The 230,686-nt window shown below is 71.5% G+C and carries 202 protein-coding genes, 2 tRNA genes, 5 pseudogenes and 1 riboswitch (1 of these 210 cut by a window edge); of the genes and pseudogenes, 113 read left to right on the forward strand and 96 right to left on the reverse strand.

The annotated features are described in order from the left end of the window. Positions 1–358: 358 nt before the first annotated feature. The 13 genes from BUE48_RS22520 to BUE48_RS22580 all read left to right on the forward strand — a co-directional run bounded on the left by BUE48_RS22520 (position 359) and on the right by BUE48_RS22580 (position 13,632). Positions 359–3,748, forward strand: a complete 3,390-nt coding sequence (locus tag BUE48_RS22520; RefSeq protein WP_286990964.1) for a tetratricopeptide repeat protein — start codon at positions 359–361, stop codon at positions 3,746–3,748. Between the two features lie 250 nt (positions 3,749–3,998). Then, positions 3,999–4,820, forward strand: a complete 822-nt coding sequence (locus BUE48_RS22525; RefSeq protein ID WP_041440254.1) for a Scr1 family TA system antitoxin-like transcriptional regulator — start codon at positions 3,999–4,001, stop codon at positions 4,818–4,820. Positions 4,821–4,905: 85 nt separating this feature from the next. Then, a complete protein-coding gene (locus tag BUE48_RS22530) occupies positions 4,906–5,298 on the forward strand; it encodes an ATP-binding protein (RefSeq protein ID WP_012854834.1) in 393 nt (130 codons plus the stop codon). A 367-nt stretch (positions 5,299–5,665) separates the two neighbouring features. Further along, the gene (locus BUE48_RS22535; protein ID WP_012854836.1) at positions 5,666–6,505 is read left to right on the forward strand and encodes a sigma factor-like helix-turn-helix DNA-binding protein; all 840 of its coding nucleotides are present in this window, start codon (positions 5,666–5,668) and stop codon (positions 6,503–6,505) included. 9 nt (positions 6,506–6,514) lie between these two features. After that, positions 6,515–7,339, forward strand: a complete 825-nt coding sequence (locus BUE48_RS22540; protein ID WP_012854837.1) for a protein phosphatase 2C domain-containing protein — start codon at positions 6,515–6,517, stop codon at positions 7,337–7,339. A 122-nt stretch (positions 7,340–7,461) separates the two neighbouring features. Beyond that, a complete protein-coding gene (locus BUE48_RS22545; protein WP_012854838.1) occupies positions 7,462–7,851 on the forward strand; it encodes an SCO3933 family regulatory protein in 390 nt (129 codons plus the stop codon). A 13-nt stretch (positions 7,852–7,864) separates the two neighbouring features. Next, entirely contained in the window at positions 7,865–9,208 is a 1,344-nt protein-coding gene (locus BUE48_RS22550; RefSeq protein WP_012854839.1) for an FtsK/SpoIIIE domain-containing protein, read from the forward strand. A 116-nt stretch (positions 9,209–9,324) separates the two neighbouring features. Beyond that, a complete protein-coding gene (locus BUE48_RS22555; RefSeq protein ID WP_148233088.1) occupies positions 9,325–9,645 on the forward strand; it encodes a hypothetical protein in 321 nt (106 codons plus the stop codon). Next, complete coding sequence (locus tag BUE48_RS22560; protein WP_012854841.1) at positions 9,645–10,505, forward strand: DUF2637 domain-containing protein; 861 nt, start codon at positions 9,645–9,647, stop codon at positions 10,503–10,505. Before BUE48_RS22555 ends, BUE48_RS22560 begins: the two co-directional genes overlap by 1 nt. Before the next feature lie 46 nt (positions 10,506–10,551). Continuing rightward, complete coding sequence (locus BUE48_RS22565; protein WP_012854842.1) at positions 10,552–10,707, forward strand: hypothetical protein; 156 nt, start codon at positions 10,552–10,554, stop codon at positions 10,705–10,707. A gap of 98 nt (positions 10,708–10,805) precedes the next feature. Further along, positions 10,806–12,230, forward strand: a complete 1,425-nt coding sequence (locus BUE48_RS22570; protein WP_286990967.1) for a replication initiator — start codon at positions 10,806–10,808, stop codon at positions 12,228–12,230. Further along, positions 12,218–12,403, forward strand: a complete 186-nt coding sequence (locus tag BUE48_RS22575) for a helix-turn-helix domain-containing protein (RefSeq protein WP_012854844.1) — start codon at positions 12,218–12,220, stop codon at positions 12,401–12,403. The genes BUE48_RS22570 and BUE48_RS22575 overlap by 13 nt, the downstream gene beginning before the upstream one ends. Beyond that, a complete protein-coding gene (locus BUE48_RS22580) occupies positions 12,403–13,632 on the forward strand; it encodes a site-specific integrase (RefSeq protein ID WP_012854845.1) in 1,230 nt (409 codons plus the stop codon). Before BUE48_RS22575 ends, BUE48_RS22580 begins: the two co-directional genes overlap by 1 nt. A gap of 69 nt (positions 13,633–13,701) precedes the next feature. Here the strand turns inward: BUE48_RS22580 and BUE48_RS22585 are convergent. Both BUE48_RS22585 and BUE48_RS22590 read right to left on the reverse strand, forming a co-directional pair. Next, positions 13,702–13,774 (reverse strand) — tRNA-Thr (locus BUE48_RS22585). Between the two features lie 91 nt (positions 13,775–13,865). Then, positions 13,866–15,386 (reverse strand): alpha/beta hydrolase, encoded by a 1,521-nt coding sequence (locus tag BUE48_RS22590; RefSeq protein WP_286990970.1) that lies wholly within the window; start codon positions 15,384–15,386, stop codon positions 13,866–13,868. 163 nt (positions 15,387–15,549) lie between these two features. Between BUE48_RS22590 and BUE48_RS22595 the strand changes: the two genes are divergently transcribed. Continuing rightward, positions 15,550–16,299, forward strand: a complete 750-nt coding sequence (locus BUE48_RS22595) for a DUF427 domain-containing protein (RefSeq protein WP_286990972.1) — start codon at positions 15,550–15,552, stop codon at positions 16,297–16,299. Positions 16,300–16,305: 6 nt separating this feature from the next. On the opposite strand, the gene BUE48_RS22600 is transcribed toward BUE48_RS22595, so the two are convergent. The 7 genes from BUE48_RS22600 to topA form a co-directional block, all read right to left on the reverse strand. After that, entirely contained in the window at positions 16,306–17,127 is an 822-nt protein-coding gene (locus BUE48_RS22600; protein ID WP_041442746.1) for a PSP1 domain-containing protein, read from the reverse strand. Positions 17,128–17,205: 78 nt separating this feature from the next. Beyond that, positions 17,206–18,573, reverse strand: coding sequence for a TolB-like translocation protein (locus tag BUE48_RS22605; protein ID WP_286990974.1), 1,368 nt, complete (start codon positions 18,571–18,573; stop codon positions 17,206–17,208). A 310-nt stretch (positions 18,574–18,883) separates the two neighbouring features. Continuing rightward, complete coding sequence (locus tag BUE48_RS22610; RefSeq protein ID WP_012854850.1) at positions 18,884–19,735, reverse strand: fructosamine kinase family protein; 852 nt, start codon at positions 19,733–19,735, stop codon at positions 18,884–18,886. Positions 19,736–19,739: 4 nt separating this feature from the next. After that, positions 19,740–20,219, reverse strand: a complete 480-nt coding sequence (locus BUE48_RS22615) for a low molecular weight protein-tyrosine-phosphatase (RefSeq protein ID WP_012854851.1) — start codon at positions 20,217–20,219, stop codon at positions 19,740–19,742. A 24-nt stretch (positions 20,220–20,243) separates the two neighbouring features. Then, positions 20,244–21,416 carry a DNA polymerase III subunit delta' gene (locus tag BUE48_RS22620; protein ID WP_012854852.1) on the reverse strand — a complete coding sequence of 391 codons (1,173 nt, stop codon included), beginning with the start codon at positions 21,414–21,416 and terminating at the stop codon, positions 20,244–20,246. Positions 21,417–21,434: 18 nt separating this feature from the next. After that, complete coding sequence (tmk, locus tag BUE48_RS22625; RefSeq protein WP_286990975.1) at positions 21,435–23,450, reverse strand: dTMP kinase; 2,016 nt, start codon at positions 23,448–23,450, stop codon at positions 21,435–21,437. 64 nt (positions 23,451–23,514) lie between these two features. Beyond that, entirely contained in the window at positions 23,515–26,295 is a 2,781-nt protein-coding gene (gene topA / locus BUE48_RS22630) for a type I DNA topoisomerase (protein ID WP_502694623.1), read from the reverse strand. 257 nt (positions 26,296–26,552) lie between these two features. Between topA and BUE48_RS22635 the strand changes: the two genes are divergently transcribed. Then, the gene (locus BUE48_RS22635) at positions 26,553–26,738 is read left to right on the forward strand and encodes a DUF5703 family protein (RefSeq protein ID WP_012854855.1); all 186 of its coding nucleotides are present in this window, start codon (positions 26,553–26,555) and stop codon (positions 26,736–26,738) included. Between the two features lie 120 nt (positions 26,739–26,858). Here BUE48_RS22635 and BUE48_RS22640 read toward each other — a convergent pair whose 3' ends face one another. After that, positions 26,859–28,181, reverse strand: a complete 1,323-nt coding sequence (locus tag BUE48_RS22640; protein WP_012854856.1) for a M20/M25/M40 family metallo-hydrolase — start codon at positions 28,179–28,181, stop codon at positions 26,859–26,861. Positions 28,182–28,383: 202 nt separating this feature from the next. On the opposite strand from BUE48_RS22640, the gene BUE48_RS22645 reads away from it, so the two are divergent. Then, positions 28,384–28,472: transfer RNA gene (locus tag BUE48_RS22645), tRNA-Leu, on the forward strand. Positions 28,473–29,071: 599 nt separating this feature from the next. Here BUE48_RS22645 and BUE48_RS22650 read toward each other — a convergent pair. Continuing rightward, positions 29,072–30,055 (reverse strand): helix-turn-helix transcriptional regulator, encoded by a 984-nt coding sequence (locus BUE48_RS22650; RefSeq protein WP_012854858.1) that lies wholly within the window; start codon positions 30,053–30,055, stop codon positions 29,072–29,074. A 64-nt stretch (positions 30,056–30,119) separates the two neighbouring features. Between BUE48_RS22650 and BUE48_RS22655 the strand changes: the two genes are divergently transcribed. From BUE48_RS22655 to BUE48_RS22670, 4 genes are all read left to right on the forward strand, one after another. After that, positions 30,120–31,289, forward strand: coding sequence for an epoxide hydrolase family protein (locus BUE48_RS22655; RefSeq protein WP_286990977.1), 1,170 nt, complete (start codon positions 30,120–30,122; stop codon positions 31,287–31,289). Between the two features lie 77 nt (positions 31,290–31,366). Next, positions 31,367–32,020, forward strand: coding sequence for a response regulator transcription factor (locus BUE48_RS22660; protein ID WP_286990978.1), 654 nt, complete (start codon positions 31,367–31,369; stop codon positions 32,018–32,020). Between the two features lie 332 nt (positions 32,021–32,352). Next, positions 32,353–33,015 carry a hypothetical protein gene (locus BUE48_RS22665; RefSeq protein ID WP_286990979.1) on the forward strand — a complete coding sequence of 221 codons (663 nt, stop codon included), beginning with the start codon at positions 32,353–32,355 and terminating at the stop codon, positions 33,013–33,015. Continuing rightward, entirely contained in the window at positions 32,982–34,010 is a 1,029-nt protein-coding gene (locus tag BUE48_RS22670) for a sensor histidine kinase (RefSeq protein ID WP_286990980.1), read from the forward strand. Before BUE48_RS22665 ends, BUE48_RS22670 begins: the two co-directional genes overlap by 34 nt. Before the next feature lie 6 nt (positions 34,011–34,016). Here the strand turns inward: BUE48_RS22670 and BUE48_RS22675 are convergent, their stop codons facing one another. Together BUE48_RS22675 and BUE48_RS22680 are read right to left on the reverse strand one after the other, a co-directional pair. Beyond that, positions 34,017–34,796 carry a hypothetical protein gene (locus tag BUE48_RS22675; RefSeq protein ID WP_286990981.1) on the reverse strand — a complete coding sequence of 260 codons (780 nt, stop codon included), beginning with the start codon at positions 34,794–34,796 and terminating at the stop codon, positions 34,017–34,019. Continuing rightward, a pseudogene (locus tag BUE48_RS22680) lies at positions 34,793–35,739 on the reverse strand (ATP-binding cassette domain-containing protein). The gene BUE48_RS22675 and the pseudogene BUE48_RS22680 overlap by 4 nt, the downstream one beginning before the upstream one ends. Before the next feature lie 204 nt (positions 35,740–35,943). On the opposite strand from BUE48_RS22680, the gene BUE48_RS22685 reads away from it, so the two are divergent. Then, positions 35,944–36,936: a sporulation protein gene (locus BUE48_RS22685; protein ID WP_012854863.1), complete on the forward strand. Its 993-nt coding sequence runs from the start codon at positions 35,944–35,946 to the stop codon at positions 36,934–36,936. 362 nt (positions 36,937–37,298) lie between these two features. On the opposite strand, the gene BUE48_RS22690 is transcribed toward BUE48_RS22685, so the two are convergent. Next, positions 37,299–40,676: a HEAT repeat domain-containing protein gene (locus tag BUE48_RS22690; protein WP_286990982.1), complete on the reverse strand. Its 3,378-nt coding sequence runs from the start codon at positions 40,674–40,676 to the stop codon at positions 37,299–37,301. Between the two features lie 348 nt (positions 40,677–41,024). Here BUE48_RS22690 and BUE48_RS22695 point away from each other — a divergent pair, with 348 nt between their 5' ends. Next, entirely contained in the window at positions 41,025–41,522 is a 498-nt protein-coding gene (locus BUE48_RS22695) for a hypothetical protein (protein ID WP_012854866.1), read from the forward strand. Between the two features lie 87 nt (positions 41,523–41,609). Here the strand turns inward: BUE48_RS22695 and BUE48_RS22700 are convergent, their stop codons facing one another. After that, positions 41,610–44,936 (reverse strand): HEAT repeat domain-containing protein, encoded by a 3,327-nt coding sequence (locus BUE48_RS22700; RefSeq protein WP_286990983.1) that lies wholly within the window; start codon positions 44,934–44,936, stop codon positions 41,610–41,612. 220 nt (positions 44,937–45,156) lie between these two features. Here BUE48_RS22700 and BUE48_RS22705 point away from each other — a divergent pair, with 220 nt between their 5' ends. The 3 genes and pseudogenes from BUE48_RS22705 to BUE48_RS22715 all read left to right on the forward strand — a co-directional run. Then, complete coding sequence (locus BUE48_RS22705; RefSeq protein ID WP_012854868.1) at positions 45,157–45,963, forward strand: SAM-dependent methyltransferase; 807 nt, start codon at positions 45,157–45,159, stop codon at positions 45,961–45,963. Positions 45,964–46,112: 149 nt separating this feature from the next. Beyond that, on the forward strand, positions 46,113–46,670 hold the full coding sequence (locus BUE48_RS22710; protein ID WP_012854869.1) for a carboxymuconolactone decarboxylase family protein: 558 nt from the start codon (positions 46,113–46,115) through the stop codon (positions 46,668–46,670). A 276-nt stretch (positions 46,671–46,946) separates the two neighbouring features. Further along, positions 46,947–47,327, forward strand: a pseudogene (locus BUE48_RS22715) (lytic polysaccharide monooxygenase); the annotation flags it as partial. Between the two features lie 405 nt (positions 47,328–47,732). Here the strand turns inward: BUE48_RS22715 and BUE48_RS22720 are convergent. The 5 genes from BUE48_RS22720 to BUE48_RS22740 form a co-directional block, all read right to left on the reverse strand. Then, positions 47,733–48,560 (reverse strand): hypothetical protein, encoded by an 828-nt coding sequence (locus BUE48_RS22720; RefSeq protein ID WP_286990984.1) that lies wholly within the window; start codon positions 48,558–48,560, stop codon positions 47,733–47,735. Beyond that, entirely contained in the window at positions 48,560–49,135 is a 576-nt protein-coding gene (locus BUE48_RS22725) for a SigE family RNA polymerase sigma factor (RefSeq protein WP_286990985.1), read from the reverse strand. Before BUE48_RS22725 ends, BUE48_RS22720 begins: the two co-directional genes overlap by 1 nt. 79 nt (positions 49,136–49,214) lie before the next feature. Further along, positions 49,215–49,661, reverse strand: coding sequence for a glycoside hydrolase family 48 protein (locus BUE48_RS22730; protein WP_286990986.1), 447 nt, complete (start codon positions 49,659–49,661; stop codon positions 49,215–49,217). A gap of 7 nt (positions 49,662–49,668) precedes the next feature. Next, positions 49,669–49,827 (reverse strand): hypothetical protein, encoded by a 159-nt coding sequence (locus BUE48_RS22735; RefSeq protein WP_286990987.1) that lies wholly within the window; start codon positions 49,825–49,827, stop codon positions 49,669–49,671. A 375-nt stretch (positions 49,828–50,202) separates the two neighbouring features. Continuing rightward, complete coding sequence (locus BUE48_RS22740) at positions 50,203–51,276, reverse strand: LacI family DNA-binding transcriptional regulator (protein WP_012854874.1); 1,074 nt, start codon at positions 51,274–51,276, stop codon at positions 50,203–50,205. A gap of 595 nt (positions 51,277–51,871) precedes the next feature. Here BUE48_RS22740 and BUE48_RS22745 point away from each other — a divergent pair. Both BUE48_RS22745 and BUE48_RS22750 read left to right on the forward strand, forming a co-directional pair. Further along, complete coding sequence (locus BUE48_RS22745; RefSeq protein ID WP_286990988.1) at positions 51,872–52,390, forward strand: hypothetical protein; 519 nt, start codon at positions 51,872–51,874, stop codon at positions 52,388–52,390. A 481-nt stretch (positions 52,391–52,871) separates the two neighbouring features. Continuing rightward, a pseudogene (locus BUE48_RS22750) lies at positions 52,872–53,279 on the forward strand (glycoside hydrolase family 6 protein); the annotation flags it as partial. A 418-nt stretch (positions 53,280–53,697) separates the two neighbouring features. Here BUE48_RS22750 and BUE48_RS22755 read toward each other — a convergent pair. From BUE48_RS22755 to BUE48_RS22765, 3 genes are all read right to left on the reverse strand, one after another. Next, positions 53,698–54,735 (reverse strand): BtrH N-terminal domain-containing protein, encoded by a 1,038-nt coding sequence (locus BUE48_RS22755; RefSeq protein ID WP_286990989.1) that lies wholly within the window; start codon positions 54,733–54,735, stop codon positions 53,698–53,700. Between the two features lie 238 nt (positions 54,736–54,973). Beyond that, on the reverse strand, positions 54,974–55,417 hold the full coding sequence (locus BUE48_RS22760; RefSeq protein WP_012854877.1) for a hypothetical protein: 444 nt from the start codon (positions 55,415–55,417) through the stop codon (positions 54,974–54,976). Positions 55,418–56,071: 654 nt separating this feature from the next. Then, a complete protein-coding gene (locus tag BUE48_RS22765) occupies positions 56,072–56,608 on the reverse strand; it encodes a hypothetical protein (protein ID WP_286990990.1) in 537 nt (178 codons plus the stop codon). A 117-nt stretch (positions 56,609–56,725) separates the two neighbouring features. Here BUE48_RS22765 and BUE48_RS22770 point away from each other — a divergent pair, with 117 nt between their 5' ends. From BUE48_RS22770 to hypF, 5 genes are read left to right on the forward strand one after another with little or no spacing between them, the layout of a single operon-like run. Next, positions 56,726–57,130 (forward strand): PadR family transcriptional regulator, encoded by a 405-nt coding sequence (locus tag BUE48_RS22770; RefSeq protein ID WP_012854883.1) that lies wholly within the window; start codon positions 56,726–56,728, stop codon positions 57,128–57,130. Between the two features lie 22 nt (positions 57,131–57,152). Further along, positions 57,153–57,764: a D-sedoheptulose-7-phosphate isomerase gene (locus BUE48_RS22775; protein WP_286990991.1), complete on the forward strand. Its 612-nt coding sequence runs from the start codon at positions 57,153–57,155 to the stop codon at positions 57,762–57,764. Next, entirely contained in the window at positions 57,761–57,970 is a 210-nt protein-coding gene (locus BUE48_RS22780; RefSeq protein WP_012854885.1) for a HypC/HybG/HupF family hydrogenase formation chaperone, read from the forward strand. The genes BUE48_RS22775 and BUE48_RS22780 overlap by 4 nt, the downstream gene beginning before the upstream one ends. Next, entirely contained in the window at positions 57,967–58,632 is a 666-nt protein-coding gene (locus BUE48_RS22785) for a D-sedoheptulose-7-phosphate isomerase (protein ID WP_012854886.1), read from the forward strand. The genes BUE48_RS22780 and BUE48_RS22785 overlap by 4 nt, the downstream gene beginning before the upstream one ends. Further along, positions 58,626–60,950, forward strand: coding sequence for a carbamoyltransferase HypF (gene hypF, locus BUE48_RS22790; protein ID WP_012854887.1), 2,325 nt, complete (start codon positions 58,626–58,628; stop codon positions 60,948–60,950). Before BUE48_RS22785 ends, hypF begins: the two co-directional genes overlap by 7 nt. A gap of 609 nt (positions 60,951–61,559) precedes the next feature. Here the strand turns inward: hypF and BUE48_RS22795 are convergent. Then, entirely contained in the window at positions 61,560–62,285 is a 726-nt protein-coding gene (locus BUE48_RS22795) for an endonuclease/exonuclease/phosphatase family protein (protein ID WP_286990993.1), read from the reverse strand. 328 nt (positions 62,286–62,613) lie between these two features. Between BUE48_RS22795 and BUE48_RS22800 the strand changes: the two genes are divergently transcribed. Beyond that, positions 62,614–65,874, forward strand: a complete 3,261-nt coding sequence (locus BUE48_RS22800) for an NACHT domain-containing protein (RefSeq protein ID WP_502694624.1) — start codon at positions 62,614–62,616, stop codon at positions 65,872–65,874. A gap of 54 nt (positions 65,875–65,928) precedes the next feature. On the opposite strand, the gene hypE is transcribed toward BUE48_RS22800, so the two are convergent. From hypE to BUE48_RS22860, 12 genes are all read right to left on the reverse strand, one after another. After that, positions 65,929–67,242, reverse strand: coding sequence for a hydrogenase expression/formation protein HypE (hypE, locus tag BUE48_RS22805; protein ID WP_286990995.1), 1,314 nt, complete (start codon positions 67,240–67,242; stop codon positions 65,929–65,931). After that, complete coding sequence (gene hypD / locus BUE48_RS22810) at positions 67,239–68,366, reverse strand: hydrogenase formation protein HypD (protein WP_012854891.1); 1,128 nt, start codon at positions 68,364–68,366, stop codon at positions 67,239–67,241. The genes hypE and hypD overlap by 4 nt, the downstream gene beginning before the upstream one ends. 26 nt (positions 68,367–68,392) lie before the next feature. Then, complete coding sequence (locus tag BUE48_RS22815) at positions 68,393–68,674, reverse strand: HypC/HybG/HupF family hydrogenase formation chaperone (protein WP_012854892.1); 282 nt, start codon at positions 68,672–68,674, stop codon at positions 68,393–68,395. Between the two features lie 8 nt (positions 68,675–68,682). Continuing rightward, positions 68,683–69,393: a hypothetical protein gene (locus tag BUE48_RS22820; protein WP_012854893.1), complete on the reverse strand. Its 711-nt coding sequence runs from the start codon at positions 69,391–69,393 to the stop codon at positions 68,683–68,685. A gap of 16 nt (positions 69,394–69,409) precedes the next feature. After that, positions 69,410–69,619 (reverse strand): hypothetical protein, encoded by a 210-nt coding sequence (locus BUE48_RS22825; RefSeq protein ID WP_041442771.1) that lies wholly within the window; start codon positions 69,617–69,619, stop codon positions 69,410–69,412. A gap of 2 nt (positions 69,620–69,621) precedes the next feature. Continuing rightward, complete coding sequence (locus BUE48_RS22830; RefSeq protein ID WP_286990996.1) at positions 69,622–70,227, reverse strand: DUF5947 family protein; 606 nt, start codon at positions 70,225–70,227, stop codon at positions 69,622–69,624. Positions 70,228–70,375: 148 nt separating this feature from the next. Beyond that, complete coding sequence (locus BUE48_RS22835) at positions 70,376–70,996, reverse strand: NifU family protein (protein ID WP_012854896.1); 621 nt, start codon at positions 70,994–70,996, stop codon at positions 70,376–70,378. Then, positions 70,989–72,782 (reverse strand): nickel-dependent hydrogenase large subunit, encoded by a 1,794-nt coding sequence (locus BUE48_RS22840; RefSeq protein ID WP_012854897.1) that lies wholly within the window; start codon positions 72,780–72,782, stop codon positions 70,989–70,991. The genes BUE48_RS22835 and BUE48_RS22840 overlap by 8 nt, the downstream gene beginning before the upstream one ends. 84 nt (positions 72,783–72,866) lie before the next feature. Continuing rightward, entirely contained in the window at positions 72,867–73,925 is a 1,059-nt protein-coding gene (locus tag BUE48_RS22845; protein WP_012854898.1) for an NADH-quinone oxidoreductase subunit B family protein, read from the reverse strand. A 10-nt stretch (positions 73,926–73,935) separates the two neighbouring features. Beyond that, positions 73,936–74,301: a hydrogenase maturation nickel metallochaperone HypA gene (locus tag BUE48_RS22850; protein WP_245537107.1), complete on the reverse strand. Its 366-nt coding sequence runs from the start codon at positions 74,299–74,301 to the stop codon at positions 73,936–73,938. Position 74,302: 1 nt separating this feature from the next. Next, positions 74,303–74,866 carry a hydrogenase maturation protease gene (locus BUE48_RS22855; protein WP_286990997.1) on the reverse strand — a complete coding sequence of 188 codons (564 nt, stop codon included), beginning with the start codon at positions 74,864–74,866 and terminating at the stop codon, positions 74,303–74,305. Then, complete coding sequence (locus BUE48_RS22860) at positions 74,863–76,239, reverse strand: hypothetical protein (protein ID WP_012854901.1); 1,377 nt, start codon at positions 76,237–76,239, stop codon at positions 74,863–74,865. The genes BUE48_RS22855 and BUE48_RS22860 overlap by 4 nt, the downstream gene beginning before the upstream one ends. A 138-nt stretch (positions 76,240–76,377) precedes the next feature. Here BUE48_RS22860 and BUE48_RS22865 point away from each other — a divergent pair, with 138 nt between their 5' ends. Then, the gene (locus tag BUE48_RS22865) at positions 76,378–76,851 is read left to right on the forward strand and encodes a hypothetical protein (protein WP_041442773.1); all 474 of its coding nucleotides are present in this window, start codon (positions 76,378–76,380) and stop codon (positions 76,849–76,851) included. A gap of 40 nt (positions 76,852–76,891) precedes the next feature. Here the strand turns inward: BUE48_RS22865 and BUE48_RS22870 are convergent, their stop codons facing one another. Then, on the reverse strand, positions 76,892–79,081 hold the full coding sequence (locus BUE48_RS22870) for a DEAD/DEAH box helicase (protein ID WP_286990999.1): 2,190 nt from the start codon (positions 79,079–79,081) through the stop codon (positions 76,892–76,894). 545 nt (positions 79,082–79,626) lie between these two features. On the opposite strand from BUE48_RS22870, the gene BUE48_RS22875 reads away from it, so the two are divergent. Continuing rightward, the gene (locus BUE48_RS22875) at positions 79,627–80,313 is read left to right on the forward strand and encodes a hypothetical protein (protein ID WP_012854904.1); all 687 of its coding nucleotides are present in this window, start codon (positions 79,627–79,629) and stop codon (positions 80,311–80,313) included. 528 nt (positions 80,314–80,841) lie between these two features. Here BUE48_RS22875 and BUE48_RS22880 read toward each other — a convergent pair. Next, positions 80,842–82,800: an ABC transporter permease gene (locus tag BUE48_RS22880; RefSeq protein WP_286991000.1), complete on the reverse strand. Its 1,959-nt coding sequence runs from the start codon at positions 82,798–82,800 to the stop codon at positions 80,842–80,844. Then, positions 82,797–83,723, reverse strand: coding sequence for an ABC transporter ATP-binding protein (locus tag BUE48_RS22885; protein WP_286991001.1), 927 nt, complete (start codon positions 83,721–83,723; stop codon positions 82,797–82,799). Before BUE48_RS22885 ends, BUE48_RS22880 begins: the two co-directional genes overlap by 4 nt. A gap of 124 nt (positions 83,724–83,847) precedes the next feature. Here BUE48_RS22885 and BUE48_RS22890 point away from each other — a divergent pair, with 124 nt between their 5' ends. Beyond that, positions 83,848–84,615 (forward strand): TetR family transcriptional regulator, encoded by a 768-nt coding sequence (locus BUE48_RS22890; RefSeq protein ID WP_286991002.1) that lies wholly within the window; start codon positions 83,848–83,850, stop codon positions 84,613–84,615. 219 nt (positions 84,616–84,834) lie between these two features. On the opposite strand, the gene BUE48_RS22895 is transcribed toward BUE48_RS22890, so the two are convergent. Together BUE48_RS22895 and BUE48_RS22900 are read right to left on the reverse strand one after the other, a co-directional pair. After that, positions 84,835–85,302, reverse strand: coding sequence for an ATP-binding protein (locus BUE48_RS22895; protein WP_286991003.1), 468 nt, complete (start codon positions 85,300–85,302; stop codon positions 84,835–84,837). Between the two features lie 133 nt (positions 85,303–85,435). After that, positions 85,436–85,738: a hypothetical protein gene (locus tag BUE48_RS22900; protein WP_286991004.1), complete on the reverse strand. Its 303-nt coding sequence runs from the start codon at positions 85,736–85,738 to the stop codon at positions 85,436–85,438. 96 nt (positions 85,739–85,834) lie between these two features. Between BUE48_RS22900 and BUE48_RS22905 the strand changes: the two genes are divergently transcribed. The 4 genes from BUE48_RS22905 to BUE48_RS22920 all read left to right on the forward strand — a co-directional run bounded on the left by BUE48_RS22905 (position 85,835) and on the right by BUE48_RS22920 (position 90,224). Further along, positions 85,835–86,944, forward strand: a complete 1,110-nt coding sequence (locus tag BUE48_RS22905) for a helix-turn-helix domain-containing protein (RefSeq protein ID WP_286991005.1) — start codon at positions 85,835–85,837, stop codon at positions 86,942–86,944. Positions 86,945–86,988: 44 nt separating this feature from the next. Next, positions 86,989–88,080, forward strand: a complete 1,092-nt coding sequence (locus BUE48_RS22910; protein WP_286991006.1) for an NsdA family TPR-like regulatory protein — start codon at positions 86,989–86,991, stop codon at positions 88,078–88,080. Between the two features lie 280 nt (positions 88,081–88,360). Next, positions 88,361–88,561: a DUF397 domain-containing protein gene (locus tag BUE48_RS22915; RefSeq protein WP_012854912.1), complete on the forward strand. Its 201-nt coding sequence runs from the start codon at positions 88,361–88,363 to the stop codon at positions 88,559–88,561. A gap of 724 nt (positions 88,562–89,285) precedes the next feature. After that, a complete protein-coding gene (locus BUE48_RS22920) occupies positions 89,286–90,224 on the forward strand; it encodes a methyltransferase domain-containing protein (RefSeq protein WP_286991007.1) in 939 nt (312 codons plus the stop codon). A 270-nt stretch (positions 90,225–90,494) separates the two neighbouring features. Here the strand turns inward: BUE48_RS22920 and BUE48_RS22925 are convergent, their stop codons facing one another. The 4 genes from BUE48_RS22925 to BUE48_RS22940 are packed head-to-tail and all read right to left on the reverse strand — an operon-like array spanning position 90,495 to position 94,259. Beyond that, positions 90,495–91,454 (reverse strand): acyl-CoA dehydrogenase family protein, encoded by a 960-nt coding sequence (locus BUE48_RS22925; protein ID WP_286991008.1) that lies wholly within the window; start codon positions 91,452–91,454, stop codon positions 90,495–90,497. Next, positions 91,451–92,635, reverse strand: coding sequence for an acyl-CoA dehydrogenase family protein (locus BUE48_RS22930; RefSeq protein ID WP_012854916.1), 1,185 nt, complete (start codon positions 92,633–92,635; stop codon positions 91,451–91,453). Before BUE48_RS22930 ends, BUE48_RS22925 begins: the two co-directional genes overlap by 4 nt. Next, positions 92,635–93,486: an enoyl-CoA hydratase gene (locus BUE48_RS22935; protein WP_012854917.1), complete on the reverse strand. Its 852-nt coding sequence runs from the start codon at positions 93,484–93,486 to the stop codon at positions 92,635–92,637. Before BUE48_RS22935 ends, BUE48_RS22930 begins: the two co-directional genes overlap by 1 nt. Positions 93,487–93,506: 20 nt before the next feature. Next, positions 93,507–94,259: an SDR family oxidoreductase gene (locus BUE48_RS22940; protein WP_012854918.1), complete on the reverse strand. Its 753-nt coding sequence runs from the start codon at positions 94,257–94,259 to the stop codon at positions 93,507–93,509. A gap of 245 nt (positions 94,260–94,504) precedes the next feature. Between BUE48_RS22940 and BUE48_RS22945 the strand changes: the two genes are divergently transcribed. Further along, the gene (locus BUE48_RS22945) at positions 94,505–95,743 is read left to right on the forward strand and encodes an acetyl-CoA C-acetyltransferase (protein WP_012854919.1); all 1,239 of its coding nucleotides are present in this window, start codon (positions 94,505–94,507) and stop codon (positions 95,741–95,743) included. 204 nt (positions 95,744–95,947) lie between these two features. Here the strand turns inward: BUE48_RS22945 and BUE48_RS22950 are convergent, their stop codons facing one another. Continuing rightward, on the reverse strand, positions 95,948–96,721 hold the full coding sequence (locus BUE48_RS22950) for a FadR/GntR family transcriptional regulator (protein WP_012854920.1): 774 nt from the start codon (positions 96,719–96,721) through the stop codon (positions 95,948–95,950). Between the two features lie 231 nt (positions 96,722–96,952). Here BUE48_RS22950 and BUE48_RS22955 point away from each other — a divergent pair, with 231 nt between their 5' ends. The 7 genes from BUE48_RS22955 (at position 96,953) to BUE48_RS22985 (ending at position 104,018) form a co-directional block, all read left to right on the forward strand. Continuing rightward, positions 96,953–97,744 (forward strand): enoyl-CoA hydratase family protein, encoded by a 792-nt coding sequence (locus tag BUE48_RS22955; RefSeq protein ID WP_012854921.1) that lies wholly within the window; start codon positions 96,953–96,955, stop codon positions 97,742–97,744. A 26-nt stretch (positions 97,745–97,770) separates the two neighbouring features. Next, entirely contained in the window at positions 97,771–98,616 is an 846-nt protein-coding gene (locus BUE48_RS22960) for a CoA transferase subunit A (RefSeq protein ID WP_012854922.1), read from the forward strand. A 5-nt stretch (positions 98,617–98,621) separates the two neighbouring features. Then, positions 98,622–99,389, forward strand: coding sequence for a CoA-transferase subunit beta (locus BUE48_RS22965; RefSeq protein WP_286991009.1), 768 nt, complete (start codon positions 98,622–98,624; stop codon positions 99,387–99,389). Further along, complete coding sequence (locus BUE48_RS22970; protein WP_012854924.1) at positions 99,389–100,465, forward strand: NAD(P)H-dependent flavin oxidoreductase; 1,077 nt, start codon at positions 99,389–99,391, stop codon at positions 100,463–100,465. Before BUE48_RS22965 ends, BUE48_RS22970 begins: the two co-directional genes overlap by 1 nt. A 170-nt stretch (positions 100,466–100,635) precedes the next feature. After that, complete coding sequence (locus tag BUE48_RS22975; RefSeq protein WP_041440288.1) at positions 100,636–101,187, forward strand: hypothetical protein; 552 nt, start codon at positions 100,636–100,638, stop codon at positions 101,185–101,187. A 564-nt stretch (positions 101,188–101,751) separates the two neighbouring features. Then, positions 101,752–102,174, forward strand: a complete 423-nt coding sequence (locus tag BUE48_RS22980) for an effector-associated constant component EACC1 (protein WP_286991011.1) — start codon at positions 101,752–101,754, stop codon at positions 102,172–102,174. Further along, positions 102,171–104,018, forward strand: a complete 1,848-nt coding sequence (locus tag BUE48_RS22985; protein ID WP_286991012.1) for a caspase family protein — start codon at positions 102,171–102,173, stop codon at positions 104,016–104,018. The genes BUE48_RS22980 and BUE48_RS22985 overlap by 4 nt, the downstream gene beginning before the upstream one ends. 657 nt (positions 104,019–104,675) lie before the next feature. Here the strand turns inward: BUE48_RS22985 and BUE48_RS22990 are convergent. The 8 genes from BUE48_RS22990 to mbhE form a co-directional block, all read right to left on the reverse strand. Next, complete coding sequence (locus BUE48_RS22990) at positions 104,676–105,563, reverse strand: poly(ethylene terephthalate) hydrolase family protein (protein WP_012854926.1); 888 nt, start codon at positions 105,561–105,563, stop codon at positions 104,676–104,678. Between the two features lie 262 nt (positions 105,564–105,825). Next, positions 105,826–107,007 (reverse strand): AI-2E family transporter, encoded by a 1,182-nt coding sequence (locus tag BUE48_RS22995; RefSeq protein WP_286991013.1) that lies wholly within the window; start codon positions 107,005–107,007, stop codon positions 105,826–105,828. A 10-nt stretch (positions 107,008–107,017) separates the two neighbouring features. Continuing rightward, positions 107,018–107,347: a cation:proton antiporter gene (locus BUE48_RS23000; RefSeq protein ID WP_012854928.1), complete on the reverse strand. Its 330-nt coding sequence runs from the start codon at positions 107,345–107,347 to the stop codon at positions 107,018–107,020. Then, positions 107,344–107,610, reverse strand: coding sequence for an MrpF/PhaF family protein (locus BUE48_RS23005; RefSeq protein WP_012854929.1), 267 nt, complete (start codon positions 107,608–107,610; stop codon positions 107,344–107,346). The genes BUE48_RS23000 and BUE48_RS23005 overlap by 4 nt, the downstream gene beginning before the upstream one ends. Beyond that, positions 107,607–108,131, reverse strand: coding sequence for a Na+/H+ antiporter subunit E (locus BUE48_RS23010; protein ID WP_012854930.1), 525 nt, complete (start codon positions 108,129–108,131; stop codon positions 107,607–107,609). Before BUE48_RS23010 ends, BUE48_RS23005 begins: the two co-directional genes overlap by 4 nt. After that, positions 108,128–109,663, reverse strand: a complete 1,536-nt coding sequence (locus BUE48_RS23015; RefSeq protein ID WP_286991014.1) for a Na+/H+ antiporter subunit D — start codon at positions 109,661–109,663, stop codon at positions 108,128–108,130. The genes BUE48_RS23010 and BUE48_RS23015 overlap by 4 nt, the downstream gene beginning before the upstream one ends. Then, positions 109,660–110,061, reverse strand: coding sequence for a Na(+)/H(+) antiporter subunit C (locus BUE48_RS23020; RefSeq protein ID WP_012854932.1), 402 nt, complete (start codon positions 110,059–110,061; stop codon positions 109,660–109,662). Before BUE48_RS23020 ends, BUE48_RS23015 begins: the two co-directional genes overlap by 4 nt. After that, positions 110,058–113,180, reverse strand: a complete 3,123-nt coding sequence (gene mbhE / locus BUE48_RS23025) for a hydrogen gas-evolving membrane-bound hydrogenase subunit E (RefSeq protein ID WP_286991015.1) — start codon at positions 113,178–113,180, stop codon at positions 110,058–110,060. The genes BUE48_RS23020 and mbhE overlap by 4 nt, the downstream gene beginning before the upstream one ends. A 403-nt stretch (positions 113,181–113,583) precedes the next feature. On the opposite strand from mbhE, the gene BUE48_RS23030 reads away from it, so the two are divergent. Next, positions 113,584–114,027: a hypothetical protein gene (locus tag BUE48_RS23030; protein ID WP_012854934.1), complete on the forward strand. Its 444-nt coding sequence runs from the start codon at positions 113,584–113,586 to the stop codon at positions 114,025–114,027. A gap of 2 nt (positions 114,028–114,029) precedes the next feature. Then, positions 114,030–114,389, forward strand: a complete 360-nt coding sequence (locus BUE48_RS23035) for a HEAT repeat domain-containing protein (RefSeq protein ID WP_286991016.1) — start codon at positions 114,030–114,032, stop codon at positions 114,387–114,389. Between the two features lie 101 nt (positions 114,390–114,490). Here the strand turns inward: BUE48_RS23035 and BUE48_RS23040 are convergent, their stop codons facing one another. Further along, a complete protein-coding gene (locus BUE48_RS23040) occupies positions 114,491–115,432 on the reverse strand; it encodes a hypothetical protein (RefSeq protein ID WP_012854936.1) in 942 nt (313 codons plus the stop codon). A gap of 602 nt (positions 115,433–116,034) precedes the next feature. On the opposite strand from BUE48_RS23040, the gene BUE48_RS23045 reads away from it, so the two are divergent. Continuing rightward, the gene (locus tag BUE48_RS23045) at positions 116,035–117,156 is read left to right on the forward strand and encodes a hypothetical protein (protein WP_286991017.1); all 1,122 of its coding nucleotides are present in this window, start codon (positions 116,035–116,037) and stop codon (positions 117,154–117,156) included. An 84-nt stretch (positions 117,157–117,240) separates the two neighbouring features. Here BUE48_RS23045 and BUE48_RS23050 read toward each other — a convergent pair whose 3' ends face one another. From BUE48_RS23050 to BUE48_RS23060, 3 genes are all read right to left on the reverse strand, one after another. After that, entirely contained in the window at positions 117,241–118,401 is a 1,161-nt protein-coding gene (locus BUE48_RS23050) for an acyl-CoA dehydrogenase family protein (RefSeq protein WP_012854938.1), read from the reverse strand. Beyond that, entirely contained in the window at positions 118,398–119,240 is an 843-nt protein-coding gene (locus BUE48_RS23055; RefSeq protein ID WP_012854939.1) for an HTD2 family dehydratase, read from the reverse strand. The genes BUE48_RS23050 and BUE48_RS23055 overlap by 4 nt, the downstream gene beginning before the upstream one ends. A 193-nt stretch (positions 119,241–119,433) precedes the next feature. After that, a complete protein-coding gene (locus BUE48_RS23060; protein WP_245536921.1) occupies positions 119,434–120,654 on the reverse strand; it encodes a CoA transferase in 1,221 nt (406 codons plus the stop codon). Positions 120,655–120,801: 147 nt separating this feature from the next. On the opposite strand from BUE48_RS23060, the gene BUE48_RS23065 reads away from it, so the two are divergent. From BUE48_RS23065 to BUE48_RS23125, 13 genes and pseudogenes are all read left to right on the forward strand, one after another. Beyond that, positions 120,802–121,578 (forward strand): GntR family transcriptional regulator, encoded by a 777-nt coding sequence (locus tag BUE48_RS23065; RefSeq protein ID WP_012854941.1) that lies wholly within the window; start codon positions 120,802–120,804, stop codon positions 121,576–121,578. 243 nt (positions 121,579–121,821) lie between these two features. Beyond that, positions 121,822–122,581, forward strand: a pseudogene (locus BUE48_RS23070) (SAM-dependent methyltransferase). Between the two features lie 484 nt (positions 122,582–123,065). Further along, a complete protein-coding gene (locus BUE48_RS23075) occupies positions 123,066–123,443 on the forward strand; it encodes an AAA family ATPase (RefSeq protein ID WP_286991019.1) in 378 nt (125 codons plus the stop codon). After that, positions 123,368–124,810, forward strand: coding sequence for a tetratricopeptide repeat protein (locus tag BUE48_RS23080; protein WP_286991020.1), 1,443 nt, complete (start codon positions 123,368–123,370; stop codon positions 124,808–124,810). The genes BUE48_RS23075 and BUE48_RS23080 overlap by 76 nt, the downstream gene beginning before the upstream one ends. Beyond that, the gene (locus BUE48_RS23085) at positions 124,789–125,109 is read left to right on the forward strand and encodes a hypothetical protein (protein WP_148233098.1); all 321 of its coding nucleotides are present in this window, start codon (positions 124,789–124,791) and stop codon (positions 125,107–125,109) included. Before BUE48_RS23080 ends, BUE48_RS23085 begins: the two co-directional genes overlap by 22 nt. A gap of 41 nt (positions 125,110–125,150) precedes the next feature. Next, positions 125,151–125,444, forward strand: a complete 294-nt coding sequence (locus tag BUE48_RS23090) for a hypothetical protein (protein WP_286991021.1) — start codon at positions 125,151–125,153, stop codon at positions 125,442–125,444. A gap of 7 nt (positions 125,445–125,451) precedes the next feature. Continuing rightward, positions 125,452–126,258, forward strand: coding sequence for a helix-turn-helix domain-containing protein (locus tag BUE48_RS23095; RefSeq protein ID WP_052305597.1), 807 nt, complete (start codon positions 125,452–125,454; stop codon positions 126,256–126,258). 69 nt (positions 126,259–126,327) lie between these two features. After that, entirely contained in the window at positions 126,328–127,077 is a 750-nt protein-coding gene (locus tag BUE48_RS23100) for a DUF6879 family protein (RefSeq protein ID WP_012854947.1), read from the forward strand. A 327-nt stretch (positions 127,078–127,404) separates the two neighbouring features. After that, positions 127,405–128,688, forward strand: a complete 1,284-nt coding sequence (fxlM, locus tag BUE48_RS23105; protein ID WP_286991022.1) for a methyltransferase, FxLD system — start codon at positions 127,405–127,407, stop codon at positions 128,686–128,688. Continuing rightward, positions 128,688–128,876, forward strand: a complete 189-nt coding sequence (locus tag BUE48_RS23110) for an FxLD family lanthipeptide (RefSeq protein ID WP_012854949.1) — start codon at positions 128,688–128,690, stop codon at positions 128,874–128,876. Before fxlM ends, BUE48_RS23110 begins: the two co-directional genes overlap by 1 nt. Positions 128,877–128,992: 116 nt before the next feature. Continuing rightward, a complete protein-coding gene (locus tag BUE48_RS23115) occupies positions 128,993–132,085 on the forward strand; it encodes a lantibiotic dehydratase (protein ID WP_286991089.1) in 3,093 nt (1,030 codons plus the stop codon). Next, complete coding sequence (locus tag BUE48_RS23120; RefSeq protein ID WP_012854951.1) at positions 132,082–133,254, forward strand: lanthionine synthetase C family protein; 1,173 nt, start codon at positions 132,082–132,084, stop codon at positions 133,252–133,254. Before BUE48_RS23115 ends, BUE48_RS23120 begins: the two co-directional genes overlap by 4 nt. Beyond that, positions 133,236–134,228, forward strand: a complete 993-nt coding sequence (locus BUE48_RS23125; protein WP_286991023.1) for a thiopeptide-type bacteriocin biosynthesis protein — start codon at positions 133,236–133,238, stop codon at positions 134,226–134,228. The genes BUE48_RS23120 and BUE48_RS23125 overlap by 19 nt, the downstream gene beginning before the upstream one ends. Before the next feature lie 72 nt (positions 134,229–134,300). On the opposite strand, the gene BUE48_RS23130 is transcribed toward BUE48_RS23125, so the two are convergent. From BUE48_RS23130 to BUE48_RS23150, 5 genes are all read right to left on the reverse strand, one after another. After that, entirely contained in the window at positions 134,301–134,792 is a 492-nt protein-coding gene (locus BUE48_RS23130; protein WP_286991024.1) for an NUDIX hydrolase, read from the reverse strand. 174 nt (positions 134,793–134,966) lie between these two features. Further along, complete coding sequence (locus BUE48_RS23135; RefSeq protein ID WP_286991025.1) at positions 134,967–135,986, reverse strand: XRE family transcriptional regulator; 1,020 nt, start codon at positions 135,984–135,986, stop codon at positions 134,967–134,969. 132 nt (positions 135,987–136,118) lie between these two features. Continuing rightward, positions 136,119–136,514 carry a GntR family transcriptional regulator gene (locus BUE48_RS23140; RefSeq protein WP_286991027.1) on the reverse strand — a complete coding sequence of 132 codons (396 nt, stop codon included), beginning with the start codon at positions 136,512–136,514 and terminating at the stop codon, positions 136,119–136,121. Between the two features lie 101 nt (positions 136,515–136,615). After that, on the reverse strand, positions 136,616–137,911 hold the full coding sequence (locus BUE48_RS23145) for a helix-turn-helix domain-containing protein (protein ID WP_286991029.1): 1,296 nt from the start codon (positions 137,909–137,911) through the stop codon (positions 136,616–136,618). A gap of 16 nt (positions 137,912–137,927) precedes the next feature. Beyond that, the gene (locus BUE48_RS23150; protein ID WP_286991030.1) at positions 137,928–139,256 is read right to left on the reverse strand and encodes a helix-turn-helix domain-containing protein; all 1,329 of its coding nucleotides are present in this window, start codon (positions 139,254–139,256) and stop codon (positions 137,928–137,930) included. Positions 139,257–140,284: 1,028 nt separating this feature from the next. Here BUE48_RS23150 and BUE48_RS23155 point away from each other — a divergent pair. Beyond that, complete coding sequence (locus BUE48_RS23155; RefSeq protein ID WP_012854960.1) at positions 140,285–140,587, forward strand: hypothetical protein; 303 nt, start codon at positions 140,285–140,287, stop codon at positions 140,585–140,587. Between the two features lie 75 nt (positions 140,588–140,662). Here BUE48_RS23155 and BUE48_RS23160 read toward each other — a convergent pair whose 3' ends face one another. Both BUE48_RS23160 and BUE48_RS23165 read right to left on the reverse strand, forming a co-directional pair. Continuing rightward, positions 140,663–142,579, reverse strand: coding sequence for an FtsX-like permease family protein (locus BUE48_RS23160; RefSeq protein WP_286991031.1), 1,917 nt, complete (start codon positions 142,577–142,579; stop codon positions 140,663–140,665). A 4-nt stretch (positions 142,580–142,583) separates the two neighbouring features. Further along, the gene (locus BUE48_RS23165) at positions 142,584–143,309 is read right to left on the reverse strand and encodes an ABC transporter ATP-binding protein (protein WP_012854962.1); all 726 of its coding nucleotides are present in this window, start codon (positions 143,307–143,309) and stop codon (positions 142,584–142,586) included. Between the two features lie 179 nt (positions 143,310–143,488). On the opposite strand from BUE48_RS23165, the gene BUE48_RS23170 reads away from it, so the two are divergent. The 4 genes from BUE48_RS23170 (at position 143,489) to BUE48_RS23185 (ending at position 148,762) form a co-directional block, all read left to right on the forward strand. Beyond that, on the forward strand, positions 143,489–144,799 hold the full coding sequence (locus BUE48_RS23170; RefSeq protein ID WP_286991032.1) for a sensor histidine kinase: 1,311 nt from the start codon (positions 143,489–143,491) through the stop codon (positions 144,797–144,799). Then, positions 144,781–145,443 carry a response regulator gene (locus BUE48_RS23175; protein ID WP_012854964.1) on the forward strand — a complete coding sequence of 221 codons (663 nt, stop codon included), beginning with the start codon at positions 144,781–144,783 and terminating at the stop codon, positions 145,441–145,443. Before BUE48_RS23170 ends, BUE48_RS23175 begins: the two co-directional genes overlap by 19 nt. 59 nt (positions 145,444–145,502) lie before the next feature. After that, a complete protein-coding gene (locus tag BUE48_RS23180; RefSeq protein ID WP_286991033.1) occupies positions 145,503–146,444 on the forward strand; it encodes an MBL fold metallo-hydrolase in 942 nt (313 codons plus the stop codon). Positions 146,445–146,815: 371 nt separating this feature from the next. Next, positions 146,816–148,762, forward strand: coding sequence for a PhoX family protein (locus tag BUE48_RS23185; RefSeq protein WP_286991034.1), 1,947 nt, complete (start codon positions 146,816–146,818; stop codon positions 148,760–148,762). A 276-nt stretch (positions 148,763–149,038) separates the two neighbouring features. Here the strand turns inward: BUE48_RS23185 and BUE48_RS23190 are convergent, their stop codons facing one another. Then, positions 149,039–149,596: a hypothetical protein gene (locus BUE48_RS23190; RefSeq protein WP_286991036.1), complete on the reverse strand. Its 558-nt coding sequence runs from the start codon at positions 149,594–149,596 to the stop codon at positions 149,039–149,041. A gap of 197 nt (positions 149,597–149,793) precedes the next feature. Between BUE48_RS23190 and BUE48_RS23195 the strand changes: the two genes are divergently transcribed. From BUE48_RS23195 to BUE48_RS23205, 3 genes are all read left to right on the forward strand, one after another. After that, positions 149,794–151,128, forward strand: coding sequence for a hemolysin family protein (locus BUE48_RS23195; protein ID WP_041442826.1), 1,335 nt, complete (start codon positions 149,794–149,796; stop codon positions 151,126–151,128). Next, positions 151,128–152,075, forward strand: a complete 948-nt coding sequence (locus tag BUE48_RS23200) for a CNNM domain-containing protein (protein WP_286991037.1) — start codon at positions 151,128–151,130, stop codon at positions 152,073–152,075. The genes BUE48_RS23195 and BUE48_RS23200 overlap by 1 nt, the downstream gene beginning before the upstream one ends. A gap of 439 nt (positions 152,076–152,514) precedes the next feature. Continuing rightward, positions 152,515–153,411 (forward strand): SAM-dependent methyltransferase, encoded by an 897-nt coding sequence (locus BUE48_RS23205; protein ID WP_286991038.1) that lies wholly within the window; start codon positions 152,515–152,517, stop codon positions 153,409–153,411. An 8-nt stretch (positions 153,412–153,419) separates the two neighbouring features. Here BUE48_RS23205 and BUE48_RS23210 read toward each other — a convergent pair whose 3' ends face one another. After that, positions 153,420–154,697: an NsdA family TPR-like regulatory protein gene (locus BUE48_RS23210; protein ID WP_012854971.1), complete on the reverse strand. Its 1,278-nt coding sequence runs from the start codon at positions 154,695–154,697 to the stop codon at positions 153,420–153,422. A 265-nt stretch (positions 154,698–154,962) separates the two neighbouring features. Between BUE48_RS23210 and BUE48_RS23215 the strand changes: the two genes are divergently transcribed. From BUE48_RS23215 to BUE48_RS23230, 4 genes are read left to right on the forward strand one after another with little or no spacing between them, the layout of a single operon-like run. Then, a complete protein-coding gene (locus tag BUE48_RS23215; protein ID WP_169313054.1) occupies positions 154,963–155,955 on the forward strand; it encodes an ABC transporter substrate-binding protein in 993 nt (330 codons plus the stop codon). Beyond that, entirely contained in the window at positions 155,952–156,731 is a 780-nt protein-coding gene (locus tag BUE48_RS23220) for an ABC transporter permease (RefSeq protein ID WP_012854973.1), read from the forward strand. The genes BUE48_RS23215 and BUE48_RS23220 overlap by 4 nt, the downstream gene beginning before the upstream one ends. Beyond that, complete coding sequence (locus BUE48_RS23225) at positions 156,728–157,552, forward strand: ABC transporter permease (protein WP_286991039.1); 825 nt, start codon at positions 156,728–156,730, stop codon at positions 157,550–157,552. The genes BUE48_RS23220 and BUE48_RS23225 overlap by 4 nt, the downstream gene beginning before the upstream one ends. Further along, complete coding sequence (locus BUE48_RS23230; protein ID WP_286991040.1) at positions 157,545–158,579, forward strand: methyltransferase; 1,035 nt, start codon at positions 157,545–157,547, stop codon at positions 158,577–158,579. The genes BUE48_RS23225 and BUE48_RS23230 overlap by 8 nt, the downstream gene beginning before the upstream one ends. 44 nt (positions 158,580–158,623) lie before the next feature. Here the strand turns inward: BUE48_RS23230 and BUE48_RS23235 are convergent, their stop codons facing one another. Both BUE48_RS23235 and BUE48_RS23240 read right to left on the reverse strand, forming a co-directional pair. Next, positions 158,624–159,136 carry an STAS domain-containing protein gene (locus BUE48_RS23235; protein WP_286991041.1) on the reverse strand — a complete coding sequence of 171 codons (513 nt, stop codon included), beginning with the start codon at positions 159,134–159,136 and terminating at the stop codon, positions 158,624–158,626. 407 nt (positions 159,137–159,543) lie between these two features. Continuing rightward, on the reverse strand, positions 159,544–160,248 hold the full coding sequence (locus BUE48_RS23240) for a polysaccharide deacetylase family protein (RefSeq protein WP_012854977.1): 705 nt from the start codon (positions 160,246–160,248) through the stop codon (positions 159,544–159,546). 898 nt (positions 160,249–161,146) lie between these two features. On the opposite strand from BUE48_RS23240, the gene BUE48_RS23245 reads away from it, so the two are divergent. The 3 genes from BUE48_RS23245 to BUE48_RS23255 all read left to right on the forward strand — a co-directional run bounded on the left by BUE48_RS23245 (position 161,147) and on the right by BUE48_RS23255 (position 162,870). After that, entirely contained in the window at positions 161,147–161,368 is a 222-nt protein-coding gene (locus BUE48_RS23245; protein WP_012854978.1) for a hypothetical protein, read from the forward strand. A gap of 559 nt (positions 161,369–161,927) precedes the next feature. After that, complete coding sequence (locus BUE48_RS23250; protein WP_012854979.1) at positions 161,928–162,224, forward strand: hypothetical protein; 297 nt, start codon at positions 161,928–161,930, stop codon at positions 162,222–162,224. Between the two features lie 367 nt (positions 162,225–162,591). Next, entirely contained in the window at positions 162,592–162,870 is a 279-nt protein-coding gene (locus tag BUE48_RS23255; protein WP_012854980.1) for a hypothetical protein, read from the forward strand. 107 nt (positions 162,871–162,977) lie between these two features. Here BUE48_RS23255 and BUE48_RS23260 read toward each other — a convergent pair whose 3' ends face one another. Next, on the reverse strand, positions 162,978–164,597 hold the full coding sequence (locus BUE48_RS23260) for an AMP-binding protein (protein ID WP_012854981.1): 1,620 nt from the start codon (positions 164,595–164,597) through the stop codon (positions 162,978–162,980). A 552-nt stretch (positions 164,598–165,149) separates the two neighbouring features. Between BUE48_RS23260 and BUE48_RS23265 the strand changes: the two genes are divergently transcribed. Then, complete coding sequence (locus tag BUE48_RS23265) at positions 165,150–166,736, forward strand: substrate-binding and VWA domain-containing protein (protein WP_169313055.1); 1,587 nt, start codon at positions 165,150–165,152, stop codon at positions 166,734–166,736. Positions 166,737–166,807: 71 nt separating this feature from the next. On the opposite strand, the gene BUE48_RS23270 is transcribed toward BUE48_RS23265, so the two are convergent. Next, complete coding sequence (locus tag BUE48_RS23270) at positions 166,808–168,025, reverse strand: PucR family transcriptional regulator (RefSeq protein ID WP_012854983.1); 1,218 nt, start codon at positions 168,023–168,025, stop codon at positions 166,808–166,810. A gap of 202 nt (positions 168,026–168,227) precedes the next feature. On the opposite strand from BUE48_RS23270, the gene BUE48_RS23275 reads away from it, so the two are divergent. From BUE48_RS23275 to BUE48_RS23285, 3 genes are all read left to right on the forward strand, one after another. After that, complete coding sequence (locus BUE48_RS23275) at positions 168,228–169,532, forward strand: ABC transporter substrate-binding protein (RefSeq protein ID WP_012854984.1); 1,305 nt, start codon at positions 168,228–168,230, stop codon at positions 169,530–169,532. 57 nt (positions 169,533–169,589) lie between these two features. Then, entirely contained in the window at positions 169,590–172,382 is a 2,793-nt protein-coding gene (locus tag BUE48_RS23280) for an ATP-binding protein (protein ID WP_286991042.1), read from the forward strand. Between the two features lie 168 nt (positions 172,383–172,550). Further along, entirely contained in the window at positions 172,551–173,357 is an 807-nt protein-coding gene (locus BUE48_RS23285) for an amidohydrolase family protein (protein WP_012854986.1), read from the forward strand. Between the two features lie 34 nt (positions 173,358–173,391). Here BUE48_RS23285 and BUE48_RS23290 read toward each other — a convergent pair whose 3' ends face one another. Next, positions 173,392–173,940 (reverse strand): PaaI family thioesterase, encoded by a 549-nt coding sequence (locus BUE48_RS23290; RefSeq protein WP_012854987.1) that lies wholly within the window; start codon positions 173,938–173,940, stop codon positions 173,392–173,394. 221 nt (positions 173,941–174,161) lie between these two features. On the opposite strand from BUE48_RS23290, the gene BUE48_RS23295 reads away from it, so the two are divergent. The 5 genes from BUE48_RS23295 (at position 174,162) to BUE48_RS23315 (ending at position 183,981) form a co-directional block, all read left to right on the forward strand. Beyond that, on the forward strand, positions 174,162–174,578 hold the full coding sequence (locus tag BUE48_RS23295; protein ID WP_012854988.1) for an acyl-CoA thioesterase: 417 nt from the start codon (positions 174,162–174,164) through the stop codon (positions 174,576–174,578). A gap of 25 nt (positions 174,579–174,603) precedes the next feature. After that, positions 174,604–175,455: a patatin-like phospholipase family protein gene (locus BUE48_RS23300; RefSeq protein WP_012854989.1), complete on the forward strand. Its 852-nt coding sequence runs from the start codon at positions 174,604–174,606 to the stop codon at positions 175,453–175,455. A 376-nt stretch (positions 175,456–175,831) separates the two neighbouring features. Then, positions 175,832–176,479 (forward strand): OB-fold-containig protein, encoded by a 648-nt coding sequence (locus BUE48_RS23305; RefSeq protein WP_012854990.1) that lies wholly within the window; start codon positions 175,832–175,834, stop codon positions 176,477–176,479. A gap of 63 nt (positions 176,480–176,542) precedes the next feature. Continuing rightward, positions 176,543–178,645 (forward strand): hypothetical protein, encoded by a 2,103-nt coding sequence (locus tag BUE48_RS23310; protein ID WP_012854991.1) that lies wholly within the window; start codon positions 176,543–176,545, stop codon positions 178,643–178,645. A 278-nt stretch (positions 178,646–178,923) separates the two neighbouring features. Beyond that, positions 178,924–183,981 carry a DNA repair ATPase gene (locus BUE48_RS23315; RefSeq protein ID WP_502694625.1) on the forward strand — a complete coding sequence of 1,686 codons (5,058 nt, stop codon included), beginning with the start codon at positions 178,924–178,926 and terminating at the stop codon, positions 183,979–183,981. Between the two features lie 13 nt (positions 183,982–183,994). Here the strand turns inward: BUE48_RS23315 and BUE48_RS23320 are convergent, their stop codons facing one another. After that, the gene (locus BUE48_RS23320) at positions 183,995–185,026 is read right to left on the reverse strand and encodes an STAS-like domain-containing protein (protein WP_286991043.1); all 1,032 of its coding nucleotides are present in this window, start codon (positions 185,024–185,026) and stop codon (positions 183,995–183,997) included. Between the two features lie 517 nt (positions 185,027–185,543). On the opposite strand from BUE48_RS23320, the gene BUE48_RS23325 reads away from it, so the two are divergent. Then, on the forward strand, positions 185,544–186,359 hold the full coding sequence (locus BUE48_RS23325) for a protein phosphatase 2C domain-containing protein (protein ID WP_012854996.1): 816 nt from the start codon (positions 185,544–185,546) through the stop codon (positions 186,357–186,359). A 129-nt stretch (positions 186,360–186,488) separates the two neighbouring features. Here the strand turns inward: BUE48_RS23325 and BUE48_RS23330 are convergent, their stop codons facing one another. From BUE48_RS23330 to BUE48_RS23345, 4 genes are all read right to left on the reverse strand, one after another. Further along, positions 186,489–187,520 (reverse strand): ligand-binding sensor domain-containing protein, encoded by a 1,032-nt coding sequence (locus BUE48_RS23330; RefSeq protein ID WP_286991044.1) that lies wholly within the window; start codon positions 187,518–187,520, stop codon positions 186,489–186,491. A 314-nt stretch (positions 187,521–187,834) separates the two neighbouring features. Continuing rightward, positions 187,835–188,218 carry a DUF397 domain-containing protein gene (locus BUE48_RS23335; protein ID WP_286991045.1) on the reverse strand — a complete coding sequence of 128 codons (384 nt, stop codon included), beginning with the start codon at positions 188,216–188,218 and terminating at the stop codon, positions 187,835–187,837. 113 nt (positions 188,219–188,331) lie between these two features. Beyond that, positions 188,332–188,541 carry a DUF397 domain-containing protein gene (locus BUE48_RS23340; protein ID WP_086014623.1) on the reverse strand — a complete coding sequence of 70 codons (210 nt, stop codon included), beginning with the start codon at positions 188,539–188,541 and terminating at the stop codon, positions 188,332–188,334. 25 nt (positions 188,542–188,566) lie between these two features. Continuing rightward, on the reverse strand, positions 188,567–189,424 hold the full coding sequence (locus BUE48_RS23345; RefSeq protein WP_286991046.1) for a helix-turn-helix domain-containing protein: 858 nt from the start codon (positions 189,422–189,424) through the stop codon (positions 188,567–188,569). Between the two features lie 1,955 nt (positions 189,425–191,379). Between BUE48_RS23345 and BUE48_RS23350 the strand changes: the two genes are divergently transcribed. Further along, complete coding sequence (locus BUE48_RS23350; protein WP_148233103.1) at positions 191,380–192,060, forward strand: hypothetical protein; 681 nt, start codon at positions 191,380–191,382, stop codon at positions 192,058–192,060. Positions 192,061–192,148: 88 nt separating this feature from the next. After that, positions 192,149–192,703 carry a hypothetical protein gene (locus tag BUE48_RS23355; protein ID WP_148233104.1) on the forward strand — a complete coding sequence of 185 codons (555 nt, stop codon included), beginning with the start codon at positions 192,149–192,151 and terminating at the stop codon, positions 192,701–192,703. A 118-nt stretch (positions 192,704–192,821) separates the two neighbouring features. On the opposite strand, the gene BUE48_RS23360 is transcribed toward BUE48_RS23355, so the two are convergent. Both BUE48_RS23360 and BUE48_RS23365 read right to left on the reverse strand, forming a co-directional pair. Further along, positions 192,822–193,028 carry a hypothetical protein gene (locus BUE48_RS23360; protein WP_148233105.1) on the reverse strand — a complete coding sequence of 69 codons (207 nt, stop codon included), beginning with the start codon at positions 193,026–193,028 and terminating at the stop codon, positions 192,822–192,824. A gap of 41 nt (positions 193,029–193,069) precedes the next feature. Beyond that, a complete protein-coding gene (locus tag BUE48_RS23365) occupies positions 193,070–193,852 on the reverse strand; it encodes a YwiC-like family protein (protein ID WP_012855003.1) in 783 nt (260 codons plus the stop codon). A gap of 220 nt (positions 193,853–194,072) precedes the next feature. Here BUE48_RS23365 and BUE48_RS23370 point away from each other — a divergent pair, with 220 nt between their 5' ends. From BUE48_RS23370 to BUE48_RS23390, 5 genes are all read left to right on the forward strand, one after another. After that, the gene (locus BUE48_RS23370) at positions 194,073–194,414 is read left to right on the forward strand and encodes an ArsR/SmtB family transcription factor (protein ID WP_012855004.1); all 342 of its coding nucleotides are present in this window, start codon (positions 194,073–194,075) and stop codon (positions 194,412–194,414) included. A gap of 235 nt (positions 194,415–194,649) precedes the next feature. After that, positions 194,650–195,126, forward strand: a complete 477-nt coding sequence (locus BUE48_RS23375; protein WP_012855005.1) for an NADH-quinone oxidoreductase subunit B family protein — start codon at positions 194,650–194,652, stop codon at positions 195,124–195,126. After that, positions 195,123–197,111, forward strand: coding sequence for a proton-conducting transporter transmembrane domain-containing protein (locus tag BUE48_RS23380; protein WP_012855006.1), 1,989 nt, complete (start codon positions 195,123–195,125; stop codon positions 197,109–197,111). Before BUE48_RS23375 ends, BUE48_RS23380 begins: the two co-directional genes overlap by 4 nt. 49 nt (positions 197,112–197,160) lie before the next feature. After that, positions 197,161–198,027, forward strand: coding sequence for a respiratory chain complex I subunit 1 family protein (locus BUE48_RS23385; RefSeq protein ID WP_286991047.1), 867 nt, complete (start codon positions 197,161–197,163; stop codon positions 198,025–198,027). A 5-nt stretch (positions 198,028–198,032) separates the two neighbouring features. After that, on the forward strand, positions 198,033–198,629 hold the full coding sequence (locus tag BUE48_RS23390; protein ID WP_286991048.1) for a hypothetical protein: 597 nt from the start codon (positions 198,033–198,035) through the stop codon (positions 198,627–198,629). A 49-nt stretch (positions 198,630–198,678) separates the two neighbouring features. Here BUE48_RS23390 and BUE48_RS23395 read toward each other — a convergent pair whose 3' ends face one another. Further along, positions 198,679–198,852, reverse strand: a complete 174-nt coding sequence (locus BUE48_RS23395) for a hypothetical protein (RefSeq protein WP_286991049.1) — start codon at positions 198,850–198,852, stop codon at positions 198,679–198,681. A gap of 97 nt (positions 198,853–198,949) precedes the next feature. Between BUE48_RS23395 and BUE48_RS23400 the strand changes: the two are divergent. The 4 genes and pseudogenes from BUE48_RS23400 to BUE48_RS23415 all read left to right on the forward strand — a co-directional run. After that, positions 198,950–199,363, forward strand: a pseudogene (locus BUE48_RS23400) (proton-conducting transporter transmembrane domain-containing protein); the annotation flags it as partial. A gap of 73 nt (positions 199,364–199,436) precedes the next feature. Further along, positions 199,437–200,351, forward strand: a complete 915-nt coding sequence (locus BUE48_RS23405; protein WP_286991050.1) for a proton-conducting transporter transmembrane domain-containing protein — start codon at positions 199,437–199,439, stop codon at positions 200,349–200,351. Continuing rightward, positions 200,348–201,796 carry a hydrogenase large subunit gene (locus tag BUE48_RS23410; RefSeq protein WP_286991051.1) on the forward strand — a complete coding sequence of 483 codons (1,449 nt, stop codon included), beginning with the start codon at positions 200,348–200,350 and terminating at the stop codon, positions 201,794–201,796. The genes BUE48_RS23405 and BUE48_RS23410 overlap by 4 nt, the downstream gene beginning before the upstream one ends. 41 nt (positions 201,797–201,837) lie before the next feature. Then, complete coding sequence (locus tag BUE48_RS23415; RefSeq protein ID WP_286991052.1) at positions 201,838–202,104, forward strand: suppressor of fused domain protein; 267 nt, start codon at positions 201,838–201,840, stop codon at positions 202,102–202,104. A gap of 13 nt (positions 202,105–202,117) precedes the next feature. Here the strand turns inward: BUE48_RS23415 and BUE48_RS23420 are convergent, their stop codons facing one another. Next, entirely contained in the window at positions 202,118–203,791 is a 1,674-nt protein-coding gene (locus BUE48_RS23420) for a serine/threonine-protein kinase (protein WP_286991053.1), read from the reverse strand. 280 nt (positions 203,792–204,071) lie between these two features. Between BUE48_RS23420 and BUE48_RS23425 the strand changes: the two genes are divergently transcribed. Continuing rightward, positions 204,072–205,262, forward strand: coding sequence for a serine hydrolase domain-containing protein (locus tag BUE48_RS23425; RefSeq protein WP_012855013.1), 1,191 nt, complete (start codon positions 204,072–204,074; stop codon positions 205,260–205,262). A 628-nt stretch (positions 205,263–205,890) separates the two neighbouring features. Here the strand turns inward: BUE48_RS23425 and BUE48_RS23430 are convergent. The 6 genes from BUE48_RS23430 to BUE48_RS23455 all read right to left on the reverse strand — a co-directional run bounded on the left by BUE48_RS23430 (position 205,891) and on the right by BUE48_RS23455 (position 212,422). Next, positions 205,891–206,658 (reverse strand): ABC transporter permease, encoded by a 768-nt coding sequence (locus BUE48_RS23430; protein WP_286991054.1) that lies wholly within the window; start codon positions 206,656–206,658, stop codon positions 205,891–205,893. A gap of 159 nt (positions 206,659–206,817) precedes the next feature. Further along, a complete protein-coding gene (locus tag BUE48_RS23435; protein ID WP_012855015.1) occupies positions 206,818–207,798 on the reverse strand; it encodes an ABC transporter ATP-binding protein in 981 nt (326 codons plus the stop codon). Further along, positions 207,798–208,802 carry an ABC transporter ATP-binding protein gene (locus BUE48_RS23440; protein ID WP_286991055.1) on the reverse strand — a complete coding sequence of 335 codons (1,005 nt, stop codon included), beginning with the start codon at positions 208,800–208,802 and terminating at the stop codon, positions 207,798–207,800. Before BUE48_RS23440 ends, BUE48_RS23435 begins: the two co-directional genes overlap by 1 nt. A gap of 9 nt (positions 208,803–208,811) precedes the next feature. After that, a complete protein-coding gene (locus BUE48_RS23445) occupies positions 208,812–209,855 on the reverse strand; it encodes an ABC transporter permease (RefSeq protein ID WP_012855017.1) in 1,044 nt (347 codons plus the stop codon). Beyond that, the gene (locus BUE48_RS23450) at positions 209,848–210,801 is read right to left on the reverse strand and encodes an ABC transporter permease (RefSeq protein ID WP_012855018.1); all 954 of its coding nucleotides are present in this window, start codon (positions 210,799–210,801) and stop codon (positions 209,848–209,850) included. Before BUE48_RS23450 ends, BUE48_RS23445 begins: the two co-directional genes overlap by 8 nt. 19 nt (positions 210,802–210,820) lie before the next feature. Continuing rightward, positions 210,821–212,422, reverse strand: a complete 1,602-nt coding sequence (locus BUE48_RS23455) for an ABC transporter substrate-binding protein (RefSeq protein ID WP_012855019.1) — start codon at positions 212,420–212,422, stop codon at positions 210,821–210,823. 237 nt (positions 212,423–212,659) lie between these two features. On the opposite strand from BUE48_RS23455, the gene BUE48_RS23460 reads away from it, so the two are divergent. The 6 genes from BUE48_RS23460 (at position 212,660) to BUE48_RS23485 (ending at position 216,737) form a co-directional block, all read left to right on the forward strand. Further along, positions 212,660–213,487 (forward strand): polysaccharide deacetylase family protein, encoded by an 828-nt coding sequence (locus BUE48_RS23460; protein ID WP_286991056.1) that lies wholly within the window; start codon positions 212,660–212,662, stop codon positions 213,485–213,487. A 22-nt stretch (positions 213,488–213,509) separates the two neighbouring features. Further along, positions 213,510–213,842: a YnfA family protein gene (locus tag BUE48_RS23465; protein WP_012855021.1), complete on the forward strand. Its 333-nt coding sequence runs from the start codon at positions 213,510–213,512 to the stop codon at positions 213,840–213,842. A 55-nt stretch (positions 213,843–213,897) separates the two neighbouring features. Next, positions 213,898–214,119: riboswitch (cobalamin riboswitch) on the forward strand. 34 nt (positions 214,120–214,153) lie between these two features. Continuing rightward, positions 214,154–214,831: an energy-coupling factor ABC transporter permease gene (locus BUE48_RS23470; RefSeq protein WP_286991057.1), complete on the forward strand. Its 678-nt coding sequence runs from the start codon at positions 214,154–214,156 to the stop codon at positions 214,829–214,831. Next, complete coding sequence (locus BUE48_RS23475; RefSeq protein ID WP_012855023.1) at positions 214,828–215,172, forward strand: energy-coupling factor ABC transporter substrate-binding protein; 345 nt, start codon at positions 214,828–214,830, stop codon at positions 215,170–215,172. The genes BUE48_RS23470 and BUE48_RS23475 overlap by 4 nt, the downstream gene beginning before the upstream one ends. 3 nt (positions 215,173–215,175) lie before the next feature. Continuing rightward, on the forward strand, positions 215,176–215,916 hold the full coding sequence (gene cbiQ / locus BUE48_RS23480; RefSeq protein ID WP_012855024.1) for a cobalt ECF transporter T component CbiQ: 741 nt from the start codon (positions 215,176–215,178) through the stop codon (positions 215,914–215,916). Continuing rightward, positions 215,913–216,737 (forward strand): energy-coupling factor ABC transporter ATP-binding protein, encoded by an 825-nt coding sequence (locus BUE48_RS23485; RefSeq protein WP_012855025.1) that lies wholly within the window; start codon positions 215,913–215,915, stop codon positions 216,735–216,737. The genes cbiQ and BUE48_RS23485 overlap by 4 nt, the downstream gene beginning before the upstream one ends. Positions 216,738–216,739: 2 nt before the next feature. On the opposite strand, the gene BUE48_RS23490 is transcribed toward BUE48_RS23485, so the two are convergent. The 4 genes from BUE48_RS23490 to BUE48_RS23505 form a co-directional block, all read right to left on the reverse strand. Then, positions 216,740–217,297 (reverse strand): DinB family protein, encoded by a 558-nt coding sequence (locus tag BUE48_RS23490; RefSeq protein WP_286991058.1) that lies wholly within the window; start codon positions 217,295–217,297, stop codon positions 216,740–216,742. A 117-nt stretch (positions 217,298–217,414) separates the two neighbouring features. Beyond that, entirely contained in the window at positions 217,415–217,915 is a 501-nt protein-coding gene (locus tag BUE48_RS23495; protein ID WP_012855027.1) for a hypothetical protein, read from the reverse strand. A 9-nt stretch (positions 217,916–217,924) separates the two neighbouring features. Continuing rightward, positions 217,925–218,293, reverse strand: coding sequence for a hypothetical protein (locus BUE48_RS23500; RefSeq protein ID WP_148233106.1), 369 nt, complete (start codon positions 218,291–218,293; stop codon positions 217,925–217,927). A 202-nt stretch (positions 218,294–218,495) separates the two neighbouring features. Then, complete coding sequence (locus tag BUE48_RS23505) at positions 218,496–219,083, reverse strand: TMEM165/GDT1 family protein (protein WP_041440322.1); 588 nt, start codon at positions 219,081–219,083, stop codon at positions 218,496–218,498. A gap of 378 nt (positions 219,084–219,461) precedes the next feature. Between BUE48_RS23505 and BUE48_RS23510 the strand changes: the two genes are divergently transcribed. The 3 genes from BUE48_RS23510 to BUE48_RS23520 all read left to right on the forward strand — a co-directional run bounded on the left by BUE48_RS23510 (position 219,462) and on the right by BUE48_RS23520 (position 222,803). Beyond that, positions 219,462–220,748, forward strand: a complete 1,287-nt coding sequence (locus tag BUE48_RS23510; RefSeq protein ID WP_286991059.1) for an MFS transporter — start codon at positions 219,462–219,464, stop codon at positions 220,746–220,748. A gap of 160 nt (positions 220,749–220,908) precedes the next feature. Next, positions 220,909–222,201 (forward strand): sensor histidine kinase, encoded by a 1,293-nt coding sequence (locus BUE48_RS23515; protein ID WP_041440325.1) that lies wholly within the window; start codon positions 220,909–220,911, stop codon positions 222,199–222,201. Next, positions 222,165–222,803, forward strand: coding sequence for a LuxR C-terminal-related transcriptional regulator (locus BUE48_RS23520; protein WP_012855032.1), 639 nt, complete (start codon positions 222,165–222,167; stop codon positions 222,801–222,803). The genes BUE48_RS23515 and BUE48_RS23520 overlap by 37 nt, the downstream gene beginning before the upstream one ends. Positions 222,804–222,825: 22 nt before the next feature. Here BUE48_RS23520 and BUE48_RS23525 read toward each other — a convergent pair whose 3' ends face one another. After that, positions 222,826–224,520 (reverse strand): serine/threonine-protein kinase, encoded by a 1,695-nt coding sequence (locus BUE48_RS23525; protein WP_012855033.1) that lies wholly within the window; start codon positions 224,518–224,520, stop codon positions 222,826–222,828. A gap of 367 nt (positions 224,521–224,887) precedes the next feature. Here BUE48_RS23525 and BUE48_RS23530 point away from each other — a divergent pair, with 367 nt between their 5' ends. Then, entirely contained in the window at positions 224,888–225,871 is a 984-nt protein-coding gene (locus BUE48_RS23530; protein ID WP_286991060.1) for a hypothetical protein, read from the forward strand. Positions 225,872–226,045: 174 nt separating this feature from the next. Continuing rightward, positions 226,046–226,654 (forward strand): sortase domain-containing protein, encoded by a 609-nt coding sequence (locus tag BUE48_RS23535; protein ID WP_012855035.1) that lies wholly within the window; start codon positions 226,046–226,048, stop codon positions 226,652–226,654. Here the strand turns inward: BUE48_RS23535 and BUE48_RS23540 are convergent. After that, complete coding sequence (locus tag BUE48_RS23540) at positions 226,620–227,399, reverse strand: enoyl-CoA hydratase/isomerase family protein (RefSeq protein WP_286991061.1); 780 nt, start codon at positions 227,397–227,399, stop codon at positions 226,620–226,622. The two genes, BUE48_RS23535 and BUE48_RS23540, sit on opposite strands and share 35 nt — an antisense overlap. A gap of 170 nt (positions 227,400–227,569) precedes the next feature. Between BUE48_RS23540 and BUE48_RS23545 the strand changes: the two genes are divergently transcribed. Beyond that, positions 227,570–228,028 (forward strand): DUF4396 domain-containing protein, encoded by a 459-nt coding sequence (locus tag BUE48_RS23545; protein WP_286991062.1) that lies wholly within the window; start codon positions 227,570–227,572, stop codon positions 228,026–228,028. Positions 228,029–228,205: 177 nt separating this feature from the next. Here the strand turns inward: BUE48_RS23545 and BUE48_RS23550 are convergent, their stop codons facing one another. The 3 genes in view from BUE48_RS23550 to cydC are tightly spaced (at most 35 nt apart) and all read right to left on the reverse strand, a layout consistent with a single transcriptional unit that may run on beyond the window. Continuing rightward, a complete protein-coding gene (locus tag BUE48_RS23550) occupies positions 228,206–228,577 on the reverse strand; it encodes a MerR family DNA-binding transcriptional regulator (protein ID WP_286991063.1) in 372 nt (123 codons plus the stop codon). 7 nt (positions 228,578–228,584) lie between these two features. After that, complete coding sequence (locus BUE48_RS23555) at positions 228,585–229,817, reverse strand: MFS transporter (protein ID WP_012855039.1); 1,233 nt, start codon at positions 229,815–229,817, stop codon at positions 228,585–228,587. Between the two features lie 35 nt (positions 229,818–229,852). Further along, positions 229,853–230,686, reverse strand: the end of a protein-coding gene (gene cydC / locus BUE48_RS23560; RefSeq protein ID WP_286991064.1) for a thiol reductant ABC exporter subunit CydC. Its footprint extends 954 nt past the window's final position; the window shows 834 of its 1,788 coding nt (coding positions 955–1,788); its start codon lies beyond the right edge, outside the window; the stop codon is at positions 229,853–229,855.

Below are 230,686 nucleotides of genomic sequence, written 5' to 3' on the forward strand. Positions count from 1 at the left end.
CGCCGCTGTCTGGGGCTGTTGTTAGCACTGGTGTTAGCAAGTGGGGGCGCCCGCCGTATCCGGCTTTTCCGGTGGCAAGGGGATCCGGAGCGCAGGGCCGGTCACGGCCCGAGCACCGGAAGCTCCGCGGCAGCTCCTTGGCCGCAACCGTCGTGGTGATCGTTTCGCGCTTCCGCCGGTTGTCTTTCGGCTGCTTGCTTGGTCGTCAGGGAGCGGTGGTCGTCTTGTCGTTGGCGTGTTCGCGGGGTTGAGTGGGTGGCGCGGGTGGGCTGGGGTGGTGTGTTTGGCCGGTTACGGCCTGGCGGTCTTCGTTGGTTTTTACTGCTGCAAGGGGTGGGCTTGGGGGAACCTTGCAGGTATGGATGGTGCTGGGCGTTGGCGGCCGTTCATGTTCTTGCTGTTGACGGTGGCGGCGGGGGTGGTGACGGCGGTGGTGCCGCTGCTGCCGTCGTCATGGCCCCTGGTGGTGCGGCTGGTGTTGAGCGTGGTGGCGGCCATCGCAGCGGGGGCGGCAGGCTCCTACGTCAGTGAGTGGCTGAACGCACGACGCGCCCTCAAAGCAAGTCGGGCCGCCGCCATAGCGGAGGAGGCTGGGCGGCGGAAGGCACTGGAGGAGAACCGTAATCCGGCGGAGGCCGATGAGAGCCCGGCGGCGTTGCTGCGGCCCACACGGGGTGTGGTGCCGTTTGCGGGGCGGGCTGATGAGTTGAAGCTGCTGCGGGAGTGGTGTGAGGACGGGTCGGCGTGCCCGGTGTGGCTGCTGACCGGGCCCGGTGGTGTGGGCAAGACCCGGTTGGCGTTGGAGCTGGTCGAGGAGCTGCGGGCGGCCGGATGGCAGTGCGAGACCGACATCGCGGCGGGTCGTGAGGCTGAGCAGCTCGGCCGTGCTCGCGAGCTGGGCAGGCGGTGTTTGCTGGTGGTCGACTACGCCGAGACCCGCCCGGAGTTGGCGGCGATGCTGGCGGAGGCGGCCCGGCTGGAGGCCGCGGGGGACTGCGGGGATGTGCGGGTGTTGCTGGTGGCGCGGCGGGCCGGGGAGTGGTGGGAGACCCTCGGCTCGGAAGTGCCCGCGGTGCGGGGGCTGGTGGAGCGCGCCGGGCGCTGTGATCTGAAGCCCGCGCTGACACAGGATCAAAGCGATGAGCAAGTGGTGTTGGATGCGGTGCCGGCGTTCGCGGCGGCGCTGGGCATCACGCCGGTCCCGAAGGTGTCGGTGACGATCCCCGAGGGAGCAGGGCGGCTGCCGGTGCTGGTACTGCACGCCGCCGCGCTGGTGGCCGTGCTGGACGCCCGACAGGAAGGCGGCGGGGTGCGGGCGGTGGCCGAGCTGGGGGTGTTGGATCGGCTGCTCGGGCATGAGAAGCGGCTGTGGCGCCAGTCTGCGCAGGTAAAAGGGTTGAACGCCGAGCTGGTTCTGCTGGAGCGGGTGGTGGCGGCGCTGGCGTTGCTGGGCGCGGCTGATGAGGCCGATGCCCGCACGGTGCTCAGGCGGGTGCCGGATCTGGCCGAGGCCAATGCCGAGCGGCTGGGCCGGTTCGCCCGCTGGGCGCGGGAGCTGTATCCGGGAACGGGGTCGGCGTGGCTGGAGCCGTTGCGGCCCGACCTGCTGGCCGAGCGGCACGTGACCGACCAACTGCACGCCAGCCCTGAATTGGCCCGTGCTTGTTTGACGGGGCTGGAGGAGGAACGGGCGGTGCGGGCGTTGACCGTGCTGACCCGGGCTTGTGCCCACCACCGGCATGCGTCTGGGGTGATCGAGGCGGCGTTGCGGGCCGACCTGAACGCTTTGGCCCCCGCGGCGATCGTGGTCGCCGTTCAGACCGGCACCCGCCTGGGCGACCTCCTCGCCACCGTCTTGGCCGATGTCCCGGCCGAACTGGATGATCTCCAGCGGATCGCCGACATGATCCCCTACCCCACCGTCGCCTTGGCCACCGCCGCCGCCACAGTGACCCGCAGGATCCGTGATCTTCTGCCTCCCGACACTGACCCGGCTCAAAGGGCCCGCTGGAGCCATCGACTTGCCACCGTCCTAGCCCAACTCGGTCGACAAGAGGAGGCTCTGGAGGCCATCACCGAAGCCGTGAATCTCTACCGGACCCTGGTCCAGGAACGTCCTGACGCCTTCCTGCCCGACCTGGCCATGTCGTTGAACAACCAATCCACCTGTCTGGCGGACATGGGGCGGAGGGAGGAGGCTCTGGAGGCCATCACCGAAGCCGTGAATCTCTACCGGACCCTGGTCCAGGAACGTCCTGACGCCTTCCTGCCCGACCTGGCCAGCTCGTTGAACAACCAATCCACCTGTCTGGCGAACATGGGGCGGAGGGAGGAGGCTCTGGAGGCCATCACCGAAGCCGTGAATCTCTACCGGACCCTGGTCCAGGAACGTCCTGACGCCTTCCTGCCCGACCTGGCCAGCTCGTTGAACAACCAATCCAACCGCCTGGCGGACATGGGGCGGAGGGAGGAGGCTCTGGAGGCCATCACCGAAGCCGTGAATCTCTACCGGACCCTGGTCCAGGAACGTCCTGACGCCTTCCTGCCCGACCTGGCCATGTCGTTGAACAACCAATCCAACCGCCTGGCGGACATGGGGCGGAGGGAGGAGGCTCTGGAGGCCATCACCGAAGCCGTGAATCTCTACCGGACCCTGGTCCAGGAACGTCCTGACGCCTTCCTGCCCGACCTGGCCAGCTCGTTGAACAACCAATCCACCTGTCTGGCGAACATGGGGCGGAGGGAGGAGGCTCTGGAGGCCATCACCGAAGCCGTGAATCTCTACCGGACCCTGGTCCAGGAACGTCCTGACGCCTTCCTGCCCGACCTGGCCGGCTCGTTGAACAACCAATCCACCTGTCTGGCGAACATGGGGCGGAGGGAGGAGGCTCTGGAGGCCATCACCGAAGCCGTCCAGATCCGCCGGACCCTGGTCCAGGAACGTCCTGACGCCTTCCTGCCCGACCTGGCCGGCTCGTTGAACAACCAATCCAACTGTCTGGCGAACATGGGGCGGAGGGAGGAGGCTCTGGAGGCCATCACCGAAGCCGTCCAGATCCGCCGGACCCTGGTCCAGGAACGTCCTGACGCCTTCCTGCCCGACCTGGCCGGCTCGTTGAACAACCAATCCAACTGTCTGGCGAACATGGGGCGGAGGGAGGAGGCTCTGGAGGCCATCACCGAAGCCGTCCAGATCCGCCGGACCCTGGTCCAGGAACGTCCTGACGCCTTCCTGCCCGACCTGGCCGGCTCGTTGAACAACCAATCCACCTGTCTGGCGAACATGGGGCGGAGGGAGGAGGCTCTGGAGGCCATCACCGAAGCCGTGAATCTCTACCGGACCCTGGTCCAGGAACGTCCTGACGCCTTCCTGCCCGACCTGGCCATGTCGTTGAACAACCAATCCACCTGTCTGGCGAACATGGGGCGGAGGGAGGAGGCTCTGGAGGCCATCACCGAAGCCGTGAATCTCTACCGGACCCTGGTCCAGGAACGTCCTGACGCCTTCCTGCCCAACCTGGCCACGAGCTTGACTGTCTTGGGCAAGATGCTGCTCAACTTGGACCAGGTCGGCGAGGCCACGCGCTCCCTCGTTGAAGGGCTCACCATTGCCACAGAGCGTGAGATGACCGATCTGCGCCGCGTCTGCATCACCTTCCTCCAGCAGGCCCGTGCGCACGATGCCGACGCTTTCACCTCCGCATGGAGGCAGGCCACAGGTCAAGAGCCTCCACCGCGGCTTCAATAGGACTCGGCATTGCGCCGGTCGGCCGGGGCGGGATCGGCCCGCAAGAGGCCGCATGCCCGGCCCGGCCAGGCCGGCTCTGTCCGCGCCAGCGGGCGGCTTGAAGACGTAGAGAAAGTTCTCATCGGCCGACCCTTGGTTTCACGGAACCGTAGGTCAGGGCTCAGTTGAACGGTCTGTGCGGTGCGCGGGTTCGTGTGGATCGATGTGAGCCGGCTGGGTGCTGGGTGTGGGGGTGGTAGAACGCTCGGTTATGGGTGCGGACCGGATTGTGGCACTTGGGCGGGAGCTTCGGCGGTTGCGGGCGGCTGCCGGGTTGTCGGGGGCGGAGTTGGCTCGGCGGGCGGGGGTGCCTCAGCCGACGGTGTCTCGGGTGGAGACGGGGCGGCGGGTTGCGGATCCTGAGGTAGTGGTCCGGCTGCTCGGCGTTCTGGGGCTGGAGGCTGCCGAGTTCGAGCGGTTGGCCGCCGAGGTACGGGGGGCATACGCCGAGTCGGCGGCTCCTCGGGTGGATGCGGGGGTGTCGTTCCGGCAGGGGACAGCGGTGGAGCGAGCGCTGTCGGCTTCACTGGTGCGGTCGTTTGAGTCGGTGGCGGTGCCTTACCTGCTGCGGACGGCCGGCTATGACCGGGCGGCCGGGATGGTCGTGCTGGGTGAGGGCGGGGTGGATCGGGCCGCGGTGCTCGGTGATCAGGGACGGCACTTCACGTTCGTGATCTGTGAAGGGGTGTTGCGGACGTGGCCGGGGTCGGGGGCGTGCATGCCGGAGCAGCTCGCTCACCTGGTGGAAGTCGCTGGACGGGCGAACGTGCGCCTAGGGGTGGTGCCTGCCGGGACCGTCGTGGGCTCGGAGCGGTGCGGGGTGCCGCTGCATGGGTTCACGATCTATGACGACTCGGCGGTGACGGTGGAGACGTTCACCCGTGAGCTGACACTGACCGCAGAGGCCGACGTTCGGGCGTATGTGGAGGTCTTCGAAGGGTTCGCCCGGTCGGCGGTGTTCGGGGATGAGGCGGTGGCGCTGGTGGAACGGGCCGCTCGGGATCTTGGAAAGATCCTAGGATCTATTCACTGAACGTATTGAATAGCCCCCTAGATCTGTCATACGCTGCGCTTCTCCAGGGGTGTGTAGCCCCCTAGACGCATGGGTGGTGATGCGTATGACGCGCTGGTGCCGGCTGTTCGACGGCACGCCTGAGGCCGTGGGGTTGGCGCGGAAGTTCGCCCGGCTGGTGCTGGCGGATCACGTGCTGGCCGATGCGGTCGAACTGGTGGTCAGTGAGTTGGCCACGAACGCCATCGAGCACACCGAAAGCGGGCAGCCGGGCGGGCTGTTCGTGGTGGAGCTGGAGGTCTTCGCCGATCACGTCGAGGTGGCCGTGATCGACATGGGCTCAGACAGTCGTCCCGTGCTGGTGGGGGACGATCCAGCGGATGAGGCGGCGCTCAGCGGGCGCGGGTTGCACATCGTGCGGGCGCTGTCGAAGGAGTGGGGCTGTGAGCCGGTACGAGTCGGGCTGCGGGTGTGGGCCGACGTCGTGGGTGAGGCGTGATGGGGCGGCACTCCCGGGGGCGCAGGCGGGCGCACCGCTGTTCCAGTGAGAAGCCGTGCGAGGTCTGCCGGGCCGCGGATGTGCGGGTGTGGACGGCGGAAGAGTTCGCGCGTAATCGGGCCGCGGTGCGGGCGATGGCTCGGCTGGCGCAGCTTCATGCGGGCCTGTTGCGGACGCTGTATCTGGAGGAGCTTCGCCGTGAGGGCCTCGGGGACGGCTCCGAGGAGGAGGGCGACAGCTCGTGAGCGGTCCGCCGATTCCTCGGCGTCGGCGGCGGCTGCGGGCGGTGAGTGCGGCGACGGGCATGGAGGTTTCCCGCTTGATGTCTAGAGTCCTAGACTCGCTGCGGGAAGCGAGAGAAGGTGTCATGCCCGGCGAGGTTGAGCGCATCGCGCAGATAGAAGACCCGTACGAGCTGCTGCGGGCGGCCACGGAACGTCTGGCCGAGGCTCAGCAGGAGGTCACGGAGCTGGCGCGGTTGCGGCGGCGGGTGATTCAAGAACTGCACGCGCAAGGGTTGTCGTATGCGCAGATCGCCCAGGCGGCGGGGCTGAGCCGGGGGCGGATTCACCAGATCCGGCACACCGGCCCGGCACCCGAGGGGGCGTTCCTGGGATCGGGTGAGGTCACGGTGGTCACGCCGCTGCGGCCCGACCCGGCCAGTGACCGGACGTATGTGGCGCTGGATGACCTGACCACGGGCAAGCGGCTGGAAGAACTGGCGCGCACCTTTGATCTGTCGGTCGGCTATGACCATGTGCCGCTGTCGGGTGAGTTCGATCTGAACCGGCCCGGGCTGCTGGTGATCTGCGGGCCTCGGATGTCGGCGGCCATGCGGGAGGTCTACGCCAAAGATCCGGTCTTGGAGTGGGACCGGGACGAAGCCGGGTGGCTGCTGCGCGACAGGCGGACCGGGCGGGAGTTCCGCAGCGGGCAGGAAGAGGACCCGCCTCGGCCTTATGACGTGGGCTATCTGGGGCGGCTGCCCCGGCCGGACGGCAACGGGTCGCTGTTGGCCATCGCGGGCATCCATCCGGAAGGGTCGCTTGGGGTGGTGCACCTGCTGACCACCGACATCGGCTCCCTGTGGGGGCAGGTCGGCACCGAGTGCTTCTCGGTGGTGGTGGGGACCGAGTACGACCCGGCCACCCATGAACCGGTCCGGACCGAGCTGCTGACGCCCATCTACCGGCACGACGAAGCCTGAGGAGACGGGATGCGGGTGCTGATCGCCAGCGAACCGGCCACCCCCGGACGGGACAACGAAGACTTCGCGGCGGCGGCACCCGGCCTCGCCGTCCTCCTGGACGGGGCCGGCATCCCGGCCGGGCTGGAATCGGGGTGCTCGCACTCGGTGGCCTGGTACGCCCGGACCCTCGGCGGGCTGCTCCTGGCCGAAGCCCTCGACCCTCGCACCAGTCTTGCCGACGCCTTGGCCGCGAGCATTGAGCGGGTCAACGCGCTGCACTCCCACACGTGCGATCTCCAGCATCCGGGTTCGCCCTCGGCCACCGTGGTGGCCGTGCGGGTGGCCGGTGACCGGCTCGAACACTTGGTGCTGGCGGATTCGGTCCTCGTCCTGGATCGGACGGACGCCGACCCGCTGGTGATCAGTGACGACCGGTTGGCCGGAGTCCTCGCCCGGCTCGACGGCCCGGATGAGCGGCCGCCGCTGGGGAGCGCCGAGCATGCGGCCTTCCAGCTCGCCCGGGTGCGCAAGCTCAACGACCACCGCAACCGGCCCGGCGGGTTCTGGGTGGCCAGCACCCGTCCCGAAGCGGCCGAACAAGCGCTGACCGGCTCCACGCCACTGGACCGGGTGCGGGCCGTGGCACTGCTCAGCGACGGGGCAAGCCGGCCGGCCGACCGGTTCGGCCTGCTGACCTGGCCCGACCTGCTGGCTCTCCTCGACAAGAACGGTCCGGCCGAACTCCTCACCCAAACCCGAGACGCCGAGCACAGCGACCCGGACGGCACACGCTGGCCGCGCGGCAAAGCCAGCGATGACGCCACCGCCGTCTACTGGGCGCTCCACGACTGAGATTCTGCATACCCCCCTAGACAGTAGGCGGCTCCATCGCTTACCTTCATTGCATACCCCCCTAGACAGTCTCATCGTTGAACCGAAGGCGCTGTCTAGGGGACTCGACAAGTGGAGGTCTCATGCGCAGCATTCCTGTGGACACATCGGCGTTGACGTTCGTGTGCGTGGCGGCGCCGCGTCCCAAGCTGGTGGATCAGAACACCGGTGAGGTGAAGGTGGACCGCCACGGCCGCACCGTCTACACGGTCAAGCTCACCGCGGCCGACGAGAACGGGAACGTGGATTTGATCACCGTGGCGGTGGGCGGTGACCCGCAGATCTCGGTGGGGCAGGTGGTCACCGTCTCCGGCCTGGTGGCCTTCCCCTGGGAGCAGCACACCGGTGGGCGGACCCGCTGGGGCATCGCCTACCGCGCCGACCACATCACCCCCGCCCACCCGGCCGCACCGGCCGTTCCCTCCTCGCCGGTGGGTGTGCCGGGGGTGTCGGTTCCGGCGGAGATGGCCTAAGGCGGGGGCTGCGATGAACAACCTCGCCCTGCTGATCCCGGCTCTGGCCGCTCTCGTGGCGGTCGGGTCGTGGGTGTGGCGGCACTGGCATCCGGCCTCGTTCTGGTACGGGGCCGGCTACCCCTTCCGCCTCGCCCTGGTGTACCTGACCTGGGCACATGTGGCCGCAGGGTGTGGCCTGTCCCGCACACGCCGCCGCTGGCGGTGGACTCTCGATGCGGTTCCGGTCGCCGGTTCGGCGGCCCGATCCGTCACGGTGGCCACCTGTAAGCGGCGGTGGCGGCGTGTGGACGTCGAACGCGCCCCGCGGCTGGGCTGGTTGCGCCCCACCCGGTTGGGGTGGCGGGTGCGCGTCCGGTTGCACGACGGCCAGGTCCCCGCCGACTACGAACGCGCCGCGGAAGGCATCGCGCACGCCTGGCGGGTCCACTCGGTCCGCGTGGCCGACGTCCGCCCCGGTCAGATCACCTTGTGGGCGACCATGCGTGACCCGCTGACCGAGGTGCGGGTGAACCCGGACACCGGGCGGCTGCTGACCGTGCGGCCGGGCAAGCTGGACAACGGATCCGATTGGATCATCGACTTCCGCACCGTGCCGCACTGGCTGAACGCCGGTGCTACGCAGTCGGGCAAGTCCAACCTAGCGAACGCGATCATCAAGGGCCTGGCACCTCAGCCGGTCGCCCTGGTCGGCTTCGACCTCAAAGGCGGCGTGGAGTTCACCCCGTATGCCCCGCGCCTCTCCGCACTGGCCACTACCCGGCCTGAGTGTCTGGCCCTGCTCGGCGACCTGGTCGGCGAGGTGGAAGCCCGCATGGCGTTGTGCCGGGTGCACGGGGTGCGCAACGTCTGGCACCTGCCCGACCACCTGCGGCCGGTGCCGGTGGTTGTCTTGGTGGATGAGGTGGCCGAGCTGTTCCTCATGGCCGACCGGGCCGAGAAAGACCAGGTGGCCAAGACCGGCACAGCCCTGCTGCGCCTGGCCCAGCTCGGGCGGGCCTTCGCCGTCCACCTGGTGATCTGTGGTCAGCGCATCGGCTCCGACCTCGGCCCGGGAGTCACCGCGCTGCGCTCCCAGCTCTCCGGGCGCATCTGTCACCGGGTCAACGACCCGGAAACCGCCACCATGACCCTCGGCGACCTCGACCCCGCCGCCCTGGACGCCGCCCGGACCATCCCCGCCCAGATGCCGGGGGTGTGCATCGTCGCCGGCCAGGACGGCACCTGGCATCGCGCCCGATCGGTGTACGTGCCCGAGCACGAGGCCGAACACGCCGCCCACACCTACGCCCACCTCACCCCATCGTGGGCCGACCTGACCAGCAGCCTCCCAGCCGTCCGCCCGGCCGTCGCATAACCCCGGCCGCCTCCCCCTTCCTCCTCGCTCTTTTCTCCCCGCGGGTTGGCGTGAGCCCTCCCTCACGCCAGGTCCCTAGCCCACCCATGCCCGAAACCAACGTGTGGAGCCTGCCCATGTCTCCAACCGGTGAAGTGACCACCCTGCACCCCGGACATCCGGCCCGTCCGGCCGCTCGTCCCCGTCCCGCCCCCGTCTCTTCTCCCTCGTCCCGTCCGTCCTCGTCCTGCTCGTCCCGGCGGTCCGTCCTCGTCCTGGTGGGGCCGGTGGTGGAGTGGGACGGCATCCGCGGCCTGCACCTGGCCTCGTGCCGCCGGTGCGCCGAGACCTTCACCACCACCTCGGCCACACAGGCCTACGGCTGGGCCGACGCCCACGAGTGCGATCGGGAGCTGGCCGCGCTGCTGGCCAAGGTGTGCGGGGAGAGGGCGGCGTGATGCGGCGCCTCCTGCTCGCCCTGGCCGATACCGGCCCGGTGGTGATCCTCGCGGTGATCGCCGCGGCCGGGTCGTTCACTCACATCCACGACACCGCCCGCGAGCACGGCCAAGACGGGTGGATGGCCTGGGCCGTCGCCGTGTGCATCGATCTGACGTGTGTGATGGCGGCCCGGGAACGGCAGCGTGACAAACGCACCCAGCGGCCCACGGCACGGCTGTCGTGGCCAACCTGCGTGCTGGCCGGCGGCATCCTCCTGTCCCTCGCCGCCAACCTCGCCCAAGCAGAGCCGACCGTGTGGGGGTGGGTGACCGCCGGAACCCCCGCCGCCGCCTTCCTGGTCGCGGTCTCCATGCTCGAACGCCGCGCCACCACCCGGCCCGGCAGCGGTGAGGAATCCGGTTCGTCCTCGACGGAACCGGCCGTCCCGCCGTCCTTCGGCCGTCCCGACCTGGCCTCCTCGTCCCCGTCCCCGGTGGTCCGGTCGTCCTCTCCGTCCTCCTCACCCGCAAAGGTGGCGAGTGCGGGGGACGGGGCTCGTCCTGAGCTGCCCGCCCCTGACCCGTCCCCGTCCTCGGTGCAGGACGGGCAGACCACCATCCCGCTCCCGATCTCCGCATCGGCCTGCTCGTCCCAGGGCGGGGCCGGTCGTTCCGGCTCGGCCTCCCCGCCCCGGTCGGACGGGGATGGTCGGCCTGGTCTGGCAGAGCCGTTGGTGGAGTTCGCCCGCCAGGTGGCCGCCGAGCATCAGGCCAAGCACGGCCGCCCCATCACCCGTGATGCGCTGCGGGCCCGGCTGGGGGTGTCGAACCGGCTGGCCTCTGACCTGCTGCGCCACATCCGCAACCACCCCGCCTAACCCCACCCTCCTGCCCTCCTTCTCCTCGTCTGAAGGGAGCCGTCCCGTGTTCGTCCGTCGCTGCCTCTTTTGGACCTTCTGGCTGGTGCTGGCCCTCTACGTGCTGCGTCACCCCTCCGCCGCTGCCGAGACCGTGACCGCGCTCGGCGGCGGCCTGGCCGCCCTGGCCGACGCGCTTGCGGCCTTCGCCTCCGCCCTCTAACCCCGCCCGTCGAACCGGCTGCTCCCGGCGCGGATGGCCGCGCCGGGGCCGTTCCCCTTCGCCTGCTGCAAACCGGACAAAGGAAAGGTCCCGCCTTCGTGCCTCGCCCTGCCTCGTCACTGGTGACTCCGCTGGCCGCCCGGGACATGGCGGCCAAGATGGCCCGCCCGGACTTCCACAGGTGGGCGGCTCGGACCCGTGCGCTGGGCGGGTGCCTGCAGCCGATTCATCTCAAGGGCCGGGTGGATTACCTCGACCCGGCAACCGGTGAACTGCTCCACCGCTACACCACCACCAGCGAACCCGGCGGAACCCTGCGGGTGGCCTGCAAGACCCGCCGGGCCTCCCGCTGCCCGGCCTGCGCCGAGGTCTATCGGGCCGACACCTACCACCTCGTCAAAGCCGGACTGGTCGGCGGCAAAGGCGTCCCTGCCACGGTGGCGGCGCACCCGGCCGCCTTCGTCACCCTCACCGCACCTTCCTTCGGCCCCGTCCATGCCCGCCGCACAACCCCCGGCGGCAACGTGCGGCCCTGCCGCCCTCGCCGCAACACCACGACGTGCCCGCACGGGCGGTCCTTGTCCTGCACCGCCCGGCACGCTCCCGACGATCCGCGCTTGGGGGAGCCGTTGTGCCCGGACTGCTACGACCACCACGGCACCGTCCTGTTCAACGCCCTCGCCCCTGAGCTGTGGCGGCGCTTCACCCTCGCTCTCCGGCGGCGCCTGGCCAAAACCGCAGGAACGACCGTCGCGGCGCTGGGCGAGGTGCTCACGGTGTCGTTCGCCAAGGTGGCCGAATACCAGCGGCGCGGCACGGTCCACTTCCACGCCATCATCCGCCTGGACGGACCCGGTGGCCCAGCCACCACCCCGCCCGGCTGGGCCACCTACGAAGCCCTCGCCGAAGCGGTGGAACAGGCGGTGCGGGCGGTCACCGTCACCACACCCGCAACCGAAAGCATCCCCGCGCGGGTGCTGGCCTGGGGTGATCAGCTCGATATCCGCCCCATCACCACCACGGGTGAGCTGACCGATACCGCGGTGGCCGGCTACATCGCCAAATACGCCACCAAAGCCGCCGAATGCACCGGCACCCTCGACCGGCGCATCCGCCCCACCGACGACCTAGACGCCCTGCCGGTCAGCGACCACGCCCGGCGTCTTATCGCCGCCTGCCTGCACCTAGGCGCTCTGCCCGAGATGGCCGGGCTGCGGCTGGCGGAGTGGGCGCACATGCTCGGCTTCCGCGGCCACTTCACCACCAAATCCCGCCACTACTCCACCACCCTCGCACGGCTGCGCGCCGCCCGCATCCGGCACAACCAGCAACACCAGCAGATCACCACCGGGCGGCTGCCCTTGACCGAGGAAGACCGGGTGCTCGTCATCGCCCACTGGCGCTACGCCGGCCGCGGCCTGACCCCCGGTGAAGCACTGCTGACCGCCGCGCTGACCGGCACACCCCTGCCGCCTCTCAACCCGTTGACCGCCGCTGAAAGGAGCCGCCTATGGAGCCATTGATGCTCACCGTCCCCCAAGCCGCCCGCGCCCTGGCGATCTCCCGCAGCAAGCTTTATGAACTCATCGCCTCCGGCGCCCTGCGCTCGGTCCGCGTCCACGGCTCCCGCCGCATCCCCCGCAAAGCCCTCGAAGACTACATAGACCGCCTGCTCGCCCAGGAGGACGCCGCCTGATGCCCCGCAAGACCGGCAAGCCCGCATCCTCCCGCAAGGCCCGGCCCCGGCTGCGGGACGGGGTCATGAAACGCGGAAGCACCTGGTCGTATGTCATCCGCGTCCGCGACCCCGAAACCGGCGTCTCCAAACCCAAATGGGTCGGCGGCTTCGTCACCGAGGAAGAGGCCAAAGCCGCCCGTGACGAAGCCCGCGTCAAGGCCCGGCGCGGTGAGTACATCGACCGCACCACCATCACCGTCGCTCAATACCTGGATGAGTGGCTCGAAGCACACGCAGTCGAGATCAAGCCCCGGACGCTGGCCGGTTACCACACCATGGTCCGGCTTTACATCAAGCCTCACATCGGTGACCTGCGGCTCCAGGCCGTCCGTCCGGCCCAGATCACCAAGCTTTACAGGGATCTCCTGGCAAGCGGCGGCGAGGGCGGCAAGCCGCTGAGCGTCTCGACCGTGATGCGGGTGCATGCCATCTTGCACAAGGCGTTCGCGGACGCCGTTCTCGTCGATGAGCTGATCCCGTCCAACCCCGCCGAGCGGGCCAAGCGTCCCAAAGGGCTGGTCAGGGAAGCAGATGGCATCTGGACGCCCGCGCAGCTTCGGGTGTTCCTCCAGGCCGTCCGCGAGCACCGGCTGTTCGCCTTCTACCACCTGGCCGCCTACACCGGTGCCCGGCGGGGTGAGCTGCTGGCGCTGCGCTGGTCGAACGTCGATCTGGACGGCAAGCGGATCACCATCGGGGGTTCTGCCGGTGTGGTCAAGGGCCGGCGCATCGAAGGGACGACCAAGAGCGGCCGGTCCCGCGTCGTCACCATCGACGATGAGACCGTGGCCGTTCTCAGGGAGCACCGTAAGGCCCAGCTCGCTGAGCAGTTCCAGGCCGGTGAAGCCTGGCGCGGTGCGGAAGACGGTTACGTGTTCACAACCGAGCGGGGAGAGCCGATCCATCCGGACTCGGTGGGCTGGTTGATGACCAAGACCATCCGGGCCTACAACAACCCGCCGCAAGGGCCTAAGCCGGCCGAGCCGCTGCCCCATGCCCGCGTGCACGACTTGCGGCACATCCACGCGACGACGCTGCTGTTGGCGGGCGTCCCCGTCCATGTGGTGGCGGCTCGGCTCGGCCACGCCGACCCGGCGATCACGCTGCGGGTCTACGCGCATGTGATCCGTTCCGCCGAGGTGGCCGCGGCGGACGTGTTCGCGAAGGTGATGAGCGGGGCCGTTTAGCGGGCCGCTGTTAGCAAACCTGTTAGCAAGAGGCCCCTTGCGAAGATCGCAAGGGGCCTCTGAGCTGGGAGCCGCCTGTCGGAATCGAACCGACGACCTATTCATTACGAGTGAATCGCTCTACCGACTGAGCTAAGGCGGCCTGCCGCATCGCGGCGCATAGAGAGTCTACTGGGTTCGGGCGGGTGATGCGTATTGGGTATCCGGGAGAGTGGTGAGTTTCAAGGGTTGGGTCAGCGGCAGACGGTGCCGTCGGCGGGTGGGGTGGTGGTGAGGAGGTAGCGGTCGGTGGCCTGGGTGATGCAGGGGGAGCCGCCCAGGTAGGCGGTGTGGCCGTCGCCGTCGAAGGTCAGGAGGACTCCGGAGGCGAGCTGGGAGGACAGGGCCTGGGCCCAGCGGTAGGGGGTGGCGGGGTCCCGGGTGGTGCCGATGACGAGGATGGGGGCGGAGCCCTTGGCGGACAGGGGGCGGGGGGACTCGGTGGTCTGGACGGGCCAGTAGATGCAGGGCAGGCCGCTCCAGACGACGTAGGGGCCGAAGCGGGGGGCGGTGCGGGCGGCCTTGTCGGCCTCCTTCTGGTAGGCGGCGACGTCGGGCAGGTTGGGTTTGTCGACGCAGTTGACGGCCATGTTGGCCTCCATCAGGTTGCCGTAGGAGCCGTCGGGGCGCCGGTCGTACAGCTGGTCGGCGAGGGTGAGCAGGAGGTCGCCGTCGTTGTCGTAGATGGCGGCGGCCAGGGCCTGGCGGAGAGTCGGCCAGGAGGCCTTGGTGTAGAGGGCGGCGGCGATGCCGGTGGTGACCCAGGTTTCGTTGATGGGGCGGGGGTCGCCGCGCGGGCTGGTCAAGGGGGCGCTGTCGGTCTGGCGCTGCAGGTCGGTGATCTTGTCCAGGGCGGCTTCGGGGTCGGAGCCCAGTGGGCAGTCCAGGGCGGCGGTGCAGTCCTCGACGAAGGCGCGCAGCGCGGTCTCAAAGCCCTTGGCCTGTTCGATCAGCAGGTCGGTGGCGGAGAGGGCGGGGTCGACCGCGCCGTCCAGGACCATGGCGCGGACCTTGCGGGGGAACTGCTCGGCGTAGACGGCGCCCAGGTAGGTGCCGTAGGAGAAGCCCAGGTAGGTGAGTTTGCCGTCGCCCAGGGCGGCGCGCAGCACGTCCATGTCGCGGGCGGCGTCGGCGGTCCCGACATGGGGGAGGCGGGGGCCGGAGCGGGCCTTGCAGGCGTCGGCGAAGGCCCGTCCCTCGGCGCGCAGGGCCTCCACTTCCCGGGTGTCGTCGGGGGAGGCGTCGGTGCCGAGGAAGCGGTCCATGCGGGGGCCGTCCAGGCAGCGGACCGGGGCGCTGTCGCCCACGCCGCGCGGGTCGAAGCCGATCAGGTCGAAGCGGTCGCGTATCCGCTCGCCGAACAGGGCGCCGGCGTCGCGGAGGAACTGCACGCCGGAGCTGCCGGGGCCGCCGGGGTTGGTGATCAGGGAGCCGATGCGCTCGCCGCGGTCGCGGGCGGGCAGCCGGATGACCGACAGGGCGAGCCGTTCGCCCTGGGGTTTGGCGTAGTCGAGCGGCACTTCGACGGTGGCGCATTCGAAACCGTCACGGCAGTCGCGCCAGGACGGCTCCTGGGCGTAGTAGCGCTCCAGCCCGGAGGGGGCCTGTTCCTTGGGGGACGAGTCGCCGCTGCATCCGCTCAGCATGAGGGCCGCGGCCGCCAGTACGGCCAGGATCCGGTGCGGCAGGCCGGTTCCCCGTCGCAGTGCGTTCACCGTCCACCTCATTCCGTCCGCGCGGCCCGGTCCGGTAGAGGCGGGTTTCCCCACCCGGCGTCCCGTACTCCTGCGTCCACAGCGTTGTGGACAAGAGAAACCAAGCCCCCAAGAAGATCACCCAAAGGGAAATAGCGTAACCCACCGTGATGTTGGCCCGGATATGGATGCACAGCGCGAAGTGCGGATCGAGCCCAGCGCCAAACGGGTGCGCGCCTATCTGGGCGGCGAGGCGATCGCCGACTCCCTCCGCCCGTTCCTGGTCTGGGAGGTCCCCTACTACCCCACCTACTACTTCCCGGTAGAGGACGTCCGGACGGACCTGCTGGTGCCCGAAGAAGAGAGCAAGCCTTCCCCCACACTGGGCGAGGGGCGGGTGTTCACCGTGAAGACCGAGAAAGCCACGGCCCCCAAAGCCGCCCTGCGCTACCCCGACTCCCCCATCGAGGCGCTGCGCGGCCTGGTGAGGCTGGAGTGGGACGCGATGGACGGGTGGTTCGAGGAGGACGAGGAGGTCTTCACCCACCCGCGCGACCCCTACCACCGCGTGGACGTCCTGGCCAGTTCACGGCATGTCCGCGTCGAGGTGGACGGGGTGACGGTGGCCGAGTCCTCCAGCCCGAGGCTGCTGTTCGAAACCGGCCTGCCGACCCGCTACTACCTGCCCAAGCCGCACGTCCGGACGGACCTGCTGGAACCCACCGGCACGGTCACGCACTGCCCCTACAAGGGGCAGGCCGAGTACTGGTCGGTGCGCATCGGGGACCGGACGTATCCGGACCTGGCCTGGTCCTACCGCTCGCCCCTGCCGGAGAGCCAGAAGATCGCGGGGCTGATCGCCTTCTACAACGAGAAGGTCGACATCTACGTGGACGGGGTGAAGCAGGAACGTCCACAGACGCCCTTCGCCTGAGCGGGCTCAGTCCGTCCGGCCGTAGGCGGCGTCGTGCTGGCGGCGCGGGGCGCAGACCGAGGCGGCCGGGCAGGAGCAGCGGCGGCCGTCGTCCAGCCGGACGGTGATCTCGTCGGCGGGGACGTTGCGGGCCACCACCTGGCCGCTGCCTTCGGGGGTGTCCACCCGCTGGCCCAGCCGGGGCATCCGCCGGTGGGCCTCGACGTACAGCGGGTGCTCGTACTTCAGGCAGCACATCAGCCGGCCGCAGGCGCCGGCGATCCGCAGCGGGTTGACCGGCAGGTCCTGGTCCTTGGCCATGCGCACCGAGACCGGCTCGAAGTCCTTCAGGAAGGTGGCGCAGCACAGGTCCCGGCCGCACGGGCCGATGCCGCCCTGCAGGCGGGCCTCGTCGCGGGGGCCGACCTGGCGCAGCTCCACCCGGGCCTTGACGGTGCGGGCCAGGTCCCGCACCAGGGCGCGGAAGTCCACCCGGTGCGGGGCCGAGAAGTACACCTTGAAGATGTTGTCGGCGTCCAGGTAGTCGACCCCGATGACCTTCATCGGCAGGCCGTGCTTGCGGATCAGGCGCTTGGCGATGCTGCGGCCCTCGGCCCGACGGCGCCGGTTGGCCTCGTCGCGGGCCAGGTGCTCCTCGGTGGCCATCCCGGCGCAGACCGGCAGGCCGCCGATGTCCTCGGAGACCCACTGCGGCGGCCACACGCACTCGGCCACCTCCGGGCCGGCGTCGGTGGGCACCAGGACCTTGTCGCCGACCTTGGGCGAGTACGGTCCCGGGTCCAGGTAGTACAGCCGCCCGTACCGGGTGAAGCTGACTGCCATCACCATGCCCACGGCCAGACCCCCTCACCGCTCCCGGTGCCGTTCACCCTACGCGGTACCCGTAAGGGACGGATGTGAGCGAAATCACCAGGCCACGTCGGTGTAACCCGCCGCGGGCAGCCCGCGCACCTCCTCGTCCGGGCCGGGGTAGACCAGCTCCCGGGTCCCGGCGGCCAGCAGCCGGCCGCTTTCGGGGTGCCGGCTCAGCGCGGAGATCTCCCCGGCCCGGTCGGCCTTGCGGGTCCACACCACCTTGGTGGGCTTGCCGGTCGCGACGGAGAACTCCTGCAGCGTCAGCGCCGCGGGGCTGCGCACGCCGGCCACCACGGCGCGGCCGTCGCGGCTGAGCACGGCCGCGGTGCCGCCGGCCGGCAGCACCAGGACGGGCTTGCTGGCCCGCAGGTCACCGCCGGCGGCGGTGGTGTCGAGGGTGCGGACCTGGCGGCGCACGGCGGTGCCGCGGGTGGTGGTCCACACGAACGACAGGGTGTCGCCGGCCCACGACAGGCTGCTGATCCGCCCGGGCAGGCGGGTCGTCCACTGCTTGCGCCGCGCGCCGTCGGTGGAGACGACCTCGATGCGGCTGGTGCCCGGCGCGTAGGCCAGGTAGGCGATCTGCTTGCCGTCGGCGCTGACGGCCATGTCGGAGCGGGCGGTGGAGACGCCCTGCACCAGCAGGCCGGGCAGCTGGGTCAGCTCCTGCGGCGCGCCCTTGGAGGTGAGGGTGAGCCGGTGGAAGGTGATCCGCCCGGAGGCGTAGGCGGACAGGATGTAGCTTCCGTCCCCGGCCGAGGCCACCTGGTGCCAGCGCTGTCCCTGCGGGGCGGCGACGCCCACGCCCACCTCCTCGCCGGTCTGCACGTCCCGGACGACCGCGGCGTCGCCGGAGCGGCGCACGGCCACCAGGAAGCGGGGGGCGACCTTGCCGGAGGTCTCGGCGGCCTTTTGCGCCGTCGCCTTCTTGGCGGGCTTGGCGTCCTGCCGGTCGTTGATCACGTCCACGCCGACCGCGACCACCAGGGCGAACGCCACGGCCAGCAGCACCGGGCCGGTACCGGAGCGCACCCCGTCGAACGGGGAGGCGGCGGGAGCCCGGTGGGAGGAGGGCTTGGCGGACGCGGCACCGGAGGTCTCGGCGGCGTCCTGCGAGGCCGTGGCCGCGGCGCCGGGCTCCCACGGCGGGGCGGCGGATCCGCCCGCGGCGGACGCGCCGCTTCCCGAAGCCGAGCCCCAGACCCGGGTGCCGAGGGGGTCGTCGAAGCCCTTCGGCTCGGCAGGTTCCTCGTGCCGTTCCTCACGCCTGTCGTTCATCGAATCCGCCGCACCGACCTCTCCATGTCGCGGACCGCCGGCCTCGTCCTCGGCCGGCCTCGCCCCGGCGGTCCCGCGCCGCCGGCCGCCGAGCAGGCCGAAGGCGGCGGCGACGGCCAGCGCGACCAGCACGATGACCACCGCCAGCGCAATGTCGTCCTTCCGGACGCCACCGGCCCGCCGATCACCAGGCCGGACATTACCGGACAGGGGGGACTTTGCGCTCCGTCCTTCGCCTTTGCCGTTCACCGGGCTCGCCGCACCGACCTCTCCATGTCGCGACCAAAATGTCCTATCGCATAATCGAGCTCCGCGATCCCCGATTCGCCCGAATCGCAAGATCGCTTACTGCGCGGGGCTCACCGGCGAAGGTCCCGCGGGCGCCCGGCGGCGGGCCGGGGCACGGCCCCTCGTCCCGTCCCGGCCTGCGGGAACGCCGCGCCGGACAGGTTCACCGGGACGCGCGCAGCGCCGCCCGGGCGGCCTCGACGGCGGCGCCGCGGTAAGACGGCCCGAACAGCGCCACGTGCACCAGCAGCGGATGCAGCTGGTGCAGCGGGACACGGGCCCGCCAGCCCTCGGCGAGAGGGTGAACCTCCCGGTAAGCATCCAGGATGCGGTCCAGGTACGGGGCGCCGAACAGGGCGAGCATCGCCAGGTCGGTCTCCCGGTGGCCGCCGTGGGCGGCCGGGTCGATCAGCCAGGCCCGGCCGCCGGACCACAGCACGTTGCCCGACCACAGGTCGCCGTGGATGCGGGCGGGCGGCTCCTCCGGCCCGGCCAGCGTCTCGATCTCCGCCATCACCCGCTCGACCAGCCCCACCTCGGCGCGGTCCAGGTGGCGGGCGGCCAGGCGCAGGTAGGGGGCGATCCGGCGTTCGGCGTACCAGCGCGGCCACCGGTCGGCCGGGGTGTTGTCGAGCGGCAGCCGGGCGATGAACCCCTGCCAGGGCGCGCCGAAGGAATCGGCGCCGCCGGCGTGCAGGGCCGCCAGTTCACGGCCGAAGCGTTCGGCGGCCTGCGGGGAGGGCGGTTCGGCCGGCAGCCAGGGCAGCACCAGCATGTGGTCGTCGACGGCGATCACCTCCGGCACCGGCGCGGCATGGCCGGCGCCCTCGGCCAGCCAGCGCAGCCCGGTGGCCTCGGCGGCGAACAGTCCCGGCCGGTCGTCGGCGGCCTTGACGAACACCTGGCGGCCGTCGGCCAGGCGCACCCGCCACAGCGACCAGGCGTGACCGGTGCCCAGCGCGGTGACCTGCTCGGCCGCCGCGCCGGTGAGCCGTTCCAGTCGCCGCCGGTCCATCGCCTCAGCGGTCCTTGAGCGCGTTGCGGATCTCTTCCAGCAGCCCCGGGACCGCCGCCTCGATCAGCTCCCGGACGTGCTCGAAGTCCGCCCGTCCGCCGTAGTAGGGGTCGGGGACGTCCAGGTCGTCGCCGGCGGCGGGGTCGAACTCGCGCAGCAGCCTGATCTTGCCCAGGGCCTCGGCGTCCGGCGCCATCGCCCGCAGCGCCCGCCGGTGCCCCCGGTCCATCGCGATGATCAGGTCGTAGCGGTCGAACCAGGACGGCTCGAACTGCCGGGCCCGGTGCGCCACGCGGTACCCGGCCCGCGTCAGCGTCCGCACCGTGCGGTGGTCGGCGCCCTCGCCGACATGCCAGCCGTCGGTGCCGGAGCTGTCCACCTCCACGTCCAGCCCGGCCTCCTCCACGTGGTGGCGCACGATCCACTCGGCCATCGGCGAGCGGCAAATGTTCCCGGTGCAGACGAACGTGACGCGGTACGGCATGACCCCCATCCTGCCCGAGACGGCTCAGCCGGCGCGCAGGGCCATCGTCATCGCCTCGAACGCCAGCAGCGGCTGGACGTTGGCGTCCAGCCTGCGGCGGCACTCCATGATCGCTTCAAGCCGCCGCAGCGTGGCCTCCGGGGTGCCGGCGGAGGCCAGGGCGCGCAGCTCGGCCTCCCGGTCGCCGTTCACCAGCTCCACCGCAGAGCCCAGCTGCAGCGCCAGCACGTCCCGGTAGTAGAACGCCAGGTCCAGCAGCGCCCGGTCCAGGGCGTCGCGCTCGACCCGGCTGGCCCGCGACTTTTGCCGTTTTTCCAGTTCTTTGAGCACGCCGGCGGTGCCGCGCGGCATCCGGCCCTTGTCGTTCTCCCCCAGGGCGCGGCGCATCTGGGCGGTCTCGGTCTCGTTGAGCTCTTCGGCGATGGCCTTGGCGTCGGCCTCCGCGGCGGCCACCAGCGCGGCGGCGGCGTTCACCGCCTGCGCCAGGCCGTTCAGCCGCCCCGGCAGGGCCAGCACCTCGGCGCGCCGCCGGCGGGCCTCGGGGTCGGTGGCCAGCCGCCTGGCCCGCGCCAGGTCGCCCTGGGCTGCCCGGGCCGCCTCGGCGGCGACCTTAGGGTCGATGCCGTCCCGCTGGATCAGCGCCTCGGCGATCGCCGCGGCGGGCGGGGTCCGCAACGTCACCACCCGGCAGCGGGACCTGATGGTGGTCACCAGGTCTTCCGGGGACGGCGCGCACAGCAGCCACACGGTGCGCGGCGGGGGTTCCTCGATCGCCTTCAGCAGCGCGTTGGCGGCGGCCTCGGTGGAGCGGTCGGCGTCTTCGAACAACACGATCCGCCAGCGTCCCCCGGTCGGCGCCGACGAGGCCCGCAGCACCAGCTCCCGGGCCTCCTTGACGCTGTAGGACAGCCCTTCGGGGCGCACCACCTCCACGTCGGCGTGGGTGCCCTGCAGCACCTGGTGGCAGGACGGGCAGTGCCCGCACCCCGGGGGGTCCTCCCGGCATTGCAGCGCGGCGGCGAACGCCCGCGCCGCGCCGGCGCGTCCCGACCCCGGCGGGCCGGTGAACAGCCAGGCGTGCGTCATGCCCCCGGCGGCCCGCTCGCCGCCCGCCAGCACCCGGGCGCCCGCCGCGGCCGCGGCCGCCAGCCGCTCGGCGACCGCCTGCTGCCCCACCAGGTCGTCCCAGACGCTCATGGCCCCAAGGCTAGGGCGTCAGTCGGCGATGGCGGGAAAGGTGCTGGTGATGTCCTCGGTGCTGGGCGGGATGGGGTCGGGCAGGATCTGGCGGAGCCGGTCGCGGATCTGCCGGCTGAGCTCCTCCTGGGGGCGGGTGGCGTCCAGCACCAGGTAGCGGTCCGGGTCGGCTTCGGCGAGCTTGCGGAAGCCGCGGCGGACCCGCTCGTGGAAGTCCAGCGGCTCGGACTCCATCCGGTCGGCCGGGGAGGCGAAGCGGCCCAGGCCGGTCTGCGGGGGCAGGTCCAGCAGCACCGTCAGATCCGGCTGCAACCCGTCGGTGGCCCAGCGGTTGACCTCGGCGATCTCCTCGACCGGCAGTTCCCGGCCGTAGCCCTGGTAGGCCAGGGAGGAGTCCACATACCGGTCGCTGACCACGATCGCGCCGCGCTCCAGCGCGGGTTTGATCACGTTGGCCACGTGGTTGGCGCGGTCGGCCGCATACAGCAGCGTCTCGGCGCGCGCCGACAGCCCGGTGGTCTCCTTGTCCAGCAGGATGGCGCGCAGCCGCATGCCGACCTTGGTGGCGCCCGGCTCGTTGGTGGTCACCACGTCGTAGCCGTGGTCGCGCAGCCAGATCGCGGTCAGCCGGGCCTGGGTGGTCTTGCCGGCGCCCTCGCCGCCCTCGAACGCGATGAACACCCCCCGTTCCCGGGCGGCCGGTTGTGCGGCCTCGGGCGGGGTGTAGGGGACGCCGCGCAGCGCCGCGGCCAGCTCGGCGCCCAGCGGCACCCCGCGGCGGTCGTCCAGCGCGCGGTGGGCGACCAGCCCGATCAGCAGCGTCACCAGCGCCACGGCCAGCAGCACGACGTTGACGCCGTCCAGCGAGTAGGCGGCCTCGTCGGTCAGGCGCAGGGTGTGCTCCCCGATCACACCGGCCAGCAGGGGCGCGGCGGCCAGCGTCACCGGCAGCACCGCACGGGCCAGCGCCTGCAGGAACGCCTGCGCGGGCGCGCGGTCCTCCTCCTCGGCCTCGGTGTGGACGAGGGTGCGCGCGGTGGCCCACGCCACCCCGCAGGCCCAGCCCAGCAGCCCGGCCAGCACGACCACCACCACCAGGTTGTGGATCAGCGCCAGGGCCGCCGTCACCGCACCGGCCGCCCAGGCCGTCAGCCCCAGCAGCCGCCGCCGGCTGAAGTCGCCCAGCAGCCGGGGGCCCTGCAGCAGCCCGCAGGCCGTCCCGGTGAACGCCGCGCCCAGCAGCGCCCCGAACCCGGCGTCGCCGCCGCCCAGCGCGGCCACGTAGATCCGGGCCACGCCGGCCACCGCGCCGCCGGCCGCGAGCACCCCGGCCAGCGCGGCGGTCAGCCCGCGCAGCCCCTTGAGGCCGGTGCGCCCGGCCCGCACGCGCGGCGCCACGGGGCGGGGGGCGGCCGGGACGGCGCCCATGGCGAAGACCGCCACGATCGACAGCAGGAAGACCGCGGCGGTGGCGTAGGCCGGCAGGTCGGCGCGGGCCCGTCCCTCCAGCAGCGCCTGGGCGGCCAGCGCCAGCAGCGCCAGCAGCAGCGCGGCCACGGGCGCGGCGCCGTAGCCGATCCGGGCGGCGCGCCGGTGCGGGGCCTGCGCCTTGCCGGGGGGCACCAGGTCGTCGATCACGGCCTCGGCGCAGGCCCGCCACAGCACCGACAGGCAGCCGACGAGCAGCGCCGCCACCATCAGCCAGGCCGCCTGCCCGATCAGCGGGACGGTCACCAGCAGCGCCGCCCGCAGCACGTCGGCGGAGATCATGGCCGTCCGCCGATCCAGCCGGACGGCCGCGACCGCCGCCAGGCCGGGCGGCAGCGCCGCCGGCAGCACCCGGCACAGCAGCGCCCCGCCCACCGCCAGCGACTGGACGGCATACCCCTCGCCCGAGGTGAGCGCCCAGGCCAGGGCGGTCAGGGCGAGCAGGCTCAGCCAGTCGCCGAGACCGGCCAGCGACAAGGCGAGCCACAGCCGCCGCAGCGGCTTGATCGACAGCACATCCGGCTCGGCCGCGCCCGTTCTGGTCATGTCGGTCAGGGTATCGACGTGACCCTGCCCGAGGGGACCGGTCTGCGTACTTCCTTGACTACGGTCAGGTCGCGGAGCGAGCGGATGTCTTCTTGGCCGTGGTCTTCTTGGCGGTCGCGGTCTTCTTGGCCGAGGCGCGCCGCGTGGCGGTCTTGCGCCCGCCGCCCGCGGCGACCTTCTCGCGCCGCTCGGCCAGCAGCTCGGCCGCGCGCTGGACGGTGATGGACTCCACCTCATCCCCCTTGCGGAGGCTGGCGTTGGTCTCCCCGTCGGTCACGTAGGGACCGAAGCGGCCCTCCTTGACCACGATCGGCTTGCCGGTGGCCGGGTCCTCCCCCAGCTCGCGCAGCGGCGCCGATGCCGCACTCCGGCCCCGGCCGCGCTGCTTGGGCTGGGCGAACAGCTCCCGGGCCTGCTCCAGGGTGAGGGTGAACAGCTCCTCGTCGGAGGCCAGGGAGCGGCTGTCGGAGCCCTTTTTGACGTACGGGCCGAAGCGGCCGTTGTGCACGGTCACCGGCTCGCCGTCCAGTTCCCCGAGGGTGCGCGGCAGCGACAGCAGCTTCAGCGCGTCCTCGAGGGTGACCGTCTCCGGCCGCATCGACTTCAGCAGCGAGGCGGTGCGCGGCTTGGGCGCGTCCTTCTTCTTGCGCCCGGAGGCGGTGGTGGTCAGCTCCTCGGGCAGCACCTCGGTCACATACGGGCCGAACCGGCCGGTCTTGAGCACGATCGCATGCCCGGTCTCGGGGTCGCGGCCCAGTTCGCGGTCGCCGCTGGGCTGGGCGAACAGCTCCTCGGCCTTCTCGGCGGTCAGCTCATCGGGCGCCAGGTCGGCGGGGATGTTGACGCGCTCTTCGGTGCCGTCCGGCTTGGTGCGCACCAGGTACGGGCCGTACCGGCCGACCCGGGCGGTGATGTCGCTGCCGGGGATCGGGAACGTGCTGACCCCGATGGCGTCGATCTCGCCCAGATCGGTGACCAGCTCCTTCAGGCCGACCTCGCCCTCGCCGTTGCCGTCGCCGAAGTAGAAGCGGCGCAGCCACGGCACCCGCTCGGCCTCGCCCCGGGCGATCAGGTCGAGGATGTCCTCCATCTTGGCGGTGAAGTCGTAGTCGACCAGGTGCCCGAAGTGCTTCTCCAGCAGGTTGACCACGGCGAACGCCAGGAAGGACGGCACCAGCGCGGTGCCCTTTTTGAACACGTATCCGCGTTCGAGGATCGTCCCCAGGATCGTGGCGTAGGTGGAGGGCCGGCCGATCTCCCGCTCCTCCAGCTCCTTGACCAAGGTGGCCTCGGTGTAGCGGGCGGGCGGGCGGGTGCTGTGCCCCTGGGCCTGCAGCCGCTCGGCGCTCAGCGGGTCGCCCTCGGCCAGGGCCGGCAGGCGCCGCTCGCTGTCGTCGGCGTCGGACTCGGGGTCGTCGGCGCCCTCCACATACGCCTTCAGGAAGCCGTAGAAGGTGATGGTCTTGCCGGTGGCGGCGAACTCGGCCCGCTCGCCGGCGCTGGAGGAGCCCTCCACCCGCACCGACACCGACTGGCCGACGGCGTCCTTCATCTGGGAGGCGATGGTGCGTTTCCAGATCAGCTCATACAGCCGGAACTGGTCGCCGGTCAGCCCGGTCTCGGCCGGGGTGCGGAAGACGTCCCCGGCGGGGCGGATCGCCTCGTGCGCCTCCTGGGCGTTCTTGACCTTCGTGGCGTAGATGCGGGGCTTGTCGGCGACGTACTCGGGGCCGTACAGCGCGGTGGCCTGGGCGCGGGCGGCGGCCAGGGCGGTCTCCGACAGGTTGGTGCTGTCGGTCCGCATGTAGGTGATGAAGCCGTTCTCATACAGCCGCTGCGCCACCTGCATCGTGTACTTGGCCGAGAAGCCCAGCTTGCGGCTGGCCTCCTGCTGCAGGGTGGTGGTGCGGAAGGGGGCGTACGGCTTGCGGGTGTAGGGCTTGCGTTCGACGGAGGTGACCGTGAAGGGACGCCCGGACAGCCGCTCGGCCAGGCCGCGCGCCGCCTCCTCGTCCAGGTGCAGCAGCTCGGCGGACTTCAGCTCGCCCCGGGAGGAGAAGTCACGGCCCTGGGCGATGCGCTTGCCGTCCACCCCGACCAGGTGCGCGACGAACGAGCGGGGGCCGCCCTCCTCGTCGGCGGCGGCGACGGCGAAGTCGGCCTCGATGTCCCAGTAGTGGGCGGGGACGAACGCGATGCGCTCGCGTTCGCGCTCCACCACCAGGCGGGTGGCCACCGACTGCACCCGGCCGGCCGACAGGCCCTGCATGATCTTGCGCCACAGCACCGGGCTGACTTCGAAGCCGTAGAGGCGGTCCAGGATGCGCCGGGTCTCCTGGGCGTCCACCAGCTTCAGGTCCAGCTCGCGGGGGTTGGCGGCGGCGTGCCGGATCGCCTCGGGGGTGATCTCGTTGAACACCATGCGGTGCACCGGGATCTTGGGCTTGAGCACCTCGCGCAGGTGCCAGGCGATCGCCTCCCCCTCGCGGTCCTCGTCGGTGGCCAGGTAGAGCTCGTCGGCCTCCTTCAGCGCCTTGCGCAGCTTGGCGACCTGGCTCTTTTTGTCCGGGGTGACCTCGTAGTACGGCTCGAAGTCCTTATCGACGTTCACGCCGAGCTTGGCCCAAGGCTCGTTCTTGATCTCCTCGGGCATGTCGGCGGGCCGCGGGATGTCGCGGATGTGGCCGATACTGGACTCCACGACATAGCCGCTGCCCAGGTAACCGGCGATCGTCTTGGCCTTGGCGGGCGACTCGACGATCACCAGGCGTGTGCCCGTGCCACTGGACGCCGCGGCCCGGCCCCGACCCCGGCCCCGCTGTGCTGTGCCGTTCTTGGCTGGCACGATCGCTCCAACCTCACTGTCTTCGTCCGTCACGTGCGTGGATGTCCCCGGATGTCTCCTTGAGAACCCCGATGTCCTCCCCGAGACAACATGGAAGGCCTTCGCAACCTTCCAGCGCCTCGTCTTCCCCGCAAGTTCCCTTCGCCGCGAACCTCCGACAGGATGACACGTCCCCGCCGGCATCGCAGACCCCGAGCGGCGGAGGATCCTCCCCCGACCCTCCCCAGCAGGCGTTCCCCGAGTCATAATGAGGGGTAATGGCGGAGTACACCTACCTCGTCCTGCGGCTGCCGCGCGGTACTTCCAGGGATGCCGCCCGGCAGTTGATGACCGAGCATGCCGAGTATGGCGGATGGGAACTCCACCGGTTGCGCCTCTACCCAGACGGTAGCCGCAGAATCCAGCTCCGCCGCAAGGTCATCCGCCCGGTGCTCACCCTCTGAAACGGCGCGGCCCGGCCGGATTCCGGGCGGGACGGGGGTGGCGGATCACACGCGTTGTGACGGTGCTCTCGTCCGCGTTCCGCCCGGACGCGGTCTCCTCAAGGGGCCGGGCGGTGCCCCTCAGGCCCGGTCCAGGAAACGGTCGAGGACCCGCACCCCGAAACGCAGGCCGTCCAGCGGCACCCGCTCGTCCACGCCGTGGAACATTCCGGAGAAGTCCAGCTCCGGCGGCAGCCGCAGCGGGGCGAAACCGAAGCAGCGCATTCCCAGGCGGGCGAACGCCTTGGCGTCGGTGCCGCCCGACAGGCAGTAGGGGACCGGCAGCGCCCCCGGGTCCTCGGCGGTCAGCGCCTCCTCCATGGCGGCCACCAGGGCGCCTTCATAGTCGGTCTCGACGGCCCGGTCGTGGTGGATGAACTCCCGGGTGACCTGCGGCCCGAGCAGCTCGTCCACGGTCGCGAAGAACTCCTCCTCGTGCCCCGGCAGGAACCGCCCGTCCACCTGCGCGGTCGCCTCCTGGGGGATGACGTTGACCTTGTAGCCGGCCTCCAGCACGGTCGGGTTGACCGTGTTGCGGAGGGTCGCCCCGATCATGCGGGCCAGCGGGCCGATCTGCGTCAGGCACTTTTCCGGGTCGTCGGGGTCGAACTCCACGCCGTAGGCCTGGCAGGCCCGTTCCAGGAACGCCCGCACCGTCTTGGTCAGCCGGACCGGGAAGCGGTGGGAGCCCAGCCGGGCCACCGCCGCCGCCACCGCGGTGACCGCGTTGTCGGGGTGCACCATCGAGCCGTGCCCGGCCGTCCCGGCGGCTTTCAGCCGCATCCAGGCGATGCCTTTTTCGGCCGCCTCGATCAGGTACATCCGCCGGTCCCCGGGGACCGTCAGGCTGAACCCGCCGACCTCGCCGACCGCCTCGGTGCACCCTTCGAACAGCTCCGGATGCTCGTCCACCAGCCACTGGGCGCCCCACGTGCCGCCGGCCTCCTCGTCGGCCAGGAACGCCACCACCACATCCCGCGGCGGCCTGCGGCCCTCGCGCATCCGCTGCCGGACGACGGCCAGCATCATGGCGTCCATGTCCTTCATGTCGACCGCGCCGCGGCCCCACACGCACCCGTCGGCGATCTCCCCGCTGAAGGGGTGGTGCGTCCAGTCCTCGGCCCGCGCCGGCACCACGTCCAGGTGGCCGTGCAGCAGCAGCGCGTCCCGGCCGGGGTCCTCTCCTTCGATCCGGGCGATGACGCTGGTCCGCTTGGGGTGCGATTCCAGCACCACCGGCTCCAGGCCGACTTCGGCCAATTTCTCGGCCACGTACTCGGCCGCGGCCCGCTCCCCCGGGCCGGAGTGATCTCCCGGGTTGCTGGTGTCGATCCTGATCAGCTCCTGGCAGAGCCGGACGACCTCTTCCTCTGCTCCCTCGTGCGCGCCGATGCGCTCAGCCACCGGGCCCCTCCTTGACCTGTTGCCTTGACGGCCCTCGCCTCCTACCCCGCCCATCGTGCCCCCCGATCGACCTGGTCGCGAATCCGTGCGTCTCTTTGATCGGCCTCACCGCGGGTGCATGTGTCCCTCGATCGACTTCGCCGCGAGTCGGCGCGTTTGATATCGTTGGCACGCCGACGCGCGCTGGTGCGCGTGTGCTCGAGTCCGGGTGGCGGAATAGGCAGACGCGCTAGCTTGAGGTGCTAGTGCCCTTCACAGGGCATGGGGGTTCAAGTCCCCCCTCGGACACCAGGAAAGCCCTGAGTCTGCGCGAGTCACAGACTCGGGGCTTTTGTCGTGTCCGGTTTTCGAAGTTCTGCCGTTCATCCCTTCCCGTCGACCGGGAACGCGAGGAATTCTCACATCCACGGGTGGGTTTTCACCGCGGTCACCGGCCATGAGACGAAGGTGACGATGGGCAGATCCACGCTGATGTGCCCGTAACGGAGAGAGCGGGGTCCGGCCTCGTCCCGGGACGGGTCACCCGCCTCCACCCGCGCACGCGACCGGCCCGAGGGCGGACGGTGGGAGCGCGGCGGCAATCCTTCGTCCTCGGCGTCTTCCCCGAATTGGAGCGGCTGGTCCAGCGCCACCCGCCTCGTCCCACCCGTCGGGACCGGTGTTCTGATCGGCCCAACCCATGGGACCGCTTTCGGGGTGATGGGACCGGCCAGGAGGCGCCCGGGCGGTGAGGGCACGCCGGAACGCGGCGGTGGGCAGGCCGGCCACGCACAAGGTGATGACCGCGACGGCCGCCGCGTCGGTCCGTCCCCGCACCTCGTCGGCCGGGCGCGACAGCACCTCCAGCGGCCGCCGGCCGAGGCCGAGGAGCCGCTCGCGGTGCGCGCCCATCAGTCCCCGGGCGGCCGGCCGGGCCCGGTGGCGGCCTGGGCGGCCTTGCGCAGGCGGTCGCTCAGGTCGTGCAGGACGGGGATCAGTTCCGGGGGGTCGAGCACCTCGAAGTCGAAGCCCTTGGCGGCGACGTGGACGGCGAGTTCCTGCAGCGAATTGGAGCCGACGTGGAACAGGCAGCGGCCGGCGCCCACCGCCTCCAGGCGGCCGGCCGTCGGTGAGGTGCGGGGGGCGACCTCTTCCAAGGGGGCGTGGAAGAGGATGCGGGCCTGGTAGGCGTAGGGGGCGGTGCTGATGGAGTGGGAGACGTAGGCGGCGGTGTCCTCCTGGGGCAGGGGGCGCGGGGCGAAGCGGGCGCCGGGCGGGCCGAGGAGTTCTTCGATGCGGTCGACCCGGAAGGTGCGCCAGTCGTCCCGGCCCAGGTCGTAGGCGAGCAGGTACCAGCGGCGCGGGGTGTGGACCAGCCGGTAGGGCTCGACCTCGCGGGTGGAGGCGGTGCGGGAGCGGTAGCGCAGGCGGATGCGGCGGCGGTCGCGGCAGGCCGCGGCGATCGCGGTCAGCAGGTCGGCGTCCACGCCGCCGGTGGCCGCACCGGTCAGCGGCACGGCCGCATGGAAGGCGGCCACCCGGTGACGCAGCCGGGACGGCAGCACCTGCTGGACCTTGGCCAGCGCCCGCAGCGCGGCCTCCTCCAGGCCGGCGACGCTGCCGGTCGCGGCGGTGCGCAGGCTGATCGCCACCGCCACCGCCTCCTCGTCGTCCAGCAGCAGCGGCGGCAGAGCGGCACCGACGCCCAGCCGGTACCCGCCGGCGACGCCCGGGGTGGAGTCCACGGGGTAGCCCAGTTCGCGCAGCCGGTCGATGTCGCGGCGCACGGTGCGCAATCCGACCTGCAGGCGTTCGGCCAGCTCGGCGCCGGTCCAGTCGGCCCGTGACTGCAGCAGCGACAGCAGGCGCAGCAACCGCGCCGAAGTCTCCAGCACGCTTCCCCATTGTGGCCGCAATCAGTGCCAGAAGCTGTCACCATTCCCCGATAGCGTCGCGGACATGAGGAACACGCACCCCGCTGTGCCGGTCCGGCCCTACCGCGTCCACATCCCTCAGGCCGACCTGGATGACCTGCGCCACCGGCTGCGCCGCACCCGCTGGGCCCCGCAGCTGCCCGGCACCGGCTGGGAACGCGGCGTGCCCGCCGACTACCTGCGTGATCTCGCCGAGCACTGGGCCGAGGGCTTCGACTGGCGGCTCCAGGAGGCATCGCTCAACCGCTTCCCGCACCACACCACCGTGATCGACGGGGCGAACATCCACTTCGTGCATGTGCGCTCGCCCGAGCCCGACGCCGTCCCGCTGATGCTGCTGCACGGCTGGCCCGGCTCGATCGTGGAGTTCTGGGACCTGATCGGCCCGCTCACCGACCCGGCGGCGCACGGCGGCGCCGCCCGTGACGCCTTCCACCTGGTGATCCCGTCACTGCCCGGGTACGGCTTCTCCGGCCCGCTGCCCGGCACCGGCTGGAACGACACCCGCACCGCCGCGGCGCTGGTGCGGCTGATGGCCCGCCTGGGCTATGACCGCTACGGCGTGCAGGGCGGCGACGTCGGCGCGTTCATCGCGCCGCTGATGGGCCGCATCGCGCCGGACAACGTGATCGGCGTGCACGTCAACGGGCTGCTCACCTTCCCCGACGGCGACACGGAGGTCATGGCGGCGCTGACCGACGCCGAACGGGCGCGGCTGGAGGGGATGCGGCGCTGGCAGCGGGAGCTGGGCGCCTACATGCAGCTGCAGGGCACCCGGCCGCAGACCATCGCGGCCGCGCTGCACGACAGCCCGGTCGGCCAGCTCGCCTGGATCGTGGAGAGGTTCAAGGACTGGACCGACCCGGCCGCCGAACTCCCCGAGGACGCGGTGGACCGGGACCGGATCCTCACCGACGTGAGCATCTACTGGTTCACCGGCACGGCCGGCTCCGCCGCCCACACCTACTACGAGCGCTTCAACGACCCGGCCATGCGGGCGCCGCGCACGCGCGGCACGGTACCCACCGGCGTCGCGGTGTTCCCCACCGACTACTCCGTGCGGCCACTGGCCGAGCGGGTGCACAACGTGGTGCGCTGGACCGAGTACGAGCGCGGCGGCCATTTCGCGGCGCTGGAGGCCCCCGATCTCATGGTCGCCGATATCCGCGCCTTCTTCAGGGAACTCCGGCCATGAATTTCCCGCACCACCGATATGCGGCTCTATGAGGCATCGACGGTCCCGGCCCACTGAAATTCAGTAGCATGCCGCGTGTGATCCGGGCGCTTTTGGCCGATGACGAGCCGATTGTTCGGGTCGGGGTCAACGCGATCCTCGGTTCCGACGAGGGGATCGAGGTCGTCGCCGAGGCGGCGGACGGGGCGCAGGCCGTGGAGCAGGCCCGGCGGGTGCGTCCCGATGTGGCGTTGCTCGATGTGCGCATGCCCGGTCTCGACGGTCTCGCCGCCGCTTCGGAAATCCGCCGGATCGTGCCGGAGACCGCCGTCATCATCTTGACGACCTTCGGGGAGAGCTCCTACATCCAGCGCGCGCTCACTGGAGGGGCCAGCGGGTTCCTGCTGAAGACGAGCGGCCCGCGGGAGCTGATCTCGGCGGTGCGGGCGGTCGCCGGCGGGGCGGCCTACCTGTCGCCCTGGGTGGCCAAATACGTGATATCGCAGATGTCGAACGACCGGATATCCCGAGCCGCCCGGGCGAGGGAACTGGTGGCACGGCTCACCGGCCGGGAGCGCGATGTGCTGGGCCTGCTCGGCCAGGGCCTGTCCAATGCGGAGATCGCCGCCCGGCTGCACCTTGTCGAAGGCACGGTGAAGGGTTATGTGAGCACGATCCTGCAGCGGCTGAACGTCGAAAACCGCGTGCAGGCGGCCATCCTCGCCTACGAGGCGGGACTGGTCGAACGCTGATTCGGGCGTCTTCGTGCAATCCGGCACCGCCGCTTCAGGTCTTCGCGATCCCCGTGACGCCGATCGTTGAACCTTTTTCAACACGCCGTTTCCACAGGTCGCATGCGAGGGCCTGGCAATCAGGGACGATGCCGTGCCCTGCGACGTCACGACCTCGGACACCATCGGGGCTCCCGTCTCCGGCGCCCAAGACCACGTGTTGAAAACGGTTCATCGGGAAGGCTTCATCCCCTCGTCCCCGAAAGCACCCGCCGGCGGCCATGTCTTTCGGAAGGTCTTGGAGGTGACTTCCGTCAGTCCTGCCCGTCCTGCGGCGTGGCTACGGTGATCCCATGGGGCGCTGGACCGGCCGTGTGCGCAAGGCGGTCTGGGCCTCGGCGCGTGCCGATCGCGATGCCGTGCCCGGCGCCGGGGGTGACGCGGGCCTGTGGGCGGCGCTGACGGCGCCCGCCGTGGCGGGTGAGCTGTATCCGCCGATCGGCGCCGGGGCGCTCGGCCGCGTCGCCGCCGTCTCGGCGGTGCCGGCGGCGGCGGTCTTCATGAGCCGCCGGGTGCCCGCCGTCTCGGTCGTCCTCACCGTCCCGCTGTGGGCGCTGGGCGATGTCTCCGACGCCGGATCGACCTCCCCGCAGAACGCCCCCTTCATCCTGATCACCGGTGTGACGTGCTACCTCATGGGGAGGCGGCCGCCCGGGACGTGCGCCGCCCTGCTGCTTTTCGCGGCGTCGGCCACGGCGCTCACCGCATCGGCGGCGCTCGCCCCGCCGGCCGCGGTCGCCTGGTTCACGCTGACGATGTACCTGCTGTTCTTCGGCGTGCTGCCCTGGCTGCTGGGCCGCTACCGCCGCCGGCACCGGAAGCTGGTCGTCAGCGGCTGGAACGGGCCGAACGGCTGGAGCGCGAGCGGCGGATCCTGGCCGAGCAGGCCAGGCTGCGGGAGCGGGCGCGCACCGCCGGTGACATGCACGACTCCCTCGGCCATGAGCCGAGCCTGATCGCGCTGCTCGCCGGCGCCCTGGAAGTCGACCGGTCGCTGGGGGAAAGGCACCGCGCCCTGGCGGCCGAGCTGCGCTCCCGCGCCGACGCCGCGGTGCGGCGGCTGCACGAGACCATCGGCGTGCTGCGCGAGGGCACCGAGGCCCAGCCGGCCGGGGAGAGCGTCCAGGAGCTGGTGGAGCGGGCGCGCGGCTCCGGGATGGATGTGAAGCCGCCCCGGTGGGAGGACCTCCCCGGGCTTCCCCCGCTGGTGGAGCGCGCGGTGTACCGGGTCGTCCAGGAGTCGCTGACGAACGCCGCCAAGCACGCCCCGGGCGCCCCGGTTCAGGTCCGGATCGGCGTCCGCTCCGGGCACGTCGAGGTCGCCGTGGTCAACGGACCGCCGGTGCACGCCCCGCCCGCCGGCCGCGGCACGGGCGGCAACGGCCTGGTGGGGCTGCGGGAACGGGCCCGGCTGACCGGCGGGACGATGCACGCGGCCCCCACCGGGGAGGGCGGGTTCGAAGTGTCGGCGCGGCTGCCGCTCGACCCCGATGCGGCCCTCGCCCCGGCCTCGGGCGACCCCGGTGCGGCCGAACCGGAGCTGGAGTCGGCCCACCAGCGTCACCGCATGGAACGCGGGGTGCGGCGGAGCCTGGTCATCGCCATCGCCGTGCCGACGCTGCTCGGCCTCGGCATGGCCGCGGCGGTCATCGGGTTGTTCATCTGGCAGACGCTCGCCTCGCTCCTTGAGCCGGACGACTATGCCGCGCTCCGGGTCGGGCAGCGGCGCGCCGAGATCGCCTCCCGGCTGCCGTCACGGCAGTACCCGGAACGCCCGCCCGGCGTGCGGGAACCGCCCGTGCCGTCCGGGGCGCGCTGCGAGTACTACCGCTCCTCGGGCAACGTGCCGGCCCGGGACGTGGTGTACCGCCTGTGCTTCAAAGACGGCCGGCTCGCATCCAAGGACGTGCTGTCGGCGGAGCATCCGGCGTCCGGGACGCAGGGCGGCTGACCGGCCTCAGGCATCGCGCCTGTCGAGCACCAGCCTGGCCGCGAAGAACCCGCCCACCACCCAGGCGAGCTGGACCGCCGACCCGACCGGCGCGGGATACGGACCGGTGTCGATCATGATGAAGTTCCGGCCGCCGATGGCGGGCGTGTACTGCGAGGTCCACACCAGCGGCGGGATGCCGGAGGCCTGCATGACCGCCGGAACGGCCATGACGAGGAACGCCGTGGTCAAGGTGGCCGGAGCGCTGCGGATGAGCGTCGCGAGGTAGACCGTGAACACGCTGGACAGGCAGATGTACACGGCGATCGCCGCCACCTGGCAGGCCACCCGGCCCGGCTGCACGTCGCTGTACCGCCCCAGCGACAGGTCCGCCGGCAGCACCCCGACGACCGCGATGACAAACCCCATGACGAGGGTCACCGCGCCGATCACCACGCTCTTGGCCAGCAGCAATCGGCCCCGGTCGGGCACCCACTGCAGGGTGGAGCGGATGCTGCCGGTGCCGTATTCGGCCGTCATCATCAGCATCGCCAACGCGGCGACCATGAGCTGCACCATGTAGAAGGCGGTGCCGCCCGCGACGTCGCCGGGCTTGTAGAGGGTGTGCAGGCCGTCGGCCTCGTTGTTGTTGGCGAGGGTGAGGCCGGCCGATGGGGCCGGCGCCGCCATCAGCAGGACGCTGCCGCAGACCAGCCACCGGGTCGACCGCACCGTCCACAGCTTCGTCCACTCCGCGGCCACCGCGCCGATGAGCGGGTGCTGCGTCGACAGGTTCCAGGTCGTCATCGCGCCACCCGCTCCTTTCGCCGGGCCGGGCTCTCGGCGTCGGCGAACTCGACGCTGTCGCCGGTCAGCTCCAGGTAGACCTGTTCCAGGGACGCCCCGTCCTGGCTCAGTTCGTGCAGCCGGACGCCCAGCCGGTGGGCCAGGTCGCCGACCTGCGCGGCCTGCGCGCCGACGGCCGGCAGCCCGCCCGGGCCGCCGGTGCGGACGTCCACCCCGCGGGCCGCCGGCTCCTCGCGCAGCCGCCGCAGGCCCTGCGGGTCGGGGCTGCGGACCTTGACCGCGGTGTGCGCGCTGCGCGCGATCAGTTCGTCCAGCGGGGCATCCGCGATCAGCCGGCCTCGGCCGATGATCACCAGATGGTCGGCGGTGATCTGCGTCTCGCTCATCAGGTGGCTGGAGACGAACACCGTGCGTCCCTCGCCGGCCAGCCGTCTCATCGGGCCGCGGATCCAGCGCACCCCGTCGGCGTCCAGGCCGTTCACCGGCTCGTCGAACATCAAGATCTCCGGGTCGCCCAGCAGCGCGCCCGCCACGCCCAGGCGCTGGGTCATGCCCAGGGAGAACTCCCCGATGCGCCGGTCGGCCACCGCGCCGAGACCGACCTGGCCGGCACCTCCTCCACCCGGCGGGCGGGAATGCCGTTGCTGCGGGCCATGGCCGGCAGGTGGTGGCGGGCGCTGCGGCCCGGATGCACCGCCCTGGCGTCCAGCAGCGCGCCGACCCGCCGCAGCGGGTGCCGCAGCCGGCGGTAGGGCCTGCCGTCGATCAGGGCTCTTCCGGAGGTGGGCACGTCCAGCCCCAGGATCATCCGCATCGTGGTGGTCTTCCCCGCGCCGTTGGGGCCGAGGAAGCCGGTGACCTTGCCTCCGGTGATCGTCAGGGACAGATCGTCCACGGCCGTGGCGGTCCCATAGCGCTTGGTCAGGTTCTGCAGCTCGATCATGTGATGTCCGGTCCTCGTTGACGGGTGGCGCGACTTTACGGACCGGTGCGGTTCCGCCGCATCGAGCGAACGGCACGAACCGTCCCTGACTTTCGGGGGGAATCCTCAGGCGGCGGGAAACGCCCGCCGCCTGGGGCGTTCTCGAACTCGATCTACTACCACTGTAGTAGTTTTGTGGAAAGTCACCGGAAGAGAGGGTGAGACGTGGTATTCAAACGGGTTCTGGGCACGTTCGGGGTGGGCGGCCCCTCGGTGGACACGGTGCTGGCGTCCACGCACTGCCGGCCGGGCGAGTACCTGTCCGGCGAGGTGCGCATCAAGGCGGCCGACTACGACGTGGAGATCCAGCGGATCACCCTGGCGCTGGTCACCCGGGTGGAGGTCGAGGTCGGCGACCATGAGGGCGCCGGGGGCATGGAGTTCCACCGGGTGGACGTGTCGGGGCCGTTCCGGCTGCCCAAGGGCCAGGACCGCGCCGTGCCGTTCCAGCTCGCCATCCCGTGGGAGACCCCGATCACCGAGGTGTACGGGCAGCACCTGCACGGCATGGCCATGGGGGTGCGCACCGAGCTGGCGGTCGCCAAGGCCGTCGACAAGGGCGACCTGGACCCGGTCTCGATCGTCCCGCTGCCCTCCCAGGAGCGGGTGCTGGACGCCTTCGCGCAGCTGGGCTTCGGCTTCAAGAGCGCCGACGTCGAGTACGGCCACATCTCCGGGCTGCACCAGCAGCTGCCGTTCTACCAGGAGATCGAGTTCTACCCGCCGCCCTCCCACCAGGGCCGGATCAACGAGGTGGAGCTGACCTTCGTCGCCGACCCGGCCTCGCTGGCGGTGGTGCTGGAGGCCGACAAGCGCGGCGGCCTGTTCACCCCCGGCGGCGACGTCCTGGGCCGCTTCCAGGTGAGCCACCAGGAGGCCATGAGCATCGACTGGGCCGCCGAGATCTCCCGGTGGCTGGACGCCGTGGCCGAGCACCACGGCGCCCACTTCGGCCCGGCCGGGCCCGCTCCTTACGGGCACGCCCCTTACGGGCACGACCCGTACGGCCACCACGGTCACCACGGCGGTCACGGCCACCACGGGCCGGGCCTGGGCGCGGCGGTCGCCGCCGGCGCCGCCGGGTTCGTCGGCGGCATGATCGCCGGCGAGATCATAGAAGAGGCCGTGGAGGGGATCTTCGGCGACGAAGAGGACTGACCCGAGCCCGCACGGCGAACCCGGTCGCCGCTTCGGCCGGCGACCCGGCCCGGTCCGGGATTCCCGCGGCCGGGCCCGCGTCGTTTTCACAACGGGCACCCGGCGGCTGTGGGCGGAAGCGCCCTGAAGGGCGCGGTGGCGCGCAGGAGCCGCCGGCATGTTCCCCGCTCCGGGCCTGTCGGAGCGCCCTTATGTCGGAAAGCCGCCGCGCTTCAGTTCCCCGTGCCCCGGCCGGGAGCGGCGGGAGAGGGTGGTGGGTGTCGTGCGCCGCTCCCGGCCGGGCCGCTCGCCGTCCACGGCACCGGGCGTCCGGTGCGGTCTGGCCGAGAGCGGCACCCCGCCCGTACCGGGTGTCCCAGGGTTCAGGACGGGGAGTCGGTGATGCGGGCCAGGGCCTCGGCGGCGAGAGCCCGGTAGGCCAGGTCACGGGGAATGGCCTCGCGGTCGTCAGGATGGGCCAGGACCCGCGCAGAGTCGATGATCTCCCGCAGTCGCGGCACCGCGGCGGCGGCCCCGGGACCGTTGAGAGCGCGGACGGCGAGCATGCCCAGCGGGGTGGCGGCCGTCGTCTCCACCGCTTCGATCACCCGCGGCAGCACTGCGGTGTCACCGGTGGCGTGGTGGATCACGCAGGCCGCCGCGGTGGCCGACTCCTCATCCGGTGCCTCCTCCAGCAGCGGACGCAGCAGCGGGACGGCCGGGGCGGCCGCCCGCCCCAGGTCGAGCAGCCGTTCGGCAATCTCCACCGACAGGCTCGGCCGGAGCGCATCGGCCAGCACCTCCAGCGCCTCCGCGCCGTCCCCGGTGATCCGCCACAGCGCCCACGCCGCCTCCTGACGCTCCTCCTCAGCGCGGCTTTGGTGCAGACAGCGGCGCAGCACCGGGACGGCCCCGGCGGCGGCCTCGCCGATGGCGCCCAGCGCGGACGCCGCCTCCTTTCTGGCCCCATCGTCCTCCAGCAGGCCGGTCAGTTCCGGCACCAGCGGCGCGGCCCGCACTCCCCAGCGGCCGACCCCGGTGACCAGCCCGGCCGGGACGTCGCCGTGGGCGGCGGACAGGATGGGACGCAGCACCGGCACCAGTTCATCGGCGTGCTCGGCCATGCCTCCCACCATGTCCTCCAGATAGAACAGCATCCGGTCTGCGGCCAGCTCACGGGTGAGCTGCGGCAGGCAGCGGGCGTCGCCGAGCCGGGCCAGCACCTCCAGCGCACCGCGCGACCGCCAAAGCTGAGGGCTGTCCAGCAGCGCCACCAGGGCGTCGGCCACCTGGGCGGCGGCGGGACCGCACCACTCGATCTCCTCCAGGGCGGCCCGGCCGGTGGACTCCCTTTCCCCGTTCAGCAGGCCGGCCAGCAGGGGCAGCAGCCGTTGCGGCGCCGCCCGCCAGGTCCGCATCACCTTCCCGGCCCGCCGCACCTGCCAGGCGGGGACGTCGTGCTCGGCGCTCTCCAGCAGGGAGCCGATCAACTCGATCAGCCCGCCGGGGTGGTCGCCCATGGCCCCCAGCAGCAGGTCGGTGAAGCCGTACTCCAAGACCCAGAACGTCTCTCGCAGCGCCGGTTCAGCGGCGGTCAGTTCCTCTTCGACGGCTCGGGCGAGCTCACCGGAGAACTCCGGGACGCCGCACCACAGCAGCGCCACCGCCGCGGCGGCCCGCACCTCCCGGCAGGGGGCGTCGGCGAGCAGGCCGCGCAGCCACTCCAGCGGCGCGTCCCGGCGTTCCTCGGTCAGGTCACCGATGGCCAGCACCAGCGCGGCGGCCGTCACCGGGTCGGTCTCCGCGGCATACCGCGCCTGCAGCACCGGCACCAGCTCCAAGGCGCGCTCGGGGAAGTCGGCCAACACGAAGGCCGCCCCGTGACGAACCACCGGGTCGGAACTGCCGAGCGCCGCCACCAGGACGGGGATCTGGGCCTCGACCGCCGCCCGCCCTTCCAGGGCCAGGGAGCGCATCCGCTCGTCGTCGATCTCCTCGTGCGCCCGGCTGATCCGCGACAGCAGGCGGAACAGCCGCTCAGGATCCCCCAGTGGCCGGTTGCAGGCCAGCTCCACCAGGAACGGCACGGCGGCCGAGGTCGCCGGGTACACCGCGTCCTCACGAAGCAGCCTGGCTTCCAGCTCGTTCAGGCCCTCCCCCACCTCGCCGCCGCGGGGTGTGGCCACCTTCATGATCACATCTGGGATGTCGCGGGCGCTGCCCCTGGCGTGCCGCAAGGACGCCCAGTCGATCTCGTTCAGCCGCAGCCGGATCTTGCGGTGCGGCCACAGCCGCTCCGGGTCCAGCCGCAGCACGGTGGTGCCGTTGCCTGCTTTTACCCGCAGCTCGTCTTCCGGGCGCAGCTCCAGGCCGGTGATGCCGGTGCCCAGCCAAAAGTCCGCGCTCACCCCCGAGCGCACATCCTGTACTCGGACCTGCCCGTCGGTCCAGGCGGCGGCGACCGCCGGCCCGGTCGGCAGCACCGCCGCCGCCAGCGCGCACACCGCCCCCTCACCGTGGGCGAAAGGGCGTTTCGGCGGCTGGCCGGGCGGCTCCCACAGGCGAACGGTTCCCTCGGCGTCCCCGGTCACCACCAGCGGGCCGCCGTCCGGACGCACGCAGGCGACGGCGGTCACCTCGGCTTCGTGCAGTTTCCGGACCTGCGGCTCGGCACCGTCGAGCCGCACATGCACCCGGCCGCCGGCATCTGCGGTGACCGTGATCGTCCCGTCCCGGTCAGTGGCCGACACGACCTGTCCGGACGGCTCGGCGAACGAGGAAGCGGGCTCCGCCGGGTGCACCGCGGTCACCGTCCAGCGGCCCAACCCATCGGCATCGCCTTCGACGAGCGCCACCGGCCCGATATCGGCTTCTTGGCCGCTGTCCGGCCCGTGCTCGGGGGATTCGATCGCGTAGCCGACCACGTCGATCCGCAGCGTGCGCGCCACCCGCAGCAGCGCCTCACGGGCGCGGGCGCAGATCATCAGCGGGAAGTCCGCGCCCTCGCCGCGGGCGTGATAGATGATCGCGTCCGGTGCCCCGTAGGCGAGGCTGTCGACTCCCAGCTCCCGCCAGGGCAGCAGCCCCATCTCCGGGTAGGTGGCGCGGAGCCGGTCCAGCAATCCCGGGTGTTCGACGACCTCGTGGAGTCCCAGGCACAGCCGCCAGCCGTGGCGGTAAGGGATGCGTTCGACGGCCAGCTGCAGGAAGAACTCCGAGATCGACCGGGCCTGCAGCACCCAGTCGTCCTCGATGCTGACCAGCACTCTGGGATCGGGCCGGCCGGCTTCGGCGGCCAGGTACCCCCACTCGTTGCAGTACTCGTACTCGGCCATGAACACGCACACCCGCCGGTCCTCATCGGGACCGACGAACGGGTTGCGGACGGGCAGCGCGCCGCCAGAGCCGTATCCGGTGGGGTCGGGCCGGATCGTGGGCGGCCACTCCGGATGCGTGTAATACAGCTCCGGCGAGTGGACGAACGAGTTGAACGGCAGATCCCACCACTCTTTCAACGCCTCCGGGACCGGCAGGGAGACGTCCACCCGGGCGGCGTCGTCCTCATCGAAGTCATCCTCTTCGAAGCCGTCCTCATCGAACTCGTCCTCGGCCCGCCGCGACCGGCGCGGCGGCCCCTCGGGGTCCTGATAACCCCATTCGCGCTGGAAATCGCGCAGCAACTCCCAGAACGCCGACCGCCCCCGCTCGGCGGCCCGCCGCATCCGCTCCGCAAATCGCCCGTAATCGATCACCTCGCCCACGGCAGCAGCGTAGGGACGACCGCATTTCCACCGCGAATCAGACAAACCGGTTACGCCACGGTCATTTCGGAGTCGAAGAGATCCGTCTCTCCCACGCGGTCATGCATCCATCCGGGACGACCCGGTGCCCGGCACCGTCCGGCGATCACGGCCGCCGGGGAGGGACACCGTCCATGCGGCGGGCGATGTGTGCCGAACGGACCGGTACTGAGGGACCTAAGTCCCGTCCCCGGCGGCGCGCCGGTGCGACAGGCTTGGTCACGGTGCCATGGCCGCCCAGCCACCGGCCGCTTCGGGCCGGTGCCGGGCGCGGCCAGTCAGAACCTCCCGGCGAAAGAGACATCGCACATGCGCGGCATCCACCGTTCCGGACGTCCTCTGCGCGATCTTCTGCGCGGCGTCGTCGGCGCCGCTCTGCTCGGCGCCGGCCCCGTCATGATCGTCGAGGGTGTTCGCGGCAGAAGGCAGATCCGCGACGAGCTGGCGGCCCAGCAGATCACCTTCCCCTGGGAGGAGGGCCTGCCCGACCGCCTGGCGGCGCTGGCCGGGCGGCGCGTCGAGACGGGGCCGCAGGCGCGGGCCTACAGCGAACTGATCAAGATTCATCTGCAGCAGGCCACCGGCGGGCGCACCTATGCGCAGATCAGCGCGGAGATGGCCGCCGGCAAGGGCGATGAGAAGCTGGCAAACCTGCAGCAGACCGCGTTCATGGGGGAAATGCTGCGGGCCGGGCTGCTGTCGTCCTACCAGGCGTGGCGGCTGACCTCGCTGGTGACCGGCCTGGGCGCGCTGCTCAGCGGGCTCGGCGCGGTGGTGCTCGCCGGCGGCCGGAGCGGACGCGGCTGACTTCCCGCCCCCTTGCGTTCTCCGGCAAGGCGGTGCGGGGCCGGGCGGCCCGTGGTGAGCGGGGCGGGCCGCCCGGCGCACACGCCGTCAGGACGCGGAGGCGGTGATGCGGGCCAGGGCCTCGGCGGCGAGAGCCCGGTAGGCCAGGTCCTGGGAGACGGCCCATCGGCCATCGGCCAGGACCCGCGCAGAGTCGATGATCTCCCGCAGTCGCGGCACCGCGGCGGCGGCCCCGGGGCCGTCGAGGGCGCGGACGGCGAGCATGCCCAGCGGGGTGGCGGCGACCGCCTCGATCACGCGGGGCAGCAGGTCTGCCTCCCCGGTGATCCGGTGGATCACGCAGGCCGCCGCGGTGGCCGACTCCTCATCCGCTGCCTCCTGCAGCAGCGGACGCAACAGCGGCACGGCCGGAGCGGCCGCACTCCCCAGGTCGAGCAGCCGTTCGGCGACCTCCACCGACAGGCTCGGCCGGAACGCATCGGCCAGCACCTCCAGCGCTTCCGCACCATCCCCGGTGATCCGCCACAGCGCCCACGCCGCCTCCCGACGCTCACCTTCCGAGGAGCCCTCACGCAGCAGACGACGCAACACCGGGACGGCCTCGGCGGCGGCCTCACCGATGGCGCCCAGCGCGAACGCCGCCTCCTCTCCGGCCCCATCGCCCTCCAGCAGGCCGGTCAGCTCCGGCACCAGCGGCGCGGCCCGCACCCCCCAACGGCCGACCCCGATGGCCAGCCTGCGTGAACCGGGCGCATGAGCGGCCAAAAGGGGACGCAGTGCCGGTATCAGCTCATCGGCGTGCTCGGCCATGCCCGCCACCATGTCCTCCGTGTAGTACAGCCCCGGGGCCTTGGGCAGGACGTCGATGAGCTGCGGCAGACAGCGGGCGTCGCCGAGGGAGCCCAGCACCTGCACCACGTCCGACCGGTCCCGGTGCCGCCGCTCCCGCAGCATCGCCGCCAGAGCGTCGGCCACCCGGGCGGCGGCGGGGCCGCAGCGCTTGATCTCCTCGAAGGCGTAGCGGGCGACGGTCTCGTCCTCATGGTCCAGCAGCCCGGCCAGCGGGGGCAGCAGCCGCCGCGGCGCCGCCCGCCAGGTCCGCATCACCTCCCCGGCCCGCTCCACCAGCCGCGGGCCGGTGTCGCGGTCGGCGCTCTCCAGCAGGGAGCCGATCAGTTCGATCAGCTCGCCGGGGTGGTCGTCCAGGGGCTGCAGCAACCCCTCATGGCGGTCGCCCTCCCACAGCCACAGCACTTCCTCCAGCGCCGATTCGGAGGCGGCCAGTTCTTCCCTCAGGGCTTGGACGAGCCCGTCGGGGAGCTCTGGGACGCCGCACCACAGCAGCGCCACCGCCGCGGCGGCCCGCACCTCCCGGCAGGGAGCATCGGCGAGCAGACCGCGCAGCCACTCCAGCGGCGCATCCCGGCGCTCCTTGGTCAAGTCACCGACGGCCAGCACCAGCGCAGCGGCCGTCACCGGGTCGGTCTCCACGGCATACCGCGCCTGCAACACCGGCACCAGCTCTAGGGCACGCTCAGGAAAATCGGCCAGCACAAAGGCCGCCCCATGCCGAACCACCGGATCAGAACCACCAAGCGCCGCCACCAAGGCGGGGATTTGGGCTTCGACCGCCGCCCGCCCTTCCAGGGCCAGGGAGCGCATCCGCTCGTCGTCGATCTCCTCGTGCGCCCGGCTGATCCGCGACAGGATGACGAACAGGTCCTCGCGGGCCCCGTGGGGACGGCCGCAGGCCAGCTCCACCAGGAACGGCACGGCGGCCGAGGTCGCCGAGTACGCCTCGCCCCATCTGAGCAGCGCCTCTTTCAAGCCGTCGATGCCCTCGCCCAGGTCGCCGGTGCGCGGCGTGGCCACTTTCATGATCAGGTCGGGGATGTCCCCGGCCCCGCCCATGGCGTGGCGCAAGGACGCCCAGTCGATCTCGTTCAGCCGCAGCCGGATCTTGCGGTGCGGCCACAGCCGCTCTGAGTCCAGCCGCAGCACGGTGGTGCCATTGCCCGCCCTGACCTGCAGTTCCCCGTCCGACCCCAGTTCCAGGCCGGTGATGCCGGTGCCCAGCCACAGGTCGGTGTCCACCCCTGAGCGGACGTCGCGCAGCCGGACCAGACCGTCGCCCCAGGCGGCGGCGACCGCCGGCCCGGTCGGCAGCACCGCCGCGGCCAGCGCGCACACGGCCTCTTTACGGCCGGTGAGCGGCTGCTCCGGCGGCTGGCCGGGCGGCTCCCACAGGCGGACGGTTCCCTCGGCATCGCCGGTCACCACCAGCGGGCCACCATCCGAACGCACGCAAGCGACAGCGGTCACCTCGGCTTCGTGCAGTTTCCGGACCTGCGGCTCAGCATCGCCGAGCCGCACATGCACCCGGCCACCGGCATCCGCGGTGACCGTGACCGTCCCGTCCCCGTCAGTGGCCGACACGACCTGTCCGGACGTGAACGAGGAGGCAGGCCCCGCCGGGTGCACCGCCGTCACCGTCCAGCGGCCCAACCCATCGACATCCCCCTCGGCAAGGGCCACCGGCCCGACCCCGCCCTCCTGATCGCTGTCCGGACCGTGCCTAGGGGGTTCGATCCAGGGGCCGACCACGTCGATCCGCAGCGTGCGCGCCACCCGCACCAGCGCCTCACGGGTGCGGGCGCAGATGACCACCGGGTAATCCGCGACGCCCCACCGGCCGACGTGAATGATCGCATCCGGCGCCCCGTAGGCGACGCTGTCGACTCCCAGCTCCCGCCAGGGCAGCAGCCCCATCTCCGGGTAGGTGCCGCGGATCCGCTCCAGCAGTCCCGGGTGCTCGATGACCTCGCTCGGGTACAGCGGCAGCCGCCAGCCGTGGTTGTGCGAGAGCCGCTGAACGGCCAGTTGCAGGAAGAACTCCGAGATCGACCGGGCCTGCAGCAGCCACCCGTCCTCGGTACTGACCAGCACTCTGGGATCGGGACGGCCGGCTTCGGCGGCCAGATACCCCCACTCGTTGCAGTATTCGTACTCGGCCATGAACACGCACACCCGCCGGTCCTCACCAGGACCGACGAACGGGTTACGGACGGGCAGCGCGTCACTGACGCCCTGTCCGGTGGGGTCGGGCCGGATCGTGGGCGGCCACTCGGGATGCGTGTAATACAGCCTCGGCGAGTGGACGAAGGAGTTGAACGGCAGATCCCACCACTCTTTCAACGCCTCCGGAACCGGCAGAGAGGCATCCACCCGAGCGGCATCGTCCTCATCGAAGCCGTCCTCTTCAGCCTGCCGCGACCGGCGCGGCGGCCCCTCGGGGTCCTGATAACCCCATTCCCGCTGGAAATCGCGCAGCAACTCCCAGAACGCCGACCGCCCCCGCTCAGCGGCCCGCCGCATCCGCTCCGCAAACCGTCCATAGTCGACTGCTTCGCTCACGGGTGAGCAGCGTAGGGAGACCACATTTCCACCGCGAATCGAACAAACCGATTACCGTCGCGGCAAACCCTTCCCACCTTCACCTTTTCTCCGCCTCCCAGGTCACCCCCCAAAACGTGGCACGCTCCGGCCGAACCACCGAACCGGCCGGCGACGACCCTCACCCCTCATGAGGAAGATGCCGGTAACATCCCGTGCCATCACTTTCGAGAGGATCTCCATGAGCCGTGACGCCGCGAGCCCGGCCGGCAGGCTGCAAATCGACAGGCCGGTCTCGGCCCGGGTCTGGGACTACTGGCTGGGCGGCAAGGACCACTACGAGGTGGACCGCCGGGCCGGTGAGGCGGTCGCCCGGCAGGTTCCCGGGATCGTCGCGGCGGCCCGCGGCGACCGGCTGTTCCTGGGGCGGTGCGTGCGTCACCTGGCGGGCGAGCGGGGCATCCGCCAGTTCCTCGACATCGGCACCGGGCTGCCCACCGCCGACAACACCCACGAGATCGCCCAGCGGGTGGCGCCGGAGTGCCGGGTGGTCTACGTCGACAACGACCCGCTGGTGCTGGCCCACGCCCGCGCCCTGCTCACCAGCACCCCCGAGGGCGCGACCAGCTACATCGACGCCGACATGCGCGACCCGGGCGCGATCTTGGAACAGGCCGCCGAGACCTTGGACTTCGGTGAGCCCATCGCGCTGATGATGCTGGCCGTCCTGCACCTCATCCCCGACGACGGCCAGGCCCACCGCATCGTGCGGGAACTGGTCGCCGCACTGCCGCCGGGCAGCCACCTGGCGCTGTCGCACGCCTGCCTGGACGTGGAGGCCACCCAGACCGCCGTCCGCACCTGGAACGAGACCGGCACCCCGCACCCGGTCAAGGCCCGCACCCGCGCCGAGATCACCGCTTTCTTCGACGGCCTGGAGCTGATCGAGCCGGGGGTGGTCTCCTGCACCCGGTGGCGTCCCGAGCCCAACCCGTGGGGCGAACCACCGGAGGTCATGACCTTCGGCGGGGTGGCCCGCAAACCCTGAACCCGCAAACCCTGAAAAGGCACATCCGGCGTCAAGACGAGCAAGCCCGGCGTTCAGATGATCAAACCGCCGCGGCGGCGTTATGGTGGCGGCAGTCGGCCCGGCCGGCGGCCCGGGCCGCGCTCCGGTCGTCCCCGAAAGGTGGTCTCGTGGCGCACATCGATCTGGACGACGGCATTCCCGGACTGCCCTCGCTGCTGCGGTTCCGGCCGGAGACCGCCGGAGCGCTCAGCGCCCTGGCCGAGACCCTGCTGCGCGGCCCGAGCCCGCTGGCCCGCGGGGAGCGCGAGCTGATCGCGGCCTATGTGTCCACGCTGAACGACTGCCGCTTTTGCGCCGGCTCGCACTCGGCCTGCGCCGCCGCCCAGCTGGAGGGCGGCATGTCCCTGGTCGAGCAGGTCCACGCCGACCCGGATGCCGCCCCCATCTCCGACAAGCTCAAAGCCCTGCTGCGCATCGCCGCCGCCGTCCAGCGCAGCGGCAAGGACGTCACCGCCGAGCACATCGCCGCGGCCCGCGCCGCCGGCGCCACCGACGTGGAGATCCACGACACGGTGCTGATCGCCGCCGCGTTCTGCATGTACAACCGCTATGTCGACGGCCTGGGCACCTCCGTTCCCCCCGACCCCCGGGCCTACGCGCAGATGGCCGAACGCCTGGTCGCCCACGGCTACGGCTCCGCCGCCCCCGGCCCGGACCCCAGGTGATCGCCGGGTCCCGGAACCACGAGGGCGGCCGGGCACCGTGCCGGGGACACGGCGGCAGAAGCCGAAAGCCGCGCTCGCCCGGCGGCCGCCCTTGCCGGTTGCCCGGTGCGGAGATGCCGCGGGCCTCGCGTTCGAAAACGGTGATCTGAAAGCCCCGTCCGACCTGTTCGCAGGCGACGGCCGACCCGGCCGTGCCGCCGCCGCGCACGGCGCCATGCTGGTACCGGGAGCCGCACCCACCTGTGCTGGAAAGACAGCCTGACCCCGCAGGGCGACATCGTCCCCAAGAACCCGGCCTGCGCGGCCGCGGTCACCCAAAGCGGCACCAACTCCCTGTACAACTGGTTCGCCGTGCTGCGCTCCGACGGCGCCGGGTGGATGAAGGGCTTCATCCCCGGCGGCGAGCTGTGCGGCGCCGACGCCACCGTCTACGACTTCGGCGGCTTCGACCTGGCCCGCGACGACCGGCCGGTGACCCACCTGACCGCCGGCGCCACCATCCGGTTCCGCTGCAACAAGTGGGCCGCCCACCCCGGCTGGTTCCGCTCCCACATCACCAAGGACACCTGGGCCCCCAGCCGTCCGCTGTCGTGGGACGACCTGGAGCCCGAGCCGTTCGACAAGGTGCAGGACCCGCCCCGCGCCGGCGGCCCCGGCAGCGAGAACTCCGATTACCTCTGGAACGTCAAGCTGCCGGAGGACAAGACCGGCCGACAGCGACGAGACCTTCTACAACTGCTCGGACGTGGTCTTCGACGGCGGCAACGGCGAGGTGACCGGCGTCGGGGAGAGCGGCACGCTCCCGCCGCCGTCGCAGTCCCCCTCACCGAGCGCCCCAGCCTCCCCGCAGCCGGGGATGAGCCACCGGACGACCAGCGGCTGAGCGGACGGCACACCAGACCGACAAGGCTGAACGGTCTGGAACGCCTTTTCATACCCACCGACTGCGCACCGCTTCCCAGAGACGACGACCATGGCGAAAACGCCGACAGCGCGCTGCCAAGCCTTTTCCCGCCGAGGCCAGGACGGGAGCGTCAGCGGCGCTGTGTCCTGCGGACGGGCTCAGAAGTGCCCGGTGATCCTGGTTCCGTCGGCCGCGATGACCTGGAAGGTGTCCTCGCCGGGGTCGTGGCCGGCGGCCCGCTCGTACTGAGCGGCGAAGGTGTAGGTGCCCGGCCGCACCGTGCGGCCCGGCAGCAGCGTCCACCGGTAGACCACGGCCCGGCCGGTGACATCCGTGCTGATGCGGAAGTCGCTGGTGGCCAGCGACAGCCAGGAGCCAGTCGGCCTGACCCGCGGCGTGCGGACGACTTCGATGGTGACCCGCAGGCGGGTCAGGGGACGGTGCACCCGCAGTTTCAGGTTGTTCTCGCCCCAGTAGGGGGTGCCGTTCGGGCCTGAGGTCCCGGTGGCCTCCACGGTCTGCTCGCCGGAGGGTTCGTCCCCGGCGGGGGAGGCGCTTTGAGGGGAGGACGGGGAAGAAGGGGTGTGGCCGGGAGCAGTGGAGGGGACGGGGAGCGGGGAGGCGTGCTGAGCGGGTGACTGCGGCGGCAGGTCGCCTCGTTCGGTCAGGGGCGGGCCGGTCCGGTCGTTCAGCGCCAGGGCGGTCAGCGAGGCGATGCCGACGACCGCGGCGGTGCCCAGCGCGGTGGCGGCCACCCGCAGTCCGCTCCAGCCCGCCCAGCGCCGCAGCGGGCGGGCCCACGGGCCGTCCGGGCGCAGCGACCCGGCCGGCGGCCAGGCCCCGCGGGGCGAGCGCATGGCCGTCTCCACCCGGGACCAGATGTGCTCCCGGTCGGGCTCGTACCGGTCGGCCTCGTCGCGCAGCCGCTGCCGCAGCAGGGCCAATGTCTCTTCGGTCGTCTCCCGGCGGCCTTCGTGAGCTCGCATCACGCACCCTCTCCCAGCGGCCCGCCGGCCGCCCCTCCCGGCAGCAGGCCGGCCGCAGGGCCCTCGGGCCGCTCCCGCAGCGCCCGCACCAGTTCGGCCACCCCGCGCGAGGTCTGGCTCTTGACCGTCCCGACGGAGACGCCCAGCACCCGGGCGGTCTCCTGTTCCGACAGGTCGAAGGCCAGCCGCAGCACCACGCAGGCGCGTTTGCGGGGCGGCAGCCGCCGCAGCGCGGCCCGCACATCGACGATCGCCGCCACGTCCGGGTCCTGGCGGGACTCCCGCTCGCCGCCTTCCAGGACGTGCAGCCCGCCGCGTTCGCGCATCAGGGTCCGGATCCGGCTGTTGCACATGTTGATGACCATTCGCCGTACGTAGGCCAGCGGCTGGTCGGCGTTGCGCACCCGGTCCCACCGATGCCACGCGGCCACCAGCGCATCGGCGGTCAGGTCGTCGGCGGCGTCCGCGTCCCCCAGCATCAGGGCCGCCAGCCGGGCCAGTTCTCGGTGGTGCAGTTCGAAGAATCGCTGGAACTCCGCCCGGGCGGCCTCGTCCAGGGAGCCTTGTGAGCTCAAAGGGACCGCCTCCCGCCGTTGCGCGGCACGGGACGCGGCCGATGCGCCGTGCCACGTGCTCATCGTCATCAGCTCACCGTCACTCGTTGAACGGGAAACCGTAGTCGGCCATCGCCACGGCGATGCCGGCCTGCGTCCGGAAGCGGTGGCAGCGGACCACCGGGACGGTGGAAGTGGCGCCGTTCGCATGCGCCCACACCCGTTCGTAGTCGGGATCGCCGCGGTAGAACGAGCGGATCGACATGAACGTGGAGTTCGCGTCGATCGGGTCGCCGTTGGGCATGGTGCCCCGCCGGCCGGTCGGGTCGTTGACCCGCTCGTAGTCGGCCCGGGGCTCGGGCGCCGAGGTCCCGAGGTCGTCCCGGTGCTTCCACAGGGCCTCCGGCAGGTTCTCGGCGACGGTCTCGGCGCGGGCGTCGCCGGACCCGGCCGCGTACGCGATCGGCGTGCGGGCCGGAGCGGCGGCGCCGAGGTCCTGGGTGTGCTCGGTCACGGCCACGTGCAGCCCGGTGTCAGCCGAGGGCATCCCGGTGTCACCGGACCGGTCGCCGTCCGGCTGCCCGCTCCAGCGCAGCGGACGCAGTGAACCCCGAGCCCCAGTCGTTCTCGCCGTAGACCACCGTGCAGGCCACGGCGGCGTGCGCCGGCCCACCGACGACCACCGGGCCGCCGCGGAGCATGATCAGCGCCACGCCCACCGCCGTGAGCGGGCGCCCTCTTGGCCGTCTTCTCACCAGCCCCTTTCCTCCCCGGCCGGTTCACTGGGCAGGATGCGATCGAACACGCCGGCAGAGCCGAACCAGACAACAGTGGCCAGGTACCGGCCGGAGCTGCGGGGTGATCCCATCCAGACCAGTCGAGCCGCAGCCCAGACGAACTCCTCGGCCCGCTGCCGTGTGCCTGGCCGCTCCAGGCGCGGGCCGGGTGCGGTGACCCTTGATCGACACGCCGTTCCTGCAGGTCGCATGCGGGGACGTCACCGTCGAGGGGAGGCCGCACCCTGCGGCGGCACGGCGCCGGGCACCGGCCGCGGCCTGCTCGGCCGGGCGTCGGATGAGGTTCGGCGGTCATGCGGAGTCGCGGACGATCAGCTTGGACTTGAGGATGACGCCGCGTTCGGGGGCGCTGCGCCCGCCGATGAGGCCGAGCAGCTCGCGCACGGCGCGGGCGCCCAGGTCCTCGACCGGCTGGCGGACGGTGGTCAGGGCGGGCCGGATGCGGCGGGCGATCGGCAGGTCGTCGAAGCCGACCACGGCCACATCGTCGGGGATGCGGCGGCCGGCCCGGTGCAGCGCCCGCATGGCGCCGAGGGCCATCAGGTCGGAGGCGGCCGCCACCGCCTCCAGGTCCGGGCGCCGGGCCAGCAGCCGGTTCATGGCGTGCTCGCCGGAGGTCCGGCTGAAGTCGCCCCGGACGATCAGGCCCTCGATCTCGATGCCCGCGTCGGTAGCGGCGGCGCGGTAGCCGGCCAGCCGGTCGATGCCCGGTCCCACGTCGGGCGGGCCGGCGATGACGCCGATCTTGCGGCGGCCGGTGGCCACCAGGTGCTCCAGCGCGGCCCGGGCGCCGCCCCGGTTGTCGGCGTCCACATACGGCAGCCGGATCGGCGACAGCGGGCGTCCGGCCACCACCACCGGGCCGCGGGAGGCGGTGTGCAGCCGGACGAGCGGGTGGTCGCGGTGCGGGCCGACCAGCAGCACCCCGGCGGTGTGCCCGGCGCGCAGGTACTCGGCGGCGGTGCGCCACTCCTCGTTCCCGCCGACCATGAGCACCACGTGCTGGGGGCCGCCCTCCAGCTCTCGTTTGACGCCCTGCAGCAGCCGGGCGAAGAACGGGTCGGCGAAGACCCGGGAGCTGTCCTCGCAGAGCACGACCGCGATGGACTCGCCCGGCCCGACCAGGCGGGGGGCGCTGCGCCGCCGCACGTAGCCCAGGCGCTGCACGGCGTCCTCGACCAGCATCCGGGCGTCCGGGCTGACGTGGGCCGAGCCGCTGAGCACCCGGGAGGCGGTGGCCGGGGAGACACCGGCCAGCGCGGCGACGTGGGCGAGGGTGGGCGGCCGGCGGGCCGTGCGCGTTTTCGATTCCGCGCGGGTTTGTGGCCGGGCTTCTGATCGGACAGGCGGTTCGGATATCGCCACGCCTGCACTCCCTTCGGGGGTTTCCGGCTGTGACCGGCAGCCGGAAGGTTGGCGGGGTGGGATGCGGGAGCGCTCCCAAGATTGAAGGTTTTCTTATCTTCTGTCAAGAAAGTGCGACCACAGTGTCAACCACGATTTCCCCGGGAGTCCACTGTGCTCGCCATTGGTGGTCTTCAGGCTTTATGAGCTGGCAGAACGCTCTCTTGCGGCAGGGTGCGGCGGCATGGGGCGCCATGAAAACCGTGAAACGGCGCTTCCCATGTGCCAGTGTCGCCTCTACCTTCGGCCCGGCGGTGCCGGTGACGTTTCGGCCGAGGCCGCGCGCCGCCGGATCGCCGTACTCGAACGCCCGGAGAACTCGATGGACCCGTCCCGAGCACGCCGCCGAGCGCCGTATGCGCTGATCGCGGCGGCCCTGTCGGCGGCGGGGTGCGCCGAGTCCGCCTCGCAGACGGCTCCGCCGCGTTTTCCGCACAACGCGCCGACCCTGCCGGCCACCCGGCACCGGCTTCCTGGAGGGCAGCTCGTCGCTGCGGCTGAAGGCCCCCGGCGGCGAGGGACACAAGGTCCACCGCATGGACATGAGCGGGGGGACGTGCGCCAGGGCTCGGGCCGGATGGAGGGGACGCTCAAGGGCAGCCGCGTCACCGTGCTGTCCACTGGCGGCATCGAGTACGTCTCGCTCCCGGACGAGCCGCGCACGCGGACCGGGCGGCGGTGGCTGTGCAGCACGGGCAGCCGGACCTTCGGCGATTTCCCCAATGTCCGCCGCATCGCGATGCTCCTGCGGACCTCCCACGAGCCCACACCGGCGGGTTCGGGGGGCGGCCGCCGGCATGCGCACGGCACGATGGAGCGCCGGGTGGCGCTGCGCGAGGTGCCCGACCCGACGTTCAAGCCGTTCATCGGGCGGCTGCCGGCCACCGTCGCCCATGACCTGTGGACCGGCGACACCGGCAAGCCGGTGTGCATCCTGCCGCAGCTCAAGGGCGAGGCCGGCAGGCGCAGCAGCACCGTGGAGCCGTCGGGCTTCGGGGCCGCGCCCTCCGTCCGGCGGCCCACCGCCGACCAGGTGCTGCGCCGCCCGTCCGAGCGGGGGTCCGCCGCGGGCTGAGCCCTTGCCCACGCGCCGCCCGGGGGCGGCGGGCACGAGGTGAGAAGCCATGGGTGATCCTTCCGATACCGGCACGGGGCACCGGTTCGCCCGGGTGAATTCCGCGCATCCGCGGGGTCGGCGAAACGCGCGTGAATTACCCGCGCAGGAGTGAGCGAGAGTCTCGTTCACGAGACCATTCCCGGCCCGTTCGATGGGATTTACCGGCCGGGTGCACGCGGCATTCCGCAGGCGAGGCCTTGTCGGCCGACGCCCACGGCGCACCAGGACCCCGCCCGGTTTGGCCAGGCGGAGTCCCCGGAATTGCCCGCCGGGGCCGCTGCTCCCACGGTAAGCGGTCCCGGCCCTTTGCCCCCTAGTCGCCCGGGCCCCGCCGAAAGGTTGCCGACGATTCGGTATGAAAATCCACAGAAAGCGTCTGTACAGGTTGGGATCGGGCTGCTTCTCTCGCTTGGAAGCGCTCCTGCGAAGAGCGTTGTGAATACCCACACCCCGAGGAGGAATTCGTTATGAGAGCCGACCCGATTCCCAAGGCGCGCAGCTCTCCGTCCCGGCTGCGCGGACCGCTAGCCGGGACGGCGGGCGCGTCGACCGCCGCTTCCACGCCGGCAACTGGTGCAACCAGGCCGGGACGGAACTGGGCGAGCGCCCGCAGGCCACCCCCGAGCCGGGCATCGACGCCTACGTGTGGATCAAGCCGCCGGGCGAATCCGACGGCGCCGGCAAGGAGATCCCCAACGACGAGGGCAAGCGCTTCGACCGCATGTGCGACCCGGCCTACACCGGCAACGCCCTCAACGGCCGCAACATGTCCGGTGCCCTCCCCGGCCACTGGTTCTCCGCCCAGTTCCAGGAGCTGATGCGCAACGCCTACCCACCACTGGACTGAACCTTTTCAACACGACGTTCCCGCAGGTGGGGACGGGGGCCTCGGAGCCAGGGACGATGCCGTGACCTGCAACGTCATGACCTCGGATACCGCCCGGTTCCCGTGCCCAAGGCCACGTGTTGGAAAAGGGTCACTGGTGCCGGTGTTTCAAAGGGCCGGGCAGGGACACCCTGCCCGGCCCTTGCCGCTTTCCTGTGGGCATGTCACCAAAGGCCCCGCACATGACCGGGACGTCAGACGGCCAACCGCGCAGGACACGGGAAATCACTCAGGCCATGCCGGCAAAGGACACGCGGCAGCCCAGTAACACCCGGATCCGTCCGCCGAGGCGGCACCGGTTGGGGCCGCGGTCGAGCGGCCACCGGGCCCCGCGGCTCCTTGACCGGCCGCTTCAGGGAGCGGGAGAACTCCACACCGGTCAGCCCTGGCCCGCCACCGCCAGGGCGCGGGCCGCGCGTTCCTCCAGCACGGGCAGGTCGGAGGCGATCTTCGCGATCTCCTCGCGGTCGGGCTCGGAGGCGGTGGCCGCGGCGGCCAGGCGGCTCCAGGTCTCGGCGCAGGCGTCGTAGGCCTCGGCCGCCACCTGGAAGGACGTCTCACCGGTGCGTTCGGCGACCTCGTGGCAGAACCCGGCCTGCAACCGGCGGAACAGCCCGCCCCCGGTCCCGGCCTTCTCGATGAAGACACGCAATGCGCGGTAGGCGCCGCTCAGGGCGTCCGGGTCGAGTTCGTCGGGCCATCGGGCGATCTCGGCGGCGAACCGCTCGATGCCCTCCAGCCCGCCGGTGTACCCGACCCGGCCGGGCAGCAGGCCGTGCAGCCCGTCCCGGCCGTCCCGCAGGTTGGCCGCCGAGCACGCGGCCGCCTCCCGCGCCACCGGCAGCAGGTCGGGCAGCTTCTCGGGGAAGCGCATGGGGAAGGTGGCGTGCCGGTTGGGGCCGGGGAAGCCGCGGGAGTCGCGGGCCTTGGCCAGGGCGTCCAGGGGGACCTGCTGGATGTCCTCCCGGTCGTTGTCGGCGACGTAGGCGATGCCCGCCTGCTCGTCGTAGCCGACGACGACCAGGTCGTGGCGGCTGTTGCTGAGCCGTACCCGCAGGTAGGGCAGGTGGATGATGTCGGCCCACACCATGACCGGCCGTCCGGCGTCCAGTTCGGCGGTGACCCAGGACCAGGCCTCGGCCGGGTCGCCGGTCTGGCGCTTCTCGACGGCGATGCCCAGCCGGCGGCACAGGTCCAGTTCCAGGTCCGCGCTGCGGCCGCCGAGGTAGAAGGAGGGGGTCATCCCCGGAAGATGCATCAGGTGGAAGGACAGCCCGCCGCCGAGCCCGAAGACCAGGGCCTCGCCGGGCGGCCCTCCCCAGCCGAGCCCGGCCCATTCGATCAGGTCCCGCAGCGCGCCCGACCCGCAGTGCCCGCCGAGCCGGTGCGGGTAGTCCCGGATCATCACTGGTGCCACCGGCAACCTCCCTCCACGTGCCTCCGGCGCCCCACTAACCGAATCACATTCGGCCTATTGTCGCCATGGGCGTCCGGCCGGTCGAGACCACTTGCGCCAGAACGCCGCCGAGAACGGCGAAGGCGACGCCCCGCGACCGGCCGGCGGAAAGAGTTGCCGGCACGTGACCCCAGGCGCCGGAGGCGACGGCTTCGACGCCATGCCGACTCACCCTGCGGAGACGGCGCGCCGCAACGGCTCAGTGGCAGTTGGACTCCGTGGGCACCGCAGCGGCGTGCCAGAAGGTGGCGCCGCTCAGCCAGCCGCTCCAGCACACCGCCTGGCCGAGCCGCAGGTCATACAGCGCCCGCCCGAACCGCGCCTCCTCATCGATCGCGGCGGACTCCTGCCCGAGCTGGTCCCGCACCGCCGTCCACTCGCCGCGCAGCCACTCCATCACCTCCTCGGGGGTGCGTCCCACAAGACGGATGGTCCGGGCGGGTTTGCGCAGCCAGTCGCCCAGTTCCTTGGGCGGCAGGTCGGTGGACGGATCGCGCCGCGCGGACTCGTCCTCGCACTCGGAGGCGTTCCCCCGCCACAGGTGGCAGTGCCAGTGCAGCCCCCGCTCCCGCCAAAGGGAGCTGTCGCGCACGCCGTCACCGTCCCGCCAGTAGCCGTCATAGTCGAACGCCGGAATGCTCATGACTCTGCCTCCCTCCGCCCTCGAGCTCGGTGGAAAGCGTCCGTCTCATCAAAGCCACAACAGGGGAAGGCCCAGCACCACGCAGGCCGGAGTGGGGACGAACCCCGGCTACCCATGATCAGCCGTCCCGCTCCCCGCCCCTCGCACCGACCTGGGAGTTCACCCTCCGCCGTGGCGGAGCTCACTGACATCCCCCGCCCCGGAGCAGCGCAACGTCACCGCCCCACCGCTCACGCCCAAGCGACCTTCCAGCAAGTCCCCCACGTAACAGCGGCCGACACGCCATCGGTCTTTGGCCTCCCGGTCACGCACGAGGCTTCCCGCTCAAACCGGTAGCCGATTCCCACAGCAGCCATCGATCCCGACCGCCACCCGGGCCCCGGCAGGACCGCCGACTCGTCCTACCCCCATACCGGACGCTGTTCTTCAGAGACGCCCTACCAGTAGTTCCTGCTCGTCTCCCCGCCGTAGATTTCGTCCAGCAGTTCACTCAGCACAGCAGGGCTGTCGGTGCTGACGAACCTCTGACCGACCCGCGTGCTCCACCGTCCAGACGTCGACGGGCAAACCTGCCCCCTGGGAACTACTCCCACAGCTCGGCCAGCACCTGGGCGGCTTCTTCCCGCATCACGCCACCACCTGCCGTCCACGCCACTACTCCGCCGCCTGCTCCCCACGGCCCTCCGCCGGTCGAAGACGGCCCGAGAAACGATGACTCCCAGCCCGGCCCTCTCCGGTCATGCGGTCCTCGAGGACACGGGCCTCCATGATGCGAGCCGCTTCGGTGATGGCCGTCCCGGACGCGGCATCCGAGGCCACTGGCCCCGCATGAACGGCGAGCCGCAGCTGAATGCGGACCGGCTCGGCCACGCGCCGGTTGTGCCGCCGGATGGCCTTCGCCAGCCGGTGCGGCAGCACCTCCATCACCGCCTTGGTCGGCACCCCGGGCAGCACGATGATCAGGAACTCGTCACCGCAGCCCTCCAGACCGCCCAGCCGTGGGTCACCGAAGATCTCCCCCGGCATCTCCAGCAGCATGCCGCGCACCAGGCTGCGGTCCTCGTTGCGGATGCGCGCGCCGAACTCCGCGATGTCTGTGAAGACGGTCGTGCAGTTCTCCCCATCGAAACGCGCCCGCTCCGCCTGCCTCGGTCTTTTCCGCATCTCGCAGACACGGTCGTGGTGGGCCAAAGGTGCGGAAAAAGACGGCAGGGGTGGGAGGGAGGGCTGTGCAGGGGGTGGGTGTCGGGGCGGGGGGAGAGGGGAAGATCTGTTCCCATCTCACGGGGAGCGGACGGGGGAAGGTGCATGGAAGGCAGTGAGGTACGTGGTCTGTTGCGTCCCTTTCTGCTGTTGCTGATCTTCGAGCGTCCGGGGCACGGATACGAGCTGATCGAACGGCTGGAAGGGCTGGGGGCGGAGGATGTGGAGCCCGCCCACGTGTACCGGGTGCTGCGGGGGCTGGAGCGCAAGCGGCTGGTGGCCTCGTCGTGGGTGCCGTCCGACTCCGGGCCGGCCCGGCGGCGCTATGAGCTGACCCCGGACGGGGCTGCCGAGCTGGAGTCGTGGATGGGACGGCTGGCGCGGCTCGGCCAGGTGCTCGAACGCTGCCTGGGGCGGTGGGGCAAAGTTTCGCAAGCTTCCCTCCCGGCTCCGCTCAACGGCGGTCCGGCCCGGTCCGGCGGCCGCTCACCGGTGATCGTGCGGCCATGAACGCGGTGGAAAGGGGGGCGTGATGGAGCCGGCGGCAAGCCTGGTGCGGGAGGCGTTCGCGCGGCGGGAGGAAGCGGGGCGCGCCCTCGCCGACGAGGCGGACGCGGTGGTGCGGGCCGCCGAGGACATGGCCCGGCGCTTTCGGGACGGCGGCAGGCTGCTGGTGTTCGGCGAAGGCGGGGCGGCGCCCGACGCCCAGCATGTGGCGATCGAGTTCGTCCACCCGGTGGTCGTCGGCAAGCGCGCCCTGCCGGCCGTCTCGCTGGCCGCCGACCCGGCCACGCTGGGCGCGATCGCCGGCGCGGCCGGGCCGCAGGAGGTGTTCGCCGCCCAGCTTCGGCTGCTGGCCTCCGCCGGCGACATCGCGCTCGGCCTGTCCCCCGACGGCCGCTGCGCGAGCGTGCTGCACGGCCTGCGGACCGCCGCCGCCCTGGGGGCGCTCACCGTGGCGCTGGTGGGCGGGGACGGCGGGCCGATCGGAGCCGAGCAGGCGGTGGAGCACCGCCTGCTCGCCCGCTCCGGCGACCCGTGCACCGTCAAAGAAGTGCAGGTGACGACCTACCACCTGCTGTGGGAGCTGGTGCAGGTGTTCCTCGAACGCGCCCCCTCGCCGGCCGCGGAGGGGCGACGGTGAGCGACTGCCCGGACGGGGTCTGCCTGACCTGCTCGGATGCGGCCGTCGCGGCGCGGGTGCGGCGCCTGCTGGACGACGACCTGGCCGTGGTGGACACCGCGGCCGGGCCGCAGGAGGTCAGCGTGGCGCTGGTCGAGGTGCGGCCGGGCGATGTGGTGCTGGTTCATGCCAAGGAGGCCATCGCGGTGACGGAGCGGGCGTCATGACGAAGACGGACGGGGTCGAAACCCTCTACCCCTTCCTCTACGGGGACGGCGACGGCGCGGACGTCGCGGCGGATCTGCGCCGTTCGACCGCTGAAAAAGCGCTGGAGATCGTCGCGCTGCGCCGGGCGCTGGCCGGCTCGCACGCCGAGGCGCTGGCGGCCTGCGCCGGGCGGCTGGCCGCGGCGTTCCGGGCGGGCGGGCGGCTGCTGGCGTTCGGCAACGGCGGCAGCAGCACCGACGCCCAGTCCCTGGCGCGGCTGTTCATGAGCCCGCCCCCGCCGGCCCGCCCGCTGCCGGCGCTGTCGCTGTCGCAGGACGTGGCCGCCGTCACCGCGCTGTCCAACGACGTGGGCTTTGAGGTGGCCCTGGCCCGCCAGGTGGCCGCGCTCGGCCGGCCGGGGGATGTGGCGGTGGCGCTGTCCACCAGCGGCGGGTCGGCCAATGTGCTGAACGCGCTGGCCGAGGCGTCCCGGCGGGGGCTGGTGACCGTCGGCCTGGCCGGCTACGACGGCGGTGAGATGGCCCGGGCCCAGGCGGTGGAGCACCTGTTCGTGGTGCCGTCGGCGTCGGTGCACCGCATCCAGGAGGCCCAGTCGACGCTGGTGCACGTGCTGTGGGAGCTGGTTCAGCGGGCGCTGGAGGGCGGGGCGGCGGCATGTTGACCGACCCGAAGGACCTGGTGCGGATGCGGATCCGCGTCGAGGGCGTGGTGCAGGGCGTCGGCTTCCGCCCGTTCGTCTACGGGCTGGCCGGCAAGTACGGCCTGGCCGGGTTCGTCGGCAACGACACCCGCGGGGTGATCGTCGAGGCCGAGGGGTCGGCCCCGGCGCTGGCGGAGTTCGCCGCCGCGCTGGCCCACCAGCCGCCGCCGCTGGCCGTGGTCGAGCGGATCACCAGCGAGCGCACCGCGCCGACCGGGGAGCGGGGTTTTCGGATCATCGACAGCCTCCCCGGCCCGCAGCCCGCCGTCCCCAAGCAGCAGGCGCCCGAAACCGCGGGATGGCCGCAGGCGCTGGTGGCCGCCGACACCGCGACCTGCGCCGCATGCCTGGCGGAGATCGCCGACCCGTCCGCCCGCCGCTACCGCTACCCGTTCACCAACTGCACCGACTGCGGGCCGCGTTTCACCATCGTCCGGGACGTGCCCTACGACCGGTGCCGGACCACCATGGCCGGCTTCGCCATGTGCGCCGACTGCGCCCGCGAGTACGCCGACCCCGCCGACCGGCGCTTCCACGCCCAGCCGGTGTGCTGCCCGGCGTGCGGGCCGACGCTGCGGCTGGTGGACGCCGCGGGACGGCAGCTGGCGGGGGACCCGATCGTCGCCGCGGCCCGCCGGCTGCACGACGGCAAGATCCTGGCGATCAAGGGTTTGGGCGGCTACCACCTGGCCGTCCGCGCCGACCTGGAACGGGCGGTGGCGGCGTTACGGGCCCGCAAGCACCGCGAGGACAAGCCGTTCGCGATCATGGCGGCCGATCTGGCGGCGGCGCGCACCCTGGTGCGGCTGGAAGAAGGCGCCGAGCGGGCGCTGACCGGGCCGGCCCGTCCCATCGTGCTGCTGCCCCGCCGGGTGGACGCCCCGGTGGCCGAGTCGGTGGCGCCCGGCGCCCGGGAGCTGGGGGTGATGCTGCCCTACACCCCCCTGCACCACCTGCTGGCCCGGCGGCTGGGCCGGCCGTTCGTGCTGACCAGCGGCAACCTGTCGGACGAGCCGATCGCCTACCGGGATGAGGACGCCCTGCAGCGCCTGGCGCCGGTCGCCGACGCCTTCCTGGTGCACGACCGGCCCATCCAGGTCCGCACCGACGACTCGGTGGTGCGGCTGTTCCGGGGGCGGGTGCTGCCGGTGCGCCGCTCCCGCGGGTACGTGCCGGCGCCGATCCCGGTGAAGCGGCCGTTCCCGCGTCCGGTGCTGGCCTGCGGGGCGGAGCTGAAGAACACCTTCTGCGTGGGCAAGGGGCCGCACGCGTTCGTCTCCCACCACATCGGCGACCTGGAGAACTACGCCACCTTGCGGTCGTTCACCGAGGGCATCGAGCATTTCTGCCGGCTGCTGGACGTCCGCCCGCAGGTGGTGGCGCACGACCTGCACCCCGAATACCTGTCGACCAAGTACGCCCTGGAAAACTGCGACGCCGAGCCGGTGGCCGTGCAGCACCACCACGCGCACATCGCCTCCTGCCTGGCCGACAACGGCGCGACCGGCCCGGTGATCGGGGTGGCGCTGGACGGCCTGGGCTACGGCCCGGACGGCACGCTGTGGGGCGGTGAGCTGCTCATCGCCGACCTGGTGGACTTCGAACGGGCCGGGCATCTGGAGACCGTGCCGATGCCGGGCGGGACGGCGGCGATCCGCGAGCCGTGGCGGATGGCCGCGGCCTACCTGGACGCCCTCTACGGGGACGACGTGCCGGACCTGGCGGTGGTGCGGCGCAACGCCGAGCGGTGGGCGGCGATGGTGTCGCTGGCGCGCACCGGCACCAACGCCCCTCTCACCTCCAGCGCGGGCCGGCTGTTCGACGCGGTGGCCGCCATCTTGTGCGGCCGGGACGCCATCAGCTACGAGGGCCAGGCCGCCATCGAGCTGGAACGCCGGGTGGACCCCCATGAGACCGGCGGCTATGCGGTGACCGTCCAGGACGGCCCGCCCCTGATCATCCGCGGTGGCGACCTGGTCCGCGCCACCGTGGGCGACCTGGCCAACCGGGTCGGCCACGGCCGTATCGCCGCCCGCTTCCACAACGGCCTGGCCCGCGCCCTCATCCACGCCGTCCAGCTGCTGCGCGACCGCACCGGGCTGCGCACCGTGGCCCTGTCCGGCGGCGTCTTCCAGAACATGACCCTGCTGGAGCGGGTCGTCACCGGCCTGGAACGCCTGGAGTTCCGCGTCCTGGTGCACTCGCGCGTCCCGCCCAACGACGGCGGCATCAGCCTGGGCCAGGCCGTGATCGCCGCCGCCCGCATCGGCTCGTCCTGAACCGCTTCCTGGCCTTATCAACGGGGCTCTTCGCGGCGGTCACCGGTGGCCGCGGTACCACGTGGTGATCACCCGGAGGGCGTGGTCGAGCAGAGCGGTGCGGCCGATGCCGGGTGGACGGTCCAGGGCGATGCGGACGCAGATGGACGGGAACACCAGGGGCCGGAGCTCCGCCAGGGGCGAGGTGGTGGACCAGATAGGCGCGGCCCGGCTCGGCCAGGCGGCGTTCGGCCTCGCCGAGGCTGTGGGGGCGGCCGGTGTGCGGGATCCGCTTGACGATGACCCGCAGCAGCGGTGTGTCGGCCTCCAGCTCGGAGGTGATGACCTCGAGGAGCTCGCGGACACCGCCAACCGGGCGCACAACCTCACCCGCAAAGCCGCCGCTGAGAGCAGCGCAACCTGTCCTGGCTCACCGGCCGACCCACCCGAGAACCCGGCGTCGGCCACGAGCCTGTCGAGCCCATCACCTGAGCTCCCAAAGAGATCCGTCCAGTGGCCGAGACGACCCGGGTCGCCTGCCGCCGGTGCCCGGGGACCTGAGTCTGCCGGCAACGAATAAGGACGATCAGCGCCGTCCGACGGCGACGCGTCCGCAGGTCCGAGCGGTGTTCATGAGGGGCGGAAGGAGATGGCGGCGCGGACGAGATTGTGATCTGACAGGTCGTCGGAGCTTTCCACTGCGGTGTCGACGATGGTGGCGTCGCGTACCACCACGTGGTCCACGGTGTGCGTTTCGGCGTGCGGGCGGTGCAGGCGGGTCGGCGGGGAGCCGGGCGGGAGGGCGGCGACGGTGAAGCCTTCGCCCAGGCCGGAGGCCACGGTGGCGCGGTCGGTGTTGAAGTCGCCCAGCAGGAGCACCGGGCGTTCCGGGTGGGCGGCGGCCAGTTCGGCCAGGCGGGCCAGCTGGGGGACGCGGCGCCGATCACCGCTCAGGTGGGTGGCGATCACGAGCGTCTCGGCGACCTGGACGGCGAGCACTCCCTTGCCCGGGTCGTTGCCGAAGGACTCGGCGCTGCGGAATTGGCTCGTTCCATTCACCATCAGCACCAGGTGCTCGCCGGGGTCGCTCAGCGGGCAGGAGCCCTGGCGCGGGGCCGGGACGCGCGGGTAGCGCAGGGTGTGAAAGGTCCGGCCGGGCAGGGCCCGGCGCAGGTCGGCCAGCTGGTCGCCGCTGACCTCCTGCAGGGCTATGACCTGCTCGGTGCGGCCGGCCAGCCACTCGGTGATCGCCGCGATCCGCTCCGGCTCCTTCGGCCAGCACTTGGGGATGGCCTCCGCGCCCCAATTCTCGGCATGGACGCGATGCAGAACGTTCCAGGTGGCCACCGTGATCACAGCTCGCCATGCTAGGCGGCTTTCCGGCCGTCCGGCGCACCTCGGACGCGGCAGCCTGTACGCGGCCGTCTGTTCCCTCGGCCGGGGTTGGCGGCCAGTCCGGCCCAAGACAGCAGACCGGTGCGGGTGAGAAGGAGCATCACCTGGTCTGCTCTCGGATGGGTCCGCCGTCTCTCATCAGTCCGGGCATCAGAACGAAAAGCCCTCTTATTCGTCCGCCCTATTCTCTAGGCCTTAAAGAGGAAGAACGCCAACCCAAAAAGAGCACCGGCGATACGAAAGGACTGATTACAGCGATACTGGTGCCTCCGAGTGGATTGGGGGTGCCGTGTCCGTCGAGGGGGCCGCACTGAGGGTCGGGGGAGCGGTGGCGCAGCTGGTGGCCGGGCGGTGGCTGGCGAGCCGGACGGCCAGGGCGGCGGCCTCCAAGGATCTCGTTGAGCTGATCAAGACCGGGATTCCCGACGAGATCAAGCGGCGGAAGACCCAGCGGCAGTTCGAGGCCGTCGCCGACGCGGTGACCGAGCGGCTGCTGACCTTCGCCCGGCAGGAGTTCGGCGGGCTGGACGATGCGGACCGCCAGGCCGTGTTGCACCAGGTCGTCCTCACCCTGGAGCGCGCCGACCTGTCGGATGAGGCGCTGCTGGCCGACGACATGGACCCGGTGAAGCTGGCCCGGCGGCTGCGCCGCACGCTGCCGGCGCGGGAGGCGGAGTTCCAGCTCGGCGAGGCCGGGGCGCGGCTGTATGAGGTGGTGCTGGAGGAGTGCTGCGAGTGCCTGGCGCGCATCCTCATCCACCTGCCGCAGTTCGAGCCACGGGCGCTCGCCGAGACGCTGAGCAGGCTGTCGCGGATGACCGAGCAGGTGGAGGCGGCGCTGGCCCGCCTCCCGGTGCGGTCGCTGACCGCTCCGGAGGGCGAGGAGAACGACGCGGAGTTCACCCGCCGCTACCTGGCTTTCATCAGCGAGAGCCTGGACCGGCTAGAGCTGTTCGGGGTGCGGTTCGAGCGTTTCACCCGTCCGCAGACCACGCTGAGCGTCGCCTACATCAGCCTGAACGCCTCCCCGGAGGACCGGCTGCGCCCCCGCCAGGCCGAGGCGGTCCCCATCAGCGACTGGCGTTCGGACGAACGCGACGGCCGCAGCGTCCGTGTGGAACAGGCGCTGGGCGCCCACCGGCGGGTGCTCATCCGCGGCGAGGCCGGCGGCGGCAAGAGCACCCTGCTGCGCTGGCTCGCCATCACCGCCGCCCGCGGCGGCTTCACCGGGGAGCTGTCCGAGCTCAACGGGCATGTGCCGTTCCTGATCAAACTGCGCAGCCATGCGGGTCAGGCGCTGCCGCGTCCCGAGGAATACCTCGACGATGTGGCCGGCAACTTGAGCGGCCTCATGCCGCGCGGGTGGGTGCACCGGCGGCTGTTGTCCGGCCGAGCCCTGCTGCTGGTCGATGGGGTCGATGAGGTGACCGACTCCCAGCGGCCGGCCGTCCGCCAGTGGCTGCAGCAGATCGTCGCCCAGTTCCCGAGCATCCGCATCGTGGTCACCTCCCGGCCCGCGGCCGCCGCGGCGGGCTGGCTGCGCGCCGAGGGATTCGGCACCGTCTTCCTGGAGCCGCTCGGCCCGGCCGACCTGCGCGCCCTGGTCCGGCATTGGCACGAGGCCGTCCGCGACTGCGCCGACCTGCCGTGCCCGCCCGAACGGCTCCCCGCTCACGAGGCCCGGTTGCTGGCCCGGCTGGAGTCGGCCCCGCACCTGCGGACCCTGGCCGCGACCCCGCTGCTGGCGGCGATGCTGTGCGCCCTCAACCTCGACCGTCAGGCCCTGCCCCGCGACCGGATGGGCCTGTACGCCGCGGCGTTGGACATGCTCCTGGAGACCAGGGATGCCCAGCGCAACGTTCCCAGCGCCCGCGCCGTCCCCCTAGAACGCGATCAGAAGATCCGCATCCTGCAGGACCTGGCCTGGCACCTGTCCACCAGCAACCGCGTCGAGCTGCCCAAGCCGATGGTCCAGCGGTTGATCGCCGACCGCCTGGCCACGATGCCGCAGGTCCGGGCCGGGGCGGAGGCGGTGCTGGAGGCGCTGCTGGAACGCAGCGGCGTGCTGCGCGAGCCGGTGCCCGGCCGGATCGACTTCGTGCACCGCACCGTCCAGGAATACCTGGCCGCCAAGCAGGCCGCCGACCTTGGCGACATGGACCTGCTCATCCGCAACGCTCACCGCGACCAGTGGCGCGAAACCGTCGTGATGGCCGCGGGTCATGCCAACGAGCCGCTGCGCCGGGAACTGATCACCGGCATCCTCGACCGGGCGCGAACCGAACCACGGCAGGCCCGGCGGCTCAAGCTGCTGGCGGTGGCGTGCCTGGAGACCCTTCCCGCTGTCCCCGATGACCTGCGCGCCGCTCTCGACCAGTGCCTGGATGAGCTCGTCCCGCCGCGTACCTCGGCCATGGCGCGTTCACTGGCCACCGCTGGGGAACCGGTGCTGGCTCGTCTGCCAAAGACCCTGGAAGGGCTGTCGGAGAGCGCAGCCATAGCGACCGTCCGCACGGCCTGGCTGATCAACGGCCCCCAAGCCCTCGATGTCCTGGCTCGCTATGCCACCGACCAACGCTTCGAGGTTCAGGAAGAGCTCAGCATCGCATGGCAATACTTCGATCCTGACGAGTACGCCGAGCGCGTCTTGGCGAACAGGTCACCGGGCGGATACCTCTCGCTGTGTTCTTCTGCTCAGCTCGCCGCGCTCAGCAAGGCCCCTTCTCCCGCCACGCTGGCACTGCTCCTGGACGGGCCGACCGATTTGAGCCCTCTTACCGGATGCGCCGACTCTATTCACAGAATAGTGATCTACTCCCCAAAGTCGCACATGGGCAAGGTCCGGCTGCCCGAACTGCCGAAGGCTGATCATTTCATCCTGGAAACCCTCGGATTCACTGATCTCAAGTTCCTAGACAAGTTGCCTTCGCTCGAAAGAATCTGGCTGGGCACTTGCAAGGACGTCACAGACTACTCGCCTCTCCTGCAATTCACCGAGTTGCGAACACTGAGCATGTACGGGTGCCGGGCACTGCGCAGCCTGCGGCAACTCCCTCCGCTCGATACGGTGACGTCGCTCGGGCTCAGCAGTTCACATCTCCAAGAAGGCCTTGGCTCGCTTATCGCCGCCGCCCCGAATGTGAATGAGCTCATTCTCACCGAATGCGACTGGCTCCACGATCTCGGCCCCTTGGCCGAGATCGAAATCCGGGATCTGCGAATCGCTGGGTCTTCAGTGAGCGACCTGCGCCCACTGTCCGGCCAAACCCGGCTGTGGCACCTCAACCTGTCAAAGAACCCCATCACCGACCTGACCCCGCTGCAGGACCTTCCCGCTTTGGAAGAGTTGCTGCTGACCGACTGCGCGGGCGTCACCGATCTGCGTCCGCTGGCCTCCCTCCCCCGCCTCAAGAAGCTTTGCATCGAAGGAATCGCGCCTGGAACCGACCTGTCTCCACTGGCACAAAACCAGCGAGTGAACGTCTACATCTACGCCGGCCAGGACGTACGAGGCGGAGAAGCACTGGGACGCCGCCTGAAAATCAGATAAGCCCCACTAGGCGCTCCGCCACCGGAATGAGCTCCGGCGGGCCGCCGACTCTGCTCAGCAAATGCGCGGCAGTGGGTCGCCGACCAGGGTGTCGATGACGCGGGTGCCGCCGAAGGCGGTGCGGCCCAGGACCAGGCTCGGCGGGTCGTCGTGGACGTGGCCGATTATGGCGGCGTCCCGGCCCAAAGGGTGGGTCTGCAAGACCGTTAAAGCCTTGTCGGCGTGGGCGCCGTCCACGATGGCGACGAAGCGGCCCTCGCAGGCCACATAGAGAGGGTCGATGCCGAGCAGTTCGCAGGCACCGGCCACCACCGGGCGGATCGGGACGGCGGCCTCGTCCACCACGATGGCGGTCTGGGAGGCCTGGGCGATCTCGTTCAGGACGGTGGCGACGCCGCCTCGGGTGGCGTCGCGGAGGACGCGGACGCCGGGGGCCGCGTTCAGCAGCGCCTCGGTGAGGCCGTTGAGGGGGGCGGTGTCGGAGGTCAGGTCGGCTTCGATGTCCAGTTCGCCGCGGGCCAGCATGATGGTCACGCCGTGTTCGCCGATCGGGCCGGAGACCAGGACGGCGTCGCCGGGGCGGACCGTCGCGGCGTCCAGGTGCACGGGGCGGTCCAGGAGGCCGACGCCGGCGGTGGTGATGTAGCAGCCGTCGGCCTTGCCGCGGCCGACGACCTTGGTGTCGCCGGTGACGATCTGGACGCCGGCGTGCTGGGCGGCGGCGGCCATGGAGGCGATGATCCGTTGCAGGTCGGCGACCTCGAAGCCTTCTTCCAGGATGAAGCCGGCCGACAGGTACAGCGGGCGGGCGCCGCAGACGGCCAGGTCGTTGACGGTGCCGTTGACGGCCAGGTCGCCGATGTCGCCGCCGGGGAAGAACAGCGGGGAGACCACATAGGAGTCGGTGGTGAACGCCAGCCGCGGCCCGGCCGTCGCCATCGCGTCGCTCATGCGGGCCGTGGCTGCCGGGTCGTCCGCAAAGGCCGCCGGGCTGCCCGGCTCACCTGCACGGCTCATGGGTGCCGGATTGACTGTCCCACCGGCAAGGACCGTCTCATCCCTGGGGGCTGTGCTCGCCGTGTCGCTCATTTCGTCCGCACAGGCCGCGCCCGTCTTGCCTGATGGGCCGCTCGCCGCGCGGGCCGGCCCGCTCGTCCCGGAGGCGGCCGCGGGCAGGTCGAGGACGGCGCCGTCGTCCAGGCGTTCCAGGGCCGGGTTGCGGAAGGCGGCCACGAACAGGCTTTCCACCAGGGATTGGGTGGCTTTGCCGCCGGCGCCGTGGGCCAGGGTGATGCGTTCGTCGCGGAGGCGGGGGCGGCGGGCGCGGGTGCGGCGGATGCGTTCCAGGACCTGCTCTTCGGTGATCATGCGTGGGTGGCCTCCTTGGTGCGCCGCCGGGTGAAGCGGCCGAAGTTGTAGTAGGCGGCGCAGGCCCCCTCGGAGGAGACCATGCAGGTGCCGATGGGGTTTTCGGGGGTGCAGGCGGTGCCGAAGACCTTGCACTCCCAGGGGCGCAGCACGCCCTTGAGGACCTCGCCGCACTGGCAGGACTTGGGGTCGGCGACGCGGACGCCGGGCACCTGGAAGATCCGTTCGGCGTCGAAGTCGGCGTAGGCGTCGCGCAGCCGCAGCGCCGAATGCGAGATGAAGCCCAACCCGCGCCATTCGAAGTGCGGGCGCAGCTCCATCACCTGGTTGATCGCCTGCAGCGCCCGCGGGTTGCCGTTCCAGGGGACGACCCGGGTGTACTGGTTGTCCACCTCGGCGCGTCCCTCGGCGAGCTGCACCAGCAGCATGTGCACCGCCTGCAGCACATCCAGCGGTTCGAACCCGGCGACCACCAGCGGGCGGCCGTAGTCGCGGGCGATGAACTCATACGGGCGGCAGCCGATCACGGTGGAGACGTGACCGGGGCCGAGGAAGCCGTCCAGCCGCAGGTCGGGCGAGTCCAGGATGGCCTTGATCGCGGGGATGATCGTCACGTGGTTGCAGAAGACCGAGAAGTTGCGCACCCCTTCGGCGGCGGCGCGCAGCACGGTCACCGCGGTGGACGGGGCGGTGGTCTCAAAGCCGACGGCCATGAAGACCACCCGGCGGTCGGGGTTGCGGCGGGCCAGTTTGAGGGCGTCCAGCGGCGAGTAGACCATCCGGATGTCGGCGCCGGCCGCCTTGGCGTCCAGGAACGAGCCGTGGCTGCCGGGCACCCGCATCATGTCGCCGAACGAGGTCAAGATGACGTCGGGGTGGCGGGCGATGGCGATGGCGTCGTCCACCCGGCCCATCGGGATCACGCACACCGGGCAGCCGGGGCCGTGCACGAGCTGCACCGATTCCGGCAGGTAGTCCTCTAACCCGTGCTTGTAGATGGTGTGGGTGTGCCCGCCGCAGACCTCCATGAACTTGTAGTGGCGGCCGGGCTCGCACAGCGCGGCGATCCGTGCCGCCAGTGCGCGGGCCCGGTCGGCGTCGCGGTACTCGTCGATGAACCGCATGCAGGTCCTCTCCAACCGTCCGGTCTTCAGGTGATGTCCGAGCCCGCGAGGGCGTCCAGTTCGTCGGTGTAGGCCTCGCCCATGCCTTTCAGCAGCTTCAGCGTGGCGGCGGCCTCGTCCTGGTCGATCTTCGACATGGCGAATCCGACGTGGACCAGCACCCAGTCGCCGACTTGCACGCCGCCGGGGCCGCCGGTGCCCAGCAGGCCGATGTTGACGGCCCGCCGGACTCCGGCGATCTCCACCGTGGCCAGGTCGGCCCGGCCGGGGAGCAGTTCCACGATCTCCCCGGGAATGCCAAGGCACATGCGATGCCTCACATCCTCGTCATGTTGTAGTAGCGCTTGATGGCCGGCAGTTCCCGCCACACCAGCAGGGCGATCGCCATGCCGAGCATGGCGATGGGCAGCTTCGACCGTTTGGGACGCGCCGCGCCGCTCTTCTTCTTGGCGGAGCCGGTCTTGGCCGCCGTGGTCAGTGCTTTGGCGACGGCTCCGGCCACGGCCACGGCGCCCGCTTTCCGGGCGACGCTCTTCCTTCTGGCGAGCGGACTGCTCATGGTCGTCATGCCCGACCTCTTTCCAAGAAAGTTCCCAAGGAAGGGACCGGTCCGGGTGGCAATTCCCGGCTGTCCTTTACCGACGAAGGGTCCTGTCCTTTTTGCGATGCCCGGTTGTCCTTTGCCCACGAAAGGCCCGGGCCGCCGTGCGATGCCCGGCTGTCCCTTGCCGACGAAGGGGCCGGTCCTGCCCGCGACACCGGTGGTCCGGGCCGCGGTCATGGCCATGAGCGCGCCGCCCGCCTTCTTGACGGCGGCACCCACACTGCTCAGCGGGCTCGTCCCGCCGGACGGCCTCGGCCTGGCCCTGCCGCCGGTGGCCAGTGTGCCCGCCTTGCGGACGGCGGAGCCCATCTTGGCGGTGGGCGCGGCCTTCATGCGCGTCGCGGTGCCGCCGCTCCTGCCGGTGGTGCTTCCGGTGGTGGCGACGGTGGCCGCCTTCCGTGCGATGGTTCCGGCTTTCGTCACGGTGTCCCCCTCGTGGTCAGCTCGGCGACAGGTTCGGCATGGACGGCAGGATCGGGTTGCGGTCCTTGGGCCGGATGCCCGTCGAGCGGCGGGCGTCGGCGGTGTCGTCCAGGTGGTGGCCCGCCTGGTGCCGGTAGGCGCCCTTGGTGTTGCCCTGCCGCACGCCCGGGGTGTGCGAGGGCGTGTCCGGTGAGACCTGCGGCTTGCCCACACGGATTTGCGCCATGGTCATCTCCCCTTTCCCTCGGATGCGTTCGCCGAGGTCAGGTCGGCGAAGAACGCCTCGATCTCCTTCCAGACCCTCTCTCCCCCGCTCAGGCCGGTCCAATGACGCCGGACGAGGGCGACCAGCCGGTAGCAGTCGTCGATGGGCACCAGCCACTGCTGCGAGACGCCCCGGGAGGTGTTGACCAGCAGGGCCTCCACCGCCGGGCGCATCGCCCGCAGCGGCTCCCACCCGGCCGTGGCCCGCTCCCACACCTTCAGGTCCACCTCCCAGCGGGTGACGCCCAGCGGGCTCGGGTAGCAGGCGTCCACGCCCCCGTCCGGCCGCCGGACGAAGAACGCCAGCCCGACCGGCACGCCCAGTTCGGCCGGCTCCGGCCCGGACAGCCGGACCCGCCGCTCGGGCACCGGCCGGTACCGCCCGCCCGCCGCCCCGTCCTGCTCGAACAGCAGGGCGCACGCCCGGCAGGAGCACAGCAGCTCCCCCGTCTGCTCATCGAGGACGTGGGCGTGCGCCTGCGGGACGTCCCGGCCGCACAGCTCGCACCGTTCGGCGTCCCGCCGCCGGGCCGGGCGGGTGATCACACGCCCCAGCGCACTCCCGCTCATCGCGTCCCCTCGGCCCCGCGCGATCGCCCGTCCAAGACGCGAGCGTGCGCCTGCGGGACGGCCCGGCCGTAAAGCCCGCGTCGCTCGGCATCCCGCCCCCGGGATACGCCGATCGGACGAACGGCCGCGCGTCCCGCCCCGTCGCCGCTCATCGCGCGCCTTCCGGTTTGCGCAGCAGCGCCTCGGCCGGGACGAACGCCGCCGGGCGTGCGGGCGGGTCGGTGACCTGCTCGATGCCGGACAGTTCGGGGGCGGCGGCGCCGATCGCAGCCTCCACGGCCTGCCGCAGCTGCGCGGCCGATGAGCCGCAGCCCCGCGCCGACAGCCGTACCCGTGCCACACCGTCGGAGACGGCGATCAGTTCCGCGTCCCCGCCGCGGGCGCGCAGGTGTGGGCGGATGTCCGCTAACGCCCGGGTGATGCGTTCGGCGACCGGCACGGGGTGGACGCCGTGCAGGCCGAGCAGGTGCCCCACCAGGTCGTCGGCGGCCAGCGCCCCGGCCAGGTCGGGGTGGGCGGCCAGGCGGTCCATCACCCGGGCCAGCGCCTCCCCGTACACCTGGGTCAGCAGGGCCACCGCGTCCAGCGCGGTCTCGGCGGTCGGCCCGGGGAGGCGCTCTAAGTGCGCAAGGATCTCCTCCAGCGCCTGCAGCCGCTCGGTGACCTCCCGGTCGTCCAGCCGGTTCCCGCCGGGCCGCTCCGCGCCGTCCTCGGGCGGCGTCTTGCCGGGCCGTTCGGCCTGGCCGCCCAGGAGCGCGGTCTCAGCCATGGTCGGCGCCGAACATCGGGGAGTGGATCTTGCGCAGGGTGCGGCCCTTGCCCAGGTACATGTGGACGCCGCAGGGCAGGCACGGGTCGAAGCTGCGCACCGTGCGCATGATGTCCACGCCGCGGAAGTTCTCCGGGCCGTTCTCCTCGAAGATCGGCATGTCCTGGACGGCGTCCTCGTACGGGCCGGGCGTGCCGTAGTTGTCGCGCGGGCTGGCGTTCCACGGGGTCGGCGGGTAGGGGTGGTAGTTGGCGATCTTGCCGTCGCGGATGACCAGGTGGTGGGAGAGCACCCCGCGCACCGCCTCGTGGAAGCCGGCGCCGATCGCCTCCTCGGGCACGTCGAAGTCCTGGAAGACCTTCTGGTCGCCCGAGCGCACCCGCTGCATGGCCTGCTCGATGAACTGGAAGGCCATCGCGGCGGCGTAGGCGACGAAGTACACCCGCGCCCGGTTGCGTTCGATGGTGTTGGACCACTGGGGGATGCGCCACTCCAGCGTCGTCTCCGGCAGGCTCTCCCCCTTGGGCAGGTTGATCCGCACGCTGGAGCCGGTGGCCTTGACGTACGGGGTGTCCACCAGGTTGGACAGCGCGGTCACATACAGCCGGGCGAAGGCGCCGCCGCCGGTGTCCAGCGCCAGGTGCTCGCCGGTGCGCTGGTCGTACCAGCGGGGGCTCATCACCCAGCTGTACTTGTGGTCGAAGTCGCGTTTCTGCGGCACCGGCAGCGTGGTCTGGTTCCACGGGTGCCGCATGTCCACCGGGTTGCCGAGCGGGTCGTGGGTGACGAACGGCTCCTCGTTGACCCAGTCGTCGTAATAGGAGGAGCCGACCAGGATGCGCATGCCCAGGTTGATGTCGACCAGGTTGTTGGTGACCAGCTCGCCGTCCACCACGATGCCGGGGGTGACGTACATCGCCTTGCCCCACTCGTTCATCGTCTCGTAGCGGTAGTCGACGACCTCGGGGTTCTGGAACGCGCCCCAGCAGCCCAGCAGGATGCGGCGGCGGCCGACCTCCTCGTATCCGGGCAGCGCCTCGTAGAAGAAGTCGAACACGTCGTCGTTCATGGCGACGGCCTTCTTGACGAAGTCCACCACCCGCAGCAGCCGCGACAGGTAGTCGGTGAACGTGGTCGGGCTGGGCATCGTCCCGACCCCGCCGGGATAGACCGTGGAGGGGTGGACGTGCCGGCCCTCCATGAGGCAGAACATCTCCCGGGTGAGCCGGCTCATCTGCAGCGCCGCCTTGTAGGCGTCCCCCTCGAACGGGTTGTAGGCGCGCATGATGTCGGCGATGGTGCGCTTGCCGTGGACGGCGGCGCGCGGCGCCTCGGTGGTCTCGGCCCGGCGCAGGACACTGGGATTGGTGTCCTTGACCATGGCCTCGCAGAAGTCGACGAAGACCAGGTTGTCCTGGAAGAGGGTGTGGTCGAACATGTACTCGGCGGCCTCGCCGAGGTTGATGATCAGCTCGCCGAGCACCGGGGTCTTGATCCCGTAGGCCATGTTCTGCGCGTACACCGAGCAGGTGGTGTGGTTGTCGCCGCAGATGCCGCAGATGCGGCTGGTGATGAACCCGGCGTCGCGCGGGTCCTTGCCCTTCATGAACACCGAGTAGCCGCGGAACAGCGACGAGGTGCTGTGGCACTCGACGACCCGGCGGTTGGCGAAGTCGATCTTGGTGTAGATGCCCAGGTTCCCAATGATGCGGGTGATGGGATCCCAGGCCATCTCAACGAGCTGCCCGGGTTCGGGCGCGGCGGGCTTCCGCTCCGTGATCGCCATTGGACGTGTTCCTTCCTGCGGTGGCCGGTCGGACGGATGAGGGAGCGCCAAGGCGTCAGGGCCGGCCTTGGCGCTCTGCGGCGGTCATGGGCGATAGCGGGGGCTGAAGCCGCTGGTCAGCACGTCACGGTTGTGGTGCCACTTGGGTTCTTTGTTGACGGTGCGGTTGGTGATGCCGCGCATCCGCCGCACGAACGCCCCGTACGGCTTGACGAACAGGGTGGACATGCTGGCGCCCGGCGGCATGTCCATGAACGGCATGAACTTGTCGGGGAAGCCGGGCATGGTGCAGCCGATGCACACGCCGCCGACGTTGGGGCAGCCGCCGACGCCGCCCATCCAGCCCCGTTTGGGGACGTTGCAGTTGACCACCGGGCCCCAGCAGCCGATCTTCACCTGGCACTTGGGTGAGTTGTAGTCGCCGGCGAAATCGCCCTGCTCGTAGTAGGAGCCGCGGTCGCAGCCCTCGTGCACGGTCTTGCCGAACAGCCACTGCGGGCGCAGCTTGTCGTCCAGCGGCGGCGGGGGCGCCGACCCGGCGGCGTGGTACAGCAGCCAGGTCAGCGTCTCCATGAAGTTCTCCGGCTGGACGGGGCAGCCGGGCACGTTGACGATCGGCAGGCCGCCCGCCGAGCGGAAGTCCCAGCCCAGGTAGTCGGCCAGCCCCATGCACCCGGTGGGGTTGCCGGCCATGGCGTGGATGCCGCCGTAGGTGGCGCAGGTGCCGATGGCCACCACCGCCCAGGCGCCCGGCGCCAGCGCGTCGATCCACCAGTTCAGCGTGACCGGCTCACCGGTGTCGGGGTCATTGCCGAAAGACGTCCAGTACCCGTCCCCGTTGATCTTCTCGTTGGGGATGGAGCCCTCGATGACCAGGATGTAGGGGCTCAGGTCGCCGCGGACGGCGGCGCGGTAGGGCGCCAGGAACTCCTCCCCGCCCAAGGTGGGCGAGAGCACCTTGTTGTGCAGGTTGACCTTGGGCAGCCCGGGGATCAGCCCGGCCACCACGTCCTCGATGGACGGCTGGCCCGCGGCGGTCATCGACACGGTGTCGCCGTCGCAGCTCATCCCCTCCGAGATCCACAAGATGGTGATCTCGTCGAACCCGACCCGGCGTTCGGCGGTCTGTGCTGTCTGGGTCATCTCGGCCTCCTCAGCCGCTGTCGCCGCGCCCGGACGCGGCGGGCTCGTCCTCGCTGATGGCGATGGATTCCACGACCAGCTGCTCGGTGAGGGGGGCGTCCATGTCCAGGCCGCCGCAGCGCGGGCAGGCCACCAGCACGGTGGCGGCGGTGACCGGCGAGTCCGCCCCGCAGGAGCGGCAGTGCGCCGTCTGCGGCTCGACCACCAAATCGAGCTCGGCGCCCTCGGCGTAGGTGCCGGCCGCCGCCATCCGGAACCCCTGGGCGATCACCTGGGGGTCGACCGGGTGCCCGCCGACCCTGACCCGCACCGCGCGCACCGGCCGTCCGGCGGCCCGGCGCAAGGTGGCCTCGACGATGGCCTGGCACAGCCCCATCTCATGCACTGGCGTACTCCGCTTCTGTCGGGCTTCCTTCGGCCTGGTGGCTTTGCGCGGGGGCGGCGTGCGGCAGGCCCGTCTGCCGGGCCGCGTCGGCGGCCAGTTCGGTGACCAGGCGCACCGCCCGCGGCACGGCGGCGGCGACCCGGCCGGTCAGGCCCATCCGCTCGGTGACGTCGGCGGGGCGGCAGCCGACGATGAGCACCCGGTCCACCCGGCCGCCGAGGGTGTGCAGCAGGTGCAGCACGGCCTGCGGGTTCATCCCGTGCCCGTCCATGGCGGGCAGGCCGGGTCCGTCGTCGGGGTCGGCCTCCAGCACCGCCAGCGTGCCGGGCGGGCCCTCCAGCGGGACGGCATCGACCATGATCAGCGTGTGGTGGCGGCCCTCCAGCAGGTCGTAGGCCAGGTGGATGCCGCGGATGCCGTAGTCGGCCACGTCCACCCGCTCCGGCAGCGCGGCGCGGTCGATCCGGTTCACCACCTCGACGCCGAAGCCGTCGTCGCCGAGGAACACGTTGCCGATCCCGGCGACCAGCACCCGCCGTCCGTCCGTTGCGTTCACAGTGGTTGCACCTCATCCGGGGTGAAGTAGCGGTAGCGGCCGTGCCAGCGGTTCAGCTCGGCGGCCGGGTCGTCCTCCAGCGTCACGGCCAGGTGGCGGGTGCCGTCCACGTCCTGCAGCACCGCCTCCACCAGGGCGGTCCGCCCGTCCAGGAACCGGTCCTGGGGGTCGGTGCCGTGCGGGCGGGGACGCAGCCGGACCCGGCTGCCCTTGGCCACGGCCACCCCGCCCACCAGCACGCTGTCGGTGTCGGGTGAGATGCGGGCGTCGGCGCCCGGCTCCCACCAGCGTTCGTTCTCCTCAGTGGCCGGGCGCAGGGAGCGGATGGCCCCGTGCAGCCGGGCCATGGCCTGCGGCGGCATGGTCTCGATCCGGTCGATGATGGCGGCGGCGCGCGGGTCGGTGGCGCGGGCCTCCCGCTTCTCCTCGTCGGTCAGCGTCAGCGTGCGCAGCGACAGCAGCTCGTCGATCTCGGCGGCGTCGTGCAGGTCGCCGGGGCTTTCCGGGGCGACCTGCGGGTAGTCGGCCAGCAGGATCGGCGAGGACAGCATCAGGTCGCGCCGCCCCTCCTCGCCGGCCAGCACCGGGAAGGTGTGCACGTTGACGCAGGCGCGGGCCTCCTGGGCCGCCCACTGCGGCGGGTCCAGCAGCGACAGGAACGAGCCGTCGCGCACCGACAGCAGCGCATGGCAGGCGATCAGCGAGTTGCGCAGCGCCACCTCGCGGGACGCCTGCGGGGAGGCCGCCTTCCCGGCGTTCTCCACCCGCACCCGCAGCCGCCGCAGCGAGGGCGCCGCCCGGCAGTCGGTGATCGAGAGCGTCACCGACGCGGTCACCGGCCGGCGGCGGCGCACCACCCGGCCGATCTCCCGGCCGTCCTCGCCGGTCAGCGGCTCGCTCTCCTGCCCGCCGGGCGCCCGCAGCACCACGTGCCGGGCCCCGCCCAGCAGCTCGGCGACGGTCGCCCGGACCTCGAACTCCTGGGGGACGGCCTCATCGAAGCCCACCTCCAGGCGGGAGCCGGCCTCCAGCTCCTCGACCGTGCGGTACCGCCCGTCCGGCAGCCGTTCCTGCGGGTGGCGGCGCTGCAGCTGCAGGAAGCGGATCCGCACCTCGATCCGGGCGTCCTTGGGGCCTTCCAGCAGGCACTCGGTCTGCTGCCACCAGGACTCGGCCGAGCCCGCCACACTGGTGTCGACCAGTCCCTGCGCCCGCGCCCACTCCGGCGGCAGCAGCACGCCGAACTGCCAGCGGACCTTGTTCTTGCCCGACGAACGCCGGTACGGGTACAGCAGGTACCCCTCGTACAGGACGGCGTCGGCCACGGCCCGGACGGCGTCCAGCCCGGTGGCGGCGGCGGGTCTGGCGTGCATGGCGATGGCCTCTTCCCTTCGGAGACCATCCCGGTATAACAACCATCTCGCACACTTGGTAAGTGATCGATCACCATAGGTGAGCATCAGCCGTAGGAGGGCTGTTTGGCCTCCGAAGGCACGGGCACGCAGGCACCCATGGCGACAGCACTCGCAGCGGGCATCCGCCGGGGAGCCCTGGCCGGCGCGGCGGGCACCACCGCGCTCAACGCCGTGGCCTACCTGGACATGGCCTGGCGCGGACGCCCTCCCAGCTCCACCCCGGAACGCACGGTGGAACGGCTCGGCGAACTGGCCGGCCACCAGATCCCCGGCGATGACCAGACCAAGGACAACCGGCGAACCGGCCTCGGCGCCCTGCTGGGAATGGCCGCCGGAGTGGGCATCGGCATGGCGGCGGGCGCCCTGCGCGCAGCCGGCCTGCGCCCACCCGCCTGGCTGGGCACGATCGCGATCGGCACCCTGGCCATGGCCGCCACGGACGCCCCGATGACCGCCCTCGGGGTCACCGACCCCCGCCAATGGTCGGTCCCGGACTGGCTGAGCGACCTGATCCCGCACCTGGCCTACGGCGCGGTCACCTACTGGACGCTGTCGGCCACCGGCACCTGAGCCGGGCTCACTCCCGCCGAGTGACGGCGCGGACCACCGGTCAGCGGGCCTGACCCGGTGCCGTCTCTTGGGCCAGGCGGCGTTGTTCGGCCTCGATGATCTGGCGGGCCAGTTCGGTTTCGGAGACGTCGATCGCCTCGGGGGCGGACTCGGCCAGGTCGCTGCGGCGGGCGTACTCGTCGAACAGGGCGCTCTTGTGCCGCAGCAGCTCCATGATCCGCTGGTCGACGCTGTCGGCCACCAGCAGGCGGTGCACCTGGACCTTGCGGACCTGGCCCATGCGGTGGGCGCGGGCCACCGCCTGGGCCTCCAGGGTGGGTTTGAGCTGCGGCTCGCAGATGATCACCACGGAGGCGGCCTGCAGGTTCAGCCCCACCCCGCCGGCCTGGATCTGGCTGAGCAGCACCGCGTGCCCGGGATGGGCGGTGAACTCGTCCACCAGTTGCTGGCGGCGGGCGGCGCTCAGCGATCCGGTGAGCGGGCCGAGCGCGGCGGGGCCGAGGGCCCGCTGGACGGTGGCCAGCACGTCCCGGAAGAAGGAGAAGACCACCACCTTGTGGCCGTTCTCCTCGGCCTCCTTGACCAGTTCGCGGAGCCGCTGGAGCTTGGCCGAGCCCTCCGGGTGCCGGAAGGCCGCCCGGCGCATGGCCATGAAGTTGCCCGACATCACCGCCTCCCGGTAGGCGGCCTCGTCCTGGCGGCTGAAGGTCTCCCACTCGGCGACCTCCACCAGGTCGGGCAGTTCGCTGAGCACGTCCTCCTGGTTGCGGCGCAGGTAGGCGGGCGCGACCGCCTTGCGGAACGCCCGCGGCCCGGCCGCCCCGTCGCTTTCGTCGATCCGGCGGGCGAGGTCGGGCTGCAGGTAGGCCACCAGGTTGCGGAACTCCGCCACCCGGTTCTCCATCGGCGTGCCGGTCAAGAACAGCACGCGTTCGGTGCGCTGCGTCCACTGCGCGACCGCCTTGGAGCGGCGAGTCTGCGGGTTTTTGACGTAATGGGCTTCGTCAACCACCAACATGCCCAGCGGCACGTCCTCTGGAACGGGCAGCGAATGCAGCCCGTCGATGGTGGTCACCGCGACCCCGCCGCGGTCGACCCAGGCGGCCCAGGCCGCGGCGCGTTCGGGGCCGTGCACCCGCACCGGGCGCAGCGCGCTGTGCTTTTCGATCTCCCGGACCCAGTTGATCAGGACGCTGGCCGGGCAGGCCACCAGGAAGTGGGTCTCGCCCTGGGCGCTCAGGTGCGCCAGGGCGGCGATGGCCTGGACGGTCTTGCCCAATCCCATCTCGTCCCCGAGGATCACCCGGCGCTGCGTCAGCGCGAAACGGGCCCCGAACGCCTGGTAGCCGCGCAGCGTGACCCGGCAGTGGGTGGTGTCGAGGGGGTGGGCGTTGACCCGCTCGGCGAGCTCGCCGGGCAGGTAGCCCTCGGAGGTGGCCCGGCCGGGTTCCATCCCGGCGATCTCGATGAGCAGGCCGTGGTAGGCGGCGGCGTTGTGCTCGAAATCCGTCCAGGCCTCGATGGGGTGGACGGGCGGGCGCAGCAGATCCACCGAGGCCTGGCCGAAGACGGTGCGTGCGTCCCAGCTTCGGGCGGCGGCCAGCAGGTGCTCGATCTGCTGGAGCGCGTCCCTGGCCCGCTGCCTGCGGGCGCCGCGGGTGAAGAACATCCGCAGCCGGCTGCGCAGCGGGCGGGCGGCGGCCAGTAGCGGGGCGAGCCCGGCCGTGATCTCGGCGGCCCGCTCGACCGTCCAGGACAGCCGCGGTCCCGCCGCCACCAGCCGGTGCAGCGCCACCACCAGCGCCGTCACCTGCGGGTCGCGCCGGCCGTCCAGGTCGATGCGCAGCGTGGTGGACTCTTCGGCGGTGCGGGCGAGGTGCGCCGCGGCGGCGTAGGCCTGGTTGGCGGTCTGCGCGCCCACCCCGGGGATGAGCTGCAGCCCGTAGGGGCCGGCGTCCAGCACTTGGAGGACGGTGCGGTACCCGGCCTGTTCCAGCGGGCCGATCCGCAACCGGCCGCCGGTGACGTCCTTGAGCCGGGCCACGGGAATGTTCTCCAGCTCCCGCCGGGCCTGCCCTTCGCGCAGCGGATGCAGCGCCCGCAGCACCTCTTCGCGGGCCTGCTCATGGTCGGCCTGTACTTTTCGGGCCGCCTCCAGCAGCTCCTCGGCCTCCTGCAGCACCGCTTTCGCGTCCGCGGCCGGCCGCCCCTGGTTCAGGACCCCGCTCAACGCCCACTTCCCCCACGCACTGGCCCGTCTCGACCCCACCGCCACGAGCACGGCCGTCCCGGATCACCGGACGGGACGACCCCGGGCACCTGAAAAGAGGTTCAATAGTGACATATCCGGCACCCGGCCGGGCGACGTTCTGCCAGGTCCGAGCCCTTGCGGTCCGCCCCAGGTCACGGCGGCGAAACCCGCAAGACCGCGCAGGCGGCGCCGACGACATCCCACACCCCGGCTCACCCCGGACGCCGGTGACACGGCCACAGCCCCAGGGGCGTCCCGCCCGGCCGGGGCGGTGAACCCGGTTTCTGTCCCAGAGGCCGCCCGGATCCGAACGGGACAGCGGTATCTGGTGGGCGCCACCGGTCGTCTCGCAAAGTGATCCCGCAATCGGGCCTTCTCCGACCCGTCAAGAGGCATGCGGGGGCTTCGCGGCAGGGACAGCGGCGTGCTCTGGGACGCCCCAAGTGCCCAGAGCCACGGGTCGAGAAGGGGTCAACGGTCGGCGCTCCGGTTTCCGGGAGCGCGTGAACGAAGGAGCCTCGGTCATGACGACTCAGTCGGTGTCCCAGCCGGCGGTGGCCGCCGCGCCCCCGGCCGTCCGGGAGGGACGGGGATGGGCGGTCGCCGGAATCGTGGGCGCCCTGGTGGCGCTCGTCGTGGTGTTCGGCCTGTCGGTGCAGCTCACCAACGACCACTCGGAGCTGTGGAAGGACAACCACCAGCTGATCCCGGCCATCGCCGGCAACAAGCACTTCGTGTGGCTCTTCCAGGCGAGCACCTCGCTGTCCGCGCTGCTGGTGATGCTCTTCGGGGCCGGGCTGCGCCGCCGTCTGGAGCGCGCCGAGCCGGCCGGCAGCCTGATCCCCGGCCTGGCCTTCGCCGGCATCCTGCTGGTGGCCGCGCTGCTGCTGGTCGGCGGCGGGATGAGCACCGAGCTGTACTGGGGGCTGGCCAAGCACGACGAGGCCGACCCCGACACCGTCGCCGCCTCGCTGGGCATCTACAACACCATGGCCTGGGTGTGGGCGGGCGCGGGCCTGTCGGCCGGTGCGGTCGCCGTCGCCGGGTTCCGCCGCCGGACGGTCGGCCGGGGCCTGGCCGCGTTCAGCGCGCTGATGGCGGCGCTGCTCGCACTCGTCCAGCTGACCCCGGTGCAGTACATGGCACTGCTGCCGGGCGCGCTGTGGGTGCTCGGCACCGGCGCGGCCTTCGCCCTGAGCAAGCACCGCTGATCGGGCAGACGACCCGAACCCGGCCGGGCGGTTCGCTGAGCGCATCCGTCTCGGTTGCAGCGCGGCCGGACGGACACGACCGCTTTGCAGAACACCCACCGCCCGGCGGCAGATACCCGATCCACCGCGGCGCCCGCAGGCCTCCCGCCTGCGGGCGCCGCAGGTGAAGAACATCCGCAAACGACCGCACAGCGAACCGGCCTCGATCCCGGTGGCCCGCCCAATCGTCCAGACCGGCCACCGAGCCTCCCGCCGACCGGTGCAGCGCAGTCCCCTCGAGCCGTCTCGGCCCCGGGTCGATACGCAAGACGGTGAACCTCTCAGCAGCGTGAACGAGGCGAACCGCGACGGCGTGCGCCCGGCCCTGCGACCTGCGCGCCCACCCCGAGGACGGGCCGCAGCCCGCAAAGACCGGCACCGGGCGTTGCCCGCGGTTGTCCGCATCTCGTCCTCCAAAGCCCGGCATGCCGGTGTCAGGGCAAGCCGCCGAGTCCCGGCGGATCAGGCGTCCAAAGCCGGGGCCCCAGGTCACAGGGCCAGGTCGCGGCGGCGGAACGCGCCGATGCCCAAGCCGGTGAGGGCGACGGCCACCGCCAGCAGTGACACCAGCGGGGTCGCGGCGGGGTCGGCGACCGGCAGGTACGGCACGTGGCTGAACGGGGAGACGTTCATGACCGGCTGCGGCAGTTCCAGCAGCGGGCCGAGCTGCGAGATCAGCAGGCAGGCGACCAGGGCCGTCCACGACAGCGCCACCGCCCACCGGGGCAGCGCGCCCAGCGTGAGGACCACCAGCCCGGCCAGGACCAGCGCGGCCGGGGCTTGGGCCAGGGCGGCGCCGAGCAACTCCAAGGTCTGGGAGAAGTCACCGCTGGCCATCCCGTGGCTGAGGGCGGTTCCCAACCCGAGGAGCAGCAGCAGCGCGACCGTGCCGAGCATCGCGCAGGTGATGTGGCTGAGCATCCAGCGCGGCCGGCTCACCGCGGTGGCCAGGACGGCCTCCAGCGGCCCGGTCTCCTCGGCGCGAATCCGCAGCAGGGCCTGGACGGTGTACCCGGCGATGACGATGCCGAAGATGCCCATGAACGCGGCGAAGTAGGCGTCCACCATGTTGGCACCGCCACCGCCGATCTGGGCGAAGTACTCCTTGAGCTCGTCGCTGGTGGCCAGCAGTTCCTCGGCCTCGCGGCCGAGCGCGCCCATCGTGACGGCCATGATCGCCACGCCCACGCTCCAGCCGAGCAGCACCCCGCGCTGCAGCCGCCAGGCCAGGCCGAGCGGGCTGAGCAGGGTGCGCGGCGCGACGGCCGGGCCGCGCCGCACCGGCATCATCCCGGTGCCGACGTCCCGGTGGTCGGTGAGCCGGTAGGCCGTCCACACCAGGGCCGCGAAGAAGACCGGGTACAGGGCCAGCACCCACCAGCGTCCCCCGGCATAGGGATGGAGTTGCTGCCCCCAGCCCACCGGCGACAGCCAGGACGGCCACAGGCTGGTGACCGATGTCCCGTCGGGCGTGGGCTCACCCAGCATGTCCCCGATGCCGCGCACCAGGAACGCCAGCCCGAGCACGGCCCCGGCCAGTCCGTTGGCGCCGCGGGCGCTCTCGGAGAGCTGGGCGGTGACCGCGGCGACCCCGGCGAACGCGATGCCCGCCCCGCCGAGGGCCAGCCCGAACCCCGCCGACCCGGCGGCCGGCAGGCCGATCGCCACCAGCGTCCCGGCCATCAGCAGCGCCAGCACCGCGTTGGCGAGCACGGCGACCACCAGCGCGGCGGTCAGCATCGCGTACCGTCCGACGACCGCGGCGCCGACCAGCTCGGCCCGGCCGGTCTCCTCGTTCTGCCGGGTGTGCCGCACCACCGCCATGATGCTCATCAACGCGACCAGGACGGCGGTGAACCCATAGGTCTCGGTCGCCGTGATCGAGCCCACGCTGGGGTCGGCGACGGCCCCGTTGAACACCCGGGAGACCGCGCTGCCGGCGTTGGACATCGCATAGGCGAGCCGTTCCTGCTCGGTCTGGTAGAGCCCTTGGATGCTGGACGCGCTGGCCGCCACCACCCCCGTCAACGCCAGCAGCCAGACCGGCAGTTGCACCCGGTCGCGCCGCAACGCCAGCCGGACCAGCCTTCCGGTCCCGGCGAACATCCCGGCCGCCCCGCGCGTGCTCTCATGCCGCCCGCCCCCGCCGGTCAGGCTCCGCGCCTTCTCGTGCCGCCCTTTCACGCCCACCGGGTCCCCTTCGTGACGGACGCCCTCTCCCACCGGCTTTTCCACCCGCCCAGCGGGCAAGCCCCGCCCGCTCCCCAAGGCTCGCCCGTCCACCCGGCCATCGCTCGTCGGCTCTTCCGGCCGGGCGGCGGAGGTGTTCGTCTCGGCCGCCGGAAGCAGGTCGTCGCCCGCGGCGTTCTCGCGGCGGACGCCGCCCTCCGGGGTCTTCGGGCGGGCGGAGGTCACGGCCGGTTCGTCCGGCGCAGGAGGCTCGTTCATCGGGGGTCTCCCGTCTCGGCGGGGCGGGGCTTGGGCCGGGGAGGGGCGTCGTAGTGGCGCATGAACAGTTCCTCCAGCGTGGGCGGGGTGCTGGTGAGGGCGCGCACGCCGAGTTCGGCCAGGTGCCGGTGGACGGTGTCCATGTGCTCGGAGTCCACCTGGAAGCGGGCGCGGGTGCCGTCCAGGTGCAGGTCGTGGACGCCGGGCAGGGCGTCCAGGCCGGTGATGGGGCGGGCGGTCTCCACCGAGATGGAGGTGCGGGTCAGGTGGCGCAGCTGGGCGAGCGTCCCGGACTCCACGGTGCGGCCGTCGCGGATGATGCTGATGCGGTCGGCCAGCGCCTCGACCTCGCTGAGGATGTGGCTGGACAGCAGCACCGTCTTGCCTTCGCGTTTGGCCTGGTGGATGCAGTCGCGGAAGACCGCGTCCATCAGCGGGTCCAGCCCGGAGGTGGGCTCGTCCAGCAGGTACAGCTCCACGTCGGAGGCGAAGGCGGCGATCAGGGCGACCTTCTGCCGGTTGCCTTTGGAGTAGGTGCGGCATTTGCGGGTGGGGTCGAGTTTGAAGCGTTCGATCAGCTCCTCGCGCCGCCGCTCGTCGAGCCCGCCGCGCAGCGCGCCGAACAGGTCGATGGCCTCCCCGCCGGACAGGTTGGGCCACAGGTTGACGTCGCCGGGCACGTAGGCCAGGCGGCGGTGCAGCGCCACGGCGTCCTTCCAGGGGTCGCCGCCGAGCACGACGGCGTGGCCGGAGTCCTTGCGCAGCAGCCCCAGCAGCACCCGGATGGTGGTGGACTTGCCGGCGCCGTTGGGGCCGAGGAAGCCGTGCACCTCCCCGGTGCGGACGGTGAGGTTCAGCCGGTCCAGCGCCCGGACGTCGCCGAACGTCTTGGTCAGGTCGGTCACTGCGATCGCGTCGCTCATCGCGGGGTCCTCGTCGTCAGCCGCCTCCCGGCCGTGCGGCGCGAACCCCGGGCCGCACTGACCGGCGGTCAGCATCCAGCTTAGGCTTCCGCCCCGCCCCGCACCAGGGCCCTATGGTGGAAAAGTGGACGGCACAACGGCCCCCGGCACCCGGGCGCGCATCATGGAGACCGCGCTCGAGCTGTTCTCCGAGCAGGGCTATCAGCGCGCCTCCATGCGGGAGATCGCCGAACGGGCGGGCATCACCAAGGCCGCGGTCTTCTACCACTTCCCGTCCAAGGCGCACCTGCTGGCCGCGCTCAGCGAACCGCTGATCGAGGACGTGGAAGAGGCCCTCAAGAGCGCCATGTACGAGGCCACCGCCCGCCCCGCCCCCGATCCGGACCGGGCGCGGTGGCTGATGATCGAGCGCCTGCTCGACATCTACCTGCGGCATCGCGGCCTGCTGCGCATCTTGATGCACGACCTGACGCTGCTGGCCCACGACCACGCCTTCCAGCGTTTCGTCGGACTGCTCCACCAGGTCCACCAGATCGTCGCCGGCCCCGACCCCGACCTGCGCCGGGGCGTGCGCGCGATCCAGGCCATCGCGATGATCAGCGACCCGGTGGTCTTCTACGCCGACGCCCCCGACGACCGCCTGAAGGCCGAGATCCTGTCGGGCGTGCGCCTCCTGCTGGAGGACGTCCCCACCGCCCCGCCCGCGCGAACTCCCGCACCCCCGCGCCCGCGCCGCCGCCCCGGCCGCCCCACCGTCCTGGACGCCGCCAAGCTCGCCCAGGCCCGCCGCATGTACCAGGCCGGCACCCACAGCGTCTCCGAGATCGCCGCCGCCCTCGGCGTCTCCCGTGCCACGATCTACCGCCACCTCACCGAACCCACCGACCCCTGATTTTGCGACAGTTCTGAGACAGTTTTGAGACGGTGCGGGACGGAGACACAGGCCCACACGCGCACACCGCCTGCGAACGACGGCCCACCGCCCCATCGGACCGAGAACCCACCGGCGAAGCCGACAGCGACCGCCCCGCCGGCCCCTCCAGATCGACGCGGCAGCCCCTTTTCTCTCGGTTCTGAGGGCTCCTAGCGGCCCGGATAAGCAACGGCCGGCTCAACCGCAGTGCCGCGCCCCCGTGGCGGCCAGCTCGAACCACACCGTCACCCGGCCGGCCCCATCCCGCCCCCAGCCCCACCGTTTCGCCAGTTCCTGCACGATCAGCAGCCCTCGGCCGCCCAGCGCCGCCGCCGATGGCACATGCGGCTCCGTGGACGTCCCACCCTCGTCGGTGACCTCCACCCGCACCCCCTCATCGGTGACGATCACCGTCACCCACACGCGCCCACCCGGCTTCCCCGAATCGGTGTGCCGGACCGCGTTCGTGACGACCTCGCAGGCCGGCAACTCCGCGTCCCCCAGGTCCACCCCCGTCCCGGTCAGCACCCGGCGCAGATACGCCCGCACCTCACGCACGTCCACCCGCGCCACCGCCGGGCCTCCCTCGCCGGGAAACCGCCGCGCCGCCACGAACCGCACCGCGGGCACCAGCCCGGCCCCCGCCAGCAGCCCCGCCGCGCTCACCAGTCCACCCCCGCCGCGACGGTCGCCCGCACCTCATCCACGCCGTCGGCCGGACACCGCCACCCCGGCAGCGCCCACCGTCGTCCGCTGCGAACCACGACCGCTCCAACCGGAGGCCGCCCTCCGTCCCGCCTCACCGTGACTCTCCAACACGGTCCGAGGCGTGGCGGGGACGGCAGGGGCCGTAGTACTCCTCGGCCTCCCGCACTCTGGCCAGCAGGTCGGCCGGAGTGCGCCCTTCGGTCAACCCGAACCACGGGTACGGAGGCCGGGGCATCGCCCACCAGCGGCGGGTGTAGTGGCCGTACCAGAACACCCACCGCCCACCGGTCCGGCATTCCAGATCGTTCACCGCATCCGGCCCGAACACATCGGCAGCGGTGCGCTCCGCAGGACCGGAGGCACGGGACGGCGGCACGTGCTGGAGCCTCTTCATGGCAACCGAGATCTCCGATTCATAACCGGGCCCCGGGCATCTCCGACGCTCGCGCCACCAGGCCGGGGCCTTCTGCATCCGTATGGTCCACGCGCCATGTCCACCGACCGACAGGCCCTGGGAGCACGCCTGCGCGCCGCCCGGGAAGCAGACCCCTACTGGTCCCGCGAACAGATGGCCCGGCTGCTCCGAGCCGCCGCCGACCCCCGCGAACTGGAATCCGGGACCATCGCCCACGTCAAATCCCTGGCCCGCCGCATCAAAGCATGGGAACGCGGAGACGCCGTCCCCGCCCTCAAATACCGGCGCCTGTACGCCCGCGTCCTGGAAACCACCGAGGAAGAACTGTTCGGCGAACTGGCCAATACCCCCTGGTCGAGTCGGCTGGAGCAGCCGGCGCCTGCCGACCACAGCCGGCTGTGGGAGGGACTCACGCCCGACGATGAGGAGCGCCTCGCCCGGGCCATTGCACGGCCCGCCCGCGTGGACAAGGCGGTCGCTCGTTCACTGGCGACGATTCTGGCGTCCCAGCGACGTATGGACGACGTAGTGGGACCGGCCGCGATCCTGCCCGCCACCGCTGTCCAGGCCACCACTGCGCTACGGCTGCTGCGGGAGGCACGGGGACAGGTCCGGGATGCGCTGCTGCCCGTGGCCGCCGAGTGGGTGCAGTTCCACGGGTGGCTGCACGCCGAGCTACTCGATACACCTAGGGCGATGCAACTGCTGACCAGCGCTGAGGAACTCGCCGATGAGGCCGGCGACGGCACACTGGCGGCTCAGGCGACGAACTTCAAGGGCTACCTGGCCCGCCGGCTCGGCCTGCCGCGGGGGATCGTCCGCCACTTCATGACCGCCTACCACACCCCCGGCGCCCACCCCGCCCAGCGGCTCGGTGACGCCGTCCAGGCCGCACAGGGGTATGCGCTGCTGGGGGATCGCCGGACCGCGCGACGGTTGCTGGGGGAGGCGATGGCGCTGTCGGATGAAGCGGCCAGGGAGCTCCCTCCCGGGACGGCCTACTGGCTCACTCCCGACTACCACCACCTGAACATCGGGCTGGCGCTGCTGTCGATGAAGGAGCACGCTGCGGCCGCAGAAAATCTGCAACACGGACTGCAGACGCTGCCCGCCGACCAGCAGGGCGCCCAGTGGGCTGAGGAGTACCGAGTGGCCCTCGCCCACGCGCAGGAGCTGTCGAGCTGAATGGTCACAGCCAGTCAAACCGCGTCTCATGCCCCCCACGCGCCATGTCCACCGACCGACAGGCCCTGGGAGCACGCCTGCGCGCCGCCCGGGAAGCAGACCCCTACTGGTCCCGCGAACAGATGGCCCGGCTGCTCCGAGCCGCCGCCGACCCCCGCGTCCTGGAAACCACCGAGGAAGAACTGTTCGGTCTCGGCCATGCCTCGGCCCCGCCGTCGCGCCCGTCCTGCTTCAGCGGGGAACTCCCACCTGATGAAGAAGAACGGCTGATCTTGGCCGTCCAGCGGGCCGTCCGGGCGGATCTGAGCGTGGTGGAATCACTGGCGACCGTCCTCGCCGCCCAGCGCCGCACCGAGGACGCGATCGGATCGGCGCCCCTCCTCGAACCCGTGGGGGCGCAACTGAACGCCCTTCAGGCACTGGTGCTCGACGCACGCGGCAAGGTCCGGCTGCCGCTGGTGAACGTGGCCGCCCAGTGGGCGCAGTTCTACGGCTGGCTGAAAGCCAACACCGGCCACCCTGACGAAGGACAGGCGTGGCTGGACCGGGCGCTGGAATGGGCGACCGAGGCCGACGATCGCAACCTGATCTCCGAAGTGCTCAGCTTCAAAGGCCACATCGCCTGGATGGCCGGGCACGTCGACCCCGTCATCGGCCTGTCGGCCGCAGCGCAGCGCGACCGCGGGCTGTTCCCCGGCCAGTACGCGATGTCCGCGGCGCAAGAGGCCCGCGGCCATGCCATGGCCGGCGACGCCGCCCAGGCCGAACGCAAACTCGACAAGGCCGACGAACAAGCCGCCGCCGCCCGGGAACGCGCCGCTGAGGCTCCCCCGTGGCTGTACTACCACTCCCCCGGCTTCTTCGAGCTGCAACGCGGCCTGACCTACCGCTACCTGGGCCGCCGCCACAAGCCCTACAACCGCCGCGCCCTCGAAGCGATCACCAGCGGCCTGGCCCGCCTGCCCGAGGAGATGCGCCGCTCGGAGTGGGCAGGCGAGTTCATCTACCAGCTCGGCCGCACCCACCTGCAAAACGGCGACCGTGACCAGGCCGCAGCGCTGGCCGATGACCTCACCGAGATGGCAGAACGCCTGCGCTCCGACCGCCTCGCCCGGCAGGCCCATGCACTGCGCTGACCGCGCATGCCCTGACTATGAAAGGAGGACGCCCCGCCACCTTCAAAGGCCACGTGCCGGGATCTGCGTCCGGCAGGGACGAAGAGGAGCCTGCCGGTCCGTCAGTCCCGACACCTGAGACCGATTCCTCGCACTGCCACTTTGCTGCGCCGCATCACTGCCCGAGCGCGCAGCGCCGACGCCCCGTCCACTGTGACGGACGTGGCCAGCAACCTGCCCTCACGCTGGATCGTCCCCCTGAACGATCTTGTAAAGAGCTTCGAGAGTAGGAGTCCCTAAGATGCCCCTGAGCCTTCCTGGTCCGCGTTGGCGTAAGAGCAGCTACAGCGGCCACAACGGCAACTGTGTGGAAGCCGCAGCCGGTCACGGGGTAGTGGCGATCCGCGACAGCAAGACTCCAGCAGCCTCGTATCTCATTCTGCCGGCCGACCACTGGCGGTCGTTGCTCACCGCGGTGAAGCGCGGCGCCTTCGACCGCTAGCACCTCAGACGCCCACCAAGCGCGGCCGTGTCGCAGTCCCTTCATCGGTTCAAGGTCATCTCCAGACCACAGGCCTGCTGCACCGCAGCACTGCCCGAGTGCGCCACGTCAACGTCCTGCCCACCAAGGCCGACCTGGCCAACGGCCCTGTCCTCACACTGGGCAACGCCCACTCGGAAGATCCAGCCGGGATCGACCGGCGGAAAGGTACGGGCTGACGCTCAATCAAGTAAGGGGTGCCTTCTGCCGTCCTCAGAGGAGTGAGCCGGAAGCTGCAGCAGGTGAGGGTTGGGAGGATCTTGCCGTGGTCGGCCGGACCCGGCCACCCCGGTCCGCTCTCGTGTTCTCGCGATTACTTTCGGTACAGGATGCTCGGCTGATGCTGTGAAAGGCGATCATCATGAGCGCGGGCAAGCATGCAGGAAAGCCCAAAGACAAGCCCTTCGAGCCAAGCGAGGAGATAAATCTCGACACCCCGGCCCCAGAGGGCGGTGGCAAGCACAGTAAGGGCGAGAACAAGTAGCGGTGGCGTCTGCCAGTGATACGGCCGGGCATGTCGATGCCTTGATCAATGCCTTGGCCGACAGAGTGGAGGCGTCCGAGGTGTGGCGGGAGGCGATGCACCGGGCGCCACGGCAACCGGTTCGTGCCGGATTTGGTGCTGGTCCACCCGCTGGACGCCCCACCTCACCTCGTTGATCGAGCCTCTGTTCCAGAGGGCTGGTTGAAAGCCGTCTACTCGCCGGCCGCGCTGGTCACCCAGCTCGATGACGGGGTCACCGACCTGGCCATGGGGTCGGGGGACTACACCTCCTCGTGCTCGGCGCCGGATGTGGTGTTCTCGTTCCTGGAGTTGCTGGATCCCTACGACCACTACCGAGTACTGGAAATCGGAACCGGCACCGGATGGACGGCCGCCCTGCTGACGGCCAGGCTCGGCGACGGACGGGTCGTCTCGATCGAAGTGGACGAGCAGATCGCCGCGCAGGCGGAGACCAATCTGAAAGCCGCCGGGCCGCACCCGCGACTGATCGTCGGAGACGGCGCAAACGGCTGGCCGGACGGTGCCCCTTACGACCGGGTGCACGTCACGTGCGCAGTACGGGACGTCCCCTACCCGTGGGTGGAACAGACCAGACCCGGCGGAATCATCGTCCTGCCCTGGTCACCCGGAATCGGCCACGGCCACCAAGTCCGCCTGCACGTCCAGCGGGATGGGACGGCGCTCGGCCGACTCATCGGGAGTGCCGATTACATGATGCTGCGCTCCCAACGTCGCACATGGAGCTGGGAAGGGGACGTCGAGGAGGCGACCACGCGCATGGATCCGCGCGAGGTGGTGCGGGACTCCATCGGCGCCGACCCGGCGCTGGCCGCGCTGCCTCCCGGGGTACGGCTGCTCGAACAACCAAGCCCTGACAACGGCACCTATACGCTCTGGTTGGCCCACGAGGACGGCTCGTGGGCGACAGCGCGGTTCATCCCGGATGCCGACGAACACATCGTCCGCCAGCACGGTCCGCGCCGGCTGTGGGAGGAGGCCGAGGAGGCCTACTTCCGGTGGCAGTCGTGGGGACGTCCCGGCCGCGACCGGTATGGGATCACCGTCACTCCCGAGGGGCAGCATCTGTGGCTGGACGATCCTTCCCGCGTGCTCGCATGAGCGAGCGGACTTGACGGGAATCAGGCGTCGCTCCTGAGAAGGTTCGTTTGGGCGCCGGTTCTCGGCATGCCCTAGGTGCGCTTCCTTGCAGGGTGGTCCGGCCGCCCCAGGCGGCCGGACCGAGAGAACGTCGTGTGCTTGGGATCTTGTTGGGCGGTCCGGTCGAGTGGTGGCAGTCCCCGCACGTGGCGGGAACTGCCACCGATGACGCGTTCACGGGGTGAGGGGTGGCGTCCCGGAGGTGCTGCTCGGGCGTGCCGGTGAACCGGGTCAGGGCAGGCGGGCCGGTTCGCCCTCGGTGTCGAGGAGGGCGGCGGCCACCCGGCGCTGGTGGTGGGTGGCGTCCCCCCAGGCGGCGGCCAGGGTCCAGGCGCGGCGCATCCAGCGGTGCAGGTCGTATTCGAGGGTGTAGCCGATGGCGCCGTGGACCTGGAGGGCCTTGCGGGCGGTGAGCAGGGCGGCCTCGGAGGCCATGGCCTTGGCCATGGAGCAGTCCCGCGAGGCGGTGGGGGCGGACCTGGCCAGGGAGTAGGCGGCGCGGTAGGCGGGGGGACGGGCGAAGTCCACGGCCACCAGGGCGTCGGCCAGGTGGTGTTTGACGGCCTGGAAGGAGCCGATGGGGCGGCCGAACTGGGTGCGTTCCTTGGTGTAGGTCACCGACATGTCGATCATGCGGCGGGCCACGCCCAGCAGGTACACCGCGGTCAGGGCGGCGCCGCGGTCGCGGGCCTCGGCCAGCAGGGCGCGGGCCTGCTCACCCTCGGCCACCGGGACGTGCTCGACCGCGGTGGTGAGGGCGCGGGCCGGGTCGGTGGACGGCTGAGCCTGCCCGGCCTTCGCGGTGCAGATCGCGCCGTCGCGTTCCACCAGGATCAAGTCGGCGCGTTCGCCGTGCGGGATGTAGGGGCCGTCGGCGAACACCACCAGGGCCTCACCGGAGGCCAGCTTGGGCAGCCACTCGTCCGCCGGCTCCCCGCCCAGACCGGCCAGCAACCGGGCCGCCACCGAGGCCTCCACCAGCGGGTCGGCCAGGGCCGCCCGCCCGGCCTCCTCCAGCACCGCCAGCAGGTCGGTCTCGTCCCCGCCCAGGCCGCCGTGGGATTCGGGGACGAGCACCGCGGTGGCGCCCAGTTCGGCCAGGGCGGCCCAGTGGTCGGCGTCCGGTTTGGCCATCAGTTCGGCGGCGACCGTGCCGAACTGTTGCTGTTCTGGGGTCAGGCCGAGCCTCACTTGGCCTCCTTGGTGACGGGACGGGGTTCGCGGGGCATGCCCAGCACCCGTTCGGCGATGATGTTGCGCTGGATTTCGTTGGTGCCGCCGTAGATGGGGCCGGACAGCGCGAACAAAAAGCCGTCCAGCCAGCGTCCACCGGCCACCGCATCGGGCGCCTGGCCGGTCAGCTCGCCGCGGGCGCCCAGCAGCCGCAGCGCGGTCTGATGGAGGTGCAGGTCCATCTCCGACCAGAAGATCTTGTTGATGCTGGATTCGGGACCGATGCTCTGCCCGTCCTGGACGCGGGTGAGGGTCTGGAAGGTGTACAGCCGGTAGGCGTCGGCGTTCATCCAGGCCCGCGCCACCTCCAAGCGTTCGGCCTCGCCCAGGCCCTCGGTCTCGCGGGCCAGCGCCACCAGCCGGTCGGCGGCGGCCATGAACCGGCCGGGGGAACGCAGGGTCAGGCCGCGTTCGGAGCCGGTGGTGGACATCGCCACCTGCCAGCCCTTGCCGACCCCGCCGAGCACCTGGTCGTCGGGGACGAACACCTCGTCGAAGAAGACCTCGGCGAAACCCGGTTCGCCGTCCAGTTGCTTGATGCCGCGCACGGTGACGCCCTCGGCGTCCAGCGGCACCAGGAAATAGGTCAGCCCGTGGTGGCGCACCGAGTCGGGGTCGGTGCGGAACAGGCCGAACAGCCAGTGCGCGTAGGCGGCGCGGGAGCTCCAGGTCTTCTGCCCCGACAGCAGCCAGCCGCCGTCGGTGCGCACCGCGCGGGAGCGGACCGCGGCCAGGTCGCTGCCGGCCTCCGGCTCCGACCAGCCCTGCGCCCACACGTGCTCGCCGGAGGCCATCGGCGGCAGGAAGCGTTTGCGCTGCTCCTCGGTGCCGAACTCGAACAGGGACGGGGCCAGCAGGAAGATGCCGTTCTGCCCGACCCGGGCGGGGGCGCCGGCCCGGTAGTACTCCTCTTCGAAGATCAGCCACTCGGCCAGCGAGGCGCCGCGCCCGCCGTACTCCTTTGGCCAGGTCACCACCGACAGGCGCGCCTCATACAGCTTGCGCTCCCACTCCTGGTGGGCGGCGAAGCCTTCGGGGGTGTCCAGGGACGGCAGCGGCTCGGCCGGGACGTTGGCCTCCAGCCAGGCGCGGACCTCGGCGCGGAACGCCTCTTCTTCGGGCGTGTAGGTGAGGTCCATCAGGCCCCTTCCTTCTTGTTGCGCGCCGCCATGGAACGGGCGTCCTGCCCGGCGAGGGAGTCGCCGCCGACCTCGGCGTTGTGGGCGTGGGCGAAGTGGTGCAGCCCGAACACCGAGTCCATGCCGGCGTGCAGGCCCATCAGGTCCTCGGCCTGGTTGATGGCCTTCTTGGTGAGGGCCAGCCCGAAGCGGGGCATGGTGGCGATCTTCTCGGCCAGCGCCATGACCTCTTCTTCCAGCCGGTCCCGGGGGACCACCCGGTTGATCATGCCGAGTTCCAGGGCGCGGGCGGCGCTGATGCGCTCGCCGGTGAACAGGAACTCCTTGGCCTGGCGGGGGCCCATCACCCAGGGGTGGGCGAAGTACTCCACGCCGGGGATGCCCATGCGGACGACCGGGTCGGCGAAGAAGGCGTCGTCGGAGGCGACGATCAGGTCGCACACCCATGCCAGCATCAGCCCGCCGGCGATGCAGGCGCCCTGCACCATGGCGATGGTGGGTTTGGGGATCTCCCGCCACCGCCGGCACATGCCCAGGTAGACCTCGGACTCGCGGGCGTAGCGGCTCTCCCCGCCGGCCTTGCCGACGTGGTCCCACCACAGCGAGGCCTTGCGTTCGAAGGTCTGGTCGGCGTCGCGGCCGGGGGTGCCGATGTCGTGCCCGGCCGAAAAGTGCGGCCCGGCCCCGGCCAGCACGATCACCGCCACCTCGTCGTCGTCCACCGCCCGGTAGAACGCCCGGTCCAGCGCGTAGGTCATGGCGGAGTTCTGGGCGTTGCGGTACTGCGGCCGGTTCATCGTGACCACGGCGATCTTGCCGCGCCGCTCGTAGCGGACCACTTCCTCGGTCATCGCGCTTCTTCCTTCCGGCGTCAGGGGTGCTGGCTGCTGACCGAGACGACTTCGCCGGTCATGTAGGAGGACAGGTCGCTGGCGAGGAACACCACCACGTTGGCGACCTCCTCGGGGGTGGCGGCCCGGCCGAAGGCCTCGCGGCGGGTCAGTTCCTCCAGCAGCTCGCGGCTGACGGTCTTCTCCAGGAACGGGTGCATGGCCAGGCTGGGGGCGACCGCGTTGACGCGGACGCCGGCCGGGGCGGCCTCCAGCGCCACGCACCGGGTGAAGGCCATGACGCCGGCCTTGGCGGCGGCGTAGTGCGCCTGGTTGACCTGGGCCCGCCAGCCCGACACCGACGCCATGTTGACGATCACGCCGGATTTGCGGGGCAGCATGTGCCGCAGCGCGGCCCGGGTGGCGCGGAAGACGCTGTTCAGGCTGATGTCGATGACCCGGTGCCACTCTTCGTCGGTCATCTCCACCACGGCCTTGTCGCCGCCCAGCCCGGCGTTGTTGACCAGCACGTCGATGCGGCCCTCGGCCTGCACGGTCTGCTCGATCAGGGCGTCCACCTGGGCGGTGTCGGCCACGTCGCAGCGGATGGCGGTCGGCTTGTCCCCCATGATCTCGGTCAGCCGCTCGGCGGCCTCGCCCAGCCTGCGCTCGTGGATGTCGCTGATCACCACCCGGGCGCCTTCTTCGGCGCACCGTTTGGCGGTGGCGTACCCGAGCCCCGCCCCGGCCGCCGCCGTGACCAGGACCACCCGGCCTTCCAACAACCCGCTCAACTCGCAACTCCCGCCTTGGACTGGTCCAGCCGTGCCTACCTTCCGTCCCTTCCGGCCGCCCGGCGGGTCCCCTGGCACGGCGCGGCCGGCTCGGTCAGGTGGCCGGGCCACTGTCGCATGGCGGGCGGGGGTGAATCCGGGGCCGTCCCATCCAGTAGGAGCGAACGGAGCAGGCCCCGCCTGTCTGTTCATTCTTTTAGAAAATAAAGATTTTCTAGACCGCTGTGAGGCGGCAGGGAGGACACGTGGCGGAGGCCGTGATCGTGGCGACCGCGAGGTCGCCGATCGGGCGGGCGCATAAGGGCTCGCTCAAGGACATCCGGGCCGATGAGCTGACGGCCCAGGTGGTGCGGGCGGCGCTGGCGAAGGTCCCGCAGTTGGACCCGTCCGACATCGACGATCTGCTGTTGGGCTGCGGGCTGCCCGGCGGTGAGCAGGGCGCCAATATGGCCCGGGTGGTGGCGGTGCTGCTGGGCTATGACCACTTGCCCGGGGCGACCGTGACCCGCTACTGCGCCTCGTCCGTGCAGAGCACCCGGATGGCCTTCCACGCCATCAAGGCCGGCGAGGCCGACGTGATCATCTCGGCGGGGGTGGAGAGCGTCAGCCGCGGCAAGGCCGGCACCAGCGACCGGCCGCCGGGCGGCGGCGACCCGTGGGAGGCCGGGTGGCGCAACCCGGTCTTCGCCGAGGCCCGCGACCGGGCCGCCGCGATGACCGCCTCCGGGTCCTGGCGGGACCCGCGCGCAGCCGGCCTGCTGCCGGATGTGTACATCGCGATGGGGCTGACCGCCGAGAACGTGGCCGCCGTGGAGGGCGTCACCCGCCGCGAGCAGGACGAGTTCGGGGTGCGCAGCCAGAACCTGGCCGAAAAGGCCATCGCCGACGGCTTTTACGCCCGCGAGATCACCCCGATCACGCTGCCGGACGGCACCGTGGTGGACACCGACGACTGCCCGCGGCCGGGGACGACCCTGGAGAAGGTCGCCGCGCTCAAGCCGGTCTTCCGCCCGGACGGCACGGTCACCGCGGGCAACTGCTGCCCGCTCAACGACGGCGCCGCCGCCCTGGTGATCATGAGCGATGTCAAGGCCCGCGAGCTGGGCATCACCCCGCTGGCGCGGATCGTCGCCACCGGGGTCTCGGCGCTCTCCCCGGAGATCATGGGGCTGGGCCCGGTGGAGGCCACCCGCAACGCGCTGCGCCGCGCCGGGATGACCATCGACGACATCGACCTGTTCGAGATCAACGAGGCGTTCGCCGCCCAGGTCATCCCGTGCGCCCGGCAGTTGGGCATCCCCATGGACAAGCTGAACGTGCACGGCGGCGCCATCGCCATCGGCCACCCGTTCGGCATGTCCGGCGCCCGCATCACCACCACGCTGATCAACGGCCTGCAGAGTACGGACAAGACGCTGGGCCTGCAGACCATGTGCGTGGGCGGCGGCCAGGGCATGGCCATGATCATCGAACGCCTGTCCTGACCGTCTCCGCCCTCACGGCCCGTCCGGGCACGCCCCGCGGCCGGGACGGGCCGGCCCATGCTCGCGAGGCCTCTTTCAACACACCGTCTCTACAGGCCGAGACCGGGCCTGGCGGCCAGGGGCAAAGCCGTGACCTGCAATGCCGCAGCACCGAAGACCCGTCGAGGCTCCCGTCCCCGGCGCCCTGGACCACGTTGGGAAGGTTCAGTGGCGGCGCAGGCGGGTTTTGAAGGGGTTGGAGGAGACGACCTCGACCGGGCCGGGGTTGGACGCATAGCGCATGGTGTTGTCGAGGTGGACGCGGGCGAAGCGTTCCAGGGCCTCGGCGTCGCCCCGTTCGATCAGGCGCATGATGCGCTCGTGGGCGCGGATGCCGGACTCGCGGCGTTCCACGTCGGGGAAGTCGCCGGACTCGCTGGCGCGGGCCGCCCACTGCTGCTCCTGGGAGGACCACAGGGTCTCCAGCGTCCCGACCACCAGGATCAGGGTCTGGTTGCCGCACAGTTGCACCAGTTCCTGGTGGAAGCGGCGGGTAACGCGGGTGAACTCCACCTCGTCCTCGACGGCGGCCAGGGTCTGTTCGTGGATCAGCCGCAGCCGGGGCAGCACCTCGGTGTGCCGGTCCTCGCGGGTGGCGCACAACGCGGCGCACATGGGTTCCAGGCGTTTGAGGGCGTCCCCCACGTCGTCGTAGCCGATGCCGCGGAACTGCATGACCAGGCCGATCATGTAGGCGGCGTGGGCGGGGGTGGGCACGTGCACCACGGCGCCGCCGCGGTTGCCGCGCTGCACGGTGATCAGACCCTCGGCCTCCAGGATGCCCAGGGCCTCGCGCAGCGAGGGCTTGCTGACCTCGAACTCGCGCAGCAGCTCGTCTTGCGCGGGCAGCGCGTCCCCGTCCTTGAGCTCGCCGCTGAGGATGCGGTCGCGCAGGATGGCCGCGACCATCTCGGCCACCCGCGGTTGGTGGAGCTGCACGTTCGACTCCTTGTAGGCGAGCCCGGCGAGCCACACAGGCTAGGGGAGCTGCGGCCCGGTGCCGGGGTGAGCGCCCGCAGGACGGGCAGATCGTGATCCTGCCGCCGGGCGACGCCGGCGGTGCGGCCCCCGGCCCGCTCAGTGGGACCGCCGGCCCTCCTGCGGCGGCGGAACTCCTATCCTCACCAATCTTATAGAAGATTTAGCTCTCACCAGGGAAGGAGCCGCGGCGTGAAGCGAACACCCAGCGGCGCCATCGCGTGGCAGGTCCACGACGACGGGCCCGACCGCGGGATCGCCGAGGTCGTCATGGACCGGCCCCCGGTCAACGCGCTGACCGTGGCCGGTTGGTTCGAACTGGCCGAGACCGTGCGCTCGCTCGGCGCCGACGAGAGCGTCCGGGCACTGGTGCTGCGCGCCGAGGGCCGCGGTTTCAACGCCGGCGTGGACATCAAGGAGATCCAGGCCGACCCGGGCTATGACAAGCTCATCGGCGCCAACCGCGGCTGCTTCGCCGCCTTCGCCGCCGTCTACGAGTGCCAGGTCCCGGTGATCGCCGCGGTCGCCGGCTACTGCCTGGGCGGCGGCATCGGCCTGGTCGGCAACTCCGACATCATCGTGGCCTCCGAGGACGCCACCTTCGGGCTGCCGGAGGTGGACCGGGGCGCCCTGGGCGCCGCCACCCACCTGGCCCGCCTGGTGCCCCAGCACAAGATGCGCGCCATGGTCTACACGGCCAAGCCCGCCACCGCCCAGGAGCTGCACGCCTGGGGTTCGGTGCTCGCGGTCGTCCCCCGGGAGCGGCTGCGCGAGGAGGCCTTCGCGGTGGCCCGCGAGATCGCCGCCAAGAGCACCCGGGTGATCCGCGCGGCGAAAGAGTCGCTGAACGGCATCGACCTGTGGGACGTGCACCGCAGCTACCGGTACGAGCAGGGCTTCACCTTCGAGCTCAATTTGTCGGGCGTCTCCGATGAGGCCCGCGCGGCCTTCGTGGAGGGCCGGGAGGCGAAGTTCGACCAGTGAAGGGGCGTCAGTTGAGCGGCAAGAGGATGTCGGAGGCGGACGTCGTCGCCCGCCTGTCCGACGGCATGACCATCGGCATCGGCGGCTGGGGCAGCCGGCGCAAGCCCATGTCGATCGTCCGGGAGATCTGCCGGTCGTCGCTGAAGGATCTGACGGTGGTCTCCTACGGCGGCCCGGACGTGGGGATGCTGTGCGCGGCCGGCAAGGTCCGGCACGTGGTGTTCGCGTTCGTGTCGCTGGACACCATCCCGCTAGAGCCCTACTTCCGCAAGGCCCGCGAGTCCGGCGCCGTCACCGCCAAGCAGATGGACGAGGGCATGATGCTGCTGGGGCTGCAGGCCGCGGCCTGGCGGGTGCCGTTCCTGCCCACCCGGGTCGGGCTGGGCTCGGACCTGCAGCGCATCGACCCGTCGCTGCGCACCGTCACCTCCCCCTACCCGGCCCCCGGCGGCACCCACGAAGAGCTGATCGCCGTGCCCGCGCTGCACCTGGACGCGGCGATCGTGCACGTCAACCGGGCCGACGAGAACGGCAACGGGCAGTTCCTCGGCCCCGACCCCTACTTCGACGACCTGTTCCTGGAGGCCGCCGAGCAGCGCTTCATCTCCTGTGAGCGGATCGTCCCGACCGCCGAGCTGACCGCCTCCGCCCCGCTGCACACCCTGAAGATCACCCGGATGATGGTGGACGGGGTGGTGGAGGCCCCCGGCGGCGCGCACCCCACCTCCTGCGTCCCCGACTACCCCCGCGACGAGGCGTTCCAGAGGGACTACGCCGCCTCCGCCAAGGAGCCCGACGGCTGGGAGCGCTTCTCCAAGGAATGGATCGACGGCCTGGACGAGGCCGCCTACCAGGCGAAGCTGAAGGGGTGAGGGACGTGACCGAGCAGACCCTCCACAAGGTGCGGCGCGCCGACGTCTGCGCCGTCGCCATCGCCGACTGCTTCCGCGGCGACGGGGAGATCCTGGCCAACCCGATCGGGAACCTGCCGGTCCTGGGCGGACGGCTGGCCCGCGCCGTGCATGAGCCGCAGCTGATGATGACCGACGGGGAGGCCTACCTGACCGGCGACGTCCCGCCGCTGGGCACCGCCCCGGAGGTGATCGAGGGCTGGAACCCGTTCCGGCGGATGTTCGACGTGGTGTGGGGCGGCCGCCGGCACGTGATGATGGGCGCCAGCCAGATCGACAAGTACGGCAACCAGAACATCGCGGCGATCGGCTCCGACCCCGACAAGCCGGTGCGGCAGCTCATCGGCTTCCGCGGCGCCCCCGGCAACACCATCAACAACACCACCAGCTACTGGATCCCCAACCACAGCACCCGGGTGTTCGTGGAGAAAGTGGACCTGGTGTGCGGCATCGGCTATGACCGGGCCGCCGAGCTGGGCGAGGTGGCGCGCTTCCACAACCTGCGGCACGTCATCACCAATCTGGCCGTGCTGGACTTCGAAACCCCCGACCACCGGATGCGGCTGCGGTCGGTGCACCCGGGCGTCACGGTCGAGGACGTGGTGGCCAACACCGGTTTCGAGCTGGTCATCCCCGACCAGGTGCCCACCACCCGCACGCCCACCGACGAGGAGATGGCCGTCATCGAACGGCTGGACCCCGCGGGCCTGCGGTACCGCGAGGTGAAGGACTGATGCATCCGGCGCTGCACACCCGGGCCTGCGAGCTGTTCGGGATCAAGTACCCGATCGTCCAGACCGGCATGGGCTGGGTGTCGGGCGTGCACCTGACCGCCGCCACCGCCGCGGCCGGCGGGCTGGGCATCCTGGCCGCGGTCACCATGTCGGACGAGCAGATGCTGACGGCCGTCCGCGAGATGCGCGAGCGCACCGACGCGCCGTTCGGGGTGAACCTGCGTCCCGACCAGCCCGACATCGCCGAACGGGTCAAGGCGCTGGCCCGGGAGGGCGTGAAGGTGGTCTCCTTCGCCGGCGCCCCCACCAAGGACACCGTCTCCCGGCTGCACGACGCGGGCGTGCTGTGCATCGTCACCGTGGGGATGCGGCGGCACGCCGAGAAGGTCGCCGCGCTGGGCGTGGACGCGGTGATCGCCCAGGGCGGCGAGGGCGGCGGCCACACCGGCTCGGTGCCCACCTCGCTGCTGCTGCCGCAGGTGGTGGACGCGGTCGGCGCCGACATCCCGGTGCTGGCGGCCGGCGGGTTCCACGACGGCCGGGGGCTGGTGTCGGCGCTGGCCTACGGGGCGGACGGCATCGCCATGGGCACCCGGTTCCTGCTCACCCAGGAAAGCCGCGTGCCCGAGCCGGTCAAACGCGACCACTACCTGAAGGCCGGCGTCACCGACACGGTGGTGACGTCGGCGATCGACGGGCGTCCCCAGCGGGTCATCCGCACTCCGTTCGTAGAGGCCCTGGAGCGCCAGTCGCCGTGGCGGCGGGGCGTGCGGATCCTGCGCGCCAGCACCCGGATGAAGGAGCTGACCGGGCAGTCCCCGCTCAAGGCCGTCCGGGAGGGCCTGGCGATGCGCCGCGAGCAGGGCCTGACGTGGTTCCAGGTGGCCAGCGCCATCAACGTCCCGCTGCTGATCAAGGCGGCGCTGGTGGAGGGCCGCCCGGAGGCCGGGGTGCTGCCCACCGGGCAGGTCACCGGGGTGGTCGACGACCTGCCCACGGTCGCCGAGCTCATCGAGCGCATCATCGCCGAGGCCGAGAGCACCCTGCGGCGCCTGGAGTCCGGCAAGCGCCCGTAGTGGCCGCTCACCGGCGCGTCTTGGGCGACACCGGCACGTCCCGGCCGGTAAAAGTCTGAGCACACGCGGTAACCATGTCCCCCTGGGCCGGTGGTCCAGCCGAGCGGGGCCACCGGCCCGGAGGGGAAATTCGGATGCTTCCGCCGGTATGCGGGGCCTACCGTGGGCTCATGGACGTGGTATTCACACGGACGGGTGAGCGTCGCTACGGGCTGACCATCGTCGCGCCGGGAGCGCCGCTCCGGGGGGCGGACCCGGCACCCGGATACGACGACTACATCCCGCACGACCTCGTCCATTACGTGATCGAGGCCGAGCTGAAGATGTCGGGGGGCCTGTACGGGCGGGCCGCCGCCGGCGGCGGGTGCTTTCTGCTGCTGGAGGAGACGCCGCAACGGCGCGGGCGGCGGCGCAGGCAACGCCAGTTGCAACGCCGCGAGGCCCACCTGCGCGAAAAGGACCACGCCGGCTCGGCGGACATGGCCCGCTCCGAGCGCCTGGCCGCACTCTGCGACATGGCCTGGCGGCTGCGCCGCTCCCCCAAGGGGCAGCCGCCCCCGTGGGTGCCCAAGCAGGAGATCTCCGCGGAGGACCGCGAGGCGGTCGAACGCGTGGTGGCCAGGCTGGATGAGATCGCCCCGCTGTGGAACGCCCTGAAGATCGGTGAATCCCTGACCTTCACCTGGCCGAACCCCCTCCCCGTCCAGGCCGCCCACCGCTGAACCGCCGGACGTTCTCTTCGAGATCGAGTCCTTCACGACACAGCGTTTCACGGGCCGGAGAGGCCGCTACCAGAGACGGCTCCGGATCCAGGGCCGCATGCGATCTCGGCCGTTGGGCGTCCGCGCATGTCCTCCGACTGCCTGGTGCCGCTCGTCAGTGTCGGACCTGCCGGACGACCAGTGGCTTGGAAGCTTCATCGTGCGCATTGCGGACAATCACGCCTTCCGGGACGGTTCTCTTCCATCTCTTATACGGTGAGCGATCGACACATACCAGAGCGGAGTCGACCCGCCGCCGACCAGTCCGAGCTCTCCCCTCCCGCACATCTGACGCTGTTCCCTCGAGCACCTGCGACGACCACTCGCCGAGCGCGTTCTCGGGACAGGAGGCACGACGCCCAGGACCGCATTCCGAAGGAGATTCGCCGACAAAAGCCCTAAAAACCAATTAGAGGATGTCCACAAACCGCTCCCCGAAGTAATTTTCTTTCGATCGGGTAACGCGGCGGCAATAATGGCTTTACCATCCCTTCGCCGATCGCTGATCGCACCACAGGAGCCGGGATGTCCGCTATCGAAATCAGCCTGGAGGGTGAGGACGCCGTAGCAGAGACGGGCAGGCTATATCGGTGGCTGCGCGATGACCCCGACGTCTTTTACTCCACAGAGCTGGAGCTGAAGTCGTCACCTGCCCCGGAAGGGGCCATGGGCGGCACCCTGGAGTACATCAACCTGATCATCAACAGCACTTCCGCCGTCGCCGCGCTCATCACGGCACTGACGAGCTGGCATCAGACACGCCGCCGCAAGCCTCTCAGGTTGAGAATAAAGCGCAACGGCCAAACGTACGTCCTCGACAATGTGTCACCGGAGGACCTGCACGATCTCCTGGACGGCGCCGGTGGCCATAGCCCATCGGACGACACTGGCGATCGCGCCCTACCGGACCGCACCGACGGTGAGGAAGACGACGGCGGAGTGAGATGACCGACACCCTCTACGGAGCTCAACAGCCCGATCCGAAGGCGTCGCGCGCGGTACTGATCGGCGTGCACGACTTTGCACACATGCCCGATCTGCCCGCTGTGCACAATAATATCTTTGATCTCAAGCGCGTGCTGACCGACCCCCAACTATGGGGAATACCGGAAGGCAATTGCACTCTGCTACCGCAACCCGCGACCGTCCGGGACGTACTCCAGGCCATCAGGCAGGCAGCGAGGGAAGCCACAGACGCACTTCTCCTCTATTACGCCGGGCACGGCTTGATCGGACACTCCGATGACGAATTGTGGCTCAGTCTTCCGGATACCGAGGAGGGCCACATCGAAACGGTTGTCCCCTACGACTGGATCGCCCACGAGCTGCGCGAGTGCAAAGCGGTCCGCAAGGTGGTGCTCCTCGATTGCTGCTTCAGCGGACGGGCGGTCACCGGCTCCATGGGACCGGAAGAACTGGCTAACTGGGCGCTGGTGCGCGGGACGTTCGTCATGACCTCCAGCGCCGCCCACAAGATTTCCACGGCTCCAACGGGAGCGACGCACACGGCCTTCACCGGGGCGCTGCTCCAAGTCCTCAAAGAGGGAATTCCAGGAGCCCCTCCGCTCTTGGACATGATGACGATATTCCGCGAGGTGAACTCCCGGCTGAAGGCGAACGGGCTCCCCTCACCGGAGCAGGGGAACCGGGGGCTCGGCGGCTCGATCACTCTTTTCCGCAATCGCGCCTACACCAGGCCGAGCCAGATCACCGCCCTGGCGTCCTCCGACCAGACGGCGGGTTCGACGGCAGAGGAGGACTTTCCGGAAAAGGTCGCAACCGCGCTGCAGGAGTGGCAGGTCGAAGACCCGACGGCCGGTTGGGCATGGCGCGATGAGGCCTTCCGCTGGGGGCCGTTCTGGGCACCGGTGATCATCGTCGAAGGGGATGGGGCCAACATCATCCGGGAAGAGGACGTCCACATCATAGTCAGCCACCAGTCGATAAAGCTGCCGCCGGAGATCCAGGCCTGGAGGCAGGAGATCGAAGAGGAGCAACGGGCCCGGCGGGAACGCGGCGAGGATTACTTCTGGAACGGCAACCGCTACGCCATCGACAACATCGTGATCAGCAGGCACCCCGTCACCGAGGCGCCGATCATCACGATCAGGGTCAAGAACTCCGACTACTACTCGTTCCTGGCCGCACAGCAACTCGAACGAGAGTTCGCCGACGGCACGACGCCACGCAGCCGTTACCTCGATCCGAACGATCCCCTCGACGTGCCCGCCTTCATGTCGTCGAGCTTCGGCACGAACATCGCCGTGGTGACCGCGGACAACAAAATCATCTTCTCGCGGCGAGGCCGTGCGGTGGGGTCTCATCCCGGGTTTTGGAACTCTTCCGCCAACGAAGCGCTCTCCCGGGACATCGACTCACAGGCCCGCAATGCGCCCAATATCTATGACGTGGCGCGGCGCGGAGTACGCGAAGAACTCGCCCTGGAAAAGTCCGAGTACGACCTTGCGATGCTCGGACTGACTGTCGACCGGCGGAACCAGTGGGGCGCCTTGTTCATCGCCGAACTGCACACCCTCACCGGGGACGAGTTCAGGGCCCGCCGCAGCCGCGGAGTCGCGGACAAGTTCGAGCACGCCGAGCACCAGCTGATCCCGTTCAACCCCCAGGACGTCGTAAGCTTCATCTACGACCGTGAACGGCGGAACCTGTGGGCCCCCACCGCTCCCGCCCTTTTTTATCTCAGCCTCGTCAATAGATATGGGCGCACCATTGTCGAATACGAAAGCAACCTGGCCTTCCTGAAACTGAAGGAGAAAGAGAAAAACAAGTGAGCTGCTTATGCCGGGACGCCGGCCCGCAGCGGGTCATAGACGCGGCGCCCACTCGGACGGGCGTCGCCCCAGGGTGACCGACCGTGTCGAAGGCGCCGCTTGAGGATCTGGATCCGGCACCGGGACAGCCGCACCCCACTAGTTCCCGTCCCTGCATGTCGGGCCGAGCCGAAGCCGGTCAAAGCCTGTGCGGGCAGACGCTGCGTCCGATACACAGGGGTCTGACCAGCAGGCGGTTCCGGCCTGCCCCAGGGAACGTACTCGCACAGTCGAGCACCGCAGCGGAATCTTCGGGCAAAGCCGCACGGCGGCGGTCCCGCCCCGCATGCATGTTGAGGGCGGCCCACCGGTTGGGGCCGCCCTCAACATGCGGGCCGGTCAGGGAAGGACTTCTCGCCCCGGGGGGATTCTGAGAAGCCCTGGCGGGGCTGTGACGCGGTGCGTGCCCCTGCTCTCTCCCACCGTCCTTACCCGCGATGCCCCCGTATCGAGTCTTTTCGACACGTGCCTTCGGGCGCCGAGAACCGAGCCTCGGCAGTTCCCCCTTCCGGGTCATGCCAGGTCACGGTGTTACTCCCGGCCGCGACACTCCGTCCTGCGGAAACGGCGTGTCGCAAAAGGCTCATCTCACCTGTGGAGCGGCGAGCGGAAAGAGGGTCAGGAGTGGGGGCAGGTGTCGCGGTACTCGCTGATCTGCCGGTTCGGCCGCGGGGCCGGGCACAGGAACTGGTCGTAGCGGGTGTCGTCGTCGACGAAACGCTTCAGCCAGGAGATCGTGAACTTGGCGACCAGGTCGGACTCGGCGGTGGGGTCCACGTGGTTGCCGCCCGCCATCTCCAGGTACGCCTTCTCCGGCACGTTGGTCATGCTGTCGTAGAAGCGTTCGGAGTGGCCGGCGACCGGGGCGACGTTGTCGTTCTCCGCGCCGATGATCAGCGTCGGGACGGTGAGGTCGCTCCAGTTCTTGGTGAGGCTCCAGGGCGCCAGCGGGATCGCGGCCCGCAGCGTGGGGCGCTTGGCCGCGGCCGCCAGGCTGCCGCCGCCGCCCATGGAGTGGCCCATCACGGCCAGCCGGCTCGGGTCGATCCGGTCGCGCACCTGGCTGCGGGTGGTCAGGTAGTCCAGCGCGGCCAGCAGCTGCTCTGAGCGTGACTCGGGGGTGTCGGTCAGGCCGTTGGTGGTCAGCGTCATGACCACGAAGCCCTGGGAGGCCAGGCGGGGGCCGAACCAGCGCACCAGGCTCTCGGGGGACAGGAACCCGGGGATGACCGCGACCGCGCCGAAGGTGCCCTGGCTCCGGTCGGTCGGGTAGAAGATGGTGCCCCGGTTGAAGCCGGCGCCGATGCCGCCGTTCACGCTGATCTCGTCGATGGCGAACGGGCCGCGCCGGGCGGTGACGCTGCGCTCGGTGGGGTCGGGGCCGCGCTGGTAGGGGTTGTCGGCGGCGTGCGCGGGGGCGGGGACGGCGGTCAGCGCGCCCACGGCGGCGACCGTGGCGGCCGCCACCGACAGCCGCCGCAGCGACCTGCGCAGTCTGCTCTTCATGGGGATCCTCTCGTCGGGAGCGGGAAGGCGAGAGGTAGCGTGCGCCCATGACGGCGGCCGCGCTTGGCAGGTGTCCGCGCATTACGCGGCGGCGAGCTGTCCGCGTCCTATAAACCCGCGGCGTATGCCCAGCTCACGCGCCTTGCCGCGGCATGTCGCGCCGCGGAGGTCTTGTGCCGGTGACCAAAGGCGATGTGCCGGCGGCCCAAAGCTCTTGGGGCAGGAGACGCCCGTCTTGAGCATCACCGGCCGTCGGGTCGGCTCACTCGGGCGGCTTGGGGCCGCCGGCGGCGGGCATGGGCTCGGTGTCGGGCGGCGGGGATGGCGGGCCGTTGTCCTCTGGTTTCAGGGCGCGCAGGCTCATGGTGACGCGGTAGGTGATGGCGGTGACGGGGACGGCCACCACGGCCCCGGCGATGCCGCCCAGCAGGGTTCCGGCGGTGACGGCGATCAGGATGACCGCCGGGTGCAGCCGCAGCGAACGGCCCTGGATCACCGGTTGCAGCAGGTTGCCCTCGGCCTGCTGGACCAGCAGCACCGCGCCCAGCGTCAGCAGCGCGTCCCCGAGGCCGTTGCTGACCAGCGCCACCAGCACCGCCACCGCCCCGGCCACGGTGGCCCCGACGATCGGGATGAACGCGGCGACGAAGGTCAGCAGGCCCAGCGGCAGCGCCAGCGGGACGCCGATGATCACCAGCGCCAGCCCGATGCCGACGCCGTCGATCACGGCGACCAGGAACGTGCCGCGGATGTAGGCGACCAGCGTCCGCCAGCCCTCCACGGCCGCCACCGCCACCCAGCCCCGGTGCCGCCGCGGCAGCTGGCTCAGCGCCCAGCGCGCCATCTTCTCGCCGTCCTTGAGCAGGAAGAACAGCAGCACCAGGGCCAGCAGCGCCGACGTCGCCCCCTGCGCGGCGGCGGTGGCCCCGCCGACCGGGTCGGGCAGCGCCTCCCGGAGGGTCCTGATCAGCCCGTCCACCGTCGAGTTGATCTGCCGTTCGCTGACCGACAGCGGCCCTTCCAGCAGCCATTGGCGGACGCGGTCCAGGCCCTCTTCGGTCTGGCGGCGCAGGCTGCTCCACTCGTTGACCACCCGGTTGGTGATCAGCGTGAAGGGCAGCGCGATGGCCCCCAGCAGGACCAGGATCCCGGCCAGCGCGGCCAGCCAGGGCGGGGTGCCGAGGCGGCGCAGCCCGCTGGAGACCGGCCCGATCAGCGCGGCCATCAGCAGCGCCGCCACCACCGCCAGCGTCAGCGGCGCCAGCCGCACCAAGACGATGACCACCAGGTAGATCGCCGCCGCGATGACCAGCAGGCTGGCCCCGACGACGGCGGTGTTGCGCAGCCCCGGCGGGACGGTGACCGGGGGCCGTTCCCGGGAGGGCGTGACGCGGGCGGCCGTGGAGCCCTTCCCCTGCGGCGCGGTGGGTTCACCGGAGGCCATGGCCTGCTCCTCACCCGGTCCGGTCGGACTCGTCGATGACGAGGACGTCGCGGTCCAGCGCGCCGGTGCGGTACACGATGCCGCCCACCGTCTGCGCCACCACCGGGGAGGTCACCAGCTGGAACAGCGCCACCAGCAGCAGCGGGGCGATGTCGGACATCGAGGTCATCTGCGCGGCCGTCCCGGCCAGCACCAGCAGCAGCCCGATGGTGTGCGGCTTGGCGGCGGCGTGGATGCGGGTGACGGTGTCGGGGAAGCGCACCATGCCGAGCGCGCCGAGCGCCGAGAACGCCGCGCCGGCCGGCAGCAGCACGGCGGTGATCAGGTCGGTGACGCTCACCTGCGTTCCTCCCGCTCCCCGGCCAGGCGGGCCGCGGTGACGGTGCCCACGAAGCCCAGCAGGGCGATCACCACCAGGGAGGAGGAGTGGGCCGCCTCCCCCTGGGTGGCCGCCTGCACCGCGACCCCGCTGACCAGCAGCACCGCCAGGACGTCCAGCGCCACGATCCGGTCCAGCGGGCCGGGGCCGCGCACCATGCGCAGCAGGGTCAGCAGCGCCGCCAGCGACAGCAGCGCGTAGGTGACGGCGTAGACGACGTTCACCGGCCCTCACCTCCCGTCGGACGGCCTGACAAGGGGAACGTCCGCATCAGCCTGCGTTCGGTGTCGCGCACGTCCGCCCGTACCCGCTGGGCGTCGGTTTGATCACGGATCGGGATTCCGTGCACGTACAGCAGTGACTTGCCGCCGTCGATCTCCATCACCACCGAGCCCGGCCGCAGCGTGATGTTGTTGCTGAGCAGGATCAGCAGCACGCTGGAGCGCACCCGGTAGGGGATCTGCAGGATGCCGGCGCGCACGGCCTGCGGCCCCTGCAGCGCCAGCCGTGCGACCACCAGGCTGGAGGCCACCAGGTCGGCGAAGAACCGGCCGGTGGTGATGGCCAGCTCCAGCGGCCGGACGCGGTGGGTCTGCGGCGGCGCCGGCAGCCGCGTCACCCGGTACACCAGGGCGACCACCAGCGCCCCGGAGAGCACGACGAGCAGGTTCACCCTGCTCCACAGCGCCACCCAGATGACCAGCAGCCAGACCGCCATCGCCAGGCGGGGAGCGGAGATCTTCACGGCGCCTCCTCTCCGAGCACCGCCTGCCGGTAGGCGGTGCGGTCCAGCAGGTCGCCGGCCGCCTGCAGGGTCCAGGACGTCAGCGGCCCGGCCAGCACCGCCACCGCCAGCCCGAGCAGCACCATCCCGGCGGTCACCGCGCGCACCGGCAGGTGGCTGTAGCGCACCTGCCGGGACGGCTCCGGCTCGCCTCGCGTTTCGGGGGGCGGGGCGCCGGAGGGGCGGGGACGCCAAAAGGCCAGCGTCCAGACCCGGCTCATCGCCACCAGCGTCAGCAGACTGGCCGCCACCGCCACCCCCGCCACCAGGTAGGCCAGTGCGCGGCCGGAGCCGAACCCGGCCTGCAGCAGCGCCAGCTTGGCCACGAACCCCGACAGCGGCGGGATCCCGCTCAGGCTCATGGCGGGGACGAAGAACAGCACGGCGGTGAGCGTGGAGGTCTTCGCCAGCCCGCCCAGCCGGTCCAGCGAGGTGTGCCCGGTCTCCTCCTGCATGATGTCGCTGACCAGGAACAACGTGGCCTGCACCACGATGTGGTGGACGAGGTACAGCAGCGCCCCGGCCAGCCCGGCGACCGAGAACAGCGCCAGCCCGAAGACCATGAAGCCGATGTGGCCGACCAGGGTGAACGACAGCACCCGGTGGATGTCGTGCTGGACCAGCGCCCCCAGCATCCCCACCAGCAGCGTCAGCGCGGCCAGCACCAGCATCAGCGCGCTGGCCTCCTGGAGCGGGAACAGCAGCGTCTGGGTGCGGATCAGCGCGTAGACGGCGGTCTTGGTGAGCAGCGCCGCGAAGATCGCGGTGATCTTGGTGATGGCCACCGGGTAGCTGTCGGGCAGCCACAGGTGCAGCGGCACCACCGCGCCCTTGATCCCGAACACCACCAGGAACATCACCGCCAGCGCGGCCCGCAGCCCCGGCGGCAGGTTCTCGGTGCGGACCGACAGGTCGGCCAGGTTGACCGTGCCGGTGGCCGCGTAGGTGAAGCCGATGGCCGTCAGGAACAGGATCGAGGAGGTCAGGCTGGTGACCGTGTAGGTCATCCCGGCGTGCATGCGCGCCGGGTTGGGGGCCAGCGTCATCAGCACGTGGCTGGAGACCAGCATGACCTCAAAGCCCACGAACAGGTTGAACAGGTCCCCGGCCAGGAACGACAGGCACACCCCCGCCGCCAGCGTCAGGTAGACGGGGTAGAACAGGCTCGGCTCGGACTCGGTGTGCCCGACCACGCCCTCGCCGGCCGCGTAGATCATGATCGCCAGCAGCACCACGGTGGAGACCACCAGCATCAGCGCGCTCAGCCGGTCGGCGACCAGCGTGATGCCCAGCGGCGCCGGCCAGTCCCCGGCCTGCACGCTGATCACGCCGTGGCGGGCCACCGCCGCGGCCACCGCCACGGCCACGGCCACCAGGCCGGCCAGCACCGCCATGCTCAGCGCCCGCAGCAGCCCGGCCGAGCGCCGCACCAGCAGCGACAGCGCACCGCCCGCCAGCGGCAGCGCGAACGGCAGCGGCAGCAGGACGTTCACCGCTCGTCCTCCTCGGCTTCGGCGGCGGCGTACTCTGCCTCTTCCGGGCCGCGCTCGGCGCGGATCCGGCGGTCCTCCACGTCGTCCTGCACCTCGTCTTCGCCCAGGAACACCCAGCTGCGGTAGGCCAGGGCCAGCAGGAAGGCGGTCACCCCGAAGGTGATGACGATCGCGGTCAGCGCCATGGCCTGCGGCAGCGGGTCGGTCATGGCCCCTTCGCCGTGGCCGTCCAGCAGCGGCGGCGCCCCGGCCGGGCCGCCCGCCAGCAGCAGCGCCAGGTTGGCGGCGTGGCCCAGCAGCGCGAACCCGACCACGATCCGCACCATCGACCGCTGCACCAGCATCTGAAAGCCGATCGCCAGCAGCACGCCGATCACCACGAGCAGCACCAGGCTCACCGGCGCCCTCCCGGTTCCTCCTCCAGGCTGGTGCCCAGGGTGCGGATCAGGCTCAGCACCAGCCCGAGCACCAGGCCGAACACTCCCAGGTCGAAGAACAGGGAGGTGGGCAGCTCCACGTGCCCGATCAAGGGCCAGTCGGCCCGCAGCACGGTCGTCTCCAAGAAGGCCCCGCCGGCGAGCCAGGCCGCGGCCCCCGAGCCGACCGCCAGTCCCAGGCCCCCGCCGATGAAGACCCCCGGGTTGAGCGGCATCGCGGCGGCCAGTTCGGACACCCCGCCGGCCAGGTAGCGCAGCACGAACGCCACACCCGCCACCAGCCCGGCCACGAACCCGCCGCCGGGCTCGGCGTGCCCGGCCGGCAGCAGGTAGACCGAGACGACCAGGATGGTGGGGATGAGGATCCGGGCGGTCACCGCCAGCAGCACCGGGCGGACCCCCGGCAGCGGGGTGCTGGGCGAGGCCAGCCACCGTCCGGGCTGCCGTTCCCCGGTCTCGGCCGGCCAGGGGGTGCGGTCCTCCATGCCGGTCAGCACCAGCGCCGCCACCCCCACCGCGGCCACCGCCAGGACGGTGATCTCACCGAGGGTGTCCAGGGCGCGCAGGTCCACCAGGATCGCGTTGACCACGTTGCCCGCGTCCTCTTCGGCGGCGGCCTGGATGTAGCGCGGCCCGACCGGTCGCGCCGTCCGGCTGAGCACGGCGACCAGCAGGAACAGCGCGGCGAACGCGCCGATCCCGGCGCTGACGGCGGTGGAGGCGGCCCGCAGGCCGAGCGGCCGGCGGCTCGGCGGGAACCATTCGGGCAGCCGCCGCAGCACGAACACCAGGATGATCAGCGTCAGCGTCTCCACCACCAGGGCGGTCAACGCCAGGTCGGGCGCCCCGTGCAGGACGAACAACCCCACCACGCCGTAACCGGTGGCGCTCAGCAGCAGCGCCGCCGACAGCCTGCGCCGCACCCGGGTGGCCGCCAGGGCGGCGGTCACCACCAGCACCCCCAAAACGGCCTGCATCGGGTGATCCCACAGCCGCACCCGGCCGCCGCTCCAGGCGGGCCCCGTGCCGTTGAGCAGCCCGGCCACCAGGGTCACTCCCGGCAGCGCCAGCACGGTCAGCATGATCACCGTCAGGTAGACCGGCAGCGACCCGACCTGGATGCGCCGGGTCAGCTCCCGCGCGCCCAGCAGCAGGCCGCTCAGGCAGGCGTAGTAACCGGCCTCGGCGGTGGGCAGCCGCGCCAAGCGCCGCCGCAGCGGACGCAGCCGCGGCGCCCGCAGGTACAGCCACGTCCCCAGCGCCAGGACCAGCACCGACAGCGCCAGCGGCCCCAGCCCGTGCCACAGCGCCAGCGTGTAGCCCGGTTCGGTGGTCGGCATCTGGTCGGCGTAAGGGGCGATCACCCGATGCCACACCCCGGGCCCCAGCCCGGCCAGCAGCCCGGCGACGGCGGGCACCAGAATCGGCCAGATCGCCTCCCCGGGCAGTCCTCCCACGCCCGAACGCGGGCGGTCGGGCGGTGGCGCCGACCCTCCTCCCGCGCCTGGACGTTCCGGACCCTCGCCGCGGAAGGGCGCAGGAGACGGCGGTTCATCCCCGTCTGAACGCTGCGGATCACGTGGGCGATCGGGTGCGGCCGGTGGCGGCTCTCCCGCGCCCGGGTGTTCTGGGGTCTCGTCACGCGAGCGGGCAGGTGCGTCCGATGGCGGCTCGTCCGGGGCTTCGCCGGGTGCTCCGGGGCCGCCGCCGAGGCGTCGGGGTGTCCGGGCTCTTTCGCGGAGGGCGTGCCATACGGCCGTCGCGTCGGCTTTCAGTTCCGCTCCGGTCGGCTCGTCGGCGTCGCCGCCGAAGGCCGCCTGCAGGAAGCGGATTCCGTAGGCGACGGTGAACGCCGAGCCGACTGTCACGCCCGCCAGCACCAGCAGGTCCGCGCCGCCGTGGGCGAACGCCTCCAGGGCGGCCTCCTTGGCCGTGAAGCCCAGGAACGGCGGCAGTCCGACCATGGACGCCACCGCCAGCGCCGTGGCCAGGGCGGTGACCGGCAGTTGCGGGCCGACGCCGTGCAGCCGGCTGCCCCGGCGGGTTGCGAACGTGCGGTCCAGGACGCCGACCGCCAGGAACATCGGGGCCTTGAACAGGCCGTGCGCCAGCAGCAGGGCGTCCCCGGCCAGCGCGGCGGTGCGGTCGCCCGCGCCGACCAGCACCATCAGCAGGCCGAGCTGGCTGATCGTCCCGTAGGCCAGCAGGCGTTTCAGGTCGTCCTGCCACAATGCCTGCCATCCGGCGGCCAGCAGGCTGACCAGGCCGACCGTCACCACCAGCGGGACCCACACCCCGGTGCCGGCGAAGCCGGGCGTCAGCCGGCCCACCAGGTACACGCCCGCCTGCACCATCGCCGCCGCGTGCAGGTAGGCGCTGATGGGGGTGGGCGCCACCATCGCCGCCGGCAGCCAGGAGTGCAGCGGCATCTGCGCCGATTTGGCGAACGCGCCCAGCAGGATCAGCACCAAGGCGGTGGTGACGGCGGCGCCCTCGGGCGGGTCGGCCAGCAGCACCGAGATGGTGTAGGTGCCCGCGGCCAGGCCGAGCACCACGAACCCGGCCAGCATGACCAGCCCGAACCCGGTGGTGATCAGCAGGGCCTGGTTGGCGGCGCGGCGGTGCTCGGGGTCTTCGGGGCGGTCGGCGGCGATCAGCAGGTAGGAGCACAGGGTGGTCAGCTCCCAGAACACATACAGCACCAGGAGGTTGTCGGCCAGCACCAGGCCGGTCATCGCCCCGGCGAAGGCCACCAGCACCGAGATGATCAGCGCCGGGGGCCGGGGGAAGTACCAGGCCGAGTACACCAGCACCAGCACGCCGACGCCGCCGACCAGCAGCAGCATCACCCAGGACAGGCCGTCCAGGCGGAACTGCAGCACCAGCCCCAGTTCGGCGGCCCAGTCCACCGTCTCGGCGATCGGCTCGCCGGCGGCGACCGCCCCCGACTGCCGCACCGCCCAGATCACCGTGGCCAGGGGGGCGAGCGCCGCCACATACGGCATGGCTCTCCGGTCGTGCCGCAGCGCCCACGGCAGCAGCAGTGCCAGGACGGCGTGGAACGCCACGAGCGTCACCATGGCCGCAGGCTCCCCACCGCATCCCTCCCCAGCGCTCGCCGTGCGGCCGGTCCCTTCCGGCTGAGGACCGCAAAGCAGCCCGCATTCACGCATGTCCCCGCTCCCGGGGGCCGTCGCGTGCCTCCTGCGGGGAATTGGGCGTCCCTTGCGGCACTGTTTGCCGAGCCGTCCCGCCGCCGGGCCGGGCGGCGTAAATCACTGGCGTGATCAGCGCAAAGGCCGTTGGATCCTGTTTTCGGCCTTCCCGAACCACCGAAACGTCCTATGATCTTTCTCGGCCGGGGCGGCCCCGTCCCGGCCAGGCCCCGGGAAAGTCGGTGTTAGCCCCACCTGCCGGGGCCGTTTTGCTTTGCGGGAGGCCGCCGGCCGGGGCGTGTCGGTGCGGTCTGCCAGGATGTGCGGCGTGGGCAACCTGTATGAGTACTTCTCGGCCGCCGATGACGAGGAGGCCGCGGCGGCGCTCGGCCGCAAAGGGTGGACGCAGGACCGGGGAGCCCGCACCCTGGCCGTCAAGGGCATCGACCCGGCGGTGCAGATCGGCAGGCTGGAGGAGCTGCTGACCGGCCGCCCCTACGCGCAGATCACGGCCGACCCCCGGTTCGCCCGGCGGATCGGCCCGTCATGGGCCGACCGCGGCGTGGTCACCCTGACCGATACGCTCACCCGGGCCCTGGCGGCGGGCGAGGAGAGCGACCTGGCGCAGGTCACCGTCGACTGGTCGCAGATCGCGGAGTTCGACGGCCAGGCCGACCCCATGGACCTGGCCGAGTTCCTGTTCGAGCTGTCGGCGATCGCCGCCCGCGCCAGCGAACGCGGCCACCGCCTGTACTGCCGCTGGAGCCGGTGACCATGAGCAAAGACGAGCAGCGGCCGGCGGCGCGGCCTTTCCTGCGGGCGCTGGAGCAGTTGCACAGCGACGATCCCCGGGCGCGGGAGAGGGGCTTTGACTTCCTGCGCGAGCACGCCGACTCCTACGTGGCGGAGCTGATCGAGGCGTTCGGCCGGGAGGACGACGCCGAGATGCGCTGCCTGCTGCTGGAGCTGCTCGCCGAGGCGCGCGACCCCACGGCCCTGCCGGTGCTGGCCGAGCAGCTCGCCTGCCCGGACGAGTCCGTGCAGTTCTGGGCGGTCCGGGGCCTGGAGATGCTCGGCACCCGCGAGGCCGGCCAGGCCCTCGACCGCGCCCGCGCCGAAGGGTGGATCTTCTAGCGGGCCTTGCGCCACGCCGCCGCCACGGGCCGGGACGGGGATGCCGCAGGAGGCCGTCGGGCTCCCGTCCGCGGCGCCTTGGGCCGGGGCGTTGAAAAGGTTCAGTTGGGGAAGGCGCCGGGGTCCACCGAGCGGGTCCGGGCCTGGCCGCCCAGGACCGGGTGCAGGGTGATCCTCCAGTTGCTCCAGCGGATCTGGGTGGCGGTGTAGACGGTCTGGAAGCGCAGGCTCTCTTCGAAGCGCTGGAAGCGGCAGTCCCGGCCGAAGGAGCGGTTCTTGGGGTCCCAGGCGGAGCCGCTGGCGAAGTAGATCCGGTAGGTGCCGTCGCTGATGCCGCGCACCGTGTACGTGCCGCCCCTGCGCACGTAGACGGAGATGCGCGGGCTGCCGCCCCGGACGAGGGTGACCACGGCGTCCCCGCTGCCATTGTCGATGGTCAGACCGCCCCGTCCGCCAAGGCCGCTGGAGCGGATGAACGTCCCGTTCGAGGGGCGCGAGCTGAACTTGTGGCCGGCGGGCGGCAGCGCCAGGCCGGGCCGCTTGCCGGGCAGGACGGCGGTGACCTCGCGCAGGGCGTCGCGGAGTTCGTCGGTGGCGTCGGCCTCTCCCAGGTCGGCCCAGACCGCCGGACCGGTGCACAGATCCCGGCCCTTCACCTGCCGTTCCACGACGCCCACGGTTTTGTGGAATTCCTCCAGCGCCGTGAGCAGCCGCGGGTGCCGGCCGGCCAGTTCGGGCGGCGGGGTGATGTCGCGCAGCATGGCGGCGGCCTCGACGGCGGCCTCCTCCACGGGGGCGACCCGCCCGGCCAGCCCTTTGTACTTGCCGGCCTTGCGGAGGTCTTTGAGGGGCTTGTCCATTCGCCGCAGGGCGCTGCGCAGCGTCGCGGCGTATTCCTGCAGCGAGGCGGGCTGCGGGGTGGAGACGGTCGGCGTGTCCAAGCCCGCCGGTGTCTGGGAGATCGCTGTCCCGGTGGTCCCGGCGTCCTGGGTGCAGGCCCCCACGAGCAGCATGCCCGCCGCCACCGCCGCCGTGCCGCACATGCGGCTTCTTCTGCTCCGGAGGAGACTCCCGGACGCCCTTTCCCTGCCTTTCTGTGTCACTTCATCACGATCCGCCAAGCCCAGCCGTCCGATATAGGCATTTGTCCGCAGAACACAACTCAGGACGTGGCCGGATCCGGCCGTTCTCCGCCGGGGAGGATGAACGGCGGCTTCACCGAACGACGGCATGCGCACAAGCCGCACCACAAGACGTCAGACGACTCGCCGGGCACAAAGGGCGACCACAGGCACCCGTCTGCAGAATCACGGGCCGAAACACGGCCGCATCCGGCCGTCTCCGCCAGGGCGGATGGGCAAAGGTCCCGCCGAACGGCGGCGCGCAAGCAAACCGCGACGCAAGACACCGAGCAGAACCGAACGGGCATAAGCACCCGTCCGCAGCCCACGGCACAGAACGCGACCGGATCCGGCCATCCCCCAGGCGAGCGGATGTGCAGACGGGCGGCGACATGTGGCCAGGTCGCGATGCGCATGAGAGAGATTCGCGCGTTGTGCGGAAATGTCAGGCGGCGGGCTTCCGCGACCTCGATTAGAGGATTTTCTGCGGATTCCGGACGATGCCCGCCAATACGATCATGATCATGACACGACGCCTCCTGTTCGCCGGTGTCGGCTTGTCGCTCGCCATTGCCGTACCGGCCACCGCCCTGCCCGCCCACGCCGCACCGACCCCCGCTTGGCGGCCGGTGTATCAGACGCCCGCCGGCGACGGTCACGGCGGGTTCGACGACGTCTTCGCGCTGGGCCCCAAGAAGGCCTGGGCGGTCGGGTCGCACCAGAGCGGAGGGCTCATCCGGTTCGCGCAGTGGAACGGCACCGCCTGGCAACCGGTGGAGGTTCCCTCTTCCGTCTACTCCGGCCTGCGCTCCCCGGCGCTGCACACCGTCACCGCCTCCTCGCCCGCCAACGTGTGGGCCTTCGGGGACGCCCGCCGGGGCGGCGCCGACGTGGGGTTCGCGCTCCGCTGGAACGGCACCTCATGGACCCGCAAGGTCTTCGCCGCCGGGATGCGGATCAGCGACGCGGCCTTCGTGGGCAAGCAGCTCTGGATCACCGGTTCCCGCTGCACCAGCAGCGGCTGCCAGGGCTTCATCCGCCGGTTCGATGGGAAGGCGTGGCGGGCCGTCCCGCTGCCCAAGGTGAAGACCAAGGGGAAGCGGATCGGTTTCAACCGGCTGAGCCCGCGCCCCGGCGGCGGCGTCTGGGCGGCCGGCTCCGTCCATTCCACCTCCGCGCCCGTCTCGACGCCGGTAGTGGCGTACTGGAACGGCAAGAAGTGGAAGACCCTCCCCAAGCCCAAGGTCTCGCTGCGCAAGGGCCTGGCCTACGGCTTCACCGACCTTGCGGCGCAGGGCTCGAAGACCGTATGGGCCACCGCGACCGTCCTCTCCCCGGGCGAGGGCAGCACCTACGCGGGCCTGCTGCTGCGCTGGAACGGCAAGAAGTGGAAGCACTTCCGCATCAAGGACAAGCAGGGAATCGCCAAGTTCGCCCCCGACGGCAAGAAGGGCTTCTGGCTGCTCAACGGCTCCCACCGCGCTTTGCTGCACTTCAACGGCGGCAAGGTGGACCGCCGCTACGCCCCGAAGGCCGGCGGCAAGAACGGCCGGGCGTTCGGGTTGACCCGCATCCCCGGCACACGCTCCCTGTGGGCGGTCGGTGTCGCCGGTGAACGCGGCACCGTCTGGAAGTACGGCCCCTGACCGCCTCTTCAGGGATCAGAACGCGGTCGTCGCCCAGGGGCGCGCAGGAGTCGTTCCCGCGCGCCCCGGGCGGATCGCCGCGGGTCAGGTCAGGCCGCCGCGGCTGATGAGCTGCTTGATGATGACGTTGCGCTGGATCTCGTTGGTGCCCTCCCCGACGATCATCAGGGGGGCGTCGCGGAAGTAGCGTTCGACGTCGAACTCGGTGGAGTAGCCGTAGCCGCCGTGGATGCGGATGGCGTTCAAAGCGATCTCCATGGCGGTCTCGGAGGCGAACAGCTTGGCCATGCCGGCCTCCATGTCGCAGCGCTCGCCGGAGTCGTAGCGTTCGGCGGCGTGCAGCAGCAGGCGGCGGGCGGCGGTCAGCTTGGTGGCCATGTCGGCCAGGTAGTTGCCGATGGACTGGTGCTGCCAGATCGGCTTGCCGAAGCTTTCGCGCTGCCGGGCGTAGCGGAAGGCGTCGTCGAAGGCGGCGCGGCCGACCCCGGTGGCGCGGGCGGCGACCTGGATGCGGCCGATCTCCAGGCCCTTCATCATCTGCGCGAACCCTCGCCCCTCCCGGCCGCCGAGCAGGGCGGTGCGGGGGACGCGGCAGTCTTCGAAGGCCAGCTCGCAGCTTTCGACGCCCTTGTAGCCGAGCTTGGGCAGGTCGCGGGAGACGGTCAGGCCGGGGACCTTCTCCACCAGCAGGATGCTGATGCCCTTGTGCGCGGGCCGGGCCTCGGGGTCGGTCTTGCACAGCAGGGCGATCAGGCCGGCGCGGCGGGCGTTGGTGATCCAGGTCTTGGCGCCGTTGATGACGTAGTGGTCCTCATCGAGGGTGGCCGTGGTCCGCATGGCCTGCAGGTCGGAGCCGCCGCCGGGCTCGGTCAGCGCCATCGCGGCGCGCAGCTCCCCGGTGGCCATGCGCGGCAGGTAGCGGCGTTTCTGCTCCTCGGTGCCGAAGTCGCAGATCAGCTTGGAGACCACGGTGTGGCCGCCCATCGCCCCGGCCAGGCTCATCCACCCGCGGGCCAGCTCCTCGGTGACCAGGGCGAAGCAGGGGGTGGAGACCTTGGTCTCCCCGTACGGCTCGGGGATGGCCAGCCCGAAGATCCCCAGGCGTTTCATCTGCTCGATGAGGTCTTCGGGGTAGGCGTTGGCGTGCTCCAGGTCGCGGGCGACCGGGCGGACCTCGCGGTCGACGAACTCGCGGACGGTCTCGACGATCGCGCGCTCTTCGGGGGCCAGCTCGTAGCCGATCATGACAGTTCCACCTCCGCCTGCGCCCGGGCCTGCCCGGCGGCGTCCACCACGGCCAGCCTCCCGTCCGGCCCGCCGGTCACCAGCACCGCCTCCCCGGCGAACACCGGACGGCGGAACCGGTAGGCAAGGCCCGTCACCCGCCGCCCGGGGGCGTTGCGGCGCGGCAGCTCGGCCATCAGGACGGCCAGCAGCGGGCCGTGCACGACCAGGGCGGGGAAGCCCTCCGCGTCCCGGGTGTAGGGCAGGTCGTAGTGGATGCGGTGGGCGTTGGCGGTCAGCGCGCTGAACCGGAACAGCAGCGGCGGCTCGGCCGTCAGCGGCAACTGCCAGGGGTCCGGTGAGGAGGGCGTCCCGCTTTGCAGCTCGTGCCGGGCGGGCGCCGAACCCGACCGGTACACCAGGTCCTGCTCGTCGGTGACGCGCAGCTCGCCGTCCTGCCGGATCTCATGCCGGACGGTCACGAACAGCAGCTCGCCCGCCCGGCCCTGCTTGACGTTCACCCCGGCGAGGACGGACGTGCGCTCGGCCACCCTCCCCACCCGCAGCGGCGCGTGCACCCGCAGCCGGCCCCCGGCGAACATCCGGGTGCGCTCGGGAATCGGCGGCAGAAAGTGCCCGCGCGCCGGATGCCCGTCGGCCCCCAGCTCCGCTTGGGGCACCCATTCCAGGAAGTACAGCCAATGCCACAGCGGCGGCAGTTCTTCCCCGGCTTCGGGCGCGTCCCCGGGCCGGTCGAGCACCGCGGCCAGCGCCGCCGCCGGCCCGGGCGGCAGCTCGTCCGTCACGGTCTGCGGCCCCGGGTTCCACCCGTCCACATGCGCGGCAAGCCCTTCGCTCACCTCACCGGCCTCCCGATGCCCGCGGCCCCGCCCCCATGGCGGAGCCCTTCACCACTTCCCACATCCCGCCGGGACTCCCGCGCTCCCGGCGCACGGGCCGCCGTTTCCAGGCGGCGGCAGCCTTGCAAACGACCGGCTCTCGGACGCATCCGCCTGCCCACCGGGCCTTCCACGCACATCGATCGTGGGCGGCCTATTCCCGCTCCCCGATCACGCGGCGGGCGCGCAGGTCGTCCAAGGCGTCCTTGGGCAAAGAGAGCAGTTCGCCGAGGACTTCGTCGGTGTGCTGGCCCAGCAGGGGCGCCGGGGCGGGAGGCCGCTGGAGACCGCCGAGCACCAGGGGCGAGCCGGGGGCCAGGTGGCGGCCGATGCCGGGCTGGTCCAGCTCCCCGATCAGCGGTTCGGCGCGCAGGGCGGCGCTGTCGTCGGCCACCAGTTCGGCGAAGTCGCGGTACCGGGCCCACAGCACGGAGGTGCCCTGGAACGCCTCTTCGATCTGGCCGCAGGTGCGGGCGGCGAACCAGGGGGTGAAGATGCCGCACAGCGCCTCCCGGTAGGTGTAGCGGTCGGCGGCTTTGGTGAAGTCGGCGCCCAGGGCCCGTTCCAGGGCTTCGGCGACCTCGCCCAGGCCGGTGGCGGCGAGCAGGTCGCGCCAGTGCCGGGCCGAGAGGGTCAGCACCAGGACGCGCCGGCCGTCGCCGGTGGCGAAGTCGCGTCCGAAGTCGCCGAAGAGGTGGTTGCCGATGCGCCGCCGCGGCTCGCCGAACTGGGCTTCGGCCAGGTAGCCGAGGTTGCCGGCGGTGGCCAGCGCCACGTCGCTGAGGGCGACCTCCAGGTACTGCCCGGCCCCGGTGCGCAGCCGCTGCCGTTCGGCGGCCAGCAGCCCGACCGCCAGGTACAGGCCGCAGGCGATGTCCCAGGCCGGCAGCACGTGGTTGACCGGCCCGTCGTGGTCTTCCGGACCGGTCACCAGCGGGAAGCCCAAGGCGGCGTTCACGGTGTAGTCCACGGCGTTGCCGCCGCCGCGCTTGCCGACGAGCTGCACGTAGATCAGGTCCGGCCGCCGCTCCCGCAGCTGTTGGTAGGTCAGCCCGTCCCGCCGGGGCGCGTTGGTGAGGACGATCCCGCTCTCGGCGATCAGATCGGCGACGATCTTGCGTCCTTCGGCCGACCGCAGATCCACGGTGACCGACCGTTTGCCCTTGTTGAGCCCGGCCCAGTACAGGCTCCGCCCGGACGGCGCCAGCGGCCACCGGTCGATGTCGGGCCCGCCACCGATCTGGTCGACCCGGATCACGTCCGCCCCGAGCTGGGCCAGTGTCATCCCACCCAGCGGCGAGGCCACGAAGCTGGACAGCTCGACCACCCGCATCCCGTCCAGCGGCAGTCCCATCGCGCTCGCCTCACCGGCCACCGGCACCCCTCCACGGCTCGGGGACGTCTCCAGACCGCGGCACGCTCCTGGAGATTCTGGATTCTATAGAATATCCACACGCTTTCCAGAGCCCCCGGCGCCCCGCCCGGTCCAGAATCGACAGGACGTCGGCGGGAGGGAGAAACGGTGCCCGGCAAACGCCCAGCAGCCCCCAACGGTCCCCGCACCACGCCCGGACCGGCCGTCCCGCATGCCGCCCCCGCACACCCCGCCGCGGAAATCGCGCGCCGGCCCGCGCTGGACGGCAGGCAGCTCAGCGAACGGGTCGCCGGGCATGTGCGGGAGGCCATCATGATCGGCGAACTGCGCGCCCCCGCCTACATCCGCACCGAGCACCTGGCCGCCGAACTGGGCGTCAGCGCCACCCCGGTGCGGGAGGCCCTGATGATCCTGCACAGCGAGGGCGCCGTCCGCTGGGAGCCCCGCCGCGGTTTCCGCGTGCTGCCGCTGACCGAACGCGACGTGGCCGACCTGTTCGACGTCCAGGCCCACCTCGCCGGCGAACTGGCCGCCCGTGCCGCCACCGCCCTGCCGGAGGAGGAGCTGGACCGTCTGGAAGGCGTCCAATCCCGCCTGGAGCAGGCCGCCCGCGACGGCGACGCCGAGCTGGTCGACCGGCTCAACCACGAGATCCACCGGACGATCAACCGCTCCTCCGGGTCGCACCGGCTGACCGCGCTGCTGAAGTCGACCGTCCACTACGTGCCGCTGCGCTTCTTCGGCACCGTCGAAGGCTGGCCCGAGGCCTCGGCCCGCGACCACGCCCCCATCCTGGCCGCGCTGCGCGCCCGCGACCCCGAGGCCGCCCGCACCGCCATGTCCGCCCACATCCGCCACGTCGGCCGCCTGCTGATCGACCACCTGCGCGCCCGGGGCGTCCTGGAGAAGTCGGCATCGCAGTGAGGGTTTTCAACGAAAGCCACGGTCAAGCACGGCCCGGCGCGGTTTGCATGCCGAGCACTGTTCGTCCCTTTACCCTCGAGAAAGGGCCCACTTGCCAACGGCGTCCGAAACCCGAAGAAACCCCCAACGGCAACGTTCACGCCGATAATCTGATCTTGCCGAGATCCGGTGCAGGATCCTCGTGAAGCATGGGAGCAGACCTTGGGCGCTGACGGCGCCGTCCCGACCGACATCCCCACCGACGTGCCGACCTCCGCCCGGGTTTACAACTGGCTCCTGGGCGGCAAGGACAACTTCGAAATCGACCGGCAGTTCGTGCGGGACACCATCCGCCTCACCCCGCACGTCCTCGACGCCGCCCGAGCGAACCGGCTGTTTCTGTACCGGGTGGTGCGCTACCTGGCGGCCGAGGCCGGCATCCGCCAGTTCATCGACCTGGGCTGCGGCCTGCCCACCGACAACAACACCCACCAAGTCGCCCAAAAGCACGCACCCGACGCCCGGGTCGTCTACGTGGACATCCGTGGTCATCACCGCCGACATGCGCGACCCCGAGGCCATCCTGGAGCACCCCGACACCAAGCGCCTGATCGACTTCAGCGAGCCGCTGGCCGTGCTGTACCTGTCGGTCGGCCACCACCTGCCCGACTCCGACGACCCCCACACCGTCCTGCACACCTACATCGACCGCGCCGTCCCCGGCAGCCACCTGGCCTTCACTCAGATCGTCAGCACCCTCCCCGCCGAACGGCGCGCCGAACTGGACGCCATCGTCCCTCCCAACATCCCCTGGCAGACCCGCAGCCCCGAAGAGGTCGACGCGCTGCTGCTGGGGCACGGCCTGGAGCCGGTCGAACCGGGTCTGGTCGACATCAACAACTGGCGCCCCGACCCCAACCAGCCGCCTCTGGCCCCCGTTCCCGAAGAGCTGAAAACTTACGAGGGCGCCTCCAAGCTCCACAAGGAACTGTTCGAGTACGGCGGGCTGTTCCGAAAGCCGTGACCTGAAACGACGGGGCGCCCGGAATTTGAACGTTCTCGCCGCACGGCCCCAGGGGGCCAGGCCCGGATGTCTCCCGCGGAGCGAGGTGCCCGCCTTGACACGTGGACGCGCATCCACCAGATGCGGCCGGTTACGGCCAAGAAATCCTCAGAAGGGGGAACTTGCGCGTTTTCCGAACGCGTGTGGTTGATCATGAAAGCATGACGGGGCGCGTACCGGCACGGGTCTGCGGTGGCCGGGCCGTTCACCGGACGGCACGGCGAGGAGAGCGGACAGCGGCCACCGCGAGCGCCGGCCACGGGAAAACGGCCGGCCGCCTGCGGTGGGGACGCCACCGGAACCATCCCCACCGCGGGCGAAAGGCCCCTGCGAGGGCGCGGTGGTGAAGCGGCCACGACGCAGCCCGGCCCCGAAGGACCCGCCGGGCTCTGCGGGCGGCGACGCCGCTCCGTCCTCAGGCACCACGGCGGACGCCCCGGGAGCGGTGGCGATCGGCAAGGACAACTGGGGCATCGTGTCCACCGGCCCGAACGCCACCAACGTCCAAACGGTGCTGCCGCCAGAGGCGCTGCGGCCGGTCAGTGAGGTGACGGCCCCGCCCCGGCTGGTGAATGTCCCTTCCGCCGCGCGGCTGTTCGTCGGCCGCCACGACGATCTGACCGCTCTGCAAACAGCACTGGACGAGTCCGAAGATCCGGTGGTGGTGCACGGCCTGGGCGGGGTGGGCAAGTCCACCCTGGCCGCCCGCTACGCCACCGCCCAGGCCGACCGGCGCAACCCGGTGTGGTGGATCACCGCCGACACCCCGCCTCCCTGCAAGCCGGACTGGCCGCCCTCGCCACCGCCTTGCAACCGGAACTGACCCGGGCGCTGCCGCTGGAGGCGCTGGCGGAACGCGCGCTGACCTGGCTGAGCTGCCAGAACGACTGGCTGCTGGTGTTGGACAACGTCACCGACCCCGCCCACCTGACCCCCGTGCTGAACCGCGCCCTGAGCGGACGGGTACTGATCACCAGCCGGCTCGGCACCGGATGGCACCGCCTGGGCGCCCGCGTCCTGCACCTGGACGTGCTCACCCCCGCCCAGGCGGTCGAGCTGCTGACCCGCATCACCACCGGAGGCACCGACCGCCACGATCCCGCCCTGGAGGGCGCAGCCGACCTGGTCGAAGAACTGGGATGCCTGCCGCTGGCGATCGAACAGGCCGCCGCCTACCTCCACCAGACCCGGCTCACCCCACGGGCCTACCTGGAACTGCTGTCCCGACAGCCGGCGGCGATGTTCGACCAGGCCGCCGCAGGCGGCGACCCCGAACGCACCATCGCCCGCCTCTGGCGACTCACCCTGGCCCGGCTGACCGAGGTCCCCCATGCCTTGCAGGTGCTGCGGGTGCTGGCCTGGTACGGCGCCGAAGCCGTCCCCCGCACTCTGCTCTCCCCGCTCGCCGCCCCCGCCGAGCTCACCACGGCGCTCGGGGCACTGGCCGCCTACAACATGATCACCCTCACCCCGCAGACGGTCACCGTGCACCGCCTGGTGCAGGCCGTTACCCGCGCCCCCGACCCCACCGACCCGCACCGCCGTCCCACCGACATCGACCAGGCCCGCCACCAGGCCATCGACCTGCTCGGCCAAGCCCTGCCCCCCGACCATCAAGACCCGACGCACTGGCCCGCCTGGCGCACGCTGCTCCCCCACATAGACGCCCTGGCCGCTCGCACCACCGTCGACGACGACGGCCTCGCCCTCCTGCTCAACGAGGCCGGCACGTTCTTGCACGACCAAGGAACGATCCATCGCGCCATCGCCTACCACCGGCGCGCCCTGACGGACTTTCAGCGACTGCTGGGTGACGACCACCCGCTCACGCTGACTTCCCGCAACAACCTGGCCCTGGCCTACCAGACAAGCGGCGATTCAAAGCGCGCCATCCCGCTTCTGAAACAAACCCTCACCGATAAGGCACGAGTACTGGGCGCCGACCACCCTCACACTCTGACCACCCGCAACAACCTCGCCCTCGCCTACCAGGAAGCCGGAGATCTCAAACGCGCCATCCCGCTTCTGGAACAGGCACTCACCGATAAAGAACGAGTACTGGGCGACGACCACCCGCGCACCCGCGCTTCCCCGCGACTATCTCGCCGACACCTACCGACAAGCCGAAGAGAGCAAACGAGCCATTTCCCCCTTCCCCCTGGAGGGGCATGGCCGATGATGAAACCATGACGAGACGTGGGCTGGTATGGGCCGGCACCGCCCTACTGATGGCGGCTCTGATCGGACTGGGCGCGTACTTCGCCACGGTAGGCCTGGACAAGGCCGACAAGTGGGCCAGCGTGATCGGAGTCTTCATAGCGATCATCGGCCTGGCAGTGGCGGTGGCCGGCCTGTTCACCGGCCAAAACACCACCGAACAAGCCCCACCCCAGGTGTCGGCCTCGGGAGAACGCTCGGTCGCCATCGGCGGCGACAACACCGGAACCATCTCCACCGGAGACGGAACAACCAACACCCGATCCCCATGAGACCGCCCCGGTGAAACCACCACGGCACAGACGAACCCCGGATGCCCCCCGCGAAGGACACGGCCCCAGATAAAGACGCCCGGACTCGTCCACGCGGAACACCGGCAAAGATCACAGCAAACGCCTCAAGAACAGCAGCGATCGGCGAGAACAACCGGGACATCGCGTCCCCCGAGCCGTATGTGAAGCAGAACGCGCTGATGCCGCTCATCAGTAGCGTCAACAGCGTCTCCTCCAAAACGGTTGCAGCGGCACGGTTGGATGGTGGAGATGCCTTCGTCGTCTTCTTCCAGTGCGCGGGCCGCGCGGCAGCGGCTGGCGGATCAGTTGCGTGAGCTTCGCATGGCCGCGGGGATCTCCGGTGTGGAGTTCGCCCGGCGGGCGGGTTGGCGAGACTCGTCGAACGTCTCGAAGATCGAGCGGGGTGTGCGTCCGGCGTCGGCGGAGCATGTGCGGCTGTGGTGCGCGATCTGCGGGGCGTCGGAGCAGCGTTTGAACGAGCTGCTGGCGGAGCAGGCCGCCGTCGAGCGGATGTGGCTGACCTACCGGCAGCTCAACCGCGGCGGCCTCAAGGGTGCTCAGGAGTCGGTGCGGGACCGGTACGAGCGGGTCAAGCTCATGCGGGTCTACTGTGCGCACGTGATCCCCGGCCTGCTGCAGACGCGGGCGTACACGACGGCGGCACTGCAGTCGATCCGCGTCGAGCAGCACGTCGAGGTGGACGACGTCGCCGAGGCGGTGGCAGAGCGGATGGACCGGCAGCGGGTGCTGCGGCGGCCGGACGCCCGGTTCGTGTTCGTGCTGGAAGAGCAGGTCCTGCATCACCGGGTCGTCCCGGCCGACGTGCACGCCGAACAGTTGGAGCATCTGCTGGCGATGGCGCGGTGGCCCTCGGTATCGCTGGGGATCATCCCGCTGGACGCCGACCGCACGCTGGACGACGGGCATCGGGTGTGGCCGGAGCACACCTTCATCATCAGCGACACCGAGCTGGTCACCGTGGAGCTGGTGTCGGGGTTTCTGTCGGTGTCCCAGCCATCGGAGATCGCCGATTACCTGGCGGCCTGGAAGCGGCTGACGTCGCTGTCCGTCACGGGAGAGAAGGCCCGGCGGATCATTACCAGAGTCCGCGAATCGCTTGACGCCTGAAGCCGGCGCGGGTGAGGGTTCGACACGGGGTCGGCACGCACAGGCCCGGTGTCGAAACGGAGGACCGTGATGCCGCTCGAGCTGGTGGGCGAGGACCCCGACTCGCCCGAGGGGCGCTGCCCCGCCGTGTACCTCGACCCCGACAGCGGGGATTTTTACTTCCAGGGTCTGCTCGTCACCGATCCGCTGGTGCTCGCCGAGATCGGCAGGCACGGCACCCTGCACGCCGACGAGGCCGTGGTGCGGCTTCCCGGACGCATGGCGTCGATCATCGCCGAGGCGGCCGCCGGCACTTATGAGCCGGGACGTCTCGGGCACGGTCCGGCCGACAGCACCGAGGTGCTCAAAGTCGCCAAGCACAGCGCGCTGCACCTGGAGATGCGCGACACCTACGACCCGTCCCACCCCGCCTACCAGGACTTTCTGGCGGGCGGGTCGGGCTGGTACGAGATGACGAACTGGCGCCGGATCGTGCAGGACGCCGTGGGTCGCGGGGTGACGATCCGGCGCGCCCGGGTGATCTCCATGCCCCCTTCGGACTACATCCGCTGGGAGCACATGCTCACCTCCCAGAACATCGAGGCCGGAGAGGACGTGCGGTGGCTGCCGCGCGACCGGGCCTGGGACCTGATGCTGCCCGGCGCGGACTTTTGGCTGTTCGACAACAAGCTGGTGATGTTCAACTTCTGCGAGGGGGACGGGACCGAGATCCCCGAAGAGAAGAGCAGCAACGACCCGACCGTGGTCGCGCGCTGCCTGGCCGCGTTCGAGCAGGTGTGGGAGCGAGCGATCCCCCACGAGCAGTTCCGACTTCCCTGAACATATCGGTCCCGGTCTCAGCCACGTCGGCGAGGCCGGGGCCAAAACCTGCCAAATCTCTTCCCGGCGGCGACCTGAGTGCGCGAGGTTTTGGACGACACTGCACACACTCCAGGGAGCCGTCTTGATCACCTTCTCGCTGAAACAAGCCTCTGGTAATACAAAGGCGTTTCGAACGCCCGCCCGGGTCCTGCTCGGCCGTCGCGCCGAATGCTTTTCTTCTGCAATCAGCCCTGAGGTATCCCGGTTTTCGCATCGGAGATACGCGGCCAGGCGAACTGATCTGGTGTGAGCAGTTGAATGACATCGCTCAACGGGGGAGAGCACGTGATCCGGGCAGCGAATACCACCGGCGACTTCGAGCGGGCGGCACGGTTGCGAGACGAGCTGGTCGATACGCTGCGATCGCGCGGGAAGATCGTCTCGCCTGCAGTGGAGAAGGCGTTCCGCACGGTTGCCCGTGAGACGTTCGTACCCCCCGGCACTCCTCTTGAGGAGGTCTACGCCGTAGACCGCGCGGTGGTGACCAAGACCGACGAGCACGGCAGGAGCTTGTCCTCGGTCAGCGCCACTTACATCCAGGCCCGCATGATCGAAATGGCGGATATCCATCCCGGAATGGCCGTTCTGGAGATCGGCTCAGGCGGCTACAACGCCGCGCTGCTGGCCGAGATCGTCGGTCCGGATGGGTATGTGGTCAGCATCGACATCGACAGCGAGATCGTCGAGCGTGCCGGCGCCCTGCTGAGCCGAACCGGGTATGGCGGTCGGGTCAGCGTTGTGCACGCGGACGCCGAATACCCCGTGCCCGGCTTCGGCCCGTTCGATCGGACGTTGGTCACCGTCGGGGCGTGGGACATCCCCCCGGCCTGGCTGGACCAACTGGTCGCCGACGGTGTGCTGGTGGTGCCGCTGCGCATGAACGGCATCACCCGAACCATCGCGTTCCGCCGCGACGGCGATCACCTGACCAGCAGCGACGCCGAAGTGGCCGGATTCGTGCCCATTCAGGGGCAGGGCGCGCATACCGAGCGGACATTCCTGCTGCCAGATCCGAACGGCGCGCGGCTATGGCTGCAGTTCGACTCCGGCGCCCCTGAAGAAATACGCCTCCTCGACGGTGTGCTGGCAACCGAATCGGTGTCGGTGTGGTCCGGTGTCACCATCGGGAAGGGCATCTCGTTCGCCGACCTGCATCTGTGGCTCGCGGCGTTCCTGCCCGGATTCTGCCGGATCAGCGCCGACCCTGGTACCGATCTGGCGGCGAAGCTGGGCAAGACCTGGTTCCCGTTCGGCGGCGTAGTCGGGGGTTCCTTCGCCTATCTCGCAGTGCGGCCGGCGATGGACGACACGGGCGTGGAGTTCGGCGCCACCGCCCACGGTGGCCGGGCCGCGGCCATCGCTCTTGTCGAGCAGATCCAGGCCTGGGACCGCGCCGGCCGTCACCGCAGTCCCTCGTTCGGTTTCTGGCCTGCCGGCAGCACCGTTCCCAAGCTTCCCGAGCCCTCGGCGGTGCTGCACAAAAGGCATGGCGCCGTCTCGATCTCCTGGCTCCCGGCGAGCCAGAACACACCGATCATTCGCCCTCGACGTGTGGGAGGAGTGAACTGATGACTCTGCCCCTGGCCCTGGACCTCGCCGATGACCACGGCGAGATCGCAGCAGAAGAGTTCGAGCTGGACCTGCGCGTGGTGGAGTCCACCACGCCGATAGTGACCATGATGTGCTCCACCAGCGACGGCTGCGGCAACACCTGCAGCACCAGCGCGTGCAGCAGCAGCTCATACGACCCGTTCTGACGGCCTGAACGCCTTGCGGCGGCATCCCTTAGCCGGGATGTCGCCTCCGCAAGTCCCGGCGAGAGGAAGGAAATGGGGTCGTGGCCGTTTCCCGCCGTTTCCGCCACACCGGACTCGTGCTGGTACGCGCGACCACATGTCCCCCGGACGTGACGCCTCCCGGCGATGTGGACTTGGCCGACCACGCTGCCGTGGCGCGGGAGGGAGCCGCGTGGGTGAGGCGAGTCTGGCAGCGCCGTGAGGTACGCGAAGCCGTGGAGATGTCCAGCCCAGACCTGGCCGCCGGCATCGAGCGCCTTCTGACGGATGGCTGTCCCGCCGGGCGGCGGCTCCGCCGGACGGTGGCCTCGCCGGCGTCGTACCTGCTGCGGTGGGAACGGCGCGCCACCCCCTTCGGGATGTTCGCCGGCGTCACCGCCGCTGCGCTCGGCCCGGCGGCGGTGAAGATCGACACCGGTCACCGTGCCGTCGTTCGCGCCGATTCCGAATGGCTCGCCACGCTGATCGACCAGGTGGAGCGGCATCCTGCCCTGCGGATGCGGTTGACGGTGGTCGCGGACAACACCGGCGTCGTCCGCGACGGCCGCTTCATCGTCCTCCGCAGGGCCGCGGTCGGAGCGCGATCACCGGGACCGCTGCAGGAAGCGTCGGTGCGTCTCACCACACCCATCGCCTACGCCCTCGAGCAGGCCGTCCGGCCCCAGCGGCTCGCCGCACTGGCCGATCGCATGTCCCGGCGTTTTCCCAGCGCCGACACCGGCCGGATACACACGTTGCTGCACGGCCTGATCGACGGGGGATTCCTCATCACCGACCTGCGTCCGCCTTCGACCGCTGAGGACCCGCTGAACCATCTCATCCAGGCGCTCCACCGCGCAGGAGTCCGCGAGGCGGGCGACGCGGAGCTCACGGAGATCACCAAGCTGCTCGACCATCTGGAGGCCATCAACCGCCAACTGATGGAACACAACACCGCTGCCGACCCGGCGCGTGCGGCGCCCCTGCGTGCCGCGGCCGCCGGCAGGATGCGGCATCTGGCGCGCGGCACCGGGCCCGTGCTGGCGGCCGATCTGCGGCTCAACGCCCACATCGCGATCCCCGAACCGGTTGTGCACGAGGCCGAGCGAGCAGCCGATGTCTTGCTGCGGCTGTCAACGCAGCCGTTCGGCACGACGGCGTGGTTGGACTACCACGCCCGCTTCCGTGCCCGCTATGGCACCGGTGCACTTGTCCCGGTCCGGGAGCTGGTCACCGACTCAGGACTGGGGTACCCCCGCGGGTATCTGGGCGCGCCTCGTGCCCGCCCCGTGTGGCGGACATTGACCCAACGCGACACCACTTTGATGGGGATGATCCAGCAAGCCCTCGTGGACGGCCGTGAGGAGATCACGCTGTCCGAGGCCGATATAGCGGCATTGACGACAGGTGATCACGGTGACGTCGTGGTGCCGTCGCGTATCGAACTCGGCATCACGCTCCACGCCACTTCAACGGACGCGATCAACCGCGGCGACTTCACCCTGCAGGTGGTGGCCGCGCCACGCGCCCACACCAGCATGATCGGCCGCTTCGCCCACCTGCTCGACAAGGCCGACCGGGCCAAGCTCGCCCGCACCTACGCTCCCGATGACGACGTCGTGGTAGCGCAGTTGTCGTTCACGCCCCGACGTCCGCACAACGACAACGTCGTACGCGTCGCCCCACACGCGGGAACAGTCGTCCTGCCGCTGGCCGAACACCCCGGCACCGCTCCCGGCCGGTCGGGTTCCGGTGGAACCGAGGTGGGCGTGCTCAGCTTGGACGACCTGGCGGTCACCGCGGACGCCGATCAGATGTACCTGGTGCAGCGGTCCACCGGGCGACGTGTGCGCGCCTACATCCCCCACGCTCTGGACACCACCGTGCAGACACCGCCGTTGGCGCGGTTCCTGGCAGAAATCGCCGATGCACGCAGCGCCGTGTTCGGCCCATTCGACCTGGGAGCGGCCCGCGCCCTGCCGTACGTCCCCCGCATCCGCTACCGGCGCACGGTGTTGTCTCCCGCACGCTGGCTCCTCACCCGCGGTGCCCTAGCCGCACCCGGCGAAGACTGGGACGCGGCCTTGCACAGATGGCGCCACCGGTGGAGGGTGCCCGCTCGCGTCGTGCTGTGCCAGGGAGAATTGCGCCTGCCGTTGAACTTGGACCGGCCTTTGGACCGCCGACTGCTGCAGGCTCGGCTGAATGCGGCTGAACGGCTCGAACTTCGTGAGGATGCCTCGTCCATCGCCTGGGGCTGGGTGGGACGCGCGGCGGAGCTGGTGATCCCGATGGTCGCGGCCGCCGCGCCGAAGGGGCGGCCGCCGGTGACCGCACCGCCGGGCATCATCCATCAGCCGGGCGATGCGTTGTTGCTGCGGGCGCACTTGGTGGGCAACCCCGCGCACTTCGACACCATCCTCACCCGTCACCTCCCTGCGTTCGTCCAGCAGCTCGGCGTACCGATCCGGCGATGGTGGGCGAGCAGGCATCGCGACCTGATCCGTCTGGAGGCCGACCAGTACCTCGTGGTGCTGTTCCGGCTCGCCGAACGGTCCCAGTACGGAGCAGTGGCCGCACGGCTGGCCGCCTTCGCTCAGGAGTTGCGAACCCGCGGCCTGCTCGAACAGCTCTTCCTGGCTCCCGCCGCAGAGCAGCCCGGCCGCTACGGGCACGGCCCGGCCCTGGAAGCGGCCGAGGAGGTGTTCGCCGCCGACACCGCAGCCGCCATAGCCCAGATCGCAATGGCCCAGGCCGCCGGGGTGGCGGCGCAGGCCGTCGCGGCGGCCTCCATGACCCATCTCGCCGCTGCGTTCGCCTCCGGTACCGCGGCCGGCTACCGCACTCTGGTCCGCCGCGCAAAGCGACGCTCCGGGCCGGTAGATGCAGTCGTACGCGATGCCGCCTTCCGCCTGGCCGATCCCGCAGCCGGCTTCGCCGCCGTCCGCGCCCTTCCGGGTGGCGACGCGGTCGCCGCCGCCTGGCAGCGCAGAGCCGACGCATTGGCCGCCTACCATCGCCTTCTCGCCCAACAGCGCGACCCCGCAGACCTGGTGACGACGCTCCTGCACGGGCATCACGTCCGGGCGTTCGGTCCCGATCCCGAACACGAGGCCACCACCATCCGGCTGGCCCGCGCCGCCGCCCTCCGGAATCTGGCCACCGCCTCACCTGCGGCAGGTGCCCCGTGACGTCGTCCGCGGTGATCTCCCACGATCAGGCGCATCACCAATCCCTGGCGGACGGTACGGCCGGCCTCGCGCTCCTCCGCATCGAACGAGCCCTGTCCGGCCAGGCCCCCTGGACCGAGGCACACGCACTGATTCGGCGGGTGGCCGCCGGCCCGATCGACGGAGGCGATCACGCAGGCCTGTATTACGGGGCGCCCGCCGTCGCGTTCCTCCTGCACGCCGCCGACACAGACGGCCGGGGTCGGTACGAACAGGCGCTCACCACGCTGGACCGCCACGTGGCGCGCCTTGCCCGCCGCCGCATCAACACCGCCCGCACCAGAATCAACGCGGGCGAGCACGCACAGTTCAGCGAGTACGACCTGTTCTATGGCCTGGTCGGCATCGGTGCGCTGCTGCTCTCGCGCCAGCCCGGCAGCGACGTCTTCGGCGACGTGCTGCGGTACCTGGTGCGGCTCACCCGCCCGGCACGGCACGACGGAGTGGAACTGCCCGGCTGGTGGGTCACGCACGACCCCGACCCGACCCTGCCGACACCCGGTGGGCACGCCAATTTGGGCATGGCACACGGCGCGGCAGGCATCCTCGCGCTTCTGGCACTGGCCGCCCGCGCCGGCCACACCGTCGAAGGGCACCACGAAGCGCTCGAACAGCTGGCCGACTGGATGGAGAACTGGCGGCAGCAGTCACCGGAGGGCCCCTGGTGGCCTCAATGGATCACCCTCACCGCACTGCGCACCGGCCGTCCCGCCCAACAACGCCCCGGACGCCCCTCATGGTGTTACGGCACCCCGGGCATCGCCCGCGCACTCCAGTTGGCCGCCCTGGCCACCGGCGACACCGCACGGCGGCGCAACGCCGAACAAGCGCTGCTGGCCTGCCTGACCGATCAGAACCTGACGCGGATCAGCGACCCCGGAATCTGCCACGGCATGGCCGGGCTCTACCAAACCGCCTATCGTGCCGCCGGCGACAGCACCGACCCGGCACTCCGCCGGCGGCTGCCTGCCCTGGCCGCCGCACTCCGCGCCAGAGCCCGCCGTGAACACACGCAGCGCCTGAACGAGGGACTGCTGACCGGCCGAGCCGGAGTGGCACTGGCTTTGGAAAGCGCGCGGCACGCCGCACCACCCCGCTCGGGATGGGACGCATGCCTGCTGATCACCTGACCGAAGCCGCCCCCGCCCAGCTCGCCGCCGGCGTACTCGCCGTCCTCGCAGGCATCCCACTCGAGAGAGCCGCCGCCGAGCACGGTCTTCAACTCGATCAGCTCACTGAAGCCGTCCAGGTGTACCTGGCCGCCGGCTACGCCGCGCTGGAACGTCGCACTGAGCAGCAGTGGCATCAGATACTTGTGAAGTGGCCTGCGTGGGAGCAGGCCGAGAAACTCGCCGCCACGCACCTTCGCCCGCGCCTGGACGACCTGCACCGCCGGGGAGTCATCGGCGGGTGGTGGTTCCTGCGCAAGCACCCCTGGTGGCGGATACGGCTACGGGTTCCCGGCCCAGAGGCCACCTCGGCAACCGCCGACGTCATCACCGGGACGATGACCGAACTGACCGACCTCGGGCTGATCGCCGGATGGCAGCGTTCGATCTACGAACCGGAGCACGCCGCGTTCGGCGGCCCCACAGCCATGGCCACCGTCCACGACCTCTTCTGCGCCGACAGCCGCGGAGTTCTCGACTACGCCCTCATGGCGTCACCACCGATCGGCCGCCGGGAAATATCGATCATGCTTCTTCAGTCACTCCTGCACGGCGCGGAGCTGGACTGGTTCGAACGCGGCGACGTCTTCCACCGGGTCGCGCAGCTACGTCCCATCCCACCGCATTCGATACCCCATGCAGCGATGGACGCGCTGACCGGCAAGATGCGGACGCTCATACACACCACAGCCGAAGCCACAACCTCTCTCTTCAGCCCGGGTGGTCCAATCGCGTCCGCAACCGACTGGCGAGAAAGCTTCCACGCAGCAGGGCGGCAACTCGGGGCAGCCGCAACCAACGGCCGCCTCGACCGCGGCCTACGTGCGCTACTCGCCCATGTAGTGATCTTCCACTGGAACCGGCTCGGCCTATCGGCCACTACCCAAGGCGTCCTCGCCCGCGCCGCCACCGCCGCCTTCCTGCCGCGCAACTGACTCATCCAGCTTCTTGATCGCCCAGTAGCCCTATGTCGTGGAGCACGGCACCGGTGTTTCCGTTCAAAATGATCAGTCGATGTGCGGGACGGGGCTGGTCAGGCCGTGGTCGATGCGGCGGCGCAGTGCCGGATGGATGTCGTATTCGGCGAGGTCTTCGGGGGCGACCCAGCGCACGGCGGAAGCCTCGTCAGTGCTGGTGAGCCGGCCGCCGATCGGACGGGCGTGCAGGCAGATGTTCACCGGCTGGCGGACCTCGGTGACCTTGCCGCCCTTGATGTACTCGATCACGTGGTCAGGGGTGGTGAACACCCCAACCAGGCCCGTGATCTCGATCTCGATGCCGGTCTCCTCCCGGCACTCACGGACGGCGCACTCGCGGATGGTCTCGCCCTTCTTCAGTCCGCCCGTGGGAATGGTCCACAGGCCGTTGTCAGTGCGCTGAAGCAACAGCACCCGTCCAGCTTCGTCGCGCACCAGGGCGCTCGCGGACGGCCTACGGGACGTCGGTTCCGGGGCATGGGGGTTCTGCCAGTGATCGACTCGTTTCGTCTTCTTGCCCACTTGCTCGCTCCCGTTCAACGGCCGTGCGGATGCTCACACCCGTTCGTAGGGCTTCAGGTACGTGCTGAAGTACGCCCGGCCGTCGCTGGTCGGTGTATGCGCCTTCTCGCCGTGTTCCCTGAGGGAACGTTTGGTGTTTCCCAGGGAACATGCGCAGATGTTCCCTGGGAACATTCATCGTGTTCCCTGGGGAACATCCAGGGGGTTCCCCACGGACGCCAATGCTCGGAGCTCGCGGGCGGATGGCAGTTCGCGGGCCTGTTCCGGCAGCGTCTGCAAGACCTGACCGAGCAAGACCTTCCTGCCGGCGGTCGTGGCATCTGGGTACTTTTCCATGACGGTTAGGGCCTGCTGAAGGCCCGCCTCCACTTCCCGGGCGTGGATGAGTGCCACTGCGTTCATGAGCGCCAGGTTCGAGCGGGGGCCGTGTGCTTCGGGTGGGTAGAGGGCCAAGGAACGGGCCACTGTGTCTCGGGACTGAGCGTCCCCTGCGAGGGTGCGGACGTAAGACTCAGACCAGCGCAGCTGGGTTTCCTGAAAAGTGAACACCGACTGTCCGTCCTGGCTCGGTAGCGCCTCGAACGTGCGGGTGGCCTCGGTCAGAGAGGCATGCGCCTGGGCAACGTTGCCCTGTGCGACCGTGGCGTAGGCGCGTGCGGTGTGGGCGCGAGCCAGGCCGGCGGACGGTGTTCCGCCTGAGATTGCGATGGCTTCGGAGATCAAGTCGTCGATGACACTCGCTGGACGGCCGGTCCAGCAGGCGTCCTGAGCGGCTCGGCCTCGTACCCATACGCGTAGAGCGGTGTCTCCAGAGACATCGGCGGCATGTTTCGCGGTGGCCCAGGTGGTGCGGGCGGCGCGTATCTGGCCTGTGTCGCCCAGATCGATCGCCAGGCATGCCGACAGACCGGCGCTCACTCGTAGCAGCCGACGCCGCTCGGACTTGGTCATCTGCCGTTTGAGCAGTTCACCAACGGCCACGATGTCGGCGGTCAAGTCCTTGATCAGGGCGCCCGCGGGGCGGACCATGAGCAACTGCCCGTATTCGTGGACGGTGCGGTCCCACTCGTCCAGGTCGAGGGGGTTGCCCAGGGCCTCTTCGATTCCGGCGAGGACGCCTTCCAGGGCGCCGGGTGGGATCGTGGCTCCGGCTCCGAGTGCGGCCAGCAGTTGCAGGGCGGCGCGCCGTCTCACCTCTTCACTCCCTTCATCTGGGAGCACCGTCGATTTCAAGGTACGTCACGGGGTTTCGACGGCGGCAGAGCGTTTTGAGTGGCCGAGGAGGTCGATTCAGCTCGCGGTTTGAAGGCGGGAGTCGTTCTGCCTCTATCCCTGAACCCGTAGCTGAACGCGGCCCGCCGGATAAATTTCCGTTTGTCCGTCTTGCTCGACCACCAGAACCGGGACGCCTTCCGGCAGGTCCAGCCGGTCTCGTTCATCGGCAGTCGGCATTCTCGATGTCACCACAGCGGCCGGGCGGATTATTACCTCGCGTCTCTCGGGCACCTCCCGAACGTATGAGCCTCGGGCGTGCTCGGTCACGATCAAACCCTCGCCACGCAGCATCGCCACCGCCCGGCGCACCGTCTCGCGGGCCACGCCGTACTGCTGGACGAGCTGGGCCTCGGACGGAATGGCCTGCCCAGGTGCCAGCTCCCCAAAGAGGATGGCCTCGCGGATCGCTGCAGCGACCTTGGCGTAAGCGGGTGTGTAGTCGGCCACGTCCAGTGTCCCTACGTCGTCCGACCGTACCGCCACCTCCATAGGCCCTGGGCCGAACGAGGACACGCCCAGCAAAGGGCCAAAGCATGAACCTCCGTGCCTCAGACGGCGGTCGTCAATGCCCGGAGTTCGCGGGCGGCGGGCAATTCGTGGGCCTTGTCCGGCAGGGCTCGCAGGATCTGGTTGCTCATATGGCGTCGTGCCGGGCTGATCGGCAGTCGTTGCAGCGTGGTTACCGATGCATCTAGGGCCGCGTCGATCTCGCGGTCTTGGAGCAGGCCCATCGCTCGGATCATGTGCAGGTTGGCGACCGGGCCCAGGGTTCCGGGGGGATAGAGAGCGATTGCTTCGTCCACGGCGGCCTTGCCGCGCTCGTCTCCGGTGAGCGTGTAGACGTACGCCTCGTTCCAGCGCAGACGCGAGGGGCCCCATCCGAAAGTGCTCGGGTCCGAGGTGACTGTGTCTGGGAGGTGCTCGAAGACGTCGCCCAAAGCGGCCATCTCCCGATGTGCCGTCGTTCGATCGCCGTTCTCGGCGGCCAGGCAGGCGCGGGTGGCATGGACGCGGGGCAGTCCGGAGCACGGTTTGCCATCGGCGATGGCGGCGGCCTCGGCGGTCAGGGCGAGGATGTCGGCGGGCGGGGCTCCTGTCCACAGCGCTTCCTCGGCCTCGCGTGCCCGTACCCAGACGCGCAGGCCCTGGTCTCCGCTGGCATCGGCGGCCCGTCGTGCAGTTCCCCAGGCCAGGCGGGCGCCTCGGCGGTTGCCGACGTCGCCGAGTTCGATGGCCAGTAGTGCCGACAGGCCCGCGCTGATCCGCAGCAACCCCGCCCGGACGGCCTCGGACCGTTCCTGGTCGAGGAGACGGCCGATAGTGATGACGTCAGCGGTCAGGTCCCCCAGATATGTCCCCACCGGCGTTCGGTTGATCAAATACGCGTACTCGCGGACCGTGCGCTCCCATTCATCGAGGTCAAGAGGGTTGCCCAGGGCGTCTTCGATTCCGGCGAGAGCTGTTTCGAGGACAGCCGGCGGGATCGCGGCTCCGGCTCCTAGAGCGGCCAGCAGTTGCAGGGCGGCGCGCCGTCTCATGTCGTCCCCCGCATCTTCGGGAATGACGTCGGCATCCACGGTACCCGGCGATGTCTCCTCCTTGAACAGTTCGTCCTCCTTGATTCCGAACACCGCCGCATAGGGGGCTCGATAGCGCGGGTCGGATACGACGGCCTTGCCCGCTTCCCAGCGCTTGACGTAAGTCACGAACGAGGGCAATTCGGGCTTTTGCTGATCTTCGACGGTATCTCGGAGGAGACGGGCCAGGGTTCGCTGGCCCCAGCCGCGCTTTTCACGCTCGGCGCGCAGCCGGACGGCCTGCATTCGCCGCTGCTCGGTGGTCATGGTGCACGCACCTTTCTCACCATGTTCCCTGGGGAACATCCAGGGGGTTCCCCACGGACGCCAATGCCCGGAGCTCGCGGGCGGACGGCAGTTCGCGGGCCTGTTCCGGCAGCGTCTGCAAGACCTGACCGAGCAAGACCTTTCTTCCAGAGGTCGTGGCGTCTGGGTATTTCTCCAGGACGGTCAGAGCTTGCTGAAGGCCTGCCTCCACCTCTCGGGCATGGATGAGGGCGATGGCGTCCATGAGCGCCAGGTTCGAGCGTGCGCCGTGCGCCTCGGTCGGGTACAGGGAAAGGGCACCTGCCACTGTCTCCCGGGCCCGGTCATCGGCGGTCAGGACGTGGACGTAGGACTTCGACCACCACAGATGGCTTTCCAGGAAAGCGAAGATCGTTCGTCTTTCGTCGGCGTTCGGAAGGTGGTCGAAGGTCTGCTCGGCCGCTGCGAGGAACACACGGGCCTGGGCGGTGTCGCCCTGGGTGGCGGCGGCGTAGGCGCGGGCGGCTTGGGCACGGGCCAGACCAGGGGACGGGGTTCCGGCCGCGAGGGCGATGCCCTCGTTGGCGAGGGCGGTGATCGTCTCTGCCGGGCGTCCGGTCCAGCAGGCCTCTTGGGCCGCTCGGCCGCGCACCCAGACGCGCAGGGTGGTGTCTCCGGAGGCGTCTGCGGCGCGTTTGGCGGTGGCCCAGGTGGCGCGTGTGGCGCGGAGATCGCCCGTACCGCCCAGGTCGATCGCCAGACAGGCCGACAGGGCGGCGGAGACCCGCAGCATCCGTTGCCGGTCGGTGTCGGGCATCTGCCGCGTGAGCAGTTCACCGATGGCGAGCAGGTCCGCGGTCAAGTCCCTGGTCAAAGCGCCGGCGGGCCGGACCGTGAGCAGTTGCCCGTACTCATGGGCGGTGCGCTCCCATTCATCGAGGTCAAGCGGGTTGCCCAGGGCGTCTTCGATTCCGGCAAGAGCTGTTTCGAAGACAGCCGGCGGGATCGCGGCTCCGGCTCCGAGAGCGGCCAGCAGTTGCAGGGCGGCACGCCGTCTCATGTCGTCCCCCGCATCCTCGGGAATGACACCGACATCCACGCTACCCGGCGATGTCGTTTCGTTGAATAGCTCTTCTTGATCGATTCCGAACACCGCTGCGTAGGCCGCGCGATAGCGGGAGTCGGATACCACGGCCTTGCCCGTTTCCCAGCGCTTGACGTAAGTCACAAATGAGGGCAACTCGGGCTTTTGTTGATCTTCGACGGCGTCTCGGAGGCGGCGGGCCAGGGTTCGCTGGCCCCAGCCGCGCTTTTCACGCTCGGCACGCAGCCGGGCGGCCTGTATTCGCCGCTGCTCGGTGGTCATGGTGCACGCACCTTTCTCACCATGTTCCCTGGGGAACATTCGACGTGTTCCCCAGGGAACATCCGCACACGTCACCTGGGAAACACCTGGAGCTGTCCCCCATGATGCCTCTTGAAATGCGGACTGTGACGCAGATTCACTAAATGCATTCACCGCCGCAGATAGAAAGCCGTCAGCGGACTGTCACGGCGGTTCGTGCGGTCGTCCCGCACTGACGTCCAGAAACGCAAAGCGGCCCCGGACGGTGCAGCCACACCGCTACCCGAGGCCTGGCCAGGAAGCGAAGGTTCCTGACTTGAACGCAATCCTAACGACGGCTCCGCCGCGGTGGCCCATTCCTGCGCAAACTGTGCCGGCAGTGCTCACCCCCGAGCAGCGGCGGAAACGCGAGCAGGCCGAGCTGCGGGCTCTATTCCCGGACGCCGTTCCCTGGCACGGCGTCCAGTCCGGGCTGTGGCCGGCCGCTCCCTCCGGCGCGAAGCGGCTGCTGCAGGCGCCCACCGCCCAGGACCTGGCGGAGCAGTTGACCGCCCACTACCGGCGTTACCTCACCCCCCAGACCCCCCGTCCGGGCCGCCAGCCGAACCCCCGGCCGGGCGGGGCCGGCGCGGTGGCACGGCGAGCTGCCCTGCGGCCCCCGGCATCCCGTGCCGCCGCGCCTTCCAGAACCCTTGCCGGGCCGGCCCGCCCCGAAGCGGCGACGAGACCGGCAGCGGTATCCCGAACGCCCGTGCCCTCCCGCCCGGCCGTGCGGCGACCGGCGCCTTCATCTCCTGCGGCGTCCCGGCCGCCCGGAAGGCGGGACGTCCGGCATCCAGCACCCAAGAACGGCTGGCTCCGGCGAGGGCTGATCCGGCTGGGCCTCATGGCGGAGACGGCATGACCCGCGAAGAAGCACCGCGAGAGATCCCGCGCCACGCACGCCGCGGACACGGCTCCCGCGTCCGGCCGCTGATCCGACACTCCGCACCCAAGAGCAGCCGGTTCCTGCGGGGACTGATCCGGCCGGACTTCACAGCGGAGGCCGCATGACCCGCGAAGAAGCGCTGCGGGAGATCCTGCGGCGTGCTCACCGGGAGCACGGGACCTGTGTTCTGGCGCTGCGGCGCATCGAGCGGGAGATCGCCGAACTGCGGCGTTACGTCGACAAGTACATCGGCGGTCAGACGCACGCCTGCTACCTGCACGGGGTGGCCCACACCTTGGAAGCCATGGAGGAGGCCCTGTTCGAGATCTTCAAGGTGAAGCCGGACGACCACACCCCCTCGTGGAGCCGGCCGTCCCTGCTGGAGGAAATAGCGAGCCTCCATCTCGACGGCCAGGGGTCGTAACGCCGTACGGTCGCTATGACCCGTTCCACGTCCAGCACCCGTCCCGAGAGCCGAGCCTCTCTTTTCGGCGCGATCTCACTCGCGGGCGGCGGCCAAGGTGACGGGGGCGGGACGGGTCGCCCACCAGGCGGTCAGGACGGTCGTCGCCCCGCCGACCAGGAACGCCCCGGCGGCCAGCCAGAACAGCAGGGTCCAGGGGACGGCGATGACCTGTAGGCCGCTGAGGGCGGCGGCTGCCACCAACCCGCCGAGCAGCAGCCCGATGGCGATGACGGCGCACGACTCCACCAGGGCCGCCCGGACGACCTGGCCCCGGCTCAACCCGGTCAGCCGGGCCACGGCGAACTCGGTGCGGCGTTCGGCGCCGGCCATCACCAGGGCGTTGACCACGGCGATCGCGGCGTACAGGCCGGACATGCCCAGCAGCACCAGCATGATGTCCCGGTTGCCGCGGGTCTGGGCGGCGACGCGGGCGTCGGCCCACTCGGAGACGGTGCGCACCGTGCCCAGGTCCGCGGCGCGAATCCGGGCGGCCACCTCCTGTACGGACGCGCCCGGGGCCACCTGGACGATCGTCTCGGCCGCGGAACGGGCGGCCAGCTCATCGGGGATCAGCTCGCGCGGCACCAAAAACGCGTCAGCGCCGTTCTCCAGTACCTCCGGCATCGCCGCGACGATCCGCAGCCGCACCCGCCGGTCGCCGATGCGGGCGACCGGCGGAACCTTGCGGCGGATCGGCTCGGCGGCCAGGCCGGGGCCGATGGCGACCGTGGCGCCGCGCAGCCGGTCCAGGGAGCCGGCGGCCGGGCGCAGCCGCTGGGTCCGCTGGTAGGCGTCCGGGTCGATCGCGACGATCCCCGAGTGGTAGGTGTGCCGCCAGGTGCGGCCCTCCTCGCGGTGCTCGGCCCGTATCGAGATCTCCACCGACAGCCTGGTGGAGGCGACCGCCACGCCGGGGATCTGCCGCAGCCGGGCGGCCTGGGCGCCGGTGGACTCCACCACCAGGTCACCGGCGGTCAGCCGCCGGATCTCCACGCCGGTCGCCGCGGCCAGCGAGTCCAGCGTGCCGGCGAACCCGGCGGTCAGGGCGACCAGCACGATCAGCGGCGCCGCCGTGGCGGCGCTGCGGCGCGTCCCCTCCCGCAGGTTCGCCTCGGCCAGCTCGCCCAGCACGCCCGCCCGGCGCAGCGCCGACCCCAGCACCCACCCGGCGGGCGGCACCAGCAGCGGGCTGAGCATACTGAACGCCACCGCCCCCAGCATCGAGACCGCCATGGCGACCAGCAGCGCGCCCAGGAAGTCCGCCGACTGCCCGGCGACCACCAGCGGCGCCGCCAGGGCCAGGCACGAGAGGCCCACCAGCCAGCGGCCCGCCGTCATCACCCGCGCCGCGGCCCCACTGTCGCGCACCGCGTCCAGGGGACGCAGCCGGGCCGCTCGCAGCGCGGCCGCCAGCACCCCGCAGACCGCCACGCCGAGCCCGACCCCCGCCGACACCGGCAGCACCCCGGCGGACCAGCCGACGGTGAAGTGCCCGGGCAGGAACCCCAGCCGCACCAGCAGCCAGGCCTGCGCCCACATCGCCGGCACTCCCAGCAGCACGCCCAGTACCGTCCCGGCCAGCCCCAGCAGCAGCGCCTCCGTCAGCAACAAGACGACCAGTTGCCGGCGGCTGCCGCCGGCCAGCCGCAGCAACGCCAGATCCCGCCGCCGCTGCGCCACGGTGAAGGCGAACGTCGAACCGACGATGAACACCGCCAGAAACGCCGCCAGCAGCACCGTCATCCCCAGCAGCGTCGCCGCCCCGACGTACCCCTCCCGGATCTGCTCGGCCTCCCGCCCCGATGTCCCCGGCGGGATCTGCGGCTCCCCCGTGGCGACCAGCGTCAGCAGGGACGACTGCACCAGCGCCACCCCCAGCGCCACCGCCGACACCGCCCCGGCGAACAGCCACCGCCGCTCCCGCAGCGTCCCCCACGACAGGCTCAGCACCGCCTCACCCCTCCAGCCGGGCGAGACGGTCGGCCACCTGGCGGGCGGACGGGCGGGCCAGGTGATCGACGACGCGTCCGTCGCGCAGGAACACCACCGCGTCGGCGCGGGCCGCCGCCACGGGGTCGTGGGTGACCATGACGATGGTCTGGCCGGTCTCGTCCACCATGGCGCGCAGCAGGTCGAGGACGGTGCGGGCCGAGGCGGAGTCCAGGGCGCCGGTCGGCTCGTCGGCGAACAGCACCGCCGGGCGGGTGACCATGGCGCGGGCGATCGCCACCCGTTGCTGCTGACCGCCGGACAGCTCCCGGGGGCGGTGCCGCAGCCGGTCCGCCAGCCCGACGCGGGCGAGCACGGCCCGCACCTGCTGCCTGGGCACCCGGACGCCGGCCAGTTTGAGCGGGAGCGCCACGTTCTGCTCGGCGGTCAGCGAGCCGATCAGGTTGAAGTTCTGGAACACGAAACCGACGGCGCGCCGCCGCAGCTCGGTCAGCGTCCCGTCCGGGGCGCGGGTGATGTCCCGCCCGGCCAGGTGGACCCGGCCCGCCGTCACCCTGTCCAGTCCCGCCGCGCAGTGCAGCAGCGTGGACTTGCCCGAGCCGGACGGGCCCATGACCGCGGTCCACGAGCCCTGCGGGAAGTTCAGGGACACCCCGTCCAGGGCCCGCACCCGGGCGCCGCCCGTCCCGTACTCCTTGACCACTCCATGCAGCGCCACCGCACTCGTCACGGCCGCCCTCCACCGGTGCGGGAGCGTGCGGGGCGTCCACTTGGACGAGCGAAGGTCCGGATCGTCATGCCCGGGATTCCACCGGCGAAGGCGGGCGGGGCGCATCATGCCGAGCCCCCGATTTCGAGGTAGGGCCAGCCCTACCGCCCGGGCGCACGCGGCGGGGCTACCGTGCCGGTGTGGCGGCAGAAGGGCCGAAGACGGCGTGGGAGGCGCTCGGGTGGCGGCTGCTCCTGGGCCGGTGGCCGTGGCGTGCGGTGGCCTTTTTGGGGAGCGGTGCGGTGGTGGCGGTGCTGGCGGCGGTGCCGCTGGCGGTGCTGGCCTCCCCGTGGGCGCTGGCCGCGGGACGGCCGCCCACCGTGGCGGGGGCGCTGGTCGTCTGCGGGGGCGTGGCGCTGGCGGTGTTCGGGCCGCTGGTGGCGCTGCCGTTGGCCGAGCTGGAGCGGCGGCGGCTGCGCCTGGTCGATGCCCGTCCCGTGCGGCCGGGGCACGCCGTCCCGCCGGCTGCGGGGGTGGCGGCGTGGCTGCGTACCCGTTACGCCGAGGCGGCCACCTGGCGGGAGTTCGGGTACGCCTGCCTGCTGGCCGTCCTGGTGCCGCCGGTGTACGGGGCGGTCGGGCTGGCGGTGCTGCTGGTGGTGATGCTGCTGGCCGGGCCGCTGCTGGTGGCCGGGGCCGAGGGCCCGGTGGCCATCGGCGTCGCCACGGTCGGCACCGTCCGGGAGGCGCTGCCGTACGCCCTGGCCGGGCTGGCGGGGGTGCCCATCGCCGGTTATCTGCTGGTGGCGCTGGCCGCGGCGCACGGGGCGCTGGCGCGGCGGCTGCTGGAGGGGCGGCCCGAGCAGCGGCTGCGGGCCGAACTGGTGGAGGTGTCCCGGTCGCGGGCCCGCCTGGTGGACGCCTTCGAGGCCGAACGCCGCCGCATCGAACGGGACCTGCACGACGGCGCCCAGCAGCGGCTGCTCGGGCTGACCTTGCAGCTCGGCATGGCCCTGCTCGACCTGCCGCCGGGCTCACCGGCCGCCGAGCGGGTGGGCGAGGCCCACCGGCAGGCCCGGGAGCTGATGCGCGAGCTGCGGGAGGTGATCCGCGGCATCCACCCGCGGGTGCTGACCGACCGGGGGCTGGTGGCGGCGCTGGAGGAGCTGGCCGACCGGGCCGCGCTGCCGGTGACCGTGCACGCCGAGCTGCCCGGCAGGCCGCCCCCGCCGGTGGAGAGCACCGCCTACTTCGTGGTGTCGGAGGCGCTCACCAACGCCGCCCGGCACGGCGGCGCCACGCAGGCCACGGTGACCGTGGCCTGGCGGGACGGCCTGCTGACCGTCGAGGTCGCCGACGACGGCGCCGGCGGGGCCGACCCGGACGCCGGGACCGGCCTGACCGGGCTGGCCGACCGGGTGGCGGCGGTCGGCGGCAGAATGCTGCTGTCGAGCCCGGCCGGGGGGCCGACCGTGGTGCGGGTGGAGCTGGCATGCGAGCTGAGCGGGTAGTGCTCGCCGAAGACGGCGTGCTGCTGCGCGAAGGGCTCACCGGGCTGCTGGACCGGTTCGGGTTCCAGGTGGTCGCCGCGGTGGGCGACGCCGAGGCGCTGACCGCCGCGGTCGCCGAGCACTCCCCCGACCTGGTGATCACCGACATTCGGATGCCGCCGGGCCACACCGACGAGGGGCTGCGCGCCGCCGTCGAGCTGCGCCGCGCCGACCCGTCGTTGGCCGTGGTGGCGCTCAGCCAGTACGTGGAGCTGAGCTACGCCGCCGACCTGCTGGACTCCGGGGACGGCAGGCGGGTGGGCTACCTGCTCAAAGACCGGGTCACCGACGTGGCCGACTTCGCCGCCACGCTGCGCCGCGTCCTGGCGGGCGGCACGGTGGTGGACCCGGAGGTGATCAGCCGGCTGCTGCGCCGCCGCCGCGACCCGCTGCAGGCCCTGTCCCCGCGGGAACGCCAGGTGCTGGCCCTGATCGCCGAAGGGCACTCCAACAGCGCCATCGCCCGCCGCCTGGTCGTCTCCGAGGCGACCGTGGGCAAGCACATCGGCGCGATCTTCACCAAGCTCGACCTGCCGCCGGCCGAGGACACCCACCGCCGCGTCCTGGCCGTCCTGGCCTACCTGCGCAGCCGCCCGTCCCGGTGAGCGGGCGGACGTCCGGATTCGGCGCCCCCGGGCGGGCGGGCGTCAGTAGGCTCGGCGGCATGGCGACATCGGGTGCGGATACCGCGCGGGAACCCGTTCTGCACGAACTGGGCGAAGGGGTCTTCGGCTGGGTACAGCCGGACGGTACGTGGTGGGTGAACAACACCGGGGCGATCTCGACCCCGGAAGGGACGCTGATCGTCGACACCTGCGCCACCGAGGCCCGGACCCGCCGGTTCCTGGCGGCGGTGCGGGAGGCGACCGGGGACGTCCCGCTGCGGTACGCGGTCAACACGCACCTGCACGGCGACCACACCCACGGCAACTCGCTGCTGCCGGAGTCCACCGTGCTGATCGGGCACGAGGAGACCCGCAAGGGCATCCTGGCCGACTTCATCATCGACGGGTGCCCGCCGCTGTGGGAGCCGCTGCCGGACTGGGGCGCGGTCACCCGCCGTCCGCCGGAGGTGACGCTGACCTCCGAGCTGGCGGTGACCCTCGGCGACCGGCGGATCGAGCTGCGCCACCCCGGGTACGCCGCCCACACCCCCGGGGATGTGGTGGTGTGGCTGCCGGAGGAGCGGGTGCTGTTCACCGGAGACCTGCTGTTCCATGGGTTGACACCGATGCTGGGCATGGGGTCGGTCACCGGCGCCCTGCGCTCGCTGGACTGGATCGCCTCCTTCGAACCCGACCGGGTCGTCCCCGGGCACGGGCCGATCTGCGACGGCGCCGCGCTGCCGGACGTGCTGGCCGCGCACGAGCGCTACTACCGGTTCCTGCTGGAGGTCGGGACGGACGGCATGAAGGACGGGCTGTCCCCGCTGGAGGCCGCCCAGCGCGCCGACCTGGGCGAGTTCGCCGCCTGGGCCGACGCCGAACGGCTGGTGTTCAACCTGCACAAGTTCTACGCCGACACCACCGGCGAGCCCTTCGACCTGGCCCAGGCCGCCCTCGACACGGTGACCTTCAACGGCGGTCCCATGTCCACCTCGGTCTGAGCGTCCGCCCCACACGGGCGGACGGCCGGTGACCGAAAGGCGGCCGAGGGCCGGGGGCGGCACCGCAGCCGCCGGGCGGCCTTGTCATCGGGCCTTTCCGCACGCCGTCCCCGCAGGTCGCATGCGGGGAGTCGCGCTCAGGGACGATGCCGTGGCCTGCGACGTCCCGTTCCGGCCGGCCAAGACCACGCGGTGGAACACCGGTTTTCCGAAGCGGCCGCGTCCCGGTGAACTGAAGACGGAACTGAAAAGGAAGCGTTTGTTCACCTCGTGTCCGCTGAGTGGTCACGGGAACTCTCTAAGTTGCGAGCGACCGTGCGACCTGCCGGTTCTTTCCCGGAATCCACCGGTTGTCGAGCAATGAGGTGCCCATGACCGCTGAGGACATCCGTCCGGCCGCAGACCCTGACGACATCAGTTCCAATCCATCGGGCAACGCGACGCTGCGCGAGGTCGCCGAGGCCCGGCTGTCACGGCGGTCGGTGATCCGCGGCGGTACCGTGGTCGCCGCCGCCGGTTTCATCGGCGCCGTCGCCGGCACCGGCACCGCCATGGCCGCGCCCGGCAATCCCGGCAAGCCCGGCAAGCCCGGCAAGGGCAAGAAGCTGCTGGGGTTCCAGGCCGTCCCGGCCGGAACCGACGACAAGATCGTGGTGCCTCCCGGGTACACCGCCCAGGTGCTGATCCCATGGGGCACCCCGCTGAGCTCACGCGGCCCCAAATGGCGCAAGGACGCCTCCAACAGCGCCGCCGACCAGGCCAAGCAGATCGGCATGCACCACGACGGCATGGCCTTCTTCCCCCTGGGCGCCGGGCCGCTGGGCAGCCGGCAGGGGTTGCTCGTCCTCAACCACGAGTACGTCGACCAGGCGCTGCTGTTCCCCGACGGGGACGCGCAGATGACCAAGGCCAAGGTGGACAAGGCGCTGGCCGCGCACGGCGTCAGCGTCGTGAAGATCGTCCAGGACAAGGGCCGGTGGAAGCAGGTCGATTCCCGCTACAACCGCCGCATCACCGGCACCACCCCGATGACCTTCTCCGGCCCGGTCGGCCCCAGGCACCCGGCGCTGAAGGCCGAGAACGCCCCCATGGGCACCCTCAACAACTGCTCCAACGGGCAGACCCCGTGGGGCACCTACCTGGCCTGCGAGGAGAACTGGAACAGCTACTTCGGCACCACCGACTCCTCGTGGAAGCCGACGCCCCAGCAGGCCCGCTACGGCGTGTCGGCGAACAGTTCCTACCGCTGGCACGAAGCCGATCCCCGGTTCGACGTTGCGGTCAACCCCAACGAGCTCAACCGGTTCGGCTGGGTCGTGGAGATCGACCCGTTCGACCCCAAGTCCACCCCGGTCAAGCGCACCGCGCTGGGCCGCATCAAGCACGAGGGCGCCACCGTCACCGAGTCGCGCGGCCGGATCGTCGTCTACACCGGGGACGACCAGGACGGCGAGTACATCTACAAGTTCGTCGGCAGCGCCCCCTGGCGGCTGCTGCGCGCCCTGCGCAAGAGCCCGCTGGACCACGGCACGCTGTATGTGGCCAAGTTCAACGACGACGGCACCGGGCGGTGGCTGCCGCTCAAGCACGGCACCGGCCCGCTGACCAAGGCGGGCGGGTGGGCCGACCAGGCGGACGTGCTGCTGCGCACCCGGGAGGCCGCCGACGCCGTGGGCGCCACCAAGCTGGACCGCCCCGAGTGGGTGGCCGTCCATCCGCGCACCAAGGACGTCTACCTGACCCTCACCAACGGTTCCGGCTGGAACAACAAGGTCAACCCCCGCAAGCCCAACCCCTACGGCCACATCGTGCGCTGGCGGGAGCGGGGCGGCGACAACACCGCGCTGACCTTCGAGTGGGACATCTTCCTGCTGGCCGGCGACCCCGCCTACGACCCGCAGGTCAAGCTGTCCCCCGAGGACGTGTTCGGCTCCCCGGACGGCCTGGGCTTCGACCGCGACGGGCGGCTGTGGATCCAGACCGACGTGTCCAACTCCACCCAGAACCGTCCCGACCGGGGCCACGACAACATCGGCAACAACCAGATGCTGGCCGCCGACCCGGCCACCGGCGAGGTCCGCCGGTTCCTGGTCGGCCCGCGCGGTTGCGAGGTCACCGGCTTCGCCATGACGCCGGACCAGCGGACCATGTTCGTCAACATCCAGCACCCCGGGGAGGACACCGCGTTCTGGGGCGCCGCCCCCACGCCGCAGAACCCCAACGCGGTCAGCTCCTGGCCCGACCACGACCCGGCGGGGCGTCCCCGCTCGGCCACCGTCGTCATCCGCAAGAAGGACGGCGGCGTCATCGGCACCTGACCCGCTCCCCCCCACAGTGGCCGGCCTTTCGCGCACCGGGCCCGGCCGCTCCTTCTCGCCCGGGCCGGTCCCGCGCAAGCGGGGCCGGCCCGGGCCTCGGGCACGCCGTGGGCCGCGACCGCACGGCATGGAGGCCCGGCCGGTGGCCACGCGGTGATTCACGCGCCGTTCCGCAGGTCGCATGCGGGGACGGCGCAGTCAGGACGGTGCCGTGACCTGCAACGTCGTGATCCCGGAGACCATCGAGCCCCGTCGCGGCCCTCCAAGATCACGTGGTCAAGCGCCCTCCTCGGTGAAGATCAGCTCGCGGTAGACGACGCCCTCCTCCTCGTCGTGCCAGGGGTAGCGGCCACTGATCACCCCGCCTGTGGCCTCGGTGATCAGGTCGAGCGGCACGTTGAACTGGTGGTCACCGCCCGTCTGGAGTTCCTTCTCCCGGGCCCGCCGGATGCGCTCGGCCAGGCTCTGCGGGGCGTCCCCTTTGGAGATGACGTGCATCCCCCGCTCATCGGGCTTGGAGCAGTCGCTGAAGACCTTCCAGCGGAAACGCCCGTCCACGTACATCACCGCCTGGCTGTACATGGTGGTCTCCTGCAGGCAGCCGGAGATCACGGTGGCGTCCCGGCTGAGCGGAACCAGGCGGCGCGGGCTGTCGCCCACGCGGCCCCAGGGATCACCGATGATCGTCCAGCCCTGCACGGTCGGCCCCAGGGATATCGGCGCCTTCCAGGAGAGGGGAAGCTCGACCGGGCCGCCCACCTTGGCGCCCAGCCGGGTGAGCAGTTCGTCCCGGCTCAGTCCTTTGACCAGAACATATCCGGTGTTGAGACCCATAACAGGTTCTTTATCGGGCACCACCGACATCGAGACCAGGAAGCAGGCGGGCCGCCAGTCCCGCGCGATCCGGGTCTAGGGAAGGCGCAGGTCGGGTGGTACGTTGCGGGTATTACAGGCCTAATCGAAAGGAGCTGAGCGTCCGCGATGTCGGACCCTTCCAGTCATAGACCCAACACCCCTGCGGGTGGGTCGTGCTGAGCATCGTGCTGGGAGTTGTCGCGCTGTTCGTGCTGACAGCGGCGACCGGATACTTTGTCGCACAGGAATTCGCCTATGTCGCGGCCGACCGGACCGCGCTGAGCGCCGCCGCCGAGCAAGGAGACCCCAAGGCCCGCAGGGCGTTGCAGGTCATGGGCCGGCTGTCGTTCATGCTCTCGGGCGCGCAACTGGGCATCACCGTCACCGGGCTGATCGTCGGGCTGCTGTCCAAGCCGGCGCTGGCCGCCCTGCTGCACTCCCCGCTGGTGTGGGCGGGCGTGCCGGAGGGCGCGGTGGGCCCGATCGCGCTGGCGGTCGGGTTCGCGATCGCCACCGTGGTGCAGATGGTGATGGGCGAGCTGATCCCCAAGAACTGGGCGCTGGCGCGGGCCGAGGGCATCGCGCGGGCGCTGGCCTCCTCCACGCTGGCCTACCTGGCGGTGGCGGGGCCGGTGATCAGGTTGTTCGACACCGCCGCCAACCGGCTGCTGCGCTCGGTGGGCATCGAGCCCGCCGAGGAGCTGCACCACGGGGCGACGCTGGAGGAGCTCAGCGACATCATCGGCGAGTCGCAGCGCGCCGGGCACCTGCCGGCCGACCTGTCGGTGGTGCTGGAACGCGCGCTGACCTTCGGGGAGCGGACGGCCGACGAGGCGATGGTGCCCCGTCCGAAGGTGGTCACGGTGGCCGCCGACGCCACCGTGGCCGCGCTCACCGAGCTGGTGCGCCGGTCCGGGCACACCAACTACCCCGTCTACGGCACCGAGGTGGACGACATCGTGGGCGTCGCCGGGGTGCACGAGCTGGCCGACGACTCCCTGTCCCCCGACACCCCGGTGAAGCAGATCGCCCGGCCCGCGCTGCTGGTGCCGGCCTCGCAGCCGCTGTACGGGGTGATCGAGCGGATGCGCGAGACCGGCGAGGAGTTCGCCTGCGTGGTGGACGAGTACGGCGGGCTGGCCGGGATCCTCACCTTCGAGGACATCGCCGAGGAGCTGGTGGGGGAGATCACCGACGAGAACGACGTCTACGACACCGGCTGGGCCGCCGCCCCCGACGGGGGCTGGACGGTGGACGCGGCGCTGCGCATCGACGAGGTCGCCGGGCAGACCGGGCTGGCGCTGCCCGACAGCGAGGTCTACGACACCCTGGGCGGGCTGGTGATCGCCCGGCTGGGCCGGCTGCCGCGCCGCGGCGACCGGGTCACCGTGGAGCTGGGCGAGCCGCACGGCGGCGCCGGCGAGGTGGAGATCGAGGTGCTGGCCGTGGCCCGGCGGGTGCCGCGCACGGTGCGGCTGCGGGTGCCGGCCGCCGCGGGGGGTGAGGGCTGATGGATCCGCTGACCGCCCTCGTCGTCACCGTGCTGCTGCTGGCCGGCAACGGCTTCTTCGTGGCCGCGGAGTTCGCCCTGGTGGCGGCGCGGCGGCCGCGGCTGGAGCGGGCCGCGCGCGCCGGCAGCCGCCCGGCCCGCGCGGCGGTGGCCGGGATCTCGGAGCTGTCGCTGATGCTGGCCGGCGCCCAGCTCGGCATCACCATGTGCACGCTGGGCCTGGGCGTGGTCTCCGAGCCGGCGTTCGAGAAGGTGCTGGCCGATCCGCTGCACGCGCTCGGCCTGCCGGAGAGCGCCTCGCACGCGGTGGCGCTGGCGGTGGCGCTGGCGGTGGTGACGTTCCTGCACATGGTGGTGGGCGAGATGGCCCCCAAGTCGTGGGCGATCTCGCATCCGGAGCGTTCGGCGCTGATCCTGGCGCTGCCGTTCCGGGCCTTCGCCCGGGTGGCCCGTCCGGTGCTGGCGGTGATGAACGGGATGGCCAACGGTTTTCTGCGGCTGATCCGGGTGCCGCCGCGCAACGAGGTGGACACCCACACCGACCCGCAGCGGCTGGGGCATCTGCTGGGCGAGTCGCGGCGGCTGGGCCTGATCGACCGGCGCGACCACGACCTGCTGGGGCGGGTGATCGCCATCCGGGAGGCGTCCATCGCCGGCCTGACGATCCCGGCCGCTCAGGTGGCCGCCGTGCCGGCCGACGCCGGGCCGCTGGAGATCCGCCGCGCGGCACGGGCCAGCGGGCATGCCCGGCTGCTGGTGCGCGACCGCGACGGCACGATCCTGGGCGTCACCCACGTCCGGGACGCGATCACCGCCGAGAACGGGCGGCGGGCGGCCGACATGGCCTACCCGGTGCCGGAGCTGGAGGAGGCCACCACGGTGCTGGACGCGGCCACGCACCTGCGCCGTGAGCGCGCCCAGGTGGCCGTGGTGAAGGCCCCGGACTAGAAATTGAAGGAAATTCACATTTCATGCGGGCGTCCAATGCCGCCGCACGGTAAGGTACGCAGGCGACCCGGGACGCCCACAGGCCAGCGGTCAGTAAAGCCCGCCACCCCGCCCCTCACTCCTCCTCCTGACCGGGATCTTCGCAGCGGGACGGGGCGGGCGGCGCACCCGGCCGGCGCCGAATCCTTGGGCCGACGCTCCCGGCGGCCCGCACCGGCCCGAAAAGAACGACCATATGGCCGGATGCGGACAATCCATCCCCCGCACCTTCTGTAAGGTCACCTGTCACGCCAGATGACGCCGTTTTTGACACCTTATGCCACTATTTTCAGGCGGTACGTTATCCGCTCTCTTTTAAAGGCGGTTCGGCCTTATCGGCGCGCCGGCTTGGCCACAATGAGAGCGCAGCTTTTCTTGACCTGCGAGAGGCGGTTCAACGGTGAGCCACGGTGGCCGGCGCCCCTGGGGCGAAGGCTTTGAGGACGGTTGGGAGGAACTGCGGCCCTCCGTGGCCGCCGTGCAGGCCGCCCCCAGTCCCGCCCGCGTCTACGACCATCTGCTCGGCGGCAAGGACCACTACGAGAACGACCGGGCGCTGGCCGAGCGGATGCTGCGCCTCCAGCCCCGCCTGATCCAGGCCGCCCGGCAGAACCGGCGATTCGTCGCCCGCGCGGTGCGCAGCCTCGCCCGCGCCGGCTACGCCCAGTTCCTGGACATCGGCTGCGGTCTGCCCACCGCCGACGACGTGCACCGCATCGCCGTCCGGGAACGGCCGGGAGTGCGCATGGTGTGCGTCGACAACGACCCGATCGTGCTGGCGCACGCACGGGCGCTGCTGGCCGGGGAGCGGAACGTGGCGGTGATCGGGGCCGACCTGCGCGACCCCGGGCGGCTGCTGCAGCGGGCCGGCGCCCTGCTGGACCTGCAGCGGCCGGTCGCCGTGCTGCTGACGTGCGTGCTGCACTTCGTGCCGGACGCCGACCGGCCGCACGAGGCGGTCGCCCGCCTGCGCCGCGGGCTGCCCGACGACAGCGCCCTGGTCATCACGCACCTGACGGCCGAGGCCGACGGCGCGGCCACCACCGCCGCCGCCCGCCTGTTCGGCGCCGAGTGCCCCTGCCCGCTGGTGCCGCGCACCCGGGAGGAGATCGCCGCGTTCTTCGGCGACCTGCCGCCGGTCGAGCCCGGCCTGGTCTTCACCGCCCAGTGGCGTCCGGCGCACCCGCCCAGGGCGCCCGAGCACGCCCTGATGTACGCCGGGGTGGCCTGCCCGCGCCCGCTGCCCGCACCCGAGGGGCGGACGCCGTCGCCCGTGCCGCTTCCCCGCGCCCCCTGAAAAAGGGGTCAGGGAACCAGGCAGCGGCCGGCCGGGGCGTTCATGAAGTCGTGGATCTGGTCCATCATCTCCCGCACCAGCGGGGTGTCGGCGGCGTGCCTGCCGCCGGCCAGGTCCGCCACGGTGCGCACCCGCTCGATCAGCCCGGTGATGCGGTGCTGGGCGGGCACCGACAGCACGTTGCGCAGCTGCTCGGCGGCGGCGTCCGGGGCGTCCTGCAGCAGATACCCGGCGGCCATGTCGGCGTGCGCCTGCGGGGCCAGCTTGAGGTTGCGGCGCCCGGAGGAGGCCATCGCCTCCAGCGCCCGCCCGGCGGCCTGCACCGCCTCGGCGCCGTTGCCGAGCTGGACGTGGACGCTGCTTTCACAGCGGGCCTGCCGCACCGGGCCGAAGCCGAACTCCCCGGCGATCCCGTCGTGCAGCTCATCGTGCCGCCGGTCGTCGCGGGCCCGGTGGGCGTCCTCCAGCGCCTGCCGCGCCCTGACGTGGTCGCGCTGGTAGGAGTGGGCGCGCGCCTCGATGTAGCAGACGCGCATCAGCCCCGTGCCGCCCTTGACGTAGCCGCGTCCCGACCGCGCCAGCCGCACCGCCGCGTTGGGACGGCCCTCCCAGTAGGCGATCAGCGCCTGCGTGCCGCGCGCCCAGGCGCGCAGCGCGTCGTGCTCGATGAGCTCCCCGTACCCCCAGGCGGCGCGGGCGTGGGCGGTGGCCGCGCCGGTGTCGCCCAGGTCGAAGGAGGCCACCGACAGCAGCCCGCACAGCTGGCCCAGGATCAGGTACAGGTCCCGGTGCTGGGCGGGCCGGGCGGTCTGCGACAGCAGCTCGGCCACCCGGCGCCGCAGCCGCACCCCCTGCTGCAGGGCCTGCGCCGGGGGCAGCGCGGCATAGGCGCGGGCCAGCCGGATGGCGTCGTCGGCGGCCTGTTCCAAGGTGACCGGCCCCAGCGCCAGCGACTCCACCTGCGCCAGGTGGGCGGTGGACTCCTCGGCGGCGGCGGTCAGCATGTCGGTGATGTCGGCAGGGCCGCTCTCGGCGGAGCGGTCGGCGGAGTCGGCCGGGGCCAGCAGGACCTCCACCGGTTTGCCGAACATGCGCTCCAGAACGCGGCAGCAGGCCATCCGCGGACGCTTTCGCAGACCGCCCCGGCACCAGCGGTTCCAGGTCCGCTCGCTGATCTCGACGTCCTCCCCCATTTCCCGGGCCATGGCCCGGAATGCCTTGGCCCCATCATCGCTTGACCAGCGTCTTTTGGCCGAAATCTCCGCCAGCAACGTCGGATGGCTCATCGCGTTCTCCACTCGGGCCGCAGAGCACTCGGGCCGAACGGCCGATTACTGTGGGGATTGACACCCAATCAGAACGTCACACGTCCTGAAACGTCCGAAGATGTCTGCATATGTCAAAAGCATGTCATAGCGATGCCGCGACTTCTGCGCAACCGTCCCAGGCATGCCCATCGAAGATCGAAACACCCCGTCGCATCGGCGGACTTCGCCCCACACTGGGGCTTATACGCACGAGAACGCCGTAAGCAGCATGAATGTCCCGTCCATGTCCCGTCGCGGGGTTCTGGCGCTGTTCCCGTCCCTGCTGGCGGCGGGCGCGCTGGCCGCCTGCAGCGGCGACGACGAAGGCGGCGGCAGCGGCGGGCTGGAGAAGAGCACCATCACGGTCGGCCTGCTGCCGGTGCCCGAGGGCGCCGCCCTGTACATCGCCATTCAGCAGGGCCTTTTCAAGGCCGAAGGGCTCACCGTCAAGACGCAGTTCATCCAGACCGGCGCCGCCGCGGTCCCGCTGTTGCGCAGCGGCCAGCTGGACATCTCCATGACCAACTACACCGCCGCGCTGCTGGCCCAGGAACAGAGCAACGGCGCGGTGGACTGGAAGATCCTCGCCGACGCCTACCAGGGCGAAAAGGGCTCCTTCGTGGTGGTGGTGCCGGAGAAGTCCTCCATCAAGGAGCCCAAGGACCTGGCCGGCAAGAAGATCGCGGTGCCGGGCCTGAAGTCGGTGGCCACCTTGTCCATCAGCGCCTGCCTGCAGGCCGCGGGCATCTCCGATGAGTCCATCGACTACGTGGAGATGGCCTTCCCGCAGATGCAGCCGGCGCTGGAGGCCGGCCGGGTGGACGCCGCCTGGATGGCCGAGCCGTTCATCACCCAGATCCACCGGGCCGGCGGCCGGACGGTCCTGGACACCATGGACCCCTCCGGGCCCACCAAGAACCTGCCGATCTCCGGCTGGGGCACGCTGGGCGACTACCCCAAGAAGTACCCCAACACCGTCGCGGCCTTCCAGCGCGCCATGGCCAAGGCCCAGCAGATGGCCGCCTCCGACCGCAACCTGGTCGCCCGGACCCTGCCCACCTACGTCAAGGGCCTGGACCAGGCCACCGCGCAGACCATCACGTTGGGGTCCTTCCCCACCAGCCAGAACCCCACCCGGCTGGAGCGGCTGGCCGGGCTGATGGGCAACCACGGCTACCTGAAGAACCCCGACAAGCTGGACGTCAAGTCGATGATCGTCCCGGGGCCGTCCGCGTGAGGTGGACCCCACCGGCCACCGTGGCCCGCGGCGCGCTGGGCGCCGCGGGCCTGCTGGCCCTCGCCGAAGCCGCCGGCCGAAGCGGCCTCATCGACCCGGACGTGCTCCCGTACGCCTCCACCATCCTCGGGCAGACCTTCACCCTGCCCGGTGAGGCGGACTTCCGCACCGCGCTGGTCACCACCATGCAGGTGTGGGTCAGCGGGCTGGCCATCGCGGTGGCGATCGCCGTGCCCGTCGGGGTGGTGATCGGGGCGCTGCCGCTGGTGGACCGGCTCACCGGCCCGCTGCTGGAGCTGCTGCGGCCGATCCCGCCGGTGGCGCTGATCCCGCTGGCGCTGCTGGCGTTCGGCAACACCGGGCGGATGGCCACCACGGTGGCCGCGTTCGCCTGCTCCTGGCCGGTGCTCATCCACACCATCCGGGGGCTGCGCGCCACCGACCCGATCGCGGTCGACACCATGCGCACCTTCGGGTTCGGCAGACCCGCCGTGCTGTGGCACGTGGCGCTGCCGGGCGCCGCCCCGTTCATCGCCACCGGCGTCCGGGTGGCCGCCGGGATCTCCCTGATCGTCACCATCACCGCCGAGCTGTACGCCGGCGGCGGTCAGGGGATCGGCAGCTGGCTGATCGAGGCCGGCGCCAGCGCCGGGCAGACCCACGTGATCCTCGGCGCGGTGGTGTGGGCCGGCATCCTCGGCCTGACCGCCGACGTCCTGCTGTCGGCCGCCTCCCGGCGGCTGTTCCACTGGCACACCTCGGCCCGCGTCTCATGAGGAAACTGCTGTCGCGAACCGCCGGCTGGGGGACGGTCCTGGTCGCCGTGGTCTGCTGGGAGATCGTCACCCGGCTGGCGGCCAACCCGTTCGCCCCGCCGCCCTCCCAGATCGCCGCCCGCTTGCGGGAGCTGTGGTTCAGCGGGCCCGCCGAACGGCTGTGGCTCACCGACACCGCGATCGAGAACATCCCGCCCAGCGTGCTGCGGCTGCTGACCGGCTGGGCGATCGCGTCGCTGATCGGCATCACGGTCGGCCTGGCCATCGGGCGGATCCGCTGGCTGGGCGAGATGTTCGAGCCCGCGCTGCACTTCGCCCGCGCCATCCCGCCCACCGCGCTGGCCCCCATGTGGGTGGTGCTGTTCGAGGTGGGCACCCCGATGCAGCTGGTCACCATCGCCTTCGGGGTGGTGTGGCCGGTGCTGCTCAACACCTTCGACGGCGCCCGCTCGGTGGAGCCGGTGCAATACGACACCGCGCTGATCTACCGGCTCGGCCCGCTGCAGCGCGTCCGCTATCTGATCATCCCCTCGGCGGCCCCCAAGATCTTCGCCGGGCTGCGCGTCTCGCTGGGACTGGCGGTGATCTTGATGGTCGTCTCCGAGATGACCGGCTCGGTGGACGGCATCGCCTTCTCCCTGCTGCTGGACGCCCAGCGCAACTACGACATGCCGGCGATGTGGGCGGGCATCTGCGTGCTGGGGGCGCTGGGCTACCTGCTCGCGCTCGCCCTGGGCCGCTGCGAGCGGTGGGCGCTGGCCCGCCACCGCCACTCGATCGACACCTCCTTCTCGTCTCGTACGGAGCCTTCGCATGTCTGACAGCCCGAGCCCGACCGCCGACCCGAACGCCCGGATCTGGGAGCTGATCCGCGGCTGGTGGCGGTTCTGCGCGCTGAACGCCTGGGTGGAGCTGGGCTGCCCGGACCGGCTCGCCGGCGGCCCCCTCACCGCCGAGCAGCTGGCCGAGCGGTGCGGCGCGCACGCGCCGTCCATGGAGCGGCTGCTGCGCGCCATGGCCTCCCTGGGCGTCGTCACCGCCGACACCGAGCGCGGCACCTACGCGCTGACCGAGGTCGGCGCCCTGCTGCGCAGCGACGTCCCCGACTCCATGCACCCGGGTGTCGCGGTGATGGGGGAGGAGATGAGCTGGACGCTGATGGGGCGGCTGGCCGACACGGTGCGGAGCGGCCGCTCCCCGGTGGCCGACAGCCACGGCTCCCTGTACGGCTACTACGCGACCCGGCCCGAACTGGAGAAGCAGTTCGCCGCCTACATGACGGCGCGTTCGCGCTCGTTCGCCCGGGGCCTGCTGGACGCCTACGACTTCAGCGGCGTCCAGACGATGGTGGACGTGGGCGGCGGCGTGGGCACCATCATCGCCGACGTGCTGTCGGCCTACCCCGGCATCAAGGGCACCCTGCTGGACCTGCCCTCGGTGACGGAGGCGGCCCACGCCTACCTGGCCTCCCAGGGGGTCGCCGACCGCTGCGAGGTGGTCGCCGGCAGCTTCCTGGAGTCGGTGCCGGCCAAGGCCGACCGCTACCTGCTGGCCAGCATCCTGCACAACTGGCCGGACGAGACCGCGCTGCAGATCCTGCGCACCGTCCGCGAGGCGATGGGCGAGCACAGCCGGGTGCTGCTGCTGGACATCCTGCTGCCGGACGTGCCGGACCGGCCCCACCTGGGCTACGACATGGACATCCGGATGATGGCGCTGTTCGGCGAGGGCCACGAGCGCACCCGCGACGCCTACCTGGGCCTGCTCGAAGAGGGCGGCTTCAAGCCGCTGCGCACCATCGAGCTGGCCAGCGGGCCCACGCTCGTCGAGGCGGCCGCCGCCGGATGAGCCCGCCGCCCCGTCCCGCCTTCGCCGGCGGGACGGGGCGGCCGTCAGGCCTCCGCGCCCTCGGGCGCGGCCCGTTCCCCGGCGGGCTCGGGCGGCGCCTCCAGCGGCAGGGCCGGCGAAGCGGCGCGCAGGGGCAGCGGCGGTGCGGGACGGGTGCTGACCGGGACCTGAGTGCCGGTCAGTTCCAGGCCGGTGCAGGTGATCAGGTGCCGGTCGAGCCCGCTTTCGGCCAGCAGCGCCCGGATCTCGGCGCCCGGGCTGAGCAGGATCACCCGCCCGCCCACGTCGATCGCCGTGTTGCGCAGGGCGACCAGGACGCCCAGGCCGAACCGGTCACTCATGCGGACCCGCGACAGGTCCAGTACCAGCCGCGCCGCGGGCACCGCCCGCAGCGCGCCGAGCACCGGGGCGCGCAGGATCTCCACGGTGCGCGCGCACAGCTCACCGGTGAGCTGGACGAACAGGTCACTGCCGGTGCGGTGCACGCGGACCCGCAGGGCGGGTCGGCGGCCCGGGTCCGGCTCCGATGGCGACTTGCGCCGGCACTGGTCTCTCATCAGCCTTCAAAGACCCTTCCCGGGGGGTTCGAGCAAACGGTCCAAGTAACGGTGAACCCTTTTTCGAGCTGTTTTCCTTCCGGCGCCCGGGTGCCCCGGAAGGGCCGAAAAACGGTCCGCGCGAAGTCATGACACGGCATGGCTCCACCAACTTTTGATCGGCCGCTTCCAGCGATTCTCACGGCATCCGAATCGAGTGCTGAAAGAAGTGGTCGATTGGCAGGGAAAATACCCGCGCCCCCGGCCAGGACACTTGGCGGAAGGTCAAGACTGATGCAAGCGGCATTGACCTGCGCAACAGGGGAGGCCGGGGGCGCCGGCTGACCCATATTCCCGTTCCGCTGCTTTTGCGGAGACAGTCCGAAAAGTTAGCAATCGGACGCTTATTGTCGGCTTTGCAACATTCCTCACACCCAGGTGAGCCAGCGGATCTGGTGCCGGAGCAGTTTGCCCCACATCCGCAGGCCGCGGTCCCGATCGTCCATGCAGGTGCGGGGAAGCGCGTGATCGCCGATGAGCGGTGACGGCTCGATCGCGCACGCGTACTCATAGCCGGCCTTGCGCACGGCGTCCACCTCCCGGTGCGACACGCGGCCGTAGGGGTAGGCGAAGCCGGTGACCGGGCCGTCGATGATCTCTTCCAGGATCGCCCGGCTGCGGGTCAGCTCTTCGGCCAGCTCCTCATCATCGGTCTCCGGTAATGACACATGCCGCAGCCCGTGCGAGCCGATCTCCATGCCCATGCCCGCCATGCACCGCAACTGCCGTGGCGATATCGGCCCGCGCCGGGGGCCGGGCGCATCTGAGCCGATTTTCTCGGCGGGCACGAAGACCGTGGCCGTGAAACCGCGGCGCACCAGCACCGGTGCGGCGCGCGTGGCGAAACAGGCGTGGCCGCCGTCGAAGGTCAGCCCGACCAGGCCGCGTCCCCGCCCGGCCCGCCGTGCCTCACGCAGCTCCCCCACGCTCACCCCGCGCAGCCCGTTGCGGTGCAGCCAGTCCATCTGGCGCTCGAAGGTCTCGGGGCGGACCGGCGGCCGGCGCGCATCGGCGATCCGGTCCACCGAGTGATACCTCAAGATCAACGGCATGCGGGCCGTCCAGGGCTTCACCGGCCGATCCCCCTCTCCCCGTTCGTCAGGACACGGCCCGGACCGGGACGGCCGATGAAGAAGGGGCGCCGATGCCGCAGAGCGCTCCCGAAAGAACGGCGCCCGAACGCCGGACGGCGGGCTTTCAGTCCGTCCCGGAACGTCATCGGCCCGGCCGGATGGCCATTCCGGCGCAGTGAACTTTTTCAACACGCCGTCTTCGGGGGCCGTGACCCGGAACGTCACCGAACCGAACATCGATGAGGCTCCCATCCCGGCGCCCTGAAGCGTGTATTGAAAAAGGTTCAGTGCCCGAGCCTGCCATGGCACCCGCACTCCGGCCGACCCTTTGAACCAGATAAAGCCGACACTTTGTCATTTATTGAATTGACCTTCCGGCAGGACTCGCCGGGTGCCGCGGAAGCCCATCCAAGGCGCCTTATCCAGCAGGCCGGCCAAACCCGCCCGTTGCGGCCGTCACCTGGGAAGAGGCGAATCCGGACGGCGCTTGGGAGGCACCCCCGAAAAGTTGAGAGATCAAGAATTGAAAGGCTCGCCGGTTTCCCATTTCCGGTGCCGGACGGCGGGGCCGGCCGGCCCTCGCGGCCTCCCGGACCCGCCGGCGGGGCCGCGGCGGCCTCCGCCGCGCCTCCCCGGCCGCGGCCCGCCGTCCGGCTCCCGGCAGACGGCGGGCGGAAAAGGTTCGGGGGCGGTCCGTCCGAATACGGCCCGCGCACCGCGCCCGCCCATGGGGCGGGTGGTGAAAATCATTCAACCGGCAAGGAAAAACTTCCTTTGAAGTCACGGCCCGCATCGACAGCCCGGCGGGCGCTGTGTAGGTATAGCCGGCGACCGGCGGTCGCCTCGCGCCGCAGGTCTGCAACCGGATCGATATCCACGATCAGCGGAGGAGACGACCATGCTCAAGCGAACGGCGGCGACCGGCTTGCTGGCCCTGACCGCAGGCGGCGTGCTGATGGGCGCCGCACCCGCGCTGGCCGGCGACTACGGGGTGCGCCACGACAACGCCCTGCTGCGCAGCTGCCCGTCCGGCGACTACGGCTTCCTGCTCGGGGACCGCCGCTCCTACAGCGGCGGCGGGTGCGAGCAGGTCAACATCATCTTCAACGGGAACCGCTGACGACCCGCGCGCCGCTTTCCCTCCAGCGCCGGCCCCTCCAACGCCCGGCCCACGGCACCGAACCTTTTCAACACGCCGTCTCCGCAGGTCGAGACGGAGACGTCGCAGCATCGGAGCTCCCGTTCGCAGAGCTTTGGGCCACGCACCCGAAAAGGTTCACCGGGGTGGAAGCCTCGGGGAGGCCTGCGGAGCGGGTGTGCCGCATCGCCCGATACACCGGTGGCGGTACGACCTTTGTGGTCGTACCGCCACCGGTTTTTGTCGCCGCCTGTCACGCCGGTGAGCATGCGAGGCGGCCGGCCCCGCCGCGTCCGCCTCGGATCGTCTTCCTCCCCATCCGCCATTTCCGGAAATCCGCACGGACCGGGACCAACGTGAACCGGCCGCGCCCCCGCATCCCGCCGGACGCCCTTAAAAGCAATGTTCGGGGAAAGAAATGTTCGGGACCCCGTATTTACCGGTGACGCGGGCAATTCACGGTGCCACGATGTCTGCTGACCGGCGGGCTGTATCACGCCGCGGGTCGAGATCGGCAGTCACACCCAAAAAAGGAGACATAGTGCTCAAGCGACTGGTAACGGCCGGCGTTCTGACCGCGGCCGCAGGCGGGGTACTGATGACCGCCACCCCGGCGATGGCCTTCGCCGCGCACGGGCACCACGACTACGACTCCGACGGGTACAAGAACCGTCACAACGCCCTGGTGAACGGGTGCGAGATCAACGCCGGCAACGACCGGACCCTCATCAGCATCAACATCCTCCAGGACCTGGCGCTGCTGTCCTCCAACAGCGCCAACGACGTCAACGTCGCCGAGTGCGACCAGGAGAACTTCATCGTCAACCGGAACCGCTGACCGCGTTCCACCCGCAGGGAGGCCGGCGCTCAGCGTCGGCCTCCTCGCATACCCCCGGCAGGTGAACCGCTGCAGCGCCAGCCCGCCTCCGGTAGCAGCCATTCGGACAAGTCCGAGAAGTCACCGAAAATACAGCCGCGGGACCGGCATCCATTTCCCGACGACAATGTGGAAATGCCACCCGCCTCGAGCCCTGGTCGGGCAATGCAATTCAAAAGAGTTCCCCTTGCCTTCTGAGAAGGCTGGTTCCGCGGCCGATTCAGGTGATACCAATTGTGCTTGCTACCGGCGACGGGCGACCGCGAAAGCGTGACACCGAATGCCGGATCCGGATCGGTATACCGCAAATCACAAGAAGGAGACCACAATGCTCAAGCGACTGGCGGCGGCCGGCGTTCTGTCCGTGGCCGTGGGCGGGGTCCTGATGAGTGCCTCCCCCGCGATGGCCGGCGGCGACTACGACTCCGACCTTTACAGCAACCACCACAACATCCTGGCCAACGAGTGCGACATCAACGCCGGCACCGACCGGGGCCTGCTGGACCTGAACCTCCTTCAGGACGTCGCTCTGCTGGCCGCCGACAGCGCCAACGACATCAACGCCGGCCGGTGCGACCAGGCCAACGCCATCATCAACAGGAACTGACGACGGTTCACACCCAGAGGGGATCGGTGCTCGCGCGCCGATCCCCTCTTCGCATTCGCGCCGCCGAATTGCTCCCCGGCCAAAAGGCCGCCGCCGCGCGGGGCCGGTCAGGAGGCCCGGTCCGCCTCGGCCCGCAACTGGCGGCGCAGGACCTTGCCGGTGGCGTTGCGCGGCAGTTCGGAGGGGAAGTACACATCGCGGGGCACGGCGAAGCGGCCCACCCGGCGGCGGGCGTGGTCGCGCACCTGGTCGGCGGTCAGCTCCGCGCCCGGGTGCAGCACCACGTGAGCGGCCAGCCGCTGCCCGAACTCCTCGTCCGGCACCCCGACCACGGCGACCTCGCGGACCTGCTCCAGCTCGCTGAGCGCGTCCTCGACCTCGCCGGGGAAGACGTTCTCCCCACCGGAGACGATCATGTCGTCGGAGCGGCCCTGGACGAACAGCAGCCCGTCCTCGTCGATGCGGCCCAGGTCGCCCAGGCTGATCATGCCGTCCACCGTCTCCTTGGTGGCGCCGCTGGTGTACCCGGTGAACAGCAGCTCGTTGGCGGCGAAGATGCGCCCGACGGTGCCCGGCGGGACGGGCCGGCCCTCCTCGTCCAGGATCGCCAGCCTGGTGCCGCGCGGCGGCCTGCCCGCGGTGTCGGGGTGGCGCCGCAGGTCACGGGGGGTGGCGATGGTCACCCAGGAGGCCTCGGTGGAGCCGTAGAGGTTGTAGAGGACGTCCCCGAAGGCGTCCATGAAACGGGTGGCGAACCCGCCGGGCAGGGCCGAGCCGCTGAGCGCGACGATCCGCAGCGCCGACAGGTCGAGCTCCTCTTGGGTGGACGAGCGCCACTCCAGCATGCGCTGCGCCATGATCGGGACGGCGATCAGCGCGGTGGCCCTGGTCTCGGCGGCGGTGCGCAGGCCGGCCGCGGGGTCGAACCGGCGGCGCAGCACCATGGTGGCCCGCAGCCCCAAGGCGATCTGCAGGGCGGCATAGCCCCAGGTGTGGAACATCGGGGCCTCGATGAGCATCGTCTCGTGCACCCGCAGCGGGATGCGCGACAGCACCGACGCCAGCGGGCCCAGCCCCGGCCTGGAGTGCCGGCCGGCGCCCTTGGGCTGCCCGGTCGTCCCCGAGCTGAGCACGATCGTGCGGCCGGAGTGCGGGGGCGGGGTGAGCGGCGCCTTGAGCACGGTCCGGTCGATCAGCTCGGCCACCGCCGAGCCGGGGCCGTCGGCCGTCAGGGTGCGCACCGCCGCCGGGGCGCCCTTGAGGACCTCGGCGAACTCCGAGTCGGCGATGAGCACCTCGACCTGCTGCTCGTCCAGGACTTTGAGCGACTGCTCGGCGCTCATGCCGGTGTTGAGCAGCACCACATCAGAGCCGAGCTTGCTGCAGGCCACCAGCGACTCGACCATCCCGCGGTGGTTGCGGCACAGCACCGCCACCCGCGGCCGCGCACCGCCGTCGCCCAGCGCCGCCGCCAGCCGGTCGGTGCGGGCGTCCACCTGCGCGTAGGTCAGCGTCCCGTACTCGTCCACGATCGCCGCCCGGCCGGGGTCGCGGGCCGCCGCGGACACCAGCGATCCGCCCAGCGTGGTTCCCCAGCGCCGCAGCGCGTCGAGCTGGCGGGCCACCTTCAGCGGCGGCCCCGGCCGCCACAGCCCGCTGCTGGCGAACATGGCGGCGACCCTGAGCATGGTCTCGGCCCGCTGCCTGATCCCGGCTGTCTGCGCCACGCCTGCTTTCCACCTCCCGCCGGGCCCGCCCGGATGAACGCTCCCTGTCATCGCCGGATACCGAGGCTAGGCAGCCGGACGGGCGGTCGCCATCATGCCGTATCACCCACCACCTGCGTTTTTTGTCACCTATGTGACAGTCTTCCCTGTTTTTCCAGGTCAGCGCCGGTCTTCGCGGTCCGGGCCGCTACGGGAGTGTGACAAAGGAAACCCAGACGCCCACGACGGCGGCAGGCGTCCGCCCATCGGTCCAGGACGGCGGGCGCCCGCTGTGAGGCACGACAACCGAAATGCCGGCGAACGCTGGGCGGCAACAGTGTTATCGACTCCCGATTGACCCCCCATAGTGCACGGACGACCCTTCTGACACTCCGGCGCCGGGGCTGGATGCATGTCTGAGATAGGGGACCGAACGTGAGCGGACGCCATGGCAGTCGTCCGGAATCGCCGTGGGAGCGGCGCCCGAGTCGGCGGAGCGGAGCGCAGCCGAGCCCGGCTCCCCCCAGGAGGAGGGCCCGGCGCCGGGGACGGCGGCGTTCCCTTGTCACCTTGGTGAGCACAGTGGCGGCCACGCTCCTGGTGGGAGGCGGCGTGTACGCCTTCGCCGGTTCCCTCAACTGCGCCGCCCGCGGCACCCTCGACCTGAACGTCACCGTGGCGCCGGAGCTGGAGCCCGCCCTGCGGTCCGCGGCGCAGCGGTTCAACGACCGCAAGCAGGTGGCCGAGGGACGCTGCATCAAGGTGACGGTCCACCCCGCCGACCCGCAGGCGGTGGCCACCCTGCTGTCGGGCACCGGCACCTCGCGCGGCGCCGAACGCGTCCCGGACGTGTGGATTCCCGACTCCTCGCTGTGGGCGGCCCGGTCCGCCCCCGGCGGCTCCCAGCCCGCCGCCCGGATGCCGCAGCCGGGCACCTCCATCGCCGAGACACCCATCGTCATCGGCGCCGGCAAGTCGGTGCGCGGCCTTGCGGCCGCCTCCCGGCCGAGCTGGGAAGGGCTGCTGGGCTCCGACCGGGCGAGATCGCGCACCCCCGACCCCAACCGGAGCGCGATCGGGCTGGGCATGCTCATGGCGGTGCGCATGTCGCTGGCCGGGGACTCCAAGGCGGTGGAGAAGTTCACCGGCCTGGTCCGCAGCGTCCGCCAGGGCGTGGTGCCCGACGTGCAGACCCAGTTCGCCGCCGGCACCGGCGACCGCCTCCTGGTGACCTCCGAGCAGGCGGTGCTCCGGCACAACCGGGACCACCCCGGCGAGCGGCTGCAGATCCTGCGGCCGGCCGAGGGGACGCTGGCGCTCGACTACCCCTACACCCCGATCGCCGCGGCCTTGGACAAGACCACCGCCGCGCGACTGTTCGAACGAGAGGTGCGCAGCGCCGCCACCAGGCGGGACCTGCGCGCCCTCGGCTTCCGCACCGACCGCTCCGACGGCGGCGTGCGGCTGCTGCCCCTGCCCGAGGCCGAGCAAGTGCAGCAGACGCTGCAGGCGTGGGCGAAGCTGTCGCTGACCTCGCGGATGCTGTCGCTGCTGGACATCTCCGGGTCGATGCTGCAGCGGGTGCCCGGCACCGGCGACACCCGCATGCAGGTGCTGGCCAAGGCCGCGCAACTGGGGCTGAAGTTCCAGCCCGACGACACCGAGCTGGGCCAGTGGGTGTTCTCCACCAAGCTGGACGGCGACCGGGACTGGAAGGAGACGGTGCCGGTGGGGCCGCTGGGCGAGCGGCTCGGCTCGGGGACCCGGCGGCAGCAGATCCTCAGCTCCCTGGCGTCCCTGCAGCCCAAGCCGGACGGCGACACCGGGCTGTACGACACCGTGCTGGCCGCCCTGTCCTACATGCGCAAGACCTACAAACCGGACATGGTCAACACGGTGCTGCTGATGACCGACGGCCGCAACGACGATGACGACGGTCCCACGCTGCGCCAGACGCTGGCCAAGCTGCGGGCCGGCCACGACCCCGAACGCCCCGTCCAGCTGGTGATCATCGGTTTCGGGGACGAGGTGGACCGCAAGGAGCTGCAGCAGCTGGCGGAGGCCACCGGCGGCAGCGTGCACTTCGCCAAGACGGCCGAGGACATGCGCAACATCTTCCTGGCCGGCACCTCCCGGCGGGTCTGCGCGCCCAAGTGCTGACCCGCGGACGCGACCGCGCCCCGTGGGCCCGCAAGGCCCACGGGGCGGCTCGCGCACGGGTGGGACGGCGGTCAGGGCCGCCCGTCGTCGGGCCGGCCGACCAGCTTGAGCGCGCTGAGCGCCAGCACCACCTCCACCAGCTCCCGGGGCCGGTTGAGGGACCGGCCGGTGAGCTGTTCGATGCGGCGCAGCCGGTTGAGCACGGTGTTGTGGTGGCAATACAGCCGGCCGGCGGCCTTGGAGGCCGACCCGTCGCACTCCAGCCAGGTGGCCAGCGTGGAGATCAGCACGTCCCGGAAGGCCGGGTTGATCTGGGAGAAGGCCCCCAGCACCCCGCGGCCCAGCCGCTCGGCCAGCTCCGGCTGGGAGACCACCAGCGCATCGGGCAGCCGCCTGTCCAGCCGGGCGATCTCGGCGCCGGGCTCCCGGCAGGTGCGCAGCGCCAGCTCCGCCAGCCAGCGGGCCTTGCCCAGGTCGGCCAGCGCCTCCACCACGGGGCTGATCCCGGCGTGGCCGTAGACCCGGGGCCGCAGCACCTCCACCAGGTCGTCCAGGTCGGCGTTGCCCAGATCGACCACGGCGATCTGGGTGTCGGCGCGCATCCGCCAGATGAAGCGCAGCCCGCCGCCGTCGGTGGGACGGCTGAAACCGCGTCCGCCCAGCACCTCGCCTTGATCGATCACCACCACCGCGTAGCGGCCCTGGGCGGGCAGGCCGAGCGCGCGCGTGGCGGCCGGCAGCAGTCCGGGGTCGGTGCCGCGCCCCTCCAGCAGGGCGTCCACGATCGCCTGCACCCGCTCCTCGCTGCGCCGCAGCAGCTCGTACTCGGTGCGGTGGTAGGCCTCCGCGGCGGCGGTGGACTGCTGGTCGATGGTGTGCCAGGTCAGTGTGGCGTTGCGGACCAGCAGCGGCACATGCTCGGGGTTCTCCTCGCTGACCGCCTCGACCAGCGCCTCCCAGAACACGCAGCCGGCCAGCCGGTAGGAGCGCAACAGCTGGTCCAGCGGCAGGCCCTGCTCGGCCCGCCGCCGCCCCAGCTCCTCGGCCCAGCGCAGGTCGGCGCGGCCGCGGCTGGGGTCGAGGATCGCCTCGATCCCGTGCCCGAGGCCGATGTGAGACAACTCCCACAGATCGGCGCGCAGTTCCGCTGGACGGTCCTGTCCCTCACCGGCCAAGATCTCATTGACCAGTCGATCCGCCAGCTGGGGCAGCCGGTCCGCCAGTTTACGCACCGCCCGACGGATGATCACACGGTCGGCCTTTTCGGGCGAGGTTGTGAGTGCGCCCATGCGCCACCTCCCTCGGTGAGTGCGCTCATGCTGCCACCCACCTTGGGGCCGCGACTATACGGGCGATCCAACAAAACCCCGGGATTGTGTGCGATCACAACCGCGGCCCCTATGGATTGATACTTCTCCCTCAATTCGGACAGCACTATGGACCTGCCCGCCGGGGCGTGCTGGTGTGCCAGCGTCCCCCGAAGGAGGCAGCGTGCTCGCTCCCCGCTCCCACCCCCCGAGCGAAGCCGACGGCCCCGGCAGACCCCGCGGCGGGGCCGTCGTCCTGGTCGCGCTCGCGTGCGCGGCCGCGTTGCTGACCGGCTGCACCGGCAAGGGACCGCTTGCATCCGCCGCCCCGTCCGCGGCGGCGATGCGGGTCGGTCACGGCGTCACCGGCGACCGGATCACCGTCGCCGCGCTGACCGATCTCAGCGGCCCGTACGCGCCGCTGGGCAAGGGTGTGACCCAGGCACAAAAGCTGTACTTCGACCGCCTCAACGCCGCCGGCGGGGTGTGCGGGCGCAAAGTGGAGCTGATCGTGCGCGACCACGGCTACGACGTGCGGCGGGCTGTGGCCGCCTACAGTGAGGTGGCGCCGCGCTCGGCGGCCATCGCCCAGGTCATCGGCTCCCCGATCACCAACGCGCTGCGCCCGCGCCTGGAGTCGGCCGGGGTGCTGACCGTCCCGCAGGCCTGGGCGCACACCCTGCTGGGCAGCAAGTACATCCAGGTCGTCGGGACGACCTACGACCTGGACATGATCAACGGGGTCGCGTTCCTGACCGAGGAGAAGGGCCTGCGGCGCGGGGATGCGATCGGCCATCTGTTCCTGGACGGCGACTACGGGCACAGCGCGCTGGCCGGCTCCCGCTGGGCCGCCCGGCAGGCCGGGCTGCGGCTCATCGAACAGCGGGTCAAGGCCGCCGACGGTGACATGAGCGCGCAGGCCGCCGCGTTCCGCCGGGCCGGCGTCAAGGCGATCTTGGTCAGTGTGAGCCCGCCGCAGGCGGCCTCCCTGGTCGGCGCCGCCGCCGCGCAAGGACTGGACGTGCCGTTCGTGGCCGGCAATTCGGCGTTCGCCGAGCAGCTGCTGAAGAGCCCGATCGGCCCCGCTCTGGAGAAGAACTACTTCGTCCTCAGCGCCGGGGCGCCGATGAGCGCCGACATTCCCGGCGTCAAGGCGCTGGCCCGCGACTACCGGCGGGCCTACCGGGGGCAGCCGCTGGACTCCGGCGTGCTGTCCGGCTACATGGCCGCCGCGATCGTCGGGCAGGCCCTCAAGAAGGCGTGCGCCATGCGGGACCTCAGCCGGGAGGGCATCGTGGCCGCGCACCGCTCCACGCACGCCTTCGACGCCGGCCTGGGCGGCCCGCCGCAGAACTACACCCAGTGGACCAGGCCCGGCTCGCGGGCCAGTTACGTCCTCCGGCCGGACCGCGACGCCCTCGGCGGTCTGACGATCCACCGCGAGCCCTTCGAATCCACCCTGGCGAAAAGCTACGACCCACCCCTCTGAGCGATGCCCTGAGCGGGAAGGAGCGCCATGCCACCCGGCTCAACGTTCGCACCCCCCATGGCCGTCGAAACCGCCGTTCCCACGGCATCCGCCCCCGGGCCCGAACCCGTCCTGCACGGACGCGACCGGGAGCTGGCGGCGCTGCGCGAACTGATCGAGCAGGCCCGCCGCGGACGGGGCGGCGCGCTGCAGATCTCAGGCGGTCTGGGCATGGGCAAGACCGCCCTGCTGGAGGCCGCGCTGCGCCAGGCCGCGGCCGGCCTTCGCACGCTCGGCACCCGCGGGATCCCCGACGAGTCCCGCTTCGCACTGGCCGGCCTGCACCGCATGCTCCGGCCGGTGGCCGACCGGCTGGACCGGCTGCCGCCGCAGCAGGCGGCGGCGCTGGCCTTCCTGACCGACGCCGCCGCGGAGCCGCCCGCCGACTCCTTCGCGCTGTGCCGCGCCGTGCTGGGCCTGCTGACCGAGCTGGGCCGGGACGGCCCGGTGCTGTGCTGGGTCGACGACGCCCAATGGCTGGACGCCCCGTCCCTGGAGGCGCTGGCGTTCGCCGCGCGCCGCGTGGCGGACCAACCGGTGGCGATGCTGTTCACCGTCCGCGACGAGCACGGGCCGCCGGAGGAGGCCGGGCCGCTGTCGGACATCCGGTCGCTGGAACTGGGCCCGCTGGAGGAGGCCGACGCGCTGGCGATCCTGCGCGGGCGGACCGGGGGAGGCCACAGTGAGCTGGACGCCGAGCTGCTGGAGGCGGCCGCCGGCAACCCGCTGGCGATGGTCGAGCTGGCCACCGCCCTCGGCGACGCCCCCGCCCGGCAGGCGACGGCCGTGACGCTGCCCCCGCACAGCCGGCTGCGCGCCCACTACCGGCGGCGGCTGTACCGGCTGCCGCCGGGCGCCCGGATGCTGGTGCTGCTGGCGGTCGCCGACGACCGGCTGGAGCTGGACACCCTCACCCGGGCCGCCGCCGAGGCCGGCGTCGATCTGGCCGAATGGGACGTGGCGCTGAAGTCGGGGCTGGTGCGGGTGGACGGCGAACGCGTCCACGTGGCCGACCCGCTGGCGCGCGCCTGCCTGGAGACGGACGCGGCGCTGGCCGAGCGGCGCGCGGTGCACCGGCTGCTGGCGAAGGTGCTGGACCGCCCCTGGCACCGGTTGCGGCGGGCCTGGCACCGCGCGGCGATCACCGAGGGGGTGGACGCGGCGCTGGCCGACGAGCTGAGCGCGGGCGCCGTGCTGGCCGAGGAGACCGGTGACCACGCCGCGGCCGCCCGGGCCTGGCAGCGGGCCGCGGCGCTGACCCCCCAGCCGCGGCTGAAGGCCGACCGGCTGCTGGCGGCCGCCGAGGATCACTGGCGGGCCGGCCGGCCGCGCAGCGCCCGCGCCCTGCTGCAGCGGGCCCGGCCGCTGCTGGGGTCGGCCGAGCTGATCGGCCGGGCCGACCGGCTGCACGGGGAGATCGAACTGCGCGCCGGGCACCCGCCCGCCGCCGCCCGGCTGCTGCTGGACGCCGCCGGCAGGCTGGCCGAGTCCCGGCCCGGCCTGGCGCTGAGCGCGCTGATGCGGGCGATCGAGGCCGCCGACCTGACCGGCGACCTGCGCGCCCAGCGCAACGCGGCGCAGCGGGCCGCCGAGCTGTGCCACCCGGCCGGGCACCCGATGACCGAGCTGATGATGACGCACTTCGCCGGGATGGCGGCGGCGCTGCAGGGCGACTACGAACGCACCTGCACCCCGCTGCGCCGGTCGATGGAGCTGAGCGAGACCAGCACCGACCCGGCGGCCAAGATCTGGGGCAGCGTGTCGGCCATCACCCTCGGCGACGACCTGCGCGCCCATGAACTGGCCGAACAGGCGGTGCACGCCGCCCGCCGGCCCCAGGCCGCCGCGCTGCTGCCCGCCTGCCTGGTCACCTTGTCGCTGGTGGAGTGCCTGCTGGGGCGTTTCCCGGCCGCGCTGGCCCACTCCGCCGAAGGGCTGCGCCTGGCACGCGCCGCCGGGCAGGACAACTGCGCCATCGACCACCTGGCCCTGATGGCGCTGGTCAACGCGTTCCTGGGGGACCGTGAGGCGGCCATGTCCCAGCTGGCGGCCATCGCCGAACCGGTCGGCGCCCGCGGGCTGAGCCGTCCCGCCACGGTGGCGGCCTGGGCGCTGGCCTGCCTGGAGCTGGCCGACGACCGGCCCGCCGACGCCGCCGCCCGGCTGCGGCTGCGCGGCGTCGCCGGCGCCCAGCACCGCACCATCCGCGTCCTGGCCACCCCCTATTTCGTGGAGGCGGCGGTGCGCAGCGACCGGCGGCGGCAGGCCGCTCGGGCGCTCACGGCCTACCGGCAGTGGGCCGAGGGCACCGGCAGCCCGGCGCGGCTGGCGCTGGCGCACCGCTGCCAGGGGCTGCTGGCCGAGGACGACGAAGCGGCGGTGGCGCACTTCGAAGAGGCGCTGCGCCACCACGCCAAGGCCGAATCGGCCTTCGAGATGGCCCGCACCGCGCTGCTGTACGGGCACCGGCTGCGGCGCGGCCGCAAGCCGCGGGCCGCCCGCGAGCACCTGCGCGACGCACTGCAGATCTTCACCGAGTACGGGGCCGAGCGCTGGGCGGAGCGGGCCCGGGCGGAGCTGCGCGCCGCCGGGGAGACGGTGGAAGCGCCCGCGGCGCCGCCCGGGCTGGACGAGCTGACCCCCCAGCAGCTGCAGATCGCCCGGCTGGTCGCCGAGGGCGCCACCAACCGGGAGATCGCCGCCCAGCTGTCGCTGAGCCCCCGCACCATCGAGCACCATCTGCGCAACATCTTCACCCGCCTGGACATTCGCTCCCGGGTCGAGCTGACCTTGCTGCTCCGCCGGGCGTGACGTCCCGGTGAACCCGCCGAGGCGTCGTCGCCGTACCCGGGAAGGGGGCCTCGCGGCCGGAAGACGCGGGCAACGAGCGCCGTCGAGGCCCCCATCGCGAGAAGGCCGGGTGCGGAAAAGACGGATCCGGCGGGCGTTCGCCGGATCCGTCCCTGATTAGATGGCGGCGTGATCGTCGACACCCATGTGCACCTGCTGCCCGGCCGGCTCGGTGAGAAGGTGCGTGCGATCTTCGAGGCCTACATCCCGGGACGGCTGAGCTACCCCAACGACCACGCCGCGGTCCTGGCGGCGGCCGAGCGGGCGGGCGTCGGCCAGGTGTGGAGCCTGCCGTACGCGCACAAGCCCGGTGTGGCCGCCGGGCTCAACGAGGCCAGCGCCCGCCTGGCCGCCCGCCCTCCCCACCCGTCGGTGCAGGTGGTGGGCGGCGCCACCGTCCACCCCGGGGACGCCGATCCGGAGCGCGTGGTGGGCCGGGCGATCGACGAGCTGGGTTTGCGGGTGCTGAAACTGCACTGCTCGGTGGGGGACTTCAGGGCCGACGATCCCGCTTTCGACGCGATGTGGCGGCTGGTCGAGCGGCGCCGCCTGCCCGCGGTCGTCCACGTGGGCCACGCCGTCACCGGTCACACCCGAAGCGAGGAGCTGGCGGCGCTGGAGAACGTCGCCCGGCGGCACCCGCAGGCCCCGCTGATCATCGCGCACGCCGCGCACCCGGCCTCCGCGGCCGCGATCGAGCTGATCGGCCGGTGCCCCAACGTGCTGGCCGACCTCACCCCCGTGGTCACCGAGCCGGTGGAGGTGCCCGCCGAGGTCCTGGAGGAGCACGCCGACCGGTTCCTGTTCGGCACCGACGCGCCCAACGTGGCCCTGACCATCGAGTCCGGCATGGCGCGCCTGGACGGCCTGTCGCCGGCGGCCCGCGCCGCGATCCTGGGCGGCAACGCCCGGCGGCTGCTGGCGGAGGTGCGTTAGCCGTGCCGCCGAAGCGGCCGCACGGGGCCGGCGCTCAGCGCTGCTTGGTGAAGTGCTCCATCGGCACCCGGACGAAGATGGCGGCGGCGCGCACCGCGACCGGGCCGTCCGGGCCGCCGATGCGGCCCTCGCCCTCGATGTAGGCCTTGCGTCCCTCCACCCCGTTGCACCAGGCCTTCAAGTAGAGGGTGGAGCCCACGGGCACGGGGGCCAGGTAGTCGGTCTCCAGCCGCCCGGTCACATAGCGGCCGCCGGTCAGCCAGGCGGAGGTGCCGAGGATCTCGTCCATCGCGGTGGCGAGGATCCCGCCGTGCGCCAGCCCCGGCGCCCCCTGATGCTCCCTCTTGACGACGATCTCGCCGTAGGCGGTGGTGCCGTCCCGGCCGATGCGCTTCATCTGCAGCCCGTGCTCCACATGGGGGCCGCATCCGAAGCACTCGTTGCCCAGCACCTCGTCCGACAGCTCGTACTCCTGGCCGGCGGCCGGGTCCACCGCGGGAACGGTCGCGCCCGGCGGCGGCGTGGTGATCTCCGAGGCCGCGCTGGTGCGCTTGGCGGACCGGGATTCGGTGGGAGCGGTCATACCTTCAAACGGTACAAATCACTCGTCCTCGGTTGAAAGTTGCAGCGACCGAGAGTTACCTCACGTCCCGGCCCCGGCGGCCGGGCGTTGTGAGGTGGACCATCCCCGCCGCCCGCCCGTCCGGCGTCTTTCACAACCGAGGCGACCGCGCGCCGAACCCGCAGGTCAGCCGGGCAAGGGCGGCCGATCGCGGCACAAGGGGCGCACATACACTGCTCGCCGTGAACGCTGAGTACGGCTACTGGCAGACCGTCCCCACCCGCTGGAAGGACAACGACGTCTACGGCCACGTCAACAACGCCGTGCACTACTCGGTCATGGACACGGTGATCAACACTTGGTTGATCCGTGAGGCGGGGCTGGACATCCACCACGGCTCCCAGATCGGGCTGTGCGTGGAATCCCGGTGCGTCTACAAGGGTTCCATCGAATTTCCCGAGTCCTTTCAGGTGGGGCTGCGGATCGGGCACCTGGGCCGTTCCAGCGTCCACTACGAGGTGGGCCTGTTCCGCGAGGACGGCAAGACCTTGATCGCAGAGGGGCGTTTCGTCCATGTTTTCGTGGACCGCGCAACGCGCCGGCCGGTGGAGATCGGCGAGCCGATGCGCTCGGCCATGAAAAAACTGCTGACCGGTTGAAGTGGGCTAGCGAAGGGATCGAGGCATGACGACGGACGGCGGACGGGCCCTGGTACTGGGCGGCGGCGGGGTCGCCGGGATCGCCTGGGAGGCCGGGCTGATCACCGGGCTGGCCGCGCACGGGGTGGATTTGACCACCGCGGACCTGATCGTGGGCACCTCGGCGGGCTCGGTGGTCGGCGCGCACGTGGCGCACGGCGCGGACCTGTCGGAGGCGGTGCAGCGCCTGGCGGCCCGCTCCACCGGCGGCGGGCCGGGCACCGCGCCCCGCAACACCGACCTGAACGCGGTGCTGGAGGCGTTCGCCATCCTCTACGACACCTCCCTGGATCCCCAGGAGGCCCGCGCCAAGGTCGGCCGGATGGCGCTGGAGGCACAGGTGGACGAGATGGGCGCCGTCCTGGAGGAGGTCGGCCGGCGGCTGCCCGACCAGAACTGGCCCAAGCGGCGGCTGCTGATCACCGGGGTGGACGCCGAGGACGGCTCGTTCGCGGTGTGGGATTCGGCCTCCGGGGTGCCGCTGGCGCTGGCGGTGCGGGCCAGCTGCTCGGTGCCGTGCGTCTTCCCGCCGGTCGCCATCGACGGCCGCCGCTACATGGACGGCGGCATCCGCTCGGTCACCAACGCCGACCTGGCCAAGGGCGCGCAGGCGGTGGTCGTCCTGGAGCCCATGGCCCATCTGACGCCGCGCAACACCCTGCAGCGGGAGCTGGCCGAACTGGAGGGCGCCCGCATCGCCACCGTCGCCCCCGACGAGGCCGCCCAGCGGGTCTTCGGCGCCGACATCCTCAGCCCCAAACTGTGGGGTCCGGCTTTCGACGCCGGTGTGGCGCAGGCCGCGTCCGCCGTGGAAACCGTCCGCGCGGCCTGGGCCTGAGGGCGGACCCGATGTTTTGTTCCCTGCTGGCCGGAACCGGCCAGCAGGGAAATGGAACCGCATTCCGTCCCGTCCCATCGAACCCATTGAGAACAGGCGGAATGGGAGGATGTAAAGGGTGCGGTTCGAACGTCCGATTCCCCGCCGCCCGCGACGGGTCACAGCGGATCGGACTGGTCGCTCATCTGCGACACCTGTACCATTCGCCGCACGGTGCGCCGGGAAGTCTGGTCGGCGGGGATGGCCGAGCCTGCTCGCCCCCGGCGACACCGCGAGCCTTCCGGCCGTCCCCTCGGGCGATCCGGCCGCTCGGATCGCGACGGTCGTGGAATTCCGCTTTGGAGCGGAAGCGAATACGGGGGAGGTCGGCTAGGCCATGGGCGAGTTCATCGAGACGATTTTCTCCTTCCCCACCGGCCTGTTCACGTTCGCCCTGGTGGTCGTCGGCGGTTATTGGCTGGCCATGGTGCTCGGCGCCGCGGACCTGGAACTGCTGGACGGAGACGATGAGGCCGCGGGATTGAGCGGCTTCCTCGGCGCCCTGCGGCTGGGCGACGTTCCGGTGACCGTCGCGCTGTCGCTGCTGATCGCCTTCTCCTGGTTCTTCAGTCTGGTAGGTGCCGTCATGCTGGATGGGCTGGAGCTGTCCTCGCCGCTGACGATCGCTCTGGGGCTGGTGGTGCTGGCGCTGGCCGTGGTGCTCGCCTGGCTGGCCACCTGCCTGGTGGTGATACCGCTGCGCAAGGCGCTGCCGCGGCTGCGCGAGTCGTCCCGGCACGACTTCGTGGGACGGGTCTGCGTGATCCGCACCTCCACGGTGGGCCCGGACTTCGGGCAGGCCGAGATCACCGCGCCGGACGGCTCCTCGGCGATCATCCAGGTCCGCCAGGAGAGCGAGGACCCGCTGGCCGGGCCGCTCACCGCCGGCAGCACCGCGCTGATCTTCGACTACGACAGCAAGGGCGAGTTCTTCCGGGTGATGCCCTACGACGCGTCCATGGATCCCGACCGTCCGCTGTCCTGACCGCCGTGCCGGCCCGCGCAGGGCCCGACCGCCTGCGTCCCGACCCCCGAAGGGAATGTGTTCATGGAGTCCATCACCCTAGGGCTCGGCGTGCTCCTCGCCGTCGTGCTGCTCATAGGGCTGGGGATGGCGATCATCGTCAGCCGCCTGTTCCGCAAGGTCGAACAGGGCAAAGCGCTCATCGTCTCCAAGGTCCGCAAGGTCGATGTGACCTTCACCGGCGCGATCGTGCTGCCGGTGCTGCACAAGGCCGAGGTCATGGACATCTCGGTGAAGACCATCGAGATCGCCCGCACCGGCCGCGAGGGCCTGATCTGCCGCGACAACATCCGCGCCGACATCCGCATCACGTTCTTCGTGCGGGTCAACAAGACCGTCGAGGACGTCATCAAGGTGGCGCAGGCCATCGGCACCGAGCGGGCCAGCAACCAGGAGACGCTGCAGGAGCTGTTCAGCGCCAAGTTCTCCGAGGCGCTCAAGACCGTCGGCAAGCAGCTGGACTTCGTCGACCTGTACACCCGGCGCGAGGAGTTCCGCGACCACATCGTCCGCGTCATCGGCACCGACCTCAACGGTTACGTGCTGGAGGACGCGGCCATCGACTACCTGGAGCAGACCCCGCTCGGCGACCTCAACCCCGACAACATCCTCGACGCCCAGGGCATCCGCAAGATCACCGAGCTGACCGCGATCGAGCACGTCCGCACCAACGAGTACCGGCGCAACGAGGAAAAGGAGATCACCCGGCAGAACGTGGACGCCCGCGAGGCGATCTTGGAGCTGGAGCGCCGGCAGGCCGACGCCGAGATCCGCCAGCGGCGCGAGATCGAGACCCTCAAGGCCCGCGAAGAGGCCGAGATCGCGCGGGTGCAGGCCGAGGAGCGGCTGCGGGCGCAGACCGCGCACATCCGCACCGACGAGCAGCTGGGCATCCAGCAGGAGAACAAGGCCCGCGAGATCGCGGTGGCCGAGAAGAACCGCGAGCGGGTCATCGCCATCGAGACCGAGCGGATCGAAAAGGACCGGCAGCTGGAGGTCATCGCCCGCGAGCGGGAGACCGAGCTGTCGCGCATCGCCGCCAACAAGGAGATCGAGGCCGAGAAGCGGGAGATCGCCGAGGTCGTCCGGGAGCGGATCGCGGTCGAAAAGACCGTGGCCGAGCAGGAGGAGAGCATCAAGCGGCTGCGCACCGTGGAGGAGGCCGAGCGCACCCGCCAGGCGCTGATCATCCAGGCCGAGGCCGAGGCGCAGGAGGCCCTGGTCAAGGACATCAAGGCCGCCGAGGCCGCCGAGGCCGCCGCCAAGTTCAAGGCCCGCGAGGAGCTGACGCTGGCCGAGGCCCGGCAGCAGGCCGCCGACCTGGAGGCCCGCGCCAAGATCCGGCTGGCCGAGGGCATCCAGGCCGAGCACGCCGCCCCCGGGCTGGCCGAGGTGCAGGTGCGCGAGCGCAACGCCGAGGCCATCGAGAAGGAGGGCCGCGCCCAGGCCGCCGTGGAGCGGGAGATGCGGGCGGTGGAGGCCGCCGCGCTGCGCGACCGGCTGCAGGCCGAGGCCGAGGGCGAAAAGGACAAGGCGATGGCGCAGGCCGAGGGCATCGCCGAGAAGCTCAAGGCCGAGGCCGAGGGCATCAGCGAGAAGGCCGAGGCGATGGCCAAGCTCACCGACGCCACCCGCGAGCACGAGGAGTACCGCCTGCGCCTGGAGACCGAAAAGGACATCCGCCTGGCCGGGCTGGACATGCAGCGGCAGATCGCCGAGCAGCAGGCCAACGTGCTGGCCGCCGGGCTCAGCAAGGCCGACATCAGCATCGTCGGCGGCGACAGCGTGTTCTTCGACAAGCTGATGAACTCGGTGGCGCTCGGCAAGAGCGTGGACGGGTTCGTCAACAACTCCCAGGTCGCCCAGGCGCTGGGCGGTCCGTGGCTGACCGGCGAGGGCAGCTTCACCGAGGACCTCACCCGCGTGCTGGGGTCGCTGGACGCCGGGGGCGTGCGCGACCTGACCCTCTCGGCGCTGCTGCTCAAGCTGATCAAGGCGGGCGGCCCGCACACCGACAAGCTGAGCGAACTGCTGAACACCGCCCAGCGCCTGGGCCTGGCCGACGCCCCGGTCTCCGCGCTGATCCCCAAGCAGCCCGCGGTCTCCGCGGCCAACGGCGACCACTGATTCACGCACGTGGTCCCGGTTTCCGGGACGGGGCCGCAGCGGCGTCCGGTTCCGCGCCCTCCCAGGGCGTGAAGCCGCTCCCGTCCCGGCCCCCGGAAACGGCGTGCTGAGAAAGGGGCACCGGCCGGCTCCCGGGTGCTGCGGGCGGCTCGTCCGCCCGCAGCACCCGCCCGTGCTCCGGCCGGACCGGTGCCCCCGGCGGGCCCGCCCGGGAGCACCCGCCGTCCGCCCGGGAAAAGCCCGCAGAACGCCCGCCGCACACCAGCGAGGAGGACTTCGTGACGGAGACCGCCGACGTTGCGCCCGTGGACGCGGGCGAGCGTCCCGCCGAGATGGACACCGGCACCTACGAGGTGCTGCGGGCCCGGCTGACCGAGCAGGCCGCCGAGCTGGCGCGGCGGGCCGAGGCGCTCAACGCCCGCCGGATCGAGGTGTTCGGCGGCACCGAGCTGCGGCTGCTGGGCACCGAGCGGATCCGCACCGACAACAACTGCGTGCCGCGCGACATCGTGCCGGTCTCGGGGACCGCGGTGCCGCTGGAGGGCGAGACCACGGGCCAGTCGGGCCTGATGCTGTTCGGCTACAACGTCTTCATCGGGCTCAAGCCGGAGACGACGGTCGATGACGTCTTCTCCCTGCACCGCTTCACCCGCGACGGGGACGCCTTCCGGTTCGATGAGGTGGACCCCGAGCAGGTCCCGGGGCTGCTGCGCGACCCGCGTTTCCTCAAGGACTTCGCCGACCTGTACCGCTACTACCGCGACACCCGGCTGATGCAGCTGCGGCGGCTGGAGGACAAGCTGCTGGCGGTCTTCCAGACCGGGGCGCGCCTTGGCGACATCCGGGTGCTGCGCTGGCAGATCGGCACCGACGGCACCGTTCAGTACATCGACGACCGGGGCGAACGCGACCACGTCTTCCCGCCCTCGCACGACTTCGAGTGGATCGAGACCACCCGCGAGCACCACGTGCCGGGCCGCCACCCGCACATCTCCATCGAGGACGAGGTGTTCGTGGAGACGATCGGCGGCACCCTCACCATCAAGATCGAAAACAACACCGAGACCGGCCAGGGCGTCTACGAGGAACCGGTCGAAGACCCCCTGCAGAGCCTGGCCGACGCCGACGTCCACTACGCCCGCGTCGGCTCGCTGATCTGCCTGCGCATCCGCCCCTACAACGAGACCGAGTGGCGGCACCTGGTCTTCAACACCCGCACCAAGGACGTGGTGCGCCTGGACGGCATCGGCCAGGCCTGCCGGCGCCTGCCCGAGGACCACGGCCTGATCTTCCCGGGCGGCTACTACCTGACCACCGGCGCGGTGAAGACCTTCGACACCGACGTCACCGGCCTGGAGTTCGAGCGCGTCATCCGCTCCACCAACGGCGAGGACGTGCTGTACGTCTTCCACGCCCGCGCCGAGGGCCGCTCCCTGCTGCTGCCCTACAACGTGATCCGCAAGGAGGTCGCCGCGCCGCTGTCGTGCCACGGCTACTCGCTGTTCGACGACGGCACGCTGGTGGTGTTCCGCGCCCTGTCGGACGAGCCCACCCGCGTCCACCCGATGCAGGTGTGGCAGACGCCGTACCTGTCGGACGCCTACGCCGCCGCCCAGCCGGTGGGCACCGGCCCGCTGGAGCGGGTGGGCAACGCCGAGCTGGTGCGCGGCATCTCCGACTGCCTGTCGGTGGCGCGGATGGTCGCGGAGATGGCCCCGTCCACCGCGGTCTACGAAGGGCTGATCGCCGCCTGCACCCGGGTGTTCGACCGCTACCACTGGCTGGGCGAGGCGGAGCTGGGCGACCTGCGGGAGCCGCTGACGGCGGTGCGGTCGGCGGCCGAGCAGGTGCTGGAGGAGTTCGAGAAGGTCCAGGCGCTGACCGCGCAGGCCGCCCAGGCGGTGGAGGAGGCCGCCGCCGAGGTCGCCTCGCTGATCCGGACGGTGCGGGGCGAGGCCCCCAAGACCGCCGACGAGTGGGTGGGCCTGCTCGCCGCGCTGCGCCGCGAGCAGGGCCGCCTGGTGACGCTGCGCGAGATGCGCTACGCCGACACCGAGCGGCTGGAGGAGCTGAACACCGCGCTGGAGACCGAGCTGGCCTCCGCCGGGCAGCGGGCGGTGGCGTTCCTGCAGGGCGAGGACGCCTTCACCGGCTACCACGAGGAGATCGAACGCCTGGCCGCCGAGGCGTCCCAGATCGCCACCGCGGCCGCCGCCGAACCGCTGAGCGAGCGCCTGGCGCAGCGGTCGGCGGCGCTGGAGACCGTCACCGAGGTGGTCGGCTCCCTGGAGATCGCCGACGCCACCGTGCGCACCCGCATCCTGGAACGCATCGGCGAGGTCCTCGGCGGCGTCAACCGGGCCCGCGCCGCCTTGGAGGGCCGCCGCCGCGAGCTTCTGGCCAGTGAGGGACGCGCCGCGTTCGCCGCCGAGTTCGCGCTGCTGGGGCAGGCGGTCACCGGGGCGCTGGCGGTCGCCGACACCCCCGAACGCTGCGACGAGCAGCTCGGCCGGCTGATGCTGCACCTGGAGAACCTGGAGGCCCGGTTCGGCGACTTCGACGACTTCCTCGCCGAGCTGGCCGCCAAGCGCGAAGACGTCTACGAGGCGTTCTCCTCCCGCAAGCAGGCGCTGCTGGACGAGCGGGCCCGCCGCGCCGACCGGCTGGCCGCCTCCGCCGAACGCACCCTGGCCGGGGTGCGCCGCCGCCTGGCGGCCCTGTCGTCCCTGGATGAGATCAACACCTACTTCGCCGCCGACCCGATGGTGGCCAAGCTCCGCCAGGTCGCCGCCGAGCTGCGGGAACTGGGCGATGCGGTGCGCGCCGAGGAGCTGGAGGGCCGCATCAAGGCCGCCCGCCAGGAGGCCGGGCGGGCGCTGCGCGACCGCCAGGACCTGTTCGCCGACGGCGGGGAGACCATCCGGCTGGGCCGGCACCGCTTCGCCGTCAACACCCAGCCGATCGACTTGACGCTCGTCCCGCACGAGGGCGGCATGGCGTACGCGATCACCGGCACCGACTACCGGGCGCCGGTGACCGATGAGGAGTTCCAGGCCACCCGCGACTTCTGGGACCAGCCGCTGGTGTCGGAGTCCCCGGACGTCTACCGGGCCGAGTACCTGGCCGCCTCCATCCTGGCCATGGCCGAGGCCGGTGAGGACGGGCTGTCGCTGGAGGCCCTGCACGAGGCCGCGGTGGACGAGGGCGGCGCGCTGCTGGAGGTCGTCCGCCGCATCGCCGGATCCCGCTACGACGAGGGCTATGAGCGGGGCGTCCACGACCATGACGCCGCGCTGATCCTGCACGCCCTGCTGCGGCTGCACTCGGCCGCCGGGCTGCTGCGCTACCCGCCGTCCGCCCGCGCCGCCGCCCAGCTGTTCTGGGCGCACGGCACCGACGAGGCCGCCCGCACCCGCTGGGGCCGCCGGGCCGCATCGCTGGCCCGCGCCCGCGCCGCCTTCGGCTCCGCCCCCGCCATCGCCGAGCTGTGCCGGGAGCTCACCGACGCCATCGCGGCCTTCGTCACCGGCCACGGTCTGGCCGTCTCGTCACGGCCGGACGATCCGCTGGCCGGGGAGTACCTGTTCGAAGAGCTGGGCTCGTCCCCGGCCGGTTTCGTCACCGGGGCGGGCGCCCGGACGCTGCTGGAGCGGTTCCGCCGGGCGCTGGGCGGCGGCGGCTCCCGGTCCCTGTCCGCTTTCGAAGACGACCTGCGCGCCCTGGGCGACGACCTGGCCGCCCGCCACCAGCTCGCCGAGGCGTGGCTGCGGGCCTATCTGGCCTCCCGGGGCGAAGAGGCCGCGGGCTTGGAGATGGACCTGCCGGAGGCCATCGCCATCGAGCTGTGCGGCGCCGCCGTGCCCCGCTACGACTCCTCGGCCACGCTGACCGCCACCGTGGAAGGGCTGCTGGGCACCCACCCGCGCATCACCGACCGGCGCATGGAGCTGCGCATCGACGAGGCGCTGACCCGCATCCGGCGTTTCCGCACCGAACGCGTCCCCGCCTACCGCGCCTACGCCAGGCGGCGCAGCGAACTGGTGGCGCGCGAGCGGGCCCGGCTGCGGCTGGAGGAGTACCAGCCGCAGGTGATGAGCGCGTTCGTCCGCAACCGCCTGCTGGACGAGGTGTACCTGCCGCTGATCGGCGACAACCTGGCCAAACAGCTGGGCGCGGCCGGGGACGCCAAGCGCACCGACCAGATGGGGTTGCTGCTGCTGATCTCCCCGCCCGGCTACGGCAAGACCACGCTGATGGAGTACGTGGCCAGCCGGCTGGGGTTGATGTTCGTCAAGGTCAACGGCCCGGCCCTGGGGCATTCGGTGACCTCGCTGGACCCGGCCGAGGCCCCCAGCGCCACCGCCCGCCAGGAGGTGGAGAAGATCTCCTTCGCCCTGGAGTGCGGCAACAACACCCTGCTGTACCTGGACGACATCCAGCACACCAACCCCGAGCTGCTGCAGAAGTTCATCTCGCTGTGCGACGCCCAGCGCCGCATGGAGGGCGTCTGGAACGGCCGCACCCGCACCTACGACCTGCGCGGCAAGCGCTTTGCGGTGTGCATGGCCGGCAACCCCTACACCGAGGCCGGCAAGCGTTTCCGCATCCCCGACATGCTGGCCAACCGGGCGGACGTGTGGAACCTGGGCGATGTGCTGTCGGGCAAGGAGGACCTGTTCGCCCTCAGCTACATCGAGAACGCGCTGACCTCCAACCCCGTGCTGGCCCCGCTGTCCACCCGCGACCGCGGCGACCTGGAGCTGCTGATCCGCCTGGCCAGGGGCGACGAGACGGTCCGTCCCGACCGGCTCTCCCACCCCTACTCGCGGGTCGAGCTGGACCAGATGGTCTCGGTGCTGGCCAAGCTGCTGCGGGTGCAGCAGGTCGTGCTGGCGGTCAACCAGGCCTACATCGCCTCGGCCGCCCAGTCGGACGAGTCCCGCACCGAGCCGCCCTTCCAGCTGCAGGGCTCCTACCGCAACATGAACAAGCTCGCCGAACGCATCGTCCCGGTGATGAACGACGCCGAGCTGAACGCCCTCATCGACGACCACTACCTGGGCGAGGCGCAGACCCTGGCCTCCGGCGCCGAGGCCAACCTCCTCAAACTGGCCGAGCTGCGCGGCACCCTCACCCCCGGCCAGGCCGCCCGCTGGCAGGAGATCAAACAGTCCTACCAGCGCGCCAAGGCCCTGGGCGGCGAGGGCGACGACGCCGTCACCCGCGCCGTCGGCGCCCTGGGCCTGCTGGCCGACCGGGTCGGCGGCGTCGAACAGGCCATCCACCGCGCCGGCGGCCGCCTGACCGCCGCCGAGGGCAGGCACCGCCGCCCCTGACCCGCCGGGCGCCTTACCGGCCGTCGTCGGAGAACCGCGCCAGCCCTCGCCGCACCATGAATTCGACCGCCGGATTCATGTTGACCGGGATGACCTTCTTGCCCGGGTGCGCGGACGGCCAGACCCGCAGCAGCTCATCGACGAAGCCTTGACCGACGTCCGTGACCCCCGAGAAGTCGACCTCGATCTCCTCGAAGTCCCGGTCGAGGCCATCGAGCAACCGCCGGGCCTCACTGCGAGAGACGAAGGTCAACCCCAGGCCGAACAACTTCACAGTGGGCCGGGTGCGCACAAAGGAGTGCCCCTCGGTGAAACGTTGGAAGACGTCAATGAGCCGACGATCGGTCCTGGGGTCGATCTGGCAGAACACCGTCGTCCCCGGAGCCTCCTCGATCATTCCCAGTGCGACGTCATCCCGCAGGTTGTCCACCGTCCACCGCACCCCCCGAGAAGTCAGCTGGAAGAGGTCGACGGCCTTGGACGTGAAGAAGATGCCCTCTCCGGTGTGCCGAGCAGGATCCGTCGTGCGTTTGCCCTTGGTCAGCTCTTGCACGGCTTCGAACTCGTCGTGGAGTTCGAGCCCTTCACGCAAGCGTGTGAAAGCACCGACTCCAGGATCGCTGACTTCAAAGGCCCACAGGTCGTCGGTGATCCACCAAGTGATATCCACATGTTCCGCCTGCGAGTGGTCGATGGCGTTGTTGAGCATCTCCATGAAGGCGTAGCGGAAGATGTGACAGGCGGGACTGTCGGTATCGAGATCGAAGCCGGCCGCGATCTGTTGCCACACTCGGTCTTCCGCCAGTCCCAGCAGGCCGAGCCTGCGCTGCCAGCTCGGAGCACCCAGGCCACCTGCAGGTTTCACAGCCGTTCCCAGGCTCCGTCTCGCCAGTGCGGCCCGGACCGCAGCGACATCGAACAGACGGTGTCCACCAGGGGTACGCTCGGACGGTATCACTCCGCTGTCGGCCAACTGACGCAGCCGACTTGGGGACAGGCCCACTTCCTTGGCCAGTTCAGAGATCCTGACCCTGTCGGCAGTCACCGATCCTCCACACGAACTCGCAGCCGGAACCTACAGGCGACTGCAGATTCTCATCCCATTACCCCCCGGATCTTACAGCATTTCCACAAGTTCAGCCCAAAATCTACAGGACACTGTAGTTTTTGGGCTTGATGACCTCCCGTCTCATGAACGCCACTGACCGGTGAAGAGCAGGGATGAGCGACAGTGGCCAGCCACCAGCCGGAACGGGAATGAGCATCCACGTGCCGTGGCCGACGTCAACGGGGGCGTGGGCCGGGGTTTGCGGCCTGCTTACCCCGGAACCGACGCACGGCCTCACCCATACCGTCCTCGCCGGCCCCGACCCGCCGACCGCACCGGACGGTGACACCGATCCACTGCCAGGCCGGCTCAGGTCGAAGGCGCCGCCCTTGATCCGCTCGGCGAAGACACGCCGTTCATCCCGAGAGAACACACCGGCTCGCCGTCCAGCTCATCCGAGCCGCATCCCACAGCCAGAACCGTCCGTCCCGGGTTTCGTGGAAAGGTGGCAGCCGTGAGGCTCATCGATTCGGCGGGATTGCCCGGTGCGTCCGGCAGGCTCTCTGAGGACAGGTTCGGGGCGGCGGGGAACCTCGCCTGGGTCATCGACGGTGCTTCGGACTTCCGGAACGAGCGGCACCTTCCCGCCGCGTCGAACGTGCACTGGCTGGTGGACCGGGTGCACGAGGCTCTGCGGGAGCGCGGCGCCGCCGGTTCCGTCGTGTCGGGGACCGGCCTGCTGAGCGAGCTGCAAGCCGAGATCGCCGCCGAGCTGGCCCGTTATGACCTGCGGGAGATGCGGCAGCATCCGTGCTGCTCGCTGGCGCTGCTGGTGGTCCGTCCGGGCTTCGTGGAGATCGTGCGGGTGGGGGACGCGGTCGGTTTCCTGCGCGGCGGCTCGCTGGAGCTGGAGGTCAGCACGGGATTCTTCGACGCACGGGAGGCAGCGGCGGTCGAGCGGGCCAAGACCCTCGAATTGACGGCGGAGGAGATCACCTCGGCGATGTACCGGCGGCGTGCCGAGTACATCCGGGGGATCAACGGCGAGTCGGTCTTCTCCGGGCATCCGGAGGGGAACCTGTTCGCCCATTCCCTCCTGGTGCCCCGGCGCGGTGCCGGACTGGTCGTCTTGCTGTGCACGGACGGGCTGGCGCGGGCCGTGACCGAATACCGGCTCTTCCCCGGCTGGCCGGCACTGCTCGACGCCTGCTTGGGCAAGGGGCTCGAGGCGGTGATCGCCGAACTGCGGGCCTTTGAGAACGCGGCGGCTTCCGTGCCGGGCAAGTTCAAGAGATCCGACGATGTCGCGGCGGTGCTGGTCGAGGTCTGACCGGCGGTCCTCGTCTGGGGTTCGCCGCCCCTTGGTTCCCAGAGCCGGCCGGCTCACCGCATGCGCCCGGTTCGCCGGGCGGTGCCCCGGCCCTGGGCGTCCCGCTGAGGGGCGCCCAGGGCGCAAGGGTCACTTGCCGTACTTGAAGATGAGGTCGTCGGTGAAGTACCGGCCGCCGTAGTGGCCGCCGACCGCCCACACCGACGCCTTGGTGCCGGGGATGCGGGCCAGGTCCACCAGGACCAAGGGGTGCTTGCTCTTGCCGCCGCCCTTGATGGACGCGCGAGTCCACTTGCCGCCCTTGTAGCGGTACACCCCGCCCTTCCGCGAGGACGCCCACAGCCCGCCGGAGCCGTCGGGGACGACGCTCCTGAGCGACGTGCCGGGAGCCCGGGTGACCTTCCACTTGCCGCCGTCCCAGGAGTACAGGGCGCCCCGGCTGCCGTCGTCACCGACCGCCCGGACCTTCTTGGGGCCCAAGGCGGTGATGCCGGAGACGAAACCGGCCGTCTCGCCGTTGGGGAGCGCGGCGTACGTCCACTTGCCGCCCTTCCACACGGCGATGCGGGGCAGCCGCTGCTCGGGCTCGTAGCCGGCCACCCAGACGGTCCCGCCGTGGGCGGCCGAGTCCACCGGCTCCATGTCGAGTTTGTAGGTCCGCCACTTGGTGCCGTTGTAGTGGCCCGCGCCTCCCTCGTGGGTGAAGAACCACACGTTCTTGGGGCCGCGCACCAGCAGCGAGGTCACCTTCTGGTAGGGCTTGAGCGGCGCCGGAACCTTCTTCCAGGTCTTGCCGTTCCAGCGGGCCAGGAAGGGCTTGTGCCCCTTGCCCACCCCGTACAGCCACACGTTGTTGGCCGAGGTCGCCTCGACGCCGCCGAGCGCATAACGGCTGTAGGAGGCGGGCAGCTTCTGCTTGCTCCACTTCTTGCCGTTCCAGCGCAGCAGCGCGGCCGCCCCGTTGCCGTCCATCGGCGCGCTCAGCACCGCCCAGGCCCGCTTCGCCGAGACCGCGGCCACGCTCTGGAACTCGCCCTTGGCGCTGACCTTCTTGACGACCCGCCACCCGGGCGCAGGCGCCGCCTCCGCGGCGGGCACGCCCAGCCCCACGGCCCCGGCCACCAGGCATCCGGCCAGCCCGACCCTGCCGGCGCCCTTCATCGCTCTCCGTCCGTGAAGTTCCACGATTCCTCCCAAGCCAGCCGATCTTAGAAGGAATCCGAACCTGCCAAAAAGCCCAGTGCAGGAAAACCACAAGAAGGGCGCACACAGAGCGCAGGGCATCCCGACGACACGGAAGCGGTGACACCACTACCAGGCGCAGGGACGCTCACCGGACATGCCACCGCCCGCGCAGAAAGCGACCGGCGCAGACGCGACTCCCTTCGGCAACCTGTGCCCCGGCCCCCGGGAAACAGGCCAGAGACACAGAAGCACCTCTTCAAAGGACCGGCCTGACGCCGCAGAGCAGCAGCTCAGCTCAAGTCGAACTCGCCGCCCTTGACCCGCTCGGCGAAGACACGCCACTGCCCCCGCGAGAACACCAGCCTCCCACCGTCCGGATCCTTGCTGTCGCGTACAGCGATCCCTTGCCCAGCGTCGGCGACCTCAACGCAGTTGGCGCCACCGTTGTAGCTGCGCCGACTCTTCCGCCAAGCGACAGAGGCGACCTCCACACAATTGCCCCTGGGACCGCTCCAGCGAGACTTACGCCAGTGAACAGGAGCGATCTCTACACAGTTGTCGCCGGTGTGGCTTCGGCTGGATCTGTGCCAGAGGATGGAGGTGACCTCTACGCAGTCATCCCCGATGCCACTGCGGCTGGACTTACGCCGAGCAGCGTCTGACAAGTCGATCATTTGGACGGCACTCCTGGGGGTTTCCGACCTCGGTCAGTGTGCATATGCCCCCACACCCGACCTGAGACACAGACGACCCCCCAAGAGGCGGCCCGGCACCACGAAACGACGGGTCAGCTCAGATCGAAGTCACCGTTCTTGACTCGCTCAGCGAAAACGCGCCACTGACTCCGCGAGAACACCAACCTCCCGCCGCCCGGGTCCTTGCTGTCCCGCACAGCAACTGCCCGTCCGGCATCGGCGATCTCAACGCAGTTCTGACCACCGTTGTGGCTGCGTCGGCTCTTACGCCAGGCGACGTGGGAGAGGTCCACCGGGGGCACCTTGCCTTTCCTTCCGTCCCTGCAACTAGGACACCTGTTGGGATAGCTCCATGATCAACCTGCGTGACTCATCCGGCGCAAGCGCCTTGGCACGCAAGTGATCGAAGTAGGTCCCGTAGATGTCCACTTCGGAGCGTAGCTCCAGATACAAGCCACCTGTCGCATACTCAACGTACACGACGTCCGGATCGGCGGGTTCAGCGAATCCCAGGATGGTGAATCCGTGTTGTAGAGCAGGATGCGCTCCTGCGCTGAAGGGCAGAACCTGAAGCGTCACCGTATTGAGCTGGGAGAGTTCCACGAGGTGAGCGAGCTGCTCACGCATCACCTCAGGACCTCCGACCTCTCGGCGGACGGCGGCTTCGTTAAGGATGACCCACACATCGGGCGCATCCCCGTTCTCGAGCAGTTCTTGCCGCTTGAGCCGGACGGCGACCCGACGCTCCACCTCTTCATCTGACGGAATCGTAGGAGCGGCATCCATTACAGCCCGAATGTAGCCCTCGGTCTGGAGCAGGCCGGGAATGATCTCGCACTCGTACTCGCGGATCTTGCTGGCCTCCTGCTCCAGGCCGACGTACACCGAGAACCAGTTGGGGATGGCGTCGTTGTAGGACTGCCACCAGCCGCGTTTGCGGGCCTGCTTGGCGATGACCAGCCAGGCTTCCTTCTCCGCGCCGTCAACGCCGTACAGCTCCAGCATCCGGGCCACGTAGGCCGGCGGGGCGGTGGTCGCCGCTGATTCGATCTTGGTGATGGTGGCCGGAGCGCACGCCACGAAGTCGGCCACTTCTTCTCGTGTCTTACCCGCCTCCTTGCGAAGCCGCTTCAGCTCGGCCGCCAGTCTGCGCCGGCGCACCGTAGGGCTCGTCCGTTTTGCCACGCTGCTCCCCCTATGGCCGATAGGGAACTTAAGAAATTGGAACTAGTTCCAATGAATGCATTGCTAACGATCACTGCCATTCCTCAAACTCGGAGTGTAGCGAGACCAGCGCTCTACGTGTCCGGATTTCAAGGAATCCGGATGGTTTCTGGTGCGCTGAAGGCGACGATTCCAGGAAGTTCCGCATGATCACGAGGCGCCGCACCGGCGATAGGCACGATCCGCCCCCGTTCCATCAGCCCTTCACCCCGTCCCCTGCGCCTGTCACCGCCCCGCACCCCGCATCCGCCCATCGCGCACAGTCCCACGCCTCCCTCCGCCCGGTTCCCGCACAAGACCCAGCCGCCGCCCCGCCGCCCGGCGATCCGAGCCGGGCCATCACCCCGTCCCCTGGAGCAGACCAGATGACCGTCCCACCGCCCGGCATGTCCCCCGCGTCGGGCCGGGCCGCCACCACACCGCTCTTCCCACCGCTCGGGCCGAGCGGAGTCCTCAGCCAGCCTCCCCTCCCGCCCCACAAACCGAGCCAAGCCCTCCCACTGCGTCCCCGCACACTTTCCAGTCCGAGCCGAAGCACCACACCCGTCCGAACCGGCTCGCACCACTGCTCCGTCACTCAGGCCGGGCCAGGTCCTCATCGCATCGCTCATCCGCCCACCGATCCGAACCGGACCACCGGCACACCATCCGCCGCTTCACCAAAACCCGGCCGGGCACCCCCGCCTCCCAAGCCGGCAGCGGACCGCCGCACCACCACTCCGGCCCTCAGGACACGCCCGATACCGCCGCCTCAACGCACACCACCCTGGACAGCCGCCCCGACCCCACGCCGCCACCCACCGCACGGCCACGGCATCCCGGACAGCCACCGACACCGGCCTTCATGCAAGAGCACCCGCTGCCCGTCCGTCCGCCAAAACCCGCCACGGCCGCCCACGTGACCGCCCAGCGGATCCCGTCCAGCCCGCCCGCTGCAACCGCCCCGACCGACCACTAGGAGAACCCGATGACCGCCCACACCGAACCGGCTCAAACCGCCGCCGCACCGCCCGTGCAAGACCGCATCACCGCCCCGCTGCCGGAGCCGGATTCAGACCGCCGCGGCGGCTCGCCCGGCACCGGCGCTTCCCCGTCATCCCTCGGCCACGAGCAAGCCGCAATCCCCGTCCATGCCTTGGCGGAAGCGGAGTCGTCACCGAACTCCTCGTCGTACGGAGCGTTCAGGTCCGGGCTCAGCGCGTTCATCGCACGCACCCCGCCGACAACATTGCCCGCTTTGCAGGCAGCCACCGAGTTCGCCGCCCCGTCTGTTCTGCCGTCCTCAACGCAGGGGCGTTGAAGGAACGGGCAGCCCGCATAAGAGTCCGGCAGCTCGCACAGCATCCATGCTGTTCGCCGTCTTCCTTGACCGGCTGGTGAGTATCTCCAGTAGCTCCGTGGGCGAGTACACGATGAGGACATCGGCATCGGTGTCCTTGCGGGGACGGAAAAACAGACAGAGGCGAGAGTCATTCCCCGGCGCTCCCTGCTCCTGATGGCTCCGATCCTCAGATCGCGATCCCCGTCCGGGACGCGCCTGGCATAGGCGGCAGCCATCCCGATGACGCTCTGGTCCTCCCGGCCGGTGTCCGCTCCGGTGGCCTCCGGCAGCTTGTCCGGAAGCGGCCACGCCACTCATCCCACGGCCTCCCGATCCACAGCCCCGAAAGCGGGACGGTCCGCCGGCCGTCGAGCCTTCCGAAGGCAGCCCCTCGCACCCCGAAGCAGGGACTGTGCAGCGAAAACGCCTGCTGGCTCCTAACCCCTCTGACCTGCGTTGAAGCGGAAGAGACCGGCCCCGACGCACCGTCCTGGCAGGAAGCCGCGCGGCACGCACCCGCCCCGGTTCGCCACACAAACCCCGCCAACCGCATCCAATCGCATAAAGTTTTGGATTGCCGAGTTATCCTGTTTCCGTGGGGCGAGCGACTGGGAGATTCGAGCTCATCAATATCATCGTGGCCATTCTCGGTCTCATCGTGGGAACTCTCGGTACCATTGGCACATGGCTTGCACTCTCCCCCCCTTCCCCCAAAGATCCGGAACCCCCTTCACGTGAAAGGCCACCGTCGAACCTTGCTCCGAGCAAAGCGACGCCCTCCGCTATAGGGGTACGAGACAAAAACCCCAAGCTGGCCTATAAAGAACCGGTCACAGTTCCGTGGACGCTGCAATACCACGATGACGGGTGCGGTGGCCTCGTCAGGGTACATCCCAGCGAAATCGATTTCGACGCGGCCATCGACGACAGCGAACCTCAAGTGAGCGATCTCGCTTACGTGGTGCACTCGGTGTGCTCGAAGAACACCCGGTTGTACACGTCCGAGGAAGGACACGGAGGTATAGTCCTCAAAGGACAGGCGACAGATCCCATCAGCTGCCGCACCGCGGCCATAACCGGGGCGCTGCCGTCGTACCTGCGTCCTGACACCCGCAAAGCCCTTCGGGTGCTTCCCGGCAACGCATTCTGCCTGGTCACCGATCAGGGTCGAATCGTCCGCGCAGAGATCGAGGACCTCACTCTCGGTGAGGACGGAATCCACGGCGTCATAACGACGATGAGCGGAACTGCGCTAATCTGGGAAGAGACCGACTGATCGAGGCTGGTCCATGGCAGGGGAAAAACCGACGGGACACAAAGCGAGCAGAAGGCGACGGCTCCGCAGTGGCCTCCTTCTCGCGCTGGTGACGGCTTCGAGCACCGTGAGCGCCTGCACGAGCGGTCCCGACGAGCCGCCCGGCCCCGCCCCGCGTGCCGAGTCGTACTCGGAACCAGAACACTTCACCTGGGGCTTCTCACACACCTTCACCTATTGGGACTGCAGCAAAAAACCCGAAAAGATAGACCTCGACAACATCGGCGCGCACCCCGACCCCAAGCCGGGAATCCCCGACATCAAGTACGAGCATGTCGGCTGCAGCCGCACCACACACGAGGCGCTGAAGTCCGCGGCCATCAACTCATTCGTCTCCTGGGTCAGGGAAGGACGAGCAGACAACCCATTCGACTGCTACGACGCCGCACACAAAGGACCGCCGGAGGTCACCGGCGACCACATACCCAGCCACACCGAAAAAACATTCAAGGAGGCCGGGATCTTCAAGGGAGAGATATTTTGCGTGGTGACCGACCTGGGCCGGGTCGCACGACTGAAGATCACCGACGTCATCCCAGCGGACCTCGACATGCACTCGCCGTTCCTCTTCGGCGAGGGACAGCTCTGGACACCGGAATACTGAGCCTTTTTCAGCGGGCTTGATGGGGGTACTGATCACAGGTTGAGCGGCCGGCTCTGAACATGGTGAAACCCCTGGTAGACAGGTTGCTTGCCACCAACCACCCATCTCCCCAGGGGGCTCACACCCGGTTACGCAGCCCGGCCGAGCGGGTGATCGCCCAGTCAAGGAGCCGGCGCATCCTGCACCGGTTCGTTGCCGCCCACACCGGGCCGGGCACATCGCCAAGGCCGTCCTCGTGCCGCAGGCCTGCGAGACCCGCATCCACTGAAAAAGATTCAATGCAGGGAACAACCATGTGGTGGTTCTTGAGCCGGGTGATCACCATCTCTGCGCAGGCGCTCGCTGAGGACGAAGGCCCGGGCGCGGTCAAGTGAGGGCGACGGTGGCCAGCAGGAGGACGGAGCTGACGATCTCCATCACGCCGAGGTGCTTGGGGGTGAGGTTCTTGCCCGGGACGATCACGGAGCGGGCCAGGTACAGGCCGAAGGGGATGGCGTAGAGGAGGTGGACCCAGGCGGCCGCGGCCAAGGCCGCGGCGTGGTAGGTGATCGAGGCGACCAGCATGGCGCGGTTGTCGCGCTCGCGGATGCAGGTTTTGACGAAGAAGACCGTTCCGGCGAAGTAGAGGAACGAGACGATGAGGGCGTCGATCACCTCGGTGGGCGGCCGGCCGGCGACCGTGGCGACCACCGGCAGGATGAGCATCGCGCCGGCCACCGAGACCAGGCCGTTCAGCAGGGCGCGGTCGTCGCGGCGGGCGGCGAAGAGGCCGTTGATCACCAGGACGACGGCGAACAGCGGGGCGTAGTAGAGCAGGGCGGGGCGGGCGGCCACGGTGATGCCGCCGGCGAGCAGGGCGGCGGTGCCGAAGGTCAGGATCTGGGGGCGGAAGCGTGCGAAGCGGCGGGTCTTGACGGCCAGCAGCGCGAAGTACGACAGGGGGTAGCCGGCCAGCCAGGCCACCAGCAGCGGCAGGTGCGGCCAGGTGAAGCCGACGGCGATCAGGCCGGCCAGGTACGGGACGATCAGCATCGCCCAGGCGCCGTGCTGGGGCGGCACCCACTGGCCGCGTCGCCTGCGCGCGTTGCCGCGTTCGCGGCGCGGGGAGGCGGTGGTTGCGGGCCGGGTGGAAGCGGTGTCGCTGGTCACCGGGCCTCCCTTCGGGTCGTGGGACGGACCTGCTCCTTCTAATTTAGACTCTCGGATTCCAGTTACCCGGGGCACCCCCCGGCGATCACCGGTGACGCACATCACGGTTTAAAACGTACGAAGCGGACTTCGGGCCGCGGGAAGATGACTTGAAGAATTCTTCAATTGATTGAGTGAAGGTTCCACTACTTCCTGCATCCACCGAGAGGGGCTGACCCGCGTGCCGGTGCCGCTGTATCAGGCCAAGGCCGAGTTCTTCCGCATCCTCGGCCATCCGGTGCGCATCCGGGTGCTGGAGCTGCTGCAAAGCGGTCCCATGCCGGTGCGGGATCTGCTGGCCGAGATCGAAGTGGAACCTTCCAGCCTGTCCCAGCAGCTGGCGGTGCTGCGCCGGGCGGGGATCGTCTCCGCCACCCGCGAGGGCTCCACCGTGGTCTACGAGCTGTCCACCAGCGACATCGCCGACCTGATGCGGGCGGCCCGGCGCATCCTCACCGAGATGATCACCAGCCGGGAGGAGCTGCTGGCCGAACTGAAGGCCGCCGAGGAGGAAGACCAGTGACCCGCCCGGCACGCGGCACCGGCCAGACCGCCGGACCCGCCGGTACGGCCCCGTCCGCCCCCGGTAACACCCCGCTGCTCCTACGGCACGCCGGCACATCCCGAAGAACCACCGCGACACCGATGACCAACAAGATCCGCCGAGTCGGCCCATCCACGCCCTCCCCCGCCGGAACGTTCCGCAACGCGGCCGGCCCGCGACGACTCATGCCGGAAACGGGCGCGAAGGGGGAGCGGTGAACCTCTGGAAGAAGATCCGCAAGACCGGGCGGGTCGCCGAACCGGCTCCCCCGCGGCCCAAGGACAAGCCGCCCAAACCCGAGCTGGCCGGGTCGGTGCAGATCCGGCACGTGGACGCCGGGTCCTGCAACGGGTGCGAACTGGAGATCGCCTCGGTGTTCGGGCCCGTCCACGACGCCGAGCGCTACGGGGCGCGCCTGGTGGCCTCCCCCCGGCACGCCGACGCGCTGCTGGTGACCGGGCCGGTGACGCGGAACATGGAGACCGCGCTGCGCCGCACCTACGAGGCCGTCCCCGAGCCCAAAGTGGTGATCGCGCTGGGCGACTGCGCCCGCAACTGCGGGGTGTTCGCCGGCGCCTACGGCGTGGCCGGCGCGGTCGGTGACGTGGTCCCGGTGGACGTGGAGGTGCCCGGCTGCCCGCCCCGTCCCGAGGACATCACCAAGGCGTTGCGGGGTCTGACCGGACGATGAACCTGCTGTTCCCCGGCGCGCTGGCACTGTGCGCGCTCGCATCGCTGCTCGCTTCGATCCCGCCGGCCCGGGTGCGGTCGGCCCTGGCCGGGACGGCGCTGGCCGGGGCGGGTGCGGCCGCACTGGCCGCCGGAGCCGCCGCCATGGCCGGCCGCACCTGGAGCGCCTGGCTGCCGGACCTGCTGCCGCTGGCGGGGGTGCGGCTGGAGCTGGACGCCCTGGGCGGGCTGTTCACCGCGGTGACCGGCGGGGTCATCACGGCCGCCGCGATCTACTCGATCGGTTACGCCCGGCACGCCCCCCGCACCGCGCAGATCCTCGTCCCGCTGTTCGCGGCGGCGCTGCTGCTGGTGCCCGCGGCGGCGAGCGTGAGCACGTTCCTGCTGCTGTGGGAGCTGATGGCGATCGCCTCGCTGCTGCTGGTGCTGGCCGACCACCGGGCCCGCCCGGCGGTGCGGTCGGCGGGCGTGTGGTACGCGGTGCTGACCCACCTGGGGCTGGTGGCGATCCTGGGCGGGCTGGTGGCGTTCGCGGCCGCGGCCGGCGGGGAGAGCTTCGCCGAGCTGCGGCGGGCCGACGCGGGCGGCGCCCTGGCCATCGGCGTCTTCCTGGCGACCTTCGCCGGGTTCGCCTCCAAGGCCGGGATCGTCCCGCTGCACGTGTGGCTGCCGCGCGCCCACCCCGAGGCCCCCAGCCACGTGTCGGCGCTGATGAGCGCCGCCATGGTCAACATGGGGATCTACGGCATCGTCCGGGTCGGGCTGGACCTGCTGGGCGGCGGGCCGCGCTGGTGGTGGCTGGTGGTGCTGGCGGCCGGGGCGCTCTCGGCGCTGCACGGCATCCTGCAGGCGGCCGTGGCCAGCGACCTCAAGCGGCTGCTGGGCTACTCCACCACCGAGAACATGGGGCTGGTGCTGATCGGCGTGGGCGCCGCCGGGTTCTTCGAGGCCTCCGGCGAGCGCGCGCTGGCCGCCCTGGCGCTGGCCGCCGCGCTGCTGCACGTGATCAACCATGCGGCGTTCAAGACGCTGCTGTTCCTTGCGGCCGGGTCGGTGCTGCACGGCACCGGCACCCGCGACCTGGACGCCCTGGGCGGGCTGCGCGAGCGGATGCCGCTGACCACGATCGTGTTCGCGCTCGGCGCGCTGTGCGCCTCGGCGCTGCCGCCGGGCAACGCCTTCGTCAGCGAATGGCTGATGCTGCAGAGCCTGATCCGCTCCCTGCCGGACGGCGGGGTCTCGGCGGCGGTGGTGATGCCGCTGGCGGTGGCGGCCGTCGCGCTGACCGCGGGACTGTCGGCGGCCACCTTCGTCAAGGCGCTGGGGACCGGGTTCCTGGCCCGTCCGCGCAGCGCCGAGGCCGAACGGGCGCACGAGGCGCCGCCGTCGATGCTGGCCGGGATGGCGCTGGCCGGCGCGGCCTGCGTGGCGCTGGCGCTCGGGCCGACGCTGGTGCTGCCCGGCGTCGCCGAGGTGACCGGGCAGGTGCTGCCCGGCCGCGGCCCGGCGACGGACGGGGCGTACCTGCGCGCCGCCGCCAGCTCCCTGTCTCCGGTGCTGATCGCCGCCGCGCTGGCGGTGACGGTGGCGGCGCTGCTGGCCGTGCTGCGGGCGCTGGCGCTGCGGCGGGCCCGGCGCGCCGCCCGGCTGTGGGACTGCGGGGCCGGCCCGATGACGGCGCGGATGGAGTACACCGCCACCTCCTTCGCCGAGCCGCTGCAGCGGGTCTTCGACGACGTGCTCGCCCCGGAAAGCGACGTGGAGGTGACACACGTGAAGGAGTCGGCGTACCTGGTGAACCGGGTGCGCTTCCAGGCCGCCGTGCCCGACCGCATCGAGCACCGGCTGTACGCCCCGGCCATCGCCCTGGCCGACCGGGTCGGCCGCGCCTCCCGCGAGCTGGCGAACGGCAGCGTGCACCGCTATGTGGGCTACGGCTTCGCCGCGTTCGCCGTCACCTTGATCGTTTTGGCGGTGACGAGTTGAGCGCCCGGCGCCACGTGAACCGCCCCGGCGGTGAGGAAGAGGTGACGCGGTGATCGGGGCCGCCGCGCAAGTCGTGCTGATCGGGGTCGGCTCCCCGTTCCTGGTGGGGCTGATGCGGCAGGTGCGGGCCCGCCTGGAGGGACGCGCCGGCGCCGGGATCGCCCAGCCGATGCGGGACCTGCGCAAACTGCTGCGCAAGGAACCGATCGCCCCGCACGGGACCGGATGGCTCTTCCGCGCGGCGCCGCTGGTGCTGGCCGCCACCGCGCTGGTGGTGGCGGCGGTGGGGCCGTTCGCCACCACCGACTCCCCGCTGGACCCGGCCGCCGACCTGTTCGCGGTCACCGCGCTGCTGGCGCTCGGCACGGTGGCGCTGGCGCTGGGCGGGCTGGACACCGGCACCGCGTTCGGCGGCATGGGCGCCAGCCGCGAGATGACGGTGATGGCGCTGGTGGAGCCGACCATCCTGCTGGCGGTGTTCGCCCTGTCGATCCGGGTGGGCTCCACCAACCTGGGGCAGATCGCCGCCTCGGTGGCCGAAGACCCGCTGTCGGTGATCTCGCCGGTCAGCCTGCTGGCCGCGGTGGCGTTGATCATCGTGACGGTGGCCGAGACCGGGCGGATCCCGGTGGACAACCCCGCCACGCACCTTGAGCTGACGATGATCCACGAGGCGATGGTGCTGGAGTACGCCGGGCCCGACCTGGCCCTCATCGAGTGGGCCTCGGCGATGCGGCTGACCGTCCTGCTGGGGCTGTTCGCCGGACGTGGGGGATCACGCTGGCGCTGCCGCTGGCGCTGGCGGTGTTCGCGGTCAAGGTCGCCGTGCTCGGCGCGCTGCTGGCCGCCGCCGAGGTGTTCATGGCCAAGCTGCGGCTGTAACTGCTCGACCTGGCCTGCGGGGCGTTCCTGCTGACCGGGGTGCTGATCCTGTGGCGCAGCGAGCTGGCGAAGATCGTCACGCTGTTCGCCCTGCAGGGGGTGGCGCTGGCCGCGCTGATCGCGGTGCTCGGCGCGCACGAGGGCTCGGCCGAACTGGCGGCGGTGGCGGTCGGCATCGGGGCGCTGCGCGCCGGGGTGCTGCCGTACCTGCTGCGGCGGGCGCTGGCGGCCTCCGGGGAGCGGCGGGAGACCAAGCCGATCGTGAACGTGGCCTCCTCGCTGGTGGCGGCGGCGGTGCTGGCGCTGCTGGCCTACGCGGTCTGCCAGCCGGTGATCCGCCTGGCGCCCACTCCGGCCACCCAGGCGGTGCCGGTGGCCATGACCGTGATCTTCCTGGGTTTCTTCGTGCTGGCCACCCGGCGGCGGGCGCTGTCGCAGGTGGTGGGGTTCCTGCTGATCGACAACGGGATCACCGCGATGGCCTTTTTGACCGCCGGCGGGCTGTCGCCGGTGGTGGAGATCGGCGTCTCGCTGGACGTGCTGCTGGCGGTGCTGGTGCTGCAGGTGCTCACCACGCGGATGCGCGCCGCGTTCGGCGGCACCGACCTCGATGAGCTGCGGGAGCTGCGGGACTGATGCTGCTGGTCGTTCTTCCGATCCTGCTGCCGTGCCTGGCGGCGGCGGTCTACGCGCTGGCCGGCTGGCGCGGGCCGGTGCGGTGGCTGGGGGCGCTGTCGTCGGCCGGGGTGCTGGCCTGCGGGATCGCGCTGTCGCTGCAGCAGGCCCCGCCGAGCGCGCCGGGGCTGCGGGCGGACGCGCTGAGCTCGTTCATGCTCATCGTCATCGGCGCGGTCGCCACGCTCGCCATGCTCGCCGGCCCGTCCTACCTGGCCGCCGAGGACGATGCGCGGGCGGCCCGGCGGTACGGGGTGCTGACGCAGGGGTTCATCGCGGCCATGGCGCTGGCGGTGCTGGCGGCGAACCTGGGCGTGCTGTGGGTGGCGGTCGAGGCCACCACGATCGTGACCGCGTTCCTGGTCGGGCACCGGCGCACCCGGGCCGCCGTCGAGGCCGCCTGGAAGTACGTGGTGGTCTGCTCGGCCGGGATCGCCCTCGCCCTGCTCGGGGTGGTGCTGCTGCACTTCGCCGCCGCCCAGGCGGGGGTGGAGTCGCTGGAGCTGGACGTGCTGGCCGCCCACGCCGCCGACCTCGACCCGGGGGTGGCCCGCATCGCCGTCGCGCTGCTGCTGCTGGGCTTCGGCACCAAGGCGGGGCTGGCGCCCATGCACGCCTGGCTGCCGGACGCCCACAGCCAGGCCCCCGCCCCGGTGTCGGCGCTGATGTCGGGCGTGCTGCTGTCGGTGGCCTTCTACGCGATGCTGCGAGTCAAGGTGATCGCCGACCCGGCGCTGGGCCCGGCCTTCACCCGGAACCTGCTGCTGGTTGGTTTTGGCGCTGCTGTCGCTGCTGGTGGCGGCGCTGCTGCTGATCGCCCAGCGGGACTACAAGCGGATGCTGGCCTACTCCAGCATCGAGCACATGGGCCTGCTGGCCCTGGGCGCGGCGGCCGGGGGCCGGCTGGCCCTGACCGCCGTGCTGCTGCACGTCCTCGGCCACGGCCTGGGCAAGTCGGTGCTGTTCATCGGGTCCGGCACCATCCTGCACGCCACCGGCAGCAGCCGGGTCGCCGCGGTGCGCGGCCTGCTGGCCCGCTCCCCGCTGCTGGGCGGGGCGTTCGGGCTGGCCCTGCTGGCCCTGCTGGGCCTGCCGCCGTTCAGCCTGTTCGCCTCCGAGCTGGGCATCTTCCGCGCCGGTTTCCAGGACGGCATCGGCTGGGCGGTCGCCGTCGCCCTGGTGTTGCTGCTGGTCATCGTCGCCGCCGTGGGCCGCATCGGCAGCCGCATGATCCTCGGCTCCCCGCTCTCCGCCCAGCCGCCGGACGCCGAGACCGCGGCCGGCGCCGCAGAGCCGGTGCTCGCCGCCGTGGCCGCCGGAGCGCCGCAAGCCGCCGCACAGCCCGCTGCGGGAGCAGGCGACCGCCGAGCCACCGAGGCAAGCGGAGCCCCCGAGGCCGCCTCGGCAGAGCCAGTACTCGTCGCCGTGGCCACCCCCGCCGCGCACTCCGCCGAAACCGGCGCGGGAACGGATGCCGCCGAAGCGGCGCCCGCGGAGGCGTCCGACGAGGAGCCCGGCGGACCGGCGAAGGCCGGCGCGTCCGCGGGAGCGGAGCCGGTGAAGGTGCCGGCCGGGGTCGCCGTCGCGATGGTCGCCGGGCTGGTGGCCTGCGGGTTGCTCGGCGTCACCGCCGGTCCTTTGCAGTCGATCCTTGACAACGCCGCGCAGGTGGTCGTCCCGTGAAGTTCATCGATGTGACCCGTGAGTCGCTGGCCGCCCACGCCGCCGAGCTGCTGGGCAGTGGGCACCGGCTGGCGCTGGTGGCCGCGGTCCCCGACCCGTCCGGCTTCGATGTGGTGTACCTGTTCAGCCACGGCGCCGACCTGGTGGAACTGCACCTGCCGGTGCCGGGGGACGACCCCCGCCTGCCGTCGATCGCCTCGCTGTCGTTCCCGGCCGGGCGTTTCGAACGGGAGATGCGCGACCTGTACGGGATCGTCCCGGAGAACCATCCGCTGCCCCGCCGCCTGGTGCGGCACCACCACTGGCCGCGCGGCTGGTACCCGATGCGGGACGACGCCGGGCCGCCGCCCGCCTTCGGCGACCCGGAAGGGCCCTTCCCGTTCGTCACCGTGGAGGGGCCGGGGGTCTATGAGATCCCGGTCGGGCCGGTGCACGCCGGGTTGATCGAGCCCGGTCACTTCCGGTTCTCGGTGGTCGGGGAGAGCATCCTCAAGCTCAAGGCCCGGCTGTGGTTCGTCCACAAGGGGATCGAGAAGCTGTTCGAGGGGCGTGCCCCCGAGGCCGGGCTGGAGCTGGCCGAGCGGATCAGCGGCGACACCTCCGTGGGGCATGCGCTGGCCTACTGCCAGGCGGTGGAGTCGGCGCTGGAGATGGCCGTGCCGCCGCAGGCCGCGCGGATCCGGGCGCTGCTGCTGGAGCTGGAACGGATCTACAACCACGTCACCGACCTGGGCGCACTGTGCAACGACGTGGCGCACGGCATCCTCAACGCCCACGCCGGGCGCGTCCGCGAGTCGCTGCTGCGCATCAACGATCAGGTCACCGGCCACCGCCTGCTGCGCGGCGGGGTCGTGGTGGGCGGCGCCCGGCTGCGCGCCCTGCCGGACACCGACGCCCTGCGCGCCATCGGGGAGGACGTGGCCGAGATCGTCGCGCTCGCCCTGGGGCACAGCGTGGTGCTGGACCGCTTCGCCGGCACCGCCGTGCTGTCCGCCCAGGCCGCCCGCGACCTGGGCACCCTCGGCTATGTGGCGCGCGCCAGCGGGCTGGACGTGGACGCCCGGCGCGACACCCTCGAGGGTTTCCGCACCAGCGGGGACGTGCTGGCCCGCTTCCAGGTCCGCGCCGAGGAGATCGCCGCCTCCATCAAGATCATCACCGACCTGGCCGGCGAGTTGGACGCAGCCGACCTCGACCACGTGGCCCCGCTGCCGTCCGACGTGCTGGGCCCGGCCGCGGGGGTGGGCATCGCCGAGGGCTGGCGCGGCACCATCGTCCACCGCGTGCAACTGGACGCCGCAGGCGCCCTGGCCCGGGTCAAGGTGGTCGATCCGTCCTTCTTCAACTGGCCCGCCCTGCCCGTGGCGCTCAGCGGCGCGATCGTCCCGGACTTCCCCCTGGTCAACAAGAGCTTCAACCTCTCCTACGCCGGCAACGACCTGTGAGGCGCCCGGTTCCCGGCGGCCCGGCCCCGAGGAGTCCTGCGATGGTGGAGGCGTCAACCGCTGACCGGCGGATGGCCCGTGAGGTGGTCAGGGTTTTCCAAGGCCGTCCCGAGGTCTCCCGGTTCCTGTGGGATCAGCCCCCGCAGACCCTGCGTCTTCCCGGAAAGACCGTCGCCTGGCTGCAGGCGATCCCGATCTCGACCGCCGAACCGGAGTACGCCCGCTCCAACGGCTCTGAGGCCCTGGAGGACCTGCTCGAGCAGCAGAAGGCCGATGCGGTGGGCCTGCTGCGGGAGTCGGTGCTCTGAGCCGCCGGACGGGTCAGGAGTTCGCCGGGCCCTGGCGCTGCCCTTCGGGGGTCCGGTCGCGGTCGGAGGTCAGCAGGCCGAGGAGGCGGCCGATGCGTTCGGGGAGCTCGTTGAGGGGGGTGGCGGTGGCGATCAGCAGGCCGAGGCCGCCGAGCACCAGCAGCAGGGGGATCGCGCCCCAGGGGGTGAGGGCCGCCTCCAGGGGGGCGCCCACCATCCAGCCGACCACTCCCCCGGCGTCGCGGATCGGTTCCAGGTCGTCGGTCTTCAGCGGGTTCGGGGTCTCGGCGCTGATGTGGATGACGCCGAGCACGGCCAGGGACGTCACCACCGAGCCTGAGACGATGCGGGCGTTGGCCTCGCGGCGTTCCGGGCTGCGGAAGATGCGGGCCGCCAGCAGGAAGAGCAGCACGGGCAGCACGTAGGCGCAGACGCCGAAGACGCCGCGCAGAAAGTCGGCGGTCTTGGTGGTCACGGTGAGCTCCGTCTGCGACCACAGCAGCCCGCCGCAGGTCAGCGCGGCGATCAGCAGGACCAGGCCGAGGCCGTCGCGCCGCAGCGCCGGGTCCAGGTCGCGGCCCGCGCCGCCGGGGGCGCGCAGCAGCCATCCGGCGGCCGACGCCACCGCCCGCCAGGCCCTCACCGGGGCCCGGGAGGACCGCAGCCGGTTGACCGCCTCGTTGAGCGCCTGCGCGGCCGGGGACGGCGGGGACGGCGGCGGCAGCGGGCTCAGCGGCGCCTGGTGCACGGCGGCGGGCGGCGGGCCGACCGGCGGGAGCACGGCCGGGTCCGCCTGCGGGAAGGGCGGCGGGGCGTCCGGGGCGAACGGCAGCGTGGCGGCGGGCGCGGCCGGCGGGGCCGGGGCGGGGGAGTTCAGGGCGTTGAGGCGGGCCAGCACCTCCTCCATCGCGGGCCGGTCGGCGGGGTCCTTGGCCAGCATGCCCAGCACCAGGTTCTCCAGCTCGGCCGGGATGTCCGGGCGCAGCTCGCTCGGGCGCGGCGGGGGCTCGTGCAGGTGCTGGTTCATGAACGCCGCGATCGACGGGCCGGTGAACGGCGGCCGCCCGGTCAGCAGCGCGTAAAGCGTGCAGCCGAAGGAGTACAGGTCGCTGCGCCCGTCCACCGGCCCGCCCCGGTACTGCTCGGGGGCGGTGTAGGGGGGCGTGCCCAGGATCATGCCCATCGGGGTCAGGTCGGGGGCGGCGTCGGCGAAGCGGGCGATGCCGAAGTCGCAGATCTTGACCCGGCCGTCGGTCAGCTCCATCAGGTTGGCGGGCTTGATGTCGCGGTGCACCACCCCGTTGCGGTGCGCGTAGGCCAGCGCGTCGGCGACCTGCGCGGCCAGCGACACCGCGTGGGCGACCGGGATCCCGTTGGGGTTGGCCTCCAGGATCGCCATGAAGTCCCGGCCGTTGAGCAGCTCCATCACCACGAAGGGGTGGCCTTCGTGCTCGCCCATCGCGTGCACCACGGTGATGCCGGGATGCTGCAGCGAGGCGGCGGCCTGGGCCTCCCGCCGCAGCCGCGCGATCACCTCCTGGTTGGTGCCCAGGTTCGACAGCACGATCTTGACGGCGACCTGCCGGTTCAGGCTCAGGTCCTCGGCGGCCCACACCTCGCCCATGCCGCCCTGCCCGAGCCGCCGCACCAGCCGGTACTTGCCGTCCAGCAACGCTCCGGGCTCCACAGCACCGCCTCCCCCAGGGCTCGAACCGATGTCGGGTTACAGCAGCCTATTAACTCCGTTGGGGGTTTGAACCTTTTTCATCACCCGTTCTCCCTGCTCACCGTCGCGGTGACCGCGACCGCCGCCGGGCCCGCCCGGGGATGCTCCGAAAGGTCCTCACCGCCTGGAACACCAATCCCACTGACCCATCTGAAATCTATCTGTCAGGCCACTGTCCTGGGTTTTCAGGTCGGTGGACGCTCAAAGCAGCCCCGTCCGGCAACCCCCCGAGGAGCCCTCGATGCGCCTCAGAGCCGTCCGTGCGGCGCTGCCCGCCCTCGCCCTCGCCGCCGCCGTGGTGCTGCCGGCGCCCCAGGTCGCCGCCGCGCCGCCGCCCTCCGCCCCGGCCGCGACCCGGCCGCGCCCCGATGAGCGGCCCCGCGGGCTGCTGCCGATCGCCTGGACGACGCTGCGCCCCTCGGCCGATCCCGTCCGGCTGCGCAAGCGGACCAGGCCGCTGCCGGTGACCTATGAGTGGAACGGCCGGCGTCACACCCTCGAAGACTTCCTCACCCGGTCCGGCACCCAGGGGTTCGTCGTCCTGGACGGCCGGACGATCGTGGCCGAACGCTACCGGGGCGCCACCCGCCACACCCGGTTCCAGTCGTGGTCGATGGCCAAGTCGTTCACCGCGACGGCGGTGGGCATCGCCCTGGCCGAAGGACGCATCGCCGGCATCGACGACCCGGTGACCGACTACGTCCCCGAGCTGAAGCGCTCGGGGTATGCGGGAGTGTCGATCCGGGACGTGCTGCGCATGTCGTCCGGCATCGAGTGGGACGAGAACCGGGACGTGCCGCTGCTGCACGCCGGGGCCGCGTTCGGCGCCTCCGTGGAGCGCATGGCGGCCCGGCAGCGGCGCGGCTGGGAGCCCGGCAGCCGGTTCGAGTACACCAGCGTGAACTCGTTCGTGCTGGCCTGGGTGGTCGCCCGCGCCACCGGGATGCCGTTCCACGAGTACCTGCAGCGGCGGATCTGGAGCGCCGCCGGGATGGCGGACACGGCGCTGGTCGGTGCCGACCACTACGGCGCCGACCTGGGGTACTGCTGCATCTACGCCACGGCCCGCGACTTCGCCCGCTTCGGGCTGCTGTACCTGCGCGGCGGCCGGGCCGGCGGGCGGCGGGTGGTGCCCCGGGAGTGGGTGCGGGCCTCGACCCGGCCCTCGGCGCCGTTCAACGAGCCCCGGGGAGAGACGTCCCGGGGTTACGGGCTGCACTGGTGGGTCGGCGGCGGCGGCCACGGCGATTACATGGCCGCCGGGCTCGGCGGCCAGCGGATCTACGTCTCCCCCCGCCACGGCGTCGTCATCGTCAAGAACACCCTGTACGCCGACATCTCCGGCGGCGAGGAGCTGACCGCCTTCCGCGCGGTGGCCGCCCACGTCGCGGCCACCCGCCGCGCCGCCCCGAGCCCCGGAGGGGCTCGGTGAGCCCTTTCCGGTGCCCCGGGATGACGCCGTGACCTGCAGGGTCATGGCGCCGCCGGGCCCCGTCCCGAGCGTCTGCGACCACATGCCGGGCAAGGCTCGGCGGCGGCGGCCCGGTGTGGGAGATAAGGCGCGACCCGGCCCGGCGGCGGGGTCGGCGGGAAGGCTCGGCGGGCGTGACGGTGGAGGCATGCGAGCGGACCGGCCCCCGTGACGCACCGTCCCGCACGTTTCCACCGTCGCCCGCGCGTCCGCCGCGCCGGGCCCTGGCCCTTCCAACGCTCAGAACGCGTCTCACCAACGCGAACGGACGCGTCCTGCGGCCGCACCGACGTTAACAGCTTCGCTGCGGCCATGACGGCGAGTGCCGGAAATTACCCGAAGTTCACGTCAATGAATGACCTTCGATCGCTGACACATGTTGTGAATAACTGTAGGCGCTCTGTCACTTCACGCCGTTCATCTGCGGGGCTATGGTCAGAACCCCTGTCGGCCGGGGTCCTCGCTTCGCCCCCGAGACCCGCCGGGCGGCAGGGGTCCCTCCGGGGGAAGCAGGGCGGCCGGTCGGCTCGGCATTCCTCACCCGACCCTCGCTGACAGCCGCATCCGGCCGCCTCTCCCGAGCGGCCGGTCACCGCCGTCCGCGCAGCCGGCCCGCGGCCACCAGTTCCACGGTGACCAGCACGCACGCCGCCTCGGCCGCCAGCAGCCCGACCAGCACCAGCAGCTGGACGACCCCGGCGGCGAGCGGGTTCGCGCCGCCCAGGATCATCCCGATGAACGCCCCCGGCAGGGTGACCAGGCCCACCGTGCGGGTCTGGTCCATGACCGGCACGAGCGCCAGCGCCGCGGCCGGCCGGGTCACCTCCAGCGCCGCGTCCCGGGGCAGCAGCCCCAGCGCCAGCGCCGCCTCGTACTCGCCGTGCCGGACCTCCAGCTCCTCCAAGGCGCGGCGGCCGGCCAGCGCGGTGGCGGTCATCGCACCGCCGATCAGGATCCCGGCGATCGGCAGCACCGACACCGGCGCGGCGGGAACCACCCCGGCCGCCAGGACGAGCCCCAGCACCGGCCCCACTCCCGCCACGATGGACGCCCCCGCCCACACCGCGCCGCGCCCGGTGGCCCCGGTGATGCGGCGGCCGGCGGTCAGCGCGGCGATCACCAGCATCACCGACACGAACGCGGCGGTCGCCCCCATGCCGCCCAGCACGACGGCGATCAGCAGGGACACCGCGGCCAGCTGCCCGGTGGCGCGCGCGGCCGCCACCACGACCTCGTGCCACTTCCCCAGCCCGCCCAGCCGCACCAGCAGCGCCGCCCCGGCGGTCAGCACCGCCAGCACCACCGCCAGCGGCACCCCGGCCTCGGGCGCGGCACCCCCGGTCACAGCCGTCGCCACACCTCTCCCCGCACCTTCCGACAACAGCCCCCGCCGGAATCCCCCGGCCTCCTTAGGGCTTGTGCCATCGAGGCCCCCGGAAAACACCGGGGCGCGGCAACCGGCCCGGCTCGCGCCCGCCGGGACGGGCCGGGGCGAGCTGCGGCGGCGTTCGTGCACTCAGACGTTGTGGCAGGCCAGGTAGTGGTCGTCGCCGACCTGGCGCAGCCGCGGCTCCTCGGTGGCGCAGCGGTCGGTGGCCAGCGGGCAGCGGGTGCGGAACCGGCAGCCGCTGGGCGGGTTCAGCGGTGAGGGGAGCTCGGCGGGCCGCCGGTCGGGCGGGGGCGGCTCGGCGGTGCGGGAGACCTCGGGGACGGAGGCCAGCAGCAGCCGGGTGTAGGGGTGGCGCGCGGCGCCGGCCAGGGCCCCGGAGGGGACGACCTCGCAGATCTTGCCCAGGTACATCACCATGATCCGGTCGCTGATGTTCTTCACCACGGCGATGTCGTGGGCGATGAACACCATGCTCAGGCCGTAGCGGGCCTTGGTCTCCTCCAGCAGGTTGAGGATCTGCGCCTGCACCGAGACGTCCAGGCTGGAGACCGGCTCGTCGCAGATCAGCACCTTCGGGTCCATCATCAGGGCGCGGGCGATGCACACCCGCTGGCACTGGCCGCCCGACAGCTGGTGGGGGCGGCGGTCGCGGACGGTGGCCGGGTCCAGGCCCACCGCCTGCAGCACCGCGTCGATCCGGGCGTCATCGACCCGCTCGCCCCACACCGCCGGGCCCTCGGCGACCAGGTCGGCGACCTTGCGGCGGGGGTTCAGCGCGGCGACGGGGTTCTGCAGCACCATCTGCATGGTGCGGCGGTGCCGCCGCAGCCGCTTGCCCGACAGGGCGGTCAGTTCGGTGCCCGCCAGCCGCACCGAGCCGGAGGTGGGCGGCGGGAGCTGCATCACCGCGCGCCCGGCGCTGGACTTGCCGCAGCCGGACTCGCCCAGGATGCCCAGCGTCTCCCCGTCCAGCAGGTCGAAGCTGATCCCGGAGACGGCGTGCACCGTGCGTCCGCGCCCGGCCGGGAACTGCACGACCAGGTCCTCCACGACCAGGACGCGGCCCGGTCGGTCGGAACGCAGATGAGCGGTGCCGGAGCCGGCCATCACGAGCCTCCTGCGGGGACGTTGACGGGGTGGTGGCAGGCCAGGGAGCGGTCCGCGGCGCCGGGGACGGGCCGCAGCGGCGGGACCTGGCCGTGGCAGACCTGCCGGGCGTACCGGCAGCGGGGGGCGAAGCGGCAGCCCGGCGGGGGCGCGGCCATGTTGGGCGGGGCGCCGTCGATCGCCTCCAGCAGGGTGTGCGGGGGGCCGTGCAGGTCCGGGATCGAGGCCAGCAGCCCCTCGGTGTAGGGGTGGTGGGGGGTGGCGAACAGTTCCTTGGCCGGGGCCGTCTCGGCGATGCGGCCGGCGTACATCACCGCCACCCGGTCGGCCCGGCCGGCCACCACGCCCAGGTCGTGGCTGATCAGGATGATCGCCATGCCGAACTCTTCCTGGAGCCGGTCCAGCAGGTCCAGGATCTGCTTTTGGACGGTGACGTCCAGCGCGGTGGTCGGCTCGTCGGCGATCAGCAGCTTGGGCTCGTTGGCCAGCGCCATGGCGATCACCACCCGCTGGCGCATGCCGCCGGACAGCTCGTGCGGGTACTGGTCGAGGCGGCGGCGCGGCTCGGGGATGCCGACCAGGCGCAGCAGTTCCTCGGCGCGCCGGCGGGCGGAGGCGCGCGAGTGCCCGCCGTGCCGGCGCAGGCTTTCGGTGAGGTGCGCGCCGATCTTGCGGACGGGGTTGAGCGCGGTCATCGGGTCCTGGAAGACCATGGCGACCTGCGAGCCCCACAGCCGGCGGCGGCCGGCGGGGGTGAGGGCGTGCACATCGACCCCGTCGAAGATCACCCGTCCGGTGACGGTCATGGTGGGGCCGGTGGCATACAGGCCCATGACGGTGCGGCCGAGCACGGACTTGCCCGAGCCGGACTCGCCGACGATGCCGAACGTCTCGCCGTGGCCGAGGGTGAAGGAGACGCCGTCCACCGCCCGCACCGTGCCCTGGCCGGTGCGGATCTCGGTGCGCAGGTCCTCGACGGTCAGCAGCGGGGTGCTGGGGTTCATTGCGGGCTCCTAGAGCTTGCCCTGCCGGGGGTCCCACCGCCGGCGCGCCTTCTCGCCGATGAGGTTGAAGGCGAACACGGTGATGAACAGGGTGAGGCCGGGGACGAGCACGATGTGCGGGTGCTGGACGAAGACGTCGTTCTCCTGCCCTTCGGCGATCATGTTCCCCCAGGAGGGGTTCGGCTGCTGGACGCCCAGCCCGAGGAAGCTCAGCGACGCCTCGGCCACGATCAGCACCGACACCATGACCATCCCGTAGGAGGCCAGTGGCAGTACCACGTTGGGCAGCAGCTCGCGGGTCATGATCCGCCAGCGGGAGGCGCCCAGCGACTCGGCCGCCAGCACGAACTCGCGCTGGGCGAACGTCAGCGCGGCGGCCCGCGCCATGCGGATCATGCCGGGCAGCGCCAGCAGCGACAGCGCGATGGCGATGTTGCGCAGGCTCGGGTCCAGCACGGTGCCCAGCGCGATCAGCAGGATCAGCGGCGGCACCGCCAGCAGCGAGTTGGTGGCGATGCCGACCACGGCGTCGGCCAGGCGGCCGAAGTAGCCGGCCACGATGCCGATCGCCCCGCCGGCCGCCATCGCCAGCGCCACCGCGCCGACGGAGACCACCAGCGAGGAACGCGCCCCGTAGAGGACGCGGCCCAGCATGTCCAGCCCGAAGTTGTTGGTGCCCAGGGGGTGCGCCGACAGCGGGTCGGGCGGCGCCATGGCGGGGGCGCTGAGCGTCTTGGCGACGTCCTGGTGCTCGGCCAGCGGCAGCAGCGGGGCCAGCACCGCCGCCCCCACCAGGACCACCAGCCAGCCCAGGCACGCCCAGAACGCCAGGTCGAAGGACGGGCCGAACAGCCCCCGGCCGAGCGCCGCCAGCCCCAGGTAGAGCACGACCAGCCCGGCCACGAACCCGCCGAAGCGCACCCAGCCGATGAGCGGCGCGCCCAGCGAGCCGCCCGCGACGGCCAGGCCGAGCACGCTCAGCGCCAGGCCCGGCCGGGAGATCCGGCGCCCGGCCGCCGGGGCGGTCTGCTGCGCGACGGTGATCTCAGACATGTGCCCGCCTGATTCGTGGGTCGAGGTAGCCGTAGGAAAGGTCGATCAGCGCGTTGGCCAGCACGTAGATCAGCGCGATGACCAGCACCGCCCCCTGCACCGTGGGCACGTCCCCCTCGTCGGCGGCGCTGATGATGAGGGTGCCCATGCCGGGCAGCGAGAACAGGTACTCCACGATCACCGTGCTGCCGATCAGCCGGCCCAGGCTGATGCCCAGCAGCGTGATCAGCGAAAAGGACGACGGGCGCAGCGCGTCCCGCACCAGCACGTGCACCGGGGGCATGCCCTTGGCCTTGGAGGCCAGGATGTAGTCCTCCTGCAGCGTGGCGATCAGGTCGCCGCGCAGCACGCGGGTGAACATCGCCGCCTCCACCAGCGCGATCGTCAGCGCGGGCAGGAAGGCGTGGTAGAGGTTGTCGCCGACGCTCTCGCTCAGGCGCACCCACTCGGCGCGGGGGAACCAGCCCAGCCCGTTGGCGAACACCATGATCAGCAACATTCCGGCCAGGAAGCTGGGCAGCGAGAGCACCCCGAAGGTGCCGGCGCTGACCAGCCGGTCCACCCGGCCGCCGGCGTGGTAGGCCGACCACATCGCCAGCGGGACGGCGATCACCAGGGCCATGAGCAGCCCCAGCGCCGCCAGCTCCACGCTCACCGGCAGGGCCGCGGCGATCCGGCCGGAGACCTCGTGGTGGGGCGGGATGAACGAGACTCCGAAGTCGCCGGTGACCGCCGATGCCAGCCAGTCGGCGAAGCGCACGGAGATGGGGTCGTTCAACCCCATCTCCTCGCGCTTGGCCGCGTACTCCTGCTCGGTGTGACCCTCGCCGAGGACGACCACCGCCGGGTCGCCGGGCATCAGGTCCATGAGCGCGAAGGTGCCCGCACCGACGATCAGCAGCACCAGGACGAGCTCGCCCAGCCGCCTGATCGTTTTGCGCGCCATGTACGGCCGCCTTCTCCCCTTACTGGCCGATCCAGGCGTCGTCCAGCAGGATCATGCTGTTGACGGTGCCTTCGACGCCGTGCACGGTCTTCGGCCAGGCCACGAACTCCGGCATCGGGCCGAACACCAGGGCGGGGACGTCCTTGTTCCACTGCTCCTGGATGCGTGCCATGACGGCGCGCTGCTCCTCAGGGGTGGCGGCGCCCTGGAACTCCTCGATCAGGGCGTCCATCTCGGGGGTGGTCGCCATGCCGACCGTGGCGTTGCCCTCGCTGTGCAAGGTGGTGAACATCCGGCCGTAGGGGCCGGCCTCGCGCCAGCTCAGGCCCCAGCCCGACATGTCGTAGTCGCGCTTGGCCGCCACCCGGGTGATCTGGTCGGTGGGGGTGCGCACCAGGTCCAGCTCCACCTGGAAGCCGACGCTCTCCAGCATCGCCTTGATCGCCAACGCGGTGGCCTGGGAGGCCGGGTCCTGGGCGTCCAGGTACTTGATCTTGCCGTCGAAGCCGTCGGCCTTGGCCTGCTCCAGCAGCTGCTTGGCCTTGTCGGGGTCGTAGGCCAGCGGCTTGGTGCCGGTGTGCCAGCGCGAGAAGCTCGGGAAGATCTCCGAGCTGCCCTGCAGGACGCCCGAGTAGGCGCGCTGGTAGATCACGTCCGGGTTGATGGCGTGGAACATCGCCTGCCGCACCCGCGCGTCGGCGCCGGGCCGGCCCTTGGCGGCGTTGATGACGGCGACGTTGCCGAGCGCCACCATGTTCATGAAGCCGTGGTAGCCGGCGTCCAGGGCCTTCTGGACGACCAGCGGGTCACGGAAGAAGCCGACCTGGGTCTGGCCGGACTTGAGGGTGTCCAGCGCGGCGTTGGGGTCGGCGATGTAGGTGATGCGGATCTTGTCGAGGTTGGGCCGCCCGTCCCAGTAGTCCTCGCGGGCGTTGAGGATCATCTCCTCCTTCGGCTTGTAGCTGCCGAAGGTGAAGGCGCCCGCGCCGACCGGCTTGAACTCCTTGCCTGCGTCGGCGGACTTGGCGACGATCATGCCGAGGCCGCCGGTGAGCATGAAGTCGAAGTCGGCCCAGCCCTTCTTGAGCTTGAAGACCACGGTCAGGTCGTCGGGCGTCTCGACGGCCTCGACGTTGCGCTTCCACAGCATCGCGTCGTCGCCGCCCTTGTCGACGTAACGCTCGATGCTCCACTTGACGGCCTCGGCGTCCAGCGGCTTGCCGTCGCTGAACTTCACGCCCTCGCGCAGGGTGAGCGTCCAGGTCTTGTTGTCGTCACTGGCCTTCATGTCCTTGGCCAGTTGCGGGACGACCTCGCCGGAGGCGCTGTCCCAGCGCAGCAGCACGTCGTAGACCGCGGCCATCTCGATGCCGCCGGTGGAGCCGGCGACGATGGTCTGCGCCGGGTCGAGCAGGCCGGCCTCGGTGTAGGTGCTGAACGTCAGCGTCCCGCCCTTGACCGGGGTGCCGCCGGAGTCGGTGCCGATCATGCCGACCTTGTAGGTGGCCTGGGGCTGGGCCTTGCTCTGGCCGTCGCCGCTTCCGCCCGAGGTGCATGCCGCCGTCAGCGCCACGACCGCGAGCGCCCCGGCGGCGCCGCGCAGCCACCTCTTGCTGGACATTTCCTTCTTCCCCCCTCTGCACCAAGTGACCTGAGTCACCCGTGTTGAGCGAGATGACATAACCAGCGCCTGACCAGGTCGAATGTGACTTGTCCCACTGATCGGGACTTTGCAGGGTGATCACTCCTAGTCAGAAGGAGGGGGCAGGGGGCTCCTTGGGCGGGATCGGCGTTCTTGAACGGGTTGTGTCACGGATACGCCGCTTGAATGGTGAAACGCCCTATAACGTGTGGGGTCATGGAGTTCAGCGAGCCGTCTCGGCGCCGCCTGCTGTGGACGCTGGGCGCCGTGGGTTTCGCGGTTGCGGTCGGATCGGACAGCGTGCGCGGCACGGCCGAGGCCTCGGGCTCCGGCGCCTCCCCGCAGACCCCCACCGCGGCCCCCGCGCCGCGGACGCCGTCGCCGACGCCGACGCCCACCCTGCCCGGGCACCCGGCCTGGCGCCCGGTCCGGGTGCGCCGCTACAAGGAGGCGATCACCAACCTCGACCAGCTCGACCCGGCCCGCCCGCCCAAGACGATCTCGCTGACCATCGACGACGGCCCGCACCCCAAGTACACGCCGCAGGTGCTCGACCTGCTGGCCGAGCACCAGGTGACGGCCACGTTCTTCGTGGTGGGCGAGATGGTCAAGGAGCACCCGGCGCTGACGCGGCGCATCGTGGAGGCCGGGCACCAGATCTGTAACCACACCATGACCCACCCGATGGGCTTCGACCGGATCGGCGGCAAGCGCATCCACCGCGAGATCGCCGAGGCCCACGCCCGGATCGCCCAGGCCACCGGGGTGGTCCCCAAGTACTTCCGCTCTCCCGGCGGCGCCTGGTCGCGCCAGGTGATGGAGAAGGTCGCCGAGTACGGGATGATCCCGATCGGCTGGGAGGTCGACCCGTGGGACTGGCGCCGTCCCGGGGTGGCCCGCATCAAGCGCGCCCTGCTGCGCAGCAAGGACGGGGCGATCATGCTCTGCCACGACGGCGGCGGCGACCGCTCGCAGACCGTCGCGGCGCTGCGCGAGGTGGTGCCCAGGCTGAAGAAGCGCGGCATGACCTTCGTCCCGCTGTGACCCGCACGGTAGGTTGCCGCCGATGACCGTGGTGCGCTCGCTGCTGCTGTTCGCCCTGGCCGCGCTGGCCGAGATCGGCGGTGCCTGGCTGGTCTGGCAGGGCTGGCGGGAGCATCGCGGGCTGTGGTGGATCGCCGCCGGGGTGCTGGCGCTGGGCGCCTACGGCTTCGTCGCCACCTTCCAGCCCGACCCCCATTTCGGCCGCATCCTGGCCGCCTACGGCGGTGTCTTCGTGGCCGGGTCGCTGGTGTGGGGCATCGTGATGGACGGCTTCCGCCCCGACCGCTGGGACCTGGCCGGCGCCGCCCTGTGCCTGCTGGGCGTCGCGGTCATCATGTACGCGCCGCGCGGCTGAACTGTCCTCGGCGGCAGATATACGTCCCTATGCATGCACATTTGTGTGCGTATGGCTAGGCTGTATGGGCCGTGGTGTTCGGGAATACCGGTGCGGCGCGTCCCTTTTCCGGGAGCGCGCCAAGGCCGGAGCGGCCCTCGCCACTGTGATCGGGAGATCCCGCCGTTCTTTCCCCGGCCGGTGCCGGGCGGGGAGACCACTGGGCGCAGGCGCCTGGGAAGGTCGAACGGCGGGCTGGACCGTCAGCCAGGAGACCGGCCACGGCGTTCGACCACCGTCCACGAGGTGCTGGAAAGGTTGGGTGTCCGCCCGTGCACATCGCCGAGGGCTATCTCCCCGTCTCCCATGCCATCGCCTGGTCCGTGGCGGCGGCCCCGTTCGTCGTCCACGGCGTCGTCACGCTGAGCCGCCGCGTTGCGGCCGACCCTGAAAGCAAGCTGCTGCTGGGCGCCTCCGGGGCGTTCTGCTTCGTGTTGTCGGCGCTGAAGATCCCCTCGGTCACCGGCAGCTGCTCGCACCCGACCGGCACCGGGCTGGGCGCCATCTTGTTCCGTCCGCCGATCATGACGGTGCTCGGCACCATCACGTTGGTCTTCCAGGCGCTGCTGCTGGCGCACGGCGGGCTGACCACGCTGGGCGCCAACGTCTTCTCCATGGCCGTCATCGGGCCGTGGGTCGGCTACGGCGGCTACCTGCTGACCCGCCGGCTCGGGCTGCTGCCGGCGGTGTTCGCCGGGGCCTTCGCCGCCGACCTGGTCACCTACTGCGTCACCTCCGCGCAGCTGGCGCTGGCCTTCCCCGATCCGCAGGGCGGGTTCGCCGGGGCGCTGGCCAAGTTCGGCGGGGTCTTCGCCGTCACCCAGCTTCCGCTGGCGGTCAGCGAGGGCCTGCTGACGGTGCTGGTCGTCCGGCTGCTGCGCACCTCGGCCGCGGCCGACCTGATCCGGCTGGGCGTGCTGCGCGGACGCGAGAAGGCGGTGGCCTCATGAGCGCACGGACGCGCGGCGGGCTGATCAACCTGCTGATCGTGCTGGCGGTGGCGGCGCTGGCGGTCGCCCCACTGGCGATGGGCGCCGGGGACGGCGAGGAAGAGCCGTTCGCCGGGGCCGACGGGCGGGCCGAAACGGTGATCGCCGAGCACGACCCCGATTACGAGCCCTGGTTCAGCCCGCTGTACGAGCCGCCGTCCGGGGAGATCGAATCGGCGCTGTTCGCCCTGCAGGCGGCGCTGGGGGCAGGGGTGCTCGGCTATTGCTTCGGGGTGGTGCGCACCAAACGGCGGCTCACCGCGACGCAGGGGGCGAAGCGGCGAGCGGACGGCGACGGCTGATCGGTGCTCGCCATCGACGCGGCGGCCTACCGCAGCCCCTGGCGGCGGCACCACCCGGCCGCCAAGGCGCTGCTGGCCGGTGGGCTGCTGGGCTGTGCGCTGCTGCTGCCGCCCTGGCCGGGCGCGCCGGTCACCGCCGCGGTCACGCTGGCGGTGGCATTGTGCTGGGCGCGGATGCCGCCGCGCACCCTGCTGCGGGCCGCCCGCATCCCGCTGGGGTTCGTGCTGACCGGGGCGCTGACGTTCCTGGTGACGGTCGGCCCGGACGGGATCGGCTGGGCCGACGGCGGGGCGGGCCGGGCGGGCGAGGTGGTGGCCCGCTGCGGCGCCGCCGTGCTGTGCCAGGTGCTGTTCGCCGGGACCACGCCGCTGGCCGACGCGCTGCCCCGGCTGACCCGGCTGGGGCTGCCGGCGGCGCTGGTGGAGGTGACGGCGCTGGTGTACCGGCTGCTGTTCGTCGTGCTGGACACCGCCCGGCGGACCCGGCAGGCCCAGGCCGGGCGGCTGGGCGACCGGTCGCTGCGGGCCGCCTGGCGGTCCCTGGGCGGGCTGGGCTCGGCGGTGTTCGTCCGCTCCTTCGACCGGGCCCGGCGGCTGGAGGCCGGGCTGGCCGGGCGCGGCTACACCGGGAGCCTGCCGGTGGTCGTCGCCGAGATCCCGCTGCGCACCCCGTTCCTGGCCGCCGCCCCGCTGCCGGCGGTCGCGGCGGCCTCGGTGACCTTCGCCTTGGGGAACCTGCTGTGAGCGCCGTTCTCAGCGTCCATGACGTCGCCTACGCCTACGAGGGCGCGCCGCCGGTCTTCACCGGCCTGTCGCTGCACGTGCCGCCGGGGCGGGTGCTGGTGCTGCTGGGGCCCAACGGGGCGGGCAAGACGACGCTGCTGCGGCTGATGACCGGCGGGCTGCGTCCCCTGCGCGGCGAGATCCGCCTGCACGGCAAGCCGGTCTCTTACTCCCGCCGGGGGCTGACCGAGCTGCGCACCCACGTCCAGCTGGTGCTGCAGGACCCCGACGACCAGTTGTTCGCCGCCGACGTCGCCCAGGACGTCTCCTTCGGCCCGCGCAATCTGGGGCTGCCGGTCGCCGAGGTGCGCCGGAGAGTGGCCGAGGCGCTGGCGGCCATGCAGATCACCGAGCTGGCCGACCGCCCCACCCACCTGCTGTCGTTCGGCCAGCGCAAGCGGGTCGCCATCGCCGGGGCGCTGGCGCTGCGCCCGCAGGTGCTGGTGCTGGACGAGCCGGCCGCCGGGCTCGACCCGGCCGGGGTGACGGCGCTGCTGGAGACGTTGGAGGAGCTGCGGTCGGCGGGCACCGCCATCGTGGCCTCCACCCACGATGTGGACCTGGCCCACCGCTGGGCGCAGGACGCCGCCGTCCTCGCCGAGGGCCGGTTGCACACCGGTCCCGCCGCCGAGCTGCTGGCCGACGAGTCCCTGCTGCGCTCGGCCCGCCTCACCCCGGCCTGGGGACCGGCGGTGGGCCGCCTGCTGCGCCGCCACGGACTCCTGCCGCCGGGCGCCCCGGACCCGCGCACCCCCGCCGACCTGGACCGCCTCACCGGCTGAACTCAGCTTCGGCCGAGGCGGTCCTTGTGGCGGTAAAGGTCCCGCAGCAGGGCGACCTCCGCGGCGTGGTGGGTCAGCTCATCGAGGACGTGCAGCGCCAGGTCCATTCCCGACCGGTCGGCGTAGGCGCCGAAGGCCGGGCCGATGGGGCGCTGCCAGCGGGCTGCGTCCATGGCGGCGAGGTCGTCTCGCCAGTGGCGCCGGTAGACCTCCTCCAGCCAGGCCAGGGCCGCCGGCGCGGTGGGGGCGAACTCCACGTCCCGCAGCGTGATCCGGCCGTCGGCGAAGAGGCGGTCGCCGAAGCCGATGAACGACAGGCCGATGTGCCCGATGCGCCAGGCGATCGTGGTGAACGGCGGCGGGACCGGCGCGCCCGCCGGGCCGCCGTCGCCGCCGTCGCCGTCGATCCGCCAGCGCCCGTCCCGCCCCTGCCGCACCGACCAGCAGCCCGGCACCGGCTCCCAGAAGTACTCCGCGTCCTCCAGGCCCTCCAGGCGCGCGGTGAAACGCGCCCACACCTCGTCGAACGCGCCGATGACCGAGCCGGCCGGGTCCTTCATGTCCGTTCTCCTCGGCGTGCCGGGCGGCGGCCTGCGGCCGTCTGCGCCCTGCGTCCACGGTAGGCGCGCCCGGCCCCCTTTGGCCAAGGATTTAAAGGCGCTTCAGTCCCCGGCACATCAGAGCTTGACCAGCAGGGCCGCCAATTGTGGCCCCAGGACGAGGCAATAGGCGAAGACCCACAGCAAGACGGTCGTCAAAGGGCCGGTGGCGTCCCTCCAATGGCGGCGTCCGGTGCGGAGAGTGGGCGGGGCGGCGGTGACGCGGGGCACTTCCGCTCCCGGGTTGGAGGGGGCGTAGACCAGTTCCGCAGGCCGAGGCGGGTGGACCGTGCCGGAGGCCGTGACCGCCAGCGGCACGGCGATCTCCTCCTGCAGGGGGGAGTGGGCGTTTTGGGTGACCTTCACGAAGTAGGAGGGCTCGCGCAGCACGTACACGCACGTGCCCCACTCGGCCGGCACCGGCTCCCCGTTCAGCGTCACCGTCGGCAGGTACTCCCTGCGGTGGAACCAGGAATTGCGATGCCGGAACGGCCAGGCGTAGCGGACGATCAGCCAGGGTGATCCGTTGTCCTTCGCGGGCCGCAGGGTGGGCCCGAACCATCCGTTCCTGGGAAGCATTCACGGCCCCTAGACGAGCTGGTTCGCGAGGAAGAGAAGGACGAAGAGCGCGAGCAGAACGAGGGTCAGCCGCACGTTCCAGCTCCGCAGCCCCCTGGCCGGGGGCGGAATCGGAGCGGAGATGACCATGGGGACGGCCGATTCCGGCCTTATGTGGACGTCGATCACCCTGCTGCGGCCCTTGACGGCCTCGCAGAGAAAGGACGCCCTGGCCCCGCACTCGATCGTGACCTTCCTGGTCCCGGCGGGCAGGGGGATGTACCAGCGCCCCGGCCCGACGTCCACGGGCCGGTCGTCGATGCGGCACACCAGCGGCGGCGGCTCGGCGTCCCCGGGTTCGACCACGAACTGCAGGTCCAGCGCCGCTTCCTCCGGCACGGGAGCCGGCTCGTCGACGCTCTCAAGCTTGACTGGCCGGATTTCCTGCACGATCCAACCGCCCATCCAGCGTCATGCGGGAAGTCATGCGGGAACAGGTACGGAAGAATCACCGAAATCCATCTTTTCCCAGATCATCCATGAAGATCCACTATCGCGCGGTATCTGCCCGCCGGGCATCGGGCGTCCGGGTCGGCCGAAATCAGCCGAAGAACGCCTCGCTCAGCGACCAGAGCGCCAGCACGACCATGACCAGGCCGCCGAGCCGCCGCACCACCGCCAAGGGCACCCGCTCGGCGATGAACCGTCCCGCGCGCAGCGCCAGCGCCGACACCGACACCAGGGCCAGCAGCGCGCCCAGGGCCACCGGCAGCGGCTGGCGGGCGGCGGCCAGGTTGGCGGTGGTGATCTGGGTCAGGTCGCCCCACTCGCTGATGAACACGACCGTGAAGGCGGTGGCGTAGGTGGCCCACGTGCCCAGGACGCGCGGCCCAGTGCCGCTTTCTTCGTCGTCCTCCTCGCCGTCGCCCTTGAGCAGGGTGTAGGCGCCGAAGGCGAACAGCGCGGCGGCCACCGTCTGCACCAGCGGCTTGGGCAGCAGCGCGAACAGGCTGCCGGCGGCGACCGCGATGACCACGTGCACCAGGAAGGCGCTGGAGGTGCCCAGCCACACCCACAGCGGGCGCATGCGGGTGCCCATGGCCAGCGAGGCGAACATGGTCTTGTCGGGCAGCTCCGCCAGGAAGATCACGGCGAACGCGGCCAGGAACGCAACGGGGTCGAAGCTCATCGGAAGACGGCGGCCTTTCCCTGCGGCCGGGCCGCGCCGGCCGACCCGGCGCGCCGAGAGCTTCGGCACGGGGAGGACCGTCTCGGCCCGGCATGACGAATGCGCCCGCGAGCGGGCACGTCTTACCAGGCCGAAGGTCTCGTCCACCACGGCGCCGCCCGCATCGGGACGGGCCGCGGCCCGAGGGCCGGGCACCCCCGCCCGCGTGGGCAGGGCCGCCAGCATGTCGACCGCTCGGCGGTTCGGGACTACTCCCCTTCGCCGCCCCCGACCCTAGCCGACCGGGCCGGTGAACACCACCGGTCCGCCATCCGGACGCTGTGAAACCGGTCTCCCGGTATGACCGATTCCCACGGGTGCGTGGAACGATGCAACTACATGAGCTCACAGCGGCGCATCTGGGTCATCTGGGCGGTGGGGCTGTCGGCCTACCTGGTCGGCGTCATGCACCGCACGTCCTTCGGGGTCGCCGGGCTGGAGGCGGCCGAGCGGTTCGCCGCCACGCCCGCCGTGCTGTCGGGGTTCGTGGTGCTGCAACTGCTGGTCTACGCGCTGCTGCAGGTGCCCGTGGGGATCCTGCTCGACCGGTTCGGGGCGCGCCGCCTGATCACCGCCGGGGCGCTGACGATGGCCGCCGGGCAGCTGACGCTGGCGCTGGCCACCGAACTGCCGGTGGCGGTGGCCGCCCGGGTGCTCGTCGGCACCGGCGACGCGCTGACCTTCATCAGCGTGCTCACCGTGATCAACGCCTGGTTCCCGGCCCGCCGCGTCCCGCTGGTGACCCAGCTCACCGGGCTGCTCGGGCAGCTCGGGCAGATCCTGTCGGCGCTCCCGCTGGCCGCGCTGCTGCACGGGCAGGGCTGGACGGCGGCGTACACCTCGGCCGCCGCGCTGGGCCTGGCCGTGGCGATCGCCGCGGCGGCCGTGCTGCGCGACCGTCCCGCCGGCGCGGCGGCCCCGCCGCGGCCCGCCTCGCCGCGCCAGGTGCTGGGCGGCCTGCGCCGCTCCTGGAGCGAACCGGGCACCCGGCTCGGCATGTGGACGCACATGGGCACCCAGTCGTCTGGAACCGCGTTCGCGCTGCTGTGGGGCGTGCCGTACCTGGTGACCGGGCACGGCCTGTCGGAGGCGGAGGCCAGTGGGCTGCTCACGCTGTTCGTCATCGCGGCGGCGGTGGCCGGCCCGGCGATGGGCGAGTTCAGCGCCCGCCGCCCCGCCCGCCGCTCCCGGCTGGTCGCCGCCGTGATCGCACTGATGGCGCTCGCCTGGACCGCGGTGCTGCTGGTGCCCCCGCCCGCCCCGCGCTGGCTGCTGGCACTCCTGGTGGTGGCGATGGCCCTGGGCGGCCCCGGCTCGGTGGTGGGCTTCGACTTCGCCCGCACCTTCAACCCCGGCCACCGCCAGGGAACCGCCGCCGGCATCGTCAACACGGGCGGTTTCTCCGCCGCGCTGCTGCTCTCCCTGACGATCGGCCTGGTCCTGGAGGCCACCGGCGGCGGGGAGTACACCCCGGCCTCCTTCCGCATCGCCTGGACCGTCCAGTACGCCCTGTGGGCCCTCACCCTCACCGGCATCTTCCTCGCCCACCGCAAGGCCCACCGCGCCCCGGTCCCCGGCGCCGTCCCACCCCGATACCGCCCCGCCGACGACCCGTCCCTCACCTGAGGGCGTCCTGAACCGGAGCGAACGCCCTCCGGACGCATGTTCGGCGTCTTCTGGGATGAGGGTGGAGATAAGTACACCCCGAATTCGGGTCCAGGGGACACTGTGAGCGAAGCGCCGGTCGTCCGACACTGAAGGCCACCGCGGAAAGTTCTGGAGGGCGATGGTGGACGGCGGCGCGGGGGTCATCGAGCGCAGCGGGGCGGCGGTGGTGCGCGGGCTGGCCCTGTACCTGATGGCCCTGGTCATCGGAGTGTTGTTGTGCTGCGTGATGCTCATGAGCATCACGCTGATCGGGGTGGGGGCGGGACTGGTGCTGGTTCCGCCGGCCGGGGCGGCGGTCCGCCGGTACGCCGACCGGTACCGGGAGCTGACCGGGCGGTGGACGGGCACGCGGATCGACTCGCCGTACGCGCCGGCCCCCGAGCCCCGGGCGGGTCTTGCCGGATGGTGGGACCGGACGGTGCACACGCTGTCGGATCAGGCGACCTGGCGGGATCTGCTGTGGCTGCTGGTCGATCCGATCACGGGCGTCGTCACCGCGCTGCTGCCGGCCGCGCTGGTGGCCGAGGGGATCTACGGGGTGCTGCTGGCGAGCGGGCTGTGGATGCCGATCTATGAGGTGACCGGCACCGAGTGGTTCACCTTCGTCCCGGTGGGCGACTGGCGGACGGCGGTGGCGGCCGGGGCGCTGGGGGCGCTGTACATCGGGGCCGGGCTGTGGATCGCCCGGCCGATGCTGGCCCTGCACGGCCGGTGGGCGGCCCGGCTGCTGGCGCCGACCGCCAAATCCCGTCTGGCGCGGCGGGTGCAGCAGCTGGCGCGGACCCGCTCGGAGGCGGTGGACGCGCAGGCCGCCGAGCTGCGCCGGATCGAACGGGACCTGCACGATGGGGCGCAGGCCCGGCTGGTGGCGATGGGCATGAGCCTGGGGGCGATCGAGCACCTGCTGGACCGCGACCCGCAGCGGGCCCGGCAGCTGCTGGCCGAGGTGCGGCGCAACTCCGTCCAGGCGCTGAACGAACTGCGCGACCTGGTGCGGGGCATCCACCCGCCGGTGCTGGCCGACCGGGGGCTGGTGGACGCGGTGCGGGCGCTGGCGCTGGATCACCCGCTGCCGGTGGAGGTGTCCGCCGACCTGGACGGACGGCCGGCCGCACCGGTGGAGTCGGCCGTCTACTTCGCCGTCGCCGAGGTGCTGACCAATGCCGCCAAGCATTCGGGCGCCCAGCGGGTCTGGGTGGACATCCGGCACTGCGACGGGACGCTGCGCGTCACGGTGACCGATGACGGCCACGGCGGGGCGGACCCCTCCGGCAGCGGGCTGCGCGGCATCGAGCGCCGGATCGCTACATTCGACGGGGTGCTGGCCGTCAGCTCCCCGCCGGGCGGCCCGACCATCGTGACCATGGAGCTGCCGTGCGCGTCGTCCTCGCCGAAGACCTCGCACTCTTGAGAGAAGGGCTGGCCGGCCTGCTGGAGTCCGCCGGGTTCCAGATCGCCGCGTCCGTGGCCAGCGGGCCGGATCTGCTGGCGGCGCTGCTGGAGCACCGTCCCGACGTGGCGGTGGTCGATGTGCGGCTGCCGCCGTCCTTCACCGACGAAGGGCTGCAGGCGGCGCTGGAGGCCCGCCGCCGGGTGCCGGGCCTGCCGATCCTGGTGCTGTCGCAGTACGTGGAGCAGCTGTATGCGCGCGAGCTGCTGGCCGACGGCAGCGGCGGCATCGGCTACCTGCTCAAAGACCGGGTGTTCGACGTCGAGCAGTTCATCGACGCGGTGCGCCGGGTGGCCGCCGGCGGCACCGCGATGGACCCGGAAGTGATCGCCAAGCTGGTGACCAAGGGCGGGCCGCCGATATCCCGGCTGACGCCCCGGGAGCTGGAGGTGCTGAAGCTGATGGCGCAGGGCCGTTCCAACTCCGCCATCGCCGCCCGGCTGTCGGTGACCGAACGGGCCGTCGCCAAGCACATCGCCAACATCTTCACCAAGCTGGACCTGCCGGTCTCCGAGGACGACAACCGCCGGGTGCTGGCCGTCCTGGCCTACCTCAACCGCTGACCCCCAGCCGGCGGACGGGCTTTCAAAACGGCCTTTGGACGGTGCCCGCCCGGCCCCAGTCCCGGTAGTCGATGACGTAGTTGGCCCGGGTGGCGTTATCCGGCCCGTATCTCATCACCATGTTCAGCTCCAGCCGTTGCGGCAGGTGGTCCGTGGAGGTGGTCAGCAGGAAGCTGAGCTCGGCCTCCTCGGTGTACGCCTCGTAGAAGGCGCCGATGAGCGGGGCCTTCCGCATGGCGCCCGCCGAAAGCCTGCCGCCGTAGGTGATGGAAGCGCTGTCACGGCTGATGTCCAGCCGCGGGGCGTGACGGACCAGCTCGACGGAGTGCTTGGGGCTCACCAGCCACCGCGTGCTCCGCCCCACGTGCATGGGCGTCTCGGAGATCTCGGCGCCGCGGCCCACCGAGAACACCCTGGCGTTGGTGCCGTCACCGTAGTAACCGGAATTCCCGATCAGCACCACCCTGGTTCTCTCCACGTGGCTGCCCTCGTCGGCGACGTGCATGTCGCAGTCGGCGTTCAGCCCGGCGTCCACCTGGCATCTGCCGTCGGCGCGCAGCATGCTCATCCCCTGGTCGAGGCCGCCCTTGGCGTCGAAGGCGACGGTCTTGCGGGCGGCGGCGGCCCGCTGGAGCGCCGTGGCGATCTGGGCGGGGGTGGTCGGCTGGGGGGTGGCCGTGCCGGCCGCAGAGCCCGCGCCGGCCCGGCCCCGCTCGCCGGAGCCGATGACGGCCACGACCGCGGTGATGATCGCCGCCACCGCGACGGCCGCCGCCGCGACGGGCACGGCCGCGGCGCGCAGGCGCCCCGCTGCCCGGACCGGGCGGTCGGTGGTGCGCAGGGCCGTCCAGCGGGCGGTGCGGTCGTCGGCCGGGGCGGAGACCGCCAGGTGCCTGCCCTGGGCGAGAGCCTGGTCGGCGGCGATGGGGGTGTCGCATTCCAGCAGCCGCATCAGCACCTGACTGCTGGTGGGGCGGCGGGCCGGGTCGCGGTGCAGGCAGTCCCGCACCAGCCGGTACAGCGGGCCGTCCAGGCGTCCCAGGTCGCACTCGCCCCGGGAGAGGCGGGCCAGCACGGCCGGCACCGAGTCCTGGCCGTGCGGCGGGCGGCCGTTGGCGGCATAGGCGATGGTGGCGCCCCAGGCGAACACGTCGGCGGCCGGGCCGACGTCCCGTCCGGAGAACTGCTCGGGCGCCATGTAGGCGGGCGTGCCGACGACCGATCCGGTGGCGGTGGCGGTCAGGTCCAGGGAACGGGCGATGCCGAAGTCGATGACGCGGGGGCCGTCCGGGCCCAGCAGCACGTTGCCGGGTTTGAAGTCCCGGTGCACCACGCCCGCCTGGTGGATGGCCGCCAGCGCGGTGGCCGTGCCGACCGCCAGCCGGTACAGCTCCGGCCCGGAGCGCGGGCCGTCCCGTTGCACCAGATCCCGCAGCGACGGGCCGTCGATGTACTCGGTGACGACGAACGGGGCGCCGCCGTCCTCTCCCACGTCCAGGATGCGGGCGGTGCAGAAAGGCGCCACCCGCCGGGCGGTGGCGACCTCCTTGTGGAAGCGTTCCCGGGCCCTGGCGTCGGCGTGCTGGTGCAGCACCTTGACCGCCACCTGCGTCCCGTCCGGCGCCTCGGCCAGGTAAACCACGCCCTGCCCGCCCTGGCCCAGCCGCCCGACCAGCCGATATCTGCCGATTTGCCGGGGATCTTGATCGGTGAGCATCTTCCTCCTCGGCGTCCGGCGCCGTGCGAACGGAGACGACGAACATGATCACCTTATGGGGGGATGCGCCGGTTCGCCGATTCATCCGCCAGATGACGGTGGGGGTGTTTTCACCGGCCCGCCTTTTTCGCAGGCGGCACGCGGAATCGTCTCGGCCGGCGGCCGCGGTGCGGCGCATCGGCGCGCAAGTCACGGCAACGCCGTCATATCTCTCCAAGCCGGACGATGGCCGCGTAAGAAAAGTCCGATATCGGCGGCGTCATTTCACCGAACGTGTTTCGGTGTTTGACCGGCGGCATTTCACGCTACCGGGAGCCATATCCCGTGCCTTATCTTGCTCGGCAACAAGCCCCCCAGGGAGGGCGTCATGACGACCGTCGTGTTGATCCTGTTGTGCCTGGCCATCGCCGGGCGGGAACTGTATCTGGCCTTCGACCGCAAACGCACCCCCGAAGAGCAGATCACCGCGGCCGAGCTGGCCGCCCTTCAGGCCCGGCTGAGCGAACTGGAAAGCGAGCTGCAAGCCGCCTCGGCCACCGGCCCGCCGCCCGCCCCGGCCCTGCAGGCCGCGAAACCGGACGATGCCGCAGAATCCGCCTCCCGGGCCGCGCTGCAGAACCGGCTGGACGACATCGAGCCCCGGCTGACCCGGCAGGAAGAGGGCCTGCGGGTCGCCGACACCCGCATCAGATCGCTGATCGAGCAGATCAACGACCGGGTGCTGCCGGAGATCAACGAACGGCTGGCCGAGCAGCGCGACACCACCGACCGCCTGGCCGCCGAGGTGGCGCGGCTGCGGCGGCAGATGCGGCGGCGGCTGGAGGAGGCGGCGCGGGCCTCGCTGGGCGGCGACCCGGTGGATGTGGTGCGCGGCCTGCTGGGCGGCAAGGTCCCCGCCTCCGCCCGCGTCGCCCTCACCGAGGCCTACGAGCGGTGCGCGGCGGCCCACGGCCTGCAGGTCGAGCTGGCGGACTTCAGCGGCGACAAGACGCCCTGGCACACCAGGTACTACCTGTCGGGGACCAGCCCCCGGGAGCTGGAGCGCGACTTTTTGAAGGCGATGGGCGCGCTGCGCGGCGGCGCCGGGCCCGACCGGCTCGGGGAGCTGCAGCCGCTGCTGAGCGAGCTGTGCCGGCTCGAGGAGGGCCTGGTGCAGATCGGCCCGCTGCTGATCGTCCGGGCGTCGGGGACGCTGCTGTGCGGGGTGCGCCCGCTGGTGGAGTCGCTGCACCGCGACCCCTCCTCCGCCGCGGTCAAGGACCTGCAGACGCTGGCCGGGCGGCTGCTGGAGCTGCCGGCGACCCGGCGGTGCGACCTGTCGTCCTGGCGGCCCGAAACGCTCAGCGCATAGCCGTCCCGGGGGCGGGCCGGATCCGTGCGTCGCCTGCCCCCGAAGGCAGAAAGTCGTTTCCTTCGCAGCGGCCGACGGCTGCAAACCGGCATAACCGCCCCAGCGGGAGGGCCGTTGCGAAAAGATGGACTCGTGGGGAGATCGGCACTGCCCAGGGCGGCTGCACACCGCCGCATGATCACTCTTTGTGTCACCGCGATCACGTTTTTGGGCGTGGTGGCCGTCGCGGTCCTGATGCGGATACCGGCGGTCGTCAGGGAGGCGGGCGCCCCGCCGGTCGCCATGAGCCCCGCGCCGGCGCGCACGCCCGAGCCGAGCGCGGCCATGCCGCCGTCACGGCCGGTCCTGCTGGAGATCCCGCGGCTGAGGGTGCGTTCGAAGCTGGTGTCGTTCGGCCGCAACCCCGACGGCTCGCCGCAGGTCCCCGCCGCCTCGCAGGGACGGTGGGCGGGCTGGTACCGCTACGGCGCGGCGCCCGGCTCGGCCGGCCCGGCCATCATCGCCGCACCCGCCGGAGCGCCGGGCAGCCCGGCCGCCTTCCACCGGCTCGGCGAACTGGTGCCGGGGGACGAGGTCACCGTGCTGCGCCGGGACCGCAAGGTCGCGGTGTTCCTCATCGAACGGGTGGAGCGCGTCGAAGGGAGCCGCTTTCCGGCCCGCCGGGTGTACGGGCGGGTGCCCTACCCGGAGCTTCGGTTGATCACCTGGGACGGCGGCCTCGGCGCCGGCGGCGGGCAGGGACGCAGTGTCATCGCCTATGGGCGGCTGGTCCGGTCCACGTGAAGACCGGCGGGCGGCGCTCCAGGAAGGCCGCCACGCCCTCGGCGGAGTCGGGGCTTCGGCGCGCCTCGGCGGCCCAGGCCTCGACCAGTTCCCGGGTGAGGGTGCCGGCCGCGGCGTGCTCGACGATGTCCTTGACGCCCTGCTGGGTGAACTGGGAGCGGGAGGTGAGGATCCGGGTGAACTCCGCCACGCGCGCCGCCAGCCGGTCGGCGGGCAGCACCTCGTCCACCAGCCCGATGCGCAGCGCGTGCGCGGCGTCCACCAGTTCCCCGGAGAACAGCAGGTACTTGGCGGCGGCCGGGCCGATCAGCCGCACCAGCCGGGCGGTGGCCTCGGCGGGGTAGAGGATGCCGAGCTTGGCCGGGGTGATGCCGAAGCGCGCGTCGTCGGCGGCCAGGCGCAGGTCGCAGGCGGCGGCGAGCTGGCAGCCGCCGCCCACCGCAAAGCCCCGGATGACGGCCAGGGTCGGCTTGGGGAAGCGGGCCAGCGCCGTCTCCGCCTCCGTCGCCAGGTCCCCTGAGGTGATGTCGGCCAGCTCGCCGATGTCGGCGCCGGCGCAAAAGTGCCCGCCCGCCCCGGTCAGCACCACCACCCGCACGGCCGGGTCCGTCTCCAGCCGCTCCAGCAGGACGGGCAGCTTCCGCCACATGGCCGCCGACATCGCGTTGCGCTTGTCCGGCCGGTCGATGGTGATCGTGCCGACGCCGTCGGTGACCTCGCACCTCAGCGGGGCCTGCTCGGACATTCCACGCCTCCTTGGATCAATTGCGACATCGTAGAGGGGCGGCGTCGCGAGCCTTCGCGGGCGGTCCATGGTCTGCTCGCATTCCGTTCCCCTCCGGATGACACCGGGAATACCGGGTAGGGATATGCGGTTCCGTGAGCGGAGACCACGGCCCTCACCCGGAGGCGGACATGGACCACACCGGCGCTCACGGCGGCGCGAGCTGGCGCGTCGCCGCCCAGGCCACCTGGCACTGCCTGACCGGCTGCGCCATCGGCGAGGTGCTGGGCATGGTCATCGGCACCGCGCTGGGCCTGCACGGCGCCGCCACCGTGGCGCTGGCGATCGCGCTTGCCTTCTTCTTCGGCTACGCCCTGACCATGCGCGGCGTCCTGCGCGCCGGCCTGCCGCTCCGCCGGGCCCTGAAGGTGGCGCTGGCCGCCGACACGGTCTCCATCGCGGTGATGGAGCTGGTCGACAACGCCGTCATCGTCGCCATCCCCGGCGCCATGGCGGCGGGCCTGACCGCCGCGCTGTTCTGGGGCGCCCTGGTCTTCTCCCTGGCCGTGGCGTTCGCGGTGACCCTCCCGATCAACCGCTGGATGATCGGAAGGGGCCGCGGCCACGCCGTCGTCCACCGGCACCACTGAACCCTTTCCAACACATGGTCCCGGGTGCCGGAGACGGGAGCTCAGGCGGTATCCGAGGCCACGACGTTGCAGGTCACAGCATCGCCCCGCCTGCAAGGCCCCCGTCCTGCACTGCGGAAACGGCGCGTTGGAAAAGGTGCACCGAACCGCGGCCCCGCGCGGCGGCGGGCCCGATTCTCAGGAAGAGCCGTTCAGCCGCCCGGTCATGCGCTCGATCTCCCCCGCGACGCGGTCGCGCAGATCGGTGAGGGCCTTGATGCGCTCGTCAAGGACGCTGAGACACTCGGAGAAGGCGTCCAGCAAGGGCCGGCAGTCCCGGGGCGGCTCGTGATCGCCCTTCCCCAGGCAGTGCACGAACCTCGCCACGTCCTCTGAAGCGAGACCCGCCCGCAGCAGCCGGGCGATGTCACGGGCGAGCAGGACGGTCTCGGCGTCGTAGACCCGGTAGCCGTTGTGGTCGCGGTCCACGCTGATCAGGCCCTGCTCCTCGTAGTAGCGCAGCGCGCGCGGGGTCACCCCGGCGCGGCGCGCCGCCTCACCGATCCGCATCGACTGCTCACTCCTCCTTTCGCCGGCTCCCGGTGAAGGCCGTCCCGAACAACGCCAGGGAGACGATCAGGCATCCCGCCGCCGCGGCGGGCACGGCCGCCGCGCCGCCCGCCTGCAGGGCCAGGCCGCCGATCCCCCCGGCGAGCGAGAAGCCCAGGAACATCGCACTGTTGTTCAGCGCGATCAGCTCACCGGCCGCCGCGCCGCCGTCCCGCTCGATCAGCCAGGCCTGCACCGCCGGCCCGATGCCCCAGGCGGCCAGCCCGTACAGCAGGTACAGCACCGCCACGACCGGGCGCGGATACGGCCCGCCGGCCAGGGCGAAGGCGAGCATCAAGGCGGGGGCGGCGAGCATCCCGGACGCAAAGAGCAGCAGGGCCCGCCGGGCGCCCAGCGCGTCGACCGCCCGGCCTCCGGCGAGCGACCCGGCGACCCCGGCCGCCCCCACCACGGTGATCAGCGGCGCGACCCCGGCCCCCCGCACCTCGCCGAGACGGCCGGCGACCTCGGTGAGATAGACGTAGGGCATCATCCCGCCCGCGCCGGCGGGCACCATCGCCGTCAGCCCGATGAGGGTGCGGCGGCGTCCCAGCGGCGCCAGCCGGTCCCGCAGCCGGCCCGCCGCGCCGCCCGGCAGCGGCGGCAGCGTCACCGCCAGAGCCGTCCCCGCCACGGCGGCCAGGGCGGCGACGAAGAGCATGGTGGCCCGCCAGCCCAGCGCCTCCCCCAGCCAGGCGCCCACGGGCACGCCCGCCACCAGCGAAGTGGTCAGCCCGGCGCCGACGACGGCCAGGTACCGGCCCTGCCGGCCCTCCGGCGCGGCCGCGGCCGCCACGGCGAAGGCGACGGGCGAGGCGGTGGCCGCGGCCAGCCCCGCCACGGCCCGGGCGGCCAGCAACGCCCCGTAAGCGGGGGCCGCGGCGGCGGCGAGGTTGGCCACGACGAACACGCCGGCCGCCGCCACCAGCACCGTGCGGCGGGGCAGGCGGGCGGTGAGCAGGGCGGCCGGGGGCGCCCCCAGCGCGTACGCCACGGCGAACACGGTCACCAGCTGGCCGCTCAGCGGAACCGAGACCGCCAGGTCGCGGGCGATGTCCGGGAGGATGCCGGCGATGACCATGTCGTCGGTGCCGAACGAGAACGCCAGCAGGAACAGGGCGGGCAGCCACAACGCCGCAGGGCGGCGGGCGTCCCCGCCGGTCCCGGTGCGCACAGCCGGTTGCGTCGCATGTGAAGCCATGCCCGGACGCTAAAAGCTTGACGTTTGCGTCAAGGTCAAGCCGTTCCGGCCCGCCGGGGCGCGCGGCGCATGGTCTCGGCCCGCCACAGGTCCCGGTAGTAGCCGGGCTCGCGCAAAAGGTCGCGGTGCGAGCCGCGCTGGGTGATGCGGCCTCGTTCCAGGACGACGATCTCGTCCACTTCCTCCAGGCCCCGCAGGCGGTGGGTGACCAGCAGGACGGTGCGGCCCGCGGTGGCCTTCAGCAGGTCGGCCAGCAAGGCGTCGGCCAGGGGGTCTTCCAGCGCCTCGGTGGGCTCGTCCAGCAGCAGCACCGGCGGGTCCCGCAGCAGGGCGCGGGCCAGGGCGAGGCGGCGGAGCTGCCCGCCGGACAAGGTGGCGCCGTCCTCGCCGAGCGGGGCGTCCCACCCCGTGGCCGCCGCCCAGTCCGCCAGGCGGACCGCCGCCAGGGCGCGGGCCAGTTCCCCGTCGCCGGCCCGGGGGCGGGCCAGCAGCAGGTTGTCGCGCAGGGACGCGCGGAAGACATACGGGTCGTCGGTCAGGCCCGTCATCAGCTCGCGGACGCCGTCGGAGGGCAGGTCGCGCACGTCCACGCCGTTGACGCGGATGGCCCCAAACTCCGCTTCCACCAGCCGCATCAGCGCCGCCAGCAGGGTGCTCTTGCCCGCCCCGCTCGGCCCGACCAGCGCCACCCGCCGGCCGGGGGGCAGGGTCAGGCTCACCCCGTCCAGCGCCGCCGCCCCGCCGGGGGCGTACCGCACCACCAGGTCGGTGACCTCGATCGTGTACGGGGGTGCGGGGAGAGGACGGGGGTCTGCGGGCTCAGTGACGGCGGGCGGTGCCGCGCGGACCTCTTCCAGGCGGCGCAGGGC

Origin of the sequence: Thermomonospora sp. CIF 1, assembly GCF_001896795.1 — a bacterium.
GTDB classification, from domain to species: domain Bacteria; phylum Actinomycetota; class Actinomycetes; order Streptosporangiales; family Streptosporangiaceae; genus Thermomonospora; species Thermomonospora curvata.

What these genes read in the sequence shown, in the direction of transcription:
- BUE48_RS22520 (WP_286990964.1), top strand. Translation starts at nt 359, where the DNA reads ATGGATGGTGCTGGGCGTTGGCGGCCGTTCATGTTCTTGCTGTTGACG.
- BUE48_RS22525 (WP_041440254.1), top strand. Translation starts at nt 3,999, where the DNA reads ATGGGTGCGGACCGGATTGTGGCACTTGGGCGGGAGCTTCGGCGGTTG.
- BUE48_RS22530 (WP_012854834.1), top strand. Translation starts at nt 4,906, where the DNA reads ATGACGCGCTGGTGCCGGCTGTTCGACGGCACGCCTGAGGCCGTGGGG.
- BUE48_RS22535 (WP_012854836.1), top strand. Translation starts at nt 5,666, where the DNA reads ATGCCCGGCGAGGTTGAGCGCATCGCGCAGATAGAAGACCCGTACGAG.
- BUE48_RS22540 (WP_012854837.1), top strand. Translation starts at nt 6,515, where the DNA reads ATGCGGGTGCTGATCGCCAGCGAACCGGCCACCCCCGGACGGGACAAC.
- BUE48_RS22545 (WP_012854838.1), top strand. Translation starts at nt 7,462, where the DNA reads ATGCGCAGCATTCCTGTGGACACATCGGCGTTGACGTTCGTGTGCGTG.
- BUE48_RS22550 (WP_012854839.1), top strand. Translation starts at nt 7,865, where the DNA reads ATGAACAACCTCGCCCTGCTGATCCCGGCTCTGGCCGCTCTCGTGGCG.
- BUE48_RS22555 (WP_148233088.1), top strand. Translation starts at nt 9,325, where the DNA reads ATGTCTCCAACCGGTGAAGTGACCACCCTGCACCCCGGACATCCGGCC.
- BUE48_RS22560 (WP_012854841.1), top strand. Translation starts at nt 9,645, where the DNA reads ATGCGGCGCCTCCTGCTCGCCCTGGCCGATACCGGCCCGGTGGTGATC.
- BUE48_RS22575 (WP_012854844.1), top strand. Translation starts at nt 12,218, where the DNA reads ATGGAGCCATTGATGCTCACCGTCCCCCAAGCCGCCCGCGCCCTGGCG.
- BUE48_RS22580 (WP_012854845.1), top strand. Translation starts at nt 12,403, where the DNA reads ATGCCCCGCAAGACCGGCAAGCCCGCATCCTCCCGCAAGGCCCGGCCC.
- BUE48_RS22595 (WP_286990972.1), top strand. Translation starts at nt 15,550, where the DNA reads ATGGATGCACAGCGCGAAGTGCGGATCGAGCCCAGCGCCAAACGGGTG.
- BUE48_RS22600 (WP_041442746.1), bottom strand. Translation starts at nt 17,127, where the DNA reads ATGGTGATGGCAGTCAGCTTCACCCGGTACGGGCGGCTGTACTACCTG.
- BUE48_RS22610 (WP_012854850.1), bottom strand. Translation starts at nt 19,735, where the DNA reads ATGGACCGGCGGCGACTGGAACGGCTCACCGGCGCGGCGGCCGAGCAG.
- BUE48_RS22615 (WP_012854851.1), bottom strand. Translation starts at nt 20,219, where the DNA reads ATGCCGTACCGCGTCACGTTCGTCTGCACCGGGAACATTTGCCGCTCG.
- BUE48_RS22620 (WP_012854852.1), bottom strand. Translation starts at nt 21,416, where the DNA reads ATGAGCGTCTGGGACGACCTGGTGGGGCAGCAGGCGGTCGCCGAGCGG.
- tmk (WP_286990975.1), bottom strand. Translation starts at nt 23,450, where the DNA reads ATGACCAGAACGGGCGCGGCCGAGCCGGATGTGCTGTCGATCAAGCCG.
- BUE48_RS22635 (WP_012854855.1), top strand. Translation starts at nt 26,553, where the DNA reads ATGGCGGAGTACACCTACCTCGTCCTGCGGCTGCCGCGCGGTACTTCC.
- BUE48_RS22655 (WP_286990977.1), top strand. Translation starts at nt 30,120, where the DNA reads ATGAGGAACACGCACCCCGCTGTGCCGGTCCGGCCCTACCGCGTCCAC.
- BUE48_RS22665 (WP_286990979.1), top strand. Translation starts at nt 32,353, where the DNA reads ATGGGGCGCTGGACCGGCCGTGTGCGCAAGGCGGTCTGGGCCTCGGCG.
- BUE48_RS22670 (WP_286990980.1), top strand. Translation starts at nt 32,982, where the DNA reads ATGCACGACTCCCTCGGCCATGAGCCGAGCCTGATCGCGCTGCTCGCC.
- BUE48_RS22675 (WP_286990981.1), bottom strand. Translation starts at nt 34,796, where the DNA reads ATGACGACCTGGAACCTGTCGACGCAGCACCCGCTCATCGGCGCGGTG.
- BUE48_RS22695 (WP_012854866.1), top strand. Translation starts at nt 41,025, where the DNA reads ATGCGCGGCATCCACCGTTCCGGACGTCCTCTGCGCGATCTTCTGCGC.
- BUE48_RS22705 (WP_012854868.1), top strand. Translation starts at nt 45,157, where the DNA reads ATGAGCCGTGACGCCGCGAGCCCGGCCGGCAGGCTGCAAATCGACAGG.
- BUE48_RS22720 (WP_286990984.1), bottom strand. Translation starts at nt 48,560, where the DNA reads ATGCGAGCTCACGAAGGCCGCCGGGAGACGACCGAAGAGACATTGGCC.
- BUE48_RS22730 (WP_286990986.1), bottom strand. Translation starts at nt 49,661, where the DNA reads ATGCCCTCGGCTGACACCGGGCTGCACGTGGCCGTGACCGAGCACACC.
- BUE48_RS22760 (WP_012854877.1), bottom strand. Translation starts at nt 55,417, where the DNA reads ATGAGCATTCCGGCGTTCGACTATGACGGCTACTGGCGGGACGGTGAC.
- BUE48_RS22770 (WP_012854883.1), top strand. Translation starts at nt 56,726, where the DNA reads ATGGAAGGCAGTGAGGTACGTGGTCTGTTGCGTCCCTTTCTGCTGTTG.
- BUE48_RS22775 (WP_286990991.1), top strand. Translation starts at nt 57,153, where the DNA reads ATGGAGCCGGCGGCAAGCCTGGTGCGGGAGGCGTTCGCGCGGCGGGAG.
- BUE48_RS22785 (WP_012854886.1), top strand. Translation starts at nt 57,967, where the DNA reads ATGACGAAGACGGACGGGGTCGAAACCCTCTACCCCTTCCTCTACGGG.
- hypF (WP_012854887.1), top strand. Translation starts at nt 58,626, where the DNA reads ATGTTGACCGACCCGAAGGACCTGGTGCGGATGCGGATCCGCGTCGAG.
- hypE (WP_286990995.1), bottom strand. Translation starts at nt 67,242, where the DNA reads ATGATCACCGAAGAGCAGGTCCTGGAACGCATCCGCCGCACCCGCGCC.
- hypD (WP_012854891.1), bottom strand. Translation starts at nt 68,366, where the DNA reads ATGCGGTTCATCGACGAGTACCGCGACGCCGACCGGGCCCGCGCACTG.
- BUE48_RS22815 (WP_012854892.1), bottom strand. Translation starts at nt 68,674, where the DNA reads ATGTGCCTTGGCATTCCCGGGGAGATCGTGGAACTGCTCCCCGGCCGG.
- BUE48_RS22825 (WP_041442771.1), bottom strand. Translation starts at nt 69,619, where the DNA reads ATGGCGCAAATCCGTGTGGGCAAGCCGCAGGTCTCACCGGACACGCCC.
- BUE48_RS22830 (WP_286990996.1), bottom strand. Translation starts at nt 70,227, where the DNA reads ATGAGCGGGAGTGCGCTGGGGCGTGTGATCACCCGCCCGGCCCGGCGG.
- BUE48_RS22835 (WP_012854896.1), bottom strand. Translation starts at nt 70,996, where the DNA reads ATGGCTGAGACCGCGCTCCTGGGCGGCCAGGCCGAACGGCCCGGCAAG.
- BUE48_RS22840 (WP_012854897.1), bottom strand. Translation starts at nt 72,782, where the DNA reads ATGGCGATCACGGAGCGGAAGCCCGCCGCGCCCGAACCCGGGCAGCTC.
- BUE48_RS22845 (WP_012854898.1), bottom strand. Translation starts at nt 73,925, where the DNA reads ATGACCCAGACAGCACAGACCGCCGAACGCCGGGTCGGGTTCGACGAG.
- BUE48_RS22850 (WP_245537107.1), bottom strand. Translation starts at nt 74,301, where the DNA reads ATGGGGCTGTGCCAGGCCATCGTCGAGGCCACCTTGCGCCGGGCCGCC.
- BUE48_RS22860 (WP_012854901.1), bottom strand. Translation starts at nt 76,239, where the DNA reads ATGCACGCCAGACCCGCCGCCGCCACCGGGCTGGACGCCGTCCGGGCC.
- BUE48_RS22865 (WP_041442773.1), top strand. Translation starts at nt 76,378, where the DNA reads ATGGCGACAGCACTCGCAGCGGGCATCCGCCGGGGAGCCCTGGCCGGC.
- BUE48_RS22875 (WP_012854904.1), top strand. Translation starts at nt 79,627, where the DNA reads ATGACGACTCAGTCGGTGTCCCAGCCGGCGGTGGCCGCCGCGCCCCCG.
- BUE48_RS22880 (WP_286991000.1), bottom strand. Translation starts at nt 82,800, where the DNA reads ATGAACGAGCCTCCTGCGCCGGACGAACCGGCCGTGACCTCCGCCCGC.
- BUE48_RS22885 (WP_286991001.1), bottom strand. Translation starts at nt 83,723, where the DNA reads ATGAGCGACGCGATCGCAGTGACCGACCTGACCAAGACGTTCGGCGAC.
- BUE48_RS22900 (WP_286991004.1), bottom strand. Translation starts at nt 85,738, where the DNA reads ATGAAGAGGCTCCAGCACGTGCCGCCGTCCCGTGCCTCCGGTCCTGCG.
- BUE48_RS22905 (WP_286991005.1), top strand. Translation starts at nt 85,835, where the DNA reads ATGTCCACCGACCGACAGGCCCTGGGAGCACGCCTGCGCGCCGCCCGG.
- BUE48_RS22910 (WP_286991006.1), top strand. Translation starts at nt 86,989, where the DNA reads ATGTCCACCGACCGACAGGCCCTGGGAGCACGCCTGCGCGCCGCCCGG.
- BUE48_RS22915 (WP_012854912.1), top strand. Translation starts at nt 88,361, where the DNA reads ATGCCCCTGAGCCTTCCTGGTCCGCGTTGGCGTAAGAGCAGCTACAGC.
- BUE48_RS22930 (WP_012854916.1), bottom strand. Translation starts at nt 92,635, where the DNA reads ATGGACCTCACCTACACGCCCGAAGAAGAGGCGTTCCGCGCCGAGGTC.
- BUE48_RS22935 (WP_012854917.1), bottom strand. Translation starts at nt 93,486, where the DNA reads ATGACCGAGGAAGTGGTCCGCTACGAGCGGCGCGGCAAGATCGCCGTG.
- BUE48_RS22960 (WP_012854922.1), top strand. Translation starts at nt 97,771, where the DNA reads ATGTCGGAGGCGGACGTCGTCGCCCGCCTGTCCGACGGCATGACCATC.
- BUE48_RS22970 (WP_012854924.1), top strand. Translation starts at nt 99,389, where the DNA reads ATGCATCCGGCGCTGCACACCCGGGCCTGCGAGCTGTTCGGGATCAAG.
- BUE48_RS22975 (WP_041440288.1), top strand. Translation starts at nt 100,636, where the DNA reads ATGGACGTGGTATTCACACGGACGGGTGAGCGTCGCTACGGGCTGACC.
- BUE48_RS22980 (WP_286991011.1), top strand. Translation starts at nt 101,752, where the DNA reads ATGTCCGCTATCGAAATCAGCCTGGAGGGTGAGGACGCCGTAGCAGAG.
- BUE48_RS22985 (WP_286991012.1), top strand. Translation starts at nt 102,171, where the DNA reads ATGACCGACACCCTCTACGGAGCTCAACAGCCCGATCCGAAGGCGTCG.
- BUE48_RS22990 (WP_012854926.1), bottom strand. Translation starts at nt 105,563, where the DNA reads ATGAAGAGCAGACTGCGCAGGTCGCTGCGGCGGCTGTCGGTGGCGGCC.
- BUE48_RS22995 (WP_286991013.1), bottom strand. Translation starts at nt 107,007, where the DNA reads ATGGCCTCCGGTGAACCCACCGCGCCGCAGGGGAAGGGCTCCACGGCC.
- mbhE (WP_286991015.1), bottom strand. Translation starts at nt 113,180, where the DNA reads ATGGTGACGCTCGTGGCGTTCCACGCCGTCCTGGCACTGCTGCTGCCG.
- BUE48_RS23035 (WP_286991016.1), top strand. Translation starts at nt 114,030, where the DNA reads ATGAGCAAAGACGAGCAGCGGCCGGCGGCGCGGCCTTTCCTGCGGGCG.
- BUE48_RS23040 (WP_012854936.1), bottom strand. Translation starts at nt 115,432, where the DNA reads ATGTGCGGCACGGCGGCGGTGGCGGCGGGCATGCTGCTCGTGGGGGCC.
- BUE48_RS23045 (WP_286991017.1), top strand. Translation starts at nt 116,035, where the DNA reads ATGACACGACGCCTCCTGTTCGCCGGTGTCGGCTTGTCGCTCGCCATT.
- BUE48_RS23050 (WP_012854938.1), bottom strand. Translation starts at nt 118,401, where the DNA reads ATGATCGGCTACGAGCTGGCCCCCGAAGAGCGCGCGATCGTCGAGACC.
- BUE48_RS23085 (WP_148233098.1), top strand. Translation starts at nt 124,789, where the DNA reads ATGGCCGATGATGAAACCATGACGAGACGTGGGCTGGTATGGGCCGGC.
- BUE48_RS23090 (WP_286991021.1), top strand. Translation starts at nt 125,151, where the DNA reads ATGCCCCCCGCGAAGGACACGGCCCCAGATAAAGACGCCCGGACTCGT.
- BUE48_RS23095 (WP_052305597.1), top strand. Translation starts at nt 125,452, where the DNA reads ATGGCCGCGGGGATCTCCGGTGTGGAGTTCGCCCGGCGGGCGGGTTGG.
- BUE48_RS23100 (WP_012854947.1), top strand. Translation starts at nt 126,328, where the DNA reads ATGCCGCTCGAGCTGGTGGGCGAGGACCCCGACTCGCCCGAGGGGCGC.
- BUE48_RS23110 (WP_012854949.1), top strand. Translation starts at nt 128,688, where the DNA reads ATGACTCTGCCCCTGGCCCTGGACCTCGCCGATGACCACGGCGAGATC.
- BUE48_RS23125 (WP_286991023.1), top strand. Translation starts at nt 133,236, where the DNA reads ATGCCTGCTGATCACCTGACCGAAGCCGCCCCCGCCCAGCTCGCCGCC.
- BUE48_RS23145 (WP_286991029.1), bottom strand. Translation starts at nt 137,911, where the DNA reads ATGACCACCGAGCAGCGGCGAATGCAGGCCGTCCGGCTGCGCGCCGAG.
- BUE48_RS23150 (WP_286991030.1), bottom strand. Translation starts at nt 139,256, where the DNA reads ATGACCACCGAGCAGCGGCGAATACAGGCCGCCCGGCTGCGTGCCGAG.
- BUE48_RS23155 (WP_012854960.1), top strand. Translation starts at nt 140,285, where the DNA reads ATGACCCGCGAAGAAGCGCTGCGGGAGATCCTGCGGCGTGCTCACCGG.
- BUE48_RS23175 (WP_012854964.1), top strand. Translation starts at nt 144,781, where the DNA reads ATGCGAGCTGAGCGGGTAGTGCTCGCCGAAGACGGCGTGCTGCTGCGC.
- BUE48_RS23180 (WP_286991033.1), top strand. Translation starts at nt 145,503, where the DNA reads ATGGCGACATCGGGTGCGGATACCGCGCGGGAACCCGTTCTGCACGAA.
- BUE48_RS23185 (WP_286991034.1), top strand. Translation starts at nt 146,816, where the DNA reads ATGACCGCTGAGGACATCCGTCCGGCCGCAGACCCTGACGACATCAGT.
- BUE48_RS23190 (WP_286991036.1), bottom strand. Translation starts at nt 149,596, where the DNA reads ATGGGTCTCAACACCGGATATGTTCTGGTCAAAGGACTGAGCCGGGAC.
- BUE48_RS23200 (WP_286991037.1), top strand. Translation starts at nt 151,128, where the DNA reads ATGGATCCGCTGACCGCCCTCGTCGTCACCGTGCTGCTGCTGGCCGGC.
- BUE48_RS23210 (WP_012854971.1), bottom strand. Translation starts at nt 154,697, where the DNA reads ATGAGCCATCCGACGTTGCTGGCGGAGATTTCGGCCAAAAGACGCTGG.
- BUE48_RS23215 (WP_169313054.1), top strand. Translation starts at nt 154,963, where the DNA reads ATGTCCCGTCGCGGGGTTCTGGCGCTGTTCCCGTCCCTGCTGGCGGCG.
- BUE48_RS23225 (WP_286991039.1), top strand. Translation starts at nt 156,728, where the DNA reads ATGAGGAAACTGCTGTCGCGAACCGCCGGCTGGGGGACGGTCCTGGTC.
- BUE48_RS23230 (WP_286991040.1), top strand. Translation starts at nt 157,545, where the DNA reads ATGTCTGACAGCCCGAGCCCGACCGCCGACCCGAACGCCCGGATCTGG.
- BUE48_RS23235 (WP_286991041.1), bottom strand. Translation starts at nt 159,136, where the DNA reads ATGAGAGACCAGTGCCGGCGCAAGTCGCCATCGGAGCCGGACCCGGGC.
- BUE48_RS23245 (WP_012854978.1), top strand. Translation starts at nt 161,147, where the DNA reads ATGCTCAAGCGAACGGCGGCGACCGGCTTGCTGGCCCTGACCGCAGGC.
- BUE48_RS23255 (WP_012854980.1), top strand. Translation starts at nt 162,592, where the DNA reads ATGCTCAAGCGACTGGCGGCGGCCGGCGTTCTGTCCGTGGCCGTGGGC.
- BUE48_RS23270 (WP_012854983.1), bottom strand. Translation starts at nt 168,025, where the DNA reads ATGGGCGCACTCACAACCTCGCCCGAAAAGGCCGACCGTGTGATCATC.
- BUE48_RS23280 (WP_286991042.1), top strand. Translation starts at nt 169,590, where the DNA reads ATGGCCGTCGAAACCGCCGTTCCCACGGCATCCGCCCCCGGGCCCGAA.
- BUE48_RS23290 (WP_012854987.1), bottom strand. Translation starts at nt 173,940, where the DNA reads ATGACCGCTCCCACCGAATCCCGGTCCGCCAAGCGCACCAGCGCGGCC.
- BUE48_RS23300 (WP_012854989.1), top strand. Translation starts at nt 174,604, where the DNA reads ATGACGACGGACGGCGGACGGGCCCTGGTACTGGGCGGCGGCGGGGTC.
- BUE48_RS23305 (WP_012854990.1), top strand. Translation starts at nt 175,832, where the DNA reads ATGGGCGAGTTCATCGAGACGATTTTCTCCTTCCCCACCGGCCTGTTC.
- BUE48_RS23310 (WP_012854991.1), top strand. Translation starts at nt 176,543, where the DNA reads ATGGAGTCCATCACCCTAGGGCTCGGCGTGCTCCTCGCCGTCGTGCTG.
- BUE48_RS23330 (WP_286991044.1), bottom strand. Translation starts at nt 187,520, where the DNA reads ATGAAGGGCGCCGGCAGGGTCGGGCTGGCCGGATGCCTGGTGGCCGGG.
- BUE48_RS23335 (WP_286991045.1), bottom strand. Translation starts at nt 188,218, where the DNA reads ATGATCGACTTGTCAGACGCTGCTCGGCGTAAGTCCAGCCGCAGTGGC.
- BUE48_RS23360 (WP_148233105.1), bottom strand. Translation starts at nt 193,028, where the DNA reads ATGGTGATCACCCGGCTCAAGAACCACCACATGGTTGTTCCCTGCATT.
- BUE48_RS23380 (WP_012855006.1), top strand. Translation starts at nt 195,123, where the DNA reads ATGAACCTGCTGTTCCCCGGCGCGCTGGCACTGTGCGCGCTCGCATCG.
- BUE48_RS23415 (WP_286991052.1), top strand. Translation starts at nt 201,838, where the DNA reads ATGGTGGAGGCGTCAACCGCTGACCGGCGGATGGCCCGTGAGGTGGTC.
- BUE48_RS23425 (WP_012855013.1), top strand. Translation starts at nt 204,072, where the DNA reads ATGCGCCTCAGAGCCGTCCGTGCGGCGCTGCCCGCCCTCGCCCTCGCC.
- BUE48_RS23435 (WP_012855015.1), bottom strand. Translation starts at nt 207,798, where the DNA reads ATGGCCGGCTCCGGCACCGCTCATCTGCGTTCCGACCGACCGGGCCGC.
- BUE48_RS23440 (WP_286991055.1), bottom strand. Translation starts at nt 208,802, where the DNA reads ATGAACCCCAGCACCCCGCTGCTGACCGTCGAGGACCTGCGCACCGAG.
- BUE48_RS23445 (WP_012855017.1), bottom strand. Translation starts at nt 209,855, where the DNA reads ATGTCTGAGATCACCGTCGCGCAGCAGACCGCCCCGGCGGCCGGGCGC.
- BUE48_RS23450 (WP_012855018.1), bottom strand. Translation starts at nt 210,801, where the DNA reads ATGGCGCGCAAAACGATCAGGCGGCTGGGCGAGCTCGTCCTGGTGCTG.
- BUE48_RS23455 (WP_012855019.1), bottom strand. Translation starts at nt 212,422, where the DNA reads ATGTCCAGCAAGAGGTGGCTGCGCGGCGCCGCCGGGGCGCTCGCGGTC.
- BUE48_RS23460 (WP_286991056.1), top strand. Translation starts at nt 212,660, where the DNA reads ATGGAGTTCAGCGAGCCGTCTCGGCGCCGCCTGCTGTGGACGCTGGGC.
- BUE48_RS23465 (WP_012855021.1), top strand. Translation starts at nt 213,510, where the DNA reads ATGACCGTGGTGCGCTCGCTGCTGCTGTTCGCCCTGGCCGCGCTGGCC.
- BUE48_RS23475 (WP_012855023.1), top strand. Translation starts at nt 214,828, where the DNA reads ATGAGCGCACGGACGCGCGGCGGGCTGATCAACCTGCTGATCGTGCTG.
- BUE48_RS23490 (WP_286991058.1), bottom strand. Translation starts at nt 217,297, where the DNA reads ATGAAGGACCCGGCCGGCTCGGTCATCGGCGCGTTCGACGAGGTGTGG.
- BUE48_RS23495 (WP_012855027.1), bottom strand. Translation starts at nt 217,915, where the DNA reads ATGCTTCCCAGGAACGGATGGTTCGGGCCCACCCTGCGGCCCGCGAAG.
- BUE48_RS23505 (WP_041440322.1), bottom strand. Translation starts at nt 219,083, where the DNA reads ATGAGCTTCGACCCCGTTGCGTTCCTGGCCGCGTTCGCCGTGATCTTC.
- BUE48_RS23510 (WP_286991059.1), top strand. Translation starts at nt 219,462, where the DNA reads ATGAGCTCACAGCGGCGCATCTGGGTCATCTGGGCGGTGGGGCTGTCG.
- BUE48_RS23515 (WP_041440325.1), top strand. Translation starts at nt 220,909, where the DNA reads ATGGTGGACGGCGGCGCGGGGGTCATCGAGCGCAGCGGGGCGGCGGTG.
- BUE48_RS23525 (WP_012855033.1), bottom strand. Translation starts at nt 224,520, where the DNA reads ATGCTCACCGATCAAGATCCCCGGCAAATCGGCAGATATCGGCTGGTC.
- BUE48_RS23530 (WP_286991060.1), top strand. Translation starts at nt 224,888, where the DNA reads ATGACGACCGTCGTGTTGATCCTGTTGTGCCTGGCCATCGCCGGGCGG.
- BUE48_RS23535 (WP_012855035.1), top strand. Translation starts at nt 226,046, where the DNA reads ATGATCACTCTTTGTGTCACCGCGATCACGTTTTTGGGCGTGGTGGCC.
- BUE48_RS23540 (WP_286991061.1), bottom strand. Translation starts at nt 227,399, where the DNA reads ATGTCCGAGCAGGCCCCGCTGAGGTGCGAGGTCACCGACGGCGTCGGC.
- BUE48_RS23545 (WP_286991062.1), top strand. Translation starts at nt 227,570, where the DNA reads ATGGACCACACCGGCGCTCACGGCGGCGCGAGCTGGCGCGTCGCCGCC.
- BUE48_RS23550 (WP_286991063.1), bottom strand. Translation starts at nt 228,577, where the DNA reads ATGCGGATCGGTGAGGCGGCGCGCCGCGCCGGGGTGACCCCGCGCGCG.
- BUE48_RS23555 (WP_012855039.1), bottom strand. Translation starts at nt 229,817, where the DNA reads ATGGCTTCACATGCGACGCAACCGGCTGTGCGCACCGGGACCGGCGGG.